The 188,281-nt window shown below is 71.4% G+C and carries 161 protein-coding genes, 1 other RNA gene and 1 riboswitch; of the genes, 54 read left to right on the top strand and 108 right to left on the bottom strand.

All coding sequences use genetic code 11. From position 1 onward, the window contains the following. The 3 genes from ACWKZU_RS04365 to purQ form a co-directional block, all read left to right on the top strand. On the top strand, window positions 1-469 hold a 469-nt coding region (locus ACWKZU_RS04365), incomplete at its 5' end, for a phosphoribosylaminoimidazolesuccinocarboxamide synthase (RefSeq protein ID WP_449281168.1). A 195-nt stretch (window positions 470-664) separates the two neighbouring features. Then, entirely contained in the window at window positions 665-937 is a 273-nt protein-coding gene (gene purS, locus ACWKZU_RS04360; RefSeq protein ID WP_449281167.1) for a phosphoribosylformylglycinamidine synthase subunit PurS, read from the top strand. Next, window positions 937-1,641, top strand: a complete 705-nt coding sequence (purQ, locus tag ACWKZU_RS04355) for a phosphoribosylformylglycinamidine synthase subunit PurQ (protein ID WP_449281166.1) — start codon at window positions 937-939, stop codon at window positions 1,639-1,641. The genes purS and purQ overlap by 1 nt, the downstream gene beginning before the upstream one ends. Window positions 1,642-1,745: 104 nt before the next feature. Here purQ and ACWKZU_RS04350 read toward each other — a convergent pair whose 3' ends face one another. Genes ACWKZU_RS04350 through hemE form a run of 6 tightly spaced genes read right to left on the bottom strand, consistent with a single transcriptional unit; the run spans window position 1,746 to window position 8,651 of the window. After that, window positions 1,746-3,095, bottom strand: coding sequence for a glutamate-1-semialdehyde 2,1-aminomutase (locus ACWKZU_RS04350; protein WP_449281165.1), 1,350 nt, complete (start codon window positions 3,093-3,095; stop codon window positions 1,746-1,748). Beyond that, a complete protein-coding gene (gene hemB / locus ACWKZU_RS04345) occupies window positions 3,092-4,063 on the bottom strand; it encodes a porphobilinogen synthase (RefSeq protein WP_449281164.1) in 972 nt (323 codons plus the stop codon). The genes ACWKZU_RS04350 and hemB overlap by 4 nt, the downstream gene beginning before the upstream one ends. Next, window positions 4,060-4,980 carry a uroporphyrinogen-III synthase gene (locus ACWKZU_RS04340; protein WP_449281163.1) on the bottom strand — a complete coding sequence of 307 codons (921 nt, stop codon included), beginning with the start codon at window positions 4,978-4,980 and terminating at the stop codon, window positions 4,060-4,062. The genes hemB and ACWKZU_RS04340 overlap by 4 nt, the downstream gene beginning before the upstream one ends. Next, a complete protein-coding gene (gene hemC, locus ACWKZU_RS04335; protein ID WP_449281162.1) occupies window positions 4,977-5,984 on the bottom strand; it encodes a hydroxymethylbilane synthase in 1,008 nt (335 codons plus the stop codon). Before hemC ends, ACWKZU_RS04340 begins: the two co-directional genes overlap by 4 nt. Next, on the bottom strand, window positions 5,981-7,543 hold the full coding sequence (locus ACWKZU_RS04330) for a protoporphyrinogen/coproporphyrinogen oxidase (RefSeq protein ID WP_449281161.1): 1,563 nt from the start codon (window positions 7,541-7,543) through the stop codon (window positions 5,981-5,983). Before ACWKZU_RS04330 ends, hemC begins: the two co-directional genes overlap by 4 nt. After that, complete coding sequence (hemE, locus tag ACWKZU_RS04325) at window positions 7,533-8,651, bottom strand: uroporphyrinogen decarboxylase (protein WP_449281160.1); 1,119 nt, start codon at window positions 8,649-8,651, stop codon at window positions 7,533-7,535. Before hemE ends, ACWKZU_RS04330 begins: the two co-directional genes overlap by 11 nt. A gap of 118 nt (window positions 8,652-8,769) precedes the next feature. Between hemE and ACWKZU_RS04320 the strand changes: the two genes are divergently transcribed. After that, window positions 8,770-10,059 (top strand): glutamyl-tRNA reductase, encoded by a 1,290-nt coding sequence (locus ACWKZU_RS04320; RefSeq protein WP_449281159.1) that lies wholly within the window; start codon window positions 8,770-8,772, stop codon window positions 10,057-10,059. A 172-nt stretch (window positions 10,060-10,231) separates the two neighbouring features. On the opposite strand, the gene ACWKZU_RS04315 is transcribed toward ACWKZU_RS04320, so the two are convergent. From ACWKZU_RS04315 to ACWKZU_RS04290, 6 genes are all read right to left on the bottom strand, one after another. Continuing rightward, entirely contained in the window at window positions 10,232-10,990 is a 759-nt protein-coding gene (locus ACWKZU_RS04315; RefSeq protein ID WP_449281174.1) for an iron ABC transporter ATP-binding protein, read from the bottom strand. A gap of 59 nt (window positions 10,991-11,049) precedes the next feature. Next, window positions 11,050-12,078, bottom strand: a complete 1,029-nt coding sequence (locus tag ACWKZU_RS04310) for an iron chelate uptake ABC transporter family permease subunit (protein ID WP_449281158.1) — start codon at window positions 12,076-12,078, stop codon at window positions 11,050-11,052. Further along, on the bottom strand, window positions 12,078-13,190 hold the full coding sequence (locus ACWKZU_RS04305; protein WP_449281157.1) for an ABC transporter permease: 1,113 nt from the start codon (window positions 13,188-13,190) through the stop codon (window positions 12,078-12,080). The genes ACWKZU_RS04310 and ACWKZU_RS04305 overlap by 1 nt, the downstream gene beginning before the upstream one ends. Then, a complete protein-coding gene (locus tag ACWKZU_RS04300) occupies window positions 13,187-14,200 on the bottom strand; it encodes a siderophore ABC transporter substrate-binding protein (RefSeq protein ID WP_449281156.1) in 1,014 nt (337 codons plus the stop codon). Before ACWKZU_RS04300 ends, ACWKZU_RS04305 begins: the two co-directional genes overlap by 4 nt. A gap of 134 nt (window positions 14,201-14,334) precedes the next feature. Then, entirely contained in the window at window positions 14,335-15,018 is a 684-nt protein-coding gene (locus tag ACWKZU_RS04295) for a GNAT family N-acetyltransferase (RefSeq protein WP_449281155.1), read from the bottom strand. A gap of 2 nt (window positions 15,019-15,020) precedes the next feature. Continuing rightward, window positions 15,021-16,085, bottom strand: a complete 1,065-nt coding sequence (locus ACWKZU_RS04290; protein WP_449281154.1) for a hypothetical protein — start codon at window positions 16,083-16,085, stop codon at window positions 15,021-15,023. Between the two features lie 151 nt (window positions 16,086-16,236). Here ACWKZU_RS04290 and purL point away from each other — a divergent pair, with 151 nt between their 5' ends. Continuing rightward, complete coding sequence (gene purL, locus ACWKZU_RS04285; protein WP_449281153.1) at window positions 16,237-18,567, top strand: phosphoribosylformylglycinamidine synthase subunit PurL; 2,331 nt, start codon at window positions 16,237-16,239, stop codon at window positions 18,565-18,567. Between the two features lie 187 nt (window positions 18,568-18,754). Here the strand turns inward: purL and ACWKZU_RS04280 are convergent, their stop codons facing one another. From ACWKZU_RS04280 to ACWKZU_RS04240, 9 genes are all read right to left on the bottom strand, one after another. Next, entirely contained in the window at window positions 18,755-19,273 is a 519-nt protein-coding gene (locus tag ACWKZU_RS04280) for a DUF6609 family protein (RefSeq protein WP_449281152.1), read from the bottom strand. Between the two features lie 81 nt (window positions 19,274-19,354). After that, window positions 19,355-19,687 carry a hypothetical protein gene (locus ACWKZU_RS04275; RefSeq protein WP_449281151.1) on the bottom strand — a complete coding sequence of 111 codons (333 nt, stop codon included), beginning with the start codon at window positions 19,685-19,687 and terminating at the stop codon, window positions 19,355-19,357. A 19-nt stretch (window positions 19,688-19,706) separates the two neighbouring features. Then, the gene (tmk, locus tag ACWKZU_RS04270; RefSeq protein ID WP_449281150.1) at window positions 19,707-20,339 is read right to left on the bottom strand and encodes a dTMP kinase; all 633 of its coding nucleotides are present in this window, start codon (window positions 20,337-20,339) and stop codon (window positions 19,707-19,709) included. 103 nt (window positions 20,340-20,442) lie between these two features. Continuing rightward, the gene (gene topA / locus ACWKZU_RS04265; RefSeq protein ID WP_449281149.1) at window positions 20,443-23,268 is read right to left on the bottom strand and encodes a type I DNA topoisomerase; all 2,826 of its coding nucleotides are present in this window, start codon (window positions 23,266-23,268) and stop codon (window positions 20,443-20,445) included. Between the two features lie 170 nt (window positions 23,269-23,438). Then, window positions 23,439-24,230, bottom strand: coding sequence for a M23 family metallopeptidase (locus tag ACWKZU_RS04260; protein ID WP_449281148.1), 792 nt, complete (start codon window positions 24,228-24,230; stop codon window positions 23,439-23,441). Continuing rightward, complete coding sequence (locus tag ACWKZU_RS04255; protein ID WP_449281147.1) at window positions 24,227-24,619, bottom strand: TadE/TadG family type IV pilus assembly protein; 393 nt, start codon at window positions 24,617-24,619, stop codon at window positions 24,227-24,229. The genes ACWKZU_RS04260 and ACWKZU_RS04255 overlap by 4 nt, the downstream gene beginning before the upstream one ends. A gap of 133 nt (window positions 24,620-24,752) precedes the next feature. Continuing rightward, window positions 24,753-25,073, bottom strand: a complete 321-nt coding sequence (locus ACWKZU_RS04250; RefSeq protein WP_449281146.1) for a DUF4244 domain-containing protein — start codon at window positions 25,071-25,073, stop codon at window positions 24,753-24,755. Window positions 25,074-25,242: 169 nt separating this feature from the next. Then, window positions 25,243-26,109: a type II secretion system F family protein gene (locus ACWKZU_RS04245; protein ID WP_449281145.1), complete on the bottom strand. Its 867-nt coding sequence runs from the start codon at window positions 26,107-26,109 to the stop codon at window positions 25,243-25,245. A gap of 113 nt (window positions 26,110-26,222) precedes the next feature. Further along, entirely contained in the window at window positions 26,223-27,287 is a 1,065-nt protein-coding gene (locus ACWKZU_RS04240; RefSeq protein ID WP_449281144.1) for a CpaF family protein, read from the bottom strand. Window positions 27,288-27,505: 218 nt separating this feature from the next. On the opposite strand from ACWKZU_RS04240, the gene acs reads away from it, so the two are divergent. After that, window positions 27,506-29,500 carry an acetate--CoA ligase gene (gene acs / locus ACWKZU_RS04235; RefSeq protein WP_449281143.1) on the top strand — a complete coding sequence of 665 codons (1,995 nt, stop codon included), beginning with the start codon at window positions 27,506-27,508 and terminating at the stop codon, window positions 29,498-29,500. A gap of 114 nt (window positions 29,501-29,614) precedes the next feature. Here acs and ACWKZU_RS04230 read toward each other — a convergent pair whose 3' ends face one another. After that, window positions 29,615-30,091, bottom strand: a complete 477-nt coding sequence (locus tag ACWKZU_RS04230) for a RidA family protein (RefSeq protein WP_449281142.1) — start codon at window positions 30,089-30,091, stop codon at window positions 29,615-29,617. Between the two features lies 1 nt (window position 30,092). After that, the gene (locus ACWKZU_RS04225) at window positions 30,093-30,260 is read right to left on the bottom strand and encodes a DUF4177 domain-containing protein (protein WP_075201009.1); all 168 of its coding nucleotides are present in this window, start codon (window positions 30,258-30,260) and stop codon (window positions 30,093-30,095) included. A gap of 196 nt (window positions 30,261-30,456) precedes the next feature. Between ACWKZU_RS04225 and ACWKZU_RS04220 the strand changes: the two genes are divergently transcribed. Then, window positions 30,457-33,033 (top strand): transglycosylase domain-containing protein, encoded by a 2,577-nt coding sequence (locus ACWKZU_RS04220; protein ID WP_449281141.1) that lies wholly within the window; start codon window positions 30,457-30,459, stop codon window positions 33,031-33,033. A 5-nt stretch (window positions 33,034-33,038) separates the two neighbouring features. Further along, window positions 33,039-33,977 (top strand): metallophosphoesterase, encoded by a 939-nt coding sequence (locus ACWKZU_RS04215; protein WP_449281140.1) that lies wholly within the window; start codon window positions 33,039-33,041, stop codon window positions 33,975-33,977. A gap of 76 nt (window positions 33,978-34,053) precedes the next feature. On the opposite strand, the gene ACWKZU_RS04210 is transcribed toward ACWKZU_RS04215, so the two are convergent. From ACWKZU_RS04210 to ACWKZU_RS04185, 6 genes are all read right to left on the bottom strand, one after another. Then, the gene (locus tag ACWKZU_RS04210) at window positions 34,054-35,121 is read right to left on the bottom strand and encodes an aspartate-semialdehyde dehydrogenase (RefSeq protein ID WP_449281139.1); all 1,068 of its coding nucleotides are present in this window, start codon (window positions 35,119-35,121) and stop codon (window positions 34,054-34,056) included. A gap of 130 nt (window positions 35,122-35,251) precedes the next feature. After that, a complete protein-coding gene (locus ACWKZU_RS04205; RefSeq protein ID WP_449281138.1) occupies window positions 35,252-36,529 on the bottom strand; it encodes an aspartate kinase in 1,278 nt (425 codons plus the stop codon). Window positions 36,530-36,596: 67 nt separating this feature from the next. Next, window positions 36,597-36,950, bottom strand: a complete 354-nt coding sequence (locus tag ACWKZU_RS04200; protein WP_449281137.1) for a hypothetical protein — start codon at window positions 36,948-36,950, stop codon at window positions 36,597-36,599. Then, a complete protein-coding gene (locus ACWKZU_RS04195; RefSeq protein ID WP_449281136.1) occupies window positions 36,947-37,180 on the bottom strand; it encodes a hypothetical protein in 234 nt (77 codons plus the stop codon). The genes ACWKZU_RS04200 and ACWKZU_RS04195 overlap by 4 nt, the downstream gene beginning before the upstream one ends. 193 nt (window positions 37,181-37,373) lie before the next feature. After that, window positions 37,374-37,982 carry a recombination mediator RecR gene (gene recR / locus ACWKZU_RS04190; RefSeq protein WP_449281135.1) on the bottom strand — a complete coding sequence of 203 codons (609 nt, stop codon included), beginning with the start codon at window positions 37,980-37,982 and terminating at the stop codon, window positions 37,374-37,376. A gap of 72 nt (window positions 37,983-38,054) precedes the next feature. Further along, window positions 38,055-41,093, bottom strand: coding sequence for a DNA polymerase III subunit gamma and tau (locus ACWKZU_RS04185; protein WP_449281134.1), 3,039 nt, complete (start codon window positions 41,091-41,093; stop codon window positions 38,055-38,057). Between the two features lie 140 nt (window positions 41,094-41,233). On the opposite strand from ACWKZU_RS04185, the gene ACWKZU_RS04180 reads away from it, so the two are divergent. Further along, window positions 41,234-41,761 carry an Lrp/AsnC family transcriptional regulator gene (locus ACWKZU_RS04180; protein WP_449281133.1) on the top strand — a complete coding sequence of 176 codons (528 nt, stop codon included), beginning with the start codon at window positions 41,234-41,236 and terminating at the stop codon, window positions 41,759-41,761. Here ACWKZU_RS04180 and ACWKZU_RS04175 read toward each other — a convergent pair. From ACWKZU_RS04175 to ACWKZU_RS04085, 19 genes are all read right to left on the bottom strand, one after another. Next, on the bottom strand, window positions 41,742-42,218 hold the full coding sequence (locus ACWKZU_RS04175; protein ID WP_449281132.1) for an Lrp/AsnC family transcriptional regulator: 477 nt from the start codon (window positions 42,216-42,218) through the stop codon (window positions 41,742-41,744). The genes ACWKZU_RS04180 and ACWKZU_RS04175 overlap by 20 nt on opposite strands. 77 nt (window positions 42,219-42,295) lie before the next feature. After that, complete coding sequence (locus ACWKZU_RS04170; protein ID WP_449281131.1) at window positions 42,296-43,021, bottom strand: 3-keto-5-aminohexanoate cleavage protein; 726 nt, start codon at window positions 43,019-43,021, stop codon at window positions 42,296-42,298. A gap of 84 nt (window positions 43,022-43,105) precedes the next feature. Beyond that, complete coding sequence (locus ACWKZU_RS04165; protein ID WP_449281130.1) at window positions 43,106-43,792, bottom strand: RraA family protein; 687 nt, start codon at window positions 43,790-43,792, stop codon at window positions 43,106-43,108. A 26-nt stretch (window positions 43,793-43,818) separates the two neighbouring features. Further along, window positions 43,819-44,619: a carbon-nitrogen hydrolase family protein gene (locus ACWKZU_RS04160; RefSeq protein ID WP_449281129.1), complete on the bottom strand. Its 801-nt coding sequence runs from the start codon at window positions 44,617-44,619 to the stop codon at window positions 43,819-43,821. A 39-nt stretch (window positions 44,620-44,658) separates the two neighbouring features. Further along, window positions 44,659-45,759, bottom strand: a complete 1,101-nt coding sequence (locus ACWKZU_RS04155; RefSeq protein WP_449281128.1) for an ABC transporter ATP-binding protein — start codon at window positions 45,757-45,759, stop codon at window positions 44,659-44,661. Window positions 45,760-45,797: 38 nt separating this feature from the next. Continuing rightward, window positions 45,798-46,850, bottom strand: a complete 1,053-nt coding sequence (locus tag ACWKZU_RS04150) for an ABC transporter substrate-binding protein (RefSeq protein ID WP_449281127.1) — start codon at window positions 46,848-46,850, stop codon at window positions 45,798-45,800. 49 nt (window positions 46,851-46,899) lie between these two features. Continuing rightward, window positions 46,900-47,682, bottom strand: a complete 783-nt coding sequence (locus ACWKZU_RS04145; protein ID WP_449281126.1) for an ABC transporter permease — start codon at window positions 47,680-47,682, stop codon at window positions 46,900-46,902. A gap of 3 nt (window positions 47,683-47,685) precedes the next feature. Beyond that, a complete protein-coding gene (locus ACWKZU_RS04140; protein ID WP_449281125.1) occupies window positions 47,686-48,570 on the bottom strand; it encodes an ABC transporter permease in 885 nt (294 codons plus the stop codon). Window positions 48,571-48,821: 251 nt separating this feature from the next. Continuing rightward, a complete protein-coding gene (locus tag ACWKZU_RS04135) occupies window positions 48,822-50,003 on the bottom strand; it encodes an acetate/propionate family kinase (RefSeq protein ID WP_449281124.1) in 1,182 nt (393 codons plus the stop codon). Between the two features lie 95 nt (window positions 50,004-50,098). After that, window positions 50,099-52,225 carry a phosphate acetyltransferase gene (gene pta / locus ACWKZU_RS04130; RefSeq protein WP_449281123.1) on the bottom strand — a complete coding sequence of 709 codons (2,127 nt, stop codon included), beginning with the start codon at window positions 52,223-52,225 and terminating at the stop codon, window positions 50,099-50,101. Between the two features lie 9 nt (window positions 52,226-52,234). Continuing rightward, a complete protein-coding gene (locus ACWKZU_RS04125; RefSeq protein WP_449281122.1) occupies window positions 52,235-53,710 on the bottom strand; it encodes a phytoene desaturase family protein in 1,476 nt (491 codons plus the stop codon). A 111-nt stretch (window positions 53,711-53,821) separates the two neighbouring features. After that, a complete protein-coding gene (locus tag ACWKZU_RS04120; protein WP_449281121.1) occupies window positions 53,822-56,854 on the bottom strand; it encodes a choice-of-anchor G family protein in 3,033 nt (1,010 codons plus the stop codon). A 245-nt stretch (window positions 56,855-57,099) separates the two neighbouring features. Then, window positions 57,100-59,895 carry a fibronectin type III domain-containing protein gene (locus ACWKZU_RS04115; RefSeq protein WP_449281120.1) on the bottom strand — a complete coding sequence of 932 codons (2,796 nt, stop codon included), beginning with the start codon at window positions 59,893-59,895 and terminating at the stop codon, window positions 57,100-57,102. A gap of 277 nt (window positions 59,896-60,172) precedes the next feature. After that, window positions 60,173-60,269, bottom strand: an RNA gene (ffs, locus tag ACWKZU_RS04110) — signal recognition particle sRNA small type. Between the two features lie 80 nt (window positions 60,270-60,349). Beyond that, entirely contained in the window at window positions 60,350-62,398 is a 2,049-nt protein-coding gene (locus tag ACWKZU_RS04105; protein ID WP_449281119.1) for an ABC transporter ATP-binding protein, read from the bottom strand. Next, window positions 62,398-64,134, bottom strand: coding sequence for an ABC transporter ATP-binding protein (locus ACWKZU_RS04100; protein ID WP_449281118.1), 1,737 nt, complete (start codon window positions 64,132-64,134; stop codon window positions 62,398-62,400). Before ACWKZU_RS04100 ends, ACWKZU_RS04105 begins: the two co-directional genes overlap by 1 nt. 267 nt (window positions 64,135-64,401) lie before the next feature. Next, window positions 64,402-64,785, bottom strand: a complete 384-nt coding sequence (gene rplL, locus ACWKZU_RS04095) for a 50S ribosomal protein L7/L12 (protein WP_449281117.1) — start codon at window positions 64,783-64,785, stop codon at window positions 64,402-64,404. A gap of 80 nt (window positions 64,786-64,865) precedes the next feature. Next, entirely contained in the window at window positions 64,866-65,375 is a 510-nt protein-coding gene (gene rplJ, locus ACWKZU_RS04090) for a 50S ribosomal protein L10 (protein WP_208046273.1), read from the bottom strand. Window positions 65,376-65,864: 489 nt separating this feature from the next. Continuing rightward, window positions 65,865-66,587, bottom strand: a complete 723-nt coding sequence (locus ACWKZU_RS04085) for a response regulator transcription factor (protein ID WP_449281116.1) — start codon at window positions 66,585-66,587, stop codon at window positions 65,865-65,867. A 540-nt stretch (window positions 66,588-67,127) separates the two neighbouring features. On the opposite strand from ACWKZU_RS04085, the gene ACWKZU_RS04080 reads away from it, so the two are divergent. Continuing rightward, the gene (locus tag ACWKZU_RS04080) at window positions 67,128-67,658 is read left to right on the top strand and encodes a YqaJ viral recombinase family protein (protein WP_449281173.1); all 531 of its coding nucleotides are present in this window, start codon (window positions 67,128-67,130) and stop codon (window positions 67,656-67,658) included. Window positions 67,659-67,766: 108 nt separating this feature from the next. On the opposite strand, the gene ACWKZU_RS04075 is transcribed toward ACWKZU_RS04080, so the two are convergent. The 7 genes from ACWKZU_RS04075 to ACWKZU_RS04045 all read right to left on the bottom strand — a co-directional run bounded on the left by ACWKZU_RS04075 (window position 67,767) and on the right by ACWKZU_RS04045 (window position 77,394). After that, window positions 67,767-68,393: a PH domain-containing protein gene (locus ACWKZU_RS04075; RefSeq protein ID WP_449281115.1), complete on the bottom strand. Its 627-nt coding sequence runs from the start codon at window positions 68,391-68,393 to the stop codon at window positions 67,767-67,769. A 4-nt stretch (window positions 68,394-68,397) separates the two neighbouring features. Further along, the gene (locus ACWKZU_RS04070; protein WP_449281114.1) at window positions 68,398-70,044 is read right to left on the bottom strand and encodes a flotillin family protein; all 1,647 of its coding nucleotides are present in this window, start codon (window positions 70,042-70,044) and stop codon (window positions 68,398-68,400) included. Window positions 70,045-70,082: 38 nt separating this feature from the next. Continuing rightward, the gene (locus ACWKZU_RS04065; RefSeq protein WP_449281113.1) at window positions 70,083-70,685 is read right to left on the bottom strand and encodes a hypothetical protein; all 603 of its coding nucleotides are present in this window, start codon (window positions 70,683-70,685) and stop codon (window positions 70,083-70,085) included. Between the two features lie 69 nt (window positions 70,686-70,754). Next, complete coding sequence (locus ACWKZU_RS04060; protein ID WP_449281112.1) at window positions 70,755-73,244, bottom strand: ATP-binding cassette domain-containing protein; 2,490 nt, start codon at window positions 73,242-73,244, stop codon at window positions 70,755-70,757. Beyond that, window positions 73,241-74,374, bottom strand: coding sequence for an ABC transporter permease (locus ACWKZU_RS04055; RefSeq protein ID WP_449281111.1), 1,134 nt, complete (start codon window positions 74,372-74,374; stop codon window positions 73,241-73,243). The genes ACWKZU_RS04060 and ACWKZU_RS04055 overlap by 4 nt, the downstream gene beginning before the upstream one ends. Before the next feature lie 53 nt (window positions 74,375-74,427). Continuing rightward, window positions 74,428-76,005 carry an ABC transporter substrate-binding protein gene (locus ACWKZU_RS04050; protein WP_449281110.1) on the bottom strand — a complete coding sequence of 526 codons (1,578 nt, stop codon included), beginning with the start codon at window positions 76,003-76,005 and terminating at the stop codon, window positions 74,428-74,430. A gap of 198 nt (window positions 76,006-76,203) precedes the next feature. Beyond that, window positions 76,204-77,394, bottom strand: coding sequence for an amidohydrolase family protein (locus ACWKZU_RS04045; RefSeq protein ID WP_449281109.1), 1,191 nt, complete (start codon window positions 77,392-77,394; stop codon window positions 76,204-76,206). Window positions 77,395-77,490: 96 nt separating this feature from the next. On the opposite strand from ACWKZU_RS04045, the gene ACWKZU_RS04040 reads away from it, so the two are divergent. Next, window positions 77,491-77,856: a DUF2568 domain-containing protein gene (locus ACWKZU_RS04040; RefSeq protein ID WP_449281108.1), complete on the top strand. Its 366-nt coding sequence runs from the start codon at window positions 77,491-77,493 to the stop codon at window positions 77,854-77,856. Window positions 77,857-77,873: 17 nt separating this feature from the next. Here the strand turns inward: ACWKZU_RS04040 and ACWKZU_RS04035 are convergent, their stop codons facing one another. From ACWKZU_RS04035 to ACWKZU_RS04010, 6 genes are read right to left on the bottom strand one after another with little or no spacing between them, the layout of a single operon-like run. Continuing rightward, window positions 77,874-78,401 (bottom strand): helix-turn-helix domain-containing protein, encoded by a 528-nt coding sequence (locus ACWKZU_RS04035; protein ID WP_449281107.1) that lies wholly within the window; start codon window positions 78,399-78,401, stop codon window positions 77,874-77,876. Window positions 78,402-78,456: 55 nt separating this feature from the next. Then, window positions 78,457-79,443: an ABC transporter permease gene (locus ACWKZU_RS04030; RefSeq protein WP_449281106.1), complete on the bottom strand. Its 987-nt coding sequence runs from the start codon at window positions 79,441-79,443 to the stop codon at window positions 78,457-78,459. 15 nt (window positions 79,444-79,458) lie between these two features. Then, window positions 79,459-80,946: a sugar ABC transporter ATP-binding protein gene (locus tag ACWKZU_RS04025; protein WP_449281105.1), complete on the bottom strand. Its 1,488-nt coding sequence runs from the start codon at window positions 80,944-80,946 to the stop codon at window positions 79,459-79,461. Continuing rightward, the gene (locus ACWKZU_RS04020) at window positions 80,943-82,583 is read right to left on the bottom strand and encodes an amidohydrolase (protein ID WP_449281104.1); all 1,641 of its coding nucleotides are present in this window, start codon (window positions 82,581-82,583) and stop codon (window positions 80,943-80,945) included. Before ACWKZU_RS04020 ends, ACWKZU_RS04025 begins: the two co-directional genes overlap by 4 nt. Further along, window positions 82,580-83,749, bottom strand: a complete 1,170-nt coding sequence (torT, locus tag ACWKZU_RS04015; protein WP_449281103.1) for a TMAO reductase system periplasmic protein TorT — start codon at window positions 83,747-83,749, stop codon at window positions 82,580-82,582. The genes ACWKZU_RS04020 and torT overlap by 4 nt, the downstream gene beginning before the upstream one ends. A 60-nt stretch (window positions 83,750-83,809) precedes the next feature. After that, a complete protein-coding gene (locus tag ACWKZU_RS04010; RefSeq protein ID WP_449281102.1) occupies window positions 83,810-84,940 on the bottom strand; it encodes an FAD-dependent monooxygenase in 1,131 nt (376 codons plus the stop codon). Window positions 84,941-85,125: 185 nt separating this feature from the next. On the opposite strand from ACWKZU_RS04010, the gene ACWKZU_RS04005 reads away from it, so the two are divergent. Then, entirely contained in the window at window positions 85,126-85,737 is a 612-nt protein-coding gene (locus tag ACWKZU_RS04005) for a cupin domain-containing protein (RefSeq protein WP_449281101.1), read from the top strand. A 36-nt stretch (window positions 85,738-85,773) separates the two neighbouring features. On the opposite strand, the gene ACWKZU_RS04000 is transcribed toward ACWKZU_RS04005, so the two are convergent. From ACWKZU_RS04000 to ACWKZU_RS03965, 8 genes are read right to left on the bottom strand one after another with little or no spacing between them, the layout of a single operon-like run. Beyond that, the gene (locus ACWKZU_RS04000) at window positions 85,774-87,492 is read right to left on the bottom strand and encodes a thiamine pyrophosphate-binding protein (protein WP_449281100.1); all 1,719 of its coding nucleotides are present in this window, start codon (window positions 87,490-87,492) and stop codon (window positions 85,774-85,776) included. Then, window positions 87,489-89,120 (bottom strand): amidohydrolase, encoded by a 1,632-nt coding sequence (locus ACWKZU_RS03995; RefSeq protein WP_449281099.1) that lies wholly within the window; start codon window positions 89,118-89,120, stop codon window positions 87,489-87,491. Before ACWKZU_RS03995 ends, ACWKZU_RS04000 begins: the two co-directional genes overlap by 4 nt. Next, window positions 89,117-90,274 (bottom strand): FAD-dependent monooxygenase, encoded by a 1,158-nt coding sequence (locus ACWKZU_RS03990; RefSeq protein WP_449281098.1) that lies wholly within the window; start codon window positions 90,272-90,274, stop codon window positions 89,117-89,119. Before ACWKZU_RS03990 ends, ACWKZU_RS03995 begins: the two co-directional genes overlap by 4 nt. Before the next feature lie 41 nt (window positions 90,275-90,315). Beyond that, the gene (locus ACWKZU_RS03985) at window positions 90,316-91,392 is read right to left on the bottom strand and encodes an ABC transporter ATP-binding protein (protein WP_449281097.1); all 1,077 of its coding nucleotides are present in this window, start codon (window positions 91,390-91,392) and stop codon (window positions 90,316-90,318) included. Beyond that, entirely contained in the window at window positions 91,389-92,234 is an 846-nt protein-coding gene (locus tag ACWKZU_RS03980; protein ID WP_449281096.1) for an ABC transporter permease, read from the bottom strand. The genes ACWKZU_RS03985 and ACWKZU_RS03980 overlap by 4 nt, the downstream gene beginning before the upstream one ends. Further along, window positions 92,231-93,133, bottom strand: coding sequence for an ABC transporter permease (locus tag ACWKZU_RS03975; RefSeq protein WP_449281095.1), 903 nt, complete (start codon window positions 93,131-93,133; stop codon window positions 92,231-92,233). The genes ACWKZU_RS03980 and ACWKZU_RS03975 overlap by 4 nt, the downstream gene beginning before the upstream one ends. Window positions 93,134-93,164: 31 nt before the next feature. Continuing rightward, window positions 93,165-94,268: an extracellular solute-binding protein gene (locus ACWKZU_RS03970; RefSeq protein WP_449281094.1), complete on the bottom strand. Its 1,104-nt coding sequence runs from the start codon at window positions 94,266-94,268 to the stop codon at window positions 93,165-93,167. Window positions 94,269-94,284: 16 nt separating this feature from the next. Continuing rightward, entirely contained in the window at window positions 94,285-94,929 is a 645-nt protein-coding gene (locus ACWKZU_RS03965; protein WP_449281093.1) for a helix-turn-helix domain-containing protein, read from the bottom strand. Window positions 94,930-95,262: 333 nt separating this feature from the next. Here ACWKZU_RS03965 and ACWKZU_RS03960 point away from each other — a divergent pair, with 333 nt between their 5' ends. After that, window positions 95,263-96,231 carry an AraC family transcriptional regulator gene (locus ACWKZU_RS03960; RefSeq protein WP_449281092.1) on the top strand — a complete coding sequence of 323 codons (969 nt, stop codon included), beginning with the start codon at window positions 95,263-95,265 and terminating at the stop codon, window positions 96,229-96,231. Window positions 96,232-96,267: 36 nt separating this feature from the next. Here ACWKZU_RS03960 and ACWKZU_RS03955 read toward each other — a convergent pair whose 3' ends face one another. Both ACWKZU_RS03955 and ACWKZU_RS03950 read right to left on the bottom strand, forming a co-directional pair. Continuing rightward, on the bottom strand, window positions 96,268-97,503 hold the full coding sequence (locus ACWKZU_RS03955) for an MFS transporter (RefSeq protein ID WP_449281091.1): 1,236 nt from the start codon (window positions 97,501-97,503) through the stop codon (window positions 96,268-96,270). 170 nt (window positions 97,504-97,673) lie between these two features. Next, window positions 97,674-98,648, bottom strand: a complete 975-nt coding sequence (locus tag ACWKZU_RS03950; RefSeq protein ID WP_449281090.1) for a DMT family transporter — start codon at window positions 98,646-98,648, stop codon at window positions 97,674-97,676. An 82-nt stretch (window positions 98,649-98,730) separates the two neighbouring features. Between ACWKZU_RS03950 and ACWKZU_RS03945 the strand changes: the two genes are divergently transcribed. Next, window positions 98,731-99,642 carry a LysR family transcriptional regulator gene (locus ACWKZU_RS03945; RefSeq protein ID WP_449281089.1) on the top strand — a complete coding sequence of 304 codons (912 nt, stop codon included), beginning with the start codon at window positions 98,731-98,733 and terminating at the stop codon, window positions 99,640-99,642. 241 nt (window positions 99,643-99,883) lie between these two features. On the opposite strand, the gene ACWKZU_RS03940 is transcribed toward ACWKZU_RS03945, so the two are convergent. Then, window positions 99,884-101,098, bottom strand: a complete 1,215-nt coding sequence (locus ACWKZU_RS03940; RefSeq protein ID WP_449281088.1) for an NADP-dependent isocitrate dehydrogenase — start codon at window positions 101,096-101,098, stop codon at window positions 99,884-99,886. A gap of 262 nt (window positions 101,099-101,360) precedes the next feature. After that, on the bottom strand, window positions 101,361-102,146 hold the full coding sequence (nagB, locus tag ACWKZU_RS03935) for a glucosamine-6-phosphate deaminase (RefSeq protein ID WP_449281087.1): 786 nt from the start codon (window positions 102,144-102,146) through the stop codon (window positions 101,361-101,363). 261 nt (window positions 102,147-102,407) lie between these two features. On the opposite strand from nagB, the gene ACWKZU_RS03930 reads away from it, so the two are divergent. From ACWKZU_RS03930 to ACWKZU_RS03875, 12 genes are all read left to right on the top strand, one after another. Then, a complete protein-coding gene (locus ACWKZU_RS03930) occupies window positions 102,408-103,475 on the top strand; it encodes an ABC transporter ATP-binding protein (protein WP_449281086.1) in 1,068 nt (355 codons plus the stop codon). Between the two features lie 470 nt (window positions 103,476-103,945). Next, window positions 103,946-105,127 carry an ROK family transcriptional regulator gene (locus ACWKZU_RS03925; protein WP_449281085.1) on the top strand — a complete coding sequence of 394 codons (1,182 nt, stop codon included), beginning with the start codon at window positions 103,946-103,948 and terminating at the stop codon, window positions 105,125-105,127. 101 nt (window positions 105,128-105,228) lie between these two features. Further along, the gene (locus ACWKZU_RS03920; RefSeq protein WP_449281084.1) at window positions 105,229-106,566 is read left to right on the top strand and encodes an extracellular solute-binding protein; all 1,338 of its coding nucleotides are present in this window, start codon (window positions 105,229-105,231) and stop codon (window positions 106,564-106,566) included. Window positions 106,567-106,818: 252 nt separating this feature from the next. Beyond that, complete coding sequence (locus tag ACWKZU_RS03915) at window positions 106,819-107,802, top strand: carbohydrate ABC transporter permease (RefSeq protein WP_449281083.1); 984 nt, start codon at window positions 106,819-106,821, stop codon at window positions 107,800-107,802. Continuing rightward, window positions 107,799-108,698: a carbohydrate ABC transporter permease gene (locus ACWKZU_RS03910; protein ID WP_449281082.1), complete on the top strand. Its 900-nt coding sequence runs from the start codon at window positions 107,799-107,801 to the stop codon at window positions 108,696-108,698. Before ACWKZU_RS03915 ends, ACWKZU_RS03910 begins: the two co-directional genes overlap by 4 nt. Next, window positions 108,695-110,221: a glycoside hydrolase family 3 protein gene (locus tag ACWKZU_RS03905; protein WP_449281081.1), complete on the top strand. Its 1,527-nt coding sequence runs from the start codon at window positions 108,695-108,697 to the stop codon at window positions 110,219-110,221. The genes ACWKZU_RS03910 and ACWKZU_RS03905 overlap by 4 nt, the downstream gene beginning before the upstream one ends. Further along, complete coding sequence (locus tag ACWKZU_RS03900) at window positions 110,218-111,198, top strand: ROK family protein (protein ID WP_449281080.1); 981 nt, start codon at window positions 110,218-110,220, stop codon at window positions 111,196-111,198. The genes ACWKZU_RS03905 and ACWKZU_RS03900 overlap by 4 nt, the downstream gene beginning before the upstream one ends. 335 nt (window positions 111,199-111,533) lie before the next feature. Continuing rightward, window positions 111,534-111,986 carry a GNAT family N-acetyltransferase gene (locus tag ACWKZU_RS03895; RefSeq protein ID WP_449281079.1) on the top strand — a complete coding sequence of 151 codons (453 nt, stop codon included), beginning with the start codon at window positions 111,534-111,536 and terminating at the stop codon, window positions 111,984-111,986. Between the two features lie 2 nt (window positions 111,987-111,988). Then, window positions 111,989-112,912 (top strand): EamA family transporter RarD, encoded by a 924-nt coding sequence (rarD, locus tag ACWKZU_RS03890; RefSeq protein ID WP_449281078.1) that lies wholly within the window; start codon window positions 111,989-111,991, stop codon window positions 112,910-112,912. A 9-nt stretch (window positions 112,913-112,921) separates the two neighbouring features. Then, complete coding sequence (locus ACWKZU_RS03885; RefSeq protein WP_449281077.1) at window positions 112,922-113,236, top strand: metal-sensitive transcriptional regulator; 315 nt, start codon at window positions 112,922-112,924, stop codon at window positions 113,234-113,236. A gap of 35 nt (window positions 113,237-113,271) precedes the next feature. Next, a complete protein-coding gene (gene ppk2, locus ACWKZU_RS03880) occupies window positions 113,272-114,273 on the top strand; it encodes a polyphosphate kinase 2 (RefSeq protein ID WP_449281076.1) in 1,002 nt (333 codons plus the stop codon). A gap of 28 nt (window positions 114,274-114,301) precedes the next feature. Then, window positions 114,302-115,366, top strand: a complete 1,065-nt coding sequence (locus ACWKZU_RS03875; RefSeq protein WP_449281075.1) for an LCP family protein — start codon at window positions 114,302-114,304, stop codon at window positions 115,364-115,366. Between the two features lie 151 nt (window positions 115,367-115,517). On the opposite strand, the gene ACWKZU_RS03870 is transcribed toward ACWKZU_RS03875, so the two are convergent. The 5 genes from ACWKZU_RS03870 to ACWKZU_RS03850 form a co-directional block, all read right to left on the bottom strand. Then, the gene (locus tag ACWKZU_RS03870; protein ID WP_449281074.1) at window positions 115,518-116,024 is read right to left on the bottom strand and encodes a hypothetical protein; all 507 of its coding nucleotides are present in this window, start codon (window positions 116,022-116,024) and stop codon (window positions 115,518-115,520) included. An 84-nt stretch (window positions 116,025-116,108) separates the two neighbouring features. After that, window positions 116,109-116,531 (bottom strand): hypothetical protein, encoded by a 423-nt coding sequence (locus ACWKZU_RS03865; protein ID WP_449281073.1) that lies wholly within the window; start codon window positions 116,529-116,531, stop codon window positions 116,109-116,111. Between the two features lie 318 nt (window positions 116,532-116,849). Then, the gene (locus ACWKZU_RS03860) at window positions 116,850-117,302 is read right to left on the bottom strand and encodes an adenylyltransferase/cytidyltransferase family protein (protein ID WP_449281072.1); all 453 of its coding nucleotides are present in this window, start codon (window positions 117,300-117,302) and stop codon (window positions 116,850-116,852) included. Window positions 117,303-117,589: 287 nt separating this feature from the next. Continuing rightward, a complete protein-coding gene (locus ACWKZU_RS03855) occupies window positions 117,590-119,065 on the bottom strand; it encodes a sugar transferase (protein ID WP_449281071.1) in 1,476 nt (491 codons plus the stop codon). A gap of 179 nt (window positions 119,066-119,244) precedes the next feature. Continuing rightward, window positions 119,245-121,899: a LuxR C-terminal-related transcriptional regulator gene (locus ACWKZU_RS03850; protein ID WP_449281070.1), complete on the bottom strand. Its 2,655-nt coding sequence runs from the start codon at window positions 121,897-121,899 to the stop codon at window positions 119,245-119,247. A gap of 240 nt (window positions 121,900-122,139) precedes the next feature. On the opposite strand from ACWKZU_RS03850, the gene hemQ reads away from it, so the two are divergent. After that, a complete protein-coding gene (hemQ, locus tag ACWKZU_RS03845; protein ID WP_449281069.1) occupies window positions 122,140-122,895 on the top strand; it encodes a hydrogen peroxide-dependent heme synthase in 756 nt (251 codons plus the stop codon). A gap of 9 nt (window positions 122,896-122,904) precedes the next feature. Here the strand turns inward: hemQ and ACWKZU_RS03840 are convergent, their stop codons facing one another. Then, window positions 122,905-123,378 (bottom strand): hypothetical protein, encoded by a 474-nt coding sequence (locus tag ACWKZU_RS03840; RefSeq protein WP_449281068.1) that lies wholly within the window; start codon window positions 123,376-123,378, stop codon window positions 122,905-122,907. A gap of 105 nt (window positions 123,379-123,483) precedes the next feature. Continuing rightward, the gene (gene ccsB / locus ACWKZU_RS03835; RefSeq protein WP_449281172.1) at window positions 123,484-124,479 is read right to left on the bottom strand and encodes a c-type cytochrome biogenesis protein CcsB; all 996 of its coding nucleotides are present in this window, start codon (window positions 124,477-124,479) and stop codon (window positions 123,484-123,486) included. Between the two features lie 268 nt (window positions 124,480-124,747). Between ccsB and ACWKZU_RS03830 the strand changes: the two genes are divergently transcribed. Next, entirely contained in the window at window positions 124,748-125,959 is a 1,212-nt protein-coding gene (locus tag ACWKZU_RS03830; RefSeq protein WP_449281067.1) for a cation:proton antiporter, read from the top strand. Between the two features lie 110 nt (window positions 125,960-126,069). Here ACWKZU_RS03830 and ACWKZU_RS03825 read toward each other — a convergent pair whose 3' ends face one another. From ACWKZU_RS03825 to ACWKZU_RS03810, 4 genes are all read right to left on the bottom strand, one after another. Beyond that, window positions 126,070-127,023 carry a ribokinase gene (locus ACWKZU_RS03825; protein ID WP_449281066.1) on the bottom strand — a complete coding sequence of 318 codons (954 nt, stop codon included), beginning with the start codon at window positions 127,021-127,023 and terminating at the stop codon, window positions 126,070-126,072. Further along, the gene (locus ACWKZU_RS03820) at window positions 127,020-128,003 is read right to left on the bottom strand and encodes a nucleoside hydrolase (RefSeq protein WP_449281065.1); all 984 of its coding nucleotides are present in this window, start codon (window positions 128,001-128,003) and stop codon (window positions 127,020-127,022) included. Before ACWKZU_RS03820 ends, ACWKZU_RS03825 begins: the two co-directional genes overlap by 4 nt. A gap of 96 nt (window positions 128,004-128,099) precedes the next feature. Then, a complete protein-coding gene (locus ACWKZU_RS03815; RefSeq protein WP_449281064.1) occupies window positions 128,100-129,092 on the bottom strand; it encodes an SRPBCC family protein in 993 nt (330 codons plus the stop codon). Between the two features lie 10 nt (window positions 129,093-129,102). Further along, entirely contained in the window at window positions 129,103-129,453 is a 351-nt protein-coding gene (locus tag ACWKZU_RS03810; protein WP_449281063.1) for an ArsR/SmtB family transcription factor, read from the bottom strand. A gap of 170 nt (window positions 129,454-129,623) precedes the next feature. On the opposite strand from ACWKZU_RS03810, the gene nagA reads away from it, so the two are divergent. After that, entirely contained in the window at window positions 129,624-130,811 is a 1,188-nt protein-coding gene (gene nagA, locus ACWKZU_RS03805; RefSeq protein ID WP_449281062.1) for an N-acetylglucosamine-6-phosphate deacetylase, read from the top strand. Here the strand turns inward: nagA and ACWKZU_RS03800 are convergent. Further along, complete coding sequence (locus ACWKZU_RS03800; RefSeq protein WP_449281061.1) at window positions 130,808-131,476, bottom strand: DedA family protein; 669 nt, start codon at window positions 131,474-131,476, stop codon at window positions 130,808-130,810. The two genes, nagA and ACWKZU_RS03800, sit on opposite strands and share 4 nt — an antisense overlap. 363 nt (window positions 131,477-131,839) lie before the next feature. Here ACWKZU_RS03800 and ACWKZU_RS03795 point away from each other — a divergent pair, with 363 nt between their 5' ends. After that, window positions 131,840-134,530 (top strand): hypothetical protein, encoded by a 2,691-nt coding sequence (locus ACWKZU_RS03795; RefSeq protein ID WP_449281060.1) that lies wholly within the window; start codon window positions 131,840-131,842, stop codon window positions 134,528-134,530. Between the two features lie 79 nt (window positions 134,531-134,609). Here the strand turns inward: ACWKZU_RS03795 and ACWKZU_RS03790 are convergent, their stop codons facing one another. Together ACWKZU_RS03790 and glyA are read right to left on the bottom strand one after the other, a co-directional pair. After that, the gene (locus ACWKZU_RS03790; RefSeq protein WP_449281059.1) at window positions 134,610-135,503 is read right to left on the bottom strand and encodes a bifunctional methylenetetrahydrofolate dehydrogenase/methenyltetrahydrofolate cyclohydrolase; all 894 of its coding nucleotides are present in this window, start codon (window positions 135,501-135,503) and stop codon (window positions 134,610-134,612) included. 217 nt (window positions 135,504-135,720) lie between these two features. Further along, the gene (gene glyA, locus ACWKZU_RS03785; RefSeq protein WP_449281058.1) at window positions 135,721-137,004 is read right to left on the bottom strand and encodes a serine hydroxymethyltransferase; all 1,284 of its coding nucleotides are present in this window, start codon (window positions 137,002-137,004) and stop codon (window positions 135,721-135,723) included. Window positions 137,005-137,053: 49 nt separating this feature from the next. After that, window positions 137,054-137,138, bottom strand: a riboswitch (ZMP/ZTP riboswitch). A gap of 128 nt (window positions 137,139-137,266) precedes the next feature. On the opposite strand from glyA, the gene purU reads away from it, so the two are divergent. After that, window positions 137,267-138,139, top strand: a complete 873-nt coding sequence (gene purU / locus ACWKZU_RS03780; protein WP_449281171.1) for a formyltetrahydrofolate deformylase — start codon at window positions 137,267-137,269, stop codon at window positions 138,137-138,139. On the opposite strand, the gene ACWKZU_RS03775 is transcribed toward purU, so the two are convergent. Beyond that, the gene (locus tag ACWKZU_RS03775) at window positions 138,136-138,900 is read right to left on the bottom strand and encodes a TetR/AcrR family transcriptional regulator (protein WP_449281057.1); all 765 of its coding nucleotides are present in this window, start codon (window positions 138,898-138,900) and stop codon (window positions 138,136-138,138) included. The two genes, purU and ACWKZU_RS03775, sit on opposite strands and share 4 nt — an antisense overlap. A gap of 174 nt (window positions 138,901-139,074) precedes the next feature. Here ACWKZU_RS03775 and ACWKZU_RS03770 point away from each other — a divergent pair, with 174 nt between their 5' ends. Further along, window positions 139,075-140,700 (top strand): amidohydrolase, encoded by a 1,626-nt coding sequence (locus ACWKZU_RS03770; protein ID WP_449281056.1) that lies wholly within the window; start codon window positions 139,075-139,077, stop codon window positions 140,698-140,700. 40 nt (window positions 140,701-140,740) lie between these two features. Continuing rightward, window positions 140,741-142,156: an APC family permease gene (locus tag ACWKZU_RS03765; RefSeq protein ID WP_449281055.1), complete on the top strand. Its 1,416-nt coding sequence runs from the start codon at window positions 140,741-140,743 to the stop codon at window positions 142,154-142,156. Between the two features lie 150 nt (window positions 142,157-142,306). Here ACWKZU_RS03765 and ACWKZU_RS03760 read toward each other — a convergent pair whose 3' ends face one another. After that, window positions 142,307-142,996, bottom strand: a complete 690-nt coding sequence (locus tag ACWKZU_RS03760; RefSeq protein WP_449281054.1) for a TetR/AcrR family transcriptional regulator — start codon at window positions 142,994-142,996, stop codon at window positions 142,307-142,309. 176 nt (window positions 142,997-143,172) lie between these two features. Between ACWKZU_RS03760 and ACWKZU_RS03755 the strand changes: the two genes are divergently transcribed. Both ACWKZU_RS03755 and ACWKZU_RS03750 read left to right on the top strand, forming a co-directional pair. Continuing rightward, on the top strand, window positions 143,173-144,594 hold the full coding sequence (locus ACWKZU_RS03755; RefSeq protein WP_449281053.1) for an APC family permease: 1,422 nt from the start codon (window positions 143,173-143,175) through the stop codon (window positions 144,592-144,594). Between the two features lie 133 nt (window positions 144,595-144,727). Next, window positions 144,728-145,480 carry an alpha/beta fold hydrolase gene (locus ACWKZU_RS03750; RefSeq protein ID WP_449281052.1) on the top strand — a complete coding sequence of 251 codons (753 nt, stop codon included), beginning with the start codon at window positions 144,728-144,730 and terminating at the stop codon, window positions 145,478-145,480. A gap of 63 nt (window positions 145,481-145,543) precedes the next feature. Here the strand turns inward: ACWKZU_RS03750 and ACWKZU_RS03745 are convergent, their stop codons facing one another. From ACWKZU_RS03745 to ACWKZU_RS03725, 5 genes are all read right to left on the bottom strand, one after another. Continuing rightward, complete coding sequence (locus ACWKZU_RS03745) at window positions 145,544-147,583, bottom strand: iron ABC transporter permease (protein ID WP_449281170.1); 2,040 nt, start codon at window positions 147,581-147,583, stop codon at window positions 145,544-145,546. Between the two features lie 80 nt (window positions 147,584-147,663). Continuing rightward, the gene (locus tag ACWKZU_RS03740) at window positions 147,664-148,722 is read right to left on the bottom strand and encodes an iron-siderophore ABC transporter substrate-binding protein (protein WP_449281051.1); all 1,059 of its coding nucleotides are present in this window, start codon (window positions 148,720-148,722) and stop codon (window positions 147,664-147,666) included. Beyond that, the gene (locus ACWKZU_RS03735) at window positions 148,719-149,672 is read right to left on the bottom strand and encodes an ABC transporter ATP-binding protein (RefSeq protein ID WP_449281050.1); all 954 of its coding nucleotides are present in this window, start codon (window positions 149,670-149,672) and stop codon (window positions 148,719-148,721) included. Before ACWKZU_RS03735 ends, ACWKZU_RS03740 begins: the two co-directional genes overlap by 4 nt. A gap of 241 nt (window positions 149,673-149,913) precedes the next feature. Further along, on the bottom strand, window positions 149,914-150,738 hold the full coding sequence (locus ACWKZU_RS03730; RefSeq protein WP_449281049.1) for an AraC family transcriptional regulator: 825 nt from the start codon (window positions 150,736-150,738) through the stop codon (window positions 149,914-149,916). Between the two features lie 138 nt (window positions 150,739-150,876). Then, window positions 150,877-151,761 carry a biotin--[acetyl-CoA-carboxylase] ligase gene (locus ACWKZU_RS03725; protein ID WP_449281048.1) on the bottom strand — a complete coding sequence of 295 codons (885 nt, stop codon included), beginning with the start codon at window positions 151,759-151,761 and terminating at the stop codon, window positions 150,877-150,879. A gap of 356 nt (window positions 151,762-152,117) precedes the next feature. On the opposite strand from ACWKZU_RS03725, the gene ACWKZU_RS03720 reads away from it, so the two are divergent. From ACWKZU_RS03720 to ACWKZU_RS03710, 3 genes are all read left to right on the top strand, one after another. Then, complete coding sequence (locus ACWKZU_RS03720; protein WP_449281047.1) at window positions 152,118-153,728, top strand: acyl-CoA carboxylase subunit beta; 1,611 nt, start codon at window positions 152,118-152,120, stop codon at window positions 153,726-153,728. Between the two features lie 79 nt (window positions 153,729-153,807). After that, on the top strand, window positions 153,808-154,089 hold the full coding sequence (locus ACWKZU_RS03715; protein ID WP_449281046.1) for a hypothetical protein: 282 nt from the start codon (window positions 153,808-153,810) through the stop codon (window positions 154,087-154,089). 210 nt (window positions 154,090-154,299) lie between these two features. Beyond that, window positions 154,300-154,980, top strand: coding sequence for an NUDIX hydrolase (locus tag ACWKZU_RS03710; protein WP_449281045.1), 681 nt, complete (start codon window positions 154,300-154,302; stop codon window positions 154,978-154,980). Between the two features lie 151 nt (window positions 154,981-155,131). Here the strand turns inward: ACWKZU_RS03710 and ACWKZU_RS03705 are convergent, their stop codons facing one another. Continuing rightward, window positions 155,132-155,782, bottom strand: coding sequence for a class II aldolase/adducin family protein (locus tag ACWKZU_RS03705; RefSeq protein WP_449281044.1), 651 nt, complete (start codon window positions 155,780-155,782; stop codon window positions 155,132-155,134). A 27-nt stretch (window positions 155,783-155,809) separates the two neighbouring features. Then, complete coding sequence (locus tag ACWKZU_RS03700; protein ID WP_449281043.1) at window positions 155,810-157,450, bottom strand: deoxyguanosinetriphosphate triphosphohydrolase family protein; 1,641 nt, start codon at window positions 157,448-157,450, stop codon at window positions 155,810-155,812. 79 nt (window positions 157,451-157,529) lie between these two features. On the opposite strand from ACWKZU_RS03700, the gene ACWKZU_RS03695 reads away from it, so the two are divergent. From ACWKZU_RS03695 to ACWKZU_RS03685, 3 genes are all read left to right on the top strand, one after another. Next, the gene (locus ACWKZU_RS03695) at window positions 157,530-158,156 is read left to right on the top strand and encodes a hypothetical protein (protein WP_449281042.1); all 627 of its coding nucleotides are present in this window, start codon (window positions 157,530-157,532) and stop codon (window positions 158,154-158,156) included. A gap of 109 nt (window positions 158,157-158,265) precedes the next feature. Further along, window positions 158,266-159,267 (top strand): diacylglycerol/lipid kinase family protein, encoded by a 1,002-nt coding sequence (locus tag ACWKZU_RS03690; RefSeq protein ID WP_449281041.1) that lies wholly within the window; start codon window positions 158,266-158,268, stop codon window positions 159,265-159,267. Between the two features lie 39 nt (window positions 159,268-159,306). Then, complete coding sequence (locus ACWKZU_RS03685) at window positions 159,307-160,086, top strand: YceI family protein (protein WP_449281040.1); 780 nt, start codon at window positions 159,307-159,309, stop codon at window positions 160,084-160,086. Window positions 160,087-160,122: 36 nt separating this feature from the next. On the opposite strand, the gene ACWKZU_RS03680 is transcribed toward ACWKZU_RS03685, so the two are convergent. Beyond that, window positions 160,123-161,127: an SDR family NAD(P)-dependent oxidoreductase gene (locus ACWKZU_RS03680; protein ID WP_449281039.1), complete on the bottom strand. Its 1,005-nt coding sequence runs from the start codon at window positions 161,125-161,127 to the stop codon at window positions 160,123-160,125. Window positions 161,128-161,380: 253 nt separating this feature from the next. On the opposite strand from ACWKZU_RS03680, the gene ACWKZU_RS03675 reads away from it, so the two are divergent. The 3 genes from ACWKZU_RS03675 (at window position 161,381) to ACWKZU_RS03665 (ending at window position 163,630) form a co-directional block, all read left to right on the top strand. Then, on the top strand, window positions 161,381-161,962 hold the full coding sequence (locus tag ACWKZU_RS03675; RefSeq protein ID WP_449281038.1) for a TetR/AcrR family transcriptional regulator: 582 nt from the start codon (window positions 161,381-161,383) through the stop codon (window positions 161,960-161,962). Between the two features lie 401 nt (window positions 161,963-162,363). Next, the gene (locus ACWKZU_RS03670; protein WP_449281037.1) at window positions 162,364-162,594 is read left to right on the top strand and encodes a hypothetical protein; all 231 of its coding nucleotides are present in this window, start codon (window positions 162,364-162,366) and stop codon (window positions 162,592-162,594) included. Window positions 162,595-162,862: 268 nt separating this feature from the next. Beyond that, window positions 162,863-163,630, top strand: coding sequence for a hypothetical protein (locus tag ACWKZU_RS03665; protein WP_449281036.1), 768 nt, complete (start codon window positions 162,863-162,865; stop codon window positions 163,628-163,630). Between the two features lie 119 nt (window positions 163,631-163,749). Here the strand turns inward: ACWKZU_RS03665 and ACWKZU_RS03660 are convergent, their stop codons facing one another. After that, window positions 163,750-164,949: a RimK family alpha-L-glutamate ligase gene (locus ACWKZU_RS03660; RefSeq protein ID WP_449281035.1), complete on the bottom strand. Its 1,200-nt coding sequence runs from the start codon at window positions 164,947-164,949 to the stop codon at window positions 163,750-163,752. Between the two features lie 25 nt (window positions 164,950-164,974). Between ACWKZU_RS03660 and ACWKZU_RS03655 the strand changes: the two genes are divergently transcribed. Both ACWKZU_RS03655 and ACWKZU_RS03650 read left to right on the top strand, forming a co-directional pair. After that, the gene (locus ACWKZU_RS03655; protein WP_449281034.1) at window positions 164,975-165,451 is read left to right on the top strand and encodes an ATP-dependent zinc protease family protein; all 477 of its coding nucleotides are present in this window, start codon (window positions 164,975-164,977) and stop codon (window positions 165,449-165,451) included. A gap of 195 nt (window positions 165,452-165,646) precedes the next feature. Then, window positions 165,647-166,744, top strand: coding sequence for an N-formylglutamate amidohydrolase (locus tag ACWKZU_RS03650; protein ID WP_449281033.1), 1,098 nt, complete (start codon window positions 165,647-165,649; stop codon window positions 166,742-166,744). Between the two features lie 64 nt (window positions 166,745-166,808). Here the strand turns inward: ACWKZU_RS03650 and ACWKZU_RS03645 are convergent, their stop codons facing one another. Beyond that, complete coding sequence (locus ACWKZU_RS03645; protein WP_449281032.1) at window positions 166,809-168,152, bottom strand: anaerobic C4-dicarboxylate transporter; 1,344 nt, start codon at window positions 168,150-168,152, stop codon at window positions 166,809-166,811. A gap of 443 nt (window positions 168,153-168,595) precedes the next feature. Here ACWKZU_RS03645 and ACWKZU_RS03640 point away from each other — a divergent pair, with 443 nt between their 5' ends. Both ACWKZU_RS03640 and ACWKZU_RS03635 read left to right on the top strand, forming a co-directional pair. Next, window positions 168,596-168,979, top strand: a complete 384-nt coding sequence (locus ACWKZU_RS03640) for an ArsR/SmtB family transcription factor (RefSeq protein WP_449281031.1) — start codon at window positions 168,596-168,598, stop codon at window positions 168,977-168,979. Continuing rightward, the gene (locus ACWKZU_RS03635; protein ID WP_449281030.1) at window positions 168,976-170,613 is read left to right on the top strand and encodes a SulP family inorganic anion transporter; all 1,638 of its coding nucleotides are present in this window, start codon (window positions 168,976-168,978) and stop codon (window positions 170,611-170,613) included. The genes ACWKZU_RS03640 and ACWKZU_RS03635 overlap by 4 nt, the downstream gene beginning before the upstream one ends. A 35-nt stretch (window positions 170,614-170,648) precedes the next feature. Here ACWKZU_RS03635 and ACWKZU_RS03630 read toward each other — a convergent pair whose 3' ends face one another. Next, complete coding sequence (locus ACWKZU_RS03630; protein ID WP_449281029.1) at window positions 170,649-171,071, bottom strand: META domain-containing protein; 423 nt, start codon at window positions 171,069-171,071, stop codon at window positions 170,649-170,651. Between the two features lie 289 nt (window positions 171,072-171,360). On the opposite strand from ACWKZU_RS03630, the gene ACWKZU_RS03625 reads away from it, so the two are divergent. From ACWKZU_RS03625 to ACWKZU_RS03610, 4 genes are all read left to right on the top strand, one after another. Continuing rightward, a complete protein-coding gene (locus ACWKZU_RS03625) occupies window positions 171,361-173,523 on the top strand; it encodes a S1 family peptidase (RefSeq protein ID WP_449281028.1) in 2,163 nt (720 codons plus the stop codon). A 185-nt stretch (window positions 173,524-173,708) separates the two neighbouring features. Beyond that, window positions 173,709-175,025 (top strand): heparan-alpha-glucosaminide N-acetyltransferase domain-containing protein, encoded by a 1,317-nt coding sequence (locus tag ACWKZU_RS03620; RefSeq protein WP_449281027.1) that lies wholly within the window; start codon window positions 173,709-173,711, stop codon window positions 175,023-175,025. 66 nt (window positions 175,026-175,091) lie between these two features. Then, window positions 175,092-176,324 carry a MalY/PatB family protein gene (locus ACWKZU_RS03615; protein ID WP_449281026.1) on the top strand — a complete coding sequence of 411 codons (1,233 nt, stop codon included), beginning with the start codon at window positions 175,092-175,094 and terminating at the stop codon, window positions 176,322-176,324. Further along, a complete protein-coding gene (locus tag ACWKZU_RS03610; RefSeq protein ID WP_449281025.1) occupies window positions 176,321-177,736 on the top strand; it encodes an O-acetylhomoserine aminocarboxypropyltransferase/cysteine synthase family protein in 1,416 nt (471 codons plus the stop codon). The genes ACWKZU_RS03615 and ACWKZU_RS03610 overlap by 4 nt, the downstream gene beginning before the upstream one ends. A gap of 236 nt (window positions 177,737-177,972) precedes the next feature. On the opposite strand, the gene panB is transcribed toward ACWKZU_RS03610, so the two are convergent. The 7 genes from panB to ACWKZU_RS03575 all read right to left on the bottom strand — a co-directional run bounded on the left by panB (window position 177,973) and on the right by ACWKZU_RS03575 (window position 183,288). After that, window positions 177,973-178,815: a 3-methyl-2-oxobutanoate hydroxymethyltransferase gene (gene panB, locus ACWKZU_RS03605; RefSeq protein ID WP_449281024.1), complete on the bottom strand. Its 843-nt coding sequence runs from the start codon at window positions 178,813-178,815 to the stop codon at window positions 177,973-177,975. A gap of 1 nt (window position 178,816) precedes the next feature. Next, window positions 178,817-179,725 carry a pantoate--beta-alanine ligase gene (gene panC, locus ACWKZU_RS03600; protein ID WP_449281023.1) on the bottom strand — a complete coding sequence of 303 codons (909 nt, stop codon included), beginning with the start codon at window positions 179,723-179,725 and terminating at the stop codon, window positions 178,817-178,819. Beyond that, window positions 179,722-180,435 (bottom strand): DUF2520 domain-containing protein, encoded by a 714-nt coding sequence (locus ACWKZU_RS03595; RefSeq protein WP_449281022.1) that lies wholly within the window; start codon window positions 180,433-180,435, stop codon window positions 179,722-179,724. The genes panC and ACWKZU_RS03595 overlap by 4 nt, the downstream gene beginning before the upstream one ends. 5 nt (window positions 180,436-180,440) lie before the next feature. Further along, entirely contained in the window at window positions 180,441-181,571 is a 1,131-nt protein-coding gene (locus ACWKZU_RS03590) for a UDP-N-acetylmuramate dehydrogenase (protein ID WP_449281169.1), read from the bottom strand. A gap of 62 nt (window positions 181,572-181,633) precedes the next feature. Next, window positions 181,634-182,059, bottom strand: a complete 426-nt coding sequence (locus ACWKZU_RS03585) for a MaoC family dehydratase (RefSeq protein ID WP_449281021.1) — start codon at window positions 182,057-182,059, stop codon at window positions 181,634-181,636. Window positions 182,060-182,063: 4 nt separating this feature from the next. Further along, window positions 182,064-182,507: an FAS1-like dehydratase domain-containing protein gene (locus tag ACWKZU_RS03580; RefSeq protein WP_449281020.1), complete on the bottom strand. Its 444-nt coding sequence runs from the start codon at window positions 182,505-182,507 to the stop codon at window positions 182,064-182,066. A gap of 121 nt (window positions 182,508-182,628) precedes the next feature. Continuing rightward, on the bottom strand, window positions 182,629-183,288 hold the full coding sequence (locus tag ACWKZU_RS03575; protein WP_449281019.1) for a DUF937 domain-containing protein: 660 nt from the start codon (window positions 183,286-183,288) through the stop codon (window positions 182,629-182,631). A 191-nt stretch (window positions 183,289-183,479) separates the two neighbouring features. Between ACWKZU_RS03575 and ACWKZU_RS03570 the strand changes: the two genes are divergently transcribed. Continuing rightward, entirely contained in the window at window positions 183,480-185,246 is a 1,767-nt protein-coding gene (locus ACWKZU_RS03570; RefSeq protein ID WP_449281018.1) for an acetyl/propionyl/methylcrotonyl-CoA carboxylase subunit alpha, read from the top strand. 125 nt (window positions 185,247-185,371) lie between these two features. Here the strand turns inward: ACWKZU_RS03570 and ACWKZU_RS03565 are convergent, their stop codons facing one another. Further along, window positions 185,372-186,652 carry a GNAT family N-acetyltransferase gene (locus ACWKZU_RS03565; protein ID WP_449281017.1) on the bottom strand — a complete coding sequence of 427 codons (1,281 nt, stop codon included), beginning with the start codon at window positions 186,650-186,652 and terminating at the stop codon, window positions 185,372-185,374. Between the two features lie 136 nt (window positions 186,653-186,788). Between ACWKZU_RS03565 and ACWKZU_RS03560 the strand changes: the two genes are divergently transcribed. Then, window positions 186,789-188,156, top strand: a complete 1,368-nt coding sequence (locus tag ACWKZU_RS03560; RefSeq protein ID WP_449281016.1) for an MFS transporter — start codon at window positions 186,789-186,791, stop codon at window positions 188,154-188,156. Window positions 188,157-188,281: the final 125 nt, after the last annotated feature.

Below are 188,281 nucleotides of genomic sequence, written 5' to 3'. Positions count from 1 at the left end.
CTACACCCCCGCGTACAAGGCCCCGCTCGGGGAGCACGACGAGAACATCAGCTACGAGCGCAGCGTCGAGCTGGTCGGCGAGGAGGTCGCGGCGGCGCTGCGCGACGCCTCGCTGCGCATCTTCACGGCCGCGCGGGATCTCGCCGCAGAGCGGGGCGTGGTGCTCGCCGACACCAAGTTCGAGTTCGGGCGGGATCCGCGCGCCGCGGCGGGCGATGCCGCGGGCGCACTGGTGCTCGCCGACGAGGTGCTGACGAGCGACTCGTCCCGGTACTGGGACGCATCGGTCTACTCCGACGCCGAACTGCCCAGGGCGGACCGCCTGGCCTCCTTCGACAAGCAGATCGTGCGCAACTGGCTCGCCGCCAACTGGGACAGGCAGGGCGAGCCGCCCGTGCTGCCCGACGAGATCGTGTCGCAGACCTACGCCCGCTACGCCGAGCTGTACGCCCGCCTCACCGGCGAGTAGAAGCCCCCTCCCGTGAACGAGGGGAAAGCCGGGTCCCGCCCCCGTTCGCGCGCCAGTAGTTGTCACCAAACCTGACGTGAGGTGACAACTACTGGCGCGCGAACGTGAGAAGCCGCGCGCAACCCGCCCCAGCCGCCAACCGTTCGCGGTGTGCGAGAATTGACTGAGCTTCACCTCGAGAAACGGAGACCCCGGGTGCCCACGATTGTTGTTGATGTCATGCCCAAGGCCGAGCTGCTCGATCCGCAGGGCAAGGCGACCACGGGGGCGCTGGATCGCCTGGGCCACGGCAAGTTCCAGAACGTGCGCATCGGCAAGCGCTTCGAGTTCACGGTCGACGGCGAGGTGACCGACGCCGTGCTCGCCGAGGTGCGCCAGGTCGCCGACGAGATCCTCTCGAACGCGGTCATCGAGGACGTCGTCTCGATCACGGTCGACGGCGCCGCGGCCGACGTCGAGGCGCGCTGATGACCGCCCGCATCGGCGTCGTCACCTTCCCGGGCTCGCTCGACGACCGCGACGCGCAGCGCGCGATCCGCCTCGCGGGCGCCGAACCCGTCGCGCTCTGGCACGCCGACCACGACCTCCAGGGCGTCGACGCCATCGTGCTGCCGGGAGGCTTCAGCTACGGCGACTACCTGCGCCCCGGCGCGATCGCCGCGATCTCGCCCATCATGACCGAGGTGATCGAGGCCGCGAACAAGGGGCTCCCGGTTCTCGGCATCTGCAACGGCTTCCAGGTGCTGGTCGAGTCGCACCTGCTGCCCGGCGGCCTGATCCGCAACGCGCACCAGCAGTTCATCCGCCGCGATCAGCGGCTCGTGGTCGAGAACGCCGACACGGCCTGGACCAACGAGTTCGAGCGCGGCGAGGAGATCGTGATCCCGCTCAAGAACGGCGACGGCGGCTACATCGCCAACGAGGAGACGCTCAAGCGGCTCGAGGGCGACGGGCTCATCGCGTTCCGCTACGCGGACGTCAACCCGAACGGCTCGCTGCACGACATCGCCGGCCTCACGAACGAGCGCGGCAACGTGGTCGGCCTGATGCCGCACCCCGAGCACGCCGTCGAGCCGGGCTTCGGCCCGGACATGCCGGAGGCCATGCGCTCCGGCGTCGACGGGCTGAAGTTCTTCACGAGCGCGGTGAACGCGCTGGCCGCCCGGGTGTAACCCGCGGCTGCGCGCAAGAGGGGCGGTGGATCGGCGATCCACCGCCCCTCTCTGCGTTCCGCGCTCCGCCCGCCGACGCGCGGCTCCCGGGAACGCGGTCGGGACTACGCGCCCGCGGCCGCCGCGGCCCGGGCCGCCGCCGGGAGCGCGGCGGCGATGCGCTCGATCGCGGCGTCGTCGTGCGCGGCGGTGACGAACCAGGCCTCGAAGGCGCTCGGCGGCAGGTTGACGCCCTGCTCGAGCATCGCGTGGAAGAACGCGCGGTGGCGCCCCGTGTCCTGCCGCTGCACCGCCGCGTAGTCGAGCGGCGCCTCGGCGAACTCCCCGAAGAGCACGCTGAACAGGCTGCCGGCGCGCTGCACGCGGAACGGCACCCCCGCGGCCTCGAACGCGCTCGCGACCTCGCCGGCGATGGCGTCGGCGGCGTTCCCGAGCGCGCGGTAGGCCGCGACGTCGGCGTGGCGCAGCGTGGTGAGCCCGGCCGTCACCGCGAGCGGGTTCCCCGAGAGGGTGCCCGCCTGGTAGACGGGGCCGAGCGGGGCCAGCAGCTCCATGATCTCGGCACGGCCGCCGAGCGCGGCGAGCGGCAGGCCGCCGCCCACCACCTTGCCGAAGGTGAAGAGGTCGGGCGCCGCCCCCTCGGGCACCCGGGCCTGCTCGATCCCCCAGTAGCCCGAGGGGCCGGCGCGGAAGCCGGTGAGCACCTCGTCGAGGATCACGAGCGCGCCGTGCCGGTGCGCGAGATCGATCATCGCCGCGGTGAACCCCGGCTCGGGCGGCAGCACACCCATGTTCGCCGCTGCGGCCTCGGCGATGACCGCCGCGATCCGGTCGCCGTGCTCGGCGAAGGCCGTCGCGAGCGCCGCCGGATCGTTGTACGGCAGCACGAGCGTCTGCCCCGCGGTCTCGGGGGTCACGCCGGCAGAGCCCGGCATGGCGAGCGTCGCGAGTCCGGATCCCGCCTCGGCCAGCAGCCCGTCGGAGTGCCCGTGGTAGTGCCCCGCGAACTTCACGATGAGCGGGCGGCCGGTGGCGCCGCGCGCGAGCCGGATCGCGGTCATGGTGGCCTCGGTGCCGGTCGAGACGAGCCGCAGGCGCTCGACCTCGGGCACGCGGGCGATGATCTCCTCGGCGAGCTCCGCCTCCTCGGGCACGGAGGCGCCGAAGCCGAGCCCGCGCGCGGCGGCCTCCTGCACCGCCTCGACCACCGCGGGGTGCGCGTGCCCCAGCAGCGCCGGGCCCCACGAGGCCACGAGGTCGACGTACTCGTTGCCGTCGACGTCGGTGACGCAGGCGCCGCGCCCCGAGACGAGGAAGCGCGGGGTGCCGCCGACCGACCCGTAGGCGCGCACCGGCGAGTTCACCCCGCCCGGGATCACGCGCGCCGCGCGCGCGGCGAGTTCGGCGCTGCGAGCGGTCGCGGCGCGCGCGCCCGCGCCGGATCCCGCGCTCATCGGATCCACCCCGCGAGCTCGACGGCGAAGTAGCTGAGCACGGCATCGGCCCCCGCGCGCTTGATGCTCACCACGGACTCCTCGATCGCCCGGCGCCGGTCGATCCACCCGTTCGCGGCGGCCGCCTCGATCATGGCCGCCTCCCCCGAGACCTGGTAGGCCCACACGGGCACGGGGCTCACGGCGGCGACGTCGGCGAGCACGTCGAGGTAGCTCATCGCCGGCTTCACCATGACGATGTCGGCGCCCTCGGCGAGATCGAGCTCGGCCTCGCGCAGGCCCTCGCGCCGGTTGGCGGGATCCTGCTGGTAGCTGCGGCGGTCGCCCGTCAGCTGCGAGTCCACGGCCTCGCGGAACGGCCCGTAGAAGGCCGACGCGTACTTCGCGGAGTATCCGAGGATCGCGGTGTCCTGGTGTCCGGCCTCGTCCAGGGCCTCCCGCACGGCGGCGACCTGTCCGTCCATCATCCCGGAGAGCCCGAGCAGCGCCGACCCCGCGTCGGCCTGGGCGACCGCCATCGCGCGATAGCGGTCGAGGGTCGTGTCGTTGTCGACCGCGCCGCGCGCGTCGAGCACGCCGCAGTGGCCGTGATCGGTGAACTCGTCGAGGCAGAGATCGGTCTGCACGACGAGCGCGTCGCCCGCCTCCGCGACGACGGCCCGGGTCGCGACGTTGAGGATCCCCTCGGGATCGTCGGCCGCGCTGCCGTGCGCGTCGCGCACCGCGGGCACGCCGAACAGCATGATGCCGCCCACGCCGGCCTCGGCGGCCTCGGCGGCGGCTCGGCGCAGCGAATCGAGGGTGTGCTGCAGCACGCCGGGCATCGAGGCGATGGGCCGTGGCTCGGCGATGCCCTCGCGCACGAACGCCGGCAGGATCAGCTCGGCGGGGTGCAGCCGGGTCTCGGCGACGAGCCTGCGCAGGGCCGGAGTCGTGCGCAGGCGGCGCGGTCGGACGGTGGGGATCATGCGGGACTTCCTTCTGGTCGTGCGGGAGGGAGGGTCTGATGCGCCGGAGCGCTCTCGCCGGACCCGGCGAGGTCGGCGCGGCGGGGAGGGCCGCTGCGCCCGGGATCGCCGGACCGCCAGGAGCTCGCGGAACCGGGGGCGGGCAGGGCCGCGAGCGCATCGAGCAGGCCCGGGCCGGTGTGCGTCCGAGCGACGGCGTCGGGCCGCAGCCCGTGCTCGGCGAGGGCGCGCGCGGTCGGTTCGCCGATCGCGACGAGCGCGGTCGACCGGGGCAGCGGGGCGAAGCGACGTGCGATCTCGCGCGCCCCGGATCCGCTCGTGGCGAGGATCGCGTCGAGCCCCCCGGCGGCGACCTCGGCCTCCAGGTCCGGATCGCGCGGGGCCGGGAGCGTGCGGTAGGCGGCGACGCGCTCGGGGTCGTGCCCCGCGGCGGTGAGCGCACTCTCGAGCTCGGTGCTCGCGAGCGCGGAGAGCGGGAGCAGCAGGCGGCGGTGCTCGTCGGCGAGCACCGCGAGCAGCGCGGCGGACAGCCCCCCGGCCGAGAAATCGCGCTCGGGGACGAGCGCCGCGGTGAAGCCGCGGGCACGCAGCGCCTCGGCGGTCGCGGGCCCCACGGCGGCGACCGGCGCCCGCCCGGGACGAGCTCCGGCCTCGGCGATCGCGGCGGCCCCGGCGGCGCTCGTGACCACGAGCCAGTCGTAGTCGCCGCGGTTCCATCGCTCGGCCGCGGCGACGAGCGCTGCGGGATCCTCCGGCGGGGCGGTGACGGTGAGCGGCGCGATCACGGGGACGCCGCCGCGCGCACGGATCCCGGCGGCCAGCCGCTCGCCCTGCGCACCGCCGCGCGGCACGAGGATCCGGCGTCCGACGAGGTCCCCCTCGCCCGACGGGTTCGAATCCGCGGGAGCGGTGGTCATCGCCCGCCTCCGAGCGGCGCCAGATCCGCCGCGCCCCGCGCCAGCAGGTCGCGCGCGACGATCCGTCCGAGGCGCTCGGGGGCATCGAGGGATGCGGGATCCCCCGCCGCCCACGGCAGCTCGGCCGCCGCGGTGAGACGCGCGCCGCCGTCGAGCCGGTACACGTCCGCGCTCAGCACGAGCCGTCCCTCGTCGACTCGGGCCGTCGCCCCGACGGGCGCGGCGCAGCCCGCCTCGAGCATCGCGAGCAGTGCGCGCTCCGCGAGGGAGCAGGCGCGCGCCTCGGGGTCGTCGAGCGCGGCGAGCGCCTCCGCGTACGGCGCGCGCGCGGCGTCCTCGGCACGCACCTCGATGGCCAGGGCGCCCTGCCCCGGGGCCGCCGGCGCATCGGCGAGCGGGAAGCGCTCGGTGACCACGGCCGAGCGGCCGAGGCGGTCGAGCCCGGCGCAGGCGAGCACGACGGCGTCGAGGTCGACGCCGACCCGGCCCAGTCGGGTGTCGACGTTGCCGCGCAGGTCGTGCACGTCGAGATCGGGTCTGCGGGAGAGCAGCTGGGCGACGCGGCGAGGAGATCCGGTGCCGACGCGGGCCCCGTCCGGCAGCGTCTCGAGGGTGAGCCCGTCGCGCGCGCACAGCGCGTCGCGCGCGTCGGCTCGCTCGGGCACGGCGCCCAGAGCGATGCCCGGGCAGGGTCCCGTGGGGAGATCCTTCAGCGAGTGCACCGCGAGGTCGCACTCGCCGGCGAGCAGGGCGTCGCGCAGCGCGCTCACGAAGACCCCGGTGCCGCCGAGCTGCGACAGCGGCGCCCGCGAGGTGTCGCCGTGGGTCGTCACGATGACGAGCACGACCTCGAGCCCGGTGGCGGCAGCGACGGCCTCGGCGACGGTGGTGGTCTGGGCGACCGCGAGGGCGCTCCCCCGCGTGCCGATGCGGAGCAGGCCGCGGGCGGCGGCCACGGGCGAGTCGGATCGGCGCACCCGGGGGGCGGATCGGTGCTCGTTCATCTCTGCTGGGCTCCTTCGTGGTGCGATGGGTTGCGACTGGTCCGGTGCGGAGTCGACGGCGCCGTCCGCGCATCCGAGTGCGTCGTGTCCATGATCCTCCTCGCCGCCGAGCGGGCGCCCGGGATCACCGAGGCGAGGCCCGTGCCGCTCACCCAGTCTCCCGCGAACGCGATCCCGCTGGGCTCGGGGATCCCGGCGCCGGCCGTCGAGGATCCCGCGAGCCACTCCCGCCGCCGCATGCCGAGCACCGACTCCTGACGCAGCTCGATCCCGAGGATGCGCGAGGCATCCCGGATCGCGAGCCGGGTCGCCTCGTCGTCGTTCAGGCCGTCGGTCGGCGGGGCGCTGCCGACGCGCCCGTAGGAGAGCCGGACGACGTGGCGACCCGCGCCGAGGGCGGCGGCGCGGGCGGGCCACTTCGCGGTGACGTGCGTGAGCGCCTTCGCCGCGATGGGCGTCGCGGCGGCGCGCGGAACGGCACGGCTCCGCGCCGTTCCCGCGACATCCGCGGCCACCAGGGCACCGGTGCCCCGCGGGGCCCGGTCGAGCGCGGCGTCGTCGATGAGCAGTGCGACGACCTCGACGCGCCCCTCGGGCTGCGCCGGCGGCGCGCCGAGCAGCCGCCTCGCGACCGACTCGGGGACCGCGAGGACCACGGCGTCGACGTCGAGGGCGGCACCGGCCTCGGTGCCGGATCCGGCGTCGCCCGCGGCGCCCGGGGAAGCGACGGCATCGCCCGGCGTCACGGTCCATCCCGCGCGATCGTCTCGAGGCGCGAGCGCGCTCACCGACGCCCCCGTGCGCACCGTCACCTCGAGACGGCCGAGTTCGGCGGCGAGCGCCTCGACGAGCGCGGTCATCCCCGCGCGGAGTCCCGCCACCGCGCCGCCGGCCGCGGTGCGGCTGTCGCGCAGTTCGCGGGCGGCGGCCACGAGCGATCCGCGGCGGGCGAAGGCGGCGGCGAGACCGGGAACCGAATCGACCGGCATGTCGGCCGGATCGGTCGAGTGGACCCCGAGCACCACCGGCCGCACCAGGCGCTCGAGCACGCGCGAGCCGAGGCGCGCCCGCACGAGCTCGGCGAGGGATCCGCCCCGCCCGGCGCTCCGCGGCAGCAGCGGCTCGACAGCGGCGCGCAGAGCCCCGGCGACGCCGAGCGCCCGCACCGCGTCCCGCGAGAGCGGCGTCGCCGGGATCCCGATCGTGCCGGCCGCGGGCAGCGGCACCGCACGGGACCCCGTGACGACCCAGGAGCCGAGCGGTGCGGGGCTGACGATCTCATCACCCAGTCCGAGCTCCTCGAGGAGCTCGACGACCCCGCCGCCCCGGGTCGCGAAGGCCTCGGCGCCGATGTCGACGGTCGCACCCCCGATCGTCTCTCCGCGCAGGCGGCCCCCGAGCCGGTCGCCGGCCTCGAGCAGCGTCACCCGAGCCCCGGCGAGTGCGAGCTCCCGGGCCGCGACGAGCCCCGAGACGCCCCCGCCGACCACCGCGACGGTGCCGACGGAGAGGCCGCCGGTGGCGGACGCCCCGGCGGCCTCGACGCGGTCAGCGGGCATGCGCGAGTTCCACGATGCGCGTGAGCACGGTCGGATCCGCCTCGGGCGGCACCCCGTGCCCCAGGTTCAGCACGTGCGCGGGAGCCCGGGATCCGCGCCGCAGCACCTCGTCGAGGTGGGCCTCGAGCTGCTCGGCGGGCGCGCCGAGGTAGGCCGGGTCGAGGTTGCCCTGCAGCGGCAGGGCGTCGCCGAGCCGGCGGCTTGCCTCGTCGAGCGGCGTGCGCCAGTCGACGCCGAGTGCGCTGACGCCGACGTCGGCGAGCTCCTCGAGCAGGTGGCCGGAGCCGACCGCGAAGTGGATCATCGGGACGGTCTCCTGCCGCACGGCGTAGCCGTCGCGCAGCGGATGCCGGTAGCCGACCCCGCGCACCGCGTCGAGGGTGCGGCGGGAGGCGGGAGCGACGTGCTCGCGGTAGTCGCGCGCGCTGAGCGAGCCCGCCCAGGAGTCGAACAGCTGCACCGCGCTCGCCCCGGCCTCGACCTGCGCCTCGAGGAAGACTCCGCTGAGCTCGGCCGCCCAGTCGAGCAGCTCGCGCCAGGTCTGCGGATCGGCGTGCATGAGCGTGCGGGCGCGCAGGTGGTCCCGGGAGGGGCCGCCCTCCACGAGGTAGGCGGCGAGCGTGAACGGCGCGCCGGCGAAGCCGATGAGGGGTGTTCCGCCGAGCTCCGCGACCGTCAGCCGCACCGCCTCGCGCACGGGCTCGAGCGCCTCGCGCAGCCGATCGGCGGTGAACTCGGCGCGGCAGCGCGCCACATCGGCGGCGCTGCGCACGGGCTGCTCGAAGACAGGGCCGCGACCCGCGACCAGATCGACGTCGACTCCGGCGAGCCGCAGCGGCACGACGATGTCGCTGAAGAAGACCGCGGCGTCCACCCCGTGCCGCCGCACCGGCTGCAGCGTGATCTCGCTCGCGAGTTCGGGGTTCACGCAGGCATCGAGCATACGATGGTCGGCGCGGATGCTGCGGTACTCGGGCAGCGATCGACCGGCCTGGCGCATGAACCAGACGGGGATGCGCTCCGGGCGGTCGCCGCGGAGCGCTCGGATCAGGGGGGCGTCGCTCGTGCGTCCGTCGACGAGCGGGTGCGAAGCTGGGAGGAAGTTCATCGGTCGAGATGCTAGCTTATAGATCTGATGTGAAACATCTGATCTGCTCAGCTTGGGGTGCAACCCTGGGCCTCGATCCACGAATTGCCCCCGATCAAGACACCTGTCGAGAATCTTCATGCTGCTCTGCCTCTCCGTCGATCATCGGAACGCCGATCTCGATCTGCTCGAACGCATCGAGCGCCGCACCGACACGGTGACGGCGGCGCTCAGCGACTCCGGGATCACCCGGGGCGCCGTCGTGCTCGCCACCTGCAACCGCTTCGAGGCCTATCTCGATGCGCCCGGCCTCGCCCCCGAGCAGGCCCTCGACGGCTTGGCGCGCGCCGCCGAGCTCGCCCCGTCCGAGCTCGCGAACGCCTGTTCGGTGCATCGCGGCGACGCCGTGGCCGAGCACCTGTTCGCCGTCTCCAGCGGTCTCGAGTCGGCCTCGGTCGGCGAGGGCGAGATCGCGGGCCAGGTGCGGCGCGCCATCGACGCGGCGCGCACCTCGGGCCGGTCGAGCACCGAGCTCGAGCGGCTGTTCCAGCACGCGATGGTGGTCTCGAAGCAGGTCAAGCACCGCACCGGCCTGCAGACCAAGGGCCGCTCGCTCGTGCAGCTCGCCCTCGCGATGGTCGACAGCCGCGTGGGCGACTGGCGAGCGGCGCGCATCCTGCTGATCGGCACCGGCGCGTACGCGGGGGCGAGCCTGGCCGCGCTGCGGTCCCGCGGAGCCCAGCTCGTCAGCGTGTACTCGCCGTCGGGCCGCGCTGAGGTCTTCGCCGACTCCCACGGCATCCGGGCCGTCGCGCCGGAGGCGCTGGACGCCGAGCTCCGCAGCACCGACCTGGTGGTGGCCTGCAGCAGCATGAACGAACCGCTGCTCACCCGCGGACGCTTCGACGAGACCGTCACCGAGGGCAACGCCCCCTTCTGCGCCCGCTTCGGCATGCTCGAGACGCCGACGCCGCCCCGCGCGAGGCATCGCCTGCTCATCGACATGGGACTGCCCCGCAACATCTCGCCCGACGTCGCGGGCGTTCCCGGCGTCGAGCTGCTCGATCTGGAGACCATCGCGCTGCACGCCCCCATCCCCGAGCTCGGCGCTGAGCTGGAGGCGCGGGACATCGTGCGCACCGCGGCCGCCGAGTTCGCGGCGGTGCGCGCCGAGCGCGACGCGGTGCCCGCGCTGCGCGAGCTGCGCTCGTTCGTCGACGGGATCCTCGAGGACGAGATCGCGAGGCTGCGCGGCCGGGTCGCCGACGACGGCCGGGCCGACGAGATCGAATCGGCCCTGCGGCACCTCACCGGCCGGCTGCTGCACCGCCCGACCGTGCGGCTCCGCGAACTCGGCCGAGCGGGACGCGCGTCCGACGGGATCGCCGCGGTCTCGGCGCTCTTCGGCGACCGGCCAGTCGGCTCCTAGCCCGCCCCGGTCCCTCCCCCTCCTACTCCGTCCCGCCTCGTTCCGCCCCACCCCGGCCGGCCCGCCCCGTCCCGTCCCGATGAACGCGCGTCAGTAGATGCTGTCTCACGGCCGGTTTGGTGGCATCTACTGACGCGCGAAGAAGGCGCAGCGCGCGGGGCGACGGAGGCCCCTACGGGCGGTAGTAGATCGCGACCCGCCTCCCGTCGCGCTCGATCACCTCGACGGGCGTCTCGAACACGCGCTCCAGCACCTCCGAGGTGATGATCTCCTCGGGCGTGCCCGACGCGACCACACGACCCCCTGCGAGGGCCACGATGCGGTCGGCGTAGGCGGCCGCGAAGTTCACGTCGTGGATCACCAGCACCACCGTCTTGCCCAGCGCGTCGGCGGCGGCCCGCACCTGCCCCATCATGCTCACGGCGTGCCGCATGTCGAGGCCGGTGAGCGGCTCGTCCAGCAGCACGAAGTCGGTGTCCTGAGCGAGCACCATCGCCACGAAGGCGCGTTGCCGCTGCCCGCCCGACAGCTCGTCGATGAACCGGTCCTCCATGCCGGCCAGGTCGAGGAAGGCGATCGCCGCGTGGATCGCGCGCTCGTCGATCTCGGTCAGCCGGCCGGCCGAGTGCGGGAAGCGCCCGAAGGCGACGAGCTGCCGCACGGTCAGCCGCGCCATGAAGTGGTTCTCCTGCTTGAGGATCGAGACCACCCGCGCGAGCTGCTTCGACTTCGCGGTGCGCACGTCGAGCCCGCCGACGGCGACGCGGCCGCTGTCGGCCTCGAGCAGCCGCCCGATGATGGTGAGCATCGTCGACTTGCCCGCCCCGTTGGGGCCGATGAGGGCCGTGACGCCGCCCGGCTCGATCGTGAGGTCGACCGGCCCGAGCACGTGCCGGCCCGCGTAGGCCTTCTCGACCCCGCTCAGCGCGATGCCCTGCTCCGCACCGGCCCGGGTGCCGGCGCCCTCCTCGGTGTCCGTGCACGACTCGGTCAACGCATCCCCTTTCTCAGCAGGACGATCAGGAACAGCAGACCGCCGGCGAACTCGATGATCACGGTGACCAGGCCGGCCGCCGCGAAGACGTGCCGCAGCACGAAGGTGGCCCCCAGCAGGGTGACGAGCCCGATGCCGATGGCGAGCGGGATCGTCTCGGCGTGCGAGTCGCCCCGGGTGAACTGGTAGGCGAGGGTCGCCACGAGGAACCCGTAGAAGGTCATGGGGCCGACCATCGTGGCCGACACCGACACCAGCACGGCGACGAGCACCAGGATCGTCACCACCTCGCGCCGGTAGTGCACGCCGAGCCCGATCGCCACGTCGCGTCCGAGCGCCACCACGTCGTAGGTGCTGCGCCGGCGCCACGCGAAGACGAGGATCGCGAGCACGATGCACGCCGCGATCGGCAGGTAGTCGGGGTTGCCCTTGCCGATGCTGCCGAAGAGCCGCGCGCTCAGCACGTCGAACTCGCTCGGCGTGAGCATGCGCTGCATGAAGGTGGAGACCGAGCCGAAGCCGATCCCGAGCACCACCCCGACGAGCAGCAGCAGGTGCAGATCGGCGCGCTTGCCCGAGAACAGCCAGCCGTAGAGCAGGGTCGCGAAGAGCACCATCAGCACGCTCTGCGCGATGATCTTCGGGATGCCCTCCATGCTCGCCGCGGCCGTGCCGAAGACGAACACGAGGGAGGTCTGGACGAGCACGTAGAGCGCGTCGAAGCCGAGGATGGACGGCGTGAGGATGCGGTTCGACGTGGCCGTGTGGAAGAGCACGGTGGCGAGCGACTGGCTCACGGCGACGAAGGCGATCGTGCCGAGCGAGGTGAGCCGCGACTGCACGATGATCCAGAAGCCGGGGCTGCCCGCGGGCGCGGGATTCCCGTAGACGAGGATCGCGACCGCGAAGAGGAGCGCGGCGCCGAACACCACCACGAGCGGCAGCGCCTCCCGCCAGCGCGGCGCACGCGGGCCGGCCGGGAGCGGCGGTTCGCCCATGCTCGCGAGTGTCACGATGCTCGCCATCACACCGCCCTCCGCTGTCTGAGCAGCAGGGTGATGAAGACCACCGCGCCGACGAGGCCGAGCACCATCGAGACCGGGATCTCGAAGGGCATGATGACGGTGCGCCCGATCAGGTCGCAGACGACCACGAGCGCGATGCCGCCGAGGCACACCCAGGGCAGGTTGCTGCGCACGTTGTCGCCGCGGATCATCGAGACGATGTTCGGCACCACGAGGCCGAGCAGCGGCAGGAAGCCCACCACCACTGTCGTGACCCCGGCGGCGACCGCCACGAGGGCGGTGCCGCCGATGAGGATCGCCTCGTAGCGCACCCCGACGCTGGTCGCGACGTCCTTGCCGAGACCGGCGACCGTGATGCGATCCGCCATCAGGAACACGAGCAGGGTGACGAGCGCCACCACCCACAGCACCTCGTAGCGCCCGCGCACGACCGCGGTGAAGCTGCCCATGAACCAGGTGCCGAGCATCTGCAGCAGATTGAACTGCGCGGCGAGGAACGTGGTGAGCGAGCTCACGATCGCGCCGAGCATGATGCCGATCAGCGGTACGACGAGTGCGGTGCGGATCACGATCCTGCGCAGGATCAGCACGAAGAGCATCGCCCCGGCGAACGCGAAGCAGCTCGCGATCACCATCCTGCCGAACAGGCCCGTCTCGGGCAGCAGGAGCGCGGTGAGCAGCAGGCCGAGCGCCGCCCACTCGGTGGTGCCGGAGGTGGTCGCGTCGACGAAGCGGTTCTGCGTGAGCATCTGCATCACGAGGCCGCTCGTGGCCATGGCTGCGCCCGCGAGCACGAGCGCGAGGGTGCGCGGCACCCGGGTGATCCAGAACATCTCGGATCCGAAGTCGTTCCCCGCGATGTCGTAGACGCCCACGGCGAGCGAGGCCAGCAGCAGCCCCAGCACGACGAGGATCGCGACCGCGAGGAGCCAGGGGCGGCGTCTCGGCGGGGCGATCTCGGGGGCCGCGGGACGGGTGCCGCCGATGATGACGGCCTCCCCGCCCGTGCAGTCCTCCGGCCGCGGCCGGGGACGCCCACCGGGGCGCCCGCTCTCGCGAGCGGACGCCCCGATGTCGCGACCCGGCGGGGTCGCAGCCGGCTCCCGGCTCATGCGGCCGAGAACGCCTCCTCGAGCTGATCGAACAGCTCGGTGTAGGCCTGGATGCCCTCGGTGAGGTAGAAGTCGGGATCGAGGATCACGACCCGGTCCTCCTGCACGGCGGTGACGTTCTGCAGCGCCTCGGAGTCCCTGATGAGTTCGTCGGCGGGCGCCGAGCCGGCCTCGCGCTCCTCGGGGGCGAAGGCCGCGTCGCGATCGAGCGCCACGATCCAGTCGGGGTCGGAGTCGGCGATGGCCTCGACGTTGATGTCGTCGCCCTGGTGGTCGTCGGTGGCGCCCTCGACCTCGAGCGCGGGCTGCCAGCCGAGCGCCGGGAACACGGGGCCGAGGCCGCGGCCCACCACGGGCGCGAGGTAGCCGATCTGGCCGGCCGAGGTGTTGACCGCCATGACGGTGTCGGTGCCGTTGTAGGCGTCCTTCGCACCTGCGATCGCAGCGTCGAGGCCGTCGTTCAGGGCCGCGGCGTCGTCCTCGCGGTCGAAGATCTGGCCGAGGATCCCGGTCTGGCGCTTGAGCTCCTCGAACTGGTCCTCGCCCTCGCGCGGCGCGATCTCGATGACGGCCGCCTGCGGGTTCTGCTCCTTGAGCTGGTCGTAGTAGCTGCCGAAGCGGTAGCCGCCGATGATCAGGTCCGGCTGCTCGGCCACGATCACCTCGAGATCGGGCTCGATGTGGTTGCCCACGTCGGCGACGTCCTCGTCGTCGGTGTAGCCGGGCCAGGCCGAGCCCATCACGCCCTTGGGCACGGCGGCGAGATCGACATCCCACGCGTCGAGGGTGTCGAACACGGTGTTGTCGAGCGCCACGACGGTCTCGGGGTCGACCGGCACCTCGATCTCGCCGTGGTTGTCGGTGACGAGCACGGTGCCCGCGGTCTCGTTCGCGCTGCCCTCGTCGGCGGTCGAGTCCGCCGGGGCGCTCGAGGAGCAGGCGGAGAGCACGAGCACGGCGCTGAGCGTGAGCGCCGCGGCGGAGGCGGTTCGGGTGAGGCGGATGGACACGGCTGTTCTCCTCGGGATCGGTGTACGAAAAAAGCCGGTACACAGGTGCACCGGCGCGATCAGACCCGGTGGCTCCCGCTTGCAGCGATCCCCCGAGTCACTCGGATAAGCCTATGCTCACCTTCATCTGATGTTCAAACGAGGGTCTCGAAGCCCCCGGTGGAGTCGGCGTTTCGCCCGTCAGCGGGCCCGGACTCGATCGCGATCCCGTAGGCCATCAGCCGCCGCACCTCCCCCGAGGCGACGAAGTGGTGCTCGCGCTCCGGGATCCGCGTGAATCCCATCCGCTCATAGAGCCGCCAGGCCGTCTCCATCTGCGACGCCGTGTGCAGCACCAGCCGCGAGGCGCCGCGGCGGCGGGCCAGATCGATGCAGTGCCGCATCAGGCGCTCGCCGACGCCGCGACCGCGCGCCTCGTGCGCCACACCGAGCAGGCGGAGATCCATCTCGCCCTCGGCGGTGTCGTCGTGCAGCCGCTCGCCGGGTCTCGGCACCGTGACCGTGCCGAGCAGGGCGCCGGATCCCGGGTCCTCGGCCACCCATACCTCCGCCGCGGAGATCCGGCGGCGCACATCGGCGATCTCTCCGAGGTATCCCTCGTCGAGGCGGTAGTCCCGCTCGTAGGCGGCGCGCACCAGGGCGCTCACCGCCTCGATCTCCCGCTCCGCGGCCTGAGCGGAGCCCGCGGGGCCCGGCGCGCCGATCCGGCGGATCCGGAGTCCCGCGGATGCCGCCGTGGCGGGACCCCGCCCCGCTGCGGAGACGGGTGCGGTCTCCGGGCCGGCACCCGCAGCGGTGGACGCCCGGTCCCGGCGCACCCCTAGCGCTGCTCGGGCCGCGCGGGGCCCAGCGCCGAGAAGTCGGGCTGCCCGTCGGGGCGAGCGGGCAGCGGGCGGCCGTCCGGGAAGGTCGGCCACGGCAGCAGCGGCTGCGCCTGCTGAGCCGGGGCCGGCGGCGCGGGAGCCTGGAGAGCGGGCTGCTGGGGCTGCGCGGGCTGCTGCGCACCGCCCTGCCAGTGCCGCTGCGGTGCGCCGTGCGGCTCGGCGGCCGCGGCCTTGGCGGCCCGCGCGGCCTCCCGCGCATCCGCGCCGTACGACCAGCGCAGCAGCAGCGTGATCGAGAGGCCGAGAGCGGTGAGGATCAGCAGCGCGGTCGCGATCTTCCAGTAGAGATCCGGGATGTGCAGATCGAAGGCCTCGATGCCGACCGGCGCGGTGAAGAGGATCCCGGACAGCACCGCGAGCACACTCGTGACGAAGGCGAACCGGGTGACGACCGCCGTCGACCCGAGCTGCAGCAGCAACTGGCAGCAGAGGATCACGAGCCTCGTGACGAGGATCACGAACACCGACTTCCAGAAGATCTCCCACATGAGGGAGAAGGAGTCGTACGGGGTCATCCAGATCACGATGAGCAGCAGCCCCAGGATGTAGGCGTTGGCGATCAGCGCGACGGGCGCGTACCACTCCGACTTCTGCCCCCTGCGGGTGTCGAGCGCCGTGAAGAGCACGAACACGGCGAAGAGCGCGAAGGTGGAGAACACCCGCTCGAACTTGCCCTCGAAGTCTCCGATGAACAGGAGGGAGATCGAGGCGATCGTGAGGCCCGCGAGCAGGATGATGCTGACCTTGAGGAAGGTGGAGAGCGGCGGCGCCGACCCCTCCGGCCGGGGCGCCTTCTCGCGCTTCGGCTTCGCCGCAGCCCGCTGGGGAGGAGTCGGGGCCGGCGGCGCGCTCGCGTCCTTCTGCCAGGAGAAGACGTCCTGCTGGCCGGCCTGCGGCGCGGCCTCGCGCGCGGGCGACTGCGCCGCGGCGCCTTGCGCCGCCGGGGCGTTCACGGGCTCCGAGGAGTGCGGACCGGGTGCGTTCGTGTTCGGATCGCTCATGCTCACAGTCTTCCGTGTTCGTCTGAGAATCGCTACCCGGTCGGCCGCTTCGGGGCAGCCGCGGGCGCCGCGGCGACGGCGTAGACTGGAGGCCGTACGTCCGGCGCGCCCCGCGGCCGGTTCCGAACCCGATCCACGGAGCACATCGAGCGTGACTGACACCGACGCAATCCCCGCCGGCCCCCGCCCCGACACCGTCGCCGACGCCATCGCGACGCCTGACAAGGAGCAGCCGTACGGTGCGCTCGGCCTGAAGCCCGACGAGTACGAGAAGATCCGCGAGATCCTGGGCCGCCGCCCCACCTCGGGCGAGCTCGCCATGTACTCGGTGATGTGGTCCGAGCACTGCTCCTACAAGTCGTCGAAGATCTACCTGCGCCAGTTCGGCAAGAAGGTCAACGACAAGATGCGCGAGCGCCTGCTCGTCGGCATGGGCGAGAACGCCGGCGTGATCGACATCGGCGAGGGCTGGGCCGTCACCTTCAAGGTGGAGAGCCACAACCACCCCTCGTACATCGAGCCGTTCCAGGGCGCCGCCACCGGCGTGGGCGGCATCATCCGCGACATCATCTCGATGGGCGCGCGTCCCGTCGCCGTCATGGATCAGCTCCGCTTCGGGGCGATCGACGATCCCGACACGGCGCGCGTCGTGCACGGCGTCGTGGCCGGCATCAGCTCCTACGCCAACTGCCTCGGCCTGCCCAACCTCGGCGGCGAGACCGTGTTCGACGGCGTGTACCAGCAGAACCCGCTCGTCAACGCCCTCGGCGTCGGCGTGCTGCGCCACGAGGACCTGCACCTCGCCAACGCCTCCGGCACCGGCAACAAGGTCGTGCTCTTCGGCGCGCGCACGGGCGGCGACGGCATCGGCGGCGCGTCGATCCTCGCCTCCGACAGCTTCAGCGAGGGCGGCCCGACCAAGCGCCCGGCCGTGCAGGTGGGCGATCCCTTCGCCGAGAAGGTGCTCATCGAGTGCTGCCTCGAGCTGTTCCGCGGCGAGCTCGTCGAGGGCATCCAGGATCTCGGCGCCGCCGGCATCTCCTGCGCCACCTCCGAGCTCGCGGCCAACGGCGACGGCGGCATGTTCATCGAGCTCGACAGCGTGCTGCTGCGCGATCCCTCGCTCACCGCGGAGGAGATCCTCATGTCGGAGAGCCAGGAGCGCATGATGGCGGTCGTGGCCCCCGAGAAGCTCGACGCCTTCCTCGAGGTCACGAAGAAGTGGGACGTCGAGACGAGTGTGCTCGGCGAGGTCACCGACACCGGCCGGCTCGTCATCAACTGGCGCGGCGAGGAGATCGTCAACGTGGATCCCTCGACCGTCGCGGTCGACGGCCCCGTGTACGAGCGCCCCGTCGCCTACCCGGCGTGGATCGACGCGCTGCAGGCGAACGGCGTGCGCGCCGCCGGCCTCGCCCGCGCGGCCTCGGGCGACGATCTGCGCGCGCAGCTGATCGCGGTCGCGGCCTCCCCGAACCAGGCCGACGTGTCGTGGGTCACCAACCAGTACGACAAGTACGTGCTCGGCAACACCGCGCTCTCCTTCCCCGACGGCGCGGGCATGATCCGCGTCGACGAGGAGTCGGGCCTCGGCGTCTCGATCGCCACCGACGCCAACGGCCGCTACTGCCAGCTCGACCCCTACGCGGGATCGCAGCTCGCCCTGGCCGAGGCGTACCGCAACGTCGCCACCTCGGGCGCGGTGCCCACCGCGGTCACCGACTGCCTCAACTTCGGCAGCCCCGAGAACCCCGAGGTCATGTGGCAGTTCTCGCGCTCGGTCGAGGGCCTCTCGGACGCCTGCCTCGCGCTCGAGGTGCCGGTGACCGGCGGCAACGTCTCGCTCTACAACCAGACCGGCGACACCCCGATCCACCCGACGCCGGTCGTGGGCGTGCTCGGCATCATCGACGACGTGGCGCGGCGGGTGCCCAGCGGGTGGCAGGACGAGGGCGAGCACCTCTACCTGCTCGGCGTCACCCGGGACGAGCTCGACGGCTCGGCCTGGGCCGGCACCGTGCACGACCACCTCGGCGGCACTCCCCCCGTGGCCGACCTCGAGGCCGAGCGCGCGCTGGCCGAGCTGCTGCACGCCGCGTCGCAGGGCGGTCTGCTCTCGGGGGCGGTCGACCTGTCCGAGGGCGGCCTCGCGCAGGCCCTCACCGACGGCGCGCTGCGCTTCGGCGTGGGCGCCCGCGTGTGGATCGATGAGATCGTCTCGCGGGACGGCGTCGACGACACCGCCGCGCTGTTCTCGGAGTCGCAGGCGCGCGTGCTGGTCGCGGTGCCGCACGAGGAGGACGTGAAGTTCCGCGGGCTGTGCGAGGGGCGGGACTTCCCGGTGCTGCGCATCGGCGTCACGGACGGCTCGGGCGACACGGCCGCGATCGAGGTGCAGGATCGCTTCACGCTGCCGCTCTCGGAGTTGCGCGCGGCCTCGGAGGCCACGCTGCCGTCGCGCTTCGGGCCCGTCATCGGCTGACGCCCCGTCGGAGCGGTCGGCCGCACCGATCGGGCCGGCATTCGGGTCGCCGCGTCGCTCGATTCGCCGCGTCGCTCGATTCATCGCGTCGCTCGGATCCGGATCAGCACTCGGATCGGCGTCCCCGACGCCATCCGGGCGACGGCCGGGATCCGAGCGACGGAAGCGGTGCGCCGAGTGCCGCGGGTCAGGCGAGGCTGAGCGCGATCATCGCTGCGCCGCCGAGCACCTTCAGCGCGCCGTCGATTCCCCAGAACACCCGGAAGTCGACGGAGGTGGCCCGCAACCCGATGTAGGCGTTGATCATGCAGACGACGGCGAGCACGGCGCAGACCGGACCGTGGCTCGCGCCGAGGATCAGGAAGTGGGCGCCGACGATGAACAGCATCCACATCCAGAACTCCCGCGATTCGATGTCGGGGAACCTTCTCACCACCACGCTCACGAGATAGCCCTCGACGAGGAACGCAACGCCGAGAACGACCCACTGCCAGACCGCCGGCGACGGCAGCCCGGCGAAGATCAGCTTGGTCGCTCCCCCGATCGACATGATCAGCACGCCGACGGCCGCACCGGCGATCAGCAGCACCGTGCGCCATTTCCTCCCGCCGAACGCACCGGCTACGATGCCGATGCCGATGGCGACGAGAAAGGCGCCGCCGCCGCGCATCAGTGGGAAGCTCTCGGCGAGCCAGTGCACGTCCATGTGAACAGTCTATGCAGAAGCATTCCCCGGCGACGGCCGACGACGGACGACGACGGACGGGCTGCGTGCGTCGAGCAGGGATCAGCGGCCAGGGCCGCGGAGGCGGCGGATCCGGGCCTCGGCCTCGGCGAGGCGATCCGCGATCCGGCGGCGCTCCGCGCGCTCCCGCGCGATCGTGCGGAGCCCGTCGACCAGCAGCCACCCGAACACGGCCGCTCCGAGCCCGCACAGCAGCACGATGACCACCTGCCACACGGCGTCGCCCGCGCGAGTGGCCCCGCCGGCGCCCATGAGCACGGCGATGAGGAACGCGATGCCGAGGCCGGCGAACACGAGCGCGATGACCGCGGTCAGCCCGACCCAGAGCAGCCGTCCGGGACGATTCCTCGGCATCTGCCAGTACGGGACCACCATGCGCTCGGTGCTCTCCGGCTCAGCTCCGCACGAGCGGCGCGATGCGGGCGAGGATCGCCGCGTGCAGCACGTCGGCCGGCTGCGCGGCGTCGAGCACGAGGTAGCGATCGGGATCGGCCTGCGCCAGTTCCAGGAAGCCGGCCCGCACGGCCGCGTGGAAGCCGCCCGCCTCGGCCTCGAGGCGGTCCGCGGTGCCGCCGCGGGCGCGGCGGCGCGCGGCGGCCGTGTCGGGGTCGAGGTCGAGCAGCACCGTGAGGTCGGGCCAGAGCCCTTCGACGGCCCACTCGCTGATGCGCCGCACCTCGGCGAGGTCGAGCACGCGCCCCGCCCCCTGGTAGGCGAGCGAGGAGTCGATGTAGCGGTCCTGCACCACGACCGCGCCGCGCTCGAGCGCCGGGCGCACCACCTTCGCGACGTGCTGCGCACGGTCGGCGGCGTACAGCAGCGCCTCGGCTCGGGGATCCACGTCGCCGATCGCCTCGCCGCCGTGCAGCAGCAGCTGCCGCACCTCGGCGCCGAGCCGGGTGCCGCCGGGTTCACGCGTGCGCACGACCTCGCACCCGCGCTCCTCGAGCCACGCGCCGAGCAGCTCGGCCTGCGTGCTCTTGCCCGCGCCGTCACCGCCCTCGAACGTGATGAAGAGACCGGTCATCTGCTCATTCTCCCTGGTTTCGACTTCGTTCGCCGCGCTCTCGCCGCCCGCCCTCCGCGGGAGCTCAGCGTGCGCTCCGCCTCCGAGCGGCCGTCGGATCGCCTCAGCTCGCGGACTCGGCGGCCTTCCTGGCCGCGTTCGCCCGGCGCGTCTCCGCGGCCTTCTTGGCCGCGGCCGACCGGGCGGGATCGACCGCCTTCGCGGTGCTGCCGGCCGCGGCGGTCTTCTTGGCGGGGGCCTTCTTGGGCGCCGCCTTGCGCGCCGGAGCCTTCTTCTTGGCCGGTCCCTTCGCCCGCTTGAGGGCGAGCAGTTCGATGGCCCGCTCGAAGGTGATGTCCTCGACGCTGTCGCCGCGCGGGATCGTCGCGTTGGTCTCGCCGTCGGTGACGTACGGGCCGAAGCGGCCGTCGCGCACGCGCACCGGCTTGCCGCTGACGGGGTCGGCGTCGAACTCCTTCAGCGCGCTCGACGCCTTGCGGGCACCGTACTTCGGCTGCGCGAACAGCTCCTGCGCGCCGGCCAGATCGATCGAGAAGATCGCGTCCTCTCCCGGAAGGGAGCGCGTGTCGGTGCCCTTCTTGAGGTACGGTCCGTAGCGCCCGTTCTGCGCCGTGATCTCGGCGTTCGATTCGGGATCGACGCCGACCACCCGGGGCAGGTCGAGCAGGGCGACCGCGGTGTCGAGGTCGACCGTCGCGGGATCCATGCTCTTGAAGAGCGAGGCGGTGCGCGGCTTCTGCCCCTTCGGCAGCTCCTCGCCCTCGTCGGGCAGCTCGGTGACGTAGGGACCGAAGCGGCCGTTCTTCGCGATGATGCGCTTGCCCGTCTGGGGGTGCAGCCCGACCACCCGGTCCTCGGCGGGCTCCGCGTCGGCGAGCTCGTGCGCTTTCGCGGGGGTCAGCTCGTCGGGGGCCATGCCGTCGGGGATGTTGACGCTGCGGGGCTTGAGCACCCCGTCATCGCCGACCTCGCACTTGTCGTCGAAGACCTCGAGGTAGGGGCCGTACTTGCCGTTGCGCAGCGAGATCTCGTCGTCGATCTTGATCGTGTTGATCGCGCGCGCGTCGATCTCGCCGAGATTGTCCACCACGCCGCGCAGGCCGGGGTGGTTGTCGGTGCCGAAGTAGAACTCGCCCAGCCACTTGCCGCGCGCCTCCTCGCCCGCCGCGATGCGGTCGAGGTCGTTCTCCATCTCGGCGGTGAAGTCGTAGTCGACCAGCTCGCTGAAGTGCTCCTCGAGCAGGCGCACGACCGAGAAGGCGATCCAGCTCGGCACGAGCGCCTGCCCTTTCTTCGCCACGTAGCCGCGGTCCATGATGGTGCTGATGATCGCCGCGTAGGTCGAGGGGCGTCCGATGCCGAGCTCCTCGAGCCGCTTGGTGAGGCTGGCCTCCGTGTAGCGGGGCGGCGGACTCGTCTCGTGCCCCTTCGCCTCCGGCTGCTCGATGCCGAGGCGCTGGCCGGAGGCTAGCTGCGGCAGCGACACGTTCTGATCCCCGCCGTTCTTCTCGCTGTCTCCGCGCTTCTCGTCGCGCCCCTCCTCGTAGGCGAGCAGGAAGCCGGGGAACGTGATGACCGTGCCGCTGGCGGTGAACTCGGCGGCGGTGGGGGCGGAGGATCCGGGCTCCTCGACGGAGACGGCGAGCGTGACGGTGTCGGTCGACCCCTTGGCGTCGGCCATCTGGCTGGCCACGGTGCGCTTCCAGATCAGCTCGTACAGGGCGTATTCGCCCTGGGAGAGCTTGCCCTTGAGCGCGCTGGGGCGCTGGAAGGTGTCGCCGGCGGGACGGATGGCCTCGTGGGCCTCCTGCGCGCCCTTCGACTTGCCCGTGTAGACGCGGGGCTTGTCGGGCAGCGTCTGGGCGCCGTAGAGCTCCGCGGCCTGCGAGCGCGCCGCCTGGATCGCCTGCTTCGAGAGCGTGGGCGAGTCGGTGCGCATATAGGTGATGTAGCCGTTCTCGTACAGCGACTGCGCGAACGACATGGTCTGCCGCGAGCTGTAGCGCAGCTTGCGCGAGGCCTCCTGCTGCAGCGTGGAGGTGGTGAAGGGAGCCGCGGGGCGGCGCGTGTGGGGCTTCGTCTCGACGGAGCGCACCTCGGCGGAGGCGCCGTTCGCGAGCAGCGCGGCGAGGGACTCCGCACGCTGCTGCTCCAGCCGGATCACACCCGCTTTGGCGGCCTTGCCCGTGAGCGCGCCGTCGTCGCCGAAGTCGCCGCCGGTCGCGAGGCGCTGGCCGTCCAGACGCACCAGCTTGGCCTCGAACGCGGTGGTGTCGACTGCGTCGGCGGCCGGGCTGAAGGTGGCCGTGAGATCCCAGTACTCGGCGGAGCGGAAGGCCTGCCGCTCGCGCTCGCGGTCGACGACGAGACGCGTCGCCGCGGACTGCACGCGACCGGCCGACAGCTTCGGGGCGACCTTGCGCCAGAGCACGGGAGAGATGTCGTAGCCGTACAGGCGGTCGAGGATCCGGCGGGTCTCCTGCGCGTCGACGAGCGCGATGTCGAGGTCGCGCGTGTTCTGCTTCGCCTGCTCGATCGCCTCCTTGGTGATCTCGTGGAACACCATGCGGCGCACGGGCACCTTCGGCTTCAGCACCTCGAGCAGGTGCCACGCGATGGCCTCTCCCTCGCGGTCCTCATCCGTGGCGAGCCAGAGCTCGTCCGCTCCCTTCAAGGCGCGCTTGAGTTCGGCGACGGTCTTCCTCTTGTTGTCGTTGACCACGTAGTACGGCGCGAAGTCGTTCTCGACGTCGACCGCGAACTTGCCGAACGGGCCCTTCTTGAGCTCGCTCGGCAGCTCCGAGGGCTCCGCGAGGTCGCGCACGTGACCGACCGACGCGATCACCTCGTAGTCATCTCCGAGGTAGCCGCCGATCGTCTTCGCCTTGGTCGGCGACTCGACGATCACGAGTTTCTTCGTACCCGCCACGGGTCTCCTTCATTCGCTTCGAACTCTGCGCTGCACGGGCCCTCGACGCGGGCGACCGTTCTGCACCGACACGATACACACTCTCATGTGAGAATCCACCATCCCGACGGGAACTGCTCTCTCATCGGGGCGCGATGCCTCCTCAATAGTAGGGCCAAGCCGCGGGGCGCTCAGGGCGGCCCGATGTAGGCGAACGGATCGACATCGGGGTGCGCGTTCACGGGGCCCGACGAGAGCGTGAAGTGCGTGTGGGGGCCGGAGGTGCAGCCGCTCATCCCCGCGGAGGCGACGCGCTGCCCCGCCCGCACCCGGGTGCCGGGCGCCAGTCCGAAGCGCTGCGGCGATGCGGGGGCGATGTGGTTGTGCGAGCTGTAGAGCACCCGCCCTCGGTACTCGTGACGGATCACGACCGAGAAGTTGGGGCCGCGCCACCACTCCGGCTGCGCGAGGCACCGCTCGGGCACGCCCCCGCCGTCGGGACCCGCCAGCAGCAGCACCCCGGCGTAGGGCGCGTAGAGCGCGCCCTCGCGCGTGACCGCCAGGTCGATGGCCAGCCCGTCGTGGAACCCCTGGGACACCGCTCGCGAGTCCGACGGCCACGCCCAGCCGTCGGGACCGACGGGACCGTCCGGAGCCGCCGTCTCCACTCCGCCCGGACCCGCGCGAGCCGCCGCGATCGCCTCGAACGGAGCGGCGGCGGCCGCCTCGACCAGCGCATCGGCGCGAGCGGCGTCGATCCGGCAGCTCCGGAGCCGTGCCTCGTGGACGAGTGCGACCTCGCGGGCGATCTCGCACGGCTCCGCATCGATCCACCCGCCGAGCGCATCGGCCGCGGCGATCGCGGCGGCGTCCGCCGCTGCGGCGGCCCGATGCTCCGCCTCGACCTGCGAGGACGCGATGATCACGGGCAACCCGAGGCACAGGGCCGCACCGGCGCAGGCGAGGAGGGCCGGGGCGCTCATCCCGCACCCTCGTCGGCCGGGACGACGGCCTCGTCCGTCGCACCGCCGCCGGCTGCGCGGCCCTCTGCCGTCTCGCGCCCGGGTGCGCTTCCCGTGGCCGTCTCGCCGCTGATGGCCGCGCATGCGAGGCTCTCGATGCCGATCCCGGCGAGCAGGCCCCCGCCGGGCTGCGATCGCAGCGTGACGCAGTGCAGCCCGCGGTGCCGGCTGCGGACGACCTCGACAGACGACCCCTCCCACTCCTCCAACGCAGACGCGGCCAGGTCGCCGTCTCCGCGCGCCTCGAATCGGGCCACCTGAGCCGCGAGCGAGACGAGGGCGACGCGGTGGGCCGAGATGAGGATGCCTCCGATGGCGAGACCGAGCACGACGAGGATCGCCGGCATCACGATGGCGAACTCGGCGGTGACCGACCCCTGCTCCCCCGAGAGGCCCCTGCGGCGAGCGCGGGCAGCACGGGCAGCACGGGCAGCACGGGCAGCACGGGCAACGACCGTGCCGCGATCGGCCCCCGCGCATCGCTCATCCGCCGGCGCCCAGCGCATTCTCGACCAGCCGCACCAGCATCGCCCGGATCTCCTCCGACCGCATGATCGCGACGAGCAGCCCGGCGAAGGCGACTCCCGCCAGGATGACGATGGCGTACTCGGCCGTGACCGCTCCCTGATCGTCCCCGAGCCGGCGACGGGGACGCGCCTCGGCTGCACGCTCCGGGGGTCGCAGGAAGGCGAGTTCGCCGCGCGGCGCGGCGGCCGCGGTGCGTTCTCCGCCGGTCGGCCTCTTCGCGCCGCGCGGCGCACCGGGCGCACTGCGGTCCGACACGAGTTCGAGTCTGATGTTCACGGGATTCCCTCCGTCGGGCACGGCTCCCGGCGTGCGCCGGTGCTTCCATCCTGCGCTCGCGACAGCGGCGGCGGGTCGTCTGCGAGCCATCTGTGGAGAAGGTGGGGACGGCGCCGGTGTTCGCCCCGGGTGTGAGCGAGGAACGGGGCCGCGCGGCGCCCGCCGCGCATCACGCTCCCCCGAGCATCGCGACGAGCACCGGCACCACCCCGAGCACGATGAACGACGGCAGCACGCAGACCCCCAGCGGCACCAGCACCCGCACGCCGAGCCGCTCGGCCGCGCGCTCCAGCTCCGCCTCGGCCCGGGTGCGCGCCGCGGCGGCCTCCTCGACCAGCATGGGGCCGAGCGGTGTTCCGGTGCGCTCCGCCGACCCGATGACCGCGCGGAGCGTCCGCTCGTGCAGGAACCCGTCGAGCGGCACCCACTCGGCGCCGAAGCGGTCGACGCAGTCGACCGCCCGCCGCAGTGCGACCCGCGGATGCGCCCCTCCTCCGAGCGCGATCCGCACCAGCTCGAGTTCGAGCCCGGCCACGCGATCCGCCCGCTCGACGCCGCGGCGCAGCGCCCGCGCCCACACGATCCCGGCCAGCAGCAGTGCGACGCCGGCCGGCAGCAGCGCCGCGCCGAGCGGGCTCAGCAGCACCGGGAGCGGGTCGAAGCCCAGCAGCCAGCCGAGTACGAGAGCGAGCGGCGGCAGCGCCGACACCAGCCGCACCGTCGCACGGGGCGCGGCGAGCAGCACGGTCCGGCGCTCGCGCAGCCGCTCGAGCGCGCGCAGCGCGGCGCCGATGCGATCGAGCGCGGGGGCGAGCGGGACGCCGCTCTCCTCGGCGAGGCTCCACGCCACCGCCAGCACCCGCCACTCCGGCCCCCTCCCGGCGGCGATCGCGATGGTCACCGGCTCGCCCAGCTCCACCCGAGCCGAGATCTCGGCCGCGGCGCCTCCCGCCTGCGGGTCCTCCGCGAGAACGGAGAAGACCCGTGCCGGCGGCACCCCTCCCCGCAGGAGTGCGGCGCACCTGAGCGCGCTCACCGCGGCGCCGTTCGAGTCGGCACCGGGAGGGCGGCCGCGCGCTCGCGCACGGGCGGCCCGCTCCGTCGTCGCACCCCTCGCCGCTCCGCGACCTCGCCGCACGCTCGGACGATTCACGGGCGCACCCGCTCGATCCCGAGCAGCCCGTCCGCCCCGAGCAGCAGCCGGCCGACCGCCGCGACGCGGGGGCCGTTCGTCCCCCGCACCAGGTGGATCACCCCGTGCAGCGCGGAGACCGCCTGGCGCGCGAGCGCCTCGGGGTTCCATCCCGCCAGAGCGCCGAGCGCCTCGAGTCTCGCGGGCACGTGCTCCAGCCGGCTCGCGTGCAGGGTGCCGGCGCTTCCGTCGTGCCCGGTGTTCAGCGCGCCCAGCAGCGTCGAGATCTCCGCTCCCCGGCACTCCCCCAGCACGATGCGGTCCGGGCGCATGCGCAGGGCCTCGCGGAGCAGCCGGTCAAGGGTCACCTCCCCGACGCCCTCGGCGCTCGCCTGGCGCGCTTCGAGGGAGACCACGTGCGGATGCCGCAGCCGCAACTCGGTCACGTCCTCGATCACCAGGATGCGTTCGTGCGCCGGTGCGATTTCGAGCAGCGCCGCGAGCACCGTGGTCTTGCCGCTGCCCGTTCCGCCCGTCACGAGCAGGTTGCGCCGGGCGCGCACCGCTTCGCGCAGCGCCGCGGCCATGCCCGCATCGCACAGCCCGCACCGCACGAGCTCATCGAGACCGGGCGGCGAGATCCTCGGCACCCGGATCGATACCGCCGCACCCGAGACCGCGACGGGCGGGAGCACGGCGTGCACCCGGATACCGTCGCCCAGCCGCACATCGGCGCAGGGGTGCAGTTCGTCGAGATGGCGTCCGCCGGCCGCGACGAGCCCGGTGGCCAGCCGGTGCACCGACTCGGGATCGGCGCGGTACGCCGCGACCGGTTGCAGGCTCCCGCCGCGATCGACCCAGAGCTCGCCCTCGCCGCCGCGCACCTGCACGAGCAGATCGCGCAGCTCCGGTTCGTCGAGCAGCGGGAGCAGTGCTCCGAGCGCCCGCCGCGCCGCCGGGCCGAGTCCGGCCGTGCGCGTCGCGGCCGGACGTGCCTCGGGCGCGCCCACCGCGGACGCACCCGTCTCGGACGCACCCGTTTCGGGCGGGGAGCGCTCGGAGAGCGGAAAGGCGGGGTCCATGGGCCTCAGCGAACCACGAGACCGGCGACGGCGCAGCGGTGAGGGCGCGAATGTGGACAACTCGCCTCGATCCCGGTTTTTCTCCACCCGGTGAGCGAAGCGTCAACGCCCCCGAGCGGAAGGTATACCCTGGAAAGCGCACTGCTCCACTCGCCGGTGCGCGGACTCGGACCCGCACCGACGACGGCGCGCACTCGAACGATGGGATAAGGGTGTCCATGACTGATCAGAACGGGACCATTGAAAGTCATCCTCTGCATCACGGCGAGGAGGTGGAGAGCTATCCGCCGTCGGCCGAGTTCCGTGCGCAGGCGAACGTGAACGATCCGTCGGTGTACTGGCGCGCGGCGGAGGATCCCGAGGCGTACTGGGCGGAGCAGGCGCGGAAGCTGAAGTGGTCGAAGCCGTTCACGGAGGTGCTGGACTGGTCGAATCCGCCGTTCGCGAAGTGGTTCGCCGACGGAGAGCTGAACGTCGCGGCGAACTGCCTGGACCGGCACGTGGCCGCGGGGATCGGCGACCGCGTCGCGATCCACTTCGAGGGAGAGCCGGGCGATACGCGCACCCTCACCTACGCGGAACTGACGCACGAGGTGAAGCGGGCCGCGAACATGCTCACGAGCCTGGGAGTGTCCGCGGGCGACCGGGTGGCGATCTACATGCCGATGATCCCCGAGACGGTGATCGCGATGCTCGCGGTCGCGCGCCTCGGGGCGGCGCACTCGGTCGTGTTCGGCGGGTTCAGCGCGGAGAGCCTGCGGGCGCGCATCGACGACGCGCAGGCCGAGCTGGTGATCACGGCCGACGGCGGCTACCGCAAGGGCCGCGTATCGGCGCTGAAGCCGACCGTGGACGACGCGCTCGCACTCGACACCGGCAGCCCGCTGTCGGTGCAGAAGGTGCTGGTGGTGGAGCGCACGCAGAACGACGTGGCGATGGAGCCGGGCCGCGACCTGTGGTGGCATGAGGAGATCACCGCGTTCGACGGGGATCACGACGCGCAGGGCTTCCCGGCCGAGAACCCGCTGTTCATCCTCTACACCTCGGGTACCACCGGCAAGCCCAAGGGCATCCTGCACACCTCCGGCGGCTACCTCACCCAGACCTCGACCACGCACCGCGACGTGTTCGATCTGAAGCCCGAGACCGACGTGTACTGGTGCACCGCCGACATCGGCTGGGTCACCGGGCACTCCTACGTCGTGTACGGGCCGCTCGCCAACGGCGCCACCCAGGTGATCTACGAGGGCACCCCGGACACCCCCGACTGGGGCCGCTGGTGGTCGATCATCCAGAAGTACGGGGTGACGATCTTCTACACCGCCCCCACCGCGATCCGCGCCTGCATGAAGGTCGGCCGGCAGGTGCCCGAGCAGTACGACCTGTCCTCGATCCGGGTGCTGGGCAGCGTCGGCGAGCCCATCAACCCCGAGGCGTGGCGCTGGTACCGCGAGGTCATCGGCGCGGGCGAGGCGCCGATCGTGGACACGTGGTGGCAGACCGAGACCGGGGCGATCATGATCTCACCCCTGCCGGGCCTCACCGCCCTGAAGCCTGGCAGCGCGCAGATCCCCCAGCCCGGGATCTCCGCGACCGTCGTCGACGAGCAGGGCGAACCGGTGGGCAACGGCCGCGGCGGCCTGCTCGTGGTGCAGCAGCCCTGGCCATCGATGGTGCGCACCATCTGGGGCGACGACCAGCGCTTCATCGACACCTACTGGGCGAAGTTCGGCGACCGCTACTTCGCCGGCGACGGCGCCCGCCTCGACGAGGACGGCGATGTCTGGCTCCTCGGCCGCGTCGACGACGTCATGAACGTGTCCGGGCACCGCCTCTCCACCGCTGAGATCGAGTCCGCCCTCGTGGAGCACCACGCCGTCGCCGAGGCAGCGGTCGTCGGCGCCGACGACGAGACCACCGGGCAGGCCGTCGTCGCGTTCGTGATCCTGAAGTCCCAGCAGCAGCTCCTCACGCCCGAGACCGCCGAGCAGGAGCTCAAGAAGCACGTCGCCGGCCAGATCGGCGCGATCGCCCGCCCCCGCCAGGTGTTCGTGGTGACCGAGCTCCCCAAGACCCGATCCGGCAAGATCATGCGCCGCCTCCTCAAGGACGCCGCGGAGGGCCGCGAGATCGGCGACACCACCACACTCGCCGACACCGCCGTCATGCAGACCATCTCCGCGCGCATGCGCCAGGAGAAGGAGCAGCGATAGCACCGGCGTGAAGCCGTAGACGGCTGAGGGGCGGATCCGTGAACCGGATCCGCCCCTCAGTCGTCCCGCCGGCGAAGCGGCTGACGCCTCAAGCGGCCGCGCCGCTGTGAGGCGTCAGTCCTCGACCTTGAAGACGAACTCGATCTCGACGGGCGCGTCGAGCGGCAGCACCGCCACGCCCACGGCCGAGCGCACGTGGATGCCGAGGTCTCCGAACACGCGGCCGAGGAAGACCGAGGCGCCGTTGGCGACCCCCGGCTGCCCGGTGAAGGAGGGATCCGACGCCACGAACGCGGTCACCTTCACCACCTGCGTGATCCGATCGAGGGAGCCGACCACCCCGCGCACCGCCGCGAGCGCGTTGAGCGCGCAGAGCTGAGCGAGCTCCGTGGCCTGCTCGGGCGTGACGAGCCCCGCCCCCTCGCCCACCTTGCCCGTCGCGGGGAGAGCCCCGTCGACGAAGGGCAGCTGACCGGCGGTGTAGACGTAGTTGCCGTCGCGCATCGCCGGCACGTACGCCGCGACGGCCGCGGCCACCTCGGGAACCTCGAAGCCGAGTTCGCTCAGCCGTTCCTCGATTACTGACGCCATATCAGGCCTTCCTCTTCAGGTATGCGACGTTTCCGCCGGCCGGGCCCTCGATGATCTGCACGAGCTCCCATCCCTGGGCCCCCCAGTTGTTCAGGATCTGGGCCTCGTTGTGCAGCAGCAGCGGCGTCACGAAGTACTCCCAGCGCGGGGCTTCGGTCGTATCACTCACGTGCGGATCTCCCTCGGTGGTCGGTGGCGGTGGTATAGGCGACGGCGCCTGCGGGCGCACCCGCTTCGTGGTTTTGTCAGCAACGTCGCTTACCCTTGATTCTATGACCCGTCAGACATCACAGTCCTCGCGTGTGCGCTCATTCAAGCCGCGCAGCGCGGGCGGTGCCCTCGGAGGCATCATCGGAGCCATTGCAATGAGCGTCATCGCGGGCGTGCTCGTCACAGCCGCGGTCACCCCCGTCGTCGCTCTGAGCGGCATCTCGGCATCCTCGGCGATCGGCATCTTCGAGAAGCTCCCGAACCACCTGAACCCGGGTCGCCTCGCCGAGCCGTCGACGCTCTACGCGACGGGCTCGGACGGCACGGTCCACAAGATCGCCGAGTTCTACGAGCAGGACCGCGAGACGGTGGGCTGGGACGAGATCTCCCAGTACGTGAAGGACGCGGCGGTCTCCGAGGAGGATCCGCGCTTCTACACGCACGGCGGCGTCGACGTGCTCGCGAGCGGGCGCGCGGTGCTGCAGAACGCGGCGGGCCAGAACCTCTCCGGCGCCTCGACCATCACGATGCAGTACGTGCGCAACGTGCTCATCCAGGAGGCGTACTCGATCTCCGACCCCGAGGAGCAGAAGGCGGCGTACGACAAGGCCATGGAGCAGAACATGGAGCGCAAGCTCCAGGAGATGCGCTATGCCATCAGCATCGAGAAGAAGTACCCGAAGGACGACATCCTCCTCGGCTACCTCAACATCGCGCTCTTCGGCCGCCAGATCTACGGCATCGAGTCGGCGGCCCAGCACTACTACAGCAAGTCGGCGAAGGACCTGTCGCTGGCCGAGGCCGCCAGCCTCGTGGCCATCGTCAACAACCCCTCCCTCTACCAGCTCGACGTGGAGGACAACCTCCCCGCCAACGAGGAGCGGCGCAACAAGATCCTCGACAGCATGCTGCGGCACGGCAAGATCACCGAGGCCCAGCACGAGGAGGCCGTCAACACCCCGGTCGAGCCGAAGATCACCCAGCGCGAGCAGGGCTGCTTCCTGGCGGAGAAGAGCTACGGGCTCGGCCACTTCTGCGACTACGTGCAGCGGTACATCAAGCAGGATCCGAACTTCGGCGAGACCGAGGAGGAGCGGGCCTTCAACTTCGCCCGCGGCGGCTACGAGATCTACACGACGATCGACCTCGACATGCAGCGCGCGGGTCTCGAGGCGATGCACGGCAACGTACCGGCGCTCATGGACGGCATCAATGTCGGCGGCGCGAGCGTGAGCGTCGGGGTCGGCACCGGCAAGGTGCTCTCGATGCTGCAGAACCGGCCGTACAACAACGCGCAGGCCTTCCTCGACTCCAACCCGGAGTACACGAACATCAACTACAACACCGACTTCGAGTACGGCGGCTCGAGCGGCTTCCAGATCGGCTCGACCTTCAAGCCGATCACGCTCGCGGAGTGGATCCGCACCGGCCACTCGGTGCGCGACATCGTGAACGTCAACGGCCGCACCGTCCAGGAGAACTCGTTCCGGGCCGGCTGCCTGCCCGACGGCGTGTACGGTTTCGGCTCCTTCGAGTTCACGAACGACAACACCGGTACTCGCGGCAACCAGCCCGTGCTCACCGCGATCGCCAACTCCGTCAACGGCGGCCTCGTCTCGATGCAGCAGCGGATGGATCTCTGCGACACCTTCGCGACGGCGCAGAAGCTCGGCCTGCACCGCGCGTCGGACCTGCCCACGCAGGAGGACGGCGTCACGCCGACGGTCCCGACCCTCAACGGAAACGTGCGCGACCTCTCCATGGTGCCCTCGAACGTCTACGGCGGCATCGACGAGATCGCGCCCATCACGGTCGCCTCGGCCTACGCCGCGTTCGCGGGCGACGGCACGGTCTGCACCCCGGTGCCGATCGAGAAGATCCTCGGCCCCGACGGCGAGCAGGTGCCGTTCACCAAGAGCAAGTGCACCGAGGGGCTCGCCCCCGAGGTCGCGGCCGGTGTGGCCTATGCGCTCGAGTACACCGTGAACAACGGTCTCGCGTCGCATGCTCGTTCGGTTGCCGGCGTCCCGCACCTCGCGAAGACCGGCACCACCGACGACGTGGTCGACAACTGGACCGCGGGCGCCAGCACCACCGTCGCCACGGCCACCTGGGTGGGCAACGCCGAGCCGGTCAAACTCGCCGACGGAACCATGGGACGCGTCACCACGCAGGGATTCTGGGGCCCGGGCGGACCGATCATGACTGCCGATGCGCGCATCTGGCCCGCCGTGATGAATGTCGCCGATCAGAAGTACGGCGGCACGGCCTTCCCCGAGCCCTCGGCGACCTCGGTGCAGCAGACCATGGTGACCGTGCCCGACGTGAAGGGCAAGTCCTTCGACGAGGCCGTCTCGATGCTCACGCAGGTCGGCTTCGACGTGTCGGACGGCGGCGAGGTCGACTCCTCGGTGGCGAAGGGCATGATCGCCAAGAGCGACCCGGAGGGCGGCGCGTCGATCGGCCTCGGATCCCTCGTCACCGTCTACCGCAGCAACGGCCGCGCCACGGAGGTTCCGGGAGGTCTCGTGGGCTCGACGGGCCGGGAGGCGGAATCGGCGCTGAACGGCGCGGGCTTCTCGCACGTCGACTTCACCTGCGACGGCGGCGGCAAACCGGATCCGAGACGGGACGAGGTCGTCTCCGTGAGCCCGGACAGCGGCTCGGAGGCGCGCACCAGCAGCGTGATCACGTTGACGCTGAACTGCGGCAGCAACCGGGACGACGACTGAGCGCCGTGCAGCGCTCACCGCGACCCGCCGCGGCGGCCCTCGGGCTGACCGCGGCGGGCGTCCTCCTCTGGTCCACCGTCATCGAGCGCCGGCTGTTCACCGTGCGCCGGCACACGCTCCCCCTGCTCGCGGAGGGCGCCGAGCCGATCCGCGTGCTGCAGCTCTCCGACCTGCACCTCGCCCCCTGGCAGGCCCGCAAGGTCGACTGGGTGCGCTCGCTCGCGGAGCTGCGCCCCGATCTCGTCGTGCTCACGGGCGACCTGATGGGGCACCTCCAGGCCCGCCCGATGCTGCTGCGCGCGCTGGCGCCGCTGGCGGGCGCCGCACCCACCGTGTTCGTGCACGGCTCCAACGACTACTACGGGCCGATCCTCAAGAACCCAGTTAAGTATCTTCTGGCGCCGAGCCGCCTGAGCAGCCGGGTGCCCGACGTGGACACCGCGGCGCTCACCGCGGGGCTCGAAGGGCTCGGGGCGATCGACCTGAACAACTCGGCGACCCGCCTCGAACTGCGCGGCACCCGCCTCGAGCTGCTGGGCCTGAACGACCCGCACATCCGCTACGACGACGCGAGCGCCATGCGCGCCGAGCTGGCCGCCCGGTACGCGGAGGACGGCCTGGACGGCCCCGAGGAGGCGCCGCTGCGCCTGGGTGTGGTGCACGCGCCGTACCAGGAGGCGCTGGGCGAGTTCCTCGACGACGGAGCGCAGCTGATCCTCGCGGGGCACACCCACGGCGGGCAGGTGCGTGTTCCGGGCGTGGGCGCGCTCACGGCGAACTGCGATCTGCCCACCGCGCAGGCGCGTGGCCTGAGCGTCTGGTACGACGCCCACCGGGCGGCGTTCCTCAACGTGAGCGCCGGCCTCGGCAACTCGATCTACGCGCCGGTGCGCTTCGCCTGCCGGCCGGAGGCCTCGCTCATCACGCTCGAAGCCGCGCGGTAGTCCGCGCCCGCCTCGTTCATACGCGGAGGGGAGGGGATCGCCGAAGCGATCCCCTCCCCTCGAGCGCGTCTGCGAGCTACGCCGCGAGCTTCGCGACGACCACCTCGGCGATCTGCACCGCGTTGAGCGCCGCGCCCTTGCGCAGGTTGTCGTTGGAGATGAAGAGCACGAGGCCGCGGCCCTCGGGGGCCGACTGGTCCTCGCGGATGCGCCCGACGAACGAGGGATCCTGCCCGGCCGCCTCGAGCGGGGTGGGCACGTCGCTCAGCTCGACGCCGGGGGCGTCGGCCAGCACCTCGCGAGCGCGGTCGGCGGAGACCGGACGCGCGAACTCGGCGTTGATCGAGAGCGAGTGGCCGGTGAACACGGGCACGCGCACGCAGGTGCCGGCGACGCGCAGCTCGGGCAGCTCGAGGATCTTGCGGCTCTCGTTGCGCAGCTTCTTCTCCTCGTCGGTCTCGCCCTCGCCGTCATCGACGATCGACCCGGCGAGCGGCAGCACGTCGAAGGCGATGGTCTTGGTGTAGATCTCGGGCGCGGGGAACTCGACCGCGGATCCGTCGTGCACGAGGCGCTCGATGCCGCCGGCCTCGACCGCGGCCACGGCCTGACCCGCGAGTTCGCGCGCACCGGCGAGACCCGATCCCGACACCGCCTGGAAGGTGGTGACGACGAGCCGCTCCAGCCCGGCCTCCGCGTCGAGCGCCTTCATGACCGGCATCGCGGCCATGGTGGTGCAGTTGGGGTTGGCGATGATGCCGCGGCCGGCCGCCACCACGCCGTCGATGGCGTGCGGGTTGACCTCGCTCACCACGAGCGGCACCTCGGGGTCGAGGCGCCACGCGCTCGAGTTGTCGATGACGATCGCGCCGGCCTCGGCGAACCGGGGCGCGTACTGCTTCGACGCGGCGCCGCCGGCCGAGAAGAGGGCGATGTCGATGCCGCTCTTATCGGCGGTGTCGACATCCTCGACGGTGATCTGCTCGCCGCGGAACTCGAGTTGCGTGCCGGCGGAGCGGGCGCTCGAGAGGAAGCGGATGCTCTTGATCGGGAAGTCGCGCTCGTCGAGCAGGCGGCGCATCACGGCACCCACCTGACCGGTCGCGCCGACGACGGCGACGTTCACACCCTGCTGTTCTGCCATGGTCCGGATCCTCTTCTGTTGCTGTCGTCCTGCACCGCAGGACGGTTCTGCTGCTGTGGTCCTGCGCTCCGCACCGCGGTCGCAGGAGATCGGTGTTCGGGTGCCCCTCGACGAGTTCGGGGGCGGCGGGCTAGCGGCCGGTGCCCGCGTAGACCGTGGCCTCGGTGTCGGCGTCGAGGCCGAAGGCGGTGTGCAGCACGCGCACGGCCTTGTCCATGAGGTCGGCGCGCGTGACGACCGAGATGCGGATCTCGGAGGTCGAGATCATCTCGATGTTGATGTCGGCCTCGTACAGGGCGCGGAAGAGCTGCGCCGAGACGCCCGTGCTGGTGCGCATGCCGGCGCCCACGACTGCGACCTTGGCGATCTGGTCGTCGTACTGCAGGCTCTCGAACTCGAGCGCCTCGCGCTCGGCCTCGAGCGCCTCGATCACACGACGGCCGTCGCCGAGGGGGATGGTGAAGGAGATGTCGGTGCGATTCGTCTGCGCGGCCGAGACGTTCTGCACGATCATGTCGACGTTGGCGTTGGTCTTCGCCACGATCTCGAAGATCTGCGCCGCCTTGCCCGGGGCGTCCGGCACACCGCCGACGGTGACCTTGGCCTCGCTCTTCTCTGCGGCGATACCAGTGATGATCGGCTCTTCCACCTGATCTCCCTTCGGATGCCCCTTCGCGGGGTCGTAGACGATGGTGCCCTGCTCGTCGGAGAAGGACGAGCGGACGTGCAGGACGACACCGTGCCGGCGGGCGTACTCCACGGCGCGCAGGTGCAGCACCTTGGCGCCGGCCGCGGCGAGCTCGAGCATCTCCTCGGCGGTGATGGCGTCGATCTTGCGGGCCAGCGGCACGATGCGGGGGTCGGTGGTGAAGATGCCGTCGACGTCGGTGTAGATCTCGCAGACGTCGGCGCCGAGCGCCGCTGCGAGCGCCACGGCCGTGGTGTCGGATCCGCCTCGCCCCAGCGTGGTGATGTCGCGGGAGTCGCGGCTGAAGCCCTGGAAGCCGGCGACGATGGCCACGGCGCCCTGATCCAGCGCCTCACGGACGCGACCGGGCGTGACGTCGACGATCTTGGCGGCGCCGTGCTCGGCGGTCGTGATCATGCCGGCCTGGCTGCCGGTGAAGGAGAGCGCCTCGATGCCCATGCCCTTGATCGTCATGGCCAGCAGCGCCATCGAGATGCGCTCGCCGGCGGTCAGCAGCATGTCGAGTTCGCGGGGGGCCGGGATCGGCGTGCACTCGGCCGCGAGGTCGAGCAGCTCGTCGGTGGTGTCGCCCATGGCGCTCACCGCGACGACGACATCGTTGCCGGCCCTCCGGGCCTCGACGATGCGCTTGGCGACGCGCTTGATGCTCTCGGCATCGGCAACGGACGAACCCCCGAACTTCTGCACGATCAACGCCACGCGGGTTCCTCCTCAAAATGCTACGCGAAGGACCAGTCTATCCGACCGCGGCCGGGCGAACCCTCCGTTACAGCCGGTTCTCGATCAGCGCGCACAACCAGACGCCGAGGAGCGCCGCCAGGGCCATGGTCAGCATGCAGACCGCGAGCCATCGCAGACGGCGGGGCCCGGGCGGGATCGCGACCCGCAGCACGACCAGCAGCGCGTAGAGCAGCACGACCAGCGCGGCCGCCGTGATGGCGACGGGCCGGGACGCGCCGCCCGAGACGATCAGCATGACGAGCGGCACGAGGCTCAGGATCGCGAAGAGCCCGCCCATGACCACCCAGATCAGGCCGCTCGAGGTCTGCAGCGCGGGCTGGTTCGTCATCTTCGTGGGATCGGGGCGCGCGGGGCGGTCGCCCTTCTGCGGGGAGGTCATGCCCGGTCCACGAGTTCGTGCTCCCCCACCGCCCGGGCGCAGTGCGCGCAGCAGTAGATCGAGCCCTCGGCCTCGACGCCGTGACCGAGGATGCGGCAGCCGCAGTGGGCGCAGTCCGGTGCCATCGCCTGAGCCGCGCACTCGAAGCTGTCGAAGGTGCCGTGCTCGTCGCCCCTCGTCACGGTGAAGGTCTTGTCGTAGTGGTTCCCGCAGGTGTCGCAGCGAGCCATGATGGGGTCCTCCCTCGGACGCTCGGACTCGGACGCTCGGGTCCGGACGGCCGGATGCGTCCCCGATGCCCTCAGGATCCCCCGCCGCGCGAACGCGGGCCAGGGGGTGGCGCGAGCCGGATGTCGCGCGTATCCTCGCGGGGTGCGCCCTTGCGGGGGCCGCCCGCCGCCCCGGCGAAGCCGTCGGGCAGGGTCACTCGACCTTGCGCCGCCCCTCGAAGGCCCGTCCGAGTGTCACCTCGTCGGCGAACTCGAGGTCGCCGCCCACCGGCAGCCCCGAGGCGAGGCGCGAGACGGGCACCTCGATGCTCGTGAGCAGGCGCGAGAGGTACGCGGCGGTCGCCTCGCCCTCGAGGTTCGGATCGGTGGCGATGATCACCTCGCGCACCGCCTCGTCACCCGTGCCGGCGCTCAGCCGGCGCATGAGCGCGGGGATGCTGAGGTCGTCGGGGCCGATGCCGTCGATCGGGCTGATCGCTCCTCCCAGCACGTGGTAGAGCCCGCGGAACTGGCGGGTGCGCTCGATCGCCACCACGTCCTTCGGCTCTTCGACCACGCAGATGAGCGTCTGATCCCGCCGCGGATCGCGGCAGATCGAGCACCGCTCCTGCTCGGTGATGTTGCCGCACACCTCGCAGAAGCGCACCTTCTCGCGCACGTCGACCAGCAGCTCCGCCAGGCGCGACACGTCGAAGTTCTGCGTCTGCAGGATGTGGAACGCGATGCGCTGCGCCGACTTCGGCCCGATACCGGGCAGCCTGCCGAACTCGTCGATCAGGTCTTGGACGATGCCGTCGTACACGGTGTCTCCTCGCGGGATCGGTCTGCTGCGGATGGGATGGGGAACGGTGCCGCGCGGTGGGCGCGGTGCGCGTCACTGGCGTGTCGGGAGCGGGCGCTCCTCCACGAATCTCGCGCCGAGCACCTCGCGCACGACGGCCTCGCCGTAGCGGGTGAAGGCGGGCGCGGTGCGCTTCGCCTGCGCGGCTTCGCCGGGTTGCCCGGCCGCCGGGCTCCCGATTGCCGGGGTCTCAGGGGCTGGGTTCTCGGCCGGGCTCTCGGCCGTCGGGGCCCCCGGCGAGGTGCGTTCGGGATCGAGCCCGGCCGCTGACGGGACGGACGAGATCGCAGCCGCGGCGGACGACGCGGGCGCCGGCTCGGGTGCCGACGATGAGGAAGGGTCCGGGGCAGGCGCCTCGGGGCCGTTCGCGTCGGCATAGGGATCGCCGCCGGCGTAGGGGTCGTCGTACGGGTCGGTGTCTCCGTAGGGACCGTCGCCGTAGGCGCCGTCGGGGTAGGCGCCGTCGTCGTACGGGTCGCCGCCGGACGAATCCGCACCCCCGGCGCCGGCGCCGCGCGGCCCGGAGGCGTCGGCCGCCTCACCCGTTCCGCCTGCGGGCCCGGTCGACGGCGCGGTCGGGATCGCCGATCCGGCTGCGTCGGCCGACTGCGTCTGCCCGGACAGGGCGGCGCGCGCTCCGGCCGTCTCCGGATCCGCGGGCTGCCCGTCCGCAGCATTCGGCCGGTCGGCCGCGGTTCGGTCGGGCGAAGCGGCCTCCGGCCCCGAGTCGTCGGGCGCCGCTGACGGCGCGGGTTCGGCGGGCACCGGACCGGCCCAGCCTGGTGCGGCGAGGGCCGGGCCGAGCGCACTCAGCCGCGCGGCGGCCCGCTGCACCGGATCGTCCATGTCGACCGCGGGGGCTTCGGCTGCACCGGCTCGATGAGGCTCCTCTGCGTCGGCCTGCGGCGCGCGCTGCTGCCCGCCCGAGCCCTCGCCGGGCGCGGCGCCCTCGCGCGCGGCGACGCGCTTCGGCACGTACTTCACGCTCACGCCGACCGCGGCGTGGATGGTGTCGCGCAACGGGCCGGCACCCACCGACTTGAACGCTGCGAGGTCGGACTGCGAGGCGAGCCCGACGGTGAGCACGTCTCCCTCCAGCGCGAGCGGCGTCACCACGCGCACTGCATTCCAGGCGTCGCGATCCTGCTGCAGGATCTCCTCGAGCAGCTCGGGCCAGAGCTCGACCAGGTCGTCGAAGCCGCCCGGCGCCTCCTCGTCGTGCGCGGCCGGATCCCCCGCCTGCTCCGAGACCCCGACGGGATCGGACGGGATCGCCGGAGACGAGTCCGATCCGGCTTCGGAGCCCTGAGCGGGCTCTCCCGCGGGTGCCTGTTCCGCCGGCTGGGAGGCCTCCGGGGAAGACGCCGACTCGGACGGTGCGGGCCCCGCAGTCCCGGGCGCGGCCGGCGCGGGCCGCGGCTGGGCGCTCGGCTCGGCGCCGATGCTCGCGATGTCGGCCGCGCTGAGCACGTCCGATATGGGGCGCCCGAAGGAGGCGGCGGCCTCGTTCGGGTGGCGATCGGCCGCGCCCTCGGGGCTCTCGGCTCCGCCGGCGGGCTGCGGCTGCGCCTGCGGCGCCCGTTCGGGCTGCGGTGCAGCGGGGCTCTGCTGCGGCCCGGCACCGGCCGCGTCCTCGCGCAGGAAGCTCCGGATCGAGGCCGCGGTCTCCGCCGCGTTCGGCGCCTGCGGGGCGGGTTCGCCCGCGGCCTGCGTCGCGGCCGGCGCTTGCGCCTGCGGCTGCGCCGGCGCTTGCGCCTGAGCCGCGCTCGCGGCCTGCGGCTCCTGCACGGCGTTGCGCGCCGCGGCCAGCGCCGCGAGCGGGTCGGGGCGAGGTGCCTGCTGCGCGGGAGGCCGAGCCGCGGTCTCGGCCGGCGAGGCGGGCGGAACCTGTCTCGACGGTGCAGCACCGGCCGCGGCGCCGGCCGCGACTCCGCCCGGCGCGACGGCGGGGCCCGCCGCAGCGCTCTGCACGAGCGCGCGGGCCACCATCAGCTCGAGCTGCAGCCGGGGAGCCGTGGCCCCCGCCATCTTGTCGAGCGCGCCGCTCACCACGTCGGCGATGCGCGACAGCTCGCCCGGTCCGAAGCTCTGGGCCTGCTCGAACATGCGGGTGAGCTGGTCCTGCGGCACCCCGCGGAAGACCGCGGCGGCACCGTCGACCGTCGTGGCGCTCACGACGATGAGATCGCGCAGGCGCTCCAGGAGGTCCTCGACGAAGCGCCGCGGATCCTGCCCCGTCTGCACCACTCGATCGGTGGCGCGGAACGCCGCCGCCGGATCGTGGGCGCCGAACGCGGCCACCGCGTCGTCGAGCAGCTCCGCGTGCGTGAAGCCGAGCAGCCCGGCCGCGCGCTCGGCAGAGACCCGGTCGCCCTCGGATCCCGCGATGAGCTGATCGAGGATCGAGAGCGTGTCTCGGGGCGAGCCGCCGCCCGCGCGCACCACGAGCGGCAGCACGCCCGGCTCGACCTGCACGCCCTCGCTGTCGCAGAGCGACTGCACGTAGTCGATGAGCGTGCCCGGCGCGATGAGCCGGAACGGGTAGTGGTGGGTGCGCGAGCGGATCGTGCCGATGACCTTGTCGGGCTCGGTGGTGGCGAAGACGAACTTCACGTGCGGCGGCGGCTCCTCGACGATCTTGAGCAGCGCGTTGAAGCCGGCCGCCGTGACCATGTGGGCCTCGTCGATGATGAAGATCTTGTAGCGGTCCCGAGCGGGCGCGAACACGGCGCGCTCGCGCAGATCGCGCGCGTCGTCGACGCCGCCGTGGCTCGCGGCGTCGATCTCCACGACGTCGAGCGAACCGCCCCCGTCCCGGCTCAGCTCGACGCAGCTGGGGCACGTGCCGCACGGGGTGTCGGTGGGACCCTCGGCGCAGTTGAGACAGCGCGCCAGGATGCGGGCCGAGGTCGTCTTGCCGCAGCCGCGCGGGCCGCTGAAGAGATAGGCGTGACCGATGCGCCCCGTGCGCAGAGCCGTCATGAGCGGTTCGGTCACCTGGGACTGACCGATCATCTCGGCGAACGTTTCTGGCCGATAACGGCGATACAGTGCGGCAACCACGGGGTCCATGCTACCGGCGACCGCCGACATCCGGCCTGAAACCGCTCGACCCGACCCGCCGCGGCCGGGCGCTCCGGCAGGAACCGCCCGCGCGGGGCCGGGCGTCGACGATCCCGGCCGCGGCCGGGCGCCGAAGCTAGACTGGTGACGTGGACGCGACGAAGCAGCAGGAGGAGCCCCTCCTCGATGACGTGGACCGGGACATCATCGACGAGCTCCGCGTGGACGGCCGCCTCTCCTTCGCCGAGATCGGCCGGCGGATCGGATTCTCGGAGCCCACGATCCGGCAGCGCTACAACCGCCTCGTCTCACTCGGCATCATCTACGTCGCCGGCATGTACGACGAGACGAAGATCGGCGGGATCGCAGCACACATCGGCATCCGCGTCGCCGAGGTCCCGGTCGCCCGAGTCGCGGAGCAGATCGCGGACCATCCGCAGGTGAAGTACGTCGCGTGCGCGCTCGGCTACTACGACATCATCCTCGACGTGGTCGCTCAGGACGCGCAGGAGCTCGGCAAGATCGTCCTGCAGGATCTGCGCCGGATCCGCGGCATCTCGGATCTCGAGACGCTCACCGTGCTCGAGGTGATGAAGGACACCTACCTGTGGCAGGGCTTCCGCGAGCCGCTCCCCGCGAACCGCGCGGGCCGGCTGCTCAGCCGTCCGGGTCGCTGATGCTCTGCCCCGCGGTGCCGCGGAGGCCCTCCCAGGTGTAGTCCTTGGCGAGGGAGGTGACGATGATCGGCTGGATCGAGGCCACCCCGGGATGCCGCCGGATCTCGTCCATCAGGTCGATGAGCTGCGGCTGATCCCGGCAGGTCGCTTCGAGATAGAGGTCATGCGATCCCGCCACGAGCGCGACGTGATTGATCTGGGTGATTCCGAGCAGTCCGTTCGCCACGGAACGCGGGGTCAGGTTGCGCACCCGCAGCAGCAGCCTGACGACCTGGTGGCCGAGCAGCAGCGCATTGCACAGCGCGACGATCTGCAGCGCGTCGTCCTCCCGCAGCCTGGAGAGCCGAGTGCGCACCGTCGACTGCGAGACCCCGAGCTCCTCGGCCAGGGAGGCGAAGCTCCGCCGCCCGTCGCGCGCGAGCATCTCGACGAGCCGCCGATCCAGATCGTCCAGCATGACGCCCGCCCCTCTCACCGCTGCATCCCAGAGTAGCGGCTCGGGGCGGAGGGGCGGGCGGGGAAGCGCGCGATCCGTCAGCGGGATTCCAGCGCCCGTGCCGCGCGCACGAGGTCTGCGTTGTCACGCGGCGCGGAGCCGTCGGGCATCTTCACGCCGTCCTCGAACCCGATCCGGGTCTCGCAGCCGTCCTCGATCGCCGCCTCGACGACCGGCCACACCGTCTCGTCGTAGCCGTGGTAGAGGATCGGAGCGGTGACGCCGGAGGCCCGGAGCGCCGCCGCGATCTCCCGACACTGCGCGACGGCCAGATCGGGTTCCTCGACCTCGGGCTCGATCAGCACGCGGACGTTCCGGTGCAGCGTCGGCGAGGCGAGCAGCGCGGGCACGTCGTCCATCGACCACACGGCCGACTCCAGGATCATGCCGCGCTCGATCACGAGCTCGGCGGCCTCGGCGGCTCCCTCCTCGCAGAAGGCCACCGACGCGAAATCGGGGAGCGCGTCGGCGGGCCAGGCCGCGACGTGGGCCATCCGCTCCGCATGGGACGAGACCGTCCACAGGCCCGTGGTGGTGCCGATGACGACCGCGGGGTCGGCGGCCCGCATGGCGCGCACCCAGGCGCCCACCGCGTCCGGGTGGATGGTCTGCTCCCCGCCGCTGGTGATCACGTGCGCGTGGACGACGTCGGCTCCCGCGGCGACGGCGGCGAGGCTCGCCTCGACGATCTGCTCGGTCGTGCGGGGGACGGCGGGGTGCTCCTCCGTGGGGCGACCACCGTTGATGGCGGCTTTCAGCAGCATGTTCGGTCCTTTCGAGGGTGTTCGGGCACGGCGGAGCAGCGGCCTGCACGGCCGGGCCCGCCGAGCGGGTCGAGCGGCTTGCCGCTACTGGGGGGTGTCGAGCGCGAGCAGCTCCGCGACGGTCGCACTCGCACCGGTCAGACCGCCGAGAGGCGCCCCGCCGCGGAGCTCGGCCACGAGGGAGGGCTCTTCGGCGTCGTCGGCGAGAGCGATGTCGACGATCCGCTCGAGCACCTCGATCGGCACCACCAGCACGCCGTTGGCATCGGCGAGGACCGCGTCGCCGGGACGGACCACCGCTCCGCCGCACGTCACCGGGACGTTGACGCCGCCGGCGTCGATCCCGTGCAGCTTCGTGGTGAGCATGCTCGTGCCCCGCGCGTGGACGGTGAGCCCGAGAGCTTCGATCTCGTCGACGTCGGTGACGACGCCGTCGACGACCGCGCCCGCCGCGCCGCGCGCCGCGAGCTGAGCCGCGACGACCTCGCCGAGCGGCGCGTGACGCCGGTCGCCGCCCGTGTCGAGCACGAGCACCTGCCCCGGTTCGATCGTGCCCGCCGCATGATGGAGGGCCGTCGAGTCGGTCGCGGTGGTGCGCACCGTGCAGGCGGTGCCGATGACGCGCCCGCCCGCGGCGACGATGCGGCGGATCCCGGGATCGGCGAAACCCTCCTCGAGGTAGTGGCCGAGTGTGGGGAAGCTCAGTCGCTCGAGCTTGGCCCGGAGCTCGTCGGGCAGTCGGGTCGGGGTGTCTCCGGTGTGGAAGAACATCGCTGGTTCCTTTCGGGGTCGTGCGGCTACTGGACGCTGTAGTCGAGTTCGATGCGGCGGTTCTCGAGGGCCGGCAGCATCTGCCGCGCCAGACGGGTGCGCTCCTCGTCGATGTCCGCGATGACCAGTCCCTCGGCGTGCGCGTCCGCCGCGGCGACGACCACGCCGAGCGGGTCGATGACCCGGCTGAGACCGACCGAGTCCGTCCCCACCGTGCCGGACGCGATGAACCAGCTCACGTTCTCGATGGCCCGAGCCTTCGTGAGGACCTCCCAGTGCTCCTCCTTCCCCTTGCCGGACACCCAGGCGGCCGACAGGGAGATGACGTCGACCCCGCGATCGGCCATGCTGCGGAAGAGCTCGGGGAACCGCACGTCGTAGCAGTTCGCGATGCCCACGCGGAGGCCGTCGACCTCGATGATCGGGGGGAGCTCGGAGCCGCGGGTGACGTATGCGGACTCCTGGTAGGCGAACGCGTCGTAGGTGTGCATCTTGTGGTAGCGGGCGATCTCCGCGCCCGCGGGATCGAAGGCGAGGATCGTGTTGTACGGGCGCCCCGCCTCGTTCGGCTCGTACCCCGCCGCGATGATCGTCACGCCGTGCTCCCGCGCGAGCTGCGCGAGCAGCACCTCGAAGCGGGGCCACATCTCGCGCAGGATCTCGGCCATCCGCGGCTTGATCTCATCGGCGGCCAGCAGCGCGGCCTCCTCCGGGAAGACGACGAGGCGCGCGCCGCGGGACGCGGCCTCCTCGGTGTAGCGCCGGATGGTGGCGAAATTGGCGTCGGCGTCGATGCCGGGCGACGTCTGGACTACGGCGACTCTCATCGGTTCCCCTCTCTGGTGTGTTCGTGATGCCGTGGTGGATCAGCGGACGACGATGCGCGCGTCCTCGGGACGCCAGCTCATGCGGAGCTCCTCGCCGATCGCGAGGCCGGGCAGGTCCCGCTCCTTCACGAGGCTCGGCAGCGATACCTTGATCGTCGTCCGCTCGTCGATCGCGAGATGCACGTGCCACTCCTCGCCCAGGAAGGTGAGCGTGTCGACGACGCCGGCCACCCCTTCGCCCCCGCGACGCACCTCGATGCGCTCGGGGCGGAGCAGCAGCGTGGCCGGCCGTTCGGCGGGCACGTCCTCGGCGAGCACGCCCGGGATCACCCCGACGCCCTCGAGCGCCGCGCCGACCTCCTGGCCGGCGGAGCCCGCCCGGACCGTGACGTCGAGCAGATTGCAGCTGCCGATGAAGCCCGCGACGAAGCGCGTCTCGGGCCGGTTGTAGATGTCCTCGGGCCCCGCGACCTGCTGGACGACGCCCTCCGACATGACCGCGATGCGATCCGACATCGTGAGCGCCTCCTCCTGATCGTGCGTCACGTAGACGAACGTGATGCCGACCTCGCGCTGCATGCGCTTCAGCTCGTACTGCATCTCCTTCCGGAGCTGCTGATCGAGCGCGCCGAGCGGCTCGTCGAGCAGCACCACCTTGGGGCCGGAGACCACGGCGCGCGCCAGGGCGACGCGCTGCCGCTGACCGCCGGAGAGCTGGTCCGGCTTCCGGTCCCCGAGGTGGGACAGCTTCACGAGCTCGAGCGCCTCACGGGCGCGACGGTCGGCCTCGGCCCGGGGCACGCGCCGAACACGCAGCTCGAACACCACGTTGTCGAACACCGAGAGGTGCGGGAAGAGCGCGTAGCTCTGGAACAGCATGTTGAGATCGCGGTTGCGCGTCGGCACATCCGTCACATCCGCTCCGCCGAGCCGGACCCTGCCGCTGCTCGGCGTCTCGAAGCCGGTGATCATCCGCATGAGCGTCGTCTTCCCGCAGCCCGACGGGCCGAGGATCGAGAAGAACTCGTTCTCGCGGATCTCGAGGTCGAGCGGATGCACCGCGAGGTGCCCGTTGAAGCTCTTCGAGATGCCCTCGATCTCGACGGCCGGTGCAGTGGTGGTCGTGGTCTGCGCAGTCATGATCCCAATCGCTGTTCGCTCGAGTCGGCCGGTGCCGGTCAGGAGGCCTTCACCCGGGTCCAGCCGTCCTGGTAGAACTTCATGGCCTCGCCGGGATCGACGATGAAGTCCGCCCGGGCCACCTGCTCCTCGGACGCGTAGACCGCGGCGTTCGACAACAGCCCCTGATCGGTCACGTGCTCCTGCGCCGCCTGGTTCGCACTCGCGAGGCCGCCGTCGTTCGTGGCCATCGCGGCGATCTCGGGACGCAGCAGGAAGCTGATGAATTCGTAGGCCGCCTCCTGGTTCGGCGCGCCCTTCGCGATCGCGAGGCCGTCCACCCAGAGGCTGCCGCCCTCCTCGGGGATCACGTAGTGCACGTGCTCGTTCTCCTCGACGATCTTCGCGGTGCTGGTGCCGCCCCAGGCCTCGGAGATGCAGACGTCGCCGTTCGCGACCAGCTCGCCGTAGTTGGTGGAGTTGTAGCCCGAGAGGATCCGCTTCTGCTCGATGAGCGACTCCGTCGCCTGCGCGATCTCCTGCTCGTCGGTGCTGTCGGCGCCGAAGCCGTTGACCTGCAGACCGGCGATGTACGCGGCGAGCATGTTGTCGAGCATGTTGATCTTGCCGTCCCACTTCGGGTCGAAGAGCGACTCCCAGCTCGTGATCTCCTCCCCGCCGGTGCAGTCGGAGTTGTACATGAGGCCGGTGGTGCCCCACACCCACGGCACCGAGTACTCGAGGCCCGGATCGTAGCTCGGATCCTTGAAGGTCTCGGCGATGTTGTCGATGCCCTCGATCTTCGACTTGTCGAGGGGCTCGATCAGCTGCTGGCCGACGAGCTGCTGCACCGCGTACTGGCTCGGCTCGACGATGTCGTAGCCCGAGTTGCCCGCGGCGAGCTTCGAGATCATGGTCTCGTTGCTGTCGAAGTTGTCGACGTTGACCGTGATGCCGGTCTCCTCGGTGAAGGCGTCGAACACGCTCTGGGGGATCTCGTCGGCCCAGGCGTAGACGTTGAGCTCCTCGGAGCCGCCTTCCGGGCCTCCGCTGCAGCCGGTCAGTGCCAGCGCGGCGACGATGCCGACGGCGGCGAGAGTCTTCTTCTTCATGACGGTGTTCCTTTCGACGGGTGAGAGGGGTGAGGCGTGGAACGGATCGCTACGAGCGGGAGTCGACGAGGATGCGTCGCATCTGCGTGACGCCGACCGCGAGCACGATCACGAGGGTGAGGAGGATGAGCAGCGCGCCGAGCGCGTTGATGCTCGGGGTGAGCCCGGTCTTGAGGCTCGAGTAGATCCGCAGCGGCAGGGTGGTCGACCCGACACCGCTGAGGAAGGTCGACATGACGATGTTGCTGAACGAGGTGGTGAAGCTCAGCAGCCAGGCCGCGATGACCGCGGGACGGAGGAGCGGGAGGTAGACGCGGGTGAAGGTCTGCCACGGCGTGCAGCCGAGGTCGGTGGCCGCCTCCGGCAGGCTCGGATCCAGCATCGCGGCCGAACTCATGAGCACGAGGGTCGCGAGGGGGAGCGAGACGATGAGGTGGCCGAGCACGAGGGTCGTGATCCCGAGCGGCACCTTGACAGCGCTGAAGACGCTCAGCAGCGCGACGCCCAGCACGATCTCGGGGACGATGAGGGGAAGGGCGATGAGCGCGAGGAGCCCGCCCTTGCCCCGACCGCGGTACCGCGTCATCCCCAGGGCGAACATGATGCCGATGACGGTGGCGACGGTCGCGGTGAGCACGGCCACGATGGCGCTCGTGCGCAGCGTCTGCATCAGCGCGCCGTCCTGGAACAGGTCGGCGTACCACTGAAGGGTGAACCCCTCGAATCGGGTGTTCGTGCCCGCCGCGTTGAACGAGTAGATGATCACCGCGGCGATGGGCACGTAGAGGAAGACGAACACTCCACGGGCGATGCCGTTCACGATGCGATCCACGGGCTACGCCCCCTTCTTGTTCGAGGTGCGCTTCATCAGGAGCCCGATCAGCCCCATGGAGAGCACCATCAGCACCAGCAGCACCATGGATACGGCCGCGCCCATCGGCTGGTTGCGGAACTCGGTGTAGAGCGTCACGATCAGGTTGCCCACGAGCGGGTCCTTGCCCCCGCCGAGCAGCACCGGGATCACGAACACGCCCATCGTGGGGATGAAGGTGAGGAGGGCCGCCCCGAGGATCCCCGGACGGCTCAACGGGAGGATCACCCGGCGGTGCACCCCCCACCAGCTGCAGCCGAGATCGGTCGCCGCCTCCTTGAGCGAGGGGTCGATCGATCGCATGGAGGCGTAGATCGGGAAGATCGCGGTGGGGAGGAAGGCGTACAGCAGCCCGAGCACGACGGCGACGTTGCTGGGGATCATCGAGAACCCCGAGAGGCCGAAGATGCCGAGCACCCCGGCGATCGGACCGCCCGAGCCGAGAATCGTGATCCACGCGAAGGTGCGCACGAGGAAGTCGGTCCAGAACGGGATGATGATCAGGAGCAGGAGCAGGCCCTGCCTCCCCTCCGGGCGGGACACGATGTAGTAGGAGGTGAGGTACCCGACCACGATGCAGACGACGGTGTTCAGGAGGCCGAGGCCGAGCGAGAACAGGAGCGTCTTCGAGTAGACGGGGTCGAGCAGCTTCGCGTAGTGCTCGAGGGTGAAGCCGCCGGTGATACCGCCGTAGTTGTCGGCGACGGCGAAGCTGTTGCGCGCGACGATGAACAGCGGGAGGATGCCCAGCAGCACGACCGAGGCCACGCCCGGGATGAGCAGCAGGAGCGATCCGCGTTTCGACCGCTCCTTCCGACCGAGGTGAATCATGCGTGTCGTCGATGTCACGTTGCTCCTTTGCGCTCGCCTTCGGTCTGGGTACATTCACCATCCTGGGCGCCGGGCGAGTGCGGCGCCCCCGAATGGGCTGCGGAATCCGTGGGAGACACCGCGAATTTCCACGCAGTCCGCGAGAAGGGCCCGGACTGCGCACTCGAACGGCCGCTCGGAACGGCGGGAAACGTGGGCGGTTGCGCCGCCCCGTCACCCGGCATCCACTGATTCGGCGCCGCGGGCGAGCCGCGACCGGGTCCGAGGGGTCAGCCGACGAGCCGATGGGTCTGGTGCGCGATCTCCGCCTCCTCGTCGGTGGGCACGACGAGGATCTCGACCCGGGAGTCGTCGGAGCCGATGCGGCGGGCCCCGTGCTCCGAAGAGTCGTTGCGCTCGGCGTCGATCCGGATCCCGAACCACTCGAGGTGCGCGCACACCTCGGCCCGCAGCGCGGCGTTGTTCTCGCCCACGCCGGCCGTGAACACGATCGCATCGGCCCCGCGGAGCTCGACGAGGTAGGCCCCGAGATAGTGCCGGATCCGGTGCGCGTACAGCTCGATGGCGAGCCTCGCCGCCGCATCCCCGGCTTCGGCCGCCGCGCGCACGTCCCGGAAGTCGTTGGTCCCGGTGAGGCCGAGCAGTCCCGACCGCCCGTTGAGCAGCCGGTCGAGTGCGTCGACGTCGTATCCCGCGCGCAGCAGGTGCAGCAGTGCGCCCGGGTCGATGTCCCCGCTGCGCGTGCCCATCACCAGGCCCTCGAGCGGGGTGAGTCCCATGGAGGTGTCGATCGAGCGGCCGCGGTCGACCGCGCACGCCGACGCGCCGTTGCCGAGATGCAGCACCACCTGCCGCAGCTCCTCGACGGGGCGGCCGAGGAACTCCGCGGCCCGGCGCGACACCACCTGATGCGAGATGCCGTGGAAGCCGTAGCGCCGCACTCCGTGCTCGGCAGCGGTCCCGGGCTCGATGGCGTAGGTATATGCCCGCGGCGGCATGGTCTGGTGGAAGGCGGTGTCGAACACCGCGACGTGCGGCACTCCGGGGAACAGCTCCCGCGCCGCGACGATGGCCTGGTACTGGCCGGGGTTGTGCAGCGGGGCGAGAACGCCGAGCTGCAGGATGCGCTCCGCCACGGCGTCGTCGATCAGAGTGGGCGCCACGAACTCGTCACCGCCCTGCACCACGCGATGACCCACCGCGGCGATGCCGAGATCCTCCACCGGCGCGCCCTGTCGCGCGAAGGCGGCGACCATCTCCGCGAACGCCGCCGTGTGGTCGGCGACCGGCACCGGCAGCTCCTCCTCGCGCGCGCCCCGGTGGACGATGCGGCCCTCCCCCTCGCCGATGCGCTCGACGAAGCCCGAGGCGAAGCGCTCGCCGCTCGCAGGATCGATCAGCTGGTACTTGATCGACGAGGATCCGGCGTTGATGACCAGGATGTGACTCATGCTGCTCCTTGATTTCGACTCACCTGCGCTCCGCCCGATCGGCGGGATGCTCCGCTGCGCTGGATTCGGCCGACGGGCGGAGTCCCCGGCTCCGCTCAATCGGCCGGTGGAACACGACGGCGGGCTCCCGCCTGGACTGCGGTGATCGCCACGGTGTTCAGGATGTCCTCGACCGTCGCCCCGCGCGAGAGATCGTTCACCGGTTTCGCGAGTCCCTGCAGCACCGGCCCGACGGCCACGGCGCCCGCCGAGCGCTGCACCGCCTTGTAGGTGTTGTTGCCCGTATTCAGGTCGGGGAATATGAAGACGGTCGCGCGTCCGGCGACCTCCGATCCGGGCAGCTTGGCGGCGCCCGTGGCGGGATCGCTTGCGGCATCGTACTGGATCGGCCCCTCGATGAGCAGGTCCGGCCGCGCGGCCCGCGCCAGCGCCGTGGCCTCGCGGACCTTGTCGACGTCGGCGCCCGATCCCGACTCGCCCGTCGAATAGGACAGCATCGCGATCCTCGGGTCGACCCCGAACTGCGCGGCGGTGTCGGCCGAGGACACCGCGATGTCGGCCAGCTGCGCCGCCGACGGGTCCGGATTGACCGCGCAGTCCCCGTAGACGAGCACCCGGTCGGCGAGCGCCATGAAGAACACGCTCGAGACCACCGAGACCCCGGGCCGGGTCTTGATGATCTCGAGACTCGGCCGGATCGTGTGGGCGGTGGTGTTCGCCGCGCCGGAGACCATGCCGTCGGCCAGATCGAAGTGGACCATCATCGTGCCGAAGTAGCTGCCGTCGGCCATGACGTCCCTGGCCTGCTCCAGCGTCGCGCCCCGGTGCTCCCGCAACCGGGCGTACTCCGCGGCGAACCGCTCGCGCAGCGGCGATGTGGCGGGATCGATCACCTCGGCCGCGTCGATCGTGAGCCCGAGCTCCCCGCCGCGCTTGCGCACGGCGGCCTCGTCCCCGAGGATCGTGAGGCGCACGGTGCCCCGGGCGAGGAGGGTGCTCGCGGCGCGCAGGATCCGGTCGTCGTGCCCCTCAGGCAGCACGATGTGCGCGTGCGCCTCGGCCGCCCGGGCGAAGAGCTCGTAGGCGAACATGACCGGAGTGCGCACCCCGCCCCGGTGCAGCCGCAGGCGCTCGCGCAGCGTCGCCCCGTCGACGTGCTGCGCGAACAGGGCGAGCGCGGTGTCGAACTTGGCGGGCGACTCCTCGGTCAGCAGGCCCCGGGCACGGGAGATGCGCCGAGCCGTGTCGAAGGTGCCGAAGCGGGTGCGCACGATCGGCAGCCGCGAATCGATCCCGTCGAGCAGCCGTTCCACGGCCGCGGGCAGTTCGAAGTCGCCGTTGAGCACCACCGCCGCGATCGTCGGGAACGTCGGGGCCTCGTGCGCCACGGTCACCGCGAGCAGGGTCTCCGAGCGATCGGCGGCGATCACCACCGCCGACCCCTCGAGCAGCCGCGGCAGCACGTGCTCCATCGCCATCCCCGCGACGACCACGTCGCGCACCTCGCGCGCGAGCAGGCCGGCGTCACCGCGGACCAGCCGGCCCTCGACCGCCTCGATCACCCCGGAGACCGGGGGCGCGACCAGCAGCAGCTCCTCGGGCACCGCCCACACCGGCACCCCGGCGGGCAGCACCCCGGACACGGCGCGCTCGATGTCGGAGAGGCGCTCCGGATCGGCCCGGTTCACGAGCGCCGCCAGCACGGCGGCGTGCTCCTCCTGGAGTTCGGCGACGCCCAGCTCGGCGAGCTGGGCGATCTCCGCCGGCGTGCGCGCGGGCTGCTGCCCCAGGTGCTCCGCCTCCTCGTTGGACCGGCCGCCCAGCACCAGCAGCACGGGGGTGTCGAGGTTCGCGGCGATTCTCGCGTTGAAGGCCAGCTCGGTGGGCGCGGCGACGTCGGTGAAGTCCGAGCCCACCACGATCACGGCGTCGCAGCGCTCCTGCAGTTCGCGATACGCGGCGACGATGCGCGCCATCGCGGTATCCGGATCGGCGTGCGCGTCCTCGTAGGTGACGCCGACGCAGGCGTCGTAGGGCACGTCGGCCGTCGCCCGCGTGCGCAGCAGCTCGAGCACGCGGTCCCGCTCGCCGGAGGAGCGGATGAGGGGGCGGAAGACGCCCACCCGCGGAGCGTCGGCGAGGAGCGCGTCGAGCACTCCGAGCGCGACGGCGCTCTTCCCGGTGCGGCCCTCGGCCGAGGTCAGGTAGATGCTGGCAGCCACCCTTCCAGCCTATTGCCCGAGTCCCAGCTCCGGCGAGGGGAGCCCGTACTCGTGCCGCAGCGCGGAGCGTGCGGCGTACCAGCCGGAGAGCCCGTGCACCCCGGGGCCGGGCGGCGCCGAGGAGGAGCACAGGTAGATGCCCCGCGCCGGAGTGCGCCACGGGTCGGCGGAGACCACGGGGCGCGCGAACAGCTGGCGCATGGTCACGGCGCCCGCGCTGAAGTCCCCGCCGTGGTAGTTGCGGTTGTAGTCGGCGAGCTGGGCGGCCGTGGTGACCCGCATGCCCCGGATCCGATCGCGGAAGCCCGGCGCGAAGCGCTCGATCTGGCCGATCACGGCCGTCGAGACGTCGTGCGTCGAACCGCTGGGCACGTGCGTGTAGCTCCACACCGCGTTGACCCCGGGAGCATTGCGACCCGGATCGAAGCCGGCGGTCTGCGCGAGCAGCACGTACGGCCGCTCGGGGTGGCGGCCCCGAGCCACCTCGAGCTCCGCCGCGGCGCCCTCCGCGCGGCTGCCCCCGAGGTGCACGGTCGGCGCAGCGGCGACCCGCGGGTCCCGCCACGGGATGGGTCCGTCGAGCACGAAGTCGACCTTGGCGGCGGCGTCGCCGTAACGGAAGCGATCGAGCGCGCGCCGGTATCGGCCGGGCAGCTCAGATCCCGCGATGCGGACGAGCCCCCTCGCCGAGGTGTCGAAGAGCTTGACGTCGAAGCCGTCGAGCTCGCGCACGTCCGTGATCGCGCGGGCGGTCTCGATGCGGCCTCCGTGCGCCAGCAGGTCGGCCGCGAGCGCGTCGCCGATCGCTCGGGATCCCCCGACCGGCACCGGCCAGCCGCTCGCGTGGGCGAGCGCCCCGAGCACCACGCCGACCGCGGCCGTGGCCGGGTTCGGCATGCGGCCGATGCTGTGCGCGGCGACGCCGGAGATGAGCGCCGGCGCGGCCTCCTCCCGGAACCGGAGGTTCCAGAGCGGGCTGCCCTGCTCCAGGGTGCGCAGACCGGTGAGGAGCGCGGCCAGCGGATCGCGCGGCAGGCGGAGCATGCCGCCTCCGAGCGCGAAGTCGACGACGCCGTCGAGGCGGCGCAGCAGGGGCCTGTAGAGGCGCGCGTAGGCAGCCCCGTCCGCGCCGAGCTCGTCGGCCGTGCGCGCGAGGTCGCGGTAGGCGATCGCGGCGCGATCCGCGCCTCCCCCGGCGGCGCCGTCGAGCGGGTTGGCGTAGGAGGCCTCCGGGATCACGAACTCCATGCGCCGCTCGAGCTCGAACGCCCGGAAGAACCCCGTGGCGAGGGCCATCGGGTGGATCGCCGAGCAGACGTCGTGCAGCACCCCGGGCTCCACGACCTCGGCCGTGCGAGTGCCGCCGCCGATGGTCTCCGACGCCTCGAACACCGTCACCGGCACTCCGGCCCGGGACAGGGTGACCGCGGCGGCGAGCCCGTTGGGGCCCGCTCCGATCACGGCTGCACCGCGAGAAGAAGTCATACCATCAGCCTAGTTGGAGGCCCCGTCCGGCATCCAGGCGCCGGCCGACGGGGCCGCGCAGGCACGGGAACGGGGCCCGGGCGCTGCCCGGACCCCGCCACCCGCTCCCCGCTAGGCCCGGTAGCTGTTCACGAGCCGGTAGATGAAGGCCGCCATCGCCTCGCGGCTCAGGCGGGACTTCGGCCAGAACTCGCGTCCGTCCTCCACCTTGATGCCCGTCGACAGCTGCTCGTCGACCATCCACGAGATCTCGGTGTAGAACTTGTCGCCGCGCTTCATGTCGAGCATCTGCGACTTGGCCGGGGCGACGTAGCCCCGGGGCGCCTCGAGACGGTAGATGAAGGCCGCCATCGCCTCACGGCTCAGCCGCAGCTTCGGACCGTAGTTCGGCTTGCCGCCCTCGGGGTTCTTGATCCCCGTGGACAGACCCTCCTCGTACATCCACACGATCTCCCGGTAGAACTTGTCGCCGGGCTTCATGTCCGCGAAGGGCGACACGAGCGGGGCCCGGTAGTTCTTCGGAGCCTCCATGCGGAAGATGAAGGCCGCCATCGCCTCACGGCTCAGCCGCAGCTGCGGACCGTAGTCGATGCCCCCGGAGCGCTTGATACCGGTCGTGTACCCCATGCAGTGCATCCAGTCGATCTCCTTGTAGAACTTGTGGTTCGTGGGAGTGTCGAGGAAGACCGACCTGGAGCGCGGCGTCAGGCACTTGCTCGTGTTCGGATTCGGGTTCTCGCCCGAGGCGTTCGACGAGGCGTTGGCGATCGCCGCGGCCTTCGCCGCAGCCGAGGCGTTGGAGTTGGCCCGGGCGCTCGCCGACGCGTTGCTGTCGGAGTCGGCCTGCGAGTTCGCCGCCGCCCGGGCCGCCGCCTGGGCCGAGCCGTTGGCCTGGGCCGAGGCGTTGTTCGACGCCGAGGCGTTCGCCGCCGTCTGAGCCGCCGCCTGCGCGTTCGCCGTGGCCTTGGCGCTCGCCGACGTGGAGTTGTCGGCCATCGCCGCCGCCTTCGCCGCCGCGTTCGCGTTCGAGTCGGCCGAGGCCGACGCCGAGGCGTTCGCATTGGCATTCGCGCTCGCATTGCTGCTCGCGGAGGCGTTGGTGCTCGTGCTCGCGGTCGAACTCGCGCCGGCGTTCGCCGATGCGTCCGCCGAACCGACGGAGTAGGCGTCCGAGCTCGCCGCCGCCTGCGCCGAGGCGCTGGCGTTGGCGTTCGCCTGCGCCGAGGCGGAGGCCGAGGCCTTCGAGTCGGCGCTGTTGTCGGCGGTGCCGCCCTCCGCGGCGGCCTGCGCAGCCGCGTTGGTGTCGGTCGTGGCGTCCTGCGAGGCGTTCGTGGATGCCCCCGCCTCGACGCTCGCCTGAGCCGCGGCCTGCGACGCCGCGTTCGCCTGAGCGGTGCCCTCGACGCTGGCCTGCGACGACTGGTCGCCGTAGGCGGCGGCCTGAGCCGCGGCCTGCGCCGAGGCGTTGCTGTCGTCGTCCGCGGTCGCGGAGGCCGAGGCGGATGCGGCGGCGCGTGCGTCCGCGCTGTTCTCCGGGCTCTCGTCGTCCGCGGCCTTCACCGTGGCCGAGCCGAGCTCGACCTTCACGGCGTCAGACCCCACCACGGGCAGCAGTGAGATGGCCAGGGCGCGCACCGTGCTGCTCCCCGTCCCGAAGTCGCCCGCCTCCGGCTGCTCGTTGATCGTCAGCGTCAGCAGCTGGTCGAGGAGCGGATCGAGTGCCCCGACGAGCTCGCCGACGAGCGGCTGCAGCAGCCCCTCCACCACGGTGGACTGCACGCCGCCGAGCACGTCGTCCGTGACGAGTTCCAGCAGGGGTGCGGTGACCGTGCTCGTGATCACGTTGATCAGCGGAGTCACCAGGGGATTCAGGAGATCCCCGACCGGCAGCACGCCCAGCAGATCGAGATCCGTGGTGATGTCGCCGCTGCCGAGCGAAGCGCCCTCGTAACCCGTGAACTGGGCGAGCGTGCCCTCGATCGTGATGTCGGCCTCGGCGAGCGGCAGCTGCACCGCGAGCAGGCCGACGTAGCCGCTCGCATTGATGTTGAACTTCACCCCGACGTCCCAGATCCGCTCCTGCAGCAGGGACTCGACCTTCGAGATGAGCGAATCGGGCGAGGAGGAGTCGAGGATCGCGTCGGTGACGCCGTCGGTGATCGCGGAGATCACATCCTCGGTGAGCACATCCGTGTTCGCCGGCAGCGAGTTGATGTCGAGCCCCGCGTACGCCGAGTCGCTCGCGATCAGCACCTGCGCGAGATCCACCCGGACCGTGCCGTTCACCAGATCCACGACGATCGAGCCGTCGCCGTTCGCGATCGGATCACGCAGAGCGTCCTGCACGACTCCGTCGATGAGGTCGTCGACGCCGGTGAGCTCGACCGTGCTCTTCGACGGATCCGAGTCGAGCCGCACCAGCAGCAGGTCGACGTCGTCGACGATGGCGCTCAGTCCCGAGATCGCCTGGCTCAGCACGCCACCGGTGCCGATCGCGCCGTTCAGCGGGGCGACCAGCGAGGTGAGCGAGGAGTCGAGCGTGGTCGACAACCCCTCCACCAGGTTGCTGTGCACCTCGAGGTCGAGTTCCGAGAGCAGGTACTCGCGATCGATCGCCGTGCCGTCCTTCTCCGCTCGCGCACCGACGGCGCCGAGATCGACGGTCGCGGTGTCGAGCACCGTGTCGCGCACCGCGGTGCCGAGCAGCTGCTCGAGCAGTGCGCTCACATCGAGCTGGGCCGGCGTGAAGCCGGGTTCGCCCGCCGCGTCGAAGTCCAGCGCGCCCCCCTCGGTGATGAGACCCGATGCGGATATCGACTGCGTCTCGGACGGCGAGTGGCTGTAGCTCGACACTGCTCCGGCGCTGCCGAGATCGAGCAGTCCCGGTGCCTGGCTGTTGCCGAGGATCGGCAGCGCCACGCTGCCGAGGTTCAGCGTCTCGCCGCCGAGGAGCTCGACGTCGAGTTCGTCTCGCACCGCCTCGTTGGGCCCTGCGGCGACCCATTCGGTGAGCGTCGTACCGGCTCCGGCGACGTCGAGTCCGAGCCCTTCGGCCCAGACCACCTGGCCGTGAGCCGCTGAAGCACTGGTCGTGGTCTGCGAGTCCGCGCTCGCGACCGGTGCGATCAGTGCCGTTGCGACCATCGCCGCCGAGGCCGTGACGGCCCCGATCGCCAGCGTTCGCGTCCCCGTTCGGCGTCGCCGAATTTGCTCTTGTGTGGCGTCCACAAGTTCCCCCTTGAATTGTCCCCCGAAGCACATCCACTCCGACACACGATTTGTGGGTCGCCCCCGGATGCCCTTCTAGGAGTGATCCTAGAGGCGCGATCTTCCGTTCGGCAAGCAAATTGACCGCCAGTATAATAATGGACGGTATATATGTTTCTGAATCAGGCGTCCGGATCCGGATCGCCCGACCGCCGCCGACGGACCAGCGCGATCGTCGCGATCGTCGCTCCCAGCACGATCACCGCGCCCGCGCCGATCAGCACGGGGGTGCCGCTCCGCCCGCCCGTTGCCGGGAGCGTCCGGCTCGTCACGGGCACCGCCTCCGCGGCGAGGGTGCGCGCCTCGATCCTCGCGTATCCACCCGCACCGTGCGCGTTCAACGCCTCGAGAACGACCGTGTGGCGCGTCCCGGGCTCGAGCCCGGAGAAGACGTGCCCGGTGGTCCCGGCCGCCAGTTCGACGATCTCGCCCGCCGGGATCGGGGAGAGCTCCGCCGTGCGCACCGCCGCATCCGCGCCCCCGGCGGCGGCAACCGGCACGATGCTGAGGCGGTAGCGGTCCAGTGTGCCCTCCTGCTCCCACGCCAGCTCGATCTCGCCCTCGGTCGCCCGCGCGACCGCAAGGCCCGTGGGCAGCAGCGGCAGCGTGATGAACTCCGTTCCGGCCGGCCGGCTCGGTCCGGCATCGTTCAGCGCCTCGAGCGACACCGAGTACGGATGGTCGGGCGCGAGGCCCGCCAGCGCCCGGCTGTGCGCACCGCCGTCGAGCTCCTCCGCGAGCAGCGTCTCCCCCGACTGCTCGTCCTGCACCACGAGCCGGTGGGGCACCCCGTCGGCCGCGTCCCAGCGCAGCTCGGCCGAGTGCTGGGTGATCGCCGTCGCGAACAGGCCGGTGGGGGCCGCCGGACGCTCCGGCAGTGCGTCGAGCAGGCGATAGGCGTCGACGATCCCCGCCCCGGTGGCGTGCGCGTCGAGCACGCCCGCCGCCGCATACGGGTTGACGGGTCCGCCGTCGGCGGCACCGCGGCTCGTCGCGAGCAGCTGCTCCACCAGCTCGGCGCTGCCCGTCGCGGGCGCGTATGACTTCCCGAGGGCGAGCACGGCGGCGGCATTCGGCGCGGCCGCCGAGGTGCCGGAGAAGCGGTACTCCGGAGTGCTGCCGGAGCCCGAGTCCTCTCCGAAGAAGGTGGTCCGCGTGCCGTCGACCGCCACCGCGTGGGGCGCGTCCACGAGCCGCGGCTCGGGCAGGGGAGCGGCCGGAACGGGGTCGAGGGCGGGCAGGACGAGCGGCGCGAAGAGCTGCCGGCCCGGCCCCAGCGACGAGTAGTCGCGCAGCACCGCGGGATCCTCCCAGTCCGCGGCGCCGATGCTCACCGCCGAGCCGTCGCCGCCGTGCCCGAACGCGGTCGCCCCGACCCGGTCGCCGGCGCCGGGCGCCGGATCCCCCATGAACGCGCGCTCGGCGATGGCGTCGCCGCCTCTCACGAATCCCAGATAGACCGCTGGATCCGGCTTCGCCGGGTCGTGCTGCGTGCGCACCATCACCATGCGCACGCGATCACCCGGCGCCACTGCGACGCTGCCCGACAGACCCGGGTAGATCGTGCCGAACGAGGCGATGCTCGCGAGCGGCTGCGGCGCGGCGCCCCCCGGATCGTCCCGGTAGAAGCGCAGCTCGTACTTCGTCGTCACCCCGAACACCGGCTCGCCGATCGATGCGAGGGCGCGCATCGACGCACCCCCGCTCAGCCCCGGGTCGATGGTGAGCGTGTCGTACGCGACCTCCGGAAGACCGGGGTCGAAGTCGAGGCAGTCGGCGTCGGTGCCGGCGGCGACCCAACTCGGGCAGTCCATCGGCCGGTACCGGTCCGTCTGCCAGGAGGCCACCGGCGCGCCGCTCGAGGCGCCGAGGCCGCCCACGCCGTTCGCGTTGCCGGCCGACGTGAAGTAGGCCACGCCGTAGGCGCTCTTCACGTACTCGATCGCCGCCGACATGAAGCTCTGCTGGTAGTAGGCCTCCTGCGGCCACGTGATGTCGTCCACGATGATGTCGGCTCCGGCCTCGGCGAGCGCGACGATGTGCTCGGCGGCCGCGATGTCGCTGGCGCCCGCGTCCGCGAAGAGCAGCCTCGCCCCCGGTGCGATCCCGTGCACCAGCTGGGCCATGGCCCGGCCCTCGTCGCTGCCGCCGCCGAGATCGTCCGAGACGATCTCCACGGGCTGCGTGCGCCCGCACGGGTTGCCGGGCCCCGGCAGCGCGCCGGAGGACACGTCGTCCTGCCAGGACGTCGGCCACGCGGTCTGGGCGAACGAGTCGGACATGATGCCGACCGACACCCCGCTGCCGTCGACGCCGAAGGCCTCACGGGCCTCGGCCGAGCGCAGCGGACCGTCCGCCTCGATCGGGATCGGGCCGCAGGACCCGCCGCTCGCGGCCGGGTCGGCGAGCTGCGGGACGGCCCTCGCCGGCTCCCCCGTCCGACTGCCGAGCTCCGCTCCGGTGAACGGCTGCAGGGCGGGGACGACCCCCAGCACCCCGGGTATCCCGGCGGCTTCGGCGATGCGGGCGGGATCGATGCGCACGGTCACGGCGGGCATGAACGTCGACGCCTCGCCCACCTCGGCGACCTCGGCCAGCCCGTTCAGCACCGCCTCCCGCGCGGCGCCGTCGAAGGTGACGGTGGCGGTCACCTGCCCGGCGGCGTCGAAGCTCAGGCTGCCGCCCCCGGACTCCGGCAGCGAGAGCTCGCCGAGGATCTCCGTCGGCTCGGTGGCACCCTCCTCGACCGCCTCGATGAGGGCGTCGGCCAGCGGCGATCCGGTGTCGGGCCGGTCGGCGTGATCGCCCGACGATCGCTCCTCGGGACCGACGGCCTGGGCCGCGGTCGGCAGTGCGAACAGGATCGCGAGCGGCAGCGCCAGGCACGCCAGCAACCGGCGGCGCCTCGAGGCACGCATTTTCTCCCCCGTTCTCCGGGACGCTCCCGCGGGCCCCGTTCCCACAGTCGAGCCTACCCTCGATCCCGACGGCCGCACCGATCCCGCACCCCTCCTGGGGTGAGGCGGCCACGTTCGCCCCGTGTCGGCGCGTCAGTAGTTGTCGCCAGAACTGCGCAATGGCAGCAACTACTGGCGCGCGTAGTGGACGGGAGGGGCTGGCCAACACGCATCGTCTGAGCTCTTCGGGAATGCAAAAACCTGCCGATAACCCGATGATGCAAAAACCGTCCTGGAACGCAAAGACTCCCCACGCACCCGCTAGAGCCCGAGTACCCTTGCTGCATTTCTGCCCTGGGGGAGTTTCCCGAGATAGCGCCACGTGGGGAGCCGTACCAGTCTACCGGATATCGGCGGGCCGTTCGCACGTCGCAGCACCTCCGCACTGCGACGGTCTCCTGGACGCCGCGACCGCCTACCCTTCTGCGTCGCCGACGACGGGGACCGCTCCGGTGGAGACCGGGATCGTGCCCGTGAGCAGCTCCTCTACGCGCTCCTCGGCGTCCTCGCCCGCGAACTGCGCCTGGTAGAGCGCGTAATAAGCGCCCCTCCGCCGCAGCAGCTCCTCGTGCGATCCCTGCTCCACGATGCTGCCGTTCTCCATCATGAGGATGGTGTCGGCGTCGCGGATCGTGGAGAGCCGGTGCGCGATCACGAAGGACGTGCGGTCCGCGCGCAACGCCTGCATCGCCTTCTGCACGAGCACCTCGGTGCGCGTGTCGACCGACGAGGTCGCCTCGTCGAGGATCAGCAGGGACGGGTTCGCGATGAACGCGCGGGCGATCGTGAGCAGCTGCCGCTCGCCGGCGGAGAGCGACGAGGCGTTCTCCGAGAGCACGGTGTCGTAGCCCTCGGGCAGCTGCCGCACGAAGCGATCCACCATCGTCGCCTGCGCGGCCTCGACCACCTCGTCGTCGGTGGCGTCGAGACGCCCGTAGCGGATGTTCTCGCGGATCGTGCCGTCGAACAGCCACGCGTCCTGCAGCACCATGCCCACCTGACCGCGGAGTTCGGCCCGCGAGAGGTGCGTGATGTCGACCCCGTCGAGCAGGATCCGCCCGCTGTTCAGCTCGTAGAACCGCATGATGAGGTTCACGAGGGTCGTCTTGCCGGCGCCCGTCGGGCCGACGATCGCGATCGTGTGGCCCGGCCGCGCCTCGAGCGAGAGGTCCTCGATGAGGGGCTGATCCGCGACGTAGCTGAACGAGACGTTCTCGAACTCCACGTGGCCGTCGGTGCGCTCGGGCAGGTGCTCGGTCACGGTGTCGGGATCCTGCTCCTCCGCGTCGATCAGCTCGAAGGTGCGCTCGGCCGACGCCACGCCCGACTGCAGCATGTTCGCCATGCCCGCCATCTCGCCGATGGGCTGCGAGAACTCGCGCGAGTACTGGATGAACGCCGTCACATCGCCGAGCGTCATCTGCCCGGCGGTCACGCGGAGCGCGCCGACCACGGCGATGAGCACGTAGCTGAGGTACTGCACGAACTGCATCGCCGGCATGATGGTGCCCGACAGCGCCTGAGCCCGGTAGGCGGCGTCGAAGAGCCCCTCGTTGCGGCGGTCGAACTCCTCGATCATCTCGGCGTCGCGGTTGAAGATGCGCACGAGCTCGTGGCCCGTGAACGACTCCTCGATGTGCCCGTTGAGGTCGCCGGTGTGCTTCCACTGCGCCACGAAGAGCTTCTGCGCGCGCACGCCCACGACCCCCGCGATGATGCCCGAGAGGGGCAGCGCGATGAGCGCGATGAGCGCGAGCTGCCACGAGACGATGAACATCATCGCGGCGATGCCGATCACGGTGAGCAGCGACTGCACGAGCTGCGAGAAGGCCTGCTGCAGCGCCTGCTGGATGTTGTCGACGTCGTTGGTGACGCGCGAGAGCACGTCGCCGCGCTGACGGCCGTCGAAGTAGCTGAGCGGCAGGCGGTTGATCTTCGCCTCGATGTCCTCGCGCAGCCGGTAGATGATCCGCATCACGAGGCGGTTCAGAATGTACCCCTGCAGCCACATGAGGAACGATGCGACGAGGTAGAGCGCCAGCACCGCGAGGATCAGCCGGCTGAGCAGACCGAAGTCGATGCCCTCGCCGGGCACCACGTCCGCCCCCTCGAGCATGTCGGCGAACTGCGCGTTGCCCTCGGCGCGGGCGCCCGCGATGATCTGCTCGAGCGGCACCCCGGCGGGCAGCTGCTTGCCGAGGATGCCGTTGAAGATCACGTCCATCGCCTGGCCGAGCACCTTCGGGGCGATCACGGTGAGCACCACCGAGCCGATCACCAGCAGCACCACGAACGAGAACAGCCACTTCTCCGGCGCGAGCAGGCCGATGAGGCGCTTCGCCGCCGGCCAGAAGTGCTTCGCCTTCTTCGCCGGCTGTCCGCCGAACCAGTCGTCGCCGTCGGGCTGGTAGTCGTCGGGCAGCTCGAACTCGTCGGCCTGCTGCGTCGTCTTCTTCTCGGCCATTACGCCACCTCCGCCTCTTCGAGCTGCGATCGGACGATCTCCTGGTAGACCTCGCTGGTCTCGAGCAGCTGTTCGTGGGTGCCGCGCCCCACGATCTCGCCGGCCTCGACCACGAGGATCTGATCCGCCTCCGTGATGGTGGACACGCGCTGCGCGACGATGATGGTGGTCGCGCCCCGCGTCGCATCGGGCAGCGCCGCGCGCAGCCTCGCGTCGGTGGCCACGTCGAGCGCCGAGAACGAGTCGTCGAACAGGTACACCCGCGGCTTCGCGACGAGCGCTCGGGCGATCGACAGCCGCTGGCGCTGACCGCCGGACACGCTCGTGCCGCCCTGCGACACCGGCTCGTCGAGCTGCTGCTCCTTCTCGCGCACGAAGTCGTCGCCCTGGGCGACGCGCAGCGCCTCCCAGAGCTCCTCGTCGCTCGCGTCGCTCCGGCCGAAGCGCAGATTCGAGCCGATGGTGCCCGAGAAGAGGTACGGGCGCTGGGGCACGAGGCTCATCGTCTCCGCCAGCTGATCGCGGGTGAGCGCCGATACCGGCGCCCCGTCGACCGTGATCGACCCCTCCTGCGGGTCGTAGAGACGCAGCATGAGATTCAGCAGGATCGTCTTGCCGGCCCCCGTCGAGCCGATGATGGCGGTCGTCCTCCCCGGTTCGGCGACGAAGCTCACGTCCTTGATGACCGGCTTCTCGGCCCCGGGGAAGCCGAAGGTCACGCCGGAGAACTCGACGCGGCCGGCCTCGGGCGTCGGCACCGACGCGGCGTCGGGGAACGTCAGGGTCGACTCGGTGTCGAGCAGCTCCCGGATGCGCTCGGCGCAGACCACCGCGCGCGGGATCATCATCGTCATGAAGACGCCCATCATCACCGCGATCAGGATCTGCAGCAGGTACTGCAGGAACGCCGTGAGGGAGCCCACCTCGACGAGCCCCTGATCCACCCGGTGCCCGCCGAACCACAGCACCGCCGCCGTGGCGATGTGCAGCACCATCATGATCACGGGGAACATCAGCACGAAGATGTTGCCCACCTTCACCGAGATGTCGGTGATGTTGCGGTTCGCCACCCTGTAGCGCTCGACCTCGAAATCCTCCCGCACGAAGGCGCGCACCACCCGGATGCCCATGATCTGCTCGCGCAGCACGCTGTTGATCGAGTCCACGCGATCCTGCATCTTGCGGAACAGCGGCAGCAGCAGCCAGACCAGGAAGCCCACGATCACCGCCAGCACCGCGACCGAGAGCCACACGAGCCACGACATGCCCGCGTCCTCCCGCAGCGCCATGATGATGCCGCCGATCGCCATGATCGGCGCGGAGACCATGAAGTTGAGGGTCATGAGCACCAGCATCTGGATCTGCTGCACGTCGTTGGTGCCGCGCGTGATGAGGGTGCCCGCCCCGAACTTCGTCGCCTCGAGGGTGCTGAGCGAGTCGACCTTGCGGTAGACCTCGCGACGCAGGTCGCGGCCCACCCCCATCGACGTGCGCGCGCCGAAGTAGACGGCGGCGACCGCGGTGAAGAGCTGGCCGAGCGACACGATCAGCATGAAGCCGCCCGTGCGCCAGATGAAGTCGGTGTCGCCCCTGGCGATACCGCGGTCGATGATCTGCGCGTTCAGGCTCGGCAGCCAGAGCGCGGCGATGGTGGAGAGCAGTTGCAGCACCAGCACGGCCAGGATGAAGAGCCAGTACTTCTTGGCATGTCGAAGTGCGAGTGAGATGAGGGCCACGAGGATCCTTTCGTCCTGTGCCATCCTGGCCCGGGCCTCGGACATTCACGAACGGCGCGGCGGGGAGACACGAGTGCGCGGCGGTGCGGATGAGGGGCCGGATCAGAGGCAGCCGAGCAACACTAGCAGACTCCGGGCGGGATCGCCAGCGCCCCCGGAATCCGCACGAGGCGGACGGGCACGCGCCCCGGGCATGCGAAAGGGCGGGACCACCCGGAGGTGATCCCGCCCTGCCTCGCGATGCGAGAAGTCGGCGTCCGAAGGGACTTAGGCGAGCTTGACGCCCGCGCCGGCCTCCTCGAGCTTGGCCTTGGCCTCCTCGGCGGCCTCCTTCTTCGCACCCTCGAGCACGTTCTTGGGAGCCTCCTCGACGAGGGCCTTCGCCTCGCCCAGGCCCAGGCCGGTCAGCTCGCGCACGACCTTGATGACCTGGATCTTCTTGTCGCCGGCCGACTCGAGGACGACGTCGAACTCGTCCTTCTCCTCGACGGCCTCGGCGGCGCCACCGGCGGCCGGAGCAGCGGCGACGGCCACGGGGGCGGCGGCGGAGACGTCGAAGGTCTCCTCGAAGGCCTTCACGAACTCGGAGAGCTCGATGAGGGTGAGCTCCTTGAACTGCTCGAGCAGCTCTTCGGTCGAAAGCTTAGCCATTGTGTTTCTCCTTGATGTCTGCCCTCACGCGGCGCGTGACAGGCGGGTCTTGTTGGTACCGAACCGGCGCGAGCCGATCCCTACGCGTCCTGCTTCTCCTGCAGCGCGCCGAAGCCGCGTGCGGCCTTGGCGGGCAGAGCGTTGAACAGCTGCGCAGCGCCGACCAGAGCGGCCTGCATGGCGCCTGCGGCCTTGGCCAGCAGCACCTCGCGGCTCTCCAGATCGGCTAGCTTGCCTACCTCAGCGGCGGTCAGGGCGTTGCCATCGAAGTAGCCCGCCTTCACCACCAGCAGAGGGTTTGCCTTAGCGAAGTCACGCAGAGCCTTGGCGACCGCGACGGTGTCACCGTGTACGAAGGCGAGCGCCGAGGGACCGGCGAGCTCGTCATCGAAAGCGGTGATCCCGGCGTTGTTGGCCGCAATCTTGGTCAGCGTGTTCTTCGCCACAGCGTACGTCGCGTGCTCGCGGATGCTGTTGCGGAGATCCCGCAACTGGGCAACCGTGAGACCGCGGTACTCAGTCAGCAGAACGGCGTCCGACTCTTCAAACTTGCGCTGAAGATCGGCGACCGTAGCGTCCTTCGTAGCCATGGCGCTCCCTAGCTTGTCGTACCCGCGCGGCGGATGCCGCTCGGGGGCCGCGCCGCTCGGAGACTCCACGCGCTGAGACGGGCTCAGAAACGAGAAAAGCTCCGGCGCGCACGCACGGAGCTACGATGAGTTCGGGATCGGGATCCGCCCCTCAAGGAGTTCTGCACCTGCGCTGGTCCCTGCTGTCGCAGGCGTTACGGGATCCTTGCGGATCCGTACCGGCGGTCTTTGGCCGAAGGAAACTCTATCACACTTTCGCGGGGCACCGCTTTCCTCCGGTTCGGGTGCTGGGTGCGGATGGCCCGCCTCTCCGGCGAGGGGCGTTTCCATGGGCCCGCCTCGCGATCCGGCGCACTGCTTCGCGGTGCGCTGCCAGACCCAGCCACGCGAGGCTAAGCCCATGGAAACGCCCCTCGCCTCTCGTCGGAGGCTCCGCGAACTCTCATAGAGGGGGTTTCTGCGGGGAAGCGGCGACGGCGGATGCGAGTGTCAGCCGGCGGGCTTGAGCATGTAGCCCGCGCCGCGCACCGTGTGGAGCATCGGCTCGCGGCCGCTGTCGATCTTCTTGCGCAGGTACGAGATGTAGAGCTCGACCACCGTGGACTTGCCGCTGAAGTCGTACGCCCACACGCGGTCGAGGATCTGCGCCTTCGACAGCACCCGGTTCGGGTTGCGCATGAGATAGCGCAGCAGCTCGAACTCGGTATTGGTCACGGTGATCGACTCGCCGCCGCGCTCGACGTCGTAGCTGTCCTCGTTGAGGGTGAGGTCGCCCACCCGCAGCACCGGATCGGGCTGCTGCGCGAGCGTCAGCTGCGAGCGGCGCACCAGGCCGCGCAGACGCGCGATCAGCTCCTCCAGGCTGAAGGGCTTGACCACGTAGTCGTCGCCGCCCGCGGTGAGACCGTTGACGCGATCCTCGACCGAGTCGAGCGCCGTGAGGAACAGCACCGGGAACATCTCCCCCGCGCTGCGCAGGCGCGCCAGCAGCTGCATACCGTCGAAGTCGGGCAGCATGATGTCGAGCACCGCGACGTCCGGCCCGAACGACTTGATCTTGTCGAGCGCCTCCTGGCCCGTCGAGGCGGTGTCGACCTCCCACCCCTCGTACCGCAGCGCCATCGCGACGAGCTGAGTGATCGACTCCTCGTCGTCGACCACCAGAGCGCGGATCTTGCCGCCGTCTGCGCGCTTCAAAGCTTGCGAATCCATGTGCCGGATGCTCCTTCTCCGGGCTCGGGCCGTGCACGAGGAGTCACCGTGCCCGGGCCTCCCCATAGCCCATCGGGTCCACTTTCCGCCAGATCGTTCCCGCGGGAACGAGGCGGATTTCTCTCGACGCCGAGCCTATCGCCTCGCCTCCGATCGCCCCACCGCAGTTTTCACCGATCTCAGAGGCCGGCGCGGGAACCAAACCGGAGCACTCACACACTATTCATGGCAGATCCGCGCAACCACGCGGTTCACGCATCCGCGCCCGCTCGGGGCGGGCCGGGAATCGCTTCGCGGACTCCCAGGAAACTCACTGTCAGCGACACCGACGATGCGCACCCGGTCCTCGGACACGATGCATTTTCCCGCCCGGTCCAGGACTTTTATCATCAGATGTCGCTTGAATCCATCGTGCGAGGCGGACCCGTCGCCACGCGCGCATCGCTGTCGTCCGTGACTCCGCGAGCATGGGAGACTGATGTGGTGTCCGACCCCATCCCGAACTACCTGAGTCGCGTGGTGACCGACGGCACCGACCGCATGGCCTGGATGCGCGCACGCGCGCGCGGCATCACGGCCACCGACGTCGCGAAGCTCTCGACCCCGCGCTCGATCGAGGCCGCCGCGCACGAGAAACTGCACGGCAGCCGTTTCACGGGAAACGCCTACACCGCCCACGGCAAGGCGCGCGAGCCCGAGATCGCATCGTGGGTGCTGCGGGAGTACGGGATCGCGCCCAGCCAGGCGCTCTTCCACGCCGAGTGCGACCTGCGCCACCTCGCCACCCCCGACGGCCTCGCGCAGCGCGACGGCGGAGCGATCGAGCTCGCCGAGATCAAGACCACCAACAAGGAGTGGCGCTCGATCCCCCGCAACTACCTGCGCCAGGTCTGGTGGCAGCAGTACGTGCTCGGCGCCGAGCGCACGCTCATGGTGTGGGAGCGGCACGAGGACTTCGTGCCGGTCGGGGATCCCGAGTACCGCTGGGTGGATCGCGACGAGAACGAGATCGAGCGCCTCGTGAAACTCGCGAGCCAGCTCATCGACGTGCTCATCGCCCGCACCAGCTGAGCCCGCCGCGCGACGGCGACGGAACGGCGACCGACAGCAGGCCGCGCCGGGCGCAGGCCGGTGCCGGGCGCACAGCGGCACGGGGGCGCCAGGAGCACGGCGGCGGCGCTAGAAGAACCCGCGATCCGGTTCGGGATCCCGGGCCGCGTCCGGCATCCCGCCGGGCTCGGGCATCGCACCGGGAACCGGTCCGCCGAGGCGCTGCTGCACGCGCGTCGCGTGCGCGTAGTTGCGCTCCATGAGCTCGCGCAGCGCGTCGGCGATGCCCTGCACCCCCGGCACGTCCTCGAGGCGCAGGCTCTCCGCCCCGTGCAGCAGATCGATGTCGCCGGATCCCCGCAGACGCTGCAGCACGCTGCGCCGGGTCTTCACCTCGCGCACCCGCCCGAGCGCGACCTCCGAGCGCTGGTGCACGAACAGCCCGCGCCGCACGATCACGCGCCGCGTGGTGACGGTGGTGCGGTGCGCCAGCCAGGCGAGCACCGGCAGCACGCCGAGCAGCAGGCCCAGCAGCGCGGCGCCCGCGCCCGCGAGGAGGTTCATCCAGGTGTCCGGGAGTGCCCCCACCCAGTACCCGGCCGCGGCGGCCACGGCGATCAGCGCGACCACCGGCGGCACGAGCCTGCGGCCGTGCCGCCGGAATCGGAGCACCACGGCTTCCGGCTGCGTGTAGCTCGCCGGCGCGGGGCCGAGGATCGACTCGACCTCGGCCGTGACCGAGCGGGGTTTGGACATGCCCCTATTCTGCCTGGTTCGGCTGCGGCGACTCGCCGACGCCGCCGGTCGCCTCGGCGGCGCGCGACCCGGCGCGCCGGGCCGCATCGCCGGCGGCATCCGCAGCGCCGGCCGCGGCCGCGGCGGCGTCACCGGCCGCGCGCGACGCCGTCGCCGCCAGGTCCTGCGCCGCCCCCGAGAGCTCCTCCGCCGAGGACCGATCCGCGCGCGATCCGCGATCCGCGTCGTCGCTCCGGCTCTGCACCGTCGCGGCCGCGCGGCCGGCGGCCGCACCCGTCACGCCACCGGTCACGGCGCCGTTCAGCATGCCGATCAGGTCGACGCCCACCGTGTCCTTGGCCATCTCGAGCATGCCCTTGATGTTGCCCATCGCCTCGCCGGCGACCTTCGACGTGCCGTCCGCCGAGACCACGGTCATGTTGTCGATCCCGCCGATCGCCTGCGCGTACTCGCTCGCGATCTCCGGCAGCAGGTGGATGAGCTCCTGCGCGAGCACCGCCTGCGACTGCGTCTCGAGCGCACGGGCCCGCGCATCGATGGCGGCGGCCTCGGCGGTGCCCTTGGCCTCGATCGCGGCCGCCTCGGCGCGGCCCTCGGCCTCGAGCGCCTCGGAGGCGGCGATACGGGCGGCGCGACTCGCGAGACCCTCGCGCTCGATCGCCTTCGCGCGGCCCTCCGCCGCCGAGACGGCCGCTGCCGCCTCGGCCCTGGCGAGCGCCTCGACGCGGTACGCCTCGGCCTCGGCGACGGCGCGCACGTCGGCGTTCAGCTGCTCGGTCTTGAGCGCCACCTCCTTCTGCGCGGTGATCTGCTGCTGCTCGACGATCGCCTGCTGCTGGATCGCCTGCTCGAGCGGCTCGGCCGCCGTGGCCTGAGCGGTGGCCTTGTCGGTCTCGACCTGCACGGCTGCCTGGCGCAGCTTCAGCTCGCGGTTGCGATCGACCAGCACCTGCTCGGCCGCGATCTTCGCCTCCTGCGAGGCCTGGTACGCGTTGGTCTCGGCGATGTCGGCGGCCTGGCGCACCTTCGCCGCCTCCGGGCGGCCGATGTTCGCGATGTAGTCGGCGCCGTCGCGGATCTCCTGGATCTGCAGGGTGTCGACCACGAGCCCCTGCTTGGTGAGGGCCTCCTCGGCCGCCTCGAGCACGCTCTGCGCGACCACGGCGCGGTCGCGGATGATCTGCAGCACCGTCAGGCCGCCGATGATGGAGCGCAGCGAGCCCGAGAGCACCTCCTGCGTCGACTCGTCGATCTCGTCGGAGTTCGAGAGGAAGCGCTGGGCCGCCGCCCGGATCATCTCCTGCGTGCCGCCCACCTTGACCACCGCGACGGCCTGCGCCTGGATCGTGATGCCGTCGGTGGTCTGGGCCTCGGTGGTGATCGAGAGCCGACGGGAGCGGAGCGAGATCGTGAACGACTTCTGCACGAAGGGCAGCACGAAGACGCCGCCGCCGGTGACCACCTTCTGACCCGAGAGGTCGCGCGACCGGTTGCCCGCGGCGTCGACCACCTCCTTGCCCTTGCCGCCGGTGACGATGATCGCCTCGTCGGGTTTGGCGATGCGGTATCGCTTGATGATGACGAGTGCGACGAGCACCAGCGCGATGACCGCGCCGAAGATGCCGACGATGGCCGGGCTTGCGAGGAACATTCAGTCTCCGTTCATTCGGATGATGGGTCGGGATCGGGTCATCCCGCGGGGCCCGACGGCTCCGCCGGCTGCGGCGGTTCCGGAGCCTCCGCCGGCGCGGCCGGTTCGACCGGCTCGACGCGCACCGAGGTCGAGGTCACGACCTGCACCACGCGCACCGCCGTGCCCCGCGGGATCGGCCCGGCCGCGGTGGCGGAGAGCGAGATGCGCTCGCCGTGGCGGGTGAGCGCGACCTCGCCGAGGCCGCCCTGCGGGATCGCGAGCACCACCGAGCCCTGCGAGCCCACGAGGTCGTCGCCGCTGACGGCCGTGGTCGATTCGGCGCTGCGGATGAGCCGGGAGAGCCACCACGCGGCGGCGCCGCCCACCACACCCGCGAGCGCACCGACGATCGACGCGACGGGAGTGGACATCCCGGCGCCGACGCTCGCGAAGGAGGTGAAGCCGAAGATGGCCGTGAACGCGGCGATCGTGGTGAGGCTCAGCGGCCCGTCGCCGAAGTCGAAGGCGTCGAAGATGCCGTCGAGCAGCAGGGAGATGAGCAGCAGCACCCCGCCGACGATGCCGATGATGAGGAAGATCCCGCCGGCGAACAGCGAGCCGTCGAGCAGACGCTCGATCCAGTTCATGATGCCGTCCATCGGCCTCCCCCTTTCGGCAGGATCGTCTACAGCGAGGGTATCAAGCACGCCCGACGCGCACGCAACCGCCTACAGGCGGGGCACGGCGCCGAGCAGCTCGCGGCCGTACACCGTGCGCGGAGCGGTGAAGAATCCGGTGCCGCCGGTCTCGACCACGCGCCCGTCGCGCATCACGAGCACGCCGTCGCAGAGCTCGTGCACCACCGCGAGGTCGTGCGAGACGAACACCAGCGTCATCCCCGGGTCCCGTCGCAGCGCGCGCAGCAGCTCGATGACGCTCGCCTGCACCGATACGTCGAGTGCGCTCGTCGGCTCGTCCGCCACGATCGCGTCCGGCTCCACCGCGAGCGCCCGCGCGAGCGCGATCCGCTGCCGCTGCCCGCCGGACAGCTGGTGGGGGTATGCGCCGGCGAGCGCGGGATCGAGGCGCACCAGCTCGAGCAGCTCGGCGACGCGGGCGCGCACGCGCCGCCGGGGCACGATGCGGTGCACGCGCAGCAGCTCGCCGAGGGTCTGCGCGACGGTCATGCGCGGGTCGAGCGAGGAGTAGGGGTCCTGCGGCACGAGCTGGATGGCGCGGGCCTGCGCCGGCGAGCGGCGGTGCCGGAGCGGGGAGCCCCCCAGCAGGATCCCGCCCGCGGCCGCCCGCAGCTGGCCCACGACGGCGCGGGCGAGTGTGGTCTTGCCCGATCCCGACTCCCCCACGATGCCGAGAGAGCCGCCGCGAGCCACCGCGAACGAGACTCCGCTCACCGCGGTGAAGCCGCCGTACCGCACCTCGAGATCCCGCACCTCGAGCAGGGGCGGCTCCGGGAGCGGACCGGGCCGCGCGGGATCGGGGTCGGCTGCTGCCGCGCGGGCGGGATCCGGCAACCGCGGCACGGCCTCCAGCAGGGAGCGCGTATAGGAGTCGCGCGGATCCCGGATCACGCGCGCCGTCGAACCCGACTCCACCTCGCGCCCGGCGCGCATCACCAGCACCCGGTCGCACATCGAGGCGACCACCGCGAGGTCGTGGCTCACGAACACGAGCGCGATCCCGCGCTCGCGCCGCAGCCCGTCGAGCAGCCGGAGCACCTGGCGCTGCACGGTCACGTCGAGCGCCGTGGTGGGCTCGTCGCACAGCAGGACCGCCGGGTCGCCGGCGAGCGCCATCGCGATCACCACCCGCTGCCGCTGGCCCCCCGACAGCTGGTGCGGGTACGACCGCGCGATGCGCTCGGGATCGGGCAGCTCCACCTGCTCCAGCAGGCTTCGCACCCGCGCGCGGGCCCGGGATCCCGATGCCCCTCCCGCCTCGACGGCCTCGCGCAGCTGCACGCCCACGCGCGTGAGCGGATCGAGCGCCGTGAGCGGATCCTGGAACACCATGCCGATCGCACCGCCGACCGCGACGGATCCACCGGCCGCACGCGTGCCCGCCGGCATCATGCCGAGCAGCGCGCGCAGGGTGAGACTCTTGCCCGATCCCGACTCCCCCACGATGCCGAGCGCCTCGCCGGGTTCGACCTCGAAGCGCAACCCGTCGACGAGCGCCGCGCCCGCATCCGACGTGATCCGCAGCCCGCGAACCCGCACCTCGCCCGGGCGCACGCTCCCCGGCGCCGACGGCCCGGAGGCATCGAGTCTGCGTCCGGGGTTCGCAGATCGCCCTTTCCCGGACGGAACGGGGGCGTTCTGCGAACCCTCGATGGCGTTGCGGGAGGCGCGGGGACCCGAGGCGCGGGGACGGGAGGCGCGGGAAGCGGGCGAGAGCGCGTCGCCCGCCCCGTCGCCGAGCAGCGACAGCGCGATCCCGGTCACCACCACCGCGAGCCCCGGGAACGCCGCCAGCCACCACTGCGTGGTCACGAACTGCTGCGCGTCGGCGATCATGGTGCCCCAGTCGGGCGTGGGCGGCTGGATGCCGAGCCCCAGGTACCCGAGCGTGACGATCGCCACCATGATGAGCACGATCTCGGTGGCGAGCAGCACGACCGCCTGCGGCAGCACGTTCGGCAGCAGGTGCCGCAGCAGCACCCGCGCGTGCGACAGCCCGCCGCCGCGCGCCGCCTGCACCCAGCCGGCCTCCCGCAACGACGCCGTCATGGCCCGCAGCACGCGGGCGTACCCCACCCAGCCGACGAGCGCGAAGGCGATGACGATCCCGCTCTCGCCCGCGCCGACGGCGAACACGATCGCGATCACGATGACGTAGAAGGGGAAGGCGATGACCGTGTCGGTGATCCGCGACGCCGTCCAGTCCACCGCGCCGCCGAAGTATCCCGAGACGAGGCCGACGGTCACGCCGATCGCGAACGGGGCGAGCGAGGCGAGGATCGCGATGCGCAGGTCGGTCCGCGCCGCGAAGAGCAGGCGCGAGAGCACGTCGCGCCCCAGCTGATCGGTGCCGAGCCAGTGCTCGGGAGACGGCGGCAGCAGGCCGCCCGTGAGGTTCTGCGCGCTCGGGGAGTACGGCGCGAGCAGGGGGGCGAGGATCGCAGCAGCCAGGATGAGGGAGAACAGGATCGCGCCGCCGACGAAGGCGGGCGATCGCAGCGCGCGGTGCCAGAATGTCACGGGGCGCCTCCCGCGGAGGCGGGATCGGCGGCGGCTCCGCCCGAACGGCCAGCGCCCCCGCCGCTCGAGCGAGCGGAGCGAGTCGGAACCGATCCCTGGCCGGGCACGGGCGCCGACTCCGCACGGCTCTGCTCGATCAGCGGCCGGCGCGGATCCGGGGACGCCGGCTCGTCCCCCACCCGCAACCGCGGGTCCAGCAGCGCGGCCAGCACGCCGGCGAGCGTGGTGACGATCACCACGAGCACCGCGCAGTAGAGCGCGACACCCTGCACCACGGGGAAGTCGCGGCTGCCGATCGACTGGAACAGCAGCGTGCCGAGGCCGCCGATCCCGAACACCTTCTCGACCACCAGCGTGCCGCCGATGAGGTACGCGGTGTTCACGCTGAGCAGGGTGAGCGCCGGCAGCGCCGCGCCGCGCACCACGTGCCGCCACAGGATGCGCCGCTCGGGGATGCGCGCGGCCCGCAGCGTCGTCACGAAGTCGGCCGACAGCACCTCGATGAGCTGGGCGCGCAGCGAGCGGATCAGCGGCGGCGCCATGCCGAGCGCCACGGCCAGCGACGGCAGGAACAGGCTGCGCAGCGGCTCACCGGGCCCTGACCCCACGCCCCCGACCGGGAACCAGCGCAGCTGCACCGCGAACACGATGATGAGCAGCAGGCCGATCCAGAACAGCGGCATCCCCATGCCGATGGTGGGCAGGATCCGCACGAGGTGATCCGCCCAGCCGTCCTTGCGCAGCGCGGCGGCGAGCGCGAGCGGCACGGCGATGCACACGGCGAGCAGCACCGCGAACACGACGATGCCGAGGCTCACAGGAGCCTTGTCGAGGATCAGTTCGCGCGTCGACTGGCCCGTGACGAGGGAGTCGCCCGTGTCGAGGCGGGTGACGAGCTGGCCGAGGAAGTCGGCGAACTGCCGCCAGAGCGGCTGGTCCAGCCCGAGCTGCTTCCGCAGCGCCGCGATGGACTCCGGCGTGGCCCGCTCCCCGAGGATCATGGCGGCGGGATCGCCCGGCACCATGCGCAGCAGGAAGAACACCGCGATGACGACGCCGAGCATCACCGGGACGACGCGGGCGAGGATCCGACCCGCCGCGCGTGCTGCTCGCCGTGCTCTACTCCTCACCGTCCCACCCTACTCGCGCTCTCCAAGGACCGGGAGAGGCGGAGAACCGAGGACTACTCCGCCGCCAACCAGACGTCCTGGAAGCGCACGCTCGAGTTCGGCAGCACTGTGAAGCCCTGCACCCGATCGGTCGTGGCCTTGAGGTTCGCCGGGAAGAAGAGCGGGATGTAGGGCACCTCATCGGCGAGGATCTGCTGGATCTCGTGGTAGATCGCCTCGCGCTCGTCCCCGTTCGGGGTGGTGCGGCCCTCGTGCATCAGCTCGGTGACGCGGTCGTCGGTGAAGTGGGTCCAGTACGACTTGCTGAAGCCCTCGGGATCGGCCTGGAAGGTGATGAAGCCGTTGGGGTCGGGGGCGTCGGACTGGCCGCTGTTGAGCATGAAGTCGAAGTCGTAGGCGAAGAAGCGCTCGCGGAACACGGCGATGTCGAGCGACTCGATCTCGACCTCGATGCCGATCTGGGCGAGCGACTCCTGCACGATCTGCGCGATCTGCGCACGCTGAGCGTTGCCGCTCGCGACGAGCAGGGTGGTCTTGAAGCCGTCCGGGTACTCCGACTCGGCCAGCTCGGCCTTCGCCGCCTCGACGTCGAAGCCCAGCGCCTCGACCTCGCCGTTCGCCGAGTAGGTGATGCTCGGCGGCAGCAGCGCGTCGGCCACCTCGGCCGTGCCGAAGGTGGTCGCCGCGGCGATCCCCTCGCGGTCGAGCGCGTGGGCGATCGCGCGGCGCACGTGGCGGTCTGCGAACTGCTCGCGCTGCGTGTTGAAGAAGACCTGCTCGGTCGACCAGCCCTCGGTCTGGGACAGCACGGTGTTCGCGGCCTCGTCGACCTCGGCGGCGTTGGCCGCGGGCACGGTGTCGATCGCGTCGAGCTGGCCGGCGGCGAGCTGCTGCCGCAGCTGGGTGTCGTCGGCCACGAACTTGTAGACGAGCCCGTCGAGGTAGGGCTTGCCGTCCTGCCAGTAGTGCTCGTTCCTCACGAACGAGATGTCGCCGTTCGGATCCCACTCGTCCACCACGAAGGGTCCGGTGCCGATGGGGTTCTGGAAGAACTCCTCCTCGCTCTTGCCGCCGAACTCCGCCGGGAAGATGCCGTTGGAGAAGCCCGACAGCTCGGAGAGGAAGGGGGTGTAGGGCGCGTCGAGCGTGATCGTCACCTCGCGCTCGCCCGTCGCCTCCAGGCCCGCGATGGGCGCCGTGAGCGGCAGGGGGCCGCCGACCTCGATGTGACGCCTGAGCGAGAACACCACGTCGTCCGGGGTCACGTCGGTGCCGTCGGAGAACTGCAGCCCCTCGCGCAGGGTGAAGGTGTAGACGAGGCCGTCATCGCTCTCCTCGACCTCCGCGAGCCAGGGGCCGATCTCCCCGTGCTCGTCGAAGGCGACGAGGGGCTCGAAGATCTTGTCGATCGCGAAGGCGTTGTTGGCGGTGATCTGCTGGTTGAGGTCGAGGTTGTTCACCGCGGCCACGCGGCCGAAGGTGAGCGTGCCGCCGGCCACCGGGTCGCCGGCGGCGCCCGGCTCCGGATCCCCTCCGCCCGGACCGGCGCAGGCGCTGAGCACGAGGGCTGCGGAGAGCGCGGCAGCGGCGAGGGCGAGGCGGCGCGGCCTCGGTGCGTTCGACTTTCTCACGGTGGTCTTCCTTGCATCGCGGACGGCTCGGCGCAGGGAACGGCCCGCGCACCGAGTGGTCTATCTCTCTACGGTAACCACTCATGGATCAGTGGACCACTTTGCTCCGCCGGCGGGGAACCACCCACCGCCATCGAGCGGGCGCGGTCCGAGCGTGCGCCGCCGGGCCGGGCGGCGGGCACTCGAAGCGCGCCGCAGTCAGCTCGCCGGATCGATCCAGCGCCCGCCGAGCAGCACCGCGACGACGGATTCCGGATCGCTCAGCGCACGGAGCTCCCGGGGATCCCGCCGCAGGATCACGGCGTCGGCGAGCGCGCCCTCCACGATCGCGCCGAGGGGCGATGGCGCGGGGGCCGCGACGCGGGCGAGCAGCTCCGCGCCCGATCGCGTCGCCGCGAGCAGGGCGTCCTGCGGAGCGAGCCCGGACTCCACCAGCGCGTCGAACTCGAGCCGGCCGGTGCCGTGCTGCACGGGGGTGCCGTAGTCGGTGCCGAGCGCGATGGCGAGCCCGGCGTCCCGAGCGCGCAGCACGGCCCGGGGGTGCGCGGCGACCGCCTCGTCGACGCGGGCGCGGAAGGCGGCCGGCAGCGATCCCTCGTCGATCATGCGCCGCACCAGCCGGTAGATGCGCAGCGTCGGCACAAGGGTCATGCCCCGCTCGGCGGCGCGCCGCGCCTGCCCGTCGGTCAGGAAGATGCCGTGCTCGATGCTCAGCGCGCCGGCCTCGATCGCGTCGTCGATCGCCGCCCCGCCCCACGCGTGCACCATCACCCCGGCTCCCGCGCGCTCGGCCCGCCGCACGGCGTCGCGCTGCTCGCCCGCCGAGAACGCGGGATCGAGCCCGGCGCCCGCGGGCGCCGCGACACCCGCGGTGGCCACCAGCTTCACCCAGCGCGCCCCGGCCTCGAGCACCGCCTCCACTGCGCGATCCAGCCCTCCCGCAGCCTCAGCCGCCGCCCGGTCGATGAGACGCACGGAGAGCTGGACGCGCGGGCGCTGCGCGGCCGGGATCGCCCCGAGCAGCCCGGCGTCGAGACCTCCCGCATCGCGCACGCCCGTGAAACCGGCGGCCAGCGTGCGCCGCAGCGCGGCGCCGACCAGCTCTCGGGTGCGATCCGCGCCGAGACGCGCGCGATCCTCCGCGTCGAACGCCTGCCAGCCGGCGTGCAGGTGCGCGTCGACGAGCCCGGGGATCATCCAGAGGCCCGAGCCGTCGAGATCGTCGCGGCCGGGATCGCCGCCCAGCGCGAAGCGCCCGCCCGCCCAGCCCACCCGCGCGGGCGGCCCGAACCCGCCGCGGGCGTCGAGGATCCGGATCCCGCGCGCCGCCGTCGGGGCCGCCGCGGCCGGGCGCTCGGGCATCGGCCGCACAGCCGTCCCGTCGCTCATCGCCGTTCTCCGCACACGCCCTCACCCTACTCGTGCGCCCGGCCGGGGCGAGGTGCGGTCGGACGGGGCGCACGGCGCCCTCGATAGAATGATCCGGTGACCAGCTCCGCCCAGACCCCGCCCACCCGCGCCGCCGCGATCCTCCAGCTCCTGCGCAGCGTGTTCCACCTCGTCGCGGTGATCGCGGTGACCGTGTGGGGCTTCGTCTCGTGGCCGCTGCCGTTCCCGGGTGTGCTGACGGGTCTCGGTCTCCTCGTGCTCTCGGTGCTGCTCTGGGCGCTGTTCCTCTCGCCGCGACCGGTGCTGCGCGTCGACCGCTTCGCGCAGGCCCTCTTCGAGCTGCTGCTGCTCGCCGCCGCGGTCGCCGCGCTGCTCGCGCTCGGCGTGTTCTGGCTGTGGCCGGTCCTCTTCGGCGTCACGGGCGCGGCGGTGGGCTTCCTGACCTCGAGCCGCACCCGCTAGGCCGGCCGCGGCCGCGCTCAGTCCGCGAGCGGTTTCGCCGAGATCCACAGCCAGCGGACGAGACCGGTTCCCGGGTTGGTGTACGAGTGCCGCACTCCCGGGTCGAACAGGACCGACTCGCCTGCTCCGAGGCGATGCGCCGTGTCTCCGACGGTGAGCTCGAGTATCCCCTCGATCACGAACACGCACTCCTCGTCGCCGAGATGAGCGTACGCGTGGGCCCGCCATTGGCCGCTCGGCTCCAGGCTGGACTCGATCACCTGGATGGTCTTCGCGGATTCGGGCGTGATGAATCGGTCCCAGTACGTTCCGCTGAAGGGCGGGGTCGCCCGCCCCTGCTGCACCTCGTCCTCGATCACCAAGGCGTTCACCGCCACGTTGAGCGCGCCCGCGATCCTGAGTACCGAGTCGACCGATGGTTCCGAGAGCCCGCGCTCGATCTGGGAGAGGAATCCCGTCGAGAGATCCGCGTCGTCGGCCACCTCTTGGAGGGTGCGCCGGGATTCCAGGCGCAGGGCCCGGATACGACGCCCATCGACTCTCATTGCTCTCCCACACCTGCGTCGCCGAAACTCATCTCCCGAGGATTTTAGCGAACCTTCACAATTTTTCACGCAGCCGTTCCAGCCCGACCGCCATGATCAGCACGCAGCCGATCACGATCTCCTGGATGTAGCTCGAGATGTGCAGGAGATTCATGCCGTTGCCGAGCACTCCCATGAAGAGCACGCCGAGAAGCACCCGCCAGACGACCCCCTCTCCGCCGAAGAGCGAAGTGCCGCCCAGCACCGCGGCCGCGATCGAGAGCATGACGTAGCTTCCCCCGAGCGAGGCCTCCCCCGAACCGAGCCGTGCGGCCAGCAGCATCCCCGCGAGCGCGGCGAAGACCGCGCAGAGCACGAAGGCGAGGATGATCGTCCTCCGCACGTTGATGCCCGCGACACGGGCGGCCTCGATGTTGCCGCCCACCGCGTACATGTTGCGACCGCTGGGCATGCGATTCATGAACAGCATCACGAGGAGCAGCACGACGAAGCCGATGATGACGGGGGTCGGCACGCCGAGCACGTTTCCCGTGCCGAGCACGTCCATGAACGAGAAGGGAACGCCGGTGACGGGGGTGCCCTTGGTGATCAGGAGCGCGGAGCCGGTGAGGACCGATGTGGTCCCGAGCGTCGTCATGAACGAGGGCACCCGCCAGTACGACACGATCGCGCCGTTCACGAGGCCCACGACGACGCCGACGAGCAGCGCCGCGCCCACGCCCGCGAGAAGAGCGGCCGGCCCTTCGCCCGCGGCGGATGTCACCGAGGCGACGATCACGCTGGTGAAGGCCACCGTCGCCCCCACCGAGAGGTCGAGCTGCGCATTGATCAGTACGATCATCTGCCCCAGCGCGATGAGCAGCAGGAACACCGACTGGCGCGCGACGTTGCTGATGTTGGTGGGATCGAGGAACCGCGGTTCGAGGACCGCGAAGGCGATCAGCAGCCCGGCGAAGAGAATCGGGAGCAGGAATGCGGTGAGCACCGAGAGGACTCGCCGAGTGCTCCGCGGGATGGCCAGAGGCCCTGTCGACAATGACATGTTCTGTCTCCGTGGTTATGAGGTCGTGAAGAAATGGGAGGCGATCGTCGTCTCGTTGATGTCGTCGCCGGTCAGTTCGGCCTGGACCCGGCCCTCCGCGATGACATAGACGCGGTCGCTGACGCCGATCACCTCGACGAGATCGGACGACACCAGGATCACGCCGGCACCCGCCGTGGCGTACGCGTCCATCTGCGCGTACACGTCGGCCTTCGCGCCGACGTCGATGCCGACGGTCGGCTCGTCGAACACGTGCACGGAAGCGCGCTGCAGCATGCCCCTGGCGAGCAGCGCCTTCTGCTGGTTGCCGCCGGAGTAGCTGCCCGCGGGAGCCGCGGTGGTGGGGGGCCTGAGCGAAAGCCGTTCCGCGAGCTTCTCGGTCTCCGCGCTCTCGAGGCGCGAGCGGATGATGCCGGCCTTCAGGAATCCGCCGCGCTCGAGCGCTCCGAGCGTGATCGATTCCTTCAGCGACCGGCCGAGCACGAGCCCCTCCCGCTTGCGGTCGGAGGGATAGTAGACGAGCCCGCGTCTCAGCATCCGCGCCGGTGAGCATGCCGAGCAGTCTGCACCGCCGAGCACCACTCGGCCCGACTCGATCCGGTCCAGGCCGAAGATCGCACGCGCGAGTTCCGACTTGCCCGATCCGATCAGTCCTGTGATGCCGACGATCTCGCCCGCGCGCACGGTGATCGAGACGTTCTCGATGCCGGCGTTCGTGATGCCCCTGGTCTCGAGCAGGATGTCGCCCGGCGGAACCGCCTCGTGGTTGTAGAGCTCTCCAGGAGGACGCCCGATCATATCCTGCACGAGACGCTCCGCGGCCACGGGGGGCTCATGCGTCGCGATGTACTCCCCGTCGCGCAGCACCGTCACGGTGTCGGCGATCTCGAGCACCTCGTTCATCCGGTGGCTCACGTAGATGACGCCGACCCCCCGCTGCGTCAATCGCCTGACGATCCCGAGGAGCTGACGAGTCTCCGGCTCACCGAGCGATGCCGTCGGCTCGTCGAGGATGAGCAGTTCCACCTCGCCGAGGAGCGCTCGGCAGATCTCGATGATCTGCTGCTCGGATCGGGAGAGCCGGCCGGCCGGCCGGGATGCGTCCAGCCGCACACCGAGCTCCTCCATCGCGTGCAGCGCCACCCGGTCCCGTTCCGCGGCGTCGATCAGGCCGTTCCGGCGCGGAAGCGCACCGAGCAGGATGTTCTCCGCGACGCTCAGCTGAGGAACGATGTGGAGCTCCTGGAACACCGTACGGATCCCGAGCGCCTTCGCGTCCTCCAGCGTACGGATGGACACCGCCGCGCCGCGCATGCGCACACTGCCGCTCGTCGCCGGCTGGATGCCGCTCAACGCCTTGATCAGCGTCGACTTGCCGGCGCCGTTCTCTCCCATGATGGCGTGCACCTGTCCGCTTTCCACCGTGAGCGAGACGTCGGAGAGCGCGGCGACGGAGCCGAACGACTTCGACAGTTCGCGCACCTCGAGCAGGGGCCCCGTCATCGTCGCTCCTCGGCGTGCACGAGGCGCCCCGCCCGATAGGTCTCGAGCGCGCGCGTCTCGCGCAGATCCTCGAGTTCCACGGCGAGCGGGTTCCGGTCGAGGACCGCGATGTCGGCGATCTTCCCGCACTCGAGAGATCCCAGGTCGCCGGCTCGTCCGATCGCCGCCGCCGCGTCGACGGTGTGCGCGCGGAGCGCCTCGTGCACGCCGATCGATTCGTGGGGTTCGACGGTGAGCCCCCAGAAGCTCTGCCGCGCGACGCATGCCCACATCGTCCGCCACGGGTTCGTGCTTCCGACGTCGGCGCCCAGGCCGAAGTCGGAGCTGATGGAGGGATGGATGGAGGAATCGAGGATCGTGCGCAGCGGCATGCGCCCGCTCACCCCCGCCCCCGGGAAGAGCATGGGGACGTAGTCGCCGATGAAGCTGGCGAGGAATCCCGGCTGCATCGCGGCCTTCACCCCCGCCCGCTTCCAGAGGTCGAGATGCCCGTCATCTTCGAGGACGTTTCCGAGGTGCTCGACGCGGACGTCGATCCTCCTCCCGAAATCGATGAGCGCGTGCAGCACTTCGGCTTGCGCACGCGTGCCGTTCGCATGGATCGCGAGTTGGACGCCGTGGGCCTCCGAGAGCGCGAAGGCCCGGAGCAGTTCATCCCGAGACTTGTTCAGCACTCCTCGGTAGTGCGCACGGCCCACCTGCTCGGCGCTGTACTCCTGCAGGCTCGCGGCGTTCCTCGCCGAGTATCCGCCATCGGCGAAGAGCTTGACTCCCTGCGCCCACAGGAGGTCCGCCCGCCGCTCGTACCGGGTGATCCATTCGAAGCCGTCGTCGAGCGATCGGAACCCCGGGCTCATCGCGTACATGGCGATCCGGCCCCCGAACCCCTCATCCGAGACGAGCGCCTCGAGTGCGCTGAGCTGGTCCTCGGTCTCGACCATCTCCCCGACGGTGACCACACCACGGCTCAAGAGCTCGGTGTGGAAGCGGCGCTTCACGCTCGCGGTGATCTCGGCCACCGGGGGCTCCGGGATGCCGAGGTGCGCATCGATCTCGGCGACGTAGCCCGTGGGCTCCCCGTGCCGGTCCAGCTCGACGATGGGACTGCCCCAGAGTCCCTGGCCGGGGCCGAGGAAGCGCTTCACATCGATGAGTTCGAGCGCCCTGGAGTTCAGCAGCGAGACGTGACCGCCGCCGTGCAGCACGATCGGATGATCCGATGATGCCTGATCGAGCTCCTGCCGCGTGGGGTACCGGCGCTCGGCGAGTTTCTGATCGAAGAACAGGTTGCCGTATCCGATGACCCACTCGCCGTGAGGAGTGGCCTCCGCCCGCTCCCTCAGCCGTTCGATCACGTCCGAGATCCCCGTGCACACCGGCACTCGGCAGTCGACGCCTCGATCGGATCCGACCGAGTAGTGGGTCAGATGGACGTGGGAGTCGATCAGCGCGGGAATGGCGAGGCCTCCGGCCGGCACTCCGACCTCGCGGACTCCTGCGCGAGCCAGTTCATCGCCCAGGCGATGGTCGCCGACCGCGACGACGAGGCCGGCGCGCACATGGACCGCTTCCGCCTGCCCGAGCCCCGACTGCGTGCTGATGCGCCCGCGGAGCACGAATTCCGAGGTGTTCGTCATGCCCGCCCCCTCGTCGATTCCACGACGGAGACCGGGGACCAGCCCTCGGGCGCGAAGGTCGTGGCCCGGTCGAAGCCCTCCAGGTTGTTCGCGGCGCCCTCCGCGGGACCGCAGAGCACGATGGGCTGGGTCGAGACTCGAGCGTTCGGCTGCTCGAAGTACTGCTCCTGGAGCACTCGCACCGCGAGATCGATGGCGAGCTCTCCGCTCTGCGCGGTCAGTTCGACCGAGGCGCAGCCCACCCGCGAGCCCTCCATGAGCTTGAGGGTCTCCGGCGTCGTGTAGGTTCCGTAGAGCTTCACCTGGTCGGACCTGCCCTGCTCGGCGAGCACGGACGACGCGGCCTCGAGCATGGGAGCGTTCCCGATGAGCGCGTCGAGGTCCGGGTTCGCGGCGAGCGCGTCCTCGACCAGGCTGAGCTGCACCTCCCGGCCGGTGTCGCCGTACTTCGTATCGACCACGGTGACCCCGCTGCCCTGGATCGCCTCCTCGAATCCGGCCAGGGATCGCTCCGACCAGCCGACCCCCGCGGGTCCCGGGAACACTGCGACGTCCATGCTCTCGCCGCTCTCGGCGAGGTGCTGGCCGATCATCGCCCCCATATCCCGGTAGTCGACGACGACCCGGCCGTCGGCCTCGGGGAACGACACGCCGTTCCCGTAGTCGATGACCGCGACTCCCTGCGCGCGGGCCTGCTCGAGCACGGGATTGAGCGAGTCGTAGCTCACGGCGCCCACGAGGATCGCGTCCGCCCCGGAGCTGACGCAGTCCTCGATCTGCGCCACCTGATCCGAGAGGTTCTCGTAGCCTCCGGCCTCGACCACGGCGAGGTTGACATCGAGCCGCTGGGCCTGCGTGACCAGCCCGTAGTTCGACCCGATCCAGATCGAGTCCTTGAGGTGCGGCAGCGCGGCGCACAGGCTCCAGCCGTCGGTCACCTCGTCCCGCGAGAGGCTGGTGTACTCGACCTCCTCACCCGGGCCGACGCACCCTGCCGGGTCGACGTCCGCGGCGGAGCAATCGGTGAAGATCGCCGGGATCGTCCAGGCTCCGCCGTCCGCTGCCGGGTTCTCGGGTGCAGACGCCGTTTCGCCGCCGGATGCGCACCCGCCGAGCACCAGCAGCGACACTGCCGAGATGCTCAGGACCGAGATGTTCTTCTTCATGGTGTTCCTACTTCCCTGGTGGTGTGATTTCGACTTCGTTGTCGCACTCGGGCGCTGGGATCAGGCGATGTGACCGGCGGGGTAATGCTCGGCGGCGAAGTTGATCGCACCCTGCACCCTCCGCGATCTGGTGAATCGCTTGACCAGCGTCGACCGCGCGTCGAGCAGGCCGCGGGGCCAGTGCGTGCCGACCCGGCCGTAGACGCGGGAGTACTTCTGAACCCTGTCCGCGATAGGCCGCATCTCGCCCTCCCACCCGCGCAGGGCGAAGTCGAGGCTCTTCGCATTCGACACTGCGACGGCCAGCCGCACGGCGTTCGTCATGGCGACGCACGCCGCCTGCCCGAGGTTGGGGGACATGCCGTGGGCGGCGTCGCCGATGATGACCGTCCGTCCGGAACGCCAGGAGCTCACGGAGACATCGTGGAACGGCGCCCACCGCCCCTCGGTGTCGGGTGAGATCCGCTCCAGCTGAGAGCGGAACTCGGGGAACGACTCGAGCCACTCGCCCGGCGAGAACGGCGTCTGATCCCTCCCCCTCCGATCCTCCGCGGGGCAGCACAGGAAGATGTAGGTCTGGTCGGGAGAACACGGGACGATCCCGATCCGCCGGCCGCCGTTCCACTGCTCGATGGTCTGATTGACCGGATCGTCGGCCGTGCGCGCGATGAGGTGACGGCCGCCGCCGTCGCGGAGATCTCGGAGCGAGGTGCGCAGTCCGAGCGAGTCGCGCACCTTCGAGAAGACCCCGTCCGCCCCGATGGCGAGGTCGCCGCTGTAGTGGGTGCCGTCGGCCCCGATCAGCGTGCCGTTGGGAAGCGCGCGGACGATCGGGGAATCGGTGACGATCTCGACGCCGAACTCCTCGGCCCGTTCCACCAGGGTGCGATGCAGATGGCGGCGCCCGACCGTCACGAGCCGCTCGTTGCGCAGCCACTCCTCCTGCAGCGTCTCCCCGCGGTGATCGCGGAGGAGCGGCTCCTCCACCCATTCGCCGGTCTCGACGACGGCGTCGTAGACATCGATCTCCTCGAGCGCGCGCAGCCCGTTCTCCCACAGGAAGATCCCCGCACCGATCTCGCGGAGCTCCGACCCCTTCTCGTGGACCCGGACCGACCAGCCCGCCTTCGCGAACGCGGACGCCGCGGTCAGACCCGAGAGCCCGGCGCCGGCAATTTCGACTGTCTTCACTTTTGTACCTCATTCTTCACTGAATATTGAGTAGTCAGAGCATAAGCCAGTGAAGTCATGCGCGCAAGAGTTTCGCCCGGAGTTCGCGCGGCCGCTTTGGCGGAGACCCGACGATGCGGTAGGTTACGGAATGATTGCAGTCACACTGCAGCCGCCTGTACCGATGCTGTTGGGAGTCGCCGAACGTGGCAGGTCATACTTCGCACCAGGAGAGCGCCGACACCGCCTCCGACGAGCAGCGTTCACTCGGGATCCGGCTGCGCACGCTGCGCAAGAGCAAGCAGCGCTCCCTCAAGGAGATCGCCGACGACGCCCAGGTGTCCGAGAGCTTCCTCTCCCAGGTGGAGCGCGGCCTCACGAGCCCGTCGATCGCGTCCCTGCGCCGCATCTGCGCGGCTCTCGGAGAGAACATGGGGGCGCTGTTCGCCGAGGAGTTCGAGTCGAACAACGCGGACGAGCGGCTCGTGCGGGTCTCCGATCGGCGCAGGATCTTCCGCCCCGACGGCAGCGCAGACTATCTCCTCACCCCCCGAATCGCCCGCCACCTGGAGATCCATCACAACGTGATCGCTCCGGGCCGATCCTCCGGGCCGGAGCCCTATACCCACGAGGGCGAGGAGGAGTGCGTCCACGTGCTGGAGGGCTCGCTCGAGCTCCAGTGGAACGGCACCACCTACGAGCTGCACTCGGGCGACGCGATCCTCATCGACCCCAAGATCGGGCACTCCTTCGCCAACACGACGGAGCACAGCGCCGTCGTGCTGTGGATCATCTCGCCGGCGCGCAGCGACATCTGATCCCGGCTCGCATCGCTGCGGACCGGGATCAGCGGATCACAGCCGAACCTCGACGAGCGCCGGCCGCCCGACGGCGAGCGCGCGTCGGAACGCACTCCGGAACGCGTCCTCGGCGCCTCGGTCGGCGGCGACCGACTCCGCGTGCAGGCGGAACGCCGCGGCGAGCGCGGCGAAGTCCGGCGCCGCGAAGTCCACGCCGCTCGGCAGGATCCCGCGTTCCTCCATCCCCTCGCGGATCTCCTGGTAACCCCCGTTCACGAAGACGACCACGACCAGCGGGAGTCCGAGCTCCGATGCCGTCGCGAGTTCCTGCACGCTGAAGAGCAGCCCGCCCTCCCCCGTGATCGCGAGCACGCGGTCGACCTCTCCCGCGATGGCGGCACCGATCGCCGCCGGGACCGCATAGCCGAGTGTGCCGAAGCCCGCCGGGTAGAGGAAGCGATTCGGCCGATCCGACCTCCAGAAGGAGGCGGTTCCGAAGTAGCTCGCCTGCGACGAGTCGCCGGTGACCGCGATGTCGGAGCCGGCGGTCTCCTCCTGCATCACCTCGTGGAAGCGAGCGTAGTGCGCGCCATCAGCGGCGAGTTCCGCGCGGATGTCGCGCACGAATCGCTCGGCCCAGAGCCGCGGCTCCGACGAGGCGTGCAGCGCGTCGCCGACGAGCGGCTCCATCCTGCTCGCGAGCGCCCCGAGCAGCTCTTCGGCACCCCCGAGGAGCGGGATCGCGGGGTCGACGTTCGCGCGCAGGCCGCGCGCATCGATGTCCACGCGCACCAGCCGATCGCCCCGGATGCCGGCGGGCCCCCAGAATTCGGAACTGCCGAGGTCGCTGCCGACGACGAGCACGCCGTCCGACTCGGAGATCATGCGCGACGCCGCGGTCGTGCGCAGCGCGACGCCGCACGCGAGCGGATGCCGCTCGTCGAGCACGCCCTTGGCATTCGCGGTGGTGAGCACCGGGGCCCTGAGCGTCTCGGCGATGCCGCGGAGGAGCTTCGCCGCCTGCCGGCCGCAGGCGCCCCGCCCGGCGATGATGAGCGGCCGCTCGGCCGCCGCGAGCAGCTCGGCCGCCCTTCGGATGCCTGCGTCGTCGGTCCGGTCCGGGCGCTCCGCTCGCTCGCGGGGTGCGGACGCTGCAGCGGTTGCGGCCGACGTCCCGCCGGGCGCGCCATCGGCCGGCCCGGCCAGCACGTCGAGGGGCAGCTCCAGGTACGCGGGCAGGGGTCGCCCGGCGGCCCAGGTCTCGACGCACGCGTCGATGAATCGCATCGCATCGCTGCTGGAAGAGGCCCGGTGCGCACGCACGACCTGCCGCAGGAGTCCGAGCTGGTCCGGCAGCTCGTGCAACCAGCCGGTGCCGCCGCCCAGTGCCGCATCCGGCAGACCGGGCGCGATGGCGAGCACCGGGACCGAGGCCGCTGCCGAGGTCGCGAGCGCCGTGATCAGGTTCGTGATCCCGGGCCCGGTGGTCGTGAGCACCACCGCGGGCCGGCCGGTGACCCGGGAATGGGCGTCCGCGGCGTATCCGAGGCCCTGTTCGTGATGCGCGGGGACGATCCTGATCCCCTGCGCGGACAGCGCTCGGAAGAGTTCCAGGTTGTGGGTGCCCGGGATCGCGAAGACCGTATCCACGCCGTGGTGGGCCAGCCTGGCGACGACGGCGTGCGCGTAGCTCGCCGCGGCGGCGGGATCCGCGGGGACGGAGGAGGGAAGATCGGCCGAGGCGGGCCCGGATCGCGCGAGTGGGGCGCTCACGGGGCCCCCTCCCCGCCGCCGAGGCCGGCGATGCGCCCGCTGACGACCCGGCCGCCCACGAGGGCGGCCAGTGTCTCGACCCCGTCGAACTCCTCCGGTTCGAGCCCGTACGGATCGCGGTCCACGACCACGAGGTCTGCGAGGTACCCCGGCGCGATCATGCCCTTCACATCGTCCTGGCGCGTCGCGAAGGCCGCGTCGACGGTGAAGGAGCGCAGGGCGTCGTCGACCGTGACCACCTCGTCCGGGTTCACCGCGACGCCGTTCTTGTTCTTGAGTTCGAGCATGCATCGCATCGTGAACCAGGGGTTGGTGGTGAAGGGCTGGGCCCCGGCCGTGTCGGAGTTGCCGGGGATCATGCCCTGCAGACGGAGCAGCGTTCTGAGCGCGTACTTCGCGGTATCGGCGGGCTGCCGCCGGGCGGGATCGTCCGGCTCGGCGATGACGAACCCGGGGTTCGGCACCGCGATGCCGCCCGCGGCGACGAGGCGTTCGAGCCCCTCGGTCCCCCGGCTCTCGTTGAAGAAGTGCTCGATGCGCAGGCGGTGGTCGAGATCCGGATGCAGGCGGTGCACTCGCTCGATCGCGGAGAGTGCGATCTCCTGCGCGAGGTCGCCGATCGCGTGCGTGCACACCTGCAGACCTGCCTCGACCGCGGTGATCAGCTCTCCGACGAGTGCGGGGTAGAGGCGGGTCAGCAGCCCCCAGCGATCCGCCGGGCTCGGGAGATCCTCCGCGCGGAAGGCCCCGTCGCGCCCGCCGTCCAGGAAGATCTTGACCCCTTGGATCCAGTAGCGCTCGTCACCGGTGCGGCTCGCGAGCTCCCGCATCGCGTCGGCGGTCACCTCGGTGAGCGGCTGATGCCCGGGTCGTGCGGTCATCAGCGCGCCGATCCTCGGCGCCGCGCCTGCCAGCGCGAGGGCGCGCAGCCCGGCGAGGCCGGCCTCGGTGCAGGCGATCTCGTGCACCGTGGTCACGCCGTTCGCGGCGAAGAGGCTGCGCAGCGTCTCCTCGAGCGCGTCCTCGAGCGCCTCGGCCGGCGGCGAGGGGACGGCGAGCAGATCCCATGCCTCCTCGAGCACGCCGTTCAGCCGGCCTGCGTCGTCGAGCTGCAGCCGCATCCCGGCGGGCACGGCGGTGCGCTCATCGATCCCGCTCGCATCGAGGGCGGCCTGGTTCACGACGAACTTGTGCATGGTCCAGCGCACCACCGCCGGCCGGTCCGGGAAGGCGGCGTCCAGCTCCGCCTTCCTCGGCAGGTCCTGGCCGAACGTGCCCTGGCCGATCAGCCATGCGCCGGGCGGGAGTTCCGGCTCCCGCTCGCGCAGCCGGGCGAGCACCTCCCGCGCGCCGGCGAGACCGCGCACGTCGGTCCAGAAGTGGCGGGACAGGGCGATGAACTCGACGTGCGTGTGCGCATCGATGAACCCGGGGAGCACCACGGCCCCTCCGAGATCGATCGTCGGGGCCGAGGCCGCGATCCCGCTGCGCGCGACCTCGTCGCTCCCGACCGCGACGATGCGGCCGTCGCGGACGGCGAGCGCGTCGGCGACGGGCCTCGACCGGTCCATCGTGTGCACGAGCGCGCCGGTCAGCACGAACTCGCCGGGACGGTGCGCGCCGGTCATGGCTGCGGATCCCCGACGGCGAAGTTGCCGAGCGCGCGCGGTGCCACCCGGCCACCGCGCCAGTAGAACTCCCACCGCCTGCTCAGCATCGGCGAGGTGGAGATGCGGTTGAAGAGGCGGCTGCGCAGCGGGGTCAGCGGCCGCGGCCACTTGTAGTTGAGCACGTCGTAGGCCGTCGTGAGGGCCTGCACCATCGTGATGCGGGGACGCGCCGAGCGTTCCCAGTCCTCGAGCGCATCGCGGACGTCGTCCTCGCCGGCCAGGCACTCCGCGAGTTCCCAGGCCGCGCAGATCGCGACCCCCGCGCCCTGGCCGAAGTTCGGGGGCTGGGCGTGCGCCGCGTCGCCGATGATGGCGACTCGGCCCTTCACCCAGCTGTCGCAGTGCACGACCTCGTGGCGGTGATGGACGGAGAGCTCCGGCGTCACCGCGTCGAAGTACATCGCGAGATGCGGGAAGTGGCGCTTCCAGTAGGAGGTGTCGAGCGGAACCCGCGTCGCGCGTCGCTCCTTCTCGGGGCCGATGATGAAGAGGTAGGTGTAGTCCTGCGAGCAGGGGGCGATACCCACCCGGAGCTGTCCGGACCAGTGCTCGGTGCTGAACGGGGGCTCGGCGTCCAGCCGGGGCACGAGCACTCGCGTCGCGCCGTCGCCGAGACCGACTCGCAGCCTCGCGAGCTGCAGCGAGTCGCGGACCCGGGAGTTCACCCCGTCGGCGCCGATGACCACGTCCGCCTCGACGCGCTCCCCGTCCGCGAACATCAGCACACCGCGAGGATCCGCGCCGACGACCCGCCGTCCGGTGTGGATCCGCGCACCGAGCTCGAGCGCCTTGTCGCGGAGCGCGTTGTGCAGGTCCGATCGCAGCGCCACCACCAGGCGCTCCTGCGAGACGTCCCGGCTGGTGACGATGACCTGGTCCTCGTCGACGATCCGAGCGGCGTCGATCCTGACCCCGACCCGCTCGATGAACTCGCTGAGACCCAGCTCGTCGAGCACATCGAAGATGTTCTCCTTGATGTAGATGCCGGCACCGATCTCGCGCAGCTGCTCCGACTGCTCGTAGACGTCGACGCTGAAGCCGAACCTGGCCATGGAGGCCGCGGCGGCGAGCCCCGCGATCCCGCCACCGGCGATGGCGACGTGCTTCGTCATGTATTCCTCCAATTGTTGTGATGGGTACGGGCGCGCGGACCTCAGTCGCGCAGGATCGAGACCCGTTCGAGCGGCAGCGACAGCTCGACGCGATCGCCGAGTCCGACCCGCGGGCCGGTGCCGATCGGACGGCGCGCGGTGACGGCCCCGACCTCGGGCACCGCGAGTTCGAGCTGCTCGTGCTCGCCGAGCAGGTTGATCTCCTGCACGGTGCCGTCGAATCTGATGCCGTCGGCGGGCGCCGTCCCGGCCGCCCGGGGCCTGATCCGCACCGCGCTCGGGCGCGCCGCGAGCCGGACGTCGCCGCGCAGATCCGACTCGATCGGGATCTCCTGTCCGGCGACCCGCAGGCGGCCCCCGTCGACGTGCGCGTCGAAGAGGTTGGAGTCGGAGAAGAACTTCGCGACGAAGGAGTTCGGCGGCGTCTGGAAGAGGGACATCGGCGTGTCCAGGCCCGCGAACCGGCCCTGGTTCATGATCGCCACGCGATCCGACAGCACCAGCGCCTCCTCCTGGTCGTGGGTGACGTAGATCACCGTGGTGCCGATCTGGCGGTGCACCCGCTTGATCTCGGACTCCATCTGCAGCCGGAGGCTCCGGTCGAGCGCTCCGAGCGGTTCGTCCATCAGGAGGAGCTCGGGCTCGTAGGCGAGCGCGCGGGCGAGCGCGACGCGCTGCTGCTGCCCGCCCGAGAGCTGCGCGGGCTTGCGGTCGCGCAGATGGCCGAGGCCGACGATCTCCAGCATCGTCTCGACGCGTTTCGAGCGCTGCGGCTCGCGCACCCGCCGCACCCGGAGCCCGTAGGCGACGTTCTCGGCGACGGTCAGGTGGGGGAACAGCGCATAGTTCTGGAAGACCATGCCGAGCCGGCGCTCCGACGGCGTCAGCTGGCCGAGATCGACATCGCCGAGCCGCAGCTCACCGCTCGTCGCATTCTCGAATCCGGCGATGATCCGCAGCAGGGTCGTCTTGCCCGATCCCGACGGGCCGAGCAGCGTGAGGAACTCGCCCTGGCTGACGTCGAGATCGATGGATTTCAGCACCTCGGTCTCCCCGAAGCTCTTGGCCAGCCGCCGGATGCGCAGCTTCACGTCCGGCGCGTTCACTCTTGAAGTCACTTGTTTCCCTTTCGAAGCGACGTGGCGAGCAGCATCACTGCCGTCGTCACGAACATGAGCAAGGTGGCGACGGCCGTGATCGCCGGGTCGACCGAGTACTGCACGGAGTCGAAGATGTACTTCGGCAGCGTGACCAGGCCGACCCCGCCGAGGAAGGTGATGAGCACGGCCTCGTCGAAGCTGGTGATGAACCCGAACAGGAAGGCGGCGACGATGGACGGTGCGAGCAGCCTGAAGGTCACCGTGACCCACGCCTGCAGCCGGGAGGCGCCCATCGTCATGGCGGCCAGCTCGAGGTCCGGCGTGATCCGCTCGAGGGAGGTCGACAGCACGATGACGACGAGCGGGAGCGCGTACACCACGTGCGCGAGCACCACACCCGACTTCTCGCCGAGCAGTCCCAACTGCGCGAAGACGGCGTACAGACCGACCGCGTAGGCGGCGACCGGGATCACGAGCGGCGCGATCGAGACGCCCTCCAGCAGGTTCCGGCCCCGCAGCGCGCTCCGCTTCAGCGCGAACACGAGCGGCAGGGCGATCACGAGCGCACCGACGGCGGACCACAGGGCGATCTCGATCGAGAGCATCGTCGGCCCGCCCCACTTGCCGGAGGTGAAGACCGAGACGTACCGCTCGAAGCCCCACTCCCGCGGCGGGAACGAGACCCGGGCGTCGTTCGAGAACGACATCACCACGATCGCCGCGGCCGGGGCGAGCAGGAACAGGACGCCGATGGCGGCGACGACCCGGCCGGCCCAGCGCGCGGCGCGGTCGAGTGCCCGGGCGCCGGCGCGCACGTGCTGCGCTCCGCCGGCGCGAGCCGATTCTGCGATGGAGCTCATCCGGCGAGCCCTCCCTTCAGCGCCTTCGCCCCGACCGATCGGAGCGTCACGACCATCACCGCGAGCGCGATCACGAGGAGCACGACCGAGGAGGCAGCGGCGCGCGGATAGTTGAAGAACGAGAAGATGTCGTCGCCGATCACCGAGGCCATGAACGGAACCTGGGCGCCGCCCAGCAGCACCGGCGTGATGTAGAAGCCGATGCTCATCGCGAACACGATGGCCGCAGCCGCGACCAGCCCGGGCGCCACATTCGGAAGCCACACCTTGACCATCGCGCCCGTGCGCGAGGACCCGAGGAGACGCGCCGAGTTCAGCAGCTCCTGATTGAAGCCGGCGATCGTCGGGTACATGGCGAGCACCGCGTACGGCAGCATCGTGTAGGTCATGCCCAGGATCACCGCGAACGGCGTGTAGAGCAGCGGGAGCGGCTGATCGATGACCCCCGCCGATATGAGCGCCGAGTTGACCACGCCGTTCTTGGCGAGCAGCACGGCCCAGGCGTAGGTCTTGACGATCACCCCCATCCAGAAGGGCAGCAGGATGGAGGCCCACAGGACCGCTTTCACCCAGGCTCGCTGCGGCCTGGCGAGAATCCAGGCGAGGGTGCCTCCCAGGACGACGCAGACCGCGGTCACGACGAGCGACATCACCATCGTGTTCACCATCGAGTTGCGGATCGCCGCGGAGCCGAAGACGGCTGCGAAGTTCGCCGCCCCGCCGTCGCCCAGCGTCATCGCATCGATGCCCAGCTTGACCAGGGGGTAGACGACGAAGAGGAGGGCGAGGACGATCACTGGCAGCACCATGATCGCCGCCGCGAGGCTGGGAAGCTTCGCGGACCACGGTCTCCGTCTCGTGCGGCGCGGGGATGCGCCGGAAGCTGTCACTGTCGTCATCGCTCTCCTCCTCCTCCGTCTGGGACTGCCGCTATCCGCGCAGGAATTCCTGCCAGCGGTCGTTCACTTCCTGGTAGTTCTCGACGTACCACTCGAAGTTCATGCTTCCGAGCACGTCCCGGTTCGCGGGGAAGTCCGCGAGCGTCGAGGCCACATCCGGCTCGATGTAGTCGAAGGACTCCGGGTTCGGGATCGAGTACCCGAGGGCGACGCCCCAGTTCGCTGCGGCCTCCGGGTGCGTCGCGACCCACTCGACGAACTCCCAGGCGGCGTCGGAGTGCTCGGTCCCGGCGACCACGTTCCAGAACCCGGGGTTGTAGATGCCCTGGTCCCAGTGGATCTCGAGATCCTCCATGTCGGCGCCGACGGCGTAGGCGCGGCCGCTGTAGCTGATGCCCATGTCGACCTCGCCGGTCGAGAAGACCTGCATGTTCTGATCGCCAGAGGACCACCAGGTGCCGCCGGCCGCCTGGTACTCCTCGAGGGTGGCGAACGCGCGGTCGAGGTCGATCTCGTGCGTGGACAGCTCCTCCGGGGCGACACCCGCAGCGATCTCCGCCATGCTGAGATTGACGAGCGGCGATGTGGCGATGCTGGTGCGCGCCCCCGGGAACTGCGCGGTGTCGAAGAGCTCGGTCGTGTTCTGCGGGCACGCCTCGACGGCCTCGGCGTTGCAGGCCGTGATGTACCCGAGCGTCGACCAGGTGATCCCGAAGTCGGTGACCGCGCTCTCCGGCAGCGCCTCGAGGATGCGGCCGCGCACGTCATCGGGCATCTTCTCGATGAGGCCCTGATCGTACGCGATGTAGGCGTCGGGGCCCGACGTCGAGTCGAGCAGATCCCACTCGATGTTGTCGGCCTGGTTCTGGGCCTCCAGGCTCGCGACGAACTTGCCCGGGGCGTCGACGATCTGGACCTCGTACCCCGTCTCGGCGACGAATGGGTCGACGAGGAACTCCTGCGTCGCCGAGGTGAAGGGGTCGCCCCAGCTCGCGATGACGAGCGACGGCTTCTCCCCCTCCGGTTCGGAACCGCCGCTGGTCCCCGCGCAGGAGAGCAGGCCGAGGGAGAGGGTGAGCGCCGCTCCCGCTGCGGCTCCGAGCCGCAGGCGGCTGCGAATCTTCGTTGATTTCATGCGGATATCGCCTTTCTTACTGGTGTGGATGGATGGGGTCGAAGAGGTCTGTCGGACCCGTGTCCGAGCCGGGCGGACCGGGACGGGGCGGCACGGAGTCGACGGCGTGCGCGTAGGCGGGCGGGCTGACGATCCAGAGCACCCGCGCCTCGCTCCCGCCGGCGTTCGCGACGCGATGCGGGACGCTCGAGAGGAAGGAGATGGAATCGTGGATCTCGAGCAGATGGCGGTCATCGCCGAGCTCGAGACCGAGCGAGCCCCGGGTGACGAGGAGCATCTCCTCGTGGTTGCCGTGCGCATATCGCTCGGGACCCGTCGATCCGCCGACTTCGAAGCTCACCTCGAACACCTCGAAGCGGGAGAGGCCGCGCGCGCTCACGATGGTCTTCCGAGCACGATCGCCGAAGGGGAGGCTCGGGCGGTCGTCCTCGCGGACGAGGCTCGTGTACCCGGTCGCGCTCATGTCGAAGACGTCGTTCATGTTCATGCCGAGGGCATCCGTGATGAGCCGCAGGGAGCTGATGCTCGCCTGCGTGCGCCCGCGCTCGAACTGGCTGAGGAAGCTCTGGGAGAGACCGGTGCCGCGCGCGAGCTGCTCGAGCGTCATGCCCGCGCCGCGGCGCATGCGCCTCACCACCGGCCCCACGTCTTCGCTGCTCATGCCTCACCACGCTCCGTCACGCGGCCCCGACGATCGGGGCTATCGACGAGACTACACTAATAGTTAAGTTTTCTACAGCATTAATTTATTTGCCTGCACCCCTGATGTGGATTCCCGTGTCCGCGGCAGCAACATTCCGGGCGTGCGGGCGTAGATCTCCTGCACCTCGACGCAGATGATTGCGGTGGATATTCACTCGAGATTCAGTTTTCAGAGGACTGCGGCAGCCGCAGCGCGTGCCGGCGGAACCCCTCGCCCCGAGCGGCGCGCCCCGGGCAGCGCCTCCCCCGCCGGTGCCGGAATAGCGCGCACGCCCCGCACGTTCTCCTTCCCATGAGCCCGATCACTCTCCCGAGCCGAACGGAATCGCCGCTCGCCCCCGGGTCCGCGGCGCGCGCCGCTGCCCCGATGCACCACGGCATCGACGGGCGCGACCCCGCCGGGCGCGACGCCGCGATCGACCGGGTGCTCGCCGGGATCGATGCGCGCGTGCACCGCCAGCACCGCGTCACGGTGGGCAGCGGCGACGTCGTCGCGATCCCCCGCAGCGGCATCGCACTCGTCTACGTGATCGACGGCGCCCTCCGCATCGACGGGCCGGGCGCGGACGCGTCGGAGGAGCTCCTCGCCGGGGACGCGCGGATGATCGTCGACCGGCGGGCGCACTCCCTGCGGGCGCCGCAGCACGCGTTCGCGCTCGTGAGCTCGCTCGAGCTCACCGAGAGCGCCGCCCACGTGCTGGAGCTGCTGCCGGATGTCATCACCGTGCGCGATCTGCCCGGGAGCGACCCCGCCGTCGCCGCGCTCGCCGCCCGGCTCGGGCCGGAACTGGACGACGACGACGCCCCGTGCTCGAACCGGGCGGGGGACGCGGTGGTGTGCCGGATGATGGCGAACACGGTGCTCGTGTCCGTGATCCGCGCCTGGGTCGTGCGCGGGTGCGCGCCCGACGGCTGGCCCTCGCGCACGAACGACCGCTTCCTGGACCGCGTCGTCGAGGCGATCCACGCCGATCCCGGGCGGGACTGGACGCTGGAGGATCTCGCGCGGACGGGGGCGATGTCGCGCTCCGCGTTCGCCGCCCGCTTCCGATCCGCGACGGGCGTCTCACCCGCGAACTACGTCGCCGACGTGCGGATCCGCTCGGCGCAGGATCTGCTCGCCCGCGGCTGGGGCGTCTCGGAGGTCTCGCGCGCGATCGGCTACGGATCCGACGAGGGGTTCAGCCGCGCCTTCCGACGGCGGGTCGGGGTGACCCCCTCCGCCTGGCGCGCCTGCGCCCTCCGGACGTCGGGGGTGTAGCCCGGTCGGCGCCCGGAGCGGGCCGCGGCTCGGAGGTCAGCGCCGAGCGCGGGCCGCGGAGCGCCGGTCCGAGATCCCGAACTGCACGGCCCCCAGCAGCAGGAGCACCGCACCGGCCGCGTACACGGGGACGATCCCGATCGCGTCGACCAGGGCCCCGCCCGCCGCCGCGGCGATCATGATCCCCGCCTGGAACCCCACGACGATCAGGCTTCCACCGGCCTCCAGCTGATCCGGCATCCGGTTCCCGACCCAGGTGTTCGCGATGAGCAGCCACGAGGCGAAGAAGAACCCCCAGATGAAGACCGCCGCACCGGTCGCCCACACCGACCCCGAGACGGCGACGACGAGCACGAGCAGGCCAGCGATGACGACCGGGGTGAGCACCGCGAGCACCCGATAGCCGCGATCCACCACCATCCCGATCACGAGGTTCCCGATCAGACCGCCCACCCCGAACAGCACCAGGAGCACGACGATCGTGTCGGCGCCCACCGGAGTGCCGCCCTCGCTCACGCGCTCCAGCGCCACGCGGACGTAGGTGTAGGCGAGGAAGTGCCCGGTGACGACGAAGACGTTGGCGATCACCCCGATCCCGATGCCGGGGCGGCGGATCGCGGCGAGCAGCGTCGCCGGCCGCGCCGAGCGGGCCGCGGGCACCGGGGGCACCAGCGTCCTCAGCAGGACCACGAGCGCTGCGCTCAGGATCGCGGCGATCCCGAACACCCCGCGCCAATCGATCATCTCGCTCAGCATCACCCCGAGCGGCACCCCCGCGACCGTGGCGAGCGATACTCCCGCGGAGTTGAACATCACCGCGCGGCCGAGCCGCTCCGGGCCGGCGATGCGCGCCGCCACCGTGATCGACATCGCCCAGAAGCCCGAGATCGCCACTCCCAGGAGGAAGCGCGCGACCATGACCAGCGGCAGGCTGGGAGCGATGGCGACCAGTGCGTTCGAGACCGCCGCCAGCACCGCCATCCACATCAGCAGGGACCGCCGGTCGAGCCGCGGGAGCAGTATGCCGACGGTCGGGGCCGCGAGCAGCCCCGCGAACGCCGTGATCGAGACCATCTGCCCGGCCTGGCCCGTCGTCACGCCGAGTCCCGCCGCGATGCCCGTCAGCATCCCGCTCGGGAGGAACTCGGCCGTCACCAGGAAGAAGCTCATGAGCATCATGGTGACGAGGGCGCCGTATCGCAGTCGCTGGTGACCGGAGGAGCTCAGCACCGGGTCGGTCGGGATGGTGGGGACAGGGGCGGTCGTCGTCATCCTTCAATGATTCGCGGCTCCGGGTCCGAGCACCCGACGCGGCGTCCACCGCATCCGACGCATCGTCCGGCCCGGAGGGCGGCGCATCGGCCTCGTCGCGCGAACGCGGGCGGATCTCCCGCATGCCGCTGCGGACATACGATCGGCGAGCGGTCCCGGATCCTCGCGGATCACGCCCCCGCGCGAGCCCGGCTGCGCGTTTCGGCCTCCGCCCCGCTTCCGGCACCGCCGCCCGGTCCCACCCGCGTACGCGGTTTCGCGATCGTCGCGATCGCGGTCCCCGCCAGGCACACCGCCCCGCCGATGAGCGCGAGGACCGCCGGCGACTCGCCGAGCAGCAGCCACGACATCAGCACCACGAGGGGCGGCACCGTGTAGGTCGAGGCGGCGAGGCGCCCGGCGCTCATCCGGGACAGCGCGTACCCCCAGGTGACGAAGGCGATCGCGGTGGGGAAGACTCCGAGGTAGACCACGCCGAGCACGGACGGGCCCGGAGCGCTGCGCACGGCCGCGATCAGCTCGGGCGCGAACGGGAGGCACACGACCGCGCCGACGAGGCAGCCCAGCCAGGTGACCGTCAGCGCGTCGACGCGGATGAGCAGGCGCTTCTGCACGATCACACTGCCCGCGTAGAGCAGCGCGGCGAGCAGCGCCAGCAGCACGCCGACCGCGTCTCCGCGCCCCGTGCCGGTGGCCGCGGCGATCGCGACGACGCCCAGCAGCGCCACCGACATGCCGATCATGAGGCGCGCGGGGAATCCCTCGCCGAGCAGGAGTCCGGCGAAGAGGCCGACGAGCAGCGGCGATACGTTGACGAGGAGCGCCGTCGTGCCCGCATCGAGGCGCAGTTCCGCCGCGTTCAGCGCGAGGTTGTACCCGCCGAACCAGGCGGCGCCCCACAGCACCAGGATCACGAGCGTGCGCCCGCGGGGCACACCCGGCGCGGAGCCCGTGCGCACGGCGCGCACCGCCACGAACAGCGACAGCGCGATCGCGCCCACGAGCAGCCGCCCCAGCGCGAGGGCCCCTGGCGAGAAGTGCTCACCGGCGGCGCGCACCACGACGAAGGCCGACGCCCACAGCATCACGGTGACGGCCACCATGAGCAGGGGAACGGTGCGGGAGGAGGGTCGGAGCTTCGCCATGCCTCCATGCTGCACCCGAGCAAATCATTAGCACCAGTTCACGATTCTTCCTCACGATTAAGCCGAGCTGTATCATCGTGACATGCTCGATCTGCACCGTCTCCGTGTCTTCCGCTCCGTGGTCGCGAGCGGATCTGTGCAGGCCGCCGCCGCCAATCTCGGCTACACCCCCTCGGCCGTCAGCCAGCACATCACGGCGCTGCAGAAGGAGGTCGGCCTCACGCTCCTCGAGCGCGCGGGCCGGGGCCTGCGACCGACCGCGGCGGGCCTCGCGCTCGCGGCCGAGGCCGACGGCGTGCTGGCCCGGATCGGCGAGGCCGAGACCCTGGTCTCGGATCTGCGCACCGGGCGCACGGGCCGTCTGTCGATCGCGTACTTCGCCTCGGTCGGCAGCGTCTGGCTGCCCCCGGTCGTGCACCGGCTCTCCGAGGAGTTCCCCGGCGTGCGCCTGGACCTCAGGCTGAGCGACAACGCCCCGGACCGTCCCGACGATCGCGCGGATCTCCACCTCGTCGTCGCCCGTCACGACTTCGTCACTGGGAGGGGCTTCACGTCGCATCACCTCCTCGACGACCCGTATCTCGTCGCCCTGCCAGAAGCGCATCCGCTTGCCACCGGAGCGGTCGTCGAGCTCTCGGATCTCACGCACGAGCGCTGGATCGACAACGACTTCGCCGCGGGGTGGTGCCGCCAGAACCTGCTCGACTCCTGCGCTGCGGCGGGGTTCCGCCCGGCGTTCCACGTCGAGACCCACGACTACCGCGCCGCGCTCGCCTTCGTCGCGGCGGGCATCGGGATCACCGTGCTGCCGACGCTCGGGGCGGTGGATCCGCCCGCGGGGGTCGCCCTGCGCGAGGTCGTGAACCCTACGCCGGTGCGCTCGATCCACGCGGTGGTGCGCGACGCCGTGGCCTTCACCCCGCCCGCGCGAGCAGCGCTGGAGCTGCTCCGCGCCGAGGCGGTGCGCGGCGCCCCGATCGCCCTCGGAGCCTGACCCCGCCGATTGCACGAGGCGGCGACCCGCGACGTCCCACGTTCGCGTGTCAGTAGATGTCACCGAGAAGGCCGTGAGGCGACAACTACTGACGCGCCTCATTGCGTCGCGAGATCGCACCGGCTCATGCGGACCGCACCGGCTCATGCGGATCGCACCGGCTCAGGCGGACGCGAAAGGGGGCCGGCACCGAAGTGCCGACCCCCGAGAGCCCGCGACCGCGCGGGAACAGATCTGAGGACTAGGCCAGCCGAGCCTGCAGGTTCTCATCGATCGTCGCGAGGAACTCCTCGGTGGTCTGGTAGCCCTGCTCCGGGCCCACCAGCAGCGCGAGATCCTTGGTCATCTTGCCCGACTCGACGGTCTTGATGACGACGTCCTCGAGGGTGAGCGCGAAGTCGATCAGGTCCTGGTTGCCGTCGAGCTTGCCGCGGTGCGCGAGACCGCGCGTCCAGGCGAAGATCGAGGCGATCGGGTTGGTGGAGGTGGGCTTGCCCTGCTGGTGCTGGCGGTAGTGCCGGGTCACGGTGCCGTGGGCGGCCTCGGCCTCGACGACCTTGCCGTCGGGCGTCGCGAGCACGGAGGTCATAAGGCCGAGCGAGCCGAAGCCCTGCGCCACGGTGTCCGACTGCACGTCGCCGTCGTAGTTCTTGCAGGCCCAGACGTAGCCGCCCTCCCACTTCATGGCCGAGGCGACCATGTCGTCGATGAGGCGGTGCTCGTAGGTGAGCCCGGCGGCCTCGAACTGCTCCTTGAACTCGGTGTCGTAGATCTCCTGGAACAGGTCCTTGAAGCGGCCGTCGTAGGCCTTGAGGATGGTGTTCTTGGTGGAGAGGTAGACCGGATAGTTGCGCGAGAGGCCGTAGTTGAGCGAGGCCCGCGCGAAGTCGCGGATCGAGGCGTCGAGGTTGTACTGCACCTGCGCGACGCCGTCGCCCGGCGACTGGAAGACCTCGAACTTCTGCGGCTCCGAGCCGTCGTTCGGGGTGAACTCGACCGTGAGGGTGCCCTCGCCCTGGAAGCGGAAGTCGGTGGCGCGGTACTGGTCGCCGAAGGCGTGACGGCCGATGATGATCGGCTTGTTCCAACCGGGCACGAGGCGCGGGATGTTGGAGATGATGATCGGCTCGCGGAAGATCACGCCGCCGAGGATATTGCGGATCGTGCCGTTGGGGCTGCGCCACATCTTCTTGAGGCCGAACTCCTCGACGCGGGCCTCGTCGGGGGTGATGGTGGCGCACTTGACGCCGACGCCGTGCTTCTTGATGGCGTTGGCCGCGTCGACGGTCACCTGGTCGTCGGTGGCGTCGCGGTGCTCGATGCCGAGATCGTAGTACTCGAGCGTGACGTCGAGATAGGGGTGGATGAGACGGTCCTTGATGAACTGCCAGATGATGCGGGTCATCTCGTCGCCGTCGAGTTCGACGACCGTGCCTTCAACCTTGATCTTCGCCAACGCTTCTCCCAGTGTCGTGATGTGTGAGCTCGGGGGCGCGCAGCATGATGGACGCCGCGCGCTGCTTCCGCGGGATCGAGGCCGTGACGCCGCGCCCGGTGCAGAGCCCGATAGGGCCGTCACACAGTCTAGCCGAGATTTCCAAGTCTCTCGACATCGAGATAAATCCGGCCGCCGGCCCTCGTGCCGGAGCCTCGCTCGGGCCCTCGTTCCGGACCTTCGCCGTTGGAGCCCCTGGCGGGTCCGAACCCGGACGCTACACCTAGGCCGACACCTTGACCCGGGGCCGGTGCTCCTGCACGTACTCGTAGTAGGCCGTGAGGCGCAGCCGGGAGGCGGCGGCGCGATCGATGACCGCGGTCGCCCGGCGGTGCAGCTGCAGCGCACTCGCGGGGCACACGCCGGCGAGCGGGCCCTCGATCATCGCGGCGACGGCCTCCGCCTTCTCCTCGCCCTGGGCCACGAGCAGCAGCTCGCGCGCATCGAGGATCGTGCCCAGCCCCTGCGTCACGCAGTGGATCGGCACCTCGGCCTCGGAGGCGAAGAAGCGCGCGTTGTCGGCCCGCGTGCGCGGGGCGAGCGTCTTGATCCGGGTGCGGGAGGCGAACGACGACGTCGGCTCGTTGAAGCCGATGTGGCCGTTGGCGCCGATGCCCAGCAGCTGCAGGTCGACGCCCCCGGCGTCGACGATCCGCCGCTCGTAGTCCACGCAAGCGGCTTCGAGGTCGGATGCGACCCCGTCGGGCACGTGCACGCACTCGGGATCCAGGCCGAGCGGCTCGGTGACGGTGCGGCGGATCACGGAGCGGTAGCTCTCGGGGTGGCGCGGGTTGAGGCCGACGTACTCGTCGAGCGCGAAGGCGCTGACACCGGCGAGATCGAGGCCGCCGCCGCGCACGCGCTCGGCCAGCGCGGCATAGGTGCCGAGGGGCGAGGATCCGGTCGCGACGCCCAGCACCGCGCCCGGCCGGGAGCGCACGACGTCGGCGATCCGCTCGGCGGCGTGCTCGGCGACGGCGGCCGCGTCGGGAACGATGACGACGTCCACGGTACCTCCAGGAGTGACGGTGCTGCGTGGGAAGCGCGAGGGTGCGGTGCAGACGGGCTCCAGATAAGCAGCCCGCCGCGCGGCTTGTCAACCCGGACCGGCGATGCCGTCCCCGGCAGCCGGCGCACCCCGCCCACCCCTCCTTCCCGGCATCGCCGCCGGATGTTACGCTGAGCACGCCCAACGACGGGCACCGGCGGCCGGGCAGGCCGCCGTCTCTACAACGGATCGTCCGGCACGTACCTGCCGGTGGAGGAAATCATGGCAACTGTCACGTTCGAAAACGTCTCCCGCGTCTATCCGGGGACGGATCGCCCCTCGGTCGATCAGCTCGACCTCGAGATCGGCGACGGAGAATTCCTGGTTCTCGTCGGCCCGTCGGGATGCGGCAAGTCCACCACGCTGCGCATGCTCGCCGGCCTCGAGGAGATCGACGGGGGGCGTGTGCTCATCGGCGATCGCGATGTCACCGACATGCCGCCGAAGGATCGCGACATCGCGATGGTGTTCCAGAACTACGCGCTCTACCCGCACATGACCGTGGCCGAGAACATGGGCTTCTCGCTGAAGATCGCTGGGGCCTCCAAGGAGGAGCGCTCGGCGCGCGTGCTCGAGGCCGCGAAGATGCTGGACCTCGAGCAGTACCTCGACCGCAAGCCGAAGGCGCTCTCCGGCGGCCAGCGCCAGCGCGTCGCGATGGGCCGCGCGATCGTGCGCCAGCCCCAGGTCTTCCTGATGGACGAGCCGCTGTCGAACCTCGATGCGAAGCTGCGCGTGCAGACCCGCACGCAGATCGCCTCGCTGCAGCGCAGACTCGGCGTCACCACCGTCTACGTGACCCACGACCAGACCGAGGCGCTCACCATGGGCGACCGCATCGCCGTGCTCAAGGACGGCGTGCTGCAGCAGGTCGGCACTCCGCGCGACCTGTACGAGACGCCCGACAACGAGTTCGTCGCGGGCTTCATCGGCTCCCCCGCCATGAATCTGCTCTCCTCGCCGGTCTCGGAGGCCGGCGTCGCTTTCGGCTCTGCGACGGTGCCGGCGCCGGTGCACGTGCAGTCGCCCACGGTGACCGTGGGCGTGCGCCCCGAGGATCTGGTGATCGTGGGGGCGGGCGAGCCCGGGCTCTCCGTGGTGGTCGACCTCGTGGAGGAGCTCGGCGCCGACGGCTACCTCTACGGGCACACCGTCGATGGCGAACGCGTCGACGTCGTGGCCCGCGTCGACGGCCGCGTGCACCCCGGCGCTGGCGACACCGTTACGCTCGCGCCGATCCCGGAGCGCCTGCACCTGTTCGACGCCGAGAGCGGCGCCCGCCTGGTGTGACCCGCCGCGGGGCGGTGGCGCGGCCGCGCCGCCGCCCCGGCCCGCTCCACCCCTCCCCGCCGATCCGGCCCCGCGGGGCCCGCCCGCCCCCTCTGCCGATCCGGACCCGCTGCGCGCACCCCGATCCGAGCCCGCTCCGCGCACCCCCGCCGAAACTGAGCCCAGTGCGCGAGCCCGAGGGGTTCCGCGGTGATACTTCGCTCGGTCTCGCACACTGGGCTCGGTCTCGCGCACCAAGCGCTGCCCCGCACACCATGCGCTGTCTCGCGCACCCGGCCCAGCCTCGGGGATCCCCGACGACGCGGCGTGCAGAGCGCACCAACGCACCAGCGCACCAGCGCACCAACGCACCAACGCACCAACGCACCAACGCACCAACGCACCGCCCGAGGATCACAGTTCGGTCACGACCGGCCGATCTCGCACACCCGCACTTGCGAATATTTAGTTCGTTAGCTTTACTAACTCACATGACGGTCGCACTGCCGCGTCCCGAGGATCTCTCCGGACCGCTCCCCCACGCCCCCGCGGCGTTCGCCTCCCGCGCGCCGCGCCGCGCGCTCAAGGCGACCCCCGGCGACGCGAAACTGCACAACCGCACCCTCGTGCTGCAGACGCTCTACGTCTCCGGCCCCATGAGCCGCGCCGATATCGCCCGGGCGACGGGGCTCACCAAGGTCACCGTCTCGGTGCTCGTCGCCGAGCTCATCGCCGAACACCTGCTGCGCGAGCTCGGTCAGCAGGAGGCCCAGCGCCCGGGCAAGCCGGCGATCCTCGTCGACCTCGCCCGCGACGCGTTCGCCGTGGTGGCCCTCGACCTCAGCGACCACCTGCTCGTGCGCGGCGCGCTGCTCGACCTCGACGGCCGCATCATCACCCGCGCCGAGGTGCCGCGCGACGGCGCGACCGGCGAGGCCGTCTGCGAGCTCGCGCTCGCGGTGACGAACGAGCTGCGGTCCCGCGCCGAGGTGCCGATCCTCGGCATCGGGATCGGCACCCCCGGTGTCGTCGACGACACCGGCACCGTGCGCACGGCGCCCAACCTCGGCTGGACCGACCTCCCGCTGCGCGGCATCTTCGAGGAGCGCACCGGGATCCGCACCGTGGTCGAGAACGATGCCAACGTGGCCGCGCTCGCCGAGTACAGCTTCGGCGACTCGACCGACAACTTCATCCTCATCGCGATCGGCCAGGGCGTCGGCTCGGGCCTCATCGTCTCGGGGCACCCGGTGCCGGGCTATCGCTTCGCCTCCGGCGAGATCGGCCAGGTGATGGTCGGCACCGATCTCGGCCTCGAGGCGCCCTACTCCCGCGAGCAGGTGCTCGAGCACTGGCTGTCGGTACCCTCGCTGACGCGCGAGCTCGAAGCGCGTCCGGACGAGCGCGAGCAGGTGCTGCGCGAGGCCGGCCGGCGCCTCGGCATCGTGCTCGCCCCCGTGGTCGGCGTGCTCAACCTGGCCGAGGTGGTGTTGGCGGGCCCCGTCGAACTGATCGACGGCACCCTGGCCGAGGCCACGCTCGAGATCCTGCGGCGGCGCACCATGCCCGACTCCCACGACGACCTCGTGCTGCGCGCGAGCCGGCAGGGCGAGGATCTCATCCTGCGCGGGGCCACCGCGATCGTGCTGAAGGACCGCCTCGGCGTCACCTGAGCACGCACCCGAACTCCATACCGACCCGCGCTCGGCACCCGTCGGAGCGCACCCCACGCATCGCGCGACACCCGCGCGAGATGCATCGAAAGGAAGACACCATGAAGAGGAAGTTCACCGGCCTCGCCGCTGCGGTCGTGGCCTCGGCACTGCTGTTCAGCGGCTGCGCTCAGAGCGCGCCGGCCGACGGCGACTCGAACGGCGGTTCCTCGGGCGACGAGTCGATCACGCTCTGGCTGATCGGCGGCGATACGCCCGACGAGCTGCGCGACTACCTGAAGACCGAGTTCGCCGAGCAGACCGGAGCCACCCTCGAGATCGAGGAGCAGACCTGGGGCGACATCATCACCAACCTCACCACGAAGCTCCCGGACGCGAAGAACACCCCCGACGTGACCGAGATCGGCAACACCCAGTCGCCGACCTTCACCAACGCGGGAGCGTTCCTCGACATCAGCGACATGTACGACGAGCTCGGCGGCGACCAGCTGCTGCAGTCCTTCGTCGAGGTGGGCGCGGTCGACGATAAGAACTACACCCTCCCCTACTACTTCGGCTCGCGCTACGTCTTCGCCCGCAGCGACGTGTTCGCCGAGGCGGGTGTGGAGCAGCCGAAGACCCTCGACGAGTTCAACGCCGCGGTGAAGACGATCGCCGAGCAGAACCCGCGCGGCATCGAGAACTTCTCCGGTTTCTGGCTGGGCGGCCAGGACTGGCGCAACGGCATCTCGTGGATCTTCGCGAACGGCGGGGACATCGCCCAGTACCGCGACGGCCAGTGGGTCGCCACGCTCGACTCCCCCGAGTCGCTCAAGGGCCTCGAACAGCTGCAGGACCTGTACCGCAACGCGTCGAAGGCTCCGAACGACGCCAAGGACGAGTCGATCTGGACCTACGTCAACGACTCCGACACCCGCGACGACGCCGAGACCGAGCTCGGCGCCGCGAGCATCCTCGCACCGGGCTGGGCCCACTGGTCGATCGGCGACCTCGTCGAGGGCGAGGATGGCGAGCCGGTGCGCGAGTGGAACGACGACAAGTTCGCGGCCTACCCGCTGCCCGGCAATGACGGCGAGCCCGCCCCGGTCTTCGCAGGCGGCTCGAACATCGGCATCTCGGCGCAGACTCAGCACCCCGAGCTCGCCAAGGATCTGATGCGCATCATCTTCTCCGAGGAGTACCAGACCCTCCTGGGCCAGAACGGTCTCGGCCCGGCCAACTCCGAGTACACCTCCTCGCTCGGCGACGACCAGTTCGCCACCGCGCTGATCGATTCGGCCTCCAACTCGAAGCTCACTCCGGCCGCACCGGGCTGGGCCTCGATCGAGGCGAAGAACATCATGGAGGAGTTCTTCGCGCAGATCCGCGACGCCGAGGACCTCGAGCAGCTGGCGAAGGACACCAACGCCCAGCTCGACGCCCTGCTCAACCAGAAGTAGCCCCGCGGGCGGAGCCCGCAGGGCTATCCTGCGGCCGCGAAGCGGATCGCAGGATCCAGATCGACAAGACGCAGCCCGCAGTGTCATCCCGCGGCCTACGCCGGTCGAGCGAGCGGGGCGAGTCGAAACCCGGGGGAGCAACCGGGTTTCGACTCCGCGGCTCCGCCGCTCCGCTCGACCGGCGTAGGCTCCGCAGCAACGGCGACAGCCCCGCACCACCGCACCGCACCGCCCCCGACAGAAAGGCCCGCGATGAGCACCGCCCCCGTTGCGCCCACGGCACCGCCGAGGCAGACGGAGCCGACCCCCGCCGCATCGACCGCGCGGCCCCCGCTCCCGCAGCGGCGCCGCAGGCTGCGCATCACCCCCTACGCGCTGCTGCTGCCGGCGACCCTCATCGTGCTGCTGGCGCTCGGATACCCGATCGTCTGGCAGCTGATCACCTCGATGCAGCACTTCGGGCTCGCGCAGCAGTTCGGCCAGCCCCCGGAGTGGATCTGGTTCGAGAACTACATCGCGCTCTTCGGATCCAGCACCACGTGGCTCGTGGTCGCCCGCTCCGTCGTCTTCTGCCTCGTCACCGCCGCGGTGACCATGATCGTCGGGGTCGGCTTCGCGCTGCTGATGCAGGCGGTGTCCACGGTGATCCGCATCGTGCTCCAGATCTCCCTGCTGCTCGCGTGGGCCACCCCGGTCGTCGCGGCCATGACCATCTGGAACTGGATGTTCGACTGGAACCGGGGCCTCGTGAACTGGGCCCTCACCGGCCTCGGCCTCCCCTTCAACGGCTTCAACTGGCTGCAGAACCCGCTGACCTTCTTCCTCGTCGCCCTCGTGATCGTGGTCTGGATGAGCGTGCCGTTCGTCGCCTTCTCGGTCTACGCCGGGCTCACCCAGGTGCCGGGCGAGGTGCTCGAGGCGGCGCAGATGGACGGCGCGGGCCCGTGGCAGCGCTTCCGGCTCATCATCCTGCCGATCGTCAAGCCGGTGCTCGGCATCGTCATGCTGCTGCAGATCATCTGGGATCTGCGGGTGTTCACGCAGATCAAGCTGCTCCAGGATCGCGGTTCCATCGCCAGCCAGACCGACGTGCTCGGCACCTACATCTATCAGCTCGGCGTCGGCTCGAGCGACTTCGCGATGGCGAGCGCGATGTCCATCTTCGTACTGCTGCTCACGATCGCGCTGAGCTGGGCCTACGTCCGCAACCTGCTGAAGGAGGATGAGCAGCGATGAGCCGTTCGGATACCGCGAGCACGACCGCCCCCATCGCCGTCGTGCGCCGGCGCGGACGCGCGCGCCCGAAGCGCGTCACCCGCGCGCTGCTCGGCGCGCTCGGCCTCGTGTTCGCCCTGATCTGGGTGTTCCCGGTCTACTGGATGGTGAACTCGTCCCTGCTGCCGACCGTGGTGCTCGAGCGGCGCACGCCCACGCTGCTGCCGTTCGGCGGATCCTTCAAGAACTTCGAGTCGGTGTTCTCGGACGGGAGCTTCCTGCGCGCCCTGGGGATGAGCCTCACGATCGCGGTCATCACGGTGCTCGTCTGCATCGTGTTCGCGTTCTTCGCAGCGCTCGCGCTCAGCCGATTCCGCTTCAAGGGCCGCCGCAGCTTCGTGCTCGCGGTGCTCTTCATCCAGATGCTCCCCGCCGAGGGCATGTTCATCGCGCAGTACAAGCTCATGGGGTCGCTCGGGCTGCTCAACACCGTCATCGGCGTGAGCATCGTCTACATCGCGGCCGTCGTGCCCTTCACGATCTGGATGCTGCGCGGCTTCGTCGCCGGCGTGCCGGCCGACCTGGAGGAGGCCGCGATGGTCGACGGCCTCAGCCGCACCCAGGCGTTCATGCGCATCACGTTCCCGCTGCTCGCCCCGGGCCTCATCGCGAGCGGCGTCTACGCCTTCCTCCAGGCCTGGAACGAGTTCACCGTCGCGCTGGTGCTGCTCGACGCCGAAGGCCAGACGCTGCCGCTGTGGTTGCGGGGCTTCATCCAGCAGTCGGCGAATCGCGCGATCGACTGGGGCGAGGTCATGGCGGCGTCGACGCTCGTCGCGATCCCGGTGATCGTCTTCTTCGTGTTCGTGCAGGGCCGCATGACGAGCGGCATGGTCAGCGGAGCGGTGAAGGGATGAGCGCGGGATCCCTCGCCCGCGCCGTGCGCGCGACGCTCATGCCCGGTTTCACCGGGTTCACGGCGCCCGCGTGGCTGCTCGAGGCCCTGGACGACGGGCTGCCGGCGGTCTGCGTGTACGGCGGCAACGTGCGGGATCGCGCGCAGCTCGCGGCGCTCGGCGCCGAGCTGCGCGCGGCCGCGCCCGGCGCGATCATCGCCGTCGACGAGGAGGGCGGCGAGGTCACCCGGCTGCACTACCTCGAGGGCGCGCCGTACCCCGGCGCCGCGGTGCTCGGCCGCATCGACGACCTCATATATACGGAGGAGGTCGGCTTCCGCGTCGGGCACGACATCCTGGCGTGCGGCTTCAATCTCGCGCTCGCGCCCGACGCCGACGTCAACAGCGACCCCCGCAACCCGGTCATCGGCACCCGCAGCTTCGGCGCCGATCCCGAGCTCGTCGCGCGGCACGTCGCCGCGTGGGTGCGGGGGCTGCAGCGCTCGGGCGCGATCGCCTGCCCCAAGCACTTCCCGGGGCACGGGGCGACGGCCCAGGACTCCCATCTCGCGCTGCCGGTGGTCGATGCCCCGCCCGAGCTCATCGCTCGCCGCGATCTGCCGCCCTTCCGCGCGGCCGTCGAGGCCGGCGCGCACGCGGTGATGAGCTCCCACATCCTCCTGCCGCAGGTCGACCCGACCGGTCCGGCCACCTTCAGCCGCAGGATCCTGCAGGGCGTGCTGCGCGAGGAGCTCGGCTTCACGGGCGCGATCGTGTCCGATGCGCTCGATATGCGCGGGGCGAGCGGCGGGATCGGCATCCCGGAGGCCGCCGTGCGCGCGCTGGCGGCCGGTTGCGACCTGCTGTGCATCGGCACCGACACCACTCCCGAGCAGCTGCGCGGGATCGAGGACCACCTGCTCGCGGCCGTGCGAGCGGGCAGGCTCGCCGAGGAGCGCGTGCGAGAGGCCGCGGATCGCGTGCGCGCGCTCGCGACTGCCGGCGCGGCCGCCAGCTCGGACGCACCGGGTGCGCCCGGCACGACGGATCCCGCGCTCGCCGAGCCCGCCCCGGAGGAGGTGGCGCGGGTCGCCGCCGGTTTCGACGGCGTCGACGCCGCGCGCACCTGGCTGCGCGACCACCCCGGCGCGTGTGTGATCCGGGTCGAGACCGAGGCGAACATGGCGGTCGGCACCGCGCCCTGGGGACCCTTCGCCGCGGCCGAGCATCCCCTGTCCCACCAGCGCGCGATCGCGGCCGCCTTCGAGCGGCGCCCCCGCCGCACGGTCGACGACGGCAGCACCATGCCCTGGCACCTTCCCGCGGGCGCCGCGATCGTCGTCGGCCGGGATCTGCACCGGCACGAGTTCGCGCGCGACGGCATCGACGCGCTGCGCGAGGCCGGACGGGCGGTGCTCACCGTCGAGATGGGCTGGCCCGGCGCCGATCCCTCCACCGAGGGATACGCCGATCTCGCGTGCTACGGCTCCTCGGCGCTCGCCGGCGCGGCCCTGCTCGGCCTGATCGAGGAGGGCTCCCGATGAGCGTCCCCCTGCACATCGGCATGGACATCGGCGGCTCCAAGACCGAGGCCGTGGCGCTCGACGACGCGGGCACCGTCGTGGCGAGCATCCGTCTGCCGTCGGAGCAGGGCGCCGAGGGGGTGCTGCGCACCGCCGAGCAGGCCGTCGCGGAGCTGGCGCGCCGCACCGACCGCCGGGTCGACGAGTTCGTCTCGATCGGGGTGGGCATCCCCGGTCAGGTGGATCGGGATCGCGGCGAGGTGCGCAACGCCTACAACCTCGGCATCGAGCTGCTGCCGCTCACCGCACGGCTGGGCGAGCGCACCGGCCTGCCGGTGGGCATCGACAACGACGTCACGGCGGCCGCGATGGGGGCGGCGCATCTCATGGGCCTCTCCGGCACCGTCGCCTACCTCAATCTCGGCACCGGGCTCGCGGCCGGATACGTGGTCGACGGCCGGCCGCTGCGCGGCGCGCACGGCGTGGCGGGAGAGATCGGGCACCTCCCGGTCGACCCGCTCGCGCGGCCCTGCCCCTGCGGGCAGCGCGGCTGCCTGGAGACGGTGGCCAGCGGATCGGCCCTCCGATCCTCCTGGCCGGCGGGCGGCGAGCACCCGGGGCACACCCTGCTCGCGGCAGCCGATGCCGGGGACGAGGAGGCCCGTGCGGCGTTCGACCACCTCGTGCGGGGCGCGGCCGCCAGCGTGCGCGTGCTCGTGCTCACCCTCGATCCGGGCACCGTGGTCATCGGCGGCGGACTGCGACTGCTCGGGGCGCGCCTCTTCGACGGGCTGCGCGACACTCTCGAGCGCTGGTCGGCGGAGTCGCCGTTCCTCGCCCGGCTCGATCTGAGCCGCCGCGTGCAGGTGCTGCCGGAGGACTCGAGCGCCGCAGCGGTCGGCGCCGCCCTGGCGGGTGCGCATGAGATGCGGCCGGCTTCCCGGACGGCTCCGAACGCCGTCGATCTGGCGGCGAGCGCCGCCGAGCTGAGCGCGTAGATAGGTGCCGCAGCCTGCCGCGGGGACGGGATCCGGGGGAGATCCGGGGACGGCAGGCTGCGCACCGGTTTCGGGGATGCACTCAGCGTAGGAAGCCCCGATCCCGTGGCGGGTCGTTTTACGCAACCACTACGCATACCCCGGGCGCGGAAGGCGCGGGGACCGCGATCCGCGACCGCCGGGGACCGGATCCCGCGCCGCCGCTGCGCGTTCCGACGTGCGCCGGCGCATCCCGACGAGGGCCGGTCGTCGCGGGGAGGCCCGGCCCGGGACGCGCCCGCCGCTCTCGGAAGACGCGCCTTTGCCCGCCCGGGTTCTCACGCTAGCCTGGTGGCATGAGCGCTCTGAGACTCGAAGAACTTTCCGCCGCCACCATCGTCGCCGTGAACACGCTCGGCCTGAAGCCCGGCCAGGAGCAGTTCATCACCCCGGTCTCCTACGCCGCCGCCGCCGCGGTCATCCGGCCGCACACCGCGTGGCAGCGCGTCGTGCTCGACGACGACCGGGTGGTCGGCTTCGTCCACGGCAACTTCGACCCCGAGGCGCCGCAGGAGGAGTTCCGCGCGGCGCTGTGGCGCATCAACGTCGACGCCGACGCGCAGGGCCGGGGCGTCGGCACCTTCGCGGTGAACGCCCTCATCGAGGAGGCGCGTCAGCGGGGCCTCGACCGTCTCACCGTGCTCTGGGAGCGGGGCGAGGAGGGGCCGGAGGAGTTCTTCCTGCACATCGGGTTCAAGCCGATCGGCGAGACGCCGTACGGCGAGGTCATCGGCGCGATCGACCTCTGAGATTGGCCCGGCCGCTCAGCCCCGGGGCGAGCGGTCTCCTCGCCTCCGTCGGATCGTCGCTCGCGTTCGGGGGCATCTACTTCATCACGCCCCTGCTGGCACCCGCCTCGGCGGAGTCCATCTGGGGGATCCGCAATCTCGTCACGATCCCGATCATCGCCCTCGCGCTCATCGGGCTGCGGCAGTGGCGCGTCGTCGTCGAGATCGCGCACCGCATCCGGCGCAGGCCGATCCTGCTGCTCGGGATCCTCGTGTGCGGGCTGCTCGTCGCCGCGCAGCTGTGGGTGTTCAGCTGGGCCCCGCTGCACGGCCGCGGCCTGCAGGTCGCGCTGGGCTACTTCCTGCTGCCGCTCGTGCTGGTGGTGATCGGCCGCCTCCTCTACCGCGACCGGCTGGTGTGGTGGCAGTGGCTGGCGGCCGGGATCGCCGCCGTGGGCGTGGTCTTCGAGCTCGTGCGCGTCGGCGGCGTCTCGTGGGAGACGCTGCTCGTCGCGCTCGGGTACCCCGCGTACTTCGTGCTGCGGCGAGCGCTCGGCACCGGCCATCTCGGGGGCATGTTCTGGGAGTTCCTGGTGCTCGCCCCGATCGCCGCCGTGCTGCTCGTGGTCGAGATCGGACGCGGATCCTCACTCGCCGCGAACCCCTCGCTGTGGTGGCTGGGGCCCGTCTTCGCCCTGTGCTCGGGCGTCGCGCTGGTGCTCTACCTCGCGGCGTCGAGGCTGCTCACGATGAGCCTGTTCGGACTGCTGAGCTATCTGGAGCCAGCCCTGCTGATGGTCGCCTCGCTGCTCAACGGCGAACGGATCGGCGCGGAGGAGCTCGTCATCTACGGCGCCATCTGGCTGGCGGTCCTGGTGCTGGTGGCCGGGGGCGTCGCCGGGCTGCTGCGGGATCGCCGCGCGGGAACTCCCCGTGACCCCGTGTAAGGTGCTGCCATGAGCGAAGCGACGGGCGAGGCCTGCGAGCATCACGCGCACGGCTACATCGAGCACAAGGACGAGCTGCTGAAGCGGCTGCGGCGTGCCGAGGGCCAGGTGCGCGGCGTGCACCGCATGGTCGAGAACGACGAGTACTGCATCGACATCCTCACCCAGGTCTCCGCCGCCACGAAGGCGCTGGAGCGCGTGGCGCTCGCCCTGCTCGACGACCACCGGCGGCACTGCGTCGCCCCGGCCGCCGCCGCCGGCGGGGCCGTGGCGGCGGAGAAGCTGCACGAGGCCTCCGCAGCGATCGCGCGCCTCGTGCGCTGACCCGCACCCCGCAGAGCTCCGAACGAAGGAATCGCATGGCCAGCTCCGACGACACCACCGGCATCGACACCACCACCGGCATCGACGGCGCCGATACCGCCGGCGACGACGAGTTCGAGCTCGCCTCCCCCGGCCAGATCGACGTGACCCCCGAGATCGACGAGATCGCGGAGTTGCGCCGCAAGGGCAGGAAGCTGCCCAAGGACGACGATCCGGACGCCCCCTGGCGGCAGGGCCACCCCTACGACACCAAGATCTCGCGCGCGGCCTACGAGCGCGACAAGCGCAAGCTGCAGATCGAGCTGCTCAAACTGCAGGCGTGGGTCAAGGAGACCGGTCAGAAGGTCGTGATCCTCTTCGAGGGCCGCGACGCCGCGGGAAAGGGCGGCGCGATCAAGCGCTTCACCGAGCACATGAACCCGCGCGGCGCGCGCGTGGTGGCCCTCGAGATCCCCACCGAGCGCGAGCGCTCGCAGTGGTACTTCCAGCGCTACGCGGCGCACCTGCCGAGCGCCGGGGAGATCGTGCTCTTCGACCGCTCCTGGTACAACCGGGCCGGCGTGGAGCGCGTCATGGGCTACTGCACGCCGCAGCAGTACCTGGAGTTCACCCGCTCGGCCCCCGAGTTCGAGCGCATGCTCGTCAACTCCGGCGTGCACCTCATCAAGTTCTGGTTCTCGGTGGGCAAGGCGGAGCAGCACTCCCGCTTCGTGGCCCGATCCCACGACGAGGTGAAGCAGTGGAAGCTCTCTCCCACGGATCTCGCCTCGCTCGACAAGTGGAACGCGTACACGGAGGCGAAGGAGGCGATGTTCTTCTACACCGACACGCCCCACGCGCCCTGGACCGTCGTGAAATCGAACGACAAGAAGCGCGCCCGGCTCGAGGCGATGCGATGGGTGCTGTCGCGGTTCGACTACCCCGACAAGGACCGCCGGGTCGTCGGCACGCCCGACGCGAAGATCATCGGCTCCCCCGCCACCGTCTACGACGAGGGCGAGACGCCGGCCGGCAGCTTCCCCGTCGTCGGCGGGTGAATCCGCGGAACGCAGTCAGGAGGCCGTCGTGACCGATCATCGCACCACCCCGACGCAGCGCACCGGCGCGGCTCCGAAACGCAGGCGCAGGGGGCTGCGCAACACGCTGATCGTGCTCGGCTCCCTCATCGTCCTGCTCGGTGTCGCGGCGGGCATCGGCTACGCCATCCTCGCGAACTCGTTCAACGAGATCCAGCGGGTCAGCATCGAGCAGGACCCGTCCCTGCCGCGGCCCGATCCGGTCGCCCCGCAGCCCGACAGCGCCGGCGGCGCTCCCGTGAACATCCTGCTGCTCGGCTCCGACTCCCGGGAGGCCACGGACACGTCGCTCGACGCCGCGGACATGACCGGCTTCCGCAGCGACTCGATCATGGTCGCGCAGGTCGCCCCCGACGGCGAGCACGTCACGGTGATGTCGATCATGCGCGACAACTGGGTGGAGATCCAGGGTTACGGCGAGGCGAAGATCAACGCGGCCATGTCGTACGGCGGACTGCCGCTCGCGGTGAACACCATCGAGAACTTCATCGGCGCCCGCATCGACCACGTCGCCCTGGTCGACTTCGAGTCGTTCAAGGGTCTCACCGATGCCGTCGGCGGTGTCACCGTCACCAACGACCAGGCGTTCACCTCGATGCACGGCGTCACGTTCGAGGCGGGCCGGATCACCCTCGGCGGCGATGAGGCGCTCGGCTTCGTGCGCGAGCGCTACGCCTTCTCCGACGGCGACTACCAGCGCGCCCGCAACCAGCAGGCCTACATGAAGGGGCTCGCGAGCACCGTCCTCAGCCGGGAGACGCTGGGCGACCCGGGCAAGCTGATCAACACCTTCGAGGCGCTGAAACCCTACCTGATCCTCGACGACGGCTTCGACCTCGCGGCGGTCACGGGGCTCGGCTTCGGCATGCGCGACGTGCGCAGCGACGACATCCGATTCTTCACGAGCCCGACCCTCGGCACGGGCGAGTCGGCCGACGGCCAGTCCATCGTCATCCCGGACCGGGAGGAACTGGCCCGCGTGCAGGACGCGTTCCGCGCCGGCACCCTGCACGAGTACGCGGCGACGCGCGCGCCCGGCTCCGAGCTCCCCTGACGTCTCTGACGAGAGAACCGATCCGGTCCACCAACTATCCGGTAGACCGGTCTCCTCCTGATCCTCTCGATGCTCGCCGAGGAGATTGATACGGACAGCGAGGAAGGAGAGGCGACGCGGCTCAGCTCGTGCTGCTCGTATCGGTGCTGAATCAGTTCAACACTTGTCCGATACGCCGTGGAGTGTATGAAGAAGAGTATGTCGTCGCGCCGTCGTAGCGAGGGGACATGGCGCCTACCACTCCGTTGTTGGAGGGGAGGAAGGCTGAATCCACCCACGACGGACACTTCAAGGCTCGATTCGGATTGATGCGGTATGTGGTCAGAACACCCGGAGCGTTGTTCAGTTTCACCTTGAGATGGCTTGATACGTGTTTGAACTCGACCACCGTCCTGACGGGAGTTTCCTCCACCACGATCCATTTGCCATCGATCTTCCTCACATTGTCCGCATAGGCGGTGTACTCTGCTTTCGTCTGAGGACGGCCCTTCCAGATCGCGCCATAGGGGGACTTCGTCGGATGCTTGACCGTGCTGTCCTTCTTGATTCCGTGCCGGGTCTTGATCTTGGCCCATCCGAAGCCTTTCCCGGATGTCTTGCTATAGGTCCCTTTGCGGAGGAGAATCTTGGTTTTTTGTTCCGTTCTTCCAGCTCGCAACGACCGCGGACTTCGGGGCGGCCGCCTCTGCTGCCGACACGGGTAGGAAAACAAAGAGCAGTGCCATCAATGCCGCGAAGGTCGTCAAGCCGAGCTTCGAGCTACTGGTCGATCGACGTTCTCCGGAGAGGAAAAGATCAGAGTCGGGTGGAGCGACATCAGATCTCCCGTTACGTCACACCAATGCACGGGCTGTCCGCCGAGTCCGAGGCTGGCCTCCCAGGCGAGACCGAGAATGATGCCCGCTCCTGGGGGCGGCTCGAAGTCATGAGTAACGACCTCCTGCGCATACTCTTCAGCTGTGGTTGCGTCATCGGAGAAGATTTCATATAGGTCTTGTTGGCGGTAGATTCTGCCGAAGAGCATGTCGGGCGCGCCCCATCGGTAGACGATCAGGGCAGTGTCGGGCGCACTGAGAGCAACGCGAACAACGGTGTACCTGCCATGCTCAGCGCCTTCTTCAACAATCGCGTCAATGAACCGCCGAAGCAAGGTCCCTTTATTCATGTGATTAGCGTACATTGACCACTCTCTATTCTTATATTTCACATAAGAAAAGCAATGAAATCCATGTCCCAGTTGCAATAGTCTCGAGGACACAGTGCAAGGCCCTCTTCGGAAGTGGCAATAGCAGCATCGTGGGAGCAGGGAGTCTCGCGTACCCGATGCTCTCGGGCGTCAGCGAATGAAGCGGTGCGACGGCTTCGATTGACGCCGAGGCGGTCGCGCAACGGGCCAGGCTTCTGGGCCTGGTGATCGCGTGGGCGCCGAGGCGAGATAGAGTCGGGCGATGACAGCGGACCCCTCGCTCCGCTCTCCGATCGCTTAGACCACGGCCTGCGCGCTCCGCCGCTGAGCCGCCGGTTCCAGCAGTTCGAGGGCGCGACGCAGCGCCGTGCTCGAGGTGTGGGCCGTGTAGGGGAAGTAGACGATCTCCACGCCCACGCGGGCGAATCGGCGCTCGAGCTGCCTGCCCTTCTCGGTGCCGCGCCAGTCGTCGCCCTTGAAGAAGTGGGTGAAGCGCACCTCTTCCCAGACCTCCAGCTTGTCGGGCACCCGCTCCACGTAGACCTCGTCGACGAAGTCGATGTGCCGCACGATCTCCGCGCGCTCGGCGGTCGGGATCACCGTCTCGCTCCCCTTGACCGCCCGCAGCATCTCGTCGCTCACCACCCCCGCGATGAGGTAGTCGCACTGCTGCCGCGCGTGCCGCAGCAGATTGAGGTGCCCGACGTGGAACAGATCGAAGGCTCCCGCCGCGTAGCCGATGCGCCTCATGCCTCTCCCCTTCGTCGACGTTGACCGCGAAACGATGCGCGTGCCGTCAGCGTAGGTTCGAGAGGCGTGCGATCGCATCGGCGGGAACTACGTAACCTCCGGGAGGCCTGGGCCCGTACCCCCCGACCCGCCCGCAGTTTCAGGGGAGTTCGGCGAATCGGAGGATACGGGGGCGGGTAGACGGCTCACGGGGCCCGCACGCTACGCGCGGCTGCGGACCCCTGCCGCCGGATCCATCGTGGTGCGCCGCCGGGGGCGGCGGAGACGCGGCTTCGACCGGGACACGTCTAGTACGCTCCTTCCCGCTGCACCATGACGCGGGCGGTGCGCCACATGATCTGCAGGTCGCTCATGAGCGACCAGTTCTCGACGTAGCTGAGATCGAGCCGCACGCTCTCGTCCCAGGAGAGGTCGCTGCGCCCGCTCACCTGCCACGGGCCGGTGATGCCGGGCTTCACGTAGAGCCTGCGCACGATCCTGCCGTCGTAGGCGGTCACCTCGTTCGGCAGCGGCGGCCGGGGGCCGACCACGCTCATGTCGCCGAGCAGCACGTTCCAGAACTGCGGCAGCTCGTCGATCGAGAGCTTGCGCAGCACCGCGCCCACCCGGGTGACCCGGGGATCCCGGCGCATCTTGAACAGCAGCCCGGCGCCCTCGTTCTGCTGCTGCAGCTCGGCGAGCCGCTGCTCGGCGTCGACCACCATCGTGCGGAACTTGTACATCTTGAACAGCCGGCCGTCGCGGCCCACCCGCTGCTGCGCGAAGAACACGGGGCCGGGAGAGTCCAGCTTGATCGCCAGCGCGAGGACGGGGGTGATCAGCGCGATGCACGCGAGCGCCAGCGCCGCGACGGTGATGTCGAGCCCGCGCTTCAGGAGGTAGTAGCCGCCCTCGTAGGAGGGGATCCGGATCTGCAGCATCGGCAGCCCCTCCACCGGACGGAACGAGATGCGGGGCCCGACCACGTCGGTGAGCTGGTTGGAGAGCACCAGGTTCGCCGCCGTGCCCTCGAGCTGCCAGCTGAGCTCGCGCACGAAGGACGAGTCGTTCTCCGGCCGGCTGGCGACGACGATCGTGTCGGCGCCGATCCTCGCGGCGATGTCGGCCACACGCTCGAGCGATCCGCGCACCGGATACCGGCGATCGCCGACGATCACCGGGGCTCGGTCGGTGCCGAGCAGCGCCGCGCCCACCACGTGGAATCCGTTCTCCTTCGCCTGCAGCGTGCGGATCACGTACTCGACGTCGGCGCGGTCCCCCGCCACCAGGGTGCGGGAGGCGTAGTGGCCCGAGGCGCGGCGGTCGCGCAGCCAGCGGCGCCAGCGCCAGCGCGAGATCAGCAGGGCGACGAGACCGATCGGGAGCGCCGCGAAGATGAGGACCCGGTCGCCGCTCCAGTCGAGCACCAGCACCCAGATCGCGATCGCGCCGAAGGCCAGCCCCGTGGCGTTGGCCACGCGCTGGTACTCGGTGGTTCCCGATCCGAGGCATTGCATATCCCTGCTGCGCATGCCGGAGAGCAGCAGGAACCACAGCGTCGCGAGCATCGCGCCGGCGAGGAGGGTCGTGCTGCCGACGCCGGCGATGATCAGCTGCAGCAGCGCGGCGGCGCCCACGGCGAAGAGGATCACCGTCATGTCCGAGAGCCTCAGGCACCAGCGGAAACGTCGCTCCCAGCGACGCCGACGCTCGAGCGTCGGCGTGCACCGGGGCGACACCGCGATCGGCCCCGTGAACGTCTCGGACCCTACCTCAACCAGCATGCCGACTCCCCTGAGCAGTCCTACCATCGTCGTATGTGTCGTCATGCTAGGAAGCGGGCGGACGCGCCCGCGCAAGGATACGCAAGCGCTACGCAGCCCATATGAGCATTGCGGGGAAACGCGGACGCCCCCGTCGTGCGACGGGGGCGTCCGGCTGCTCCGCTACGTATTCGGCGGCGTCACCTCGGGCCGTGCTCGCGCCGGAACCACTGGCGGAGCTCGTCGCGCCCGCTCACGTGCAGCTTGGTGAAGACGTGACGCAGGTGGGTGTCGACGGTGCGCACGGAGAGGTGGAACTGCTCGGCGATCCAGCGGCTCGAGTATCCGAGCGCCGCGAACATCGCGATCTCGCGCTCCCGCGCCGACAGTGCCTCGGTGAGCGGCAGCGGCATCCAGATGCCGAACTCCGTCAGCGTCCGCGCCGGCGGCGTGTCCCACGCGGACTGCCCGTCGAACAGCTCCTCGCAGTGGGCGAGCAGCACCGCCGAGATGGGCAGCTCCACCCGGCCCGCGAGCGTCTGGATGCGGGCCCGGTAGATGGCGGCCTCGTCGGGGGCCTCCACCGCCAGGATATGCAGCGCCTGCAGCTCGATCGCGTCGAGATGCTCCGCGCGCGCCCAGGCGGCGAGCCGCAGGCCGAGGGCGGCGGTGCCCTCCTCGGCGTTCCACTGGCGCGCTCGCACCGTCATCAGTCGCACGTACCCCGCGATCACCTGCGAGATCCCGAACTGCCGGGCCTCGGCCAGCCGGATCGCGCGGCGGCTCGCCTCCTTCTCGCCCAGCGCGGCGAGCGCCAGCGCCAGCGCCGCGCTCGCCAGACCCGCGAGGCCGTAGCGGTCGTCGACCGCGAGGCGGGCCTTCAGGCGCTCCGCGCGCTGCACCGCGAGCCGCCACTTGCCGTCCGCGAGGCTGATCAGCACCGCGCACGCCTCGACCAGTCCCGAGAAGTGGAGGTCCGAGAACGAGGCCTCCGAGAGCTCCCCGAAGGTGTGCCGCGCCTCCTCGATGGAGCCGCACGACCAGGACCCGACGAAGCTGCAGAACCGGAGCAGTTTCGCGTTGTCGAGCTGCTGCTCGCCGATGGAGGCGATCGAGGCGGCGTGGTCCGCGAGCCGGATCGCCGACTCGTACCGCCCCTGCTGACTCAGGATCAGCGAGGATACGGCCCGGGCCCGCGTCCGCTCCCACTCGATCGGCATGCTGTCCAGCTCCTCGGGCTCCGGTGCCAGCTCCGTCGCCTCGCGCAGATGCCCGGTGCTGCCGAGCAGCACCACGCGGGCGCTGCGGATCGACTCCCGCACGGCTCCGCGGGACTCCCCGAACTCGCGATCCAGCTCGTCGAGGATGGCCGCGGCCTCGACGGCGTCCTCCCGGTCCATGACGCAGTGCTCCACAAGTGCGAGCTGCAGGCGCACGCGCTCCTCCGAGGGTGTGGTGGCCGACCTGCGGAGCCGCCCGATGGCCTCGCGCACGTGGGCGAGCGCCTCGTCGAGCCGGGGCCGGTCGCCCGTCAGCCGCGCGATCTGCGCCGCCTGCAGCGACGCCTTCGCCAGCTGGGAGGTGGAGGCATCGGGGTGGGAGGCGAGGGCCAGCGCGACCCGCAGGCGCAGACGCGGATCGGAGTCGCCGCGCAGCCCGTCGAGGGCCTCCGAGAGCCAGGCGATCGGGAGGTTGCGATGCGCGTCGAGTCCCATCTCCACCGCGCGGAGCAGCAGGCTGGGCGCGCGATAGGGAGCCCCGTCGGCGAGCTCCTTCTGGAGCGCGTCGAACAGCTGATCGCTCACCTCCACGACCCGCGAGGGCGACATCTGCTCCCGCACCGCGGCCGTCAGCATCTGGTGACGCAGGCTGAGCGTGAACCGGCCGTTGGGGGCGGACCCCACTGCGAGGATCCCGCGGTCCTGCAGCGTCGCGACGTGCTCGGGATCGAGCAGTTCGACGAAGGTGTTCTCGAACATGGGCTCCACGTGGGCGACGAGCTCGAGCGTGCGCAGCTCCTCGGGCGAGCAGGTCTCGCGCAGGAAGTCTCCGAACTCGGAGGGCACCGTCTCGGCCCCCGGCAGCTCGTAGACCACTCCGCGGTGCCTGCCGATCAGCCCCTGGCGATCGAGCGCGAGCACGAGCAGCATGATCGACAGCGAGTTGCCCTCGGTCACCCGGTACCAGCGCCTGAGCGTCTGCAGCTCGACGTGCTCCGCGCCGAGGAGGCGCTCGACGAACCGCCGGCTCTCCTCGACCGTCAAGGGCGGCACCGTGATCTTGTGCACCCTCGGATCGCGCGCCACGTGGGCGGCCGCGCCGCTCAGTCGGCGCGCGGTGCCCACGATCCGGCTCTGGCGCGACCGCACGAGCCGGTCGAGCATGAGCGTCGCCTCGGTCGAGTACTGGTCGATCCCCTGGGCGACGATCAGCGGCGTGCCGTGCTCGGCCTCGCGCTCGATGGCCTCGATGAGACGCGCCCCGACCGCCGCCGGCTCCTCCATCGAGAAGCGGCCGCGACCGTCGGGCGAGCTCCGCTCGGCGACCGCCGCGGGGAAGCGACGGCCGAAGTGGGCCGCGATCCCGGTGACCGGATCCGCGGGCGGGATCAGCGAGATCATCGCGACCCGCTCGCCGAGGCGCTCCGACAGCGCCGTCGCGGCCTCCTGCACGAGGCGGTTCTTGCCGGTGCCCGCCTCGCCGATGAGCAGCGAGACGCTGCCGGGGGCGATGAGCGTCTCGACGACCGCTTCCAACCGCTCGGGAGTGCTGCTCTCGGCGACCGTGGTGGCCGCCGCGTCCGGAGACGCCGTCGTCGTGCCGCACTCTTCGAGATGTAACTTGAACAACTCCATCACTGACTCCCTCAGGGACGTCAGCCAGCTCCCCTACTGCCTGAAAGTCCATTCAGAGTAGGTTTCGAATCTCGGCGTCGGCGGCAACGATACGCGATTCGCACTTACGTAAGTGTGCACCCGATCGCGCGACACGTCAATACACATCGCCCGATTCGCGTATGCGCATGATATGAGCCGAGTCGCACCGGGATGCCGGACACGCTTGCGCGGGCCGCGGAGACGGAGCACCATGAGAGCATGAGCACTCTCGATCCCGCCGATGCCCGATTCGAGTCCGAACCGTCCGATGCCGAGGCCGAGACCCTCGGCACGGGGGCCGCACCCGGGGCGTTCGCGCTGTTCGCGGTGTTCCGCCTCAGCTCCTCGCACCCGCTCGTCATCGACGGCCGCGACGTGCCGGGCTCCGTGCGGGAGCTCGAGGACGTGACGGAGCTGATCGAGAACGAGGGCGTCACCCTGCGCGGCTGGTACGACGTGAGCGGCATGCGGTCGGACGCCGACCTGATGGTCTGGCTGCACGGTGCCGCCGCGGAGGATCTGCAGTGGGCTCTGCGCGAGCTGCGCCGTTCCAGCCTGCTGAGGCCGCTCATCCGCACCTGGGGCGCCATGGGGGTGCACCGCGACGCCGAGTTCAACCGCAGCCACGTACCGGGCTTCATGCGGGGCGAGCCCGCCCGGCAGTGGCTCGCCGTGTACCCGTTCGTGCGCTCCACCGACTGGTACCTCATCGATCCCGCCGACCGCGCCCGCATGCTCGCGGAGCACGGCCGGGCGGGGGCGGCTCACACCGGCGTCGTGGCCAACACGGTCGCCGCGTTCGCGCTCGGCGACTACGAGTGGCTGCTGCCGATGGAGTCCGACGAGCTCACCGAGCTGGTCGACATGATGCGGGATCTGCGCGCCGTGGATGCGCGCCGCTACGTCAGCGCGGAGACGCCCTTCTACACCGGCCGGCTCATCGAGCCCGCGGAGATCGTCGAGGTGCTGCAGTAGGCCTGCGGCTCAGCCCTCGGCCCGCGAGCGGTAGTCCGGCGAGAGCGACAGGGCGCTGAAGCGGAACGGCCGGTCCACGCGGGTGAACCCGAGGGAGCAGTGCACCACCCCGGCCGGGATATACACCGAGCCCGACGTCGTGATGATGTGGCGCTCGCCCTCGATGTCCATGTAGATCTCGGCCCCGAGATCCTCGGGATGGTCGGGATCGCCGCCGGTCCAGATCAGCACCTCGTCGTAGTCGTGCACGTGGGGGTTCACCCAGTGGCGCGGCTCGTCGGTCTCGTGCACCCAGATGTGGGTCATGTTGATCCGGCTCTCGGGGATCAGCCCGGGAGGCACCAGCCAGTGCCCCTCTCCCAGATTCTCCGGCAGCTCGAGTCCGGCCTGCTCGCCCTCGTTGTCGAAGTCGCCCGCGCAGCTCGGCATGCGCCTCACGAACAGGCGCTCGTACCCGCTCTCGCTCTCGGCCGCATCCGTCATCATCGCCTCCGCTCTCCGCGACGGCACCCTCGCCACCGCGGTGTCAACAAGCGTAGACAATAAGATCTGCGGAGGCAAGCGATCGAGACGGCCCGCCCGGCGGGATCACAGCCCGGAGTAGGCGTGCAGACCCTTGAAGAAGACGTTGACGATGGTGAAGTTGAAGATGACCGCGGTGTAGGCGATGACGTTGAGCCACGCCGATCGGGTGCCGCGCCAGCCGCGCGTCGCGCGCGCGTGGATGAAGCCGGCGTAGAGCACCCAGATCACGAAGGTCCAGACCTCCTTCGTATCCCAGCCCCAGTAGCGGCTCCACGCCCGCTCCGCCCAGATCGACCCCGCGATCAGCGTGAACGTCCAGAACACGAAGCCGATGATGGCCAGCCGGTAGGCGAGATCCTCCAGCCGCACCGCGCGCGGGAAGCTCACCAGGAAATCCAGGCCGCCGGGCTCGCCCGCGGCGATCCGCGCCTCGCGCCGCGACTGCATGAGCTGCAGCACGGACAGGCCGAACGAGAGCGTCAGGAAGCCGACCGCGAGCACCGCGACGAGGATGTGGATGACCAGCCAGTAGGAGTCGAGCGCGGGCTGCAGCGGCACGATCGCGACGTAGAAGTTGATCTTGGTGAGTCCGAGGAACAGGACCGTGAGGCCGGTGATCAGCGCGCCCAGGAAGCGCAGGTCGACGAAGAACTGCACGAGCAGGAAGATGAGCACGATCGCGCAGGTCGCGGTCAGCGCGAACTCGTACATGTTCGCCCACGGCACGCGCTCGGCGCCGATCCCGCGCAGCACGGTGGCCACGAGGTGCATCGCGAAGGCCAGCACGGTGAGCGAGAACCCGATGCGCAGGGCGCGGGATCGCGGCTGCCTGGCACCCGCGTCCGCTCGTCCCGAGGAGCCCGTCGCGGTGCGCACGAGCGTGGCGGTGCCGGCCGCAGCGGTGCCTGACGCCGCCGCACCGTTGGCGGCCGCGTCGCCGGCCGCGGCTCCCGCGGGGCGCGCCGCCGCAACCGAGCGCTGCTTCGCCGCGGCCGCGTCGCCGCTGCGGTTCGCGAGATCGACGACGTAGAAGACGAACGCGATCGCGTACACGATCATGGCCGAGTAGAGGGCGATCGTCGAGATATGTTCCAGCTCGCTCACAGTTGCTCAGAGTAGCCCCGCAGTCTGGGAAGTCCCCCGGTCGCACGGCGGCGCCCGCCCTCGGTCTCCCCCCCCCCCCCCACAGCTCGCCTCGAACGGCGCGCTCCCGCCCGAAGACCGGCCCCGCATGCGCGAGCCGGTGGATCTCTCCCCCTTCGCGCCGCCGGTAGCATGGTGCCACGCGGACCCCGCGCCGTTCCCCCGCCCCGAGAGGAACCCGACCGTGACCGACGCCGAGCTCACCGTCCTGCTGGTGCCCCTCGTGGCCGTGGTGGCCCCGCTGCTCGCCGCGCTCGTGCGGCGAGCGCTCGTGATCCCCCTCGTCGTCTTCGAGATCGCGCTCGGCATGCTCATCGGCCCCTCGGGGCTCGGCTGGGTGCAGGACGGCGCGGTGCTCGACGCCCTGTCGCAGTTCGGCCTGGCGGCGCTGTTCTTCATGGCGGGCAACGAGATCGATCCGGGATCGCTGCGCGGAGCGCCCGGCCGGCGAGCGCTCGGCTGGTGGGGGCTCTCGGCGGCGCTCGCGCTCGCGGCGGGTCTGCTGCTGGGCGATGACCCCGCCGCGTCGATCATCATCGCCGTCGCTCTCACCGGCACCGCTCTCGGCACCATCATGCCGATGCTGCGCGACGCGGGCCTCACGCGCACGCCGCTCGGCCGCACCATCGGCACGGCCGGGGCGATCGGCGAGTTCGCGCCCCTCGTGGCGATCTCGGTCTTCCTGAGCGGCAGGCAGCCGCTCACGGGCACGATCGTGCTGCTGCTGTTCATCGCCATCGCGGCGGCGGCGTTCTGGCTCGCGAGTCACGGCCCGCACCACTGGCTGCGCCGCATGGTCACGCTGACGCTGCACACGAGCGGCCAGTTCGCGGTGCGCTTCGTGCTGCTGCTGCTCGCCGCGCTCGTCTCGCTCGCGGTGGTGCTGGGCGTCGACTTCCTCCTCGGGGCCTTCACCGCCGGCATGCTCGCCCGCGTGGTGCTGCGGGGCGGCGACCCGGAGGAGATGCGGGTCATCGAGGCCAAGCTCGACTCGGTGTCCTTCGGGCTGCTCGTGCCGATCTTCTTCGTCGCGACCGGCGTCGGCTTCCCGCTGGCGGCGCTGCTCTCGAGCCCGGCGAGCCTCGCGCTCGTGCCGGTGTTCGCCGGCGTCATGCTCCTGGTGCGGGGCATCCCCGGCTGGTTCTCCGCGGGCCCGGGTTCGCCACCCGTCGACCGCCGCACGGTCGCGCTGTTCACGGCGACCACACTGCCGCTCGTCATCGCCGTGACGGGGATCGGCACCGACGCGGGCGTGCTGGACGAGACGACCGCCGCCGCCATGGTCGGCGCCGCGATGCTCACGGTGCTGCTGTTCCCGATGCTCGCGCTCGTGGGCCGGCAGGCGCGGCCGGTACCGCCCGCGCCGCAGGATGCCCCTGCCGAGGCGCACGAGTGACCCGCGCCGGGGCGGCCCGGATCCCCGAGCCGCGCCCGTCGGGGCATCCGCGCGCTCCGCGAGCACCGGCGCTCGCCCGCACGCACCCGCGAGTCCCTCCGCACGACCGCTCAGCCCGGGGGCTCGCGCCGCCCCGCGATGAAGGCCTCCACCTCCGCGCGATCGGCGTACGAGGCCTGCGCGCCGAGGCGCTGCACGGAGACCGCCGACACCGCGGTCGCGAACCTCACGGCCTCGACCAGCTCGGCGCCGCGCGCCAGCTCGCAGGCCACCGCCCCGACGAACGCGTCGCCGGCCCCGGTCGTGTCGACCGCCCGCACGCGGTGGGCGGGCACGTGCTCCGGCGCTGCGTCGCCGACGTCGGCGACGATCGCCCCGTCCGCTCCCAGCGTGATCACGACGGATCGGGCTCCCGCCGCGCACAGGCGGCGCGAGAGCTCCTCGTACCCCGCACGGGAGAGCCCGGCCGGCTCCCGCGCCTCCTCGCCCAGCGCCGCGAGCGCTTCGTGCTCGTTCACGATGAGCGGGTCGCAGAGGCGCAGCGTCGCGGACGCGATCCGGGTGGCGGGGGCAGCGTTGAGCACCACGCGGCCCCCGGCCGCCGCCGCGCGAGCGGCGACGTGGAACGCGGTCGGCTCGGGGATCTCGAGACTCAGCACGACCACGCGGGCCGCGCGCCAGACATCGGAGCTCCGCTCGGCGAGCTCCGCATCGAGCGCGGCGTTGGCGCCCGGCGAGACCACGATCGAGTTCTCCCCGTCCGGGGTCACGAGGATGATCGCGGTGCCGGTGGGCCGCCCGGCCCCGAGCAGGCCCGCGGTGTCCACGCCCGCGGCGGCGAGCCGCTCGCGCAGGAGGGCGCCGTTGGCGTCGTCGCCGACGCAGGCGAGGATGCCGGTGTCCGCGCCGCACCGCGCCGCGGCCGCGGCCTGGTTCGCCCCCTTGCCGCCCGGCAGCACCCGCAGATCCCCGCCCAGCAGCGTCTCGCCGCCCGCGGGCCGTCGGGGCACCTCCACCACGAGATCGGCGTTCGCGCTGCCCACCACCACCACGTCGCGACTCATGCCGGCTCCGCTCCGGTCGCCGGGAGCGCTCCGTGCGCGGCGATGAGCTCGACCGCCTCGTCGGCGATACGCGCGTCGACCTCGAGCAGCACGGTGCAGTGCGCACCCTCCTGCGGGGGAAAGCCCCGATAGACGCCGCGCAGGTCGGCGATCGTCTGGCCGCGGCCGGGGCCGCCCGTCGTGTCCACCTCGACGCGCACCACGGGGGCCAGCCGCACGTCGAGCGTCCCCGCCGCCGCCGCGACGGCGAGGGTGTCGTGCATGCAGCATCGCCACTCGCCGAACACCTCCTCGCGGTAGAACTCGCCGTAGCGCTGGAGGATGCGGGCCAGGTAGCGCCCGGCCTCGCCGCCTGCGGCCAGACGGTCGCGGTGCTCGGCGGTGAGGATCACGTCCATGGTCACGTCGAGCCCGGCCATCACGATCGGCCAGGGCGCGCGGAACACGGCCGCGGCGGCCTCGGGATCCTTGTGGATGTTGGCCTCCGCGACCGGCGTGACATTGCCCGGGCGTCGCGCCGAGCCGCCCATGATCGCGACGCCCGCGACGAGTTCCGGCAGCTCGGGGTCGAGCGCGAGCGCGGTCGCGATGTTGGTGAGCGGGCCGACCGGCACGAGCCACACCTCACCCGGATGGGACCGCACCAGCTCGACGATCTGCTGCGCCGCCGTCGTGGGCGCGGCCGGACGCACGGGAACGTCGTCGCCCGCGCCGCCCTGCCCGTCGGCACCGTGCACGTGGAAGGCGTACTCGGCGGCTCCCCCGAGCAGCGGCCCGGCGGCTCCCTGCGCCACGGGCACGTCGGCGCGGTTCACGAGATCGAGCACGCGCAGCGTGTTGCGCGTCGCCAGGGGCACGTCGACATTGCCCCAGACCGCGCCCACGCCGAGCAGATCGATCCCGGGGTGCAGCGCGGCGTACATGATCGCCATCGCGTCGTCGACGCCGGTGTCGCAGTCGAGGATCATCTTCGTCGCCATGCCCCCATTCTGCTGCACGTCGATTCCGCGCGCGCGAGCGCGAACGGTTCGAGATCCGCGGATCCGGAACCGTTCGCGCTCGCTCGGCGCAGGGGACTAGGCCACGAGCACCTCGTTCTCGAGCCGCGCGTAGCTCTCCTCCATGCCGTCGACCATGCCGGTGGCGATCACCATCTCGCGCGTGGCCGCGTCCGGGTAGGTGACGACCAGGGTGAGCAGCGTGCCGCCCTCGACGGGCGTGAACGTCAGCTCGTTGCGGGCCTCGGGGCTGTTGGCCGCGTCCGGATCCTCCGGCGTGCACATGGCCTCGGTGGTCACCGCGCGGTGCGGCCGCTCCCCCTCGATGAACTCGCCCACGAAGCCGAAGCGCTGCTCGCCCCCGATCTCGGCCCACTCGTAGCGGTAGCGCTGCCCGGGCTCGCTCGCCGGCTCGCACACCGGCATCTCCCAGCCGTCGGGGCCGAGCATCCAGCGGCGCAGCAGATCCGCCTCGTGATGGGCGCGCCACACCTGATCGACGGTGCCGCGGACCACCCGCGATACGCGAGCCCGGTTCTCCCCGATGAGCTGCAGCTCGGTGCCGCGACCGGCTGCGTACGACGCGAGGTCCTCGAGCACCGCGTCCATCTGGCCCATCGCCTCGCGCATGCCCTCGACCTGGCCCATGGCCAGCACCTGCTCCATGTCCTCGAGCGATTCGTGGTAGTTGGTGACGGTGACCCGCGAACCCAGCGCCGTCTCGATGAACTCGAACACCATTCGCCCCTCGGGCAGCTCGGTGTTGGGCTCACCGCCGTCGTGCGCGAAGCCGTCGCGCACCTCGAACGAGCGGCCCTCGTCGACCGCGATCCACTTCCAGTAGCCCCAGTAGCGCTCGCCCTCGGGGCCGGTCATGTAGTAGGTGCTGAACCCGCCGGGATGCGCGTCGTGGCGGACGAACGTCGCCGGGTACTCGAGCGGGCCCCAGAAGCGCTCGAGCCGGCGCGGGTCGAGGTAGGCGTCCCAGAGCCGGCGCACCGGGACGGTGAAATCGGCGACGACGCGCAGCGTGAGCGCCTCGGGATCGGTGGTGACATCGGTGACGGGCATGATGGTCCTCTCAGTGTTCGGTGTCTTCTGCGGCGAGCAGGGCGTCGAGCCGGTCGATGCGGCCGCGCCAGATCTGCTCGAATCGGCCCAGCAGCTGCTGGGCTCGTCGGATGGTGTCGGGATTGCCTCGGATGATCCGCTCCCTTCCGCGCGGGATCCGCGCTACCAGATCGGCCGCCTCGAGCACGGCGACGTGCTTCTGCACGGCCGCGAACGACATGTCGTAGTCGGCCGCGAGCTCGGAGATCGAGGCTTCCGCGGTGAGCGTGCGACGCACGATGTCCCGTCGCGTCGCATCGGCCAGGGCGCGGAAGATGCGATTCACCTGCTCGTCCGTGAGTTCCAGATTTTGTGCAACCATTTGGTTGTACGTTACGCTTCGCGCGGCTCCGAGTCAACCCCTTCCCGGATTCGGAGCGCCGGTCCCGCGGAGGAGCCTTCGCACGGCCGCGAAGCGGTGCGGTAGCCTGACCCCAGTGCCGGATGGGCAGAGGGAGCTGTGACGATGGATCGCGACGAACGGCGGGCACGATGACCGCCGCCCTCATCCGCGCCGTCCTCATCCACTCCGTCGAGCTCGTCACCGACGGGCGGCGCACGCCCGACGCGTGGGTGCTGTTCGACGGCGGCGCCGTGCGCGAGGTCGGTACCGGAGAGGACTGGCGGCGGATCGAGGATCCGCTCGAGGCTCGAGCCGGCGGCATCGAGGTCGTCGACGGCGCCGGCATGATCCTCACCCCGGGATTCATCGATCTGCACGTGCACGGGGGCGGCGGCGGCTCGAACGAGGACGGCGCCGCGGCGATCCGCGCCTCGCTCGCCGCGCATCGCGCCCACGGCACCACCCGGGCGGTGCTGTCGTTCGTGAGCGACCACCCCGCGGCTCTGCTCCCACGTCTCGCCGGAGTCGCCGATCTCGCCCGCACCGATCCCGCCGTGCTCGGCAGCCACCTCGAGGGGCCGTTCCTCTCCGAGCGGTTCCGGGGCGCGCACGATCCCGCCCGTCTGACCCCTCCCGCCGAGGCCGATATCGATGCGCTGCTCGAGGCCGCGCGGGGAACGCTGCGGCAGGTCACCGTGGCGCCGGAGCTGCCGGGTGCGGCAGCGGCGATCCCCCGCCTCGTCGACGCCGGCACCGCCGTGGCCGTGGGGCACACGAGCGCCGACTTCCGCACGGCGCTCGACGCCTTCGCGGCGGGCGCGAGCCTGCTCACCCACACGTTCAACGCGATGCCGCCCCTGCACCACCGCGACCCCGGGCCCGTCGGTGCGGCGTTCGCGTCACCGCACGTGACCCTCGAGCTCATCAACGACGGCGTGCACGTGCACCCCGTGCTCGCCGGGCTGCTGTTCGCGCGGGCTCCGGGACGGGTGGCGCTCATCACCGACGCGATGGCCGCGGCGTGCTCGCACGACGGAGACTACGTGCTCGGCTCGCTCGCGGTGACCGTGCGCGACGGCGTGGCGCGGCTGCGCGAGGACGACACGATCGCCGGCTCGACCCTCACGCTCGACGCGGCGCTGCGGCAGTCGGTCTCGGCGTGCGGCGTCGACCTGCCCGAGGCCGTGCTGGCGCTCACCGCGACGCCCGCCGCCGCGATCGGCCGCGGCGGCGATCTGGGCAGCCTGCGCCCCGGCTACGCGGCCGACGCGGTGCTGCTCGACCGCGATCTCGTCGTGCGGCGGGTGTGGCTCGGCGGGTCGGGAGAGCCCGCCTAGGGAGCCTCGGGGTCCTGGGCGGCGCGACGGCGGCGGCGCGCGTTGCGCACCAGGCGCGCGACCACGAACCACAGCAGGAGCGCCAGGATCACGACCACGACGAGGTCGGAGATGAGCCCGCTCCACTGCTCGAGCACGGGCTTGATCGCCGGCCCGAACGCGAAGCCGAGCCCGATCCAGATGCCGTTCCACACGCCGGATCCGAGCAGCGTGTAGAGGCTGAACTTCACGATCGGCATGCGCTCGATGCCCGCCGGGATGGAGATGAAGGAGCGCACGAGCGGCACGCAGCGGCCGAGGAGCACGGCGGTGCCGCCCCAGCGGGCGAAGAAGGCCTCCGCGCGGTCGAAGTCGTCGTGGTCCATGAGCGGGATCCTGCCGACCACCCGGCGCGTGCGCTCGCGCCCGAACACCGCACCGATCCCGTACCAGACCCAGGCGCCGACGAGCGCGCCGAGCGTCGCCATGAGCCAGGCCAGCCAGAAATTGAGGCGCCCGTCGTACGCGAGGAATCCGGCTCCGGGCAGCAGCGCCTCGGAGGGGATGGGCGGGATGAACGTCTCGAGGAACACCGCGACGCCGACACCGAGCTCGCCGATCGTCTCCATGAGGGTGAGGATCCAGCCGACGAGGCCTTCGTACTCTGCGCCGGGGTGAGTCTCCATCCGAAGCACACTAGCATCCGCGCCGCCCGCGAAACGGTGAACTCTCCCGCGCCCCCGCGTGCGACGGGCGCGGTCGGCGCTCCCTCCGGACGCCGGCCGAGCGCCGCCGGAGCACCCTCCGAGCGCCGGCCGTGCGCTCCCGTACGACGCCCGTGCGCTCGCGCATGGGGCGCCGGTCGCGGGTCGGGCATAGGATGGGGCTATGGGGGCGGGAAGGGCCGGTATTGCATCTGCTGCTTCTGCTCCCGCTCATCCGTCTCCCCGGCCCAGTGGACGTCTCCAGCACATGCAGCTCCTCCCCCAGCCCTCGCACCGCCCCTCGCTCGCCGCGGTGCGCCGAAAGATGCGCTGAGGATCTCGCCCGTGCTCGCCCTGGACCGCCCCCAGCTGCTCGCGCAGATCACCGAGAGCGTCGAGCGCTCGCGCGTGACCCTGCTGTGCGCTCCGGCGGGATACGGCAAGACCACCGCCGTCGCCCGGTGGCTGAGCGGCCGTGACGAGCAGTCGCTGTGGATCGGCTGCGCCGCGGCGAACGCCGAGACGCTCTGGAAGTACGTCGCCCAGCGGCTCGCTCTGACGCTCGACGTCGAGATCCCGACTCCCGATTTCCCGCTGAGCTCCGTGCGCGAGCTCATCGCCGCCGTCGACCGGCCCCTCGTGCTGGTGTTCGACGACTACCATCACACCACCACCCCCGAGAACGATCAGCTGATCGCCGAGCTCGCCGACGGCAATCGGCTGGTCACGTTCATCGTCCTCGCCCGCCGCGTGCGCGTGCTCAACGGCCCGCTCGTGACCAGCCGCACGCCGGTGCGCGTCTTCGGTCCGCGGGATCTCGCCTTCAGCTCCGAGGAGGCCGAGGAGCTCGCCGCGATGCACGGTCTTCGCGACGACGGCCGGTTGCGCGCGGCGATGCGCGACGCCGCCGGCTGGCCGCTGGCGACGCGCGCGGCCCTGGGACCGGCCCGGGCGATCGACGAGGACGGGACGGGATCCGGATCCGCGGCGGCCGACCGCGCCGAGAGCATCGATCCGCGCGTCGAGCTGAGCCGCTTCGCCCTGAACCATCTCGAGATCGTGAGCGACACCGGCCGCCGCACCCTGCTCGCCGCCTCGCTGCTCGACGGCATCTCCTTCGGCCTGCTCGAGCGGTTCACGGGAGTCGCCGGGCCGCGGCTCCGCGAGACCGTGCACCAGCTCCTGGAGCTCGGTGTGCTCACCTCCGTGAGCGACGGCGCGGGCACCGAGTTCCACTGCCACCCCGCGGTGCGCCCCGCGTTCGCCCTGCGCTCCGAACGCTCGCTCTCGCACGAGGAGCGCGTCGGCCTGCTCGGCGGCCGCGCCGCCGAGCTCGACCACGTCGCCCCGTTCTCGGCGTTCAAGCTCTACTGCGCCGTCTCGGACCACGACCGGGCCGAGACCCTGCTCGTCCGCAGCTTCGTCACCCTGACCGACGAGGCGGAGGAGATCCTCCCGTATCTGCGCGGCCTCCCCGAGTCGGTGCTCGTCGCGCACCCCGCCTACGTATCTGCGCGCCTCTTCCTCGAGACCGGCGACCCGAGCGTGCCCTCGAGCACCCTCGCGCGCCTCTTCGAGCTGCTGCGGGCGGGCGTGCGCACGCGGCTCGCCGAGCCCCGATCCGCCACTCCGGACGGGATCGCCGCGGACCTCCCCGTCGAGCACCGGCTGGCCACCATCGCGCAGCACATGGCCCTCTGCCGGCTGGCCGGCGACCTCGACGCGGCCTACGACGGCGCGCGCGAGCTCGAGGCCCGGATCGCCTCGGCGCACGGGGCCGAGGGCGGGGAAGCCGCGCTCGCCGAGCCGCCGGGATCGACGCCGACGCCCGGCGCGGCCCCGATCTACTACCGGGAGATCGCCCTGACCGCTCTGGGCGCCGGCGATCTGGAGGGGGCGCGCCGCAACTGGGAGCAGCTGCTCGCGCACGCCGAGGCCGTGCTCGAGCGACCCCCGGGCGACCACTCGCGAGATACCGCGCGCACCGTCACGGACACGGTCTCGGGGCAGCGCTGGCGGCTCGCGGCGCTCAACGGCCTGGCGTTCACCGAGATGATGGAGGGGCGCATGACCCGGTGCGCCGAGCTGCTCGCCGAGTGCGACGCCTTCAGCGAGGCGACCGGCGCCGCGGCGCCCGCCTCGACCTGGGTGGTCGGCGAGATCGCCCGCGCGCACCTCGCGTACGAGTCCGCAGACGAGACCCTGCTGCGGCGCGCGCTCGAACGGCTGACCCCGCTGCGTGATCGCGTCGAGGCCTGGCCGATGCTGCTGATCGGCGAGGCGGAGGTGGTGCGATCGCAGCGCGGCGTCGAGTGGGCGATGGCGCAGATGCAGGCGATGCTCGATCGCGACGGCCAGAACCCCCGGCATCGGACCCGGATGTGGCACCAGTGCATCGGCGTCTACCGGGCGATGCTCAGCACCGCGCTCGGCGACCTCGCCGGAGCCGGCCAACTGCTCGCCTCGCTCGACCCCGACGAGCCGGGCACGCGCCTCGAGCGCGCTCGGCTCGCCCTCTTCGCGCTCGACGACATGCAGGCCCTGCTGCAGGTGCAGCAGATCAGCGGCGCCGTCACGGTGCGGCAGCAGGCGAACCGCACCCTCATCACGGCGGTCGCCGCGTGGGGCTGCGGAAGGGTGCAGGAGGCGATCGACGCGCTGGCCGCGGCGACCGAGCTCATCCGCGAGCACACGCTGACGTCGCTGCTGTGGGGGCTGCCGTACGAGAGCCTGCGCAGCCTCGCCGAGGCGGCGCGCGACGCCGGCGCCTGCGACCTCCTGCCGGAGATCGACGCCGTGCCGGCCGCGGCGCGCTGCCGTCGGTACGAGCGGCTCACCGAGATGGAGCTGCGCACCCTCGAGGCCGTGGCCGTGCACCGCTCCATCGGCAGCACCGCCGAGGCGCTGTTCGTCACCTCGGCGACCGTGAAGAAGCACCTCAACGCCGTCTACCGCAAGCTGCAGTCGCGGGGCCGGGAGGAGGCGATCCTCCAGGCGACCCGCATGGGCCTGCTCTCCCCGGCCGCCGCCGACTGAGCGGAGGCCGGGCGACCGTCAAACGCTCACGCGTTCGTCGATCGCTCGAAGACTCCGGCTGTAGCCGGAGGCCGAGTGCTCACGAACGCTTCGCGTCCGTTTCGCGCTCGGCCATCTCCACCACGTTCTTGAGCAGCAGGGCGCGCGTCATCGGCCCCACGCCGCCCGGGTTCGGCGAGATCCAGCCGGCCACCTCGGCCACCGCGGGATCCACGTCGCCCACCACGCGGCTCTTGCCGGTCTCCGGGTCCGTCCTGCGCGAGACGCCCACGTCGAGCACGATCGCACCCGGCTGCACGTCCTCGGCCCGGACGATGCCCTCGACGCCGGCCGCCGCCACGATCACGTCGGCGCGCCGCAGCTCGGCGCCCAGATCCCGCGTACCCGTGTGCGTGAGGGTCACGGTCGCGTTGTACTCGCGGCGCGTCAGCAACGGACCGATCGGGCGCCCCACGGTCACCCCGCGGCCCACGACCACCACGCGCTTGCCCGCCCACGAGAGCCCGTTGCGCTCCACGAGTTCGATGACGCCCCGCGGCGTGCACGGCAGCGGGCTGGTGATCTCGGAGTTGGCGTTGAGCACGAGCCGGCCGAGGTTGGTCGGGTGCAGCCCGTCGGCGTCCTTGTCGGGGTCGATGCGCTCGAGGATGCGGTCGGTGTCGATGTGCTTCGGCAGCGGCAGCTGCACGATGTAGCCGGTGCACTCGGGGTTGGCGTTGAGCTCATCGAGCACCGTCTCGAGCTCCTCCTGCGACACCGTCTCGGGCAGCTCGCGCTTGATCGAGGCGATGCCCACCTCGGCGCAGTCGCGGTGCTTGCCCGCGACGTACCACTGCGAGCCGGGATCCTCGCCCACCAGCACGGTCGCGAGGCCCGGCACGACGCCGCGCTCGGCCAGCACCGCCACCCGCTGCGCGAGTTCCTGCTTGATCGCCGCCGCGGCGGCCTTACCGTCGAGTTTCTGTGCGGTCATCTTCTAGCTCCTTCATGCGTCATCCTGTGCGGCGCGCTCCCCCCGTCATTCCGCGCGAGCCTGCGAGTCGCGGAATCCAGATACGCGCCTGGATTCTGCGACTCCCAGCCCAGTAGGGCCGCCGCGAAATGCGAGAAACGCTGGCGCGTTTCCCTTCCAGCATTTCACGCGCGCAGAATGACGGAAGAAGACCTTCGCAGGAGTAACGACGGACGTCTTACCAGGTCTCGAGGCCGGGGTAGAGCGGGAAGGCCTCGGCGAGGGCCGTGGCGCGCGCCTTGAGCGCCTCCACGTCGGCGGCCTGCTGCAGCGTCAGCGCGATGATGTCGGCGACCTCGGCGAACTCGGCGTCGCCGAAGCCGCGGGTCGCGAGAGCGGGCGTGCCGATTCGCAGACCGCTCGTGACCATCGGCGGGCGCGGATCGAAGGGCACCGCGTTGCGGTTGACCGTGATGCTCACCGCGTGCAGCGCGTCCTCGGCCTGCTGGCCGTCGAGCTCGCTGTTGCGCAGGTCGGCGAGCACCAGGTGCACGTCGGTGCCGCCGGTGAGCACGTCGACGCCCGCCGCCCGGGAGGCCTCGGTGGTGAGCGCGTCGGCCACGAGCTTCGCGCCGGAGAGGGTGCGCTCCTGGCGGTCCTTGAACTCGTCGGTGGCCGCGAGCTTGAAGGCGGTGGCCTTCGCCGCGATCACATGCATGAGCGGGCCGCCCTGCTGGCCGGGGAACACGTTGGAGTTGAGCTTCTTGTAGAGCTCGAGGTCGTTCGTGAGGATGAAGCCGGAGCGGGGGCCGCCGATCGTCTTGTGCACGGTCGACGAGACCACGTGGGCGTGCGGCACCGGGTTCGGGTAGAGGCCCGCGGCGACGAGGCCCGCGAAGTGCGCCATGTCGACCCACAGGGTCGCGCCCACCTCGTCGGCGATCTCGCGGAACTTCGCGAAGTCGAGCGTGCGCGGGTATGCCGACCAGCCGGCGATGATCACCTTGGGCTTGTGCTCGAGGGCCTGCTGACGCACGACGTCCATGTCGATGAGGAAGGTCTCGGGATCGACGCCGTAGGAGGCGACCCGGTAGAGCTTGCCCGAGAAGTTGAGCTTCATGCCGTGGGTGAGGTGGCCGCCGTGGGCCAGCTCGAGGCCGAGGATCGTGTCGCCCGGCTCGGCGATGGCGCTCAGCACCGCGGCGTTGGCGCTCGCGCCCGAGTGGGGCTGCACGTTCGCGTACTTCGCGCCGAAGAGGCTCTTCGCGCGCTCGCGCGCGAGATCCTCGGCCACGTCGACGAACTCGCAGCCGCCGTAGTAGCGGCGGCCCGGGTAGCCCTCTGCGTACTTGTTCGTGAGCACCGATCCCTGCGCCTCGAGCACCGCGCGGGGCACGAAGTTCTCGCTGGCGATCATCTCGAGGGTGCCGCGCTGGCGGCCGAGCTCGTTCCTGAGCACCTCGGCGATCTCGGGATCGACGGTCTCGAGGGGCTCGTTGAAGAATGCGGACTGGGTGGACATGCTTGTGCTCCTAAAGTTCCTTCATCCGCGCGCACGCGGAACTTCCAGAAAATACGACCCAGGCGAGCGGCCAATTCGTGTGAGGTGTCGTTCCCCGATGGTGTCCCATCTGCACGCCAGTCACGACGGTTCCGATCCTACCAGCGAGGGGACGCCCCTTTCCAGGGTGCCCGGCGTCCCTTTTCCCGCCCGGCACCGCGGCAGCGGGGATCCACCGGGAGCCGCGGTTCCGCATCGACTACCCTTATACCCCGTGAACACGATCGCGAACGAAACCCCCGCAACCCAGTGGGTGCTCACCCTCTCCTGCATCGACGGCCCCGGGATCGTGCACGCGATCAGCGGCGCGATCGTCGCCGCCGGCGGCAACATCGCGGAGAGCCAGCAGTTCGCGAGCCACGACACGGGCCGCTTCTTCATGCGCCTGCAGGTGGAGGCCGTCGCCCAGCCCGACACCTTCGAGGGGCGCTTCGAGCAGGCGCTCGCCCCGGTCACCGAGCGCTACCACATGACCTGGCGCCTCGACACGGTGGGGCGGCCGGTGCGCACGCTGATCCTCGCCTCCACGGCCACCCACTGCGTCAACGATCTGCTCTACCGCCGGCGCGGCGGCCAGCTGCCCGTCGAGGTGCCGCTGATCCTCTCCAACCACGAGACGGTGCGCGACATCGCCGAGTTCTACGACGTGCCGTTCGAGTACCGCGCCATCGCCGGCGCCGACGACAAGGCCGCCTTCGAGGCGCGGGTGCTCGAGGCCGTCGACCAGCTCGACATCGAGCTCGTGGTGCTGGCCCGCTACATGCAGATCCTGTCGCCCGGCCTGTGCGAGGCGCTCTCGGGCCGCGCGATCAACATCCACCACTCGTTCCTGCCGGGCTTCAAGGGCGCCAACCCCTACAAGCAGGCGCACCAGCGCGGCGTGAAGCTCATCGGCGCGACGGCGCACTTCGTCACCACCGACCTCGACGAGGGCCCCATCATCGAGCAGGACACGATCCGCGTCGACCACTCCTACTCGGTGCGCGAGCTGACCCAGCTCGGCCAGGACGTCGAGGCGCGCGTGCTGCGCCACGCGGTGCGCTCGTTCGCGGAGAACCGGGTGCTCGCCGACGGCGACCGCACCATCATCTTCTAGCGGCTGCTCGGCCGGTCGGAGGGATCGGGATCCGCGGACGCCGGATCCACGGGCGTCGGATCTGCCCCCGGCAGCGCCGCGAACTCCACCCGCAGGCCCGCGATCATCGCGGAGAGGCCGAGACGGTACGCCTCGTCGGCCGGCCGCTCCGCGCCCGCGGCGAGCGCGCGCTCCCGGGCCGCGTAGGCGCCCGAGAAGGCGGGCACGTCGCTCCGGGGTCCCGGGTTCAGCATGTCCGGGGCCGCCGCGGCGTCGAGGGCGGCGCCCAGCAGGAACGACTCGACGGCGACGATCACCGAGAGCGCCCTCGCCTCGGGCCACCCCGCGCGCACGAGAGCCGCGGCGACGGCGTCGTACATGAAGCTCGTGCGGGAGTCGGGGGTGAGCGACGCCGTGGCGAGGAGCGCGATGGTGGGCGGGTGCGCGGCGAAGGCGGAGCGGTAGGAGCCCGCCCAGCGCTCGAGCGCCCGATCCCACGGCAGCCGTTCGAAGCATTCCACGTCGATGCGGTCGCTGATGAGCTCGCGGATGCCGGCGATGAGCTCGTCGCGCCCGGAGACGTGGTTGTACAGGGACGAGGGGCGCACACCCAGCTCCTGCGCGATGGCGCGCATTCCCGCGCCCGATTCGCCGCGCTCGTCGATGAGGCGCAGCCCGGTCTCGAGGATCAGCTCGCGCGAGAGCACCCGCCCGCGCGGACGACCGGCGCCTCGCCGCTGCGCGTCGCGCACGACCGGCGCTCTCTGCCCGTTCTCCCGCACCTCGCCTCCTTCGGATCCGTGCGCGTCGACGACCGTTCGCGGATATCCGCTCGCGCTCGGCCGGTTTTCGTATTATCCTCAAGCCGACCACAAACGAACTCTGTTCGTTAATCGTGAGCGTACCGGGCTCCGCCGAGCGAAGTCCAGCACCGAGAACAGCAAGGATGCAGTCCTATGGGCACCACCGTCTTCACCGGAGGCACGATCCTGATCGATGCCGCAGCAGCGCAGGGCCCGCTCACGAGCACGGCGATCGCCTTCCGCGACGGACGGGTCGTCGCCCTCGGAGCCGAGGCCGAGCAACTGGCCGCGCAGGATCCCTCGGCCGAGCGGATCGATCTCGCCGGCGGCGCTCTGGCGCCCGCGCCCGGCGACGGCCACGCGCACCCGCTGCTCGGCGGGCAGGAGGCCCTCGGCCCCGCGATCCGGGAGGCCTCGGACGTGCGAGGCATCCTCGACGCCGTCGCCGCGTGGAAGGCGGCCCACCCCGAGGCCGAGTGGATCGTGGGCGGCAGCTACGACGCGACCTTCGCCGAGGGCGGGCTCTTCGACGCCCGCTGGCTCGACGAGGTCACGGGAGACACCCCGACCATCCTGCGCGCGTGGGACTACCACACCGCCTGGGTCAATTCCGCGGCGCTGGCCGCCGGCGGCATCACCGCGGAGACGCCGGATCCGCCCCTCGGCCGCATCGTGCGCCGCGCCGACGGCTCGCCCCTCGGCACCCTGCAGGAGGCAGCGGCCAACGACTTCCTCGCCACCACCGCCCCCGCCTTCTCCCTCGAGCGGCGGATCGGGGCGATCGAGCAGGCCACGAGGCGCTACGCCGCCCAGGGCACGACCTGGGTGCAGGACGCCTGGGTGGAGCCCGCCGACATCGAGGTCTACCGCACCGCCCTGGCGCAGGGACGCCTGCACACGCGGGTCAATCTCGCGCAGCGCGCGGATCCCGCTCGCTGGCGCGAGCAGGTGGCGGAGTTCACCGCCGCCCGGGAAGGGGTGCGGGCCCTCGGCGCGGATCGTCTCAGCGCCGAGACCGTCAAGTTCTTCGTCGACGGCGTGATCGAGAGCCACACCGCCGCCCTCATCGCGCCCTACGCCGATCGCCCGCACGAGCACGGCCTGCCGAACTGGACGCCGGAGGAGCTCTCGGCGGCGGCGACCGCCTTCGACGCCGCGGGCTTCCAGCTGCACCTCCACGCCATCGGCGACGCCGCCAACCGCTTCGCGCTCGACGCGATCGAGGCCGCCATCCGCACCAACGGCCCCCGCGAGCGCCACCACGTCATCGCCCACGTCGCCCTGCTCGACCCGGCCGACGTCGCGCGCTTCGCCGCCCTCGGGGTCATCGCGAACTTCGAGCCGTACTGGGCCCAGTGCGATGCGGTGATGCGCGACCTCACGATCCCCCACCTCGGCCACCCCCGCGACGAGTGGCAGTACCTCATCGGGTCCGTGCACCGCTCCGGCGCCACCGTCTCGTTCGGCAGCGACTGGCCCGTCACGACGCTCGACTGGCGGCCCGCGCTCTCGACCGCGGTCACCCGGCACAGCCACACCGAGCCGGGCGCGCCCGCCTGGCTGCCCGAGGAGCGCGTCGACGCCGCCACCGCCTACGCCGCCTACACCCGCGGCATCGCCCGCCAGGCGCTCGCGCCCGATCGCGGCACCCTCGCCGTCGGCCGGACGGCCGACGCCGTCTGGCTGTCGGCCGATCCGCTGCGCATCGCCCCGGAGGCGATCGCCGAGCTCGAGGTGCTCGGCACCTGGCTCGCCGGGACGCAGACCCACCGCGCTTGACCACTCACCCACTCACCGCACCACGTCCGAAGGAGACACCGTGAGCGCATCCACTCAACCGCACCTCAAGCGGGCGCTGGGCCTGGTCGGCCTGACGCTCTTCGGGGTGACCTACATGACGGTGATCACGGTCTTCACGACCTACGGCATCGTCAACCAGGTGACCGACGGGCACCTGCCGGCCGCCTACGTCGTCGCCGTCGTCGCGATGCTCTTCACGGCGGCGAGCTACGGCGCGATGGTGCGGCGCTATCCCGTCGCCGGATCCGCGTACACCTACACCCAGCAGTCGTTCGGCGGCGCCGCCGGCTTCCTCACCGGCTGGGTGATGCTGCTCGACTACCTGTTCATCCCGATGATCAACTTCATGCTCATCGGCATCTACCTGAACACCCAGTTCCCGGCGATCCCGGTGTGGGTGTTCACGCTGGTGGCGCTGCTCCTCGTGCTGCTGTTCAACATCCTGGGCATCACGCTCGTCAACAAGGTCAACGTCGCGATCATCGCGCTGTCGGTGCTGCTCGTCGTCATCTTCATGGTGCTGGCCTTCAAGTACGCCTTCGGCGGCGACGCCTCGGTGAGCCTGGTCGAACCGTTCACCTTCGGCGAGGGCGGCATCGGCGCGGTCGCCTCGGGCGCCGCGATCCTCGCGCTCTCGTTCCTCGGCTTCGACGCCGTCTCCACACTCTCCGAGGAGGCGAAGCGCCCGCGCAAGGACATCCCCCGCGCCATCGTGCTCGCCACGCTGGTCGGCGGTCTCTTCTTCATCCTCGTCTCCTGGGCCGGCGCGCTCGCCTTCCAGCCCGACTGGTCCTCGCTCAGCGAAGCGGAGATCGAGGCCGCCGGCGTCACCGTCATGAACAACATCGGCGGCGAGGCCTTCACCGCGTTCTTCGTGGCCGTGTACGTGGTCGGGGCCTTCGGCTCCGGCATGACCGGCCAGGTCTCGGTGTCGCGCATCCTCTACGCGATGGGCCGCGACGGCATGCTGCCCAAGCCGCTGTCGCGTCTGCACGCCCGCTTCGGCACTCCCATCGTCGCCGCGTGCGTGGTGTCGGTCTTCGCGCTCTCCGCGCTCTTCCTCTCGCTCGACGTGGTGGCGTTCATGATCAGCTTCGGCGCACTCGCCGCGTTCGCGATGGTGAACCTGTCGGTGATCCGCACCTACCTCTTCCCGAAGGGCGGTCGCAGGCAGCCGCTCACCGCGCGGGAGATCCTCACCCACGGCGTCGCACCGCTCATCGGCTTCGCGCTCACCATCTGGCTGTGGACCTCGCTCGAGCCGACGACATGGCTGGTGGGCGGGATCTGGATCGCCGTCGGCGTCGTGATCATCGCGATCGTGACCCGCGGCTTCAAGCGCCCCGTGCCGAAGATGGACTTCTCGGAGGGAGACCCGACCACGGAGCAGATCGACCAGCTCGCCGAGGACTACCCGCTGGATCCGCGACAGTAGCGCGCGGCGCTCGCCCGCGGCCGATCCCGCCTCGGATCCCGCGCCGGATCCCGATCCGTGTCGCGAATGGCTGCTTCCCGATGCGGGAGGCAGCCATTCGCGACTCCCGTCCCGCGCGGCGCGGGGCCCGCTCCGGGATCCCGCGCGGAATCAGCTGTCGCCGCGCGCGGGCCGCTCGGCCCGGAGACCGTTGAGGAACAGCCGCAGCCCCGTCTCGAAGGCGAGATCGGCGGGCGCAGTGCCGGTGCGCTCGACGAGGCGCTGCCGCGCGCGGTACGCCGCCGAGAACCCGGGCACGTCCTCACGGGGCCCCGGGTCCATCATGTCGGGCGCGGCCGCCGCGTCGAGCGCCGAGCCCAGGATGAACGACTCGAGCGAGACGAGGATGTTCAGCGCCTCGTCTCCGCTCCATCCGGCGGCGGTGAGCTTGCGGATCACGCGGTCGTAGGCGACGCTCACCGATGAGGTCGGGTGGAACGGCATGACCGCGAGCAGCGCGATGGTCGGCGGGTGCGCGGCGAAGGCGTCGCGGTACTCGCGGGCCCAGGCGATGAGCGCCGCGTCCCAGGGATCGGTGTCGAACATCTCGCCCGTGATCCGCTCGCCGATCAGCTCGCGGATGCCGCGGAAGATGTCATCCTTGCCGTCGACGTGGTTGTAGAGGGCCGACGGGCGCACCCCGAGCTCGCTCGCGATGTCGCGCATGCCGAAACCGTCCTGACCGTGCTCGTCGAGCAGCCGCAGTGCGGTCTCGATGATCATCTTGCGCGAGAGCACCTGCTCGCTCGGGCGCCCCACGCGGCGGCGCGCCGTCTTCCCCGTCGACTCGGCTTCGTCCATTCCTGCGGTTCCTGCTGTCTCTCGTCTCGGCACGGGCCCCGTCAGCCGCGGAACTCGCGCAACGGCCTCGATGGTATTAGTCTATGCATCGTAAAAAGAACTTCGTTCATTTTGCGGCCGCATCCGATCGCGTCCGACATCGCGGTCGACACCCACGACGCATCACAGGAGATCCCATGAACCAACCCTCCGCGCCCCATCTCAGGCGGACGCTGGGTCCCGTCACCCTCACCCTCTTCGGGCTGTCGTACATGGCGATCGGCACCGTCTTCACCACGTACGGCATCGTCAACCAGATCACCGAGGGCCACCTCGTCGACTCCTACGTCGTCGCCCTGATCGTCATGCTGTTCACGGCATCGAGCTACGCGGCCATGGTGCGCCGCTACCCGGTCGCCGGATCCGCGTACACCTACTCCCAGCAGGCCTTCGGCGGCGCCGCCGGCTTCCTCACCGGCTGGGTGCTCATGCTCGACTACCTCTTCATCCCCATGATCAACTTCCTGATCCTGGGCCTCTACGTCGGCACCCAGTTCCCCAGCGTGCCGACCTGGATCTTCACCCTCGCGGCCCTCATCGCGGTCTTCGTCTTCAACGTGCTCGGCATCTCCCTCGTCGGCAAGATCAACACCGCCATCGTGATCGTCTCGATGGCCGCCGTGCTCGTGTTCGCGATCCTCGCCATCAAGTCCGCGATCGGCGACCCGAACGCGCCGAGCCTCATCGAGCCGTTCATCCCGGGATCGGCCGACTACAGCCCGATCTTCACCGGCGCCGCAGTGCTCGCCCTGTCGTTCCTCGGCTTCGACGCCGTCTCCACCCTCTCCGAGGAGGCGAAGAACCCGCGCCGGGACATCCCCCGAGCCATCATGCTGACCACCGTCATCGGCGGCCTCGTCTTCATCTTCGTCGCCTGGGTCGGGGCGCGCGCCTACTACCTCGACGACTGGGGCCAGGCCTCGCAGGAGCTGCTCGACGCGGCCGGCGTGGTGCTGTTCGACCACGTCGGCGGCGAGATCCTCACCGGCGTCTTCATCATCATCACCATCGCGGGCTGCTTCGGCTCCGGACTCGCCGGCCAGGTCGCGGTCTCGCGCATCCTCTACTCGATGGGCCGCGACGGGATCCTGCCGCGCCCCCTCGGCATCCTGTCCAAGCGCTTCGGCACCCCGATCGTCGCGGCGAGCGTCGTCTCGGCGTTCGCCCTGTCGAGCCTGTTCCTGAGTCTCGACCAGGCCGCGTTCATGATCTCGTTCGGCGCGCTCGCCGCGTTCGCGATGGTCAACCTGACCGTGATCCGCACCTACCTCTTCCCGAAGGGCGGCCGGCGTGAGCCGCTCACCGCCTGGCAGGCGATCCGCTACGGCGCGATCCCGCTCATCGGATTCGTCCTCACCATCTGGCTGTGGACCTCGCTCGAGGCGTTCACGTGGGTCGTCGGCGGGATCTGGGTGCTCATCGGCGTCGCGATCCTCGCGGCGAAGACCGGCTTCTTCCGCAGGCCGGTGCCCAAGCTCGACTTCTCCGAGGAGGCGCCCTCGACCGAGGCCATCGACGCCCTGGCCGACGAGTTCCCCCTGAGCAGCGGGCGTCCGTAGCACGCGAGCCGCGGTGGGCGGCGGGCGATGAACGATGAGCGGCGGGCCGATCGGCCCGCCGCTCATCGCACCGGGGCCCGGGGCGCCGAAGCCTAGGATGGGTTCGGGCGGAGCGCCCTCGGGAGGAACGGGAATGTCGTATCTGCGGATCGGTGCCGCCGAGCTGTACTCGGAGATCACCGGGTCGGGCGATCCCGTGCTCCTCCTGCACGGGGGATTCTGCTCGCTCGAGTCGCTGCGGGCGCAGTCGGAAGCGCTGGCACCCCGCTACCGGGTGCTCGCCTACGAGCGCCCCGGGCACGGGCGCTCGCCCGACGTGGAGGGCGAGTACGACTACGCCCGCGACGTCGCCGACGCGGTCGCCTACCTCGATGCGCAGGGCGTCGGATCCGCGCATGTGATCGGGTACAGCGACGGGGCGATCATCGGGCTGCTGCTGGCGCGCGACCACCCGGAGCGCGTGCGCTCCCTCGTCGCGATCAGCGCCAATCTCGACCCCTCGGCGTTCACCCACTCGGAGGCGGCGGCGGAGGTGCCGGTGCTGCAGGAGCTCGCGAGCGGCTCCGAGGAGAGCCCCGATGCCGAGCGCGCCCACTACGAGCGCCTCTCCCCCGACGGGCCCGCGCACGCGGAGGTCGTGCTCGGCAAGCTCTTCCGGCTCTGGACCTCGCAGCCGCGCATCGACCCGGCGAGCCTCGGCCGCGTCATCGCGCCGGTACTCGTCATGTCGGGCGACCGCGACACCATCCGCCCCGACCACAGCCTGCTCATCGCGGCCTCGATCCCCGGCGCTCAGCTCTGCATCGTGCCCGGCGCGACGCACGGCCTCGTCGCCGAGCGTCCGGAGTTCATCAGCGGCGTCATCCGCGAGTTCCTGCGCGGCTGAGCCGCGGCGTCCCGGCGCCGCAGGTCTCCGGGCGACCGCGGCGGCCCGGGCGGTGCACGCGGTTCACGGGCGCGAGCGGCGCAGCAGCCAGACGAAGTAGGGGGCGCCGACCAGCGCGATCATCAGGCCCGCGGGGAGCTGCGCCGGTGCGATGATCGTGCGCCCGAGCGTATCGGCCGCGCAGACCAGCACCCCGCCCAGCAGCATCGCGACGGGGATGCTGCGCGCGTGGCGCGCGCCCACGACGGCGCGCGCGAGATGGGGCGCGATGAGCCCGACGAAGCCGACCACGCCCACCGCGACCACGCTGACCGCGGCGAGCACGGCGGCGATCGCGAGCAGCACCAGGCGCGAGCTCTCGAGCCGCACGCCGAGGACACGCGGAGTATCGTCGTCGACGGCGAGCAGGTCGAGCCGCCTGTGCAGCCCGATCAGCACGGGGATCGCCACGAGCAGCACCGCCGCGACGGGCAGCACGTCGGGCAGGGTCCGCCCGTAGGTCGTCCCCGAGAGCCAGGTGAAGATGCGGGGCGTGTCCCAGGGCTCGGCGCGCAGCAGCAGGAAGGTGCTCACCGCGCTGAGCGCATATCCGCAGCCGATGCCGATCAGCACGAAGCGGTCCGGGAGCAGCCCGCCGCGCCAGGCCAGCAGCGCGATCGCCGCGAAGGTCGCCAGCCCCATCAGCACGGCCATCGCGACGAGCAGCGGGCGCCCTCCCGCGGTGCCCGAGGTCACCACGATCACGGCGCCCAGGCCGGCCCCGGCGGTGATGCCCAGGATGCCGGGCTCGGCGAGCGGGTTGCGCACCGTGGTCTGCACGATGCCGCCCGCGAGCGCGAGCGCGGCTCCGGCGAGGATCGCGGCGGCCACGCGCGGCACCCGCTCGTCGAGGGCCCGCGCGACGAGATCGGGGGCGCCGCCCTGCAGCCACAGCGCGATGTCTCCGGTGCGCAGCCACAGGCTGCCGGCCAGGAGGCCGATCACCGCCGCGGCGATCAGCAGCGCGAGCGCCCCCGACACGACGACGACGAACCGCTGCCTCGATCGCGTCCCGACCCGCGCCTGCGGCGGCTGCCTCACCGGTCCCGAGTCGCGCAGCCGCAGCGCGAGGACCACGATGAGGATCCCGCCGAGCAGAGCCGTCGGCACGCCCGTCGGCACCGACGCCGCCCCCTCCGCACCGAGCGCACCGCGCACCGCCGCGTCGGCGAGCAGCACCAGCAGCGCGCCCAGCAGCCCCGAGGCCGGCACGAGCAGCAGGTGCCGGTTGAGCGCCCGCACGCGCCCCGCCAACAGCCTGGCCAGCACGGGCGCGCCGAGTCCGACGAACGCGATCGGTCCGGCGAGCGTCACGGCGGTACTGCTGAGCAGCACCGCGCACAGCACGGCGATCACGCGGGTCGAGCGGATCGGCACGCCGAGCGAGGCGGCGGTGTCGTCGCCCAGCTTCAGCACGTCGAGCCGCCGGGAGAGCAGCAGCGCCACGAGCACCACGAGCAGGATCAGCGGCGCGGCGCGCGCCGACGCGTCGATGTTCAGCTGGGCGAGCGATCCGCTGCCCCAGGCGAACAGACCCGTGGTGTTCTCCCGGAAGAGGATCAGCAGCATAGCCGTGGCGGCGTCGAGCGCCATGGCGATCGCCGCACCCGCCAGGATGAGCCGGGTACTCGAGCCGCCCGCCGAGCGACCGGCGAGCCCGAGCACCACGGCTGCCGCGAGCAGCCCGCCGGCGAAGGCCACCGCTCCCGACGCCCACAGCGGCACCGTGAGCCGGAAGGCGGCGACGCATGCGAGGGCGAAGTAGGCGCCCGCCGTCACGGCGAGCGTGTCGGGCGCCGCGAGCGCGTTGCGGGTCACCGACTGCAGCAGCGATCCCGCGGCGCCGAGTGCGAAGCCCACCGCGACACCCGCGAGCAGGCGCGGCACGCGGGATCCCGCCAGCACATCGGTCACCGGGACGCCGCCGACACGCTCCTCCGATCCCGCCAGCGCCCGCAACAGGTCGCCGGCCCCGACTCCGGACGTTCCCTGAGTCAGATGCCAGACGCCGACGAGCAGCACGGCGCAGAGGAGCGCGAGCAGCACGGCGATCCCGGCTCGCACGCCCCGGCGCCCGTCGCCGTCGAGGCCCTGGGCGCCGACGGCGACGGGTGGCGAGGACGGCCGGGGCCGCCGTGAGGCGTTCACTCCGCGGTGAGGATCTCGACGTAGGCGTCGATGGCCTGCACGTTGGAGAGCGGGCCGCCCGCTCCCCAGACGCCGGCCGGGAACGCGTGCGCGCGCCCCTCCGCCACTGCGGGCAGGGCGGTCCAGATCGGGCTCTTCTCGAGCTCGCCGACGTAGCTGTCGGGCGTCTCGTCGTCGGAGTAGAAGAGGTTCGCGTCGCCCACGGCGGTGAGCCCCTCGATGTCCGTCTGCGCGAGACCGTACGCGGGATCGACGCCGCCGCTGCCGTACGCCTCGTCGATCTCGTCGGTCCACGCCGGCGTCAGGCCGAGCTGCGCACCGAGCTCGGTGAACAGCGCACCCTGGCCGTAGGGCCGCACGACCACGTTGCCGCCCTCGATCCAGCCGTCGAAGAACAGGAAGTCGCGGGTGGGCAGATCGACATCGGCGACCAGCTCCTTCGCCTCCGCGAGGTGCGCGTCGAACTCCGCGAGCACCTGCTCGGCGCGCTCGGTGCGCCCGGTCGCCTCCGCGATGGTCGTGAAGACCCGCTTCATGTTGCCGATCTGGTCGGACGCATCGGCGCCGACCGTCACGAGCACGGGCACGTCGCGCTGCTCGAGCTGGGCGATGAGGTCGTCGTCCGCCCCCGCGGCCTCGATGATGATGAGGTCCGGGTCGGCCGCGTACAGGGAGTCCAGGTCGGGCTCGCCGCGGGTGCCGACGTCGACCGTGCCCTCGGGCAGCTTCTCGGCGCTCACGTAGGTGGAGTACCCCGCGGCGTCGGAGACCGCGACGGGGGCGACGCACAGCGTGAGCGCATCCTCGATCTGCTGCCACTCGAGCACCGCGATGCGCTCGGCGGGCCTGTCGAGTTCGACCGTGCGGCCCACGCCGTCCGTGAGCGACACGGGCTCGCTCGAGGTCGTCGTCGTGTCCTCGACGCAGGCCTGCGACAGGGCCGCGGGCGCCGCGTCTCCCGCGGCGTCGACGGTGGTCGTCCCGCAGGCCGTCGCCGTGAGGGCGAGAGCGGCGACGACGGCCGCCACCGCGGGGATCCGGTGAGCACGGGTCATGGGTGTACCTCTTTCGTGGGGGTGTCCGTGGCGTGTGGAGGTCCATCGGATCGATGTGCGGCGGCGCGGCGATCCTCGCGGCGCAGCGGATCGATGCGGAGCAGTCCGGCGCGCGGGTCGGCGGTGACCTCGACGGGGATCTCGTACACTTCTCCGATGTGCTCGGCGGTGAGCACATCCGCCGGCTCGCCGACCGCGTGGACGCGGCCGGCTCGCAGCATGACGAGGGTGTCGGCGACGCGAGCCGCGTGGCCCAGGTCGTGCAGCACGATGCCCAGAGCGACCCCGTGCTCGTCGGCGAGGTCGCGCACCAGATCCAGCGTCTCGATCTGGTACCGCAGGTCGAGATGGTTGGTCGGCTCGTCGAGCAGCACCACGCCGGTGTCCTGGGCGAGGCAGGCCGCGAGCCAGACCCGCTGCATCTCGCCGCCCGAGAGCTCGCCGACGCCGCGATCCGCCATGTCCCGCGTACCGGTGACGCGCATGGCGTGCTCGACGGCGCGCAGATCCTCATCCGACAGCCGGGCGAAGCCCCGTCGGTACGGGTGCCTGCCGAACGCGACCACCTCGCTCACCGCGAGCCCCTGCGGCGCCGGCCGGGACTGGGAGAAGAGGGTGACCTCCCGCGCGAACAGGCGCGCGCTCAGCAGAGAGACGTCGCGGGCGGCCTCCCCGCCGCGGCCTCCCAGCGCGACGCGGCCGGCGGCGACGGGGTGCAGCCGCGCCAGCGCGCGCAGCAGCGTCGACTTGCCGCTGCCGTTGGGCCCGACGAGGGCCGTGACCCGCCCCGGGTGCAGCGCGATCGACGCGCCGTGCACCACCGGAGTCCTCCCGTAGCGCAGCCGCAGCGCCTCGCCGGCCAGCGCGAACGGAGGTGCCGCGATCCCGCGCCCGTCGGAGCCGTCTCCCCCGGGGTGACCGCCGGGCGGCGTCGAGCTGGTGTACGTCATGGTGTGTGATTCCGGGATCGCGAGAACGTGGAGGCGCGGGAGAGCGCACGGCCTCTCGCCGCGAGAGGCACCGTGCGGCGCCGCGGCTGCGCGGCTCGAGGCGGTCGCCGACGCCCGAGCGGGCGCAGGTAAGGGCAGCCTTTCCTTGATCAGACTATTGGAGCCTCGAACGTGTCCGCAATCCGGAATTCAAGACAGCAGATACGTCTCAACGGACAGATCGGATCGGCGCCCTACGGAACTACGCGCGACTGAGGAACGTTCCGGGAGTCACTCCCAGCACGCCGCGGAAGGCCTCGATGAACGCACTGGGCTGCGCGTAGCCGAGCCGCTCGGACACCGAGGAGACGTCGCTCCCCTCCGCCAGCAGCTTGAGCGCCAGATGCACCCGCAGCACCCGGCGCCACTGGGCGAAGGACAGGCCCGTCGACCTCCGGAACGCGCGGGTCACGGTGCGCTCGCTCAGGCCGAGCTCCTCCGCCCACCCGCTCAGGCTGCGGTCGTCGGCGGGATCGTCCAGCAGCGCCTCGGCGATCGGATCGATCCTGGCATCCCCGGGAAGCCGCAGCGAGAACTGGCGCTCCGCCGGCTCCAGCACGTCGAAGACGACCGCCTCCGCCCGCGCCCGCGCCTCGGCCTCCAGGTCGCGCACGGCGAGGTGCAGCAGCAACGACTCGAGCAGCGGCGACATCACGATGGTGGTCGGTCCGTCGAACGCCACCGGCGTGCGCTCGGGCGCGAAGAAGGCGTCGGCCAGCTCGGCCCCGGCCGTCAGCCGGCCGGCGTGCACGAGTCCGGCGGGCAGCCAGAGCCCGCGCCCCTCGGGCACCGTGAAGATCCAGCCGCCGATGCGCACGGTCATGGTGCCGCTCCGCGCCCACACGAGCTCGTGCATGGGATGCGAGTGGGGCTCCCACTCCAGCGGCACCCCGGCCACCTCGGATTCGGCGAGAATGGCGAACGGCGCGGGCGGCTCCTCCGGCGCGGGCGGAGCCGTCCGCATCACGGTGCTCGGTTCGCGTCTCCACGCCCCGGGCCCCGGATCGTCGCGAGAGGGGTCGATCATGGCTCCGAGTGTACGTCGCGGCGGATCGAGGCCTCCCGGACGGCGCGTGCGCGCGCTCGGCTCGTCGTAGCGGCCGGCGCCGCCGCCCGACTCCCCGGCCTGCTCGCCCGACGGGCTCCCCGCGGTGGGCCGGCCGGCTCAGCGCAGGTGCTCGACGTCTCCCGCCGACACCGTGAGGGTGCCGCCCGTCGGCAGATCCACCACGAGGGATCCGTCCTCGGCCAGCTCCCGGGCGCGACCGTCCACGATCTCGCCCCCGGGCAGATGCACCCGCACCTCGGTGCCGAGCGTGAGCGAGTGCCGGGCCACCCGGGCCCGCGCCGCGCCGGGGTGCGTCGCCGACAGCTCGATCAGCCGCTGCAGCTCCTCGGCGTAGGCCGCGAGCACCCGATCTGCCAACTCCCGCCCCGTCGCGTCCGCGAGGGTGGGCGCGGCCCCGGGATCCGCGGCCCCGGGGTCCGCGACCGCACCGGTTCCGGGGACGGCCCCCAGGTCGGCGCCGGCCGAGAGCAGCGAGGCGGCGCGATCCGTCGGCAGCTCCCACTCCGGGATGAGCAGGTTGATGCCCGTGCCCACGATCACCGTGTCGGGGTCGATCATCTCGCAGAGGATCCCGCACAGCTTCCGGCCGGGGCGGCCCGCGATCGCGTCCTCCTCATCGCGCACGTGCACGTCGTTCGGCCACTTCACACCGACCCGCAGGCCGTCGCCGAAGCGGGGCTGCAGCGCTGCGGCGATCGCGGACCCCGTCAGCAGCGGCAGCCAGCCCACCCCCAGACCGGTGCGCCCGAAGCCCCGCACCAGCAGCGACGCGGCGATCGCGGTGTCGGGCGGTGTCACCCAGCCGCGGTCGAGCCGCCCGCGGCCGGCGGTCTGATTCGCGGTCGCGAGCAGGGTGAAGTGCGGCGGGGCTGCGCCGGGTTCGGCCTCGCGCACCAGATCGCGCAGCTCGGCGTTGGTCGACGGCGAGCTCTCGCGCCAGATCACCCTCGGCAGCAGTTCGCGCGTTCGCGTCAGTTCCATGCCATCAAGCTACTGCACGCCCGCCGGTCCGCCGCATCCGGCCGCGGGATCCGCGACCCGCCCGTCGCACAGGAGAAAACCCGTCAGACAGGATGAAATCCCCGAAACCGTCCGCATCACCGGTGATCTCCTGCACGACCGGCGCGTCCGCGCGTGCGGCCCCCGCGACTGCGGCTCGTCCCTCGCCTCCGCGCAGGATGACGGGGTGAGGCCGGTCGCGCGCGGGAGGCGTCCGGGCGGGCGGCAAGGGGCGAAGAGGGAGGAAGCGCGAGTAGTAGGGATCCCACCAAGGTTTTCCGGTTCCGTTGGAGAGGTTCGGGAGCGCATCGCATACACCCCGCGCTAGGCTGGCATGCGTGACTGGAGAGAACGCCACCGCATCAGCGGCAGAGAAGCTCGCGACCACCGCCGGCCGCATCGCCGACCACCGCCGCAAGTACCAGGAGGCCGTGGGCGACCGCGACGCGGCGGCTGCCGCCAAGCAGCACCCGCGCGGCAAGATGACCGCGCGCGAGCGCATCGCGGCGCTGCTCGATCCGGGCTCCTTCGTCGAGTTCGACAAGTACGTGCGGCACCGCACCCACGCCTTCGGCATGGAGGGCAGCCGCCCCTTCGGGGACTCGGTCGTCACCGGCGCCGGCACCATCCACGGCCGGCAGGTGGTCGTCTTCTCGCAGGACTTCACCACCTTCGGCGGCTCGCTCGGCGAGGTCGCCGGCGAGAAGATCGTCAAGGCCATGGAATTCGCCCTCAAGACGGGCGCCCCGATCCTCGGCATCCTCGACTCGGGCGGGGCGCGCATCCAGGAGGGTGTCGTCGCGCTCAGCAAGTACGCGAACATCTTCCGCCTCAACACGGCCTGCTCGGGTGTGATCCCCCAGATCTCCATCGTCATGGGCCCCTCCGCCGGCGGCGCGGTCTACTCCCCCGCGCTCACCGACTTCGTGATCATGGTCGACAAGACGAGCCACATGTTCGTCACCGGCCCCGACGTGATCAAGACGGTGACGGGCGAGGAGGTCGGCTTCGAGGAGCTCGGCGGCGCCCTCACCCACAACAAGACGAGCGGGGTGAGCCACTACCTCGCGAGCGACGAGCTCGACGCGCTCGACTACGCGCGGGCGCTCATCAGCTACCTGCCCGACAACAACCTCGCAGAGGCCCCGGTCTACGACAGCGACACGGCGCTCGAGATCACCGACGCCGACCGCAGGCTCAACACGGTCATCCCGGACAGCCCCAACCAGCCCTACGACATGAAGGCGATCATCGAGGCGATCCTCGACAGCGGCGAGTTCCTCGAGGTGCAGCCGCTGTTCGCCCCGAACATCCTCATCGGCTTCGGCCGCGTCGAGGGGCGCACCGTCGGCATCGTGGCCAACCAGCCCAATCAGATGGCGGGCACCCTCAACATCGACGCGAGCGAGAAGGCCGCGCGCTTCGTCCGCTTCTGCGACGCGTTCTCCATCCCGATCCTCACCCTCGTCGACGTGCCCGGTTACCTCCCGGGCACCGACCAGGAGTTCCAGGGCGTGATCCGCCGCGGCGCCAAGCTGCTGTACGCCTACGCCGAGGCCACCGTGCCGCTCGTCACGATCATCACGCGCAAGGCCTACGGCGGCGCGTACATCGTGATGGGCTCGAAGCAGATGGGTGCCGACTTCAACATCGCGTGGCCCACCGCCGAGATCGCGGTGATGGGCGGCGCCGGGGCCGTCAACATCCTCTACCGCAAGGAGCTGGCCGCCGCGGCCGAGCGCGGCGAGGACGTGGAGGCGCTGCGCGCCGAGCTGACCGCGAAGTACACGGCCGACGTGTCGAGCCCGTTCCTCGCCGCCGAGCGCGGCGAGCTCGACAACGTGCTCGAGCCCGCGGGCACCCGCCTCGCCGTCATCAAGGCGCTGCGCGGCCTGCGCGGCAAGCGCGACGAGCTACCTGCGAAGAAGCACGGCAACATCCCGCTCTGACCCGCAGAGACCGCTCGTCCCCGCAAGCTCGATGAACGGTCTCCGCCGATCGAGCTTGCCGAGACCACAGGGAGACGCCATGAGCGAGAACGACGCGCAGCTGCCGCCGGACGCCGCCGAACGCGACGCCGCGAGGCGCGAGGGTCTGGGAGAGCACGACGACACGCTGCACGGCGAGGACATCCGGTTCACGACACGCTCGGTGAGCGACGAGGAGCGCGCCGCGGTGATCGCGGTGCTGACCCGGGTGCGCGAGGAGGAGACCCGCCAGGCGAAGCGGGTCGAGCGCCGGGATCGCGAGCCCTGGGCCCGCTCCCAGCGGGTTCCCGAGGGCATCGGCGACCTGCTGCTCGAGGGCTGACGCCCGCGCGGGATCGCCGGCGCCCACACAGGATCGCCGGCGCCCACACAGGATCGCCGGCGCCCACACAGGATCGCGAGCACCCTCGCACCGGACGCTTCCACCCCTCCGGCCCTTTTCCCGCGCGCTAGTAGTTGTCACCTCGCGGGACTCGAAGCAGCATCTACTGACGCGCGAAGAGCCGGGGGCGGGCTCGATAGGCTGAGCTGCATGGACGGACCCCAGGCCGAGCGAGAGCTGCGGGAGCTGATGCGCCGCGGCGTCGATCTCGACTTCCGCCCCCAGGGCGCGCTCGCCGCGCTGCCGCTCAGGCGCTCGGCGGTGCTGATCCTGTTCGGTGCGCTCGACCGGGTGCCGGCCCGCTCGTCCTTCCCCGCGGTGGCCCCCGAGCTCGACGTGCTGCTCACCCGACGGGCCGACCGCATGCGCCACCACGCGGGGCAGATCGCCTTTCCCGGCGGCGGCGCCGAGCCCGGGGACGGAGATGCGGCGGCGACGGCGCTGCGGGAGGCCTCCGAGGAGACCGGGCTCGATCCGGCGGGAGTCGAGGTGCTGGGGGCGCTGCCCGACGTGCACATCCCGGTGAGCAACAACCTGGTGACCCCCGTGGTGGGCTGGTGGCGGCTGCCGAGCCCCGTGGCGGCGGATCACGCGGAGTCCGTCGAGGTCTACCGCGTACCGGTGGCCGAGCTGCTGGATCCCTCGGCGCGCGGCACCTCGGTGCTGCGCCGGGAGGGCTTCACCCATCGGGGCGCCGCGTTCCGGCTGGCGCCGCACCTCGGCGGGCACGTCGTGTGGGGCTTCACGGGCATCCTGCTCGCCACGCTCTTCGACGAGCTCGGCTGGAGCCGGCCGTGGGACGCTGAGCAGACCTTCGCCGTGCGTCCGTGAGGATCGGCCCGGCGCGGGCCGAAGCCGGGTGTCGATCCCGAGCCGCTCGCTCCGGCGGGATGGATCCTGCGACTGCGGCTCGTCCCTCGCCTCCGCGCAGGATGACGGGGCAGGGTTCTAGGCCCACGCGCAGGATGACGGGGCGAAGCCGCTAGGCGTGGCGGGCGTCGTCCTGCGGGAAGACCGTGTCGGTGTCGCCGAGCTGCAGGGCGAGCGCCGTCGCCTGCGCGGCGTCCTCGAGGTTGAGCGCACGGCGGTACGCCATGCCGATCGAGTCGGCCACCACGGAGCAGCCGTGGTGCTGCATGATCACGCAGTCGTGCTCGCGCAGCTGCTCGGCCGCGGTGTCGGCGAGCTCGTCGGTGCCGTTGTGGTAGAACGGCGTGACGCCGATGGATCCCAGGTAGTAGGCGTGGTCGAGGGTGAGCAGCCGGATCGGCCGGCCCAGGCTGGCGAGCACCACGGCGGTGCGGGGGTGCAGGTGCAGCACGCACTCGGCGTCCGGGCGCGCGCGGTAAGCCCGGTGGTGCAGCTTCCACTCGCTCGAGGGGGCCGTGCCCGCCGCCGGCGCCCCGGTCTCGTCGTCGGCGAGGCTCAGCACGGCGAAGTCGTCGGGGGTGAGGCGGTCGAGCCACGTGCCGCTGCCCGTGACCACGAAGGCGTCGTCCGAGATGCGGGCCGAGAGGTTGCCGGCGCTCGCGAGCACCAGTCCGCGGCCCACGGCGTCGCGCCCCACCTCGATCAGCTCCTGCACCAGGCGGTCCCGATCCCGCGCCGCTTCCCGATCCACCTGTTCGCTCACCCCTCCACGCTACCGTCTCCGGCCGGCTCAGACCGCGCCCGTGAGCGCGCGATGCGTCGACACCGCCTGCTGATCGCTCAGCGAGGCGACGTAGTCGAGGATCGCGCGGGCGCGGCCCTGTCGCCGCAGCCCCGCGTCGCTCGCGTCGCCGATCAGCAGTTCGGGCCGGTCGCGCCGCAGCGCGAAGCTCGCCCCGGTCGCCTCCTCGACCCACTCCAGCAGTCGCCGCGGCGCCCGCCCGGAGTCGACCGGATCGCTCAGCCACTGGTCGAAGCCGAGCACGAGCTCCTCCACCACCCGTGCCTGGCCGCGCTGGGTCTGACCCAGGTCCGGGCGTTCCAGCACGAAGTGCGCGTGCACGAACTTCAGCACCATCACCTCGTGCCAGGCCTGCCGGTCGAGCCGCACATGCCCGCCGCGGACGTTGGGGCGCTCCTCGACCACGATCGAGGTGCGCAGGTGCTCGATCCAGCGCCGGGTGAAGCTCGACACGGCCCGCTCGCTGTCGATGCCGCCGTCGTACGGAGCGGCGAGCAACGCCTCCCCCACCTCTGCGCTCACCCGCCGCACCGCTGCCGCGAAGGCGTCGCGGTCGGCGATCCAGGCGTCCTTGCGCTGCAGGCGGCGCCACAGCAGCTCGAGGGAGCGTCCCGGAGCCCGCCAGGAGGCGATGAGCTCGCCGATCTCCTCGGCCGCGAAGGTCTCCGAGTGCTCGAGCCACGAGCGCAGCTCGCCCGACACCGCCGCCTGCTGCAGCACTCCGGCCCGCGTGAAGTCGTCGAGGTCGTGCACCGCGTACGCGATGTCGTCGGCGAGGTCCATGACCGCGCACTCGATCGTCTGCTGGCCTTCGCCGATGGCCGGGAAGGCGGCGAGCGCCTGCTCCATCTCGGTCGCCTCGAGCGCGTAGGCCGAGAACTTCTCGGCGCCCTCCGCAGCGTCGGTGCCCACGCCGCGGGGGCGATCCTGCGCCGGCACCTGCTCCGCGGTCACGCCGATCCAAGCCGAGCGCGTCCAGGGGTATTTGAGGGTGGCCGCCCGGGTGGCCGCCGTGAGGTTGAGGCCAGGGAAGTCGCGGCCCAGGGTGTCGAGCTGGGTCAGGATGCGGAAGCTCTGGGCGTTGCCCTCGAACCCCTCGGCGAGGCCGAGCCGCTCGCGGGCCACCCGATCCAGCACCCGCTCGCCGAGGTGCCCGAACGGCGGATGCCCGAGATCGTGGGCGTGGGCCGCGGACTGCGCGACGATCGTGTCGCATCCGCCGAGCCGGGTGACGACCGCGCCGGTCTCGTCGTCCTCGCCGCGCTCCCCCCGCACGAAGGCGGCGTGCCGCGCCTCGTGCCCAGCGAGCTGGGCGGCGACGACCCGCGCCACGGCGCTCACCTTGAGGGAGTGGGTGAGGCGGTTGTGCATCACCGGGCCCACGCCCGACTGCGGCACCACCTGGGTCACGTCGGAGAGCCGCGCGAAGTAGGAGGAGAAGCGGATGCGCTCGAGGTCGATGCGGTACTCCTGCGGGCGGCGCGCGCTCGCAGCCCGCGCCCCGGAGTCGTCGATGGCGGCCGAGCGGTGCTGGGACGAGACGTGCTCGACGTACCGGCGCGATTCGCGCGGATCGCCCCCGCGAGTCTCGAGCCGTTGCCGGTGATCCTCCTGCGCCTGTGCGGTCATGTGCCCATTCAACCATCCGCCCGCCGCTCGGCCGCCCATCCCGGTGTGTAGGGTGAGGAGCGGGCGAAGGAGGCCACGCATGAGCGACACGGAGCAGAGCGGCGCCGGAGGGTGCGGTGCCGGGCAGAGCGATGCCGGGGCGCGCGACACCGAGCCGCGCGGCAACCGCACCCGCGCCGAGAACGTCCCCGCCATCGAACGCGCGACCGGGCGCGACTGGAGCGAGTGGATCGCGCTCTTCGAGGCGCGGGGGTCACGGTCCCTGGGGCACGGCGACATCGCCCGGATCGCCCGCGCCGAGATGCCCGGCGAACTGCAGAACCCGGACTGGTGGGCGCAGGCCACGGCGATCGCCTACGAGCAGCACGCCGGGCTGCGGGTGCCCGGGCAGTCGTCGGCGGGCGATTTCCGCGTGAGCGCCAGCCGCACCCTGCCGCTCGACCGCGACGCGGCGATCGAGGCCTGGGTGGCGGCGCACGGGCAGCGCGCGGAGCACCTCGGGCACGCCCCCGGAGCGCCCCGCCCGTCGCGCACCGAGAAGCGCAGCTTCTGGCGCTTCTCGCTCGACGGCGCCGGCAGGGTCGAGATCTCGGCGACGCCCAAGGGCGACAAGACTACGCTCGCGGCGAGCCACGACGGGTTGACCGACGGCGAGCGCATCGAGGAGTGGCGCGCGCACTGGAAGGCGCTGCTCGCCGAGCTCTGAGCCGGGCTCGAGGGGTGCTCCGGCCCGGGCGGGGGGCCGTCCGCGATCCGCACTTCCGAAAACCGGACTGAGTTTGTACGCTGAGTCCGAACCGAGCGGAGGAGCGAGCATGAGCAGCAGGATCGGCATCGTCTGGAACCCGTCGAAGGTGGCGGAGCGAGATCTGCGCCGGGCCGTCGACGACGCGCTCAAGCGGGTCTTCGGCGCGACGCAGGACCGGCCCGAGTGCCTCTGGTTCGAGACGACCGAGGACGATCCGGGACAGGGCGCCGCGGGCGAGGCGCTGGCGCAGGGCTGCGGCGTCGTGGTCGCGGCCGGCGGCGACGGCACGGTGCGCGCGGTGGCCGAGCGGCTGGGCGCTTCGGGCTCGCCGGAGGCCGAGCTCGGGGTCGTTCCGCTCGGCACCGGCAATCTGCTGGCGCGCAATCTCGGGGTGCCGCTCGGCAACCCGCGCACGGCATTCGAGCGCGTGCTGACGAGCGAGGGATCGCCCCTCGATCTCGGGGAGGTGCGCCTGCGCGCGGCCGCAGAGGGCGCGGACGGCGCGGGCTCAGGTAGCGGCGAGGACGGCTCCGGGCAGTGGCACGGCTTCGTGGTGATGGTCGGTTTCGGCATCGACGCCCAGATGATCGCGGAGACGGACGACGACCTCAAGGCGAGGACCGGCTGGCTGGCCTACGTCGAGTCGCTCGGGCGCGCGGCGTCGGGCACCGAGGTCGTCGAGTTCTCCCTGCAGCTCGACGAGCAGGATCCGCGCACCGAGGCCGCGCACACGCTGCTCGTGGCGAACTGCGGCAGCATCCAGGGCGGCATCACGCTGCTGCCCGACGCCGCTCCCGACGACGGCGAGCTCGACCTGCTCGTGCTGCGCGCCGACGACGCCGGGGCGTGGCTCGACACCATGAAGAACATGGTCTGGGACAACGGTCTGAAGCGGCTCATCACCCGCGCCGGCACGGCCGAGAGCTCGGGATCCACCGCGCACCTGCGCGCCCGCACCGTGCGCGCGGAGCTGCCCGCGCCGCTCGCCTTCGAGATCGACGGCGACGAGGTGGGCGAGGTCTCGGCGTTCGAGGTGCGGGTGCGGCCCGCCGCGCTGCGCGTGCGCTGACCCGCCCAGCCTCTTCACCCCGGCTTCCAAGCTTCTTCAATGGGGCGGCTGCCATCGTGGAACGACACCGACCCCATCGCGCCGCGTCAGGAGACACCCGTGCAGAAGTCCCAGAAGATCCTCATCGGCGCCGGTGCCGGCGTGCTCGCGCTCGCGGCCATCGCGGCCATCGCCGGACCCGTCGTCTACCGCGATTTCATCGCGCCGCCCGCGGCTTCCGCCCCGACGCTGAGCGGCGACGAGAACATCCTGCCGGAGGAGACCGCCGCCGGCGGGACCCTCGACCCCGAGGCGCTCGTCGGCGCATGGAGCGTGAGCGAGGGCTCGGAGGCGGGCTACCGCGTCGACGAGGTGCTGAACGGCACCGACGTCACGGTCACCGGACGCACCGACCAGGTGGAGGGCGAGTTCACCATCGCCGCCGACGGGCTCACGCTCGAGGCGGCCGAGCTGACGGTCGACGTCGCCTCGATCTCCACCGACAGCAACCAGCGGGACGCCTACTTCCGCGACCAGGCGCTGCGCACCGACGAGTTCCCCACCGCGACCTTCGTGCTCACCGAGCCCGTATCGCTGGAGGAGGCCCCCGACGCCGGCGCCGTGGTGGAGGCGGAGGCCACCGGCGAGCTGACGATCGCGGACACCACGCAGACGGTGACGGCGACGGTGCAGGTGCGCTCGGACGGCAGCACCGCCGAGATCGCCGGCTCGATCCCCATCGCGTTCGCCGACTTCGGGGTCGAGGCCCCGAGCCTCGGCTTCGTCTCGGTCGAGGACGCGGGCTTCGTCGAGTTCCAGCTCACCGCCGACCGGCAGTAGCGCCGGGCGCCCCGCGACGCCGAGCGGGCGGCGCTCCTACTGCACCGACCAGCCGCCGTCGGAGGGCAGGATCGCGCCGTTGATGTTCACCCCGTCGTCGCTCAGCAGGAAGGCGATCGACGCGGCGAGGTGCTCGGGCGCGGCGACCGACGGGATCGCGGACTGGAACGGGTGCAGCCGCGCGCTGCCCTCCTCGGAGACGTGCGCCGGGAACGGGATCCCGGTCGCCACACCGCCCGGCGCGACGGCGTTGATCCGCAGCCCCTGCTTGGCGTACATGAACGCGGCGCTGCGGGTGAGGCCGACGACGCCGTGCTTGGAGACCGTGTAGGCGTTGCCCGAGGCGTTGCCGCGCAGTCCCGCCTCGGAGGAGACGTTCACGATCGAGCCGCGGCCCGCCGCGAGCATCGCCGGGACGACGGCGCGCGTGAGCTTGAAGACGCCGGTGAGGTTGATCCCGATCACGCGATCCCAGATCTCGTCGCTCGTCTCGTGGATGGGCGAGAAGTCGTCGTTCACCCCGGCGACGTTCGCGAGGCCGTCGATGCGCTCGCCTGCGGCGGCGACGATCCGGTCGATGCCGGCCTGCGTCGTGACATCGGCGGCGACGGCCACGATCCGGCCCTCCGGCGCCGAGGCCGCGAAGTCGGCGAGCCGATCCTCGGAGACGTCGACCGCGATCACCCGGCCGCCCTCGCGCACGATCCGCGACGCGGTGGCCCGGCCGATCCCTCCGGCGGCGCCGGTCACGATCACGGTCCGCCCCTCGAAGCGACCGGGGGTGATGCGCTCCTGCCAGCCGCTCGGGGCGTCGTCCTCGGGGATCTCGCCCCCGTTCGCGGCGCGCACCAGGTCGTCGACGACCGACTGCGGCATGCGGCCCTGGCTCATCTCGACGAGCTGCTGCAGCGGAAGGGATCGCACCGGGTCGAGCGAGCTCGCGTCGGTGCCCGACTGGGCCAGCAGGTTCCGGATCAGATCCCCGCCCTCGGGGTGATCGAGCCAGTCGCCGATGGAGCTGCTGGCGGTGAGCTTGGACATACGGGCCTCCTTGGTGTGGTGCGCGGCACTGCGGCGTTCCCGGATCGCACGTTCGGCGCGGATCCGGACACCGCTCAGCGTATCCGACAAATGTCGGAAACACCGCCCCTCCGTGCGTTTTCACAGTCCGCGCGGCGTTCGCGATGCTCGCCGCCCGCACCCTCGCCGCCCGCATCCCTCGCCGCCCGCACTCTCTCGGCCCGCACGCGCCATCCGCACCCCGCACCGCCCACGGCCTGGCAGAATCGTGCGTATGGATCCGCGAGCCGCACACACCCGCGCCCTGCTGCACCGGGCGGTGCTCGATCTGGCGGCCGAGCGCGCACTCGACGACATCTCCGTCACGCAGATCGTCACCCGGGCCGGCGTCAACCGCAGCAGCTTCTACCAGCACTTCTCCAATCGCGAGGAGCTGCTCGCCAGCGCGCTCGAGACCGCCGAGGAGGCCGCCGGACGGGTGCGGGACGCGGTTCGGATCCCGGACACCGGCCGGGCGGCGCCGGCGCTCGTGCGCTTCCTCGCGCACTTCGCCGAGCACGCCGCGGTCTACCGCCGGGCACTCGGCCCCGAGGGATCCTCCCTCGTCGCCGCCCGGGTGCGGGCGCGCACCGTCGAGCTGGTGCGCGAGGGCATCGAACTCTCGCGCGCACCCCGCAGCGGCCTGCCGCTCGACATCGAGGCGGCCGGCACGGCGGGAGCGCTGCTCGGCGTGATCGAGGCGTGGCTGAGCCGGGATCCGCTCCCCGCGCCGGAGATCGCGGCCGAGTGGATGTGGCGCATCCTCACGGGACCGGGCTCGGCCGCCGACGGCGACGGTCCGCGGCCGACCTCGTAGACCCCTACCCGTCGGCGAGATCCGCCGCCGAACGCCGATGTCCACCTCGTCAACTGCGGGAGATACTCCGTTGAGATGACAGCCCCGGGGGGGGGGAGCTCCCCGAACGCCTCGCCGCTTGAAGGAATTCTCTTCAATCGATGAGGTGATCTGCCATGAAGCGCGCCTCGCCAGGTCTCCGTTTCCTCGCTCGTGGGCCGGTGCTCTCCACCATCGTCAACCCATCACGCCGAGAAGTCAGTACGGGAATGAACACACCCCTTCTTTTTCCGCCAAACGCTTGGGGAGATTCGGGAGCGTCTATATGATCTCACCACGAGCAGCCATTGCTTTCACATCGAATTCACTTAGTTCAAGGATGAACCCCTCGAAAATGCCAAGAATGCAGGGACCCGGACGAAATGGACACCTCAATCACTCCACAAAACACCCCACCTCCCAAAGGGAAATTACCGTTGGCGCTGGAGATTCTGACCGACGCCCTCATCGCGGCTTTCGTGTTCTCCCTACTTTCAGCATTCAAGGTTGACAATCCGGCGGTCTGGATAGCCCCGGTCGCATATTTCATCGCGTCCGTCGCCTTCGCAATCCTCAGGCGTTCAAGGGTGAAACGTCGTTTTCCACCGGCGTGACGCATTATTTCCCCCTGGTGCTTTCGCCGCCCACCACAACCGCAGGAGAACAATGAAGTTAACCAAGCGCCATCTAGCCGTCCTTGTCGCAAGTTCCTGATCGCTCGCATATGCCGGAACCACCGTTGCCCACGCAGACACCACCGAACTGTCTCCAGAGGGAGTAGTCGCGGCCATTGAGGATGTCGCAGCTGAATCTCTGGACCCTTCCGTGCCGGTATTACTCCCCAGAACGGCCGATGAATCTGCTGTTTCAGAAACCGGATCGATGACAATTGAGTTTCCTGCAGACCAAACGGGAGATCTCGCGCTATCTGACGATTCTGGGCAGATCGTTTCAGTGTCGCTACCCCAAGCGGAAACGGCCCAGCCAGCAACCATCAGCGAAGGCAACGTAGCGTACGACAATGGAAACGGCTCCCACACCGTCACTTCACTTGACTCCGAAGGCGCACTCACCGCACTCACCGTCATAGAGTCGCCATCCGCGCCAGATTCATACGCATATGAAATCAAGGTGGATGAGGGCGGCTGGCTCGAACTTCAAGCTGACGGTTCAGTCTGGATCATAAACGCTGAGGGAGCCGTCTCAGGCTTGATCGAGACGCCCTGGGCTATCGACGCGAACGGGGATAAAGTCCCAACCAGCTATGAGGTCTCTGGATCAACTCTCACCCAGAGGATCGACCTTTCGTCGCCTTCTATTCATTACCCGGTCGTTGCTGATCCCAAGATCTGGGCCGAATGGTGGGGCACTGTCGGACTGCTCTCGAAGTCAGAAACGAAATGGGCTGCAGGGAAAGCCGGATACAAGGCCGTCACCGGCGCAGCATGCGGCTACATCCCCATTGTTCACGTCCGAGCAGGCTGCATCGCCCTAGTCGCTGCAAAAGCAATCAACCTTTCGAATGTCACGAGAGAGGCCTCAAGCCAGGGTCGGTGCCTCGCGATAAATGTGCCCGCGGGCTACTGGGCGGGGCCCGGTGGATCATATCTCGGTATGAACTTCACTAATGTCAAGTGCCAAGTGAAATAGTCGTTTCTGAACTACTTGAAGACACAGGCGACGCAATAAGGCGGGGACCCCACCACCCAGGTACAGTCCCCGTTGGCGTCGCCACTGCTCGCAGCACACCTTCACAGGCGCGGCCCGGCCTACCCGTCGGCGAGATCCGCCGCCGACGCGGGCAGCTTGCGTACCCGGGCCCTGCGGCGCTTGCGCTCCGGGATCATCGACCGCATCTCCTCGAGCTTGCCGAAGCAGAGCAGGCGGTCCTCGGGCTCGAGCACCACGTGCTTGCGCGGGTTCGGGATCACCTGCACACCCCGGTGCAGGGTCAGCACGGTGATGTCGCGATCCCACAGCCCGAGATCACCGAGCGCCTTGCCCACCTGCTCCGATCCCGCGTGCATCGTGAGCTCGGCCACGCCGTAGCCGGTCGAGACGCTGAGGCGTTGTCGCACATCGATCTCGGGGAAGTTGACCTGGTTCGCGATGTAGTCGATGATCGCGCCGGCCACGTCGAGGCCCGTCGCGGTCTCGATGCCCTGCAGTCCCGGCGAGGAGTTGACCTCCATCACCAGCGGGCCGTCGTCGCCCTCGAGCATGTCGACGCCCGCCACGCGCAGTCCCATGATCTGCGCGGCCCGCACCGCGGTCTGCTCGTACGCGGGATCGAGGTGCACCGCCTCGACGGTGCCGCCGCGGTGCACGTTCGAGCGGAACTCGTCGCCGCTCGCGATCCGCCGCATCGCCGCGACCACACGATCCCCCACCACCAGCGCGCGGATGTCGCGGCCGCGGCTCTCCGCGATGAAGCGCTGGATCAGCACGTTCTGCCGCGTGGAGTGCAGCGTCTCGATGATCGCCTCGGCCACCTTCACCTGGGGGGCGAGGATCACGCCGATGCCCTGCGTGCCCTCGAGCAGCTTGATCACGACCGGCGCGCCGCCCACGCTCTCGATCGCGGCGCGCACGTCGGCGCGGTTGCGCACGAAGGCCGTCGCCGGCATGTCGATGCTGTGGCGGGAGAGGATCTGGATCGCGCGCAGCTTGTCGCGAGCATTCGAAATGCCGTTCGCCGTGTTGGGCGTGTACACGTCCATCTGCTCGAACTGGCGCACGACGGCAGTGCCGAAGTAGGTGATGGAGCTGCCGATCCGGGGCAGGATCGCGTCGTAGTCGCTCAGCTGCTTGCCGCGGTAGAGCAGGTCGGGCTCCTCGGGCGTGGCGAGGTCGATCGCGAAGCGCAGGGTGTTGAGCACCCGCGCCTTGTGCCCTCGGTCGGCGGCGGCTGCCTGGAGCCTCTGCGTCGAGTACGCGTGCGGGGCGCGCGAGAGAATCGCGAGTTTCACCGTGGTTTCCTGCCAAGATAGATGCGTGAGCGGACCCCACTATTCAAGCACCCCGACGGGGTGGCGTGAATGGGTGTCGCTGCAGGGAATCGGCGTGCCGTGGATCAAGGCCAAGATCGACACGGGCGCCCAGACCTCGGCGCTGCACGCCACCGGGATCACCGAGTTCGAGCGCGACGGCGAGGCGTGGGTGCGCTTCGACGTGCAGCCCTGGCAGGTCACCGACGACGACGCGGTCGCGGTCGAGTTGCCGGTGCACGACCGGCGCACGGTGCGCAGTTCGTCCGGCCACGCGCAGGAGCGCCCGGTGGTGCTCGTGGAGATCGGGATCGCCGGCCGCACGATCGAGGCGGAGGTGACGCTGACCGACCGCGAGGAGATGGTGTTCCGCATGCTCATCGGGCGCGAGGCCCTGCGGCAGGGCTTCGTCGTCGACTCCGCCGCGTCGTTCCTGGGCGGCAAGCCCCCGCGGGAGATCCGACGCCGCAACCGCGGCGCCTAGCGCGCCCGCTCCATCTGCTCCGCCCCCGCGCCCGCCGCGCCCGCCGCGCCCGCTCCGCTCGCCGCGCCCCGCCGCACTCGCCACGCCCCGCGCCCCGCGCCCCGTCGCCATCGAGTGTGCGCATATCGTCCATTCGGCCGCGGAATACAGACGATTTGCGAACACTCGATCGCGTGAGGGAGCTACGCTGTGGTCATGAGCGGCAGCGACCTCGATCTCATCCCGGCCGGAACGGTCTTCACCTCCGAGCAGATCACGCACTACGCCGACCCGGACACGCGATCCCTCGAGCAGGCGGTGCTCGACGCCGACGTGCTCGTGAGCGCGCCGCACGCCGGCGCGGCGATCCCCGAGGAGGTCGCCGAGTTCCTCTCGCCGGCGCTGACCCGGCGGCTGCAGTACGATTTCAGCGACGTCTCCACCGCCGCGGTGGTCGTGCGGTGGGCCGAGATCGACCCGCGCATCGTCGCCGTGGTCAACCCGCACCCCAGGCTCATCCGCGATCCCAACCGCGCGAAGCCCGCCGACGTGCGCGCCGACCTCGCCGCCGCGATCGAGCGCGTGCGCGCCGCCGGAGCGTGGCAGCCCGTGGACCTGTCGGGCGTCGACGCGATCCGGCCGGTCACCTTCTCCTTCTTCCCGATCCTGGAGGTGCCCGACACCGATGCGGGCATGGCGCGCCTCGTCGACGCGTTCGCGCGGACCGCGGAGCAGGGGCTGGGCGTCTACGAGCGCACCCGCGACGAGCTCACCGAGCTGTTCCTGGCGAACGGGATGCAGCACGGCGGCGCCTTCACCCGGCTCTCGTTCCACGACACCATGAATACGACGACCACGCGCGACGGGGCCGTGAACGTGCCCCGCGCCGAGCGCGACCGGCTTCCCGACGTGGTGGCGCTCTCGAACCGCGGCGACCACCGAGGGGAGTCGCGCGATGCCGCCGATCCGCCGACCATGGACGGAGCCGACGTGCGCCGGCTGGCCGAGGCGCACCGCTCGGGGTTCGAGGTCGCCGACGCCGACGCGGTGCTGCTCAACCAGCCGTACCTCGGCAGCCAGGAGATCCTCGCGGCCGGCGCACAGTTCCGGGCGCTGCGCCGCGAGGCCGACGACGCGGGGCTGCGCCTCGGCGCGGTGCAGGCCGAGTTCCTGCGCGAGTACCTGCTGGGCCCGGACGCGACCGCGCGGCTCCACGAACCCGGCACCGGATGGGTGGACGAGGATCGCGAGCGCGTGGACGCGCTCGCCCACGCCTGCAAGCGGGCCTGGGACGTGTTCCGCGAGGAGGCGTAGCGCCTCCGCGACGACCGCGCGGTGCTGCGGGTGCGGGCCCGCACGTTCGGGCGGCGCTCGGCGCTCAGCCGCCCCAGAGCACCCCGAACAGCGCACCCGCCGCGATCGTCGAGGCCGCCAGCACCAGCGTCGGCACGAAGAAGGAATGGTCGACCAGCTTGGACCCGAGCTTCGTGCTGCCGGAGGTGTCGAAGTTCGCGGCCGCGATCTGCGAGCCGTTGGTGGGCAGCAGGTAGATACCCGCGAAGGCGCCGGCCCACATGCCGGAGAGCAGCCCCAGCGGGATCCCCGCCGCGAGCCCGATCGGCACGATCGTGCGCGTGGCGGTGGACTGGCTCGTGGTGAGCACGCACACGAGGAAGACGCCCAGCGCGAAGATCCACGGCACCGCGGTGACGAGCCCGCCGACGCCCTCGGCGATGAGCTCGGTGTGCGCGGCGAGGAAGGTGTCGGTCAGCCAGGCCAGGCCGAACAGCGCGATGGCCGAGACCATACCGGCGCGGAACACCGTCATGGTGGGGATCTCGGCCACCTTGGGCCTCGACACGAGCAGGATCACCGTGCCCGCGACGAACATCACGATCTCGATGATGGGTGTCATCGACACGGGATCGCCCACGGCGTCGAGGGGGCGGATCCCCTTGAACAGTCCGAAGGCGACGATCAGGGCGACCCCGATGAGGAAGATCAGCGCGGCGTTGCGGCCGGCCGAGGTGACGGTGACCTGCGCCTTCACCTCCTGCGCGTCGGCGTGGGGAGCCGGGATCTCGCCCGCGGCGATCTTCGCCTGGATCTCGGGATCGTCGGCGATGTCCTTGCCGAGCCGGTTGACGACGAGGCTCGAGATCACGATCCCGACGACCGCGGCGGGAATCGTGACCTTGAGGATGTCGATGAGTTCGAAGTTCCACGGCGCGGTGTCGGTGAGAGTGACCATCGCCGCCATGGCGGCCGATACGGGGCTGCAGGCGAGCGCGACGCCCGTCGCCACGACCGACAGCGACAGTGGCCGCGAGGGGCGGATGCCGTTGCGGTAGGAGAGGTCCTGGATCACGGGGAGCAGCGGGTAGAGGATGTTCGACGTGCCCGCGCCCACGGAGAACAGGAACGACACCAGGGGCGCGACGAGGGTGATCTGCTTCGGGTTGCGGGCGATGAGCTTCGCCGCGATCGACACCATCCAGTCGATACCGCCGGCGGCCTGCATCATCGATGACGCCAGCACGACCGACAGCACGATCAGCAGGGCGTCGACGGGCGGGGATCCCGGCGGCAGACGGAACACGAAGACGAGGATCGCCACGCCGGTGCCGCCCCAGAGGCCGAGCGCGACACCGCTCGAGCGGGTGCCCATCACGATGCAGCCGAGTACGACCAGCAGCTGCGTCACGAACAGAAACGTCTCCATGTCGCCCCTCACCTCCGAACCACCGTGGTTCCTGAGGCATAGCGTATCGGCGGGCCGCAAACGGGGCCAGAGGCTTTCGGCGGAGATCGTGGGCTCGCCGGCCGGCGTCGCCCCGAGCCGCTCCCGAGGCTCCGCTCCCGGCACCTTGCCCCGCGGCCTCGCCCCCGGTGACCGAGCCCTCAGCGACCACGCTCCCGGAACCGCCCCGGCGGCCGCGCCCGGAGATCACAATCTGATCGAGTTGCGCGATTTCGGGGCTGCGGATCAGTGCGAGCCCCGAAACGGCGCAAACAGATCGGACGGTCGTCGCGCTCCGCCCCACGTCTCACGTCCCTCGCGCCTCGCGCCTCGCGCCTCGCGCCTCGCGCCTCGCGTTCACGATATGATGAGTTCATCATTTCACTATTCCGTGAAGTCGGACCGAGCACCGGAAGGGATCGACGATGCCGCTCGGAGACGCGCAGCGCCCCCTCTACGAGATCAAGGCCAATCTCTTCAAGGGACTCGCACACCCCTACCGCATCCGCGTCCTCGAGATCCTCAGCGCGAGTCCCGAGGTCTCGGTGGCGGAGATGATCGCCGAGACCGGCCTCGCGCCCTCGCACCTGTCGCAGCACCTCTCCGTGCTGCGCCGCTACGGCCTCGTGCACTCCGAGCGCCGCGCGAGCGTCGTCTACTACCGGCTCGCCTTCCCCGAGGTCGCCGAGCTGCTCCACGTCGCCAGGCGCCTGCTGCTCGGGCTCCTCATCGATCACCAGGCCCACGGGGTCGCGGCCGCCGCGCTGCCCGCGATCGCCGGCCCCGGGAGCGCGGAACCCGTCTCATGAGGCGCTCGCCGCTCGCCCGCATCCGCGGTCTGCTGCCCTCGGCCGACGACTACCGCGGCCTGCGCTCGAGCTGGCGCGCCGACCTCGTAGCCGGGCTCACCGTCGGCATCGTCGCGCTGCCGCTCGCGCTCGCCTTCGGAGTGAGCTCGGGAGCCGGCGCCGAGGCCGGGCTCATCACCGCGCTCGTCGCCGGTCTCGTCGCCGCGGTCTTCGGGGGCTCGAACGTGCAGGTCTCCGGGCCGACCGGGGCCATGGTGGTGGTACTCGCTCCGATCGTCGCCGCGCACGGCATCGGCGCGGTGGCGGTGGTCAGCCTCATGGCCGGGGCGATCGTGCTGGCGGCCGGGCTGCTGCGGCTCGGCCGGGCCGTGAGCTACATCCCGTGGCCGGTGATCGAGGGCTTCACGGCCGGGATCGGCATCATCATCTTCCTGCAGCAGGTGCCGGCGGCGGTCGGCGCGCAGGGCGGCGGGCACTCGACCAACGCGGTCGTGGCCGCCTGGCAGGCGGTTTCGCAGGCCGACTGGCCGCAGGCGCTGCTCCCGCTCGCCGCCGTGGCCGCCGTCGCGACGATCATGCTGCTCGGACGCTTCGCACCGGCACTGCCGGCCTCGTTCATCGCGATCCTCGCGGTGTCGCTGATCGCGGCCTTCGCCCGGCTGCCGCTGCCCACCATCGGCGAGCTGCCGCACTCCCTGCCCGCGCCGGCGCTGCCCGCACTCGATCCCGCGATGCTCGCGAGCCTCGCCGGCCCCGCATTCGCGGTCGCCGCCCTCGCCGCGATCGAGTCGCTGCTGTCGGCGCGGGTGGCGGCGACGCTCGCCGACACCGGGCACGTGAACGCCGACCGGGAGCTCTTCGGGCAGGGCTTGGCGTCGGTCGCGGCCGGACTCTTCGGCGGCATGCCCGCCACCGGGGCCATCGCCCGCACCGCCGTGAACGTGCGCAGCGGGGCGAAGACCCGCGCGGCCGCGGCCGCCCACGCGATCGTGCTGCTGCTCGTGGTGCTCATCGCGGCCGACGTGGTCTCGGCGATCCCGCTCGCGGCGCTCGCCGGGGTGCTGATGATGACCGCCGCGCGCATGGTCTCGCCCGCCACGATGCGCCGTGTACTGCGCTCGGGGCGCTCCAGCGCGGCGGTGTTCGCCGTCACGCTGTTCGTCACCGTCGCCTTCGATCTCATCGTCGCGGTCGGCATCGGCCTCGCCGTGGCCGCATTCTTCGCGCTGCGGGCCCTCAGCCGCATGAGCGGCGCGCACCGGGATCCGCTGCCCGGCGAGCCGCAGCCCGGCGACGAGCGCATCGCCCTCTTCCACGTCGAGGGGTCGCTGTTCTTCGGGGCGGCCGACCGGCTCGTGGAGGAGATCTCGAGCGAACCCGACGTCGAGGTCGTGATCCTGCGCCTCTCGGGGCTCCAGCTCGTGGATGCCACCGGCGCCAACGCGCTCGCCGAGCTGGTGTCGACGCTCGAGCGGCGCGGCGCGACCGTGCTGATCAAGGGCGTACGGCCCGAACACCGGGCTCTGCTCGAACAGCTGGGGGTCATCGCGTCGCTGCGGCACCCGAACCATCTCTTCGCGGAGCTCGACGCCGCCCTGGCGCACGCCCGGTCGCACGTGCGCCGAGCCGCATGAGACCGCGTGCGTCCCGGACGATCACCGACAATCGGTCACGCGGAAGCGCGCTGCAACGTGCCGATCTCCTCGCCCGCCCCATTCCTCACGGTCATCGTGTCGCCGTCGACCGACACCTCCCGCACGGCGCGGAGCCAGTCGTCCACGCCGGGGCACGCCATGAGCGTCGCGGCGAACTTCTCGACGAGCACACGGTCCCGTTCGACCGTGTAGGTCGAGGAGATGCCGTTGCAGCCATCGGTTCCCCGAACCGTGCCGTCATCAGCGAAATCGAGGGTCGGGTTCCCCTGCTCGTCGGACGTCCATTCGCCCAGCACCTGCTGCGCCGTATCCTGACCCGCGGGGTCTCCCTCCTGGGCCCCGTTCGCGCAGGCCGTGAGCGCAGCGACGAGCAGCCCCGCCGTTCCGAGGTACGCGCACGCCCGGAAGAGACGTCCTTTTCCGACGAGATCAGTCATTGCGGTTCACGCTCCTTGCACCAGTTCCAGGCATGTTAGCGGCAAGATATGAGCGCACGTTCAGAAGAAAGTCGAAGTCGCTCCCTGATCGGGTATTTCCATAGATAGCGAGAGGCGGGGACGACCTCTTCGGCTTGCGAAGCTGAAAAGTTCCTCATAGCCTGGCAAACGGCCTCCGAGGTGCTGGAATGTCTAGCGGGAGCGCACGCGGGGGGAATATCGCGTGCGCGACGCCCAGCTTTCCGTCACTGCTGTGCCGAGGCGGCCATACACAGGGAATGAACAACCAATGGGGGACACACAAGTGACGAAACGTCGTCCGCTTGCGCTCGGCGCAGCAGTGGCCATCGGTCTGGGAAGCCTCTTCGCCGCCTCACCGGCGCTCGCAGAGGACACCCCGGCCGTCGAGGCCGACTTCACACAGGACCCGGCAGCCCTGGCATTCGCGGCCGCCGCACAGCTCGAAGAGAGCACTCAGATCGACGACCTCACCGTCGGCGCAGGCACGACGACCAGCGGCGATGCCATCGTGCTCGTCGACCAGGCGTATGCGGATAGCGAAGACGTCAAGGCCCAGGCCGAGCGCCTCGAGGCGAAGGTGGCGTTCATCGGCAAGGCCGTCGCCGATGGCGCGACGGACGTGGTCGGCGGCGCCGGCTACGCGGCATTCGACGCCGCCGGCGAGCCTCTCGGCGTCTGCTCGCTGGGATTCTCCGCGTGGTCGCCGGACGGCGAGCCCGCACTCATCACCGCGGGCCACTGCCAGAGCGCGAATGAGAGCATGGACGCGCAGGCGACCGCGCTCACGCTGCCCTCTTCCGAGCCCGCAGGAGGCGGCACCCAGACCTCCCTCAACGACACCGGCGTGCTCGGCGAATTCGGCTTCGCGCAGTTCGGCGGGCCCGGGAACAGCACCGGTAGCGAGAACGATCCGAACTCGACCGACATCGCGGTGATCGATGTCACGGATCCGAAGTTCACGCTGCACCCCGAGGTGACCGATTGGTCGACCGCTGCGGATGATGACCTCGCGGCAGAGACGACTCTCATCAAGGGCGTCTCTCGTCCTCAGTCCGGCACCGTCTCCAAGTCGGGACGCACCACCGGCCTGACCTCCGGATCCACGGAACTCGAACTGCTCTACACCGACGGCAACACCTACCCGACGGAGATCCTCGACGGCTACATGCAGATCTCGGGTCGCTGGGTGCACGGCTTCCTCGGCGGTGCGCTCACCGAACAGGGCGACTCGGGCGGCGCCGTCTTCCAGGGCGACCAGGCCGTCGGCGTCGTCAGCGGGGGGCCTGAGGAGCCCCCGGCCGAGGGCGACGATTGGGCCTGGTACACGCTTCTCGAGCCCGCCCTCGCGCACACCAACGGATACGAGGTCGCCATCCATCTCGATGCGCCGACCGTCGACAGCCCGGCCGATAACGAGACCGTCGAGCCGGGTGCCGACATCGAGGTGTCCGTTCCGGCCCCCGCCGACGAGCTCATCGTCACCGTCGGCGGCGAGACGGAGACGCTGCCGGTCTCGGGCGGGACCGTCACCCTGTCCGCGCCCGAGGAAGAGGACACGTACAACTACACGTTCGTCGCTCAGCAGGGGTTCAACACCTCCGAGGAGGCGGAGCTCACGATCACCGTCGACGACATCCTGCCCCGTCCCACCATCGATGGCCAGGAACTGACTGCGGCTGAGGGCGAGGATTCCGCCACGACCACCATCACGGGCACCGGCGAGGCCGGAGCCGCCGTCTCCGTCAACGAGATCTGGAGCGCGACCGTCGGGGAGGATGGTGCCTGGGAGATCGCCGACGTCAGCATGGGCATCGGTGAGAACCGGTTGAGCGCCACCCAGACGCTCGAGGGAGAGACCTCTCCGGAAGCGACCGGAACGATCGTGGTGACACCGGCCGCGCCGACCGTGCTGTCGGTCGACCCGAACCAGAGCTTCGCAGCAGAGGACGCGCCCAGCACGCTCTCGGGCGGCGGCCTGCGGGGCGCAGATGTCGAGGTGACGGTGAACGGCGAGTCCGTGACCAGTGGCGCAGCCTCTGCCGGATCGACGACGGCAGCGGCGTCCGCCGACCTCGAGGTGGGTGAAGACGGAACCTGGACGGTCGATTTCGGCGCACCGCTCACCACGGGCACCTACTCCGTGAACGCCTCTCAGACGTTCAACGGGGTCGCCTCGCAGACGACGACGGTGGTGTTCACGGTCGAGGCTGCGGCGACCGATCCGACCGATCCGACGGATCCGACTGACCCGACGGATCCGGGCGATCCGACGCAGCCGACCGACCCGACAGAGCCCGGCGAACAGCTTCCGACGACCGGAGCTGCAGGAGCGGACCTCATCCCGTTCGGGATCACCGCCGCCGCGATGCTCCTGCTCGGCATGGGAGCTCTACTGCTTGCAGCTCGCAAGCTCAAGGTGAACGAGGTCTGACCCTCGAGCACAGGAGCGCAGGAGATGGGATCGCCCCCGAGCCGCACGGCTCGGGGGCGATCCCGTTTCCGCAGAGCCCCGGCGGGACATCGGCACCGCGGTACCACCTGCACGGCTCTCCGGTACCACCCGCGCGGCACCCGCGGCCGATGCGCGGCGGCGCGATGGCGGGGAGGCTGGTAGTCATGGACACGACCGCTTCGATCACCCTCCCCCGCGCATCGGACGCCCCGAGGGCCGCCCAGTCGCACGCCTCGCTCGCCGCGCGCACCCGCGTGCGCTACCTCGGCGTCGACCTCGCGCGATTCCTCGCCATCGTGGGCATGATGGCCACGCACCTCGTGGCGGTGAACGCGATGAACCCGACGGCCTCCGAGTTCGAGCAGGTGGCGGCGCAGCTCGCACAGACCCTCACGTCGGGCATCGCCGCACCGCTCTTCGCGGTGCTCGGAGGGCTCAGCGCGGTCTTCGCGACCCGGCGCCTGATGCGCGCAGGACGGGTCGGCGCGGCGATCGCGGCCGTCGCGCTCCGCGGCGCGGTCCTGATCCTCATCGGCCTGCTGCTCGGCCTGATCGTCAGCCCCGTCGTGGTGGTGCTGGCGTACTACGGCGTCGCGATGATCCTCATCGCTCCCCTCATCGCCGCGCCGAGCTGGGTGCTGGCGACGCTCGCGATCGCGTTCGGGATCGCCGGCGGCCCCCTGAACGCGCTGGCTCGCGGGGCGCTCGGCGTGGTGAACGAGGGCGGATCCGTGACCTTCGAGCCCCTCTTCGCCGACCCGCTGGGCGCGCTCCGCGCGCTCCTGCTGACGGGCGAGTACCCCGCCATCACCTGGATCGTCTACCTGCTCACGGGCATGCTCGTAGCCCGCCTGTTCGTCTCGGCCACCGCGCGGCGCACCCTGGTGCGCGCAGCCGGCGCGGTCGCGGCCGTCGGCGCCGCGGCCGCGGTCGGCGCGCAGCTCGCCTCGAACTGGGCGGCCGCCCACCTCTCGGTGCTCGGCTTCGCCCCGGTGCCGGGTCTCGATCCCGAGATGTTCCGCTCACTGCTGATCGCGCCCACCTTCGGCGCGCCGTTCTCGTCCGAGCTGTGGGCGCAGCTCGTGGCCACGCCGCACTCGGGTTCCCCGATGGACCTGCTGCGCACGATCGGCATCGCGTGCGCCGTGATCGGCCTCCTCGTGCTGCTGTGCGACGCCCGCGGCGCTGCGCGAGACGGACGTCGCACCGGCGGCGTGCTCGAGGCGCTGCGCTGCGTCGGCGCGGCACCGCTCACCGTCTACACCCTGCACATCGTCGCCACGGGACTGCTGCTCGCGCCGGTCATGGAGGATCCCGCGGTGCTCGAGAACGGCATCCCCTGGTGGGCCGCCGGCACGGGTGCGTTCGCGCTGCAGCTCGCGGGAGTGCTCGCGATCGGCGCGATCCTCGCGGCGCTCGACCGGCGCGGCCCGCTCGAGGCGCTCACCTCCGGCGCGGTGCGCCTCGCGGTGCGCGGCTGACGCCGAGTGTGACGCCGCTTTACCGGCCGGCTCGCGCGGGATCGGCGCCCGGGGGAGCATGGGGGCATGACCGACCGCGAGGACTGTACCGATCCGGGTGGCGTGCCCTTCGCCGAGCTCGACCCCGCGCTGCTGCGCACGCAGCGCACGAGCCTCAAGTGGACCCGCTACCCCGCCGACGTGCTGCCCCTCTTCGTGGCGGAGATGGATTTCGCCGTGGCCCCGGTCGTGCAGCAGGCGCTGATCGACCGCGTGCTCGCCTCCGACACGGGGTACCTCGACGGCCCCGGTCCGCTCGCCCCGGCCTTCGCCGGCTTCGCACGGGATCGCTGGGGGTGGGAGGTGCCGCACGACCATGTGCACCTCGCCACCGATGTGGCGACGGGCATCGTCGAGTCGCTCCGGCTGTTCAGGCCTGCGGGCGGGCGGATCGCTCTGCCGACTCCGGTCTACCCGAGCTTCTTCGAGATCCTCGACGAGGTGCCGTTCGAGGTGGTGCAGATCCCGCTGGTGAGCACCGCGACCGACCCGGTCGAGCGCACCGAGAGCCCCGAGGCGCGTCTCGATCTCGACAGGATCGAGCGGCTCTTCGCGAGCGACCCGGGCGTCGACGCCTTTCTGCTGTGCAGCCCGCACAACCCGCACGGGCTCATCCACTCGGCCGATGAGCTCGCGGTGCTGGCGCGCCTCGCCGCGCAGTACGACGTGTTCGTCGTCTCCGACGAGATCCACGCCCCGCTCGCACACGTCGGGCAGGCCTTCACCCCCTTCGCGCCCCTCGCGGCCGCGGCCGGGGCCCTCTCGGTCACCACGACCTCCGCGAGCAAGGGCTGGAACCTCGCCGGCACGAAGTGCTCGGTGATCGTCGCCGCCGACGCGCGCGCGAACGAGATCCTGCGCCGCCTGCCGCCCGAGGTCGCCTGCCGCTCGAGCATCCTCGGGCTGCACGCCAGCGTCGCGGCCCTCGTGGACGGCCGTGACTGGCTCGATCGCGCGATCGCGCAGTTCGAGGCCAACGACCGGCTGCTCGGCGAGCTGGTGCGGGATCGCCTGCCCGGGGTGCGCCGCACCCGTCCGCGGGCCGGCTACCTGGCGTGGCTCGACTTCCGCGACGCCGGGCTGGGCGACGACCCCAGCCGCCGCATCCTGTTCGACGCCCGCGTCGCACTGAACAACGGCGCATCGTTCGGCGAGGGCGGATCCGGGCACGCGCGCCTCAACCTCGCCTGCGCCCCCGACACCATCCGCGAGGCCGTCGACCGGATCGCGCGTATCCTCCCCGAGAAGGAGTCCTCATGATCGAGACCGCGCAACCCGTCTACGACTGGAACGGCTTCGGCTTCGACACCCGCCAGGTGCACGCCGGCGAGTACCCCGACAAGAACCACGGCCTGCGGGTGCCGCCGATCGCGCTCTCCGCGGGATACCTGTTCGAGGACTTCGACGACCAGGTGAGCCGCTTCAACGGCAGCATCCACTGGCGCGCCGAGGAGCACCCGGGGCACGAGGATCCCGAGGGCTTCTCGCCGAGCGAGCGGTCGGCGATCTACTCCCGTCAGGGCAACCCCTCCAACTGGGTGGCCGAGGAACGGCTCGCCTCGCTCGAGGGCGGCGTCGTCTCGGTGGCGGTGTCGAGCGGTCAGGCCGCCATCTCGTCGGCACTGTTCGCGCTGGCGCAGCAGGGCGACCACATCGTCTCCACGGCCTCGATCTACGGCGGCACGCGCATCCTCTTCGGGCGCAGTTTCAAGCGCTTCGGCATCGAGTTCGACTACGTCTGGGACGCGGACGACGACGCCGAGTGGGAGCGGGCCATCCGCCCGAACACGAAGGCCATCTACACGGAGACGGTGCCGAACCCCTGCAACGACGTCACCGATCTGCGCCGCATCGCGGAGGTGGCCGCCCGCTACGATCTGCCGCTCGTCGTCGACAACACGGTCGGCACTCCCGCGCTGATCCGCCCCTTCGAGCACGGCGCGAACATCGTGGTGCACTCGGCCACGAAGTTCCTCACGGGGCACGGAGCCGCCGTGGGCGGCGCGATCGTCGACGGCGGCAACTTCGACTGGGAGGCCGCCGAGCGTGCGGGCCGCTCATACCCCCTCATCACGCAGTCATCGCGGCCCGGCGTGGCCCCGATGCTCGAGCGCTTCGGCTCCGGGGCCTACGCGCGAGCCGTGCGCGAGTCGGTGGTCAACGACATCGGACCGACGCTGTCGCCGCTGCACGGCTTCCTGCTGCACCAGGGCATGGAGACGCTGTCGCTGCGCATGGAGCGCCACGTGGCCTCCTCCCAGACGATCGCCGCGTGGCTCGAGCAGCAGCCCGAGGTCGAGTCGGTCGACTACGCCGGGCTCCCCTCGAACCCGCTCCACGGACTCGCGGTGCGCGATTACGGCACGGGCACCGGAGAGAACGCGGGGATCGCCCGCACCGGCTCCGTGTTCGGCGTGACCGTGCGCGGCGGCGTCGACGGCGCGCGGGCGTTCGTCAACGGGCTGCGGGTGTTCTCGCGCATGACCGGCATCGGCGACACCCGTTCGATGGTGCTGCACCCGCTCACCTCCACGCACGGCACCTTCGCTCCCGAGATCAACGATCGGCTCGGGATCACGCCCGGCCTGCTGCGTCTCTCGGTCGGCCTCGAGTCGGCCGACGACCTGATCCGCGATCTGCGCGGCGCGCTGGATCGGGTCGCCGCGGTCTAGACAGCGCGTCGCGGACGCCGCGCTGCGGACACCGCGCTGCGGACACCGCGCTCGACCGTTCTCGAACCCCCGTTCCACCGACCGTCGTGGCTTGCTGTGCGCATATTGCCGGAATTCCTGCGGAGTTCCGGCAATATGCGCACAGCAAGCCACAGCATGCGCGACCGGGGCTCCGGCGAGCCGCGACCGCGGGATGCCCGGCGGCCGCGGGGCGGTGCGGCCGCGGCGTCCGCTTCCTACCGCAGGGCCCGCCGCGCGGCCTCGACCGCCTCCGGGCTCGCGGCGTACTGGTGCTCCGCGGTGGGGAACGCGCCCTCGCGCACCTCGTCGGCGTAGGCCGTGATGGCCGCGACCGTGTCCTCGCCGATCGCCGCGTAGCGCTTCACGAACTTGGCCGGGCGCCCCTCGGTGATGCCGAGCAGGTCGTGCAGCACGAGCACCTGGCCGTCAGCCGATCCCGCGCCGATGCCGATGATCGGGATCCGCAGCACCTCCTTCAGCAGGTCCGTGATCTCGGCGGGGACGGCCTCGACCACCACGCAGAAGGCGCCGGCCTCCTGCACCCCGATCGCCTCCTCGACCACGCGCACCGCGCTCTCGGTCGTGCGCCCCTGGGCGCGCAGGCCGCCCAGCGCGGTCGCGGTCTGCGGTGTGAGCCCGACATGCCCGACCACGGGGACGCCGGCGGCCACGATGGCCCGGATGCGGCTCAGGCGCTCCTCGTTGCCGCCCTCGAGCTTGACCGCGTCGGCGCCGGCCTCCTTCGCGAACCGCACCGCGGTCTCGACGGCCTGGGCATCCGATACCTCGGTCGAGCCGAACGGCACGTCGCACACCAGGAAGGCCGACTCGGTTCCCCGGCGCACCGCCTTCGCGAGCACGAGCATCTCATCGGTGGTCACAGCGACCGTGGAGCCGTACCCCAGCACCACCTGAGCGCCGGAGTCGCCCACGAGCACCATGTCGACCCCCGCGCGATCGGCGGCGCGCGCGCCGGGGTAGTCGTAGGCGGTCACCATCACGATGGGCTCGCGGGCGGCGCGCTTCTCGTGCAGCATCGGGATCGTCATCCGTGGCATGTCATTCCTCCTCGTGGGAACGGGACGGTTCCGGATCGCCCTCCGCGATCCGCAGCACTGCGTTGTCGATCAGCCGCACCTCGCCCACGCGCGCGGCGACGGCGAGCAGGGCGGATCCCTCGATCCGCCTCATCGGCTCGAAGGTCTCCGGGTGCACGACCGCCACGTACTCCACGTCGAGCCCGGCGGCGCGCAGCGTCTCCTCCGCGCGCGCCTCCAGCATTCCCGCATCCCGCTCGCCGGAGGCCGCGGCCTCGACCGCCGCCTCGAGCGAGCGCGGGATCGCGAGCGCGCTCCGACGCTCCTCGGCGCTCAGGCGCACGTTGCGGCTGGAGCGGGCCAGCCCGTCCGGGTCGCGGGAGGTGGGGCAGCTCACGATGCGGGTCGGGATGCCGAGATCTGCGACCATGCGGCGCACCACGAGCAGCTGCTGGGCGTCCTTGAGGCCGAAGTAGGCGGAGTCCGGCAGCGCCGCGAGCAGCAGCTTCGAGACGACGGTGGCGACGCCGTCGAAGTGCGAGGCGCCGCGCGAGGCCCCCTCGAGGGTCTCGGTGAGGGCCCCCGTCACGCGTACCGTGGTGGCGAAGCCCCGCGGATACATCTCCGCCGCATCGGGAGCGAAGATCAGGTCGACCCCCGCCTCCGCGGCGAGCGCGGCGTCGCGCTCCTCCTGCCTCGGATAGGCGGCGAGGTCGGCGGCCTCGTCGAACTGCGTGGGATTGACGAAGATGGAGAGCACGACGGCGTCGTTCTCGGCGCGGGCCGCGCGCACGAGCGAGAGGTGACCCTCGTGCAGCGCGCCCATGGTCGGCACCATGCCGACGCGACGGGTCGCGGCGGCCGGGCTCGCGGATCCCGGCGCCTCGGCCAGCGCCGCACGCAGCTCCGCGATCGTGCGCACGATCCTCATGGCGCGCTCCTCTCCGCGGCGAGCTCGCGCGCGGCTTCCACGAGCGCGTCGAACAGCTCGACCCGATCGGGCAGGCGCTCCGCCACCGCGGCGCGCTGGGCCGCTACCGTGGCCTCGTCGCCCCGCGCGATGGGCCCGGTCAGCGCGGCGGCGGCACCGAGCTCGGCCCAGTTGCGCAGCGCGGCGCGTGCGAGCGGAGCCAGGGCATCGCGCGGCACCCCGGCGCTCGCGGCCAGCCGCTCGGCGAAGCCCTCGAGCACCACGAGGTAGTTCGCCGCGACCGAGGCCGCGGCGTGGTAGGCGGCGCGATCCTCGTCCGCCACCCGGAACGTCTGCATGCCGAGCAGCCGGGCGATCTCCCGCGCGACCTCCAGAGCCCGCTCGCTCGAGCCGTCGACCGCGGCGTGCGCACCCGCGAACGCGGTTCCCGCGCCGGTCACCGTGAGCAGCGGGTGCAGGCTGAAGACCTCCTCATGAGGGCCCAGCGCATCGAGGCCGGTCGCCCCCGAGAGGTGGCCGACCGGGCGCCCCGGCCGGACGCGCGCCGCCGCCTCCGGGATCGCCGCATCGGGCACCGCGAGCAGTACCGCCTCGGCGTCCTCCCCCGAGGCGCCGCGGCCGCCGAGGGGCAGCAGGTCCGCCCCCGCCCCGCGCAGAGCCTCCGCGAGGGCGGTGCCCATGCGGCCCCGGCCGATGATCTGAATGCGCATGCGCGCTACAGCTCCAGGCCGTACAGGTTGGGCTCGGGCGCCAGGACGACGCCGAACTCCTGCTGCACCCGCTGCACGACCAGGCGGGCGAGCTCGGCCACATCGGCCGCCGAGGCCCCGCCGCGGTTGGTGATGGCGAGCGTGTGCTTCGACGAGATCGCCGCGCCGGATCCCGGGAGCCGGAGCCCGCGCTCGACCCCCGCGTTCTCGATCAGCCACGCGGCGGAGAGCTTCACCATGCGCTCGGGCGCCGGCAGCGGCACGCGCAGCGGCACGCCCGCGGCGAGCTCCTCGAAACTGGTGACCGCCGGGGGCGGCTCCTCCTCGTCGAGGGGGAACCGCGGCGCGTGCTCCGGCAGCTCGCGGGAGAAGTGCTCGGTGACGATGGGGTTCGTGAAGAAGGATCCCGCGCTCCAGGTGTCGTGATCCGCGGGATCGAGCACCATGCCCTTCGAGGCGCGCAGCCGCAGCACCGAGTCGCGCAGCCGCCGCAGCGGCACCCGGTCGCCGATCTCGACCCCGAGCGCGCCGGCGAGCTGCGCGTAGCGGACCGGCGCCGAGAGCGCGCGGTCGCCGGCTCCCGCGTCGCCGCCGGCGGCATCAGCGCCGTTCGCGTCACCGAGCAGCAGATCGATCGACAGCACCACACCCTCGAGGCCGCGCTTGATCACCGAATCGCGATAGCCCAGCTCCAGTTCCTCGACCGTCATGCGCCGCACCTCGCCGCTCTCGCGCTCGAGGAACTCGATCGAGTGCAGCACGTCCGACAGTTCCTGGCCGTACGCGCCGATGTTCTGCACGGGGGCGGCCCCGGCCAGCCCGGGGATGCCCGAGAGCGCCTCGATGCCCGACCAGCCCCGGTCCACGCAGGTGGCCACCAGGTGGTCCCAGTCGTGTCCCGCCTGCACGCGCAGATGCACGCCGCCCGGGTGCTCGCCCTCGTCGACGCGCGCGATCCCCGTGCTGCGCACGAGCAGCACGGTGCCCGGGAAGCCGTCGTCGCTGACGACCGTGTTCGATCCACCGCCCAGCAGCAGCCAGGGATCACCGGCGTCCCACAGCTCGGTCGCGTAGCGCACCAGGTCCTCGAAGCCGTGCGCGACGAGGATGCGCTCGGCAGGCCCGCCGACGCGCATGGTCGTCAGCTCGGAGAGCGGGGTTCCGTCGCCGACCGGCTCGGGGGCGATGTCGGGAAGCGTCACTCGAACGCCACCGCGAGCTGCGCCTTGCCCAGCACGGTCGCGCCGTCGAAGACGACCTTGAGGTCGAGGCGGACGGTGCGCAGCGACTCGTCGAGCGCTCCGACGGTCGCGGTGACGGTGATGGTCGCGCCCTCCGCGGGGTCGACGGGAACAGGGCGGGTGAAGCGGGACTGATAGTCGATCACGCGGCCCGCGGAGCCCAGCCAGTCGGTGGCCACGGATCCCGCGGCGCCCATGGTGAGCATGCCGTGGGCGAGCACGCCGGGCAGCCCGACGGAGACGGCGACGTCGTCGCGGTAGTGGATGGGGTTGAAGTCGCCCGAGGCGCCCGCGTAGCGCACGAGGCGGTCGCGGGTGAGCAGCAGCTCGCGCTCGGCGACGATCTGACCGGCCGACAGCTCTTCGAAGACGGGGGTGCTCATGCGGTTACTCCTCTCCCCGGACGACGAGCGTCGAGACGGCGGTGACGACGTGCTCGCCGTCGGCGTCGACGATCTCGCTCGACGCCGTCACCATGGAGTGGCCGCCGAGCTGCTTCACCGCGGCGACGGTGAGCGTCGCCGCGAGCTCGTCGCCGGCGACGATGGGGCGCGTGTACGTGAAGCGCTGATCCCCGTGCACGACGCGCGAGAAGTCGACCCCCGCCTCCCCGTCGGCGAGCAGCTGGGCCAGCGTCGCCTCCTGGACCACGACCGCGAAGGTCGGGGGCGCGACGACATCGGTGTAGCCGGCGGCCCGGGCGGCCTCGGGATCGAGGTGGAGCGGCGAGGCGCTCAGCACGGCGCGGGCGAACTCGCGCACCTTCTCACGGCCGACGAGGTACGGGGCGGTCGGCGGATACACGCGCCCTTGGATCTCTGGATTCACCACGCCGCAAGTCTACCGCGGGCGCCATTCCCGGACTCGCGGGTGTCGCGCATCGCGGCACGGTCCGCCGGGCGCGCGCCGGCCTGCCTCCGCGCGGAGGAGGCAGGCGCGGACGCGCGGCTGATTACTTCCTGCCGCCGAGGAGACCGCCCAGCAGATCGCCGAGCCCGCCGCCGGACGAACCTCCGGAGGATCCCGATCCCCCGCCCAGGAGGCCCCCGAGCAGATCGCCGAGATCGCCCCCGGAGGATCCGGATCCCGAACTCGCCGGACCGGCGCCCGAACCGCCGCCGAGCAGCCCGCCCAGCAGGTCCCCCAGCACCCCGCCGAGCCCGCCCTCGGCGGAGCCCGAGGAGGCCGTCGTGCCCGCGGCCGATCCCCCGCCGAGCCGGCCCGCGAGGAACTGCATGACGAGGGGCGCGAGCAGCGGCAGCAGCTGGGGGATGAGGTCTGCGATGACCGAGCTGCCCGAGTTCGCCCCCAGCGCCTTCGCGACGTCGTCCTTCTGCTCGCCCAGCACGTGCTTCACGATCTTCTTGCCGTCCTCGGCGTCGATCGCCTCGAGCGAGAGCTTCTCCGCCGGCGACTCGTGCTGCTGCACCGCGCGGGCGAGGCTGTCCGCGCCGTCGGCGGCGCTCGCGTTGACCGCCATGCCGCCGATCAGGCCGGGCAGCGCCTGGCGCACCGCGGCCTCGACCGTGCCCTCGTCGACTCCGAACCTCGCCGCCAGATCTCCGAGCGGCACCTGCTGCAGCAGCGTTTCGACTTCCGACTTGCCTGCCATGTGATTCCCTCCGTCGGGATTGCGGTTCCGGTGCCGGCGCCCGGTCGGATCGTCGGCTTCTTCCGAGAGTAACGCGCTCGGCGCGCTCGCGAACCCCCGCGGCAGGATTTATGCCTGTCGGCAACGAATCGCAGAAAGGTTTGTGGCGTATATCCAAGGCTGGGCTCCGTCCCTGGAATAGGCTGTAATCCATGTCGCGCATTCGTAAAGTGCTCATCGCCAACCGTGGCGAGATCGCCGTCCGCATCATCCGCGCCGCCGCAGACAGCGGCATCGCCTCCGTGGCCGTCTACGCCGATCAGGACCGTGACGCCATGCACGCGCAGCTGGCCGACGAGGCGTACGCGCTGAACGGCACCACCAGCGCCGACACCTACCTGGTGATCGACAAGATCCTCGGCGTCGCCCGCCGCTCGGGCGCGGACGCCGTGCACCCCGGCTACGGCTTCCTCGCAGAGAACGCCGACTTCGCGCGCGCCGTCATCTCGGCGGGCCTCATCTGGATCGGCCCCGGCCCCGACGCCATCGAGCGCCTGGGCGACAAGGTCTCGGCCCGCCACGTCGCCGAGAAAGTCGGCGCACCCCTCGCGGCCGGCACGAGCGACCCGGTCGCCGGCGCCGACGAGGTGCTCGCCTTCGCCGACGAGGTCGGCCTGCCCATCGCCATCAAGGCGGCGTTCGGCGGCGGCGGCCGCGGCCTGAAGGTCGCCTACGAGCGCGACGAGGTGGCCGAGCTGTTCGAGTCGGCCACGCGCGAGGCGGTCGCGGCGTTCGGCCGCGGCGAGTGCTTCGTCGAGAAGTACCTGGAGAAGCCGCGCCACGTCGAGACCCAGTGCCTCGCCGACCAGCACGGCAACGTCGTCGTGGTCTCGACGCGCGACTGCTCGCTGCAGCGCCGCCACCAGAAGCTCGTCGAGGAGGCTCCCGCGCCGTTCCTCACCGACGAGCAGAACGAGAAGCTCTACGCCGCGTCGAAGGCCATCCTCAAGGAGGTCGGCTACGTGGGCGCCGGCACCTGCGAGTTCCTCGTCGCGAAGGACGGCACAGTGTCGTTCCTCGAGGTGAACACCCGCCTGCAGGTCGAGCACCCGGTCTCCGAGGAGGTCACGGGCATCGATCTGGTGCGCGAGCAGTTCCGGATCGCCGAGGGCGGTGTGATCGACTACCCGGATCCGGTGCCGCACGGCCACTCCTTCGAGTTCCGCCTGAACGGCGAGGATCCCGGCAACGGCTTCCTCCCGGCTCCCGGCCCCGTGACGCTGTTCAAGCCGGCCGCCGGCCCGGGCGTGCGCGTCGACACCGGCGTCGTCACCGGCGACGTGGTCTCGGGGGCCTTCGACTCGATGCTCGGCAAGCTCATCGTCACCGGGGCGACCCGCGAGGAGGCGCTGCAGCGCGCCCGCCGCGCCCTCGACGAGTTCGAGATCCAGGGTCTGCCCACCGTGCTGCCGTTCCACCGCAAGATCGTGCGGGATCCCGCTTTCACCGCCCCCGATGGCCGCTTCGGCGTGTACACGCTCTGGATCGAGAGCGAGTTCGAGAACGACATCGAGCCGTGGGAGGGCGAGATGTCGGCGATCGCGCAGGACCCGAAGCGACGCACGGTCGTGGTGGAGGTCTCGGGGCGGCGCGTCGAGGTGACCATGCCCGCGACGCTGCTCCCCCTCGTCGACCAGGAGGTCACCCGCGGCCCCGCGCCCAAGCGCGCGAAGGGCACCGGCGTGGCCACGGCCACCGGCGACGCCGTGGCCGCTCCGATGCAGGCGACCGTCGTGAAAGTGGCCGTCGAGGAGGGCCAGCAGGTCTCCGAGGGCGACCTCGTCGTGGTGCTCGAGGCGATGAAGATGGAGCAGTCGATCTACGCCCACCGCGACGGCGCGGTGGCGGGCATCGACGCGCCGATCGGCCAGACGGTGCCGAACGGGCACCTGCTGCTCAGCATCGTGGATCCCGCTTAGGGGCGGCGGATCGCCGGTTCCGCCCGGCGGCGGCGTGACGAGCGCGCCCGAACCGCCGCGAGCGGCGCTGCGGCGCTGCGGCGCTGCGGCGCTGCGATCCGCCGCTCGCGGCGTGACGCGCGGCCTCAGAACACCCAGTCGGCGCCGGCCGCGACGGGCCACGACCACGCGGTCGCGGCCCGCGCCAGCGCCCCGGGGCGCCGCGCCGTGACGAGCCCGGCCTGCGCGAGCGCCGCCAGCGAGACGGCGCCGAGGTGCGCGGCGCCGAGTTCGCGGATGTCGAGCGCGAGATCGGGTTCGGCCTCGCTGCGCGACACCTCGACGGCCCCGTGCGCCTCCGCGCGCACCCGCCAGCGTCCCGCGTTCCGCGGCAGCAGCGCGTCCGTCACCTCGAGCACCGCGTCGACGGGCGCGGCGTAGCGCCGCGCCGCGAGTGCGCGGGGGAGATCGAGGATCCTGATCCACTGCAGATCGTTCGTCACCGGCAGGGCGCCCCGCACGTCGATGAGGAGCGACAGGATCGGGTCGTCGACCGGCATCGGGCCGGTCTCGACGCGGGCCATGAGGTCGAGGTCGAGCAGCACCGACCACAGGCGGTGCGCCGCCGCGGCATCGAGCGCCACGGCGTCGCGCAGCTGCACCGTCCCATCGGCGATGTTCCGGTTCCAGGCCGACTTGCGGCGGAAGCGGGCGTACCCGCGCGGCTCCCCCGCGCCGTCGCGCACGACGAGCACCCGCTGCGCCTCCTGGCCCCGGTGCAGCTCGGGCGGATCCTGATCCGCCGCACGCCGCAGCTCCGGGGTCTCCCAGCTCGCCCAGCCCGGCCGCCCGATCCCCTCCGGCAGGCGCGCGTACTCCCGGTGCATCGCCGCGATCGATTCCCCGTGTCGGGCCGGATCCCACTCCGCGAGATCGACCTCGAGCCCGTCGGAGCCCGGCACGGGTCGCAGCCCGGCCCCGCGCGGGATCGTCAGCGAGATCTGCGACGCCGCCATGCCGTATCCGAACCTGCCGTAGATGGCGGCCTCGGCCGCGTTGAGACCCGAGATGGCCTCTCCGCGCCCGAGGCAGTCCGCGAAGTGGTGCGCGATCATCTCGCGCAGGATCCCCCGTCGCCGATGCCCGGGGTGCACGCCCACCCAGGTGAGCCAGCCGCAGGCCGTCTCGGCTCCCGGCACCGGGAACGACCGCAGCGAGTACGCGCCGTACATCGCCGCGAGCTCGCCGGTGCGCGCTCGCTCGTGCTCCACGGCCCAGGCGCGCCCCCACGGGATCGGGTGCTCGACGGCGAGCAGATCCTCGATCGGGATCTCGGTGGGGAAGGCCCAGGCGTCGAGGCGCAGTACCCGCTCCAGGCGGCTGCGATCCTCGAGACGGGCGAGGCGATAACCATCGGGAAGCGTCATGCTCCCCAGTATCCCGGATCAGAAAGGTTACAGCTGTGTCACAATTCCGAAGCGAACACACAGTTGTCGCGCATCACCCCGCGTACAATACATTCAGCATCTGATTGATTCGATAGTTGGACAAGGAAGTCACATAATGACACAGCCGGTCGCCGTCAGTTCCACGCGAGAGCGACGAAAGGTCGTCGCCGCCTCGGTGATCGGCACCACCATCGAGTGGTACGACTTCTTCATCTACGCCTTCGCCGCCAACCTCGTGCTGGCCAAGCTCTTCTTCGAGCCCGCGGGCGAGGGCATGATGCAGATCCTCTCGCTGCTCACCATCGGCCTCTCCTTCCTCTTCCGCCCGCTCGGCGCCTTCCTCGCGGGCCACTTCGGCGACAGGCTCGGGCGCCAGCCCATGCTCGTCATCACGCTCCTGCTCATGGGCGTGGCGACCGTCGGGATCGGCCTCCTGCCCGCCTACGATGCGATCGGCCTCGCGGCACCCGTCATCCTGATCCTGCTCCGCATCCTGCAGGGCCTCTCGGCCGGCGGCGAGTGGGGCGGCGCAGTGCTGATGTCGGTCGAGCACGCCCCGAAGGGCAAGCGCGGCCTCTACGGCATCTTCCCGCAGCTCGGCGTGCCCTTCGGCATGCTGCTCGCCTCGGCCATGCTCGCGCTCATGCGCGTCGTCGCGCCGGGCGAGGCGTTCGAGGAGTGGGGCTGGCGCGTGCCGTTCCTATTCTCCGTCGTGCTGATCGTCGTGGGCTTCATCATCCGCAAGACGGTCGACGAGTCCCCCGTCTTCAGCGAGATCAAGGAGACCCGCCAGCAGGAGTCGGCCCCCATCGTGCAGGTCTTCAAGCAGCACCTGCCGCTCGTCATCCTGAGCGCGCTGCTCTTCGCCGGCAACAACGCCGTGGGGTACATGCTCACGGGCGGTTACGTGCAGGGCCTCGCGTCGCGCCCCGAGGATCAGGGCGGACTCGGCTACGACCCGGTGCAGGTGCAGCTCGCGGTGCTGACCGCGGCCATCGTCTGGGCGATCTTCACCTTCCTCTCCGGCCCGCTCTCCGACCGCTACGGACGGAAGCCGATCATGAACCTCGGCTGGATCGTGCAGGCACTGGGCGTCATCCCGCTCTTCCAGTTCGTGTTCAACGGCGGCGTCGGGGGTGTGCTCCTCGGCACCTCCCTGCTCGCCGTGGGCCTGGGCCTCACCTACGGCCCGGCCGCGGTGTGGTTCGCCGAGACCTTCCCCGCCTCGGTGCGCTACTCGGGCATCTCGATCAGCTACGCGCTCGGCGGCGTCATCGGCGGCGCCTTCGCGCCCACCATCGCGCAGATCCTGCTGCAGTCGTTCGGCACCACCTGGGCGATCGTTGTCTACCTGCTCTTCATGACCTCGCTCGGCCTGCTCGCGAGCGTGCTGCTGAAGGATCGCTCCAACATCCCGCTCGACCTCGAGTTCGAGCGCAGCGGGCAGTGGAAGAGCTGGACCCCGGCCAAGACCGGGGCGTAGACCGCGGGCGCTCGCGCCGCTCCTCGTCGAGACCGAGCCCGCTGTTCGAACCCGAGCCCTCCAGCGTCGAGAACTCGAGCGGTTTCGAACAGCGGGCTCGGTCTCGGCACGGGTCAGGCGGGCCG

Source organism: Leucobacter sp. (genome assembly GCF_053528595.1).
Note: the sequence above shows the minus strand (reverse complement) of the source record. Positions and strands in the feature narration are given on the sequence as shown.

Excerpts from the sequence above, each read along its gene's own strand:
- hemC (WP_449281162.1), bottom strand. The coding sequence starts at position 5,984 with ATGAACGAGCACCGATCCGCCCCCCGGGTGCGCCGATCCGACTCGCCC.
- ACWKZU_RS03850 (WP_449281070.1), bottom strand. The coding sequence starts at position 121,899 with ATGGAGTTGTTCAAGTTACATCTCGAAGAGTGCGGCACGACGACGGCG.
- ACWKZU_RS03615 (WP_449281026.1), top strand. The coding sequence starts at position 175,092 with ATGACCGACCGCGAGGACTGTACCGATCCGGGTGGCGTGCCCTTCGCC.
- ACWKZU_RS04120 (WP_449281121.1), bottom strand. The coding sequence starts at position 56,854 with ATGGTCGCAACGGCACTGATCGCACCGGTCGCGAGCGCGGACTCGCAG.
- ACWKZU_RS03575 (WP_449281019.1), bottom strand. The coding sequence starts at position 183,288 with ATGGCAGGCAAGTCGGAAGTCGAAACGCTGCTGCAGCAGGTGCCGCTC.
- ACWKZU_RS04340 (WP_449281163.1), bottom strand. The coding sequence starts at position 4,980 with ATGACCACCGCTCCCGCGGATTCGAACCCGTCGGGCGAGGGGGACCTC.
- ACWKZU_RS03755 (WP_449281053.1), top strand. The coding sequence starts at position 143,173 with ATGAACCAACCCTCCGCGCCCCATCTCAGGCGGACGCTGGGTCCCGTC.
- ACWKZU_RS04125 (WP_449281122.1), bottom strand. The coding sequence starts at position 53,710 with ATGACTTCTTCTCGCGGTGCAGCCGTGATCGGAGCGGGCCCCAACGGG.
- nagA (WP_449281062.1), top strand. The coding sequence starts at position 129,624 with ATGACCGCCGCCCTCATCCGCGCCGTCCTCATCCACTCCGTCGAGCTC.
- ACWKZU_RS03675 (WP_449281038.1), top strand. The coding sequence starts at position 161,381 with ATGGATCCGCGAGCCGCACACACCCGCGCCCTGCTGCACCGGGCGGTG.
- ACWKZU_RS04165 (WP_449281130.1), bottom strand. The coding sequence starts at position 43,792 with ATGTTCTTCCACACCGGAGACACCCCGACCCGACTGCCCGACGAGCTC.
- ACWKZU_RS03680 (WP_449281039.1), bottom strand. The coding sequence starts at position 161,127 with ATGTCCAAGCTCACCGCCAGCAGCTCCATCGGCGACTGGCTCGATCAC.
- ACWKZU_RS03920 (WP_449281084.1), top strand. The coding sequence starts at position 105,229 with ATGAAGAGGAAGTTCACCGGCCTCGCCGCTGCGGTCGTGGCCTCGGCA.
- ACWKZU_RS03905 (WP_449281081.1), top strand. The coding sequence starts at position 108,695 with ATGAGCGCGGGATCCCTCGCCCGCGCCGTGCGCGCGACGCTCATGCCC.
- ACWKZU_RS04020 (WP_449281104.1), bottom strand. The coding sequence starts at position 82,583 with ATGACGAACACCTCGGAATTCGTGCTCCGCGGGCGCATCAGCACGCAG.
- ppk2 (WP_449281076.1), top strand. The coding sequence starts at position 113,272 with ATGGCCAGCTCCGACGACACCACCGGCATCGACACCACCACCGGCATC.
- ACWKZU_RS03740 (WP_449281051.1), bottom strand. The coding sequence starts at position 148,722 with ATGACCCGTGCTCACCGGATCCCCGCGGTGGCGGCCGTCGTCGCCGCT.
- ACWKZU_RS03945 (WP_449281089.1), top strand. The coding sequence starts at position 98,731 with ATGCTCGATCTGCACCGTCTCCGTGTCTTCCGCTCCGTGGTCGCGAGC.
- ACWKZU_RS04220 (WP_449281141.1), top strand. The coding sequence starts at position 30,457 with ATGAGCGTCATCGCGGGCGTGCTCGTCACAGCCGCGGTCACCCCCGTC.
- ACWKZU_RS03925 (WP_449281085.1), top strand. The coding sequence starts at position 103,946 with ATGACGGTCGCACTGCCGCGTCCCGAGGATCTCTCCGGACCGCTCCCC.
- ACWKZU_RS04175 (WP_449281132.1), bottom strand. The coding sequence starts at position 42,218 with ATGCTGGACGATCTGGATCGGCGGCTCGTCGAGATGCTCGCGCGCGAC.
- hemE (WP_449281160.1), bottom strand. The coding sequence starts at position 8,651 with ATGAACTTCCTCCCAGCTTCGCACCCGCTCGTCGACGGACGCACGAGC.
- ACWKZU_RS03975 (WP_449281095.1), bottom strand. The coding sequence starts at position 93,133 with ATGACGACAGTGACAGCTTCCGGCGCATCCCCGCGCCGCACGAGACGG.
- ACWKZU_RS03820 (WP_449281065.1), bottom strand. The coding sequence starts at position 128,003 with ATGGCGACGAAGATGATCCTCGACTGCGACACCGGCGTCGACGACGCG.
- ACWKZU_RS03645 (WP_449281032.1), bottom strand. The coding sequence starts at position 168,152 with ATGGAGACGTTTCTGTTCGTGACGCAGCTGCTGGTCGTACTCGGCTGC.
- ACWKZU_RS04260 (WP_449281148.1), bottom strand. The coding sequence starts at position 24,230 with ATGAGCGCCCCGGCCCTCCTCGCCTGCGCCGGTGCGGCCCTGTGCCTC.
- ccsB (WP_449281172.1), bottom strand. The coding sequence starts at position 124,479 with ATGATCGTGTACGCGATCGCGTTCGTCTTCTACGTCGTCGATCTCGCG.
- ACWKZU_RS03840 (WP_449281068.1), bottom strand. The coding sequence starts at position 123,378 with ATGACGGATGCGGCCGAGAGCGAGAGCGGGTACGAGCGCCTGTTCGTG.
- ACWKZU_RS03725 (WP_449281048.1), bottom strand. The coding sequence starts at position 151,761 with ATGGAACTGACGCGAACGCGCGAACTGCTGCCGAGGGTGATCTGGCGC.
- ACWKZU_RS04200 (WP_449281137.1), bottom strand. The coding sequence starts at position 36,950 with ATGACCTCCCCGCAGAAGGGCGACCGCCCCGCGCGCCCCGATCCCACG.
- ACWKZU_RS03995 (WP_449281099.1), bottom strand. The coding sequence starts at position 89,120 with ATGACCGGCGCGCACCGTCCCGGCGAGTTCGTGCTGACCGGCGCGCTC.
- ACWKZU_RS03730 (WP_449281049.1), bottom strand. The coding sequence starts at position 150,738 with ATGATCGACCCCTCTCGCGACGATCCGGGGCCCGGGGCGTGGAGACGC.
- ACWKZU_RS03590 (WP_449281169.1), bottom strand. The coding sequence starts at position 181,571 with ATGCGCGTCGGCGGGCCTGCCGAGCGCATCCTCGTCGCGCACGGCTTC.
- tmk (WP_449281150.1), bottom strand. The coding sequence starts at position 20,339 with ATGACCGGTCTCTTCATCACGTTCGAGGGCGGTGACGGCGCGGGCAAG.
- ACWKZU_RS04185 (WP_449281134.1), bottom strand. The coding sequence starts at position 41,093 with ATGGACCCCGTGGTTGCCGCACTGTATCGCCGTTATCGGCCAGAAACG.
- ACWKZU_RS04290 (WP_449281154.1), bottom strand. The coding sequence starts at position 16,085 with ATGAGCGATCCGAACACGAACGCACCCGGTCCGCACTCCTCGGAGCCC.
- ACWKZU_RS03640 (WP_449281031.1), top strand. The coding sequence starts at position 168,596 with ATGCCGCTCGGAGACGCGCAGCGCCCCCTCTACGAGATCAAGGCCAAT.
- ACWKZU_RS03930 (WP_449281086.1), top strand. The coding sequence starts at position 102,408 with ATGGCAACTGTCACGTTCGAAAACGTCTCCCGCGTCTATCCGGGGACG.
- ACWKZU_RS03715 (WP_449281046.1), top strand. The coding sequence starts at position 153,808 with ATGAGCGAGAACGACGCGCAGCTGCCGCCGGACGCCGCCGAACGCGAC.
- rplJ (WP_208046273.1), bottom strand. The coding sequence starts at position 65,375 with ATGGCTACGAAGGACGCTACGGTCGCCGATCTTCAGCGCAAGTTTGAA.
- acs (WP_449281143.1), top strand. The coding sequence starts at position 27,506 with ATGACTGATCAGAACGGGACCATTGAAAGTCATCCTCTGCATCACGGC.
- ACWKZU_RS03635 (WP_449281030.1), top strand. The coding sequence starts at position 168,976 with ATGAGGCGCTCGCCGCTCGCCCGCATCCGCGGTCTGCTGCCCTCGGCC.
- ACWKZU_RS04160 (WP_449281129.1), bottom strand. The coding sequence starts at position 44,619 with ATGAGAGTCGCCGTAGTCCAGACGTCGCCCGGCATCGACGCCGACGCC.
- ACWKZU_RS03650 (WP_449281033.1), top strand. The coding sequence starts at position 165,647 with ATGAGCGGCAGCGACCTCGATCTCATCCCGGCCGGAACGGTCTTCACC.
- ACWKZU_RS04240 (WP_449281144.1), bottom strand. The coding sequence starts at position 27,287 with ATGGACCCCGCCTTTCCGCTCTCCGAGCGCTCCCCGCCCGAAACGGGT.
- ACWKZU_RS04330 (WP_449281161.1), bottom strand. The coding sequence starts at position 7,543 with ATGCCCGCTGACCGCGTCGAGGCCGCCGGGGCGTCCGCCACCGGCGGC.
- ACWKZU_RS03585 (WP_449281021.1), bottom strand. The coding sequence starts at position 182,059 with ATGAGCACCCCCGTCTTCGAAGAGCTGTCGGCCGGTCAGATCGTCGCC.
- ACWKZU_RS03700 (WP_449281043.1), bottom strand. The coding sequence starts at position 157,450 with ATGACCGCACAGGCGCAGGAGGATCACCGGCAACGGCTCGAGACTCGC.
- ACWKZU_RS04320 (WP_449281159.1), top strand. The coding sequence starts at position 8,770 with ATGCTGCTCTGCCTCTCCGTCGATCATCGGAACGCCGATCTCGATCTG.
- ACWKZU_RS03980 (WP_449281096.1), bottom strand. The coding sequence starts at position 92,234 with ATGAGCTCCATCGCAGAATCGGCTCGCGCCGGCGGAGCGCAGCACGTG.
- ACWKZU_RS04310 (WP_449281158.1), bottom strand. The coding sequence starts at position 12,078 with ATGGCGAGCATCGTGACACTCGCGAGCATGGGCGAACCGCCGCTCCCG.
- ACWKZU_RS04070 (WP_449281114.1), bottom strand. The coding sequence starts at position 70,044 with ATGTTCCTCGCAAGCCCGGCCATCGTCGGCATCTTCGGCGCGGTCATC.
- ACWKZU_RS03665 (WP_449281036.1), top strand. The coding sequence starts at position 162,863 with ATGACAATTGAGTTTCCTGCAGACCAAACGGGAGATCTCGCGCTATCT.
- ACWKZU_RS04025 (WP_449281105.1), bottom strand. The coding sequence starts at position 80,946 with ATGACGGGGCCCCTGCTCGAGGTGCGCGAACTGTCGAAGTCGTTCGGC.
- ACWKZU_RS04115 (WP_449281120.1), bottom strand. The coding sequence starts at position 59,895 with ATGCGTGCCTCGAGGCGCCGCCGGTTGCTGGCGTGCCTGGCGCTGCCG.
- ACWKZU_RS03910 (WP_449281082.1), top strand. The coding sequence starts at position 107,799 with ATGAGCCGTTCGGATACCGCGAGCACGACCGCCCCCATCGCCGTCGTG.
- hemQ (WP_449281069.1), top strand. The coding sequence starts at position 122,140 with ATGAGCACTCTCGATCCCGCCGATGCCCGATTCGAGTCCGAACCGTCC.
- ACWKZU_RS04170 (WP_449281131.1), bottom strand. The coding sequence starts at position 43,021 with ATGCTGCTGAAAGCCGCCATCAACGGTGGTCGCCCCACGGAGGAGCAC.
- ACWKZU_RS04075 (WP_449281115.1), bottom strand. The coding sequence starts at position 68,393 with ATGTCCAAACCCCGCTCGGTCACGGCCGAGGTCGAGTCGATCCTCGGC.
- panB (WP_449281024.1), bottom strand. The coding sequence starts at position 178,815 with ATGCCACGGATGACGATCCCGATGCTGCACGAGAAGCGCGCCGCCCGC.
- ACWKZU_RS03900 (WP_449281080.1), top strand. The coding sequence starts at position 110,218 with ATGAGCGTCCCCCTGCACATCGGCATGGACATCGGCGGCTCCAAGACC.
- rplL (WP_449281117.1), bottom strand. The coding sequence starts at position 64,785 with ATGGCTAAGCTTTCGACCGAAGAGCTGCTCGAGCAGTTCAAGGAGCTC.
- ACWKZU_RS03815 (WP_449281064.1), bottom strand. The coding sequence starts at position 129,092 with ATGCCCGTCACCGATGTCACCACCGATCCCGAGGCGCTCACGCTGCGC.
- ACWKZU_RS03860 (WP_449281072.1), bottom strand. The coding sequence starts at position 117,302 with ATGAGGCGCATCGGCTACGCGGCGGGAGCCTTCGATCTGTTCCACGTC.
- ACWKZU_RS03630 (WP_449281029.1), bottom strand. The coding sequence starts at position 171,071 with ATGACTGATCTCGTCGGAAAAGGACGTCTCTTCCGGGCGTGCGCGTAC.
- ACWKZU_RS03915 (WP_449281083.1), top strand. The coding sequence starts at position 106,819 with ATGAGCACCGCCCCCGTTGCGCCCACGGCACCGCCGAGGCAGACGGAG.
- torT (WP_449281103.1), bottom strand. The coding sequence starts at position 83,749 with ATGAAGAAGAACATCTCGGTCCTGAGCATCTCGGCAGTGTCGCTGCTG.
- ACWKZU_RS03855 (WP_449281071.1), bottom strand. The coding sequence starts at position 119,065 with ATGCTGGTTGAGGTAGGGTCCGAGACGTTCACGGGGCCGATCGCGGTG.
- ACWKZU_RS04045 (WP_449281109.1), bottom strand. The coding sequence starts at position 77,394 with ATGAGCGACGGGACGGCTGTGCGGCCGATGCCCGAGCGCCCGGCCGCG.
- ACWKZU_RS04350 (WP_449281165.1), bottom strand. The coding sequence starts at position 3,095 with ATGAGCGCGGGATCCGGCGCGGGCGCGCGCGCCGCGACCGCTCGCAGC.
- ACWKZU_RS04080 (WP_449281173.1), top strand. The coding sequence starts at position 67,128 with ATGGCCTGGATGCGCGCACGCGCGCGCGGCATCACGGCCACCGACGTC.
- ACWKZU_RS03960 (WP_449281092.1), top strand. The coding sequence starts at position 95,263 with ATGAGCCCGATCACTCTCCCGAGCCGAACGGAATCGCCGCTCGCCCCC.
- ACWKZU_RS03595 (WP_449281022.1), bottom strand. The coding sequence starts at position 180,435 with ATGCGCATTCAGATCATCGGCCGGGGCCGCATGGGCACCGCCCTCGCG.
- ACWKZU_RS03570 (WP_449281018.1), top strand. The coding sequence starts at position 183,480 with ATGTCGCGCATTCGTAAAGTGCTCATCGCCAACCGTGGCGAGATCGCC.
- ACWKZU_RS03895 (WP_449281079.1), top strand. The coding sequence starts at position 111,534 with ATGAGCGCTCTGAGACTCGAAGAACTTTCCGCCGCCACCATCGTCGCC.
- ACWKZU_RS04135 (WP_449281124.1), bottom strand. The coding sequence starts at position 50,003 with ATGAGTCACATCCTGGTCATCAACGCCGGATCCTCGTCGATCAAGTAC.
- ACWKZU_RS04210 (WP_449281139.1), bottom strand. The coding sequence starts at position 35,121 with ATGGCAGAACAGCAGGGTGTGAACGTCGCCGTCGTCGGCGCGACCGGT.
- ACWKZU_RS03735 (WP_449281050.1), bottom strand. The coding sequence starts at position 149,672 with ATGACGTACACCAGCTCGACGCCGCCCGGCGGTCACCCCGGGGGAGAC.
- ACWKZU_RS03610 (WP_449281025.1), top strand. The coding sequence starts at position 176,321 with ATGATCGAGACCGCGCAACCCGTCTACGACTGGAACGGCTTCGGCTTC.
- ACWKZU_RS04030 (WP_449281106.1), bottom strand. The coding sequence starts at position 79,443 with ATGTCATTGTCGACAGGGCCTCTGGCCATCCCGCGGAGCACTCGGCGA.
- ACWKZU_RS03825 (WP_449281066.1), bottom strand. The coding sequence starts at position 127,023 with ATGAGTCGCGACGTGGTGGTGGTGGGCAGCGCGAACGCCGATCTCGTG.
- ACWKZU_RS03965 (WP_449281093.1), bottom strand. The coding sequence starts at position 94,929 with ATGAGCAGCGAAGACGTGGGGCCGGTGGTGAGGCGCATGCGCCGCGGC.
- ACWKZU_RS03750 (WP_449281052.1), top strand. The coding sequence starts at position 144,728 with ATGTCGTATCTGCGGATCGGTGCCGCCGAGCTGTACTCGGAGATCACC.
- ACWKZU_RS04280 (WP_449281152.1), bottom strand. The coding sequence starts at position 19,273 with ATGGACGTGCACTGGCTCGCCGAGAGCTTCCCACTGATGCGCGGCGGC.
- ACWKZU_RS03800 (WP_449281061.1), bottom strand. The coding sequence starts at position 131,476 with ATGGAGACTCACCCCGGCGCAGAGTACGAAGGCCTCGTCGGCTGGATC.
- ACWKZU_RS03955 (WP_449281091.1), bottom strand. The coding sequence starts at position 97,503 with ATGACGACGACCGCCCCTGTCCCCACCATCCCGACCGACCCGGTGCTG.
- ACWKZU_RS03770 (WP_449281056.1), top strand. The coding sequence starts at position 139,075 with ATGGGCACCACCGTCTTCACCGGAGGCACGATCCTGATCGATGCCGCA.
- ACWKZU_RS04105 (WP_449281119.1), bottom strand. The coding sequence starts at position 62,398 with ATGGCCGAGAAGAAGACGACGCAGCAGGCCGACGAGTTCGAGCTGCCC.
- ACWKZU_RS04150 (WP_449281127.1), bottom strand. The coding sequence starts at position 46,850 with ATGAAGAAGAAGACTCTCGCCGCCGTCGGCATCGTCGCCGCGCTGGCA.
- ACWKZU_RS04195 (WP_449281136.1), bottom strand. The coding sequence starts at position 37,180 with ATGGCTCGCTGCGACACCTGCGGGAACCACTACGACAAGACCTTCACC.
- ACWKZU_RS03810 (WP_449281063.1), bottom strand. The coding sequence starts at position 129,453 with ATGGTTGCACAAAATCTGGAACTCACGGACGAGCAGGTGAATCGCATC.
- ACWKZU_RS03950 (WP_449281090.1), bottom strand. The coding sequence starts at position 98,648 with ATGGCGAAGCTCCGACCCTCCTCCCGCACCGTTCCCCTGCTCATGGTG.
- hemB (WP_449281164.1), bottom strand. The coding sequence starts at position 4,063 with ATGATCCCCACCGTCCGACCGCGCCGCCTGCGCACGACTCCGGCCCTG.
- ACWKZU_RS03710 (WP_449281045.1), top strand. The coding sequence starts at position 154,300 with ATGGACGGACCCCAGGCCGAGCGAGAGCTGCGGGAGCTGATGCGCCGC.
- ACWKZU_RS03865 (WP_449281073.1), bottom strand. The coding sequence starts at position 116,531 with ATGAATAAAGGGACCTTGCTTCGGCGGTTCATTGACGCGATTGTTGAA.
- ACWKZU_RS03685 (WP_449281040.1), top strand. The coding sequence starts at position 159,307 with ATGGGGCGGCTGCCATCGTGGAACGACACCGACCCCATCGCGCCGCGT.
- ACWKZU_RS03695 (WP_449281042.1), top strand. The coding sequence starts at position 157,530 with ATGAGCGACACGGAGCAGAGCGGCGCCGGAGGGTGCGGTGCCGGGCAG.
- ACWKZU_RS03560 (WP_449281016.1), top strand. The coding sequence starts at position 186,789 with ATGACACAGCCGGTCGCCGTCAGTTCCACGCGAGAGCGACGAAAGGTC.
- panC (WP_449281023.1), bottom strand. The coding sequence starts at position 179,725 with ATGAGGATCGTGCGCACGATCGCGGAGCTGCGTGCGGCGCTGGCCGAG.
- ACWKZU_RS04155 (WP_449281128.1), bottom strand. The coding sequence starts at position 45,759 with ATGACTGCGCAGACCACGACCACCACTGCACCGGCCGTCGAGATCGAG.
- ACWKZU_RS04085 (WP_449281116.1), bottom strand. The coding sequence starts at position 66,587 with ATGGATTCGCAAGCTTTGAAGCGCGCAGACGGCGGCAAGATCCGCGCT.
- ACWKZU_RS03760 (WP_449281054.1), bottom strand. The coding sequence starts at position 142,996 with ATGGACGAAGCCGAGTCGACGGGGAAGACGGCGCGCCGCCGCGTGGGG.
- ACWKZU_RS03620 (WP_449281027.1), top strand. The coding sequence starts at position 173,709 with ATGGACACGACCGCTTCGATCACCCTCCCCCGCGCATCGGACGCCCCG.
- ACWKZU_RS04305 (WP_449281157.1), bottom strand. The coding sequence starts at position 13,190 with ATGAGCCGGGAGCCGGCTGCGACCCCGCCGGGTCGCGACATCGGGGCG.
- ACWKZU_RS04275 (WP_449281151.1), bottom strand. The coding sequence starts at position 19,687 with ATGGTGGTCCCGTACTGGCAGATGCCGAGGAATCGTCCCGGACGGCTG.
- ACWKZU_RS03790 (WP_449281059.1), bottom strand. The coding sequence starts at position 135,503 with ATGACCGCACAGAAACTCGACGGTAAGGCCGCCGCGGCGGCGATCAAG.
- purQ (WP_449281166.1), top strand. The coding sequence starts at position 937 with ATGACCGCCCGCATCGGCGTCGTCACCTTCCCGGGCTCGCTCGACGAC.
- ACWKZU_RS03970 (WP_449281094.1), bottom strand. The coding sequence starts at position 94,268 with ATGAAATCAACGAAGATTCGCAGCCGCCTGCGGCTCGGAGCCGCAGCG.
- glyA (WP_449281058.1), bottom strand. The coding sequence starts at position 137,004 with ATGTCCACCCAGTCCGCATTCTTCAACGAGCCCCTCGAGACCGTCGAT.
- ACWKZU_RS03990 (WP_449281098.1), bottom strand. The coding sequence starts at position 90,274 with ATGACGAAGCACGTCGCCATCGCCGGTGGCGGGATCGCGGGGCTCGCC.
- ACWKZU_RS03625 (WP_449281028.1), top strand. The coding sequence starts at position 171,361 with ATGGGGGACACACAAGTGACGAAACGTCGTCCGCTTGCGCTCGGCGCA.
- ACWKZU_RS04035 (WP_449281107.1), bottom strand. The coding sequence starts at position 78,401 with ATGAGAGTCGATGGGCGTCGTATCCGGGCCCTGCGCCTGGAATCCCGG.
- ACWKZU_RS04230 (WP_449281142.1), bottom strand. The coding sequence starts at position 30,091 with ATGGCGTCAGTAATCGAGGAACGGCTGAGCGAACTCGGCTTCGAGGTT.
- ACWKZU_RS04065 (WP_449281113.1), bottom strand. The coding sequence starts at position 70,685 with ATGGACGGCATCATGAACTGGATCGAGCGTCTGCTCGACGGCTCGCTG.
- ACWKZU_RS03670 (WP_449281037.1), top strand. The coding sequence starts at position 162,364 with ATGGACACCTCAATCACTCCACAAAACACCCCACCTCCCAAAGGGAAA.
- ACWKZU_RS03565 (WP_449281017.1), bottom strand. The coding sequence starts at position 186,652 with ATGACGCTTCCCGATGGTTATCGCCTCGCCCGTCTCGAGGATCGCAGC.
- ACWKZU_RS03885 (WP_449281077.1), top strand. The coding sequence starts at position 112,922 with ATGAGCGAAGCGACGGGCGAGGCCTGCGAGCATCACGCGCACGGCTAC.
- ACWKZU_RS03690 (WP_449281041.1), top strand. The coding sequence starts at position 158,266 with ATGAGCAGCAGGATCGGCATCGTCTGGAACCCGTCGAAGGTGGCGGAG.